At 65.2% G+C, this 230,686-nt stretch carries 181 protein-coding genes, 1 tRNA gene and 2 pseudogenes (1 of these 184 cut by a window edge); 82 read left to right on the forward strand and 102 right to left on the reverse strand.

What is annotated here, in order from left to right; genetic code table 11:
• Window positions 1–222 precede the first annotated feature (222 nt).
• Window positions 223–1,665, reverse strand: a complete 1,443-nt coding sequence (locus ABIA65_RS08795) for a DUF8370 family protein (protein WP_354523279.1) — start codon at window positions 1,663–1,665, stop codon at window positions 223–225.
• A gap of 449 nt (window positions 1,666–2,114) precedes the next feature.
• On the opposite strand from ABIA65_RS08795, the gene ABIA65_RS08800 reads away from it, so the two are divergent.
• The gene (locus ABIA65_RS08800; protein WP_354523745.1) at window positions 2,115–3,626 is read left to right on the forward strand and encodes an arylsulfatase; all 1,512 of its coding nucleotides are present in this window, start codon (window positions 2,115–2,117) and stop codon (window positions 3,624–3,626) included.
• Window positions 3,627–3,834: 208 nt separating this feature from the next.
• Here the strand turns inward: ABIA65_RS08800 and ychF are convergent, their stop codons facing one another.
• A complete protein-coding gene (ychF, locus tag ABIA65_RS08805) occupies window positions 3,835–4,908 on the reverse strand; it encodes a redox-regulated ATPase YchF (protein ID WP_241403679.1) in 1,074 nt (357 codons plus the stop codon).
• Window positions 4,909–4,992: 84 nt separating this feature from the next.
• Here ychF and ABIA65_RS08810 point away from each other — a divergent pair, with 84 nt between their 5' ends.
• Window positions 4,993–6,108 (forward strand): DUF6542 domain-containing protein, encoded by a 1,116-nt coding sequence (locus tag ABIA65_RS08810; protein WP_354523280.1) that lies wholly within the window; start codon window positions 4,993–4,995, stop codon window positions 6,106–6,108.
• A gap of 12 nt (window positions 6,109–6,120) precedes the next feature.
• Here the strand turns inward: ABIA65_RS08810 and ABIA65_RS08815 are convergent, their stop codons facing one another.
• Window positions 6,121–7,122, reverse strand: coding sequence for a 4-hydroxy-3-methylbut-2-enyl diphosphate reductase (locus ABIA65_RS08815; RefSeq protein WP_241403677.1), 1,002 nt, complete (start codon window positions 7,120–7,122; stop codon window positions 6,121–6,123).
• 52 nt (window positions 7,123–7,174) lie between these two features.
• Between ABIA65_RS08815 and ABIA65_RS08820 the strand changes: the two genes are divergently transcribed.
• The 4 genes from ABIA65_RS08820 (at window position 7,175) to ABIA65_RS08835 (ending at window position 10,345) form a co-directional block, all read left to right on the forward strand.
• A complete protein-coding gene (locus tag ABIA65_RS08820) occupies window positions 7,175–7,759 on the forward strand; it encodes a lipid droplet-associated protein (protein WP_241403676.1) in 585 nt (194 codons plus the stop codon).
• Window positions 7,756–8,994, forward strand: a complete 1,239-nt coding sequence (gene xseA, locus ABIA65_RS08825) for an exodeoxyribonuclease VII large subunit (RefSeq protein WP_354523281.1) — start codon at window positions 7,756–7,758, stop codon at window positions 8,992–8,994. The genes ABIA65_RS08820 and xseA overlap by 4 nt, the downstream gene beginning before the upstream one ends.
• Window positions 8,981–9,193 carry an exodeoxyribonuclease VII small subunit gene (locus ABIA65_RS08830; protein ID WP_241403674.1) on the forward strand — a complete coding sequence of 71 codons (213 nt, stop codon included), beginning with the start codon at window positions 8,981–8,983 and terminating at the stop codon, window positions 9,191–9,193. Before xseA ends, ABIA65_RS08830 begins: the two co-directional genes overlap by 14 nt.
• Before the next feature lie 63 nt (window positions 9,194–9,256).
• Entirely contained in the window at window positions 9,257–10,345 is a 1,089-nt protein-coding gene (locus ABIA65_RS08835; protein ID WP_305853336.1) for a 3-beta-hydroxysteroid dehydrogenase, read from the forward strand.
• A 2-nt stretch (window positions 10,346–10,347) separates the two neighbouring features.
• On the opposite strand, the gene ABIA65_RS08840 is transcribed toward ABIA65_RS08835, so the two are convergent.
• The 3 genes from ABIA65_RS08840 to ABIA65_RS08850 all read right to left on the reverse strand — a co-directional run bounded on the left by ABIA65_RS08840 (window position 10,348) and on the right by ABIA65_RS08850 (window position 14,809).
• Window positions 10,348–11,712, reverse strand: a complete 1,365-nt coding sequence (locus ABIA65_RS08840) for an MFS transporter (RefSeq protein ID WP_354523282.1) — start codon at window positions 11,710–11,712, stop codon at window positions 10,348–10,350.
• Between the two features lie 68 nt (window positions 11,713–11,780).
• Window positions 11,781–13,469, reverse strand: a complete 1,689-nt coding sequence (ilvD, locus tag ABIA65_RS08845; protein WP_354523283.1) for a dihydroxy-acid dehydratase — start codon at window positions 13,467–13,469, stop codon at window positions 11,781–11,783.
• A complete protein-coding gene (locus tag ABIA65_RS08850) occupies window positions 13,466–14,809 on the reverse strand; it encodes an FAD-dependent oxidoreductase (protein WP_354523284.1) in 1,344 nt (447 codons plus the stop codon). The genes ilvD and ABIA65_RS08850 overlap by 4 nt, the downstream gene beginning before the upstream one ends.
• Before the next feature lie 132 nt (window positions 14,810–14,941).
• Here ABIA65_RS08850 and ABIA65_RS08855 point away from each other — a divergent pair, with 132 nt between their 5' ends.
• Window positions 14,942–15,601 carry a GntR family transcriptional regulator gene (locus ABIA65_RS08855; RefSeq protein WP_241403670.1) on the forward strand — a complete coding sequence of 220 codons (660 nt, stop codon included), beginning with the start codon at window positions 14,942–14,944 and terminating at the stop codon, window positions 15,599–15,601.
• Between the two features lie 2 nt (window positions 15,602–15,603).
• On the opposite strand, the gene ABIA65_RS08860 is transcribed toward ABIA65_RS08855, so the two are convergent.
• The 4 genes from ABIA65_RS08860 to ABIA65_RS08875 form a co-directional block, all read right to left on the reverse strand.
• Window positions 15,604–17,238 (reverse strand): fatty acyl-AMP ligase, encoded by a 1,635-nt coding sequence (locus ABIA65_RS08860; RefSeq protein ID WP_354523285.1) that lies wholly within the window; start codon window positions 17,236–17,238, stop codon window positions 15,604–15,606.
• A gap of 28 nt (window positions 17,239–17,266) precedes the next feature.
• Entirely contained in the window at window positions 17,267–17,719 is a 453-nt protein-coding gene (locus ABIA65_RS08865) for a DUF5994 family protein (protein ID WP_354523286.1), read from the reverse strand.
• 110 nt (window positions 17,720–17,829) lie between these two features.
• Window positions 17,830–18,156: an alkyl sulfatase C-terminal domain-containing protein gene (locus ABIA65_RS08870; RefSeq protein ID WP_241403667.1), complete on the reverse strand. Its 327-nt coding sequence runs from the start codon at window positions 18,154–18,156 to the stop codon at window positions 17,830–17,832.
• On the reverse strand, window positions 18,141–18,539 hold the full coding sequence (locus ABIA65_RS08875) for an MBL fold metallo-hydrolase (RefSeq protein WP_354523287.1): 399 nt from the start codon (window positions 18,537–18,539) through the stop codon (window positions 18,141–18,143). The genes ABIA65_RS08870 and ABIA65_RS08875 overlap by 16 nt, the downstream gene beginning before the upstream one ends.
• Before the next feature lie 293 nt (window positions 18,540–18,832).
• On the opposite strand from ABIA65_RS08875, the gene ABIA65_RS08880 reads away from it, so the two are divergent.
• The 4 genes from ABIA65_RS08880 to ABIA65_RS08895 all read left to right on the forward strand — a co-directional run bounded on the left by ABIA65_RS08880 (window position 18,833) and on the right by ABIA65_RS08895 (window position 23,829).
• A complete protein-coding gene (locus tag ABIA65_RS08880) occupies window positions 18,833–20,383 on the forward strand; it encodes an arylsulfatase (RefSeq protein WP_354523289.1) in 1,551 nt (516 codons plus the stop codon).
• A gap of 3 nt (window positions 20,384–20,386) precedes the next feature.
• Window positions 20,387–21,940: an arylsulfatase gene (locus ABIA65_RS08885; RefSeq protein WP_354523290.1), complete on the forward strand. Its 1,554-nt coding sequence runs from the start codon at window positions 20,387–20,389 to the stop codon at window positions 21,938–21,940.
• Between the two features lie 2 nt (window positions 21,941–21,942).
• Window positions 21,943–22,866, forward strand: coding sequence for an HAD family hydrolase (locus tag ABIA65_RS08890; protein ID WP_354523291.1), 924 nt, complete (start codon window positions 21,943–21,945; stop codon window positions 22,864–22,866).
• Between the two features lie 84 nt (window positions 22,867–22,950).
• The gene (locus tag ABIA65_RS08895) at window positions 22,951–23,829 is read left to right on the forward strand and encodes a formylglycine-generating enzyme family protein (RefSeq protein WP_354523292.1); all 879 of its coding nucleotides are present in this window, start codon (window positions 22,951–22,953) and stop codon (window positions 23,827–23,829) included.
• Here ABIA65_RS08895 and ABIA65_RS08900 read toward each other — a convergent pair.
• Window positions 23,826–25,496, reverse strand: a complete 1,671-nt coding sequence (locus tag ABIA65_RS08900; RefSeq protein ID WP_354523293.1) for a SulP family inorganic anion transporter — start codon at window positions 25,494–25,496, stop codon at window positions 23,826–23,828. The two genes, ABIA65_RS08895 and ABIA65_RS08900, sit on opposite strands and share 4 nt — an antisense overlap.
• Window positions 25,497–25,744: 248 nt before the next feature.
• Here ABIA65_RS08900 and ABIA65_RS08905 point away from each other — a divergent pair, with 248 nt between their 5' ends.
• Both ABIA65_RS08905 and ABIA65_RS08910 read left to right on the forward strand, forming a co-directional pair.
• Window positions 25,745–26,755, forward strand: coding sequence for an NAD-dependent epimerase/dehydratase family protein (locus ABIA65_RS08905; protein ID WP_354523294.1), 1,011 nt, complete (start codon window positions 25,745–25,747; stop codon window positions 26,753–26,755).
• Between the two features lie 50 nt (window positions 26,756–26,805).
• Complete coding sequence (locus ABIA65_RS08910) at window positions 26,806–28,038, forward strand: AI-2E family transporter (protein WP_354523746.1); 1,233 nt, start codon at window positions 26,806–26,808, stop codon at window positions 28,036–28,038.
• A gap of 15 nt (window positions 28,039–28,053) precedes the next feature.
• Here the strand turns inward: ABIA65_RS08910 and ABIA65_RS08915 are convergent, their stop codons facing one another.
• Window positions 28,054–28,887 (reverse strand): dienelactone hydrolase family protein, encoded by an 834-nt coding sequence (locus ABIA65_RS08915; RefSeq protein WP_354523295.1) that lies wholly within the window; start codon window positions 28,885–28,887, stop codon window positions 28,054–28,056.
• Window positions 28,888–28,895: 8 nt separating this feature from the next.
• A complete protein-coding gene (locus tag ABIA65_RS08920; protein ID WP_241403658.1) occupies window positions 28,896–29,546 on the reverse strand; it encodes a DUF4245 domain-containing protein in 651 nt (216 codons plus the stop codon).
• Window positions 29,547–29,600: 54 nt separating this feature from the next.
• Here ABIA65_RS08920 and glpX point away from each other — a divergent pair, with 54 nt between their 5' ends.
• The 3 genes from glpX to ABIA65_RS08935 all read left to right on the forward strand — a co-directional run bounded on the left by glpX (window position 29,601) and on the right by ABIA65_RS08935 (window position 32,623).
• Window positions 29,601–30,629 carry a class II fructose-bisphosphatase gene (gene glpX / locus ABIA65_RS08925; RefSeq protein ID WP_241403657.1) on the forward strand — a complete coding sequence of 343 codons (1,029 nt, stop codon included), beginning with the start codon at window positions 29,601–29,603 and terminating at the stop codon, window positions 30,627–30,629.
• A gap of 36 nt (window positions 30,630–30,665) precedes the next feature.
• Entirely contained in the window at window positions 30,666–32,075 is a 1,410-nt protein-coding gene (locus tag ABIA65_RS08930; protein ID WP_241403656.1) for a class II fumarate hydratase, read from the forward strand.
• Between the two features lie 98 nt (window positions 32,076–32,173).
• Window positions 32,174–32,623: a nuclear transport factor 2 family protein gene (locus ABIA65_RS08935; protein ID WP_354523296.1), complete on the forward strand. Its 450-nt coding sequence runs from the start codon at window positions 32,174–32,176 to the stop codon at window positions 32,621–32,623.
• Here the strand turns inward: ABIA65_RS08935 and ABIA65_RS08940 are convergent.
• From ABIA65_RS08940 to ABIA65_RS08990, 11 genes are all read right to left on the reverse strand, one after another.
• Window positions 32,574–33,791, reverse strand: a complete 1,218-nt coding sequence (locus tag ABIA65_RS08940; protein ID WP_354523297.1) for a cation:proton antiporter domain-containing protein — start codon at window positions 33,789–33,791, stop codon at window positions 32,574–32,576. The genes ABIA65_RS08935 and ABIA65_RS08940 overlap by 50 nt on opposite strands.
• Window positions 33,792–33,797: 6 nt before the next feature.
• On the reverse strand, window positions 33,798–34,691 hold the full coding sequence (locus ABIA65_RS08945; protein WP_241403653.1) for a polysaccharide deacetylase family protein: 894 nt from the start codon (window positions 34,689–34,691) through the stop codon (window positions 33,798–33,800).
• A gap of 126 nt (window positions 34,692–34,817) precedes the next feature.
• A complete protein-coding gene (locus ABIA65_RS08950) occupies window positions 34,818–35,216 on the reverse strand; it encodes a hypothetical protein (protein ID WP_354523298.1) in 399 nt (132 codons plus the stop codon).
• Window positions 35,213–35,599, reverse strand: coding sequence for a hypothetical protein (locus ABIA65_RS08955; protein WP_354523299.1), 387 nt, complete (start codon window positions 35,597–35,599; stop codon window positions 35,213–35,215). The genes ABIA65_RS08950 and ABIA65_RS08955 overlap by 4 nt, the downstream gene beginning before the upstream one ends.
• 303 nt (window positions 35,600–35,902) lie before the next feature.
• A complete protein-coding gene (locus ABIA65_RS08960) occupies window positions 35,903–36,646 on the reverse strand; it encodes a nucleotidyltransferase family protein (protein ID WP_354523300.1) in 744 nt (247 codons plus the stop codon).
• 57 nt (window positions 36,647–36,703) lie between these two features.
• Complete coding sequence (locus ABIA65_RS08965; RefSeq protein WP_354523301.1) at window positions 36,704–37,897, reverse strand: DUF6365 family protein; 1,194 nt, start codon at window positions 37,895–37,897, stop codon at window positions 36,704–36,706.
• A gap of 96 nt (window positions 37,898–37,993) precedes the next feature.
• Window positions 37,994–39,979 carry a S8 family serine peptidase gene (locus ABIA65_RS08970; RefSeq protein WP_354523302.1) on the reverse strand — a complete coding sequence of 662 codons (1,986 nt, stop codon included), beginning with the start codon at window positions 39,977–39,979 and terminating at the stop codon, window positions 37,994–37,996.
• 235 nt (window positions 39,980–40,214) lie between these two features.
• Window positions 40,215–41,528, reverse strand: a complete 1,314-nt coding sequence (gene phoH2, locus ABIA65_RS08975) for an RNA 5'-3' helicase PhoH2 (RefSeq protein WP_241403652.1) — start codon at window positions 41,526–41,528, stop codon at window positions 40,215–40,217.
• Between the two features lie 191 nt (window positions 41,529–41,719).
• A complete protein-coding gene (locus ABIA65_RS08980) occupies window positions 41,720–42,547 on the reverse strand; it encodes an acyl-ACP desaturase (protein ID WP_354523303.1) in 828 nt (275 codons plus the stop codon).
• 95 nt (window positions 42,548–42,642) lie between these two features.
• Window positions 42,643–44,118, reverse strand: a complete 1,476-nt coding sequence (locus tag ABIA65_RS08985) for a glycine hydroxymethyltransferase (RefSeq protein WP_354523304.1) — start codon at window positions 44,116–44,118, stop codon at window positions 42,643–42,645.
• Between the two features lie 62 nt (window positions 44,119–44,180).
• Complete coding sequence (locus tag ABIA65_RS08990) at window positions 44,181–45,380, reverse strand: DUF885 domain-containing protein (protein WP_354523305.1); 1,200 nt, start codon at window positions 45,378–45,380, stop codon at window positions 44,181–44,183.
• Window positions 45,381–45,410: 30 nt separating this feature from the next.
• Between ABIA65_RS08990 and coaA the strand changes: the two genes are divergently transcribed.
• Window positions 45,411–46,349, forward strand: a complete 939-nt coding sequence (gene coaA, locus ABIA65_RS08995; RefSeq protein WP_354523306.1) for a type I pantothenate kinase — start codon at window positions 45,411–45,413, stop codon at window positions 46,347–46,349.
• Between the two features lie 74 nt (window positions 46,350–46,423).
• Here the strand turns inward: coaA and ABIA65_RS09000 are convergent, their stop codons facing one another.
• The 4 genes from ABIA65_RS09000 to ABIA65_RS09015 form a co-directional block, all read right to left on the reverse strand.
• The gene (locus tag ABIA65_RS09000) at window positions 46,424–46,828 is read right to left on the reverse strand and encodes a hypothetical protein (RefSeq protein ID WP_354523307.1); all 405 of its coding nucleotides are present in this window, start codon (window positions 46,826–46,828) and stop codon (window positions 46,424–46,426) included.
• Between the two features lie 124 nt (window positions 46,829–46,952).
• Window positions 46,953–47,375 (reverse strand): hypothetical protein, encoded by a 423-nt coding sequence (locus ABIA65_RS09005; RefSeq protein ID WP_354523308.1) that lies wholly within the window; start codon window positions 47,373–47,375, stop codon window positions 46,953–46,955.
• Between the two features lie 128 nt (window positions 47,376–47,503).
• Complete coding sequence (locus ABIA65_RS09010; protein WP_241403645.1) at window positions 47,504–48,862, reverse strand: hypothetical protein; 1,359 nt, start codon at window positions 48,860–48,862, stop codon at window positions 47,504–47,506.
• A 40-nt stretch (window positions 48,863–48,902) separates the two neighbouring features.
• Complete coding sequence (locus ABIA65_RS09015) at window positions 48,903–49,700, reverse strand: (2Z,6E)-farnesyl diphosphate synthase (RefSeq protein ID WP_241403644.1); 798 nt, start codon at window positions 49,698–49,700, stop codon at window positions 48,903–48,905.
• Window positions 49,701–49,765: 65 nt separating this feature from the next.
• Here ABIA65_RS09015 and trhA point away from each other — a divergent pair, with 65 nt between their 5' ends.
• Window positions 49,766–50,506 carry a PAQR family membrane homeostasis protein TrhA gene (gene trhA, locus ABIA65_RS09020; RefSeq protein WP_241405511.1) on the forward strand — a complete coding sequence of 247 codons (741 nt, stop codon included), beginning with the start codon at window positions 49,766–49,768 and terminating at the stop codon, window positions 50,504–50,506.
• Between the two features lie 149 nt (window positions 50,507–50,655).
• A complete protein-coding gene (locus ABIA65_RS09025; RefSeq protein ID WP_354523309.1) occupies window positions 50,656–51,330 on the forward strand; it encodes a methyltransferase family protein in 675 nt (224 codons plus the stop codon).
• Between the two features lie 48 nt (window positions 51,331–51,378).
• On the opposite strand, the gene ABIA65_RS09030 is transcribed toward ABIA65_RS09025, so the two are convergent.
• Genes ABIA65_RS09030 through ABIA65_RS09040 form a run of 3 tightly spaced genes read right to left on the reverse strand, consistent with a single transcriptional unit; the run spans window position 51,379 to window position 84,253 of the window.
• Entirely contained in the window at window positions 51,379–59,595 is an 8,217-nt protein-coding gene (locus tag ABIA65_RS09030; protein ID WP_354523310.1) for a non-ribosomal peptide synthetase, read from the reverse strand.
• The gene (locus ABIA65_RS09035; protein WP_354523311.1) at window positions 59,592–84,011 is read right to left on the reverse strand and encodes a non-ribosomal peptide synthase/polyketide synthase; all 24,420 of its coding nucleotides are present in this window, start codon (window positions 84,009–84,011) and stop codon (window positions 59,592–59,594) included. Before ABIA65_RS09035 ends, ABIA65_RS09030 begins: the two co-directional genes overlap by 4 nt.
• Before the next feature lie 17 nt (window positions 84,012–84,028).
• Complete coding sequence (locus ABIA65_RS09040) at window positions 84,029–84,253, reverse strand: MbtH family protein (RefSeq protein ID WP_241403640.1); 225 nt, start codon at window positions 84,251–84,253, stop codon at window positions 84,029–84,031.
• Between the two features lie 528 nt (window positions 84,254–84,781).
• Between ABIA65_RS09040 and ABIA65_RS09045 the strand changes: the two genes are divergently transcribed.
• Together ABIA65_RS09045 and ABIA65_RS09050 are read left to right on the forward strand one after the other, a co-directional pair.
• Window positions 84,782–86,194 carry a cytochrome P450 gene (locus tag ABIA65_RS09045; protein ID WP_241403639.1) on the forward strand — a complete coding sequence of 471 codons (1,413 nt, stop codon included), beginning with the start codon at window positions 84,782–84,784 and terminating at the stop codon, window positions 86,192–86,194.
• 55 nt (window positions 86,195–86,249) lie between these two features.
• Complete coding sequence (locus ABIA65_RS09050; protein ID WP_241403638.1) at window positions 86,250–86,915, forward strand: class I SAM-dependent methyltransferase; 666 nt, start codon at window positions 86,250–86,252, stop codon at window positions 86,913–86,915.
• Window positions 86,916–86,999: 84 nt separating this feature from the next.
• Here ABIA65_RS09050 and ABIA65_RS09055 read toward each other — a convergent pair whose 3' ends face one another.
• From ABIA65_RS09055 to ABIA65_RS09070, 4 genes are all read right to left on the reverse strand, one after another.
• Window positions 87,000–88,259, reverse strand: a complete 1,260-nt coding sequence (locus ABIA65_RS09055; protein WP_241403637.1) for a glycosyltransferase — start codon at window positions 88,257–88,259, stop codon at window positions 87,000–87,002.
• A gap of 57 nt (window positions 88,260–88,316) precedes the next feature.
• Complete coding sequence (locus ABIA65_RS09060) at window positions 88,317–89,597, reverse strand: glycosyltransferase (protein WP_241403636.1); 1,281 nt, start codon at window positions 89,595–89,597, stop codon at window positions 88,317–88,319.
• A gap of 139 nt (window positions 89,598–89,736) precedes the next feature.
• Complete coding sequence (locus tag ABIA65_RS09065; protein WP_371746979.1) at window positions 89,737–90,711, reverse strand: sulfotransferase family protein; 975 nt, start codon at window positions 90,709–90,711, stop codon at window positions 89,737–89,739.
• A 204-nt stretch (window positions 90,712–90,915) separates the two neighbouring features.
• A complete protein-coding gene (locus tag ABIA65_RS09070; protein ID WP_241405510.1) occupies window positions 90,916–92,421 on the reverse strand; it encodes an MFS transporter in 1,506 nt (501 codons plus the stop codon).
• 283 nt (window positions 92,422–92,704) lie between these two features.
• Here ABIA65_RS09070 and ABIA65_RS09075 point away from each other — a divergent pair, with 283 nt between their 5' ends.
• Entirely contained in the window at window positions 92,705–93,985 is a 1,281-nt protein-coding gene (locus ABIA65_RS09075; protein WP_241403634.1) for a glycosyltransferase, read from the forward strand.
• A 14-nt stretch (window positions 93,986–93,999) separates the two neighbouring features.
• On the opposite strand, the gene ABIA65_RS09080 is transcribed toward ABIA65_RS09075, so the two are convergent.
• From ABIA65_RS09080 to ABIA65_RS09115, 8 genes are all read right to left on the reverse strand, one after another.
• Complete coding sequence (locus ABIA65_RS09080; protein ID WP_371746978.1) at window positions 94,000–94,773, reverse strand: class I SAM-dependent methyltransferase; 774 nt, start codon at window positions 94,771–94,773, stop codon at window positions 94,000–94,002.
• 134 nt (window positions 94,774–94,907) lie between these two features.
• The gene (locus ABIA65_RS09085; protein WP_241403632.1) at window positions 94,908–95,633 is read right to left on the reverse strand and encodes an O-methyltransferase; all 726 of its coding nucleotides are present in this window, start codon (window positions 95,631–95,633) and stop codon (window positions 94,908–94,910) included.
• A gap of 203 nt (window positions 95,634–95,836) precedes the next feature.
• Window positions 95,837–96,622 carry a cephalosporin hydroxylase family protein gene (locus tag ABIA65_RS09090; protein ID WP_241403631.1) on the reverse strand — a complete coding sequence of 262 codons (786 nt, stop codon included), beginning with the start codon at window positions 96,620–96,622 and terminating at the stop codon, window positions 95,837–95,839.
• Window positions 96,623–96,653: 31 nt separating this feature from the next.
• Window positions 96,654–97,427 (reverse strand): TylF/MycF/NovP-related O-methyltransferase, encoded by a 774-nt coding sequence (locus ABIA65_RS09095; RefSeq protein ID WP_241405509.1) that lies wholly within the window; start codon window positions 97,425–97,427, stop codon window positions 96,654–96,656.
• A 196-nt stretch (window positions 97,428–97,623) separates the two neighbouring features.
• Window positions 97,624–98,175: a dTDP-4-dehydrorhamnose 3,5-epimerase gene (rfbC, locus tag ABIA65_RS09100; RefSeq protein WP_241403630.1), complete on the reverse strand. Its 552-nt coding sequence runs from the start codon at window positions 98,173–98,175 to the stop codon at window positions 97,624–97,626.
• Complete coding sequence (gene rfbG / locus ABIA65_RS09105) at window positions 98,172–99,257, reverse strand: CDP-glucose 4,6-dehydratase (protein ID WP_354523747.1); 1,086 nt, start codon at window positions 99,255–99,257, stop codon at window positions 98,172–98,174. Before rfbG ends, rfbC begins: the two co-directional genes overlap by 4 nt.
• Window positions 99,245–100,018, reverse strand: a complete 774-nt coding sequence (gene rfbF / locus ABIA65_RS09110; RefSeq protein ID WP_241403629.1) for a glucose-1-phosphate cytidylyltransferase — start codon at window positions 100,016–100,018, stop codon at window positions 99,245–99,247. The genes rfbG and rfbF overlap by 13 nt, the downstream gene beginning before the upstream one ends.
• Complete coding sequence (locus ABIA65_RS09115) at window positions 100,015–100,773, reverse strand: hypothetical protein (RefSeq protein ID WP_241403628.1); 759 nt, start codon at window positions 100,771–100,773, stop codon at window positions 100,015–100,017. The genes rfbF and ABIA65_RS09115 overlap by 4 nt, the downstream gene beginning before the upstream one ends.
• A 640-nt stretch (window positions 100,774–101,413) precedes the next feature.
• Between ABIA65_RS09115 and pks2 the strand changes: the two genes are divergently transcribed.
• Together pks2 and ABIA65_RS09125 are read left to right on the forward strand one after the other, a co-directional pair.
• On the forward strand, window positions 101,414–107,713 hold the full coding sequence (gene pks2, locus ABIA65_RS09120; protein WP_354523312.1) for a sulfolipid-1 biosynthesis phthioceranic/hydroxyphthioceranic acid synthase: 6,300 nt from the start codon (window positions 101,414–101,416) through the stop codon (window positions 107,711–107,713).
• A 46-nt stretch (window positions 107,714–107,759) separates the two neighbouring features.
• Entirely contained in the window at window positions 107,760–109,175 is a 1,416-nt protein-coding gene (locus ABIA65_RS09125) for a hypothetical protein (protein WP_354523313.1), read from the forward strand.
• A 71-nt stretch (window positions 109,176–109,246) separates the two neighbouring features.
• Here ABIA65_RS09125 and ABIA65_RS09130 read toward each other — a convergent pair whose 3' ends face one another.
• The 8 genes from ABIA65_RS09130 to mca all read right to left on the reverse strand — a co-directional run bounded on the left by ABIA65_RS09130 (window position 109,247) and on the right by mca (window position 119,831).
• Window positions 109,247–109,585 carry a hemophore-related protein gene (locus tag ABIA65_RS09130; RefSeq protein WP_241403625.1) on the reverse strand — a complete coding sequence of 113 codons (339 nt, stop codon included), beginning with the start codon at window positions 109,583–109,585 and terminating at the stop codon, window positions 109,247–109,249.
• Window positions 109,586–109,689: 104 nt separating this feature from the next.
• Window positions 109,690–112,563 carry an MMPL/RND family transporter gene (locus ABIA65_RS09135; RefSeq protein WP_241403624.1) on the reverse strand — a complete coding sequence of 958 codons (2,874 nt, stop codon included), beginning with the start codon at window positions 112,561–112,563 and terminating at the stop codon, window positions 109,690–109,692.
• 40 nt (window positions 112,564–112,603) lie between these two features.
• The gene (locus tag ABIA65_RS09140) at window positions 112,604–115,507 is read right to left on the reverse strand and encodes an MMPL/RND family transporter (RefSeq protein WP_241403623.1); all 2,904 of its coding nucleotides are present in this window, start codon (window positions 115,505–115,507) and stop codon (window positions 112,604–112,606) included.
• Window positions 115,504–115,914: an MmpS family transport accessory protein gene (locus ABIA65_RS09145; protein ID WP_354523748.1), complete on the reverse strand. Its 411-nt coding sequence runs from the start codon at window positions 115,912–115,914 to the stop codon at window positions 115,504–115,506. Before ABIA65_RS09145 ends, ABIA65_RS09140 begins: the two co-directional genes overlap by 4 nt.
• 418 nt (window positions 115,915–116,332) lie before the next feature.
• Window positions 116,333–116,701, reverse strand: a complete 369-nt coding sequence (locus tag ABIA65_RS09150) for a nuclear transport factor 2 family protein (protein ID WP_241403622.1) — start codon at window positions 116,699–116,701, stop codon at window positions 116,333–116,335.
• A gap of 10 nt (window positions 116,702–116,711) precedes the next feature.
• Window positions 116,712–118,730: a thioredoxin domain-containing protein gene (locus ABIA65_RS09155; RefSeq protein WP_354523314.1), complete on the reverse strand. Its 2,019-nt coding sequence runs from the start codon at window positions 118,728–118,730 to the stop codon at window positions 116,712–116,714.
• Window positions 118,696–118,968 carry a hypothetical protein gene (locus tag ABIA65_RS09160; RefSeq protein WP_241403620.1) on the reverse strand — a complete coding sequence of 91 codons (273 nt, stop codon included), beginning with the start codon at window positions 118,966–118,968 and terminating at the stop codon, window positions 118,696–118,698. The genes ABIA65_RS09155 and ABIA65_RS09160 overlap by 35 nt, the downstream gene beginning before the upstream one ends.
• The gene (gene mca / locus ABIA65_RS09165; protein WP_241403619.1) at window positions 118,965–119,831 is read right to left on the reverse strand and encodes a mycothiol conjugate amidase Mca; all 867 of its coding nucleotides are present in this window, start codon (window positions 119,829–119,831) and stop codon (window positions 118,965–118,967) included. The genes ABIA65_RS09160 and mca overlap by 4 nt, the downstream gene beginning before the upstream one ends.
• Window positions 119,832–119,983: 152 nt before the next feature.
• Here mca and ABIA65_RS09170 point away from each other — a divergent pair, with 152 nt between their 5' ends.
• The 3 genes from ABIA65_RS09170 (at window position 119,984) to ABIA65_RS09180 (ending at window position 121,864) form a co-directional block, all read left to right on the forward strand.
• Window positions 119,984–120,406: a DUF4307 domain-containing protein gene (locus ABIA65_RS09170; RefSeq protein ID WP_241403618.1), complete on the forward strand. Its 423-nt coding sequence runs from the start codon at window positions 119,984–119,986 to the stop codon at window positions 120,404–120,406.
• A 220-nt stretch (window positions 120,407–120,626) separates the two neighbouring features.
• A complete protein-coding gene (greA, locus tag ABIA65_RS09175) occupies window positions 120,627–121,121 on the forward strand; it encodes a transcription elongation factor GreA (RefSeq protein ID WP_241403617.1) in 495 nt (164 codons plus the stop codon).
• A gap of 80 nt (window positions 121,122–121,201) precedes the next feature.
• A complete protein-coding gene (locus ABIA65_RS09180) occupies window positions 121,202–121,864 on the forward strand; it encodes a GOLPH3/VPS74 family protein (protein WP_354523315.1) in 663 nt (220 codons plus the stop codon).
• On the opposite strand, the gene ABIA65_RS09185 is transcribed toward ABIA65_RS09180, so the two are convergent.
• The 6 genes from ABIA65_RS09185 to ABIA65_RS09210 all read right to left on the reverse strand — a co-directional run bounded on the left by ABIA65_RS09185 (window position 121,850) and on the right by ABIA65_RS09210 (window position 128,122).
• On the reverse strand, window positions 121,850–123,028 hold the full coding sequence (locus ABIA65_RS09185; protein ID WP_354523316.1) for a cystathionine gamma-synthase: 1,179 nt from the start codon (window positions 123,026–123,028) through the stop codon (window positions 121,850–121,852). The two genes, ABIA65_RS09180 and ABIA65_RS09185, sit on opposite strands and share 15 nt — an antisense overlap.
• Before the next feature lie 6 nt (window positions 123,029–123,034).
• Window positions 123,035–123,541 (reverse strand): RDD family protein, encoded by a 507-nt coding sequence (locus tag ABIA65_RS09190; protein WP_354523317.1) that lies wholly within the window; start codon window positions 123,539–123,541, stop codon window positions 123,035–123,037.
• A gap of 97 nt (window positions 123,542–123,638) precedes the next feature.
• Window positions 123,639–124,673, reverse strand: a complete 1,035-nt coding sequence (locus tag ABIA65_RS09195) for a DUF2189 domain-containing protein (protein WP_354523318.1) — start codon at window positions 124,671–124,673, stop codon at window positions 123,639–123,641.
• Window positions 124,674–124,805: 132 nt separating this feature from the next.
• Window positions 124,806–125,459, reverse strand: a complete 654-nt coding sequence (locus tag ABIA65_RS09200) for an Rv1078 family RDD domain-containing protein (RefSeq protein ID WP_354523319.1) — start codon at window positions 125,457–125,459, stop codon at window positions 124,806–124,808.
• Between the two features lie 186 nt (window positions 125,460–125,645).
• On the reverse strand, window positions 125,646–127,040 hold the full coding sequence (locus ABIA65_RS09205; protein WP_241403611.1) for a cystathionine beta-synthase: 1,395 nt from the start codon (window positions 127,038–127,040) through the stop codon (window positions 125,646–125,648).
• Between the two features lie 29 nt (window positions 127,041–127,069).
• On the reverse strand, window positions 127,070–128,122 hold the full coding sequence (locus tag ABIA65_RS09210; RefSeq protein ID WP_354523320.1) for an alpha/beta hydrolase: 1,053 nt from the start codon (window positions 128,120–128,122) through the stop codon (window positions 127,070–127,072).
• 196 nt (window positions 128,123–128,318) lie between these two features.
• Between ABIA65_RS09210 and ABIA65_RS09215 the strand changes: the two genes are divergently transcribed.
• Together ABIA65_RS09215 and ABIA65_RS09220 are read left to right on the forward strand one after the other, a co-directional pair.
• Window positions 128,319–129,287, forward strand: a complete 969-nt coding sequence (locus ABIA65_RS09215; RefSeq protein WP_354523321.1) for an SGNH/GDSL hydrolase family protein — start codon at window positions 128,319–128,321, stop codon at window positions 129,285–129,287.
• 34 nt (window positions 129,288–129,321) lie between these two features.
• The gene (locus ABIA65_RS09220) at window positions 129,322–130,539 is read left to right on the forward strand and encodes an acetyl-CoA C-acetyltransferase (RefSeq protein WP_354523322.1); all 1,218 of its coding nucleotides are present in this window, start codon (window positions 129,322–129,324) and stop codon (window positions 130,537–130,539) included.
• Window positions 130,540–130,610: 71 nt separating this feature from the next.
• Here ABIA65_RS09220 and ABIA65_RS09225 read toward each other — a convergent pair whose 3' ends face one another.
• Window positions 130,611–131,462: a type IV toxin-antitoxin system AbiEi family antitoxin gene (locus tag ABIA65_RS09225; protein ID WP_354523323.1), complete on the reverse strand. Its 852-nt coding sequence runs from the start codon at window positions 131,460–131,462 to the stop codon at window positions 130,611–130,613.
• 160 nt (window positions 131,463–131,622) lie between these two features.
• Window positions 131,623–132,474, reverse strand: a complete 852-nt coding sequence (locus ABIA65_RS09230) for a Bax inhibitor-1/YccA family protein (RefSeq protein ID WP_241403606.1) — start codon at window positions 132,472–132,474, stop codon at window positions 131,623–131,625.
• A 172-nt stretch (window positions 132,475–132,646) separates the two neighbouring features.
• Here ABIA65_RS09230 and ABIA65_RS09235 point away from each other — a divergent pair, with 172 nt between their 5' ends.
• The 3 genes from ABIA65_RS09235 to ABIA65_RS09245 are packed head-to-tail and all read left to right on the forward strand — an operon-like array spanning window position 132,647 to window position 136,215.
• Entirely contained in the window at window positions 132,647–133,693 is a 1,047-nt protein-coding gene (locus ABIA65_RS09235) for an enoyl-CoA hydratase/isomerase family protein (protein WP_354523324.1), read from the forward strand.
• A gap of 2 nt (window positions 133,694–133,695) precedes the next feature.
• Window positions 133,696–134,475: an enoyl-CoA hydratase gene (locus ABIA65_RS09240; RefSeq protein ID WP_354523325.1), complete on the forward strand. Its 780-nt coding sequence runs from the start codon at window positions 133,696–133,698 to the stop codon at window positions 134,473–134,475.
• A gap of 9 nt (window positions 134,476–134,484) precedes the next feature.
• Window positions 134,485–136,215 (forward strand): alpha/beta hydrolase, encoded by a 1,731-nt coding sequence (locus ABIA65_RS09245; RefSeq protein WP_354523326.1) that lies wholly within the window; start codon window positions 134,485–134,487, stop codon window positions 136,213–136,215.
• A 10-nt stretch (window positions 136,216–136,225) separates the two neighbouring features.
• On the opposite strand, the gene ABIA65_RS09250 is transcribed toward ABIA65_RS09245, so the two are convergent.
• Both ABIA65_RS09250 and ABIA65_RS09255 read right to left on the reverse strand, forming a co-directional pair.
• Complete coding sequence (locus tag ABIA65_RS09250; protein ID WP_354523327.1) at window positions 136,226–136,609, reverse strand: rhodanese-like domain-containing protein; 384 nt, start codon at window positions 136,607–136,609, stop codon at window positions 136,226–136,228.
• Window positions 136,609–137,184 carry a cupin domain-containing protein gene (locus tag ABIA65_RS09255; protein ID WP_354523328.1) on the reverse strand — a complete coding sequence of 192 codons (576 nt, stop codon included), beginning with the start codon at window positions 137,182–137,184 and terminating at the stop codon, window positions 136,609–136,611. The genes ABIA65_RS09250 and ABIA65_RS09255 overlap by 1 nt, the downstream gene beginning before the upstream one ends.
• Before the next feature lie 114 nt (window positions 137,185–137,298).
• Between ABIA65_RS09255 and lpqV the strand changes: the two genes are divergently transcribed.
• From lpqV to ABIA65_RS09270, 3 genes are all read left to right on the forward strand, one after another.
• Window positions 137,299–137,760: a lipoprotein LpqV gene (gene lpqV / locus ABIA65_RS09260; protein ID WP_354523329.1), complete on the forward strand. Its 462-nt coding sequence runs from the start codon at window positions 137,299–137,301 to the stop codon at window positions 137,758–137,760.
• A 202-nt stretch (window positions 137,761–137,962) separates the two neighbouring features.
• Complete coding sequence (locus ABIA65_RS09265) at window positions 137,963–138,187, forward strand: hypothetical protein (protein WP_241403599.1); 225 nt, start codon at window positions 137,963–137,965, stop codon at window positions 138,185–138,187.
• A gap of 82 nt (window positions 138,188–138,269) precedes the next feature.
• A complete protein-coding gene (locus ABIA65_RS09270; protein WP_354523749.1) occupies window positions 138,270–139,316 on the forward strand; it encodes a patatin-like phospholipase family protein in 1,047 nt (348 codons plus the stop codon).
• Here the strand turns inward: ABIA65_RS09270 and ABIA65_RS09275 are convergent.
• Complete coding sequence (locus ABIA65_RS09275; protein ID WP_354523330.1) at window positions 139,305–140,231, reverse strand: patatin-like phospholipase family protein; 927 nt, start codon at window positions 140,229–140,231, stop codon at window positions 139,305–139,307. The two genes, ABIA65_RS09270 and ABIA65_RS09275, sit on opposite strands and share 12 nt — an antisense overlap.
• A 169-nt stretch (window positions 140,232–140,400) precedes the next feature.
• Here ABIA65_RS09275 and ABIA65_RS09280 point away from each other — a divergent pair, with 169 nt between their 5' ends.
• Window positions 140,401–141,462: a 3-deoxy-7-phosphoheptulonate synthase gene (locus ABIA65_RS09280; protein ID WP_354523331.1), complete on the forward strand. Its 1,062-nt coding sequence runs from the start codon at window positions 140,401–140,403 to the stop codon at window positions 141,460–141,462.
• 146 nt (window positions 141,463–141,608) lie between these two features.
• Window positions 141,609–142,652 (forward strand): zinc-binding dehydrogenase, encoded by a 1,044-nt coding sequence (locus tag ABIA65_RS09285; protein ID WP_241403596.1) that lies wholly within the window; start codon window positions 141,609–141,611, stop codon window positions 142,650–142,652.
• Between the two features lie 19 nt (window positions 142,653–142,671).
• On the opposite strand, the gene ABIA65_RS09290 is transcribed toward ABIA65_RS09285, so the two are convergent.
• Window positions 142,672–143,721, reverse strand: coding sequence for an NAD(P)H-dependent amine dehydrogenase family protein (locus tag ABIA65_RS09290; RefSeq protein ID WP_354523332.1), 1,050 nt, complete (start codon window positions 143,719–143,721; stop codon window positions 142,672–142,674).
• Between the two features lie 87 nt (window positions 143,722–143,808).
• On the opposite strand from ABIA65_RS09290, the gene ABIA65_RS09295 reads away from it, so the two are divergent.
• The 4 genes from ABIA65_RS09295 (at window position 143,809) to ABIA65_RS09310 (ending at window position 148,518) form a co-directional block, all read left to right on the forward strand.
• Window positions 143,809–144,954 carry a BTAD domain-containing putative transcriptional regulator gene (locus ABIA65_RS09295; RefSeq protein WP_241403594.1) on the forward strand — a complete coding sequence of 382 codons (1,146 nt, stop codon included), beginning with the start codon at window positions 143,809–143,811 and terminating at the stop codon, window positions 144,952–144,954.
• A 101-nt stretch (window positions 144,955–145,055) separates the two neighbouring features.
• Window positions 145,056–146,825 carry a serine/threonine-protein kinase gene (locus ABIA65_RS09300; RefSeq protein ID WP_241403593.1) on the forward strand — a complete coding sequence of 590 codons (1,770 nt, stop codon included), beginning with the start codon at window positions 145,056–145,058 and terminating at the stop codon, window positions 146,823–146,825.
• Between the two features lie 102 nt (window positions 146,826–146,927).
• A complete protein-coding gene (locus tag ABIA65_RS09305; RefSeq protein WP_354523333.1) occupies window positions 146,928–147,266 on the forward strand; it encodes a DUF732 domain-containing protein in 339 nt (112 codons plus the stop codon).
• 52 nt (window positions 147,267–147,318) lie between these two features.
• The gene (locus ABIA65_RS09310; RefSeq protein WP_354523334.1) at window positions 147,319–148,518 is read left to right on the forward strand and encodes a lipid-transfer protein; all 1,200 of its coding nucleotides are present in this window, start codon (window positions 147,319–147,321) and stop codon (window positions 148,516–148,518) included.
• Window positions 148,519–148,591: 73 nt separating this feature from the next.
• Here the strand turns inward: ABIA65_RS09310 and ABIA65_RS09315 are convergent, their stop codons facing one another.
• Together ABIA65_RS09315 and ABIA65_RS09320 are read right to left on the reverse strand one after the other, a co-directional pair.
• Entirely contained in the window at window positions 148,592–149,791 is a 1,200-nt protein-coding gene (locus ABIA65_RS09315) for an IS30 family transposase (protein ID WP_354523335.1), read from the reverse strand.
• Between the two features lie 90 nt (window positions 149,792–149,881).
• The gene (locus ABIA65_RS09320; protein WP_354523336.1) at window positions 149,882–151,513 is read right to left on the reverse strand and encodes a fatty acid--CoA ligase; all 1,632 of its coding nucleotides are present in this window, start codon (window positions 151,511–151,513) and stop codon (window positions 149,882–149,884) included.
• A gap of 155 nt (window positions 151,514–151,668) precedes the next feature.
• Between ABIA65_RS09320 and ABIA65_RS09325 the strand changes: the two genes are divergently transcribed.
• Together ABIA65_RS09325 and ABIA65_RS09330 are read left to right on the forward strand one after the other, a co-directional pair.
• The gene (locus tag ABIA65_RS09325) at window positions 151,669–151,992 is read left to right on the forward strand and encodes a hypothetical protein (RefSeq protein WP_354523337.1); all 324 of its coding nucleotides are present in this window, start codon (window positions 151,669–151,671) and stop codon (window positions 151,990–151,992) included.
• Window positions 151,993–152,069: 77 nt separating this feature from the next.
• Window positions 152,070–152,384 (forward strand): hypothetical protein, encoded by a 315-nt coding sequence (locus tag ABIA65_RS09330; protein WP_354523338.1) that lies wholly within the window; start codon window positions 152,070–152,072, stop codon window positions 152,382–152,384.
• 18 nt (window positions 152,385–152,402) lie between these two features.
• On the opposite strand, the gene ABIA65_RS09335 is transcribed toward ABIA65_RS09330, so the two are convergent.
• The 3 genes from ABIA65_RS09335 to ABIA65_RS09345 all read right to left on the reverse strand — a co-directional run bounded on the left by ABIA65_RS09335 (window position 152,403) and on the right by ABIA65_RS09345 (window position 155,031).
• Window positions 152,403–152,720 carry a hypothetical protein gene (locus ABIA65_RS09335; protein WP_354523339.1) on the reverse strand — a complete coding sequence of 106 codons (318 nt, stop codon included), beginning with the start codon at window positions 152,718–152,720 and terminating at the stop codon, window positions 152,403–152,405.
• Between the two features lie 146 nt (window positions 152,721–152,866).
• Entirely contained in the window at window positions 152,867–154,255 is a 1,389-nt protein-coding gene (locus tag ABIA65_RS09340; RefSeq protein ID WP_354523341.1) for a cation:dicarboxylate symporter family transporter, read from the reverse strand.
• Window positions 154,256–154,371: 116 nt separating this feature from the next.
• Entirely contained in the window at window positions 154,372–155,031 is a 660-nt protein-coding gene (locus ABIA65_RS09345) for a GntR family transcriptional regulator (protein WP_241403585.1), read from the reverse strand.
• Window positions 155,032–155,119: 88 nt separating this feature from the next.
• Here ABIA65_RS09345 and ABIA65_RS09350 point away from each other — a divergent pair, with 88 nt between their 5' ends.
• From ABIA65_RS09350 to ABIA65_RS09380, 7 genes are all read left to right on the forward strand, one after another.
• The gene (locus ABIA65_RS09350) at window positions 155,120–156,304 is read left to right on the forward strand and encodes a glycerate kinase (RefSeq protein ID WP_354523342.1); all 1,185 of its coding nucleotides are present in this window, start codon (window positions 155,120–155,122) and stop codon (window positions 156,302–156,304) included.
• A complete protein-coding gene (locus ABIA65_RS09355; RefSeq protein WP_354523343.1) occupies window positions 156,304–157,719 on the forward strand; it encodes a C69 family dipeptidase in 1,416 nt (471 codons plus the stop codon). The genes ABIA65_RS09350 and ABIA65_RS09355 overlap by 1 nt, the downstream gene beginning before the upstream one ends.
• Before the next feature lie 61 nt (window positions 157,720–157,780).
• Window positions 157,781–159,199 carry a purine-cytosine permease family protein gene (locus ABIA65_RS09360; protein WP_241403582.1) on the forward strand — a complete coding sequence of 473 codons (1,419 nt, stop codon included), beginning with the start codon at window positions 157,781–157,783 and terminating at the stop codon, window positions 159,197–159,199.
• A 178-nt stretch (window positions 159,200–159,377) separates the two neighbouring features.
• Window positions 159,378–159,818, forward strand: a complete 441-nt coding sequence (locus ABIA65_RS09365) for a hypothetical protein (protein ID WP_241403581.1) — start codon at window positions 159,378–159,380, stop codon at window positions 159,816–159,818.
• Between the two features lie 15 nt (window positions 159,819–159,833).
• Window positions 159,834–160,826, forward strand: a complete 993-nt coding sequence (locus ABIA65_RS09370) for a GGDEF domain-containing protein (RefSeq protein ID WP_354523344.1) — start codon at window positions 159,834–159,836, stop codon at window positions 160,824–160,826.
• Between the two features lie 82 nt (window positions 160,827–160,908).
• Window positions 160,909–162,477, forward strand: a complete 1,569-nt coding sequence (locus ABIA65_RS09375; RefSeq protein ID WP_241403579.1) for a sensor histidine kinase — start codon at window positions 160,909–160,911, stop codon at window positions 162,475–162,477.
• Complete coding sequence (locus ABIA65_RS09380; RefSeq protein ID WP_241403578.1) at window positions 162,474–163,178, forward strand: response regulator; 705 nt, start codon at window positions 162,474–162,476, stop codon at window positions 163,176–163,178. The genes ABIA65_RS09375 and ABIA65_RS09380 overlap by 4 nt, the downstream gene beginning before the upstream one ends.
• 82 nt (window positions 163,179–163,260) lie before the next feature.
• Here ABIA65_RS09380 and ABIA65_RS09385 read toward each other — a convergent pair whose 3' ends face one another.
• From ABIA65_RS09385 to ABIA65_RS09420, 8 genes are all read right to left on the reverse strand, one after another.
• Window positions 163,261–163,692, reverse strand: coding sequence for a hypothetical protein (locus ABIA65_RS09385; protein ID WP_241403577.1), 432 nt, complete (start codon window positions 163,690–163,692; stop codon window positions 163,261–163,263).
• Window positions 163,693–164,119: 427 nt separating this feature from the next.
• Window positions 164,120–165,148 carry an MmpL3/TtfA transport complex stabilizer gene (locus ABIA65_RS09390; protein WP_241403576.1) on the reverse strand — a complete coding sequence of 343 codons (1,029 nt, stop codon included), beginning with the start codon at window positions 165,146–165,148 and terminating at the stop codon, window positions 164,120–164,122.
• A 471-nt stretch (window positions 165,149–165,619) separates the two neighbouring features.
• Complete coding sequence (locus ABIA65_RS09395) at window positions 165,620–166,318, reverse strand: DUF3060 domain-containing protein (protein ID WP_354523345.1); 699 nt, start codon at window positions 166,316–166,318, stop codon at window positions 165,620–165,622.
• A gap of 28 nt (window positions 166,319–166,346) precedes the next feature.
• Complete coding sequence (locus tag ABIA65_RS09400) at window positions 166,347–167,120, reverse strand: amino acid ABC transporter ATP-binding protein (RefSeq protein WP_354523346.1); 774 nt, start codon at window positions 167,118–167,120, stop codon at window positions 166,347–166,349.
• A complete protein-coding gene (locus ABIA65_RS09405) occupies window positions 167,117–168,514 on the reverse strand; it encodes an amino acid ABC transporter substrate-binding protein/permease (protein ID WP_354523750.1) in 1,398 nt (465 codons plus the stop codon). The genes ABIA65_RS09400 and ABIA65_RS09405 overlap by 4 nt, the downstream gene beginning before the upstream one ends.
• Before the next feature lie 193 nt (window positions 168,515–168,707).
• Window positions 168,708–169,331 carry a TetR/AcrR family transcriptional regulator gene (locus tag ABIA65_RS09410; protein WP_354523347.1) on the reverse strand — a complete coding sequence of 208 codons (624 nt, stop codon included), beginning with the start codon at window positions 169,329–169,331 and terminating at the stop codon, window positions 168,708–168,710.
• Between the two features lie 10 nt (window positions 169,332–169,341).
• Window positions 169,342–170,415: an NAD(P)H-dependent amine dehydrogenase family protein gene (locus ABIA65_RS09415; RefSeq protein WP_241403572.1), complete on the reverse strand. Its 1,074-nt coding sequence runs from the start codon at window positions 170,413–170,415 to the stop codon at window positions 169,342–169,344.
• A 12-nt stretch (window positions 170,416–170,427) separates the two neighbouring features.
• Window positions 170,428–171,291 carry an SDR family NAD(P)-dependent oxidoreductase gene (locus ABIA65_RS09420; RefSeq protein WP_354523348.1) on the reverse strand — a complete coding sequence of 288 codons (864 nt, stop codon included), beginning with the start codon at window positions 171,289–171,291 and terminating at the stop codon, window positions 170,428–170,430.
• Between the two features lie 105 nt (window positions 171,292–171,396).
• Here ABIA65_RS09420 and ABIA65_RS09425 point away from each other — a divergent pair, with 105 nt between their 5' ends.
• Together ABIA65_RS09425 and ABIA65_RS09430 are read left to right on the forward strand one after the other, a co-directional pair.
• On the forward strand, window positions 171,397–172,263 hold the full coding sequence (locus ABIA65_RS09425; protein ID WP_354523349.1) for an LLM class F420-dependent oxidoreductase: 867 nt from the start codon (window positions 171,397–171,399) through the stop codon (window positions 172,261–172,263).
• A 22-nt stretch (window positions 172,264–172,285) separates the two neighbouring features.
• The gene (locus ABIA65_RS09430) at window positions 172,286–173,056 is read left to right on the forward strand and encodes a DUF427 domain-containing protein (protein WP_354523350.1); all 771 of its coding nucleotides are present in this window, start codon (window positions 172,286–172,288) and stop codon (window positions 173,054–173,056) included.
• Window positions 173,057–173,090: 34 nt separating this feature from the next.
• On the opposite strand, the gene ABIA65_RS09435 is transcribed toward ABIA65_RS09430, so the two are convergent.
• Window positions 173,091–173,552: a cupin domain-containing protein gene (locus tag ABIA65_RS09435; protein WP_241403566.1), complete on the reverse strand. Its 462-nt coding sequence runs from the start codon at window positions 173,550–173,552 to the stop codon at window positions 173,091–173,093.
• Between the two features lie 527 nt (window positions 173,553–174,079).
• Here ABIA65_RS09435 and ABIA65_RS09440 point away from each other — a divergent pair.
• The 3 genes from ABIA65_RS09440 to ABIA65_RS09450 all read left to right on the forward strand — a co-directional run bounded on the left by ABIA65_RS09440 (window position 174,080) and on the right by ABIA65_RS09450 (window position 177,146).
• Window positions 174,080–174,523, forward strand: coding sequence for a hypothetical protein (locus ABIA65_RS09440; protein ID WP_354523351.1), 444 nt, complete (start codon window positions 174,080–174,082; stop codon window positions 174,521–174,523).
• Window positions 174,524–174,605: 82 nt separating this feature from the next.
• Window positions 174,606–175,922 carry a DUF1800 domain-containing protein gene (locus ABIA65_RS09445; RefSeq protein WP_354523352.1) on the forward strand — a complete coding sequence of 439 codons (1,317 nt, stop codon included), beginning with the start codon at window positions 174,606–174,608 and terminating at the stop codon, window positions 175,920–175,922.
• Between the two features lie 12 nt (window positions 175,923–175,934).
• Window positions 175,935–177,146: a DUF1501 domain-containing protein gene (locus ABIA65_RS09450; RefSeq protein WP_354523353.1), complete on the forward strand. Its 1,212-nt coding sequence runs from the start codon at window positions 175,935–175,937 to the stop codon at window positions 177,144–177,146.
• Window positions 177,147–177,159: 13 nt separating this feature from the next.
• Here ABIA65_RS09450 and ABIA65_RS09455 read toward each other — a convergent pair whose 3' ends face one another.
• Together ABIA65_RS09455 and ABIA65_RS09460 are read right to left on the reverse strand one after the other, a co-directional pair.
• Window positions 177,160–177,852 carry a cutinase family protein gene (locus ABIA65_RS09455; protein ID WP_241403562.1) on the reverse strand — a complete coding sequence of 231 codons (693 nt, stop codon included), beginning with the start codon at window positions 177,850–177,852 and terminating at the stop codon, window positions 177,160–177,162.
• A gap of 72 nt (window positions 177,853–177,924) precedes the next feature.
• A complete protein-coding gene (locus ABIA65_RS09460) occupies window positions 177,925–178,479 on the reverse strand; it encodes a hypothetical protein (RefSeq protein ID WP_354523354.1) in 555 nt (184 codons plus the stop codon).
• A 235-nt stretch (window positions 178,480–178,714) separates the two neighbouring features.
• Between ABIA65_RS09460 and ABIA65_RS09465 the strand changes: the two genes are divergently transcribed.
• The 7 genes from ABIA65_RS09465 (at window position 178,715) to ABIA65_RS09495 (ending at window position 185,581) form a co-directional block, all read left to right on the forward strand.
• Window positions 178,715–179,275, forward strand: a complete 561-nt coding sequence (locus tag ABIA65_RS09465) for a hypothetical protein (RefSeq protein ID WP_241403560.1) — start codon at window positions 178,715–178,717, stop codon at window positions 179,273–179,275.
• Window positions 179,272–179,766, forward strand: coding sequence for a hypothetical protein (locus tag ABIA65_RS09470; protein WP_354523355.1), 495 nt, complete (start codon window positions 179,272–179,274; stop codon window positions 179,764–179,766). Before ABIA65_RS09465 ends, ABIA65_RS09470 begins: the two co-directional genes overlap by 4 nt.
• Window positions 179,767–179,895: 129 nt before the next feature.
• Window positions 179,896–181,719: an amino acid permease gene (locus ABIA65_RS09475; RefSeq protein ID WP_354523356.1), complete on the forward strand. Its 1,824-nt coding sequence runs from the start codon at window positions 179,896–179,898 to the stop codon at window positions 181,717–181,719.
• Entirely contained in the window at window positions 181,716–182,609 is an 894-nt protein-coding gene (locus ABIA65_RS09480; protein ID WP_354523357.1) for a universal stress protein, read from the forward strand. The genes ABIA65_RS09475 and ABIA65_RS09480 overlap by 4 nt, the downstream gene beginning before the upstream one ends.
• Before the next feature lie 58 nt (window positions 182,610–182,667).
• A complete protein-coding gene (fucP, locus tag ABIA65_RS09485) occupies window positions 182,668–183,990 on the forward strand; it encodes an L-fucose:H+ symporter permease (protein WP_354523358.1) in 1,323 nt (440 codons plus the stop codon).
• Window positions 183,987–185,255 (forward strand): ABC transporter substrate-binding protein, encoded by a 1,269-nt coding sequence (locus ABIA65_RS09490; RefSeq protein ID WP_241403555.1) that lies wholly within the window; start codon window positions 183,987–183,989, stop codon window positions 185,253–185,255. Before fucP ends, ABIA65_RS09490 begins: the two co-directional genes overlap by 4 nt.
• 29 nt (window positions 185,256–185,284) lie before the next feature.
• Window positions 185,285–185,581: a putative quinol monooxygenase gene (locus ABIA65_RS09495; protein ID WP_241403554.1), complete on the forward strand. Its 297-nt coding sequence runs from the start codon at window positions 185,285–185,287 to the stop codon at window positions 185,579–185,581.
• Window positions 185,582–185,615: 34 nt separating this feature from the next.
• Here ABIA65_RS09495 and ABIA65_RS09500 read toward each other — a convergent pair whose 3' ends face one another.
• Together ABIA65_RS09500 and ABIA65_RS09505 are read right to left on the reverse strand one after the other, a co-directional pair.
• The gene (locus tag ABIA65_RS09500) at window positions 185,616–186,596 is read right to left on the reverse strand and encodes a hypothetical protein (RefSeq protein WP_354523359.1); all 981 of its coding nucleotides are present in this window, start codon (window positions 186,594–186,596) and stop codon (window positions 185,616–185,618) included.
• A complete protein-coding gene (locus ABIA65_RS09505) occupies window positions 186,589–187,581 on the reverse strand; it encodes a hypothetical protein (RefSeq protein ID WP_354523360.1) in 993 nt (330 codons plus the stop codon). The genes ABIA65_RS09500 and ABIA65_RS09505 overlap by 8 nt, the downstream gene beginning before the upstream one ends.
• A 218-nt stretch (window positions 187,582–187,799) precedes the next feature.
• Here ABIA65_RS09505 and ABIA65_RS09510 point away from each other — a divergent pair, with 218 nt between their 5' ends.
• Window positions 187,800–189,161: an alpha/beta hydrolase-fold protein gene (locus ABIA65_RS09510; protein ID WP_354523361.1), complete on the forward strand. Its 1,362-nt coding sequence runs from the start codon at window positions 187,800–187,802 to the stop codon at window positions 189,159–189,161.
• A gap of 15 nt (window positions 189,162–189,176) precedes the next feature.
• On the opposite strand, the gene ABIA65_RS09515 is transcribed toward ABIA65_RS09510, so the two are convergent.
• From ABIA65_RS09515 to ABIA65_RS09530, 4 genes are all read right to left on the reverse strand, one after another.
• Entirely contained in the window at window positions 189,177–190,040 is an 864-nt protein-coding gene (locus ABIA65_RS09515; protein WP_354523362.1) for a peptidoglycan recognition protein family protein, read from the reverse strand.
• Between the two features lie 74 nt (window positions 190,041–190,114).
• Window positions 190,115–190,792, reverse strand: a complete 678-nt coding sequence (locus ABIA65_RS09520; protein ID WP_354523363.1) for a YczE/YyaS/YitT family protein — start codon at window positions 190,790–190,792, stop codon at window positions 190,115–190,117.
• A 100-nt stretch (window positions 190,793–190,892) separates the two neighbouring features.
• The gene (locus ABIA65_RS09525; protein WP_241403548.1) at window positions 190,893–191,156 is read right to left on the reverse strand and encodes a hypothetical protein; all 264 of its coding nucleotides are present in this window, start codon (window positions 191,154–191,156) and stop codon (window positions 190,893–190,895) included.
• Window positions 191,157–191,269: 113 nt separating this feature from the next.
• Window positions 191,270–191,698, reverse strand: coding sequence for a hypothetical protein (locus ABIA65_RS09530; RefSeq protein WP_354523364.1), 429 nt, complete (start codon window positions 191,696–191,698; stop codon window positions 191,270–191,272).
• Window positions 191,699–191,905: 207 nt separating this feature from the next.
• On the opposite strand from ABIA65_RS09530, the gene ABIA65_RS09535 reads away from it, so the two are divergent.
• Window positions 191,906–193,465: a B12-binding domain-containing radical SAM protein gene (locus ABIA65_RS09535; RefSeq protein ID WP_354523365.1), complete on the forward strand. Its 1,560-nt coding sequence runs from the start codon at window positions 191,906–191,908 to the stop codon at window positions 193,463–193,465.
• A gap of 12 nt (window positions 193,466–193,477) precedes the next feature.
• Here ABIA65_RS09535 and ABIA65_RS09540 read toward each other — a convergent pair whose 3' ends face one another.
• Window positions 193,478–194,485 carry a zinc-dependent alcohol dehydrogenase family protein gene (locus ABIA65_RS09540; RefSeq protein WP_354523366.1) on the reverse strand — a complete coding sequence of 336 codons (1,008 nt, stop codon included), beginning with the start codon at window positions 194,483–194,485 and terminating at the stop codon, window positions 193,478–193,480.
• Between the two features lie 135 nt (window positions 194,486–194,620).
• On the opposite strand from ABIA65_RS09540, the gene ABIA65_RS09545 reads away from it, so the two are divergent.
• Window positions 194,621–195,418: a hypothetical protein gene (locus ABIA65_RS09545; RefSeq protein WP_354523367.1), complete on the forward strand. Its 798-nt coding sequence runs from the start codon at window positions 194,621–194,623 to the stop codon at window positions 195,416–195,418.
• Entirely contained in the window at window positions 195,415–195,813 is a 399-nt protein-coding gene (locus tag ABIA65_RS09550) for a hypothetical protein (protein WP_241403543.1), read from the forward strand. Before ABIA65_RS09545 ends, ABIA65_RS09550 begins: the two co-directional genes overlap by 4 nt.
• Window positions 195,814–196,067: 254 nt before the next feature.
• Here the strand turns inward: ABIA65_RS09550 and ABIA65_RS09555 are convergent, their stop codons facing one another.
• Window positions 196,068–197,273: a sensor histidine kinase gene (locus ABIA65_RS09555; protein WP_354523368.1), complete on the reverse strand. Its 1,206-nt coding sequence runs from the start codon at window positions 197,271–197,273 to the stop codon at window positions 196,068–196,070.
• A gap of 189 nt (window positions 197,274–197,462) precedes the next feature.
• Between ABIA65_RS09555 and ABIA65_RS09560 the strand changes: the two genes are divergently transcribed.
• Window positions 197,463–197,645: a hypothetical protein gene (locus ABIA65_RS09560; RefSeq protein ID WP_354523369.1), complete on the forward strand. Its 183-nt coding sequence runs from the start codon at window positions 197,463–197,465 to the stop codon at window positions 197,643–197,645.
• 602 nt (window positions 197,646–198,247) lie between these two features.
• Here ABIA65_RS09560 and ABIA65_RS09565 read toward each other — a convergent pair.
• Window positions 198,248–199,651, reverse strand: a complete 1,404-nt coding sequence (locus ABIA65_RS09565; protein ID WP_354523370.1) for a hypothetical protein — start codon at window positions 199,649–199,651, stop codon at window positions 198,248–198,250.
• Between the two features lie 346 nt (window positions 199,652–199,997).
• On the opposite strand from ABIA65_RS09565, the gene ABIA65_RS09570 reads away from it, so the two are divergent.
• Both ABIA65_RS09570 and ABIA65_RS33475 read left to right on the forward strand, forming a co-directional pair.
• Window positions 199,998–200,168: a hypothetical protein gene (locus ABIA65_RS09570; RefSeq protein WP_354523371.1), complete on the forward strand. Its 171-nt coding sequence runs from the start codon at window positions 199,998–200,000 to the stop codon at window positions 200,166–200,168.
• A gap of 567 nt (window positions 200,169–200,735) precedes the next feature.
• A pseudogene (locus ABIA65_RS33475) lies at window positions 200,736–201,071 on the forward strand (tyrosine-type recombinase/integrase); the annotation flags it as partial.
• A 138-nt stretch (window positions 201,072–201,209) separates the two neighbouring features.
• On the opposite strand, the gene ABIA65_RS09580 reads toward ABIA65_RS33475, so the two are convergent.
• The 9 genes and pseudogenes from ABIA65_RS09580 to ABIA65_RS09615 all read right to left on the reverse strand — a co-directional run bounded on the left by ABIA65_RS09580 (window position 201,210) and on the right by ABIA65_RS09615 (window position 210,148).
• On the reverse strand, window positions 201,210–202,340 hold the full coding sequence (locus tag ABIA65_RS09580; RefSeq protein ID WP_354523372.1) for a hypothetical protein: 1,131 nt from the start codon (window positions 202,338–202,340) through the stop codon (window positions 201,210–201,212).
• A 31-nt stretch (window positions 202,341–202,371) separates the two neighbouring features.
• A tRNA-Leu gene (locus ABIA65_RS09585) sits at window positions 202,372–202,445 on the reverse strand.
• Between the two features lie 20 nt (window positions 202,446–202,465).
• Window positions 202,466–203,677, reverse strand: a complete 1,212-nt coding sequence (locus tag ABIA65_RS09590) for a tyrosine-type recombinase/integrase (protein WP_354523373.1) — start codon at window positions 203,675–203,677, stop codon at window positions 202,466–202,468.
• A gap of 407 nt (window positions 203,678–204,084) precedes the next feature.
• A pseudogene (locus ABIA65_RS33480) lies at window positions 204,085–204,216 on the reverse strand (YaeQ family protein); the annotation flags it as partial.
• A 224-nt stretch (window positions 204,217–204,440) separates the two neighbouring features.
• Window positions 204,441–205,853: a dihydrolipoyl dehydrogenase family protein gene (locus tag ABIA65_RS09595; protein WP_354523374.1), complete on the reverse strand. Its 1,413-nt coding sequence runs from the start codon at window positions 205,851–205,853 to the stop codon at window positions 204,441–204,443.
• A gap of 2 nt (window positions 205,854–205,855) precedes the next feature.
• The gene (locus tag ABIA65_RS09600; RefSeq protein WP_354523375.1) at window positions 205,856–206,851 is read right to left on the reverse strand and encodes a tetratricopeptide repeat protein; all 996 of its coding nucleotides are present in this window, start codon (window positions 206,849–206,851) and stop codon (window positions 205,856–205,858) included.
• An 86-nt stretch (window positions 206,852–206,937) separates the two neighbouring features.
• Window positions 206,938–208,089 carry a DUF4331 family protein gene (locus tag ABIA65_RS09605; protein WP_354523376.1) on the reverse strand — a complete coding sequence of 384 codons (1,152 nt, stop codon included), beginning with the start codon at window positions 208,087–208,089 and terminating at the stop codon, window positions 206,938–206,940.
• An 84-nt stretch (window positions 208,090–208,173) separates the two neighbouring features.
• Window positions 208,174–209,517, reverse strand: a complete 1,344-nt coding sequence (locus ABIA65_RS09610; protein ID WP_354523377.1) for a Dyp-type peroxidase — start codon at window positions 209,515–209,517, stop codon at window positions 208,174–208,176.
• 55 nt (window positions 209,518–209,572) lie between these two features.
• Entirely contained in the window at window positions 209,573–210,148 is a 576-nt protein-coding gene (locus ABIA65_RS09615) for a hypothetical protein (protein WP_354523378.1), read from the reverse strand.
• A gap of 517 nt (window positions 210,149–210,665) precedes the next feature.
• Here ABIA65_RS09615 and ABIA65_RS09620 point away from each other — a divergent pair.
• From ABIA65_RS09620 to ABIA65_RS09635, 4 genes are all read left to right on the forward strand, one after another.
• Window positions 210,666–210,848 (forward strand): hypothetical protein, encoded by a 183-nt coding sequence (locus ABIA65_RS09620; RefSeq protein ID WP_354523379.1) that lies wholly within the window; start codon window positions 210,666–210,668, stop codon window positions 210,846–210,848.
• A gap of 403 nt (window positions 210,849–211,251) precedes the next feature.
• Window positions 211,252–211,449, forward strand: a complete 198-nt coding sequence (locus ABIA65_RS09625; RefSeq protein WP_354523380.1) for a helix-turn-helix transcriptional regulator — start codon at window positions 211,252–211,254, stop codon at window positions 211,447–211,449.
• A 132-nt stretch (window positions 211,450–211,581) separates the two neighbouring features.
• Window positions 211,582–213,144 (forward strand): AICE element replication initiation protein, encoded by a 1,563-nt coding sequence (locus ABIA65_RS09630; RefSeq protein WP_354523381.1) that lies wholly within the window; start codon window positions 211,582–211,584, stop codon window positions 213,142–213,144.
• An 87-nt stretch (window positions 213,145–213,231) separates the two neighbouring features.
• Window positions 213,232–213,693 (forward strand): transposase, encoded by a 462-nt coding sequence (locus tag ABIA65_RS09635; protein ID WP_354523382.1) that lies wholly within the window; start codon window positions 213,232–213,234, stop codon window positions 213,691–213,693.
• Window positions 213,694–213,708: 15 nt separating this feature from the next.
• Here the strand turns inward: ABIA65_RS09635 and ABIA65_RS09640 are convergent, their stop codons facing one another.
• Window positions 213,709–214,575 (reverse strand): hypothetical protein, encoded by an 867-nt coding sequence (locus tag ABIA65_RS09640; protein WP_354523383.1) that lies wholly within the window; start codon window positions 214,573–214,575, stop codon window positions 213,709–213,711.
• 67 nt (window positions 214,576–214,642) lie between these two features.
• Window positions 214,643–215,020: a hypothetical protein gene (locus tag ABIA65_RS09645; protein WP_354523384.1), complete on the reverse strand. Its 378-nt coding sequence runs from the start codon at window positions 215,018–215,020 to the stop codon at window positions 214,643–214,645.
• Between the two features lie 828 nt (window positions 215,021–215,848).
• On the opposite strand from ABIA65_RS09645, the gene ABIA65_RS09650 reads away from it, so the two are divergent.
• The 3 genes from ABIA65_RS09650 to ABIA65_RS09660 are packed head-to-tail and all read left to right on the forward strand — an operon-like array spanning window position 215,849 to window position 219,676.
• Window positions 215,849–216,985: an SIR2 family protein gene (locus ABIA65_RS09650; RefSeq protein WP_354523385.1), complete on the forward strand. Its 1,137-nt coding sequence runs from the start codon at window positions 215,849–215,851 to the stop codon at window positions 216,983–216,985.
• Window positions 216,982–217,548, forward strand: a complete 567-nt coding sequence (locus ABIA65_RS09655) for a hypothetical protein (protein ID WP_354523386.1) — start codon at window positions 216,982–216,984, stop codon at window positions 217,546–217,548. The genes ABIA65_RS09650 and ABIA65_RS09655 overlap by 4 nt, the downstream gene beginning before the upstream one ends.
• Window positions 217,535–219,676 carry an AAA family ATPase gene (locus ABIA65_RS09660; RefSeq protein ID WP_354523387.1) on the forward strand — a complete coding sequence of 714 codons (2,142 nt, stop codon included), beginning with the start codon at window positions 217,535–217,537 and terminating at the stop codon, window positions 219,674–219,676. The genes ABIA65_RS09655 and ABIA65_RS09660 overlap by 14 nt, the downstream gene beginning before the upstream one ends.
• A 352-nt stretch (window positions 219,677–220,028) precedes the next feature.
• Here ABIA65_RS09660 and ABIA65_RS09665 read toward each other — a convergent pair whose 3' ends face one another.
• Entirely contained in the window at window positions 220,029–220,424 is a 396-nt protein-coding gene (locus ABIA65_RS09665; RefSeq protein ID WP_354523388.1) for a hypothetical protein, read from the reverse strand.
• A gap of 46 nt (window positions 220,425–220,470) precedes the next feature.
• Window positions 220,471–221,097 (reverse strand): TetR/AcrR family transcriptional regulator, encoded by a 627-nt coding sequence (locus ABIA65_RS09670; protein ID WP_354523390.1) that lies wholly within the window; start codon window positions 221,095–221,097, stop codon window positions 220,471–220,473.
• A 65-nt stretch (window positions 221,098–221,162) separates the two neighbouring features.
• Here ABIA65_RS09670 and ABIA65_RS09675 point away from each other — a divergent pair, with 65 nt between their 5' ends.
• Complete coding sequence (locus ABIA65_RS09675) at window positions 221,163–222,590, forward strand: FAD-dependent monooxygenase (RefSeq protein WP_354523391.1); 1,428 nt, start codon at window positions 221,163–221,165, stop codon at window positions 222,588–222,590.
• A 69-nt stretch (window positions 222,591–222,659) separates the two neighbouring features.
• On the opposite strand, the gene ABIA65_RS09680 is transcribed toward ABIA65_RS09675, so the two are convergent.
• Window positions 222,660–223,874 carry a hypothetical protein gene (locus tag ABIA65_RS09680; RefSeq protein WP_354523392.1) on the reverse strand — a complete coding sequence of 405 codons (1,215 nt, stop codon included), beginning with the start codon at window positions 223,872–223,874 and terminating at the stop codon, window positions 222,660–222,662.
• Window positions 223,875–224,206: 332 nt separating this feature from the next.
• Between ABIA65_RS09680 and ABIA65_RS09685 the strand changes: the two genes are divergently transcribed.
• The 5 genes in view from ABIA65_RS09685 to ABIA65_RS09705 are tightly spaced (at most 7 nt apart) and all read left to right on the forward strand, a layout consistent with a single transcriptional unit that may run on beyond the window.
• Complete coding sequence (locus ABIA65_RS09685; RefSeq protein WP_241403530.1) at window positions 224,207–224,296, forward strand: potassium-transporting ATPase subunit F; 90 nt, start codon at window positions 224,207–224,209, stop codon at window positions 224,294–224,296.
• Window positions 224,297–225,967, forward strand: a complete 1,671-nt coding sequence (gene kdpA / locus ABIA65_RS09690) for a potassium-transporting ATPase subunit KdpA (protein WP_241403529.1) — start codon at window positions 224,297–224,299, stop codon at window positions 225,965–225,967. It begins immediately after the preceding gene.
• 2 nt (window positions 225,968–225,969) lie between these two features.
• The gene (gene kdpB / locus ABIA65_RS09695) at window positions 225,970–228,120 is read left to right on the forward strand and encodes a potassium-transporting ATPase subunit KdpB (protein ID WP_241403528.1); all 2,151 of its coding nucleotides are present in this window, start codon (window positions 225,970–225,972) and stop codon (window positions 228,118–228,120) included.
• A gap of 3 nt (window positions 228,121–228,123) precedes the next feature.
• Window positions 228,124–228,999 carry a potassium-transporting ATPase subunit C gene (locus ABIA65_RS09700; protein ID WP_354523393.1) on the forward strand — a complete coding sequence of 292 codons (876 nt, stop codon included), beginning with the start codon at window positions 228,124–228,126 and terminating at the stop codon, window positions 228,997–228,999.
• 7 nt (window positions 229,000–229,006) lie between these two features.
• Window positions 229,007–230,686: the 5' portion of a DUF4118 domain-containing protein gene (locus tag ABIA65_RS09705; RefSeq protein ID WP_241403526.1), read on the forward strand. Its footprint extends 843 nt past the window's final position; only the first 1,680 of its 2,523 coding nucleotides appear in the window; the start codon lies at window positions 229,007–229,009; the stop codon falls past the right edge of the window.

The raw sequence follows: 230,686 nt of genomic DNA on the forward strand, positions 1-230,686 counted from the left end.
GCTTGCGCACGAAACCGCGCGGACTGCGGGCACATTCCTACGGTCGACGCATGCCCGACTACACGTTGAAGCGGAACTCCTACCTGGGCATTTGGTAGTGATGGGTCAGCGTTGGTCAGTATGGGATCCGCGCTCTGACCAGCATCGATGACCGTTGGTGGCTGTTGGCATCAATCGAGGTCCCGTGGTTGCATTGCGTACCCGGTGCGTACCCGGTCCGTCTCATGCGGTCGATGCCGATGGCTTCTTTCTTGCGTCGGCAAAGATGGGGATGATGCGCACGCTTCCTTGATGCGAAAGCGATTCGCACGCATCTCGCACTAGATCGAGTCTGGCCTCTTTGAAGTCGCTGTCCTTGAACCCAATGCAGAGATACACACCGAACGGAACCTGTTCACCCCTCAAATACAGAGGCAGCTGCGTATTTGCACCGTGGGCGAATTGACTGCTTCCGATGTACTTGATCTCGATCAGGCCACGCATGTCCCAGCCCTGAGCGAACTTGAAGTCGACAGGTCCGCGCCCACACTCGGTTTCACGGGAGATGTCGATATTGCTTGCACGACAGTGAAGCAGCCAAGCTGACCGTGCGATCACTTGAGCAATCTTCTCTTGCCGGGGCTTGGTTTGCTCATCGTTCCAAAGTGCCTTCCAGAGGCCCTCATTCTCGATGGCAGCCTTGAAACTTTCCGCCAGCGCGACGAGCCACCCCTCGAAGTCGGACTGGGAAGCCGGGGGCTGCGGGAAAACCGATACCTTGGCGATTCTGCGGCCAGCTTCTTCCCACCGCACCAACCCCTTGGGGTCACCATCTACGTCGTAGCCAGTCGCATCCCGAGTCACGTCGGCGACGTAACCGTCAAGGATTTCCGGCGCACGCTGAGCCAATTGTCGTCCGAGAATTGCCCTCTGCTGGCGGTTGAGGGACGCCCCGAGGTCGTAATTCAGTTCGAATCGAAGAGTTTCGCCAGCGTTGACCTCCGCCCAATCCCAAAAGCCATCCGGGGTCACGCGGGGAATCTCTTTGAGAAATCGCTGGGGCGTAAGCAGGACCGCTCCTTTGAACGCGGGACTCGCCGGAAGTGCCTCCGTGCTGCCCTTCCATCGCCCTACGTCTGCGATCCAGCCGGAGTGAGAGATAGCGACTGGTTCGACGGGCACTTGGAGTTCAGCGCATACGGCTTGTGTGTAGCGGATGAATCGGTGCTTCAGGATGTTGCAGAGCATGTCGCTGATGCGGTCGAGGCCGAGTCCCGGCACAAGAATCGCCACCATCCCTAGTAGCCGATCATCGGCGTTGCGACCCCACTGGCGGAAGAGGTCCAACCCCCTGCAGATGTCCCTTGCAAGCTCGGGGCCGACGCCTGAACCTTCGGGATGCCCCATCGAGAAGCCGAGGGCAAACTCCTTTGGTTCGGGGAACTGTAAGAACCGCTCCGCCTTTTTCCAATGCGCCGAGTTCGCCTCACCGCCCGCAAGCGACAGCAGATGCAATGTGCCGTTGAAGAAGTCAACGACTTCATCATGAGCGCCGTCCCAAATGCCTTCCTCGTCGTCAAAGACCAGGAATGGGTCAATGTAGAGCGGTGTGTCCATCTCGACGTTGAGATCGAACCAATCCGCATTGTCCGGTCTCATGACCTCGAACTGTTCTGTGAACCGCACGCGACCAGTGTCGCTTGCAATTCACGGTCACTTCGTCTGACGCACCGTGTTTGTCGCGACCTACTCGATGCGGACGAGACGACTTGGGCGTTTGCGGACATGTACCGCGTTGAGCACATTGAGAACTAGCAGGTCAGACGGTGGGGACGTTGGCCAGTATCGAGCACTTGTGGAACTACTGCGGACGGACTGCGGACGTAGTTTTACCTACAGGATTTTGCGGAGAGAGAGCGGGCGCTGGCCATTCGAGGCGCGCATCGCATGCTGCTCGGGGCACCCCCAATCCTCCAAAGTAATCGGGAGATGTCGTGGTGAGAACAATCGCCGACCGGGCAGCCATGGCCTACTTCGCGGCGTAGCGTCGGCGTCGCGCCTGGACACATGCGCCACGGGATCATCTGAATGAGGAGTGTGGACCAGTGGCAGGTCAAAAGAAGCCGAACATTGTCATGATCATGGCTGACGACGTGGGTACCTGGAACCTGAGTGCCTATCATCGCGGCATGATGGGCGGTTCCACACCCAACATCGACCGCATCGCCCGCGAGGGTGCGCTGTTCACTGATTACTACGGTCAGCAGTCATGCACGGCGGGAAGGGCCGCGTTCATAACCGGCCAAAGTCCCTACCGCACAGGGCTCCTGAAAGTCGGCATGCCCGCCGCCAAGCAGGGACTCCAAGATTCCGATCCGACCATCGCCGAACTGCTCAGGCCGCACGGCTACACCTCAGCGCAGATCGGCAAGAACCACTTGGGCGACCGAAACGAGTATCTGCCCACCGTCCATGGCTTCGACGAGTTCTACGGCATCCTGTATCACCTCAACGCGATGGAGGAGCCCTACGACGCGGAGTATCCGAAGGACCCTGAGTTTCACGCCGCGTACGGCCCGCGCAACATCATTGACACCAAGGCGACCGACGTCGACGACCCAACCGAGCATCCACGTTGGGGCAGAGTCGGCAAGCAGACAATCGCTGACGGCGGACCGCTACCCCCGCACCCGGACATGGACGCAGCGGCCTCGGTCAACATGGAAGAGATGGACGCGGAGTTGGTTCGGCGCTCCCTTGACTTCGTCGACCGCTCCGTGGCGGCGGACACGCCGTTCTTTTTGTGGCACAACTCGACTCGGTGCCACGTCTGGACGCACCTCGCACCCAGGTGGCAAGGAAAAAGCGGCTTCGGCCTGTACGCCGACGCGATGATGGAGCTGGACTGGGAAGTCGGGCAGATTCTCGACAAGCTCGACGAACTCGGCATCGCCGACGACACCATCGTGCTGTTCACCAGTGACAACGGTGCCGAAGTCTTCACTTGGCCTGACGGCGGCAACCATCCATTTCGCGGCGAGAAGGGCAGCACCTACGAAGGTGGATTCCGAGTGCCCATGGTGGCGAAGTGGCCCGGCGTCATCAAGCCCGGCACCATCATTAACGAAATCATGGCCCACGAAGACTGGCTCCCAACAATTCTCGCCGCCGCCGGGCAGCCAGACCTGAAAGAGAAGCTACTGACAGGCCATGAGGCCGGCGAGAAGGCCTTCAAGGTTCACCTCGACGGGTACGACTTCACGCCCTACTTCCAGGGCGAGGTGACCGAAGGGCCACGCCGAGAGTTCTACTATTTCAGCGACAACGCAGACCTGATGGCGGTGCGCTACAACGCCTGGAAGCTCAACTTCAAGACCATCGTCGGCAACCTCTTCACTGGCAAGGAAGATTCGACCAACGTCCCTGTGGTGACCAACCTGCGCCAGGACCCATGGGAGCGATACCAGACCGAAGGCATGCTCTACGGACGATGGTGGGGCGAAAAACTGTGGACGATGGTTCCCGCCATCAACATCGTCGGAGCGTTCCTCGCGACCTTTAAGGAGTACCCGGCCAGTCAGGCTTCCGGCACGTTCACTGTCGAAAAGGCGTTGCAGATGCTGGAAGACGGCAGCCTCAAGAACTGACACTGCTGTCGCGATGCACCGAAAGGCCAACAGGCGTGCGCATTGCAGCACCCGTGGCGATACTTCCTACCCGTCGTCATCTTCCGCCAACACGCAGTACACGGTCGCTACTGACCTTGAGCGTGGAAACGACTGTGCTTGCCGTCTCGCCGCACCCATACCCCCTCCGAGCGCCGAGAGCTAGGAAACAGCGCCTGACCAGGCTCTCTTACACGTTGAAGCGGAACTCCACGACGTCACCGTCGACCATGACGTAGTCCTTGCCCTCCATGCGGACCTTGCCTGCGGCCTTGGCGGCGGCCATCGAACCCGCCTCCACCAGATCGTCGAACGACACGATCTCGGCCTTGATGAAGCCCTTCTCGAAGTCCGTGTGGATGACACCGGCGGCCTTCGGCGCGGTATCGCCCTGATGGATCGTCCACGCGCGAGCCTCCTTGGGCCCGGCCGTGAGGTAGGTCTGCAACTTCAACGTGTGAAAGCCCGCCCGCGCCAGGGCATCCAGGCCGTGTTCGGTCTGGCCGATCGACTCGAGCAGCTCGGCGGCCGACTCGTCGTCGAGTTCCTGAAGCTCGGCCTCGATCTTCGCGTCGAGGAACACCGCGTCGGCGGGCGCGACCAGGGCGCGCAGCTCAGCCTTGCGGGCCTCGTCGGTCAGCACCGACTCGTCGGCGTTGAACACGTAGAGGAACGGCTTGGTGGTCATCAGGTTCAGCTCGCGCAACAGTGCGACATCAGCGCCCGCCGCGAACAGCGTCGTGCCCTCGTTGAGCACCGTCTGCGCCGCGAGCGCCGCCTCGTACACCGGCTTGCGGTCCTTGTTGGTGCGGGCTTCCTTCTCAAGGCGGGGCACCGCCTTCTCCAACGTCTGCATGTCGGCGAGGATCAGCTCGGTCTCGATCACCTCGATGTCAGATGCCGGGTCCACCCTGCCGTCGACGTGCACCACGTCGTCGTCGGCGAAGACGCGCACCACCTGACAGATCGCGTCGCACTCGCGGATGTTGGCGAGGAACTTGTTGCCCAGCCCCGCACCCTCCGATGCGCCCTTCACGATCCCGGCGATGTCCACGAAGGTCACCGGCGCCGGCACGAGCTTCTCGGAGCCGAACAGCTCCGCCAGCTTGGCCAGCCGAGGATCGGGCAGCGGCACCACGCCCTCGTTCGGCTCGATTGTCGCGAAGGGGTAGTTGGCCGCGAGCACGTCATTGCGTGTCAGCGCGTTGAACAAAGTTGACTTACCCACGTTCGGCAGTCCGACGATTCCGAGGTTGAGGCCCACGGATTGAACAGTCTAGGCGCCATGGCCAGGCACGCCGGAGCATGCTGGCAGCGCGCTTTGAGTGATTGCCGGTACGGTCGACGTGTGTCAGGTCAGCGCGCGCGGTCGGCGATCCCTGCGGCCCAACGTTCGGCGCTGCCGCAGATCCCCGGTATTCCCTGGTGGGGCGCGGTTGTGCTGGCCATAACGCTCACTGCGATCGGGTTCGCCTACGACGCAGGGTCGGGCACCAAATCGCTGAGCGCCGCCTTCGCCGTGTGCTACGTCACTGGCTGTGTTCTCGCGGTCCTCGCGGTCCAGCAGTCCGGTCTGTTCAGCGCCGTGATCCAGCCGCCGCTGATCCTGTTCGTCGCGGTCCCGTCGGCATACTTCGCCTTTCACAGCAGCGGGATCGCCGGCATCAAGGACATCCTGATCAACTGTGGCTATCCGCTGATCGAGCGCTTCCCACTGATGTTCCTGACCGCGGCGAGCGTGCTGCTGATCGGCATGGCGCGCTGGTATCTGGGGATGACGGCGCACGGTGGCGAACCGACAGACGAGGCCGCCGAGGAACCCGCGGAGGGCACCAGCGCCGTGGCCGCCGCCATCGCCAAGGTGGTCTCGCGCTTCTCGTCGCAGCCGACCACCGAGGCCGAGCCGTCACGACGAAGCCGGCGGCACACGATCGAGCGCCCCACGCGCTCCGCACTCGATGATGATGCGCCGCGGCCAGCGCGCAGGACCCGGCCGTCGGAGTCCTCTCGGTCACGTCACGCTCGGCCACCCGAGACCGAGACCTTCGACCCGATGCCGAGCCGTCCGCGTCGGCCCCGCCCGGGCGGTCCTCCCGTCGACCCGGCCGCCGCCCCTCGACGGCGCCGCCCGCAGGGCGACGAGGTCCGCGACCGCCGCAACGCGCCCCCCGTGAGCCGCCGCGGCGCCCCCGAGCGCGGGGAGCGACCGGTGCGACGCGAGCGCGCCGACCGCTACGAACGCCCGGAGCGCTACGAACGCCCGGAGCGTCAGGAACGCCGCCACCGCATGCCCGACTACCCGGCGTATGAACAGCACGAGCCAGCCCCGACCAATGGCGCGGGCCCCTCGACGCACCACCCGGTGTCGAGGGTGCGCTATCGAGGTTCAGATGACGAGGACCATGGGACGCGGCCGCGCCGCTCCCGCAACGCGACCCCCGACGCGTGGGAGTACGACAGCTAACGCGAGTCGTGCTCAGCGCCGGGGCGCGCGGATCTCCCTGGGCAGTGCGAACACCAACGTCTCGTTGGCGGTGGTGACGGGCTGAACCGTGTCGAATCCGTACTCGGCGAGCCGCTCGAGCACTCCACGCACCAGCACCTCGGGCACGGAAGCCCCCGAGGTGACGCCGACGCTTGTCACGCCCTCCAGCCAGGCCGGATCGATGTCCTCGGCGTAGTCGACCAGGTAGGACGCCTCGGACCCGGCGCCCAGCGCGACCTCGACCAGACGCACCGAGTTCGACGAGTTCCGCGAACCGACCACGATGACCAGCTCGCACTCCGGCGCCATGGCCTTGACCGCCACCTGACGGTTCTGTGTGGCGTAGCAGATGTCATCGCTCGGCGGATCCTGAAGCGTCGGGAAGCGCTCACGCAACCTGCGCACGGTCTCCATCGTCTCGTCGACGCTCAGCGTGGTCTGCGACAGCCAGATGACCTTGTTCAGATCCCGCACGACGACGTTGTCGACAGCGTCCGGCCCGTCGACGAGCTGCACGTGATCGGGCGCCTCACCGGCGGTGCCGACCACCTCCTCGTGGCCCTCGTGGCCGATGAGAAGGATGTCGTAGTCGTCACGGGCGAATCGCTTGGCCTCGTTGTGCACCTTGGTCACCAGCGGACACGTCGCGTCGATGACCTTCAGGTCGCGCTCGGCGGCGTTGACGTGCACCGTCGGCGCAACACCGTGCGCGGAGAACACCACGATGGAGCCCTCGGGCACCTCATCGGTCTCATCGACGAAGATCGCGCCCGCCTTGGCCAACGTCTCGACGACGTGGACGTTGTGCACGATCTCGTGACGGACGTACACCGGGGCGCCGTGCTTCTCGAGCGCGCGCTCCACGGTCTCGACCGCACGGTCGACGCCCGCGCAGTAGCCACGCGGCTCTGCCAGGAGGACTCGCTTGCCGGTCGTCCGTTCAACGATCGAGGCGGTGGCACCAGGAATGCCCATGTTGATCGTCGATGCCATGCCTTGAGGGTACTTTCCCTCAACCCCGACCTGCCAGCCGTAGGCTGCACCCATGGCTACAGCACCGTATGGGGTCCGTCTGCTGGTAGGCGCAGCGGTGACCGCACTCGAGGAAACGCGCAAGCTGCCGCACACGATCCTGACCTACCCCATGACGATGGCCAGCCAGGTGGCGCACATCGTCATGAAGATGCAGCAGGACGTCGCGGACCTGGTCGACAGGGGCGACCAGGCACTCGACACCCTGTTCCCGCCGAAGGACGAGCAAGCCGAGTGGGCGACGTTCGATGAGGACCTCAACGCGGACGACGCCGACTTCGCCGGAGTGACGGATATCTCCGACGCCGGTGAGCGCCGTGACGGTGAACGCCTCACCGAGGGACGATTCGCCCTCTACAGCACCGGCGAGCCCGGGAAGTCCGACTCCGGCAGACCGACGGCCACGTCCACCGAGGCGCCCACCGTGGCCGCCGAATTGGACTACCAGTCGCTGACCCTGGCCCAGTTGCGTGCCCGGCTGCCATCGCTGCGTGTCAACGATCTCGAGGCGCTGCTGGCCTACGAGGAGTCGACCACGGCACGCGCACCGTTCCAGACGCTGCTGGCCAACAGGATCACCCGCGCCAGCGCGAAGTGACCGAACCCGAACAGGGCAAGTCCCCGGATAACCCCTGGCCGGTGCGTGCCGTCGCCACCCGCGTCGCCAAGTACATCGACCGACTGGGCACGGTGTGGGTGGAGGGCCAGATCGCCCAGATGAACATCCGCCCCACCGTGGTGTTCATCATGCTGCGCGACCCGGCCGCCGACATGTCGCTGTCCGTGATCTGCCCACGCGATCTCGTGGTCAACGCGCCGGTGCGCCTCACCGAGGGCGTGCAGGTGATCATGCACGGCAAGCCCAACTTCCACACCGGTCGCGGCACGTTCTCGTTGCGGGTCACCGAGATCCGCGCCGTCGGCATCGGTGAGCTGCTGGAGCGCATCCTGCGGTTGCGCAAGCTCCTCGAGGCCGAGGGCCTGTTCGATGCCCGGCTGAAACGACCGATCCCGTTCCTGCCCAACACCGTCGGGCTGATCACCGGTCGCGCCTCCGCCGCCGAGCGCGACGTCGTTTCGGTCGCCCAGAGCCGTTGGCCCGCTGTCCAGTTCGCGATCCGCAACACCGCGGTACAGGGACCCACCACCGTGGCGCAGGTGGTGGAGGCGTTGCGCGACCTGGACGCCGATCCCGACGTCGACGTGATCGTGCTGGCCCGCGGCGGCGGGGACGTCGACGCCCTGCTGCCCTTCTCCGACGAGACGCTGTGCCGGGCGATCGCCGCATGCACCACACCGGTGGTGAGCGCCATCGGGCACGAGCCGGACAGCCCACTGTGCGATCTGGTCGCCGATGTGCGCGCGGCGACCCCGACCGACGCGGCCAAGCGGATCGTGCCCGACGCCGCCGCCGAGCAGGCACTGGTGTCCGATCTGCGGCGGCGCAGCGCGCAGGCCCTGCGCAACTGGGTGCGCCGCGAACAGCACGTTGTCGGCCAGCTGCACAGCAGGCCTGTCCTGGCGCAACCGCTGGCCGCGCTGACGGCGCGTGCCGACGAGGTCCACCGCGCGGTGACCGCGGCCCGTCGTGACGTGACCCGTCTGATCGCGACCGAGACCGACCGCATCGAACACGTGTCGGCCCGGCTTGCCACACTGGGCCCGGCGGCCACACTGACGCGTGGCTACGCGGTGGTGCAGGCGGTGTCCGCGTCGGGTGAGACATCGGTGTTGCGCTCGACTGACGACGCACCGGCTGGCACCCGCCTGAGAGTTCGCGTCGCCGATGGCGCCGTCACAGCGATGAGTGAGGGGTTGGATGAAGCCCATTAGTCAATTGGGGTACGAGGAGTCACGCGATGAACTCATCGAGGTGGTGCGCCGCCTGGAACAGGGCGGGCTCGACCTCGATACCTCGTTGAAGCTGTGGGAACGAGGCGAGGAGCTGGCAAAACGATGCGAGGAGCACCTCGAGGGCGCCCGCCAGAAGGTGGAGCAGACACTGGCGGCCAAGGACCCCGACGATAGTTGAGGACGCAACCGGTCTCAGCGCCGTCGGTCGAGACTGAAACACGTTTCAGTTATTCTCGTCGGCATGGGTGATCCAACGCTGACCACTGAACTCGGCCGTGTCCTGGTGACCGGGGGTTCCGGCTTCGTCGGCGCCAACCTGGTGACCGAGCTCCTCGACCGTGGGCATCGGGTCCGCTCCTTCGACCGTGCCCCGTCACCGCTGCCCGATCACGCCGGTCTGGAGGCCGTCGTCGGCGATATCACCAACACCGATGACGTGGCCCGCGCGGTGGACGGCATCGACACCGTGATTCACACCGCCGCCATCATCGACCTGATGGGCGGCGGATCGGTCACCGACGAGTACCGGCAGCGCAGCTTCGCCGTGAACGTCGGCGGCACTGAGAACCTCGTGCACGCCGCGCAGGCCGCAGGCGTCAAGCGGTTCGTCTACACCGCGTCCAACAGCGTCGTGATGGGCGGTCAGGTGATCTCCGGCGGAGATGAGACGCTGCCCTACACCGACCGCTTCAACGACCTCTACACCGAGACCAAGGTGGTGGCCGAGAAGTTCGTCCTCGGACAGAACGGCGAGGCGGGCATGCTCACCTGCTCGATCCGGCCCAGCGGCATCTGGGGCCGCGGCGATCAGACGATGTTCCGCAAGGTGTTCGAGAGCGTGCTAGCCGGCCACGTCAAGGTGCTCGTCGGCAGCAAGGACGTCAAGCTCGACAACTCATACGTGCACAACCTGATTCACGGTTTTCTCCTGGCCGCCGAGCACCTCGTCCCCGGCGGGTCCGCACCCGGGCAGGCGTACTTCATCAACGACGGTGAGCCGATCAACATGTTCGAGTTCTCCCGTCCGGTCGTCGAGGCGTGCGGCCAACCGTTCCCGACGTTCCGCGTGCCGGGCAAACTCGTCGGATTCGCCATGCGGGTGTGGCAGTGGCTGCACTTCCGCTTCGGGCTGCCCAAGCCGCTACTGGAACCGCTTGCCGTAGAACGAATCTCACTCGACAACTACTTCTCCATCGCGAAGGCCAAGCGCGACCTGGGGTATCAGCCGCTGTTCACCACCGAGCAGGCGTTGGCCGAGTGCCTGCCCTACTACACCGATCTCTTCGCGTCGATGAAGGCCGCCGGACAGAAGTCGCCCGCTCGCGCCTAGCGCTACGGCGCAGCGCGGCGCGAGACCTCGGCGGTCTCCGCGTCATCGATGATCGACTTGCGGTTGGTCTCCGGACCGAATGCCAGTGCGACCAGGGTGAGTGCCGTCAGTATCCCGAGATAGACCACGATGACCCACCAGTGCCCGAAGGCGGCGATCAGCGCGGTGGCGATGAGCGGCAGGAACCCGCCGGCGAGAACGGAACCGATCTCCCGCGCGAACGCGAATCCCGACAGACGTGTGCGCGTGTCAAACAGCTCGGCGAAGTAAGCAGCCTGCGGCGCCAGCATGGCCGGGTACAGGATGCCCAGACCCACCACGAAGCCGACAATCAGCATCGTCGTGTTCAGCGATTCCAGCATTAGGAAGAACGGCACCAGCCACAGCACCGAGAGCAGTGCTCCGGCGGCGTACACCGGACGCCGTCCGACCCGGTCACTGACGTGCGCCCAGATCGGGATGAATCCGACCTGTACCGCCGACGCGATGACCACGGCGAGCAGTGTCGTGCTGCTGGGCACCCCGAGGTTGTTGACGGCGAATCCGACCGCGAACACCGGGAACAGGTAGGCGAAGCCGTTCTCGGCCATCCGGGCCCCGACCACCACCAGGAAGTTACGCGGATTTCTCCGGATGGCCTCCAGCACGGGAATCTTCGTCTCTTCGACGGTGCCACTCCGCTCGGCCTCGACGGCCTTCTCGTAGGCCTCGGTCTCATCGATGCTCTGCCGGATGAAGTAGCCGACGATCAACAGCACAGATCCGAGCAGGAAGGGCACTCGCCATCCCCAGCTCTGGAACGCGTCATCGGGCAGCAGGGTCGCGATTTGAAAGACGCCCGTGGCCAGCAGCGTCGCCAGCGCGAAACCCGCGGGCGCCCAGGCACCTGCCAGGCCACGTCGCTTCTGATTGCCGTGCTCCACGGAAAGCACGACAGCCCCGGCGTATTCACCGCCCGCACCGAACCCCTGCAGCAACCGCAGCAGGATGAGCAGGATCGGCGCCCACACGCCGATGGCCGCGTAGTTGGGCAGCAGACCGATCAAAGTGGTGGCCACGCCCATCAAGACGATGGTGAACACCAGCATCTTCTTGCGGCCTAACCTGTCGCCCATGTTGCCCAGCACGATGCCGCCGAGCGGGCGGGCCAGGAATCCCACCGCGTACGTGGCGAACGCCGCCAGCGTGCCGACGGTGGGGCTGGCATTGGGGAAGAACTGACTGTTGAGCACCAGCGCCGCCGCGGTGCCGTAGATGAGGAAGTCGTACCACTCGAGGGTGGTGCCGACCAACGCAGCGATCCCGGCCTTTCTGGCCTGGTTACTTCCGGTCGAGACGGCGGTGTCTGCAGTGCCGGTGGCATTCATGCGCCAGAGTCCTTAGGTCCGAAGGTGTCGATGATGGCTGAGGTGAAACATGTTGTCCTCACCAGTGATCAGATGGGACGACGGAGCACGGCTCCGCCTTGAATGGGGCCGACGAGCTCGGCGTACTGGCCGAGCCAGCCGCGTTCGGGGGCGGCGCCCGCGGCGCGAACCGGGGCGCCGTCGCGGACCGGGTGCACGTCGACCCGGCGGGCGTCAAGATCGATGCTGATCGTGTCACCCTCGACCAGCCCGGCCAGCGGACCTCCGTCGGCCGCCTCCGGCATCACCTGGCCCACGACGAGCCCGTGGTTGAGGCCAGACAGCTCGCCGTCAGTGACCACCGCGACGTGACCGCCGAGTCCGGCGCCGTTGAGTGCGGCGACGAAACTGGCCGCGAACACCGTTCCGGGCCCGCCGCGGGGCCCCATTCCACGCAGGACGATCACGTCCCCGCGATCGATCCCACCGTCGCCCAATGCCGCGATCGCATCGTCCTCACCGACGAAAACCCTTGCCGGCCCGCTGAAGTCTCGTCGGGTAGCCTTGCCCACCCCGGCAACCTTCACGATCGAGCCGTCGGGCGCCAGCGTTCCCCGCAGGATGATCAGGCCAGGCTCGTCATTGATCGGGTCGTCGAGACCGTGCAGAACGTCACCGTCGGCGGTGCGCGCATCCCGAGCGCGCTCGGCGACGGTGCGGCCGTCCACGGTCATCGCGTCACCGTGAAGCCGGGGCAGCAAGGTGCGCAGCACGGTCTGCACACCACCGATGCCGTCGAGATCCCACACCTGGTGAGAACCGTTGGGACGAATGGCCGCCAACTGAACCGCGTCCCGGCCCAACCTCTCGAACAGCCCGATGACGTCGACGTCGAGGTCGGCCTCGGCAGCGATGGCCGTCAGGTGTCGAATGCAGTTGACCGAACCACCGAGTGCCAGGGCGACGTCGACCGCATTCTCGATCGCGGCCTCGGTGATGACCTGCCGGGCGGTGAGGTTCTCCTCGACCATCCCCACGATCCTCGCCCCAGCCGCAGACGCGTTGGCAAGCATGGCGTCTGAATTTGCGCGGGTAGGAGCGGAACCCGCGACCGTCATGCCCAGCGCCTCGGCCAGGCAGTGCATCGTGTTCGCGGTCGCCAGGCCCGCGCAGACACCGGGGCCCTCAATCGCCTGATCGGCGAGTTCACCGAGTTCGTCGACGCTCATGGTCCCAGAGGCCAGCGCGCCGACCGACTCGTAGACGGTGTCGATGTCGACCGAGCAGCCGCTGTACCGCCCACCCTTCTGATAGCCGCCGATCACGACGATCGACGGGAGATCGAGCCTGGCGGCGGCCATCAGGTGGGCCGGCGTGGTCTTGTCGCACGACGACAGGAAGACTATGCCGTCGAGCACGGCGCCTTCGACCGCGGCCTCGACGTCGTTGACGATCAGGTCGCGGGTTGGCATCAGATACCGCGCCTTGCGCCCAGCACTGGTGACGAAATCGCTTGGCGCAGTGGTGCGAATCTCAAACGGCAGTCCACCGGCCCCCCGAATGGCGTCAGCGACCCTGATCGCCACGTCGTCGAGGTGCGCGAAGCACACCGACAGCTTCGACGAGGTGTTGACCACCGCGATCTTCGGTCTCTGCTGGTCCTCGACGCTGATGCCCATGGCACTCCACTGCGCGCGCCGCACCGCCCACCGGGTGCTGCCAGGGGTGAAATTGCTGCGCAGCCCTCCCCCGGTCGCTCGTTCGAAGTTGTCGGTCATGGTCGGTCCTGCCCTTCCGAGGATGCTGCGACCCGGGCTGCGGGCTGCAGCGCACTTCCGTTGGCGATCATGCGATCCTGGACGGCGCGCACGTCGAGGTCGCGGTATGCGGTGCCGGAGTCCAACGAGACCAGTGTCGCCACCGCGGCGGCATGGCCGTACTCAAAACACTGGGCGGTGACCCGGGCGGACGCAAGTGCCTGGTGCTGGGCGCTCAGGCATCGACCGGCGACGATGACGTTCTCACCACGCTGAGGCACGAGCGTTCCGAACGGCACATCGTAGTAGTCGTCCAACAACCAACGCAGGCGCGGCTTCTCACCGTCGTGCAATTCGATGGGCCACGGCGACCGGCAGATGCTGTCGGATCGTTTGGTTCCCTCGACCACATCGCTGTCACGCAGGGTCACGATCCCCTCGATGGTGCGGGTCTGCCGGATGCCCACCTCCACGCCGGTGTCCACGACGAATGAGTCGGCGCAGCCCGGCACTGCGTCAGCGAGAAAACGCGCATACGCGCGCACCTGCTGTCGACCGCCTATCTCGGCGAGAGTGAAGTCGGCGGGATCGATGACGTTCAGTATCCGGCCGTCTGGCCCCATGAGGCGGGTGGCGTTGACCAGCAATTCGCCGGGTCGGCTGGTGGCGAAGACCCAGATCTTGTTGCGCGGCAAGTCGAGCCCGGCGGCGCTCGCCTCGTCGATCGCATCGGAGATCCACGGGGGGTTGATCGTGTCGAAACCCCATGCCGCCCAGAACTCTTCGACATTCACATTGCCCAGCCGAAAGAACATGGTCGGGTTCTGAATCCGCCCGTCATCACCGAACCGATAGGCGCCACCACCTCGGGCCACGACGGCACCGTCGCCCGAGGCGTCGATGATCCTTGCTGCCCGTATCAATCCGACACCGGCGTTCGAGGCCACGATCAGACCCTGGTAGGCGTCCTCCTCAACGAGCACGTCGATCACCTGGGTGTGGAACAGGATTCGGACACCCGCGGCGGTCAGTAACGCATCGGCGGCCTCCCGCCACACCAGCGGATCGTGCGCTGAGGTGAATGTCTTGCCGTACCGCTGAGGATCGGTGAGGCCGTGGCGCGCGGTCAACTCACCTGCGAAGCGGTCGGTGAATCCATACACCACCTGTTCCGGGCCTGCGTCGCCGTCGGAGGCCAGGTACATGCCGCAGATCGTGCCCGACATGCCTGCGACGGCGGCTCCGCCTGCGAATCCGTACTTCTCGATCACCAGCACAGAGGCGCCGGCCTCGGCGGCGACGGTGGCTGCCGCGACACCGGCGGCCCCAGCGCCGACCACGACGACGTCGACATCGGCCACAACCGGAAGGCTCCGCACATCCGAGTCCCGAGGCCTCGTAGACAACCGCCATTCAACCGATATATCAGTCATATGCGGACCGTACATGCACTGTCGCGATAATGTCTACCCCGTGACGAACAGCGCGCCGGAATGACCGAGGTCACCCCGAACAAGGCCGACCAGGCCTTCCTCGACATTGAGCGGATGATCGTGCTCCAGGACCTGCCGCCCGGCACCTTGGTGTCCGAGAAACAGCTGATGGAGCGCACCGGGCTGGGTCGAACCCCGGTGCGGGAGGCGTTGCAGCGGCTCGCGCGTGAACGCCTCGTGGAGATCCACCCCAACCGAGGTGTGCTGGTGCCGGTGGCCTCGATCGAGGCGCAATTGAAACTGCTCGAGCTGCGCCGCACGCTGGAACCGTTCGCGGTCCGACTGGCCGCGCTGCGAGCCACCGCCGATCAGCGCAGCGCGGCTCGCAAGCTCGCCGACGACGTTCTCGGCACGCCACTGACGGTGAACGAGTTCGCCACGTTCCTACGTTCGGCGCACGCCCTGGTGGTCGGCGCGACGCACAACGAATACATCGAAGTGGCGATGGCGCCCCTCCAGGGTCTCTCGCGACGGTTCTGGTTCGGAAATCTCGTCGACCCCGGTGACGACCTCACCCGGGCGGCACAGCTGCACCACGCCATCCTGGCCTCGATTGCCGCCGGCGACGCCGACGCCGCCGAGGCGGCCTCGCTGGCACTGAGCGACTACCTCATTGACTTCGCCTACGGCACTCTGCCGCAACGCAGTCCCGGACCGTAGGGCTATCCGACCAGTGACAGGGCGTGCGCCCGACGCAGCTTGCCCGACGGTGTCTTCGGGACGGCGCCCGGCGCCAGCACCACGACGTTGCGCGGACGCAGGTCCACCTCGGCGAACACCTCGTGCGCCACGGCCCTCTGGATGCGGCGGACCTCGGCGTGGTCCTCGAAGGCATTCGACTCGACCGCGACGGCGAACGACTCCCGCGAGTGCCCCGCGTTCAACCGCACCGCGACGGCACACCCGGGCCGGACCCCGTCCACGCGCAGCGCGGCCCGCTCGATGTCGGTGGGATAGACATTGCGGCCGGCCATGATGATGACGTCCTTGACCCGCCCGCACACCACGATGTGCTCGCGTTCGGTCAGGTAACCCAGGTCGCCGGTGTCATACCAGCCCAGGTCGTCCTGCGCCGGGATGAATCCGCCCTCGGTGGTGTAGCCCGGCGTGACCGGCTCGCCGCGCACCTGGATGACGCCGACGCCACGCGTCGGCAACGGGTTCTCGTCCTCGTCGACGATGCGAACCTCCAGCCCGCCCAGGACCGGCCCGAGAGTCGCGAGCCTGCGCACGTTGCCCGACGTGGTTGGGACCGCCCTGTGCAGCACCGCGAGCATGTCGGCGTCGATCTCGTCGACGACGAGGCCCGCGCCGCAGACCGCGAACGACACCGCCACCGTGGCCTCGGCCATCCCGTACGCGGGCAGAATCGCCTCCCGGCGGAGCCCGAACGGCGCGCCGGCCTCACACAGGTCCTCGACCACGGCGGGCTCGACCTGCTCGGCACCCGAGAGCGCCCATCTCAGCGAGGAGAGGTCGAACTCACCGGGGTTGGCCTGTCTGCGGAGCCGCTTGGCCAGCAGCGCGTAGGCGAAGTTGGGCGCGGCCGTCATCGTGCCCTTGTATTTGTCGATGAGCCTGGGCCACAACAGAATATCGGTGAGGAAGTCCATCGGCGTGACCTTGACCAGCTCGGCGCCGAAGTACATCGGCACGATCAGAAAGCCCGTCATGCCCATGTCGTGGAACAGCGGAAGCCAGCTCACGATGACGTCGGTGTCCAGGTCGTACTCGGCGCCGACGAACATGGCCTCCGCGTTGGACACCAGGTTCCGGTGCGTGATCCGGACGGCCCTCGGCGGGCCCGTCGAACCGGACGTCAACTGAAGCAGTGCGATGTCGTCCTCGGCGGTCTCGAGAGGCTCGACGGGGTCGAACGTCATCAGATCGGCGGGCACCAGGACAGTGACGCCACGTTCGGCCAGGAAGGGCGCGGCCGCCATGAACGGGTCCGACACCACCACTGCCGCCGCGCCGAGCGCGTCGACCACCCGGCCGGTCTCCTCTGCCCACACCACGAGGTCCGTACGGGGCGTCGGCTGATGCAGCATCGTCAAACTGGCGGCCCGCATCCAGACGGCCTGCGCGGTGGGAGCGATCTCGGCGGGGGCACCCGCCAGCACCGCGACCGCGTCGCCGGGTCCGACACCCGCCGCGGCGAGACCCCCGGCGATGCGGCGGGCGCGTTCGTGCACCTCGGCCCAGCTGTGCCGGATGAGCGCATGAGGATCCCCGGTGACCATCCCCCGCGTGCTGGTTCGCGCATTGGCGAACATTGCGTCACAGAACCTGCTCATCGCAGGCCCTGTTCTTTGACGCACCCCGTCACGCCGTTTCGGCCTCGGCAGTCGAGAATCGGCCCAGCAGATGTCGAAGCACAGACGTGTCCATCGGTGCGTCGGAGTCGCGGATGGCGTCCAGGACGCGGTCCACGATCGCGGTGGTACACGTCTGCGGGAAGACGTAGATAACGGCGTCCCGGGAGTGCGTGCCGATCAGGTAGATCGTCTCGCACGTCACCATCGGGTAGGGATCGATGGAGATTGCCACGCCGCGCCGGATCATGCGCGACGGCGTCTTCGTCCAGGACCGTGGGTCGTAAACAACGCGTCGGACCTCGCCGATCATCGATCCGATGACCGCAAGCAGGTCGGGCAGTTCAGCGCCCAGGTTGTTGCTGCCGGGCAGCCACGCGGCATCGACGCCGCCGCGGGTGGCTGATCTGTTGCAGAACACCAACCGGGGGGCCTTGTTGGCCACAGGAGAGTTCAGCACCATGGATGGTGCTCCCATCCGTTATACGCACACGTCGCAGACGGTCACCGCTCGGCGGGAACGCGAGGAACCTGCGACTCCTTGAGGGTAACGCAGGGATTTCGTAATGCGCGTCACCCCGTGCGCTTTCCGGCTTGACGAATCAATCGTGTCGTTCGTGACTGGCGATTGCCCTCGAGCGTCACCCTGTTCTGGTCGATGCCGTCGTTGAGCTTCAACTTGCCCAGCTGAATCTGGTTCATCGTCGCCTTGGTGAGCTTGAGGCTGGCGTCGGCATTCGGTATCGGTGCGGACCCGTAGTTGAGCACGCCGTTCTCCACGGTGAGCACATACTGCTTCTTCAGCTGGGTGAAATCGACATTGAGGGTGATCTTCCTGCCCGCGGCCCTCGGGCCGTTGAGTCGCACGCCCAGGTAGTCGAACATCATCTCCGGCGGCATGGCATTGATGGTGTCCGGACTCGCGGTGTCCGTCCCTCCGGCATCGGGGAACGCCGTTGCACCCGCCGAGACATCGCGTTGCTGGCGATCACATTCTCGCTGACCGCAGCCTCGACGAAAGCCGCTGACGGCGCGATGATTTTCACCTTGCCGGTGTCGACGTCCTGCTGCGAGACGATGCCGCGCACGCCACCGTAGTGATCGGTGTGCGAGTGACTGTGCACGACTGCGAGAACTGGACTGGCACCGAGCTTCTCGTTGGCCAGATCCAGTCCGGCCTTGGCCATCTCCGGCGAGATCGGGGTGTCGATCACGATCCAGCCAGTGTCGCCCTTCAGCAGGGTTAGGTTGGCCAGGTCAAAGCCAGCGTCTCGCGGTGGCAACCGCACGCAATCTTGGGCTGGGGTGCGGGACGCACAGGGCTGCCCAATACCTTCACCTATGGCTTCGATGGTGGGCCTCCGGCACGCGCGTTGGAGCGTTACCGACGCGCTCGTCGAAGACGAGCGAATGGGCAATACCCGCGTCCACCGCTCCGATCGAGTTCTATTGCAAATCTTGATGTTCGGTTCAGGCCACCGCGTGAAATTCTTGCTGAGGGCCAACGCCACGCGGAACATTCCCCTAGTGTCCAGAAAGCAGGATCCACACCACGTCGGATGAAAGCGAGGGCGACATGCCCAACGGAAAGCCGAACATCGTGGTCATCTGGGGCGATGACATCGGCATCACCAACCTGAGTTGTTACAGCGACGGCGTCATGGGCTATCGCACCCCGAACATCGACCGGCTCGCCAAAGAGGGCATGCGATTCACCGATTCCTACGGTGAGCAAAGCTGCACCGCGGGCCGGGCCGCCTTCATCAGTGGTCAAAGCGTGTATCGCACCGGAATGAGCAAGGTCGGTATCCCTGGCGCTGACATCGGTTGGGCTGCGGAGGATCCGACCATCGCCGAGTTGCTCAAACCGCTGGGCTACGCCACCGGCCAGTTCGGCAAGAACCACTTCGGCGACCTCAACAAGTACCTGCCGACGGTGCACGGCTTCGACGAGTTCTACGGCAACCTGTACCACCTCAACGCCGAGGAGGAGCCCGAGCAGTACGACTACCCGCACGAGGATCGCTACCCCCGGCTGTACAACCTCGCCAAGCCCCGCGGTGTGTTGAAGTGCAAGGCCACCGACGACGTCTCCGGTGAACCCGACGACCCGAAGTACGGGCCCGTCGGCAAGCAGACCATTGAGGACACCGGGCCGCTGAACACCAAGCGGATGGAGACCATCGACGACGATATCGCCGAGGCCACCGTCGACTACATCAAGCGCCAGCACGAGGCGGACACCCCGTTCTTCGTGTGGTGCAACTTCACCCACATGCACCTCTATACCCACGTCAAACCGGAGAGCCGGGGACAGGCCGGCCTGTGGCAGTCCGAGTACCACGACGCGATGATCGATCACGACCGCAACGTCGGCACCGTCCTCGATGCCATCGACGAACTCGGCATCGCCGAGGACACCATCGTCATCTACTCCACCGACAACGGACCGCACCGGAACACCTGGCCCGACGCGGGCACCACCCCATTCCGAAGTGAGAAGGACACCAACTGGGAGGGTGCGTTCCGCGTGCCGGAACTGGTCCGCTGGCCCGGCAAGATCGAGGCTGGCGTCGTCTCGAACGAGATCATTCAGCATCACGACTGGCTGCCGACCCTCCTGGCCGCCGCGGGTGACCCGGACATCAGCGAGAAGCTGAAGAAGGGCCATAAGGCCGGCGCCGACGGGAACACCGAGTACAAGGTCCACATTGACGGTTTCAACCTGCTCCCCTACCTGACTGGTGAGGTAGACGAGAGCCCGCGGCGTGGCTTCTTCTACTTCTCCGATGACGGTGACCTAGTCGCCATGCGTTTCGAGAACTGGAAGATCGTCTTCATGGAGCAGCGCTGCCCGGGCACGCTACGGATTTGGGCCGAGCCGTTCACCTCGCTCCGGGTGCCGAAGCTGTTCAACCTGCGTACCGATCCGTTCGAGTACGCCGACATCACGTCGAACACCTATTACGAGTGGCTGCTGCGACACGACTACTTCGTCTTCTATGCCACCGCCATGGCGACCAAGTTCCTGGAGACGTTCAAGGAGTTCCGCCCGCGGCACGCACCGGCCAGTTTCAGCGTCGACCAGGCGGTCGAGAAGCTGCACGAGTACCTTGCAAAGGACTGACAAATGCCTAATTCGCAACCGAACATCCTGGTCATCTGGGGCGATGACATCGGCATCTCCAACCTCAGTTGTTACAGCCGCGGCATGATGGGCTACTTCACCCCCAACATCGACCGGATCGCTGATGAGGGAATGCTTTTCACCGATTCCTACGGCGAGCAGAGCTGCACCGCGGGACGGTCGTCGTTCATCACCGGACAGAGCGTCTATCGCACCGGTATGAGCAAGGTCGGCATGCCCGGTGTCGACGTCGGGCTGCAGAAGGAGGACCCGACGATCGCCGAGGTGCTCAAACCGCTGGGTTACGCCACCGGCCAGTTCGGCAAGAACCACCTTGGCGACCTGAACAAATACCTGCCCACCGCACACGGATTCGACGAGTTCTTCGGAAACCTGTACCACCTCAATGCCGAGGAGGAGCCGGAGCACGAGGACTACCCCACCGAAGAGGAGGCGCCTCTGCTGCGCAAGGCTCTGGTACCGCGCGGCGTGATCCACTCCTGGGCCACCGACGAGGACTCCGGTGAGGTCGACGAACGGTACGGTCCGGTCGGCAGGCAGCGCATCGAGGACACCGGACCGCTGACGAAACTGCGGATGGAGACCATCGACGACGAGACCACGTCTGCATGCGCGGAGTTCATCAGGCGTCAGCACGAGGCGGAAACCCCGTTCTTCGTGTGGATGAACATGACGCACATGCACTTTCGCACCCACACCAAGCCGGAGAGCAGAGGTCAGGCCGGGCGCTGGCAGTCGCCGTACCACGACACGATGATCGACCATGACCGCAACGTCGGCACGCTGCTCGATCTGGTGGACGAACTCGGGATCGCCGAGGACACCATCGTCATCTACTCCACCGACAACGGCCCACATGCCAACAGCTGGCCCGACGGGGCAACCACCCCGTTCCGCAGCGAGAAGGCGACGAACTGGGAGGGCGCGTTCCGCATTCCGGAGTTGATCCGCTGGCCGGGAAAGATCAAGGCCGGATCGGTATCCAACGAGATTGTCCAGCATCATGATTGGCTGCCCACATTCGCAGCCGCTGCGGGTGATCCGGATATCGTCGAGAGACTCAAGGCCGGTCACAAGGCTGGCGCCGACGGCAAAACCGAGTACAAGGTGCACATCGACGGCTACAACCTGCTGCCGTATCTGACTGGCGAGGTCGACAAGAGTCCGCGGCGCGGGATGATCTACTTCTCCGACGACGGCGATGTGCTGGGCATCCGAGCCGACAATTGGAAGATCGTGTTCATGGAGCAGCGCTGCCAGGGCACGCTCGCGGTGTGGTTCGAGCCATTCACGAAGTTGCGCGCACCGAAACTCTTCAACCTGCGCACCGATCCCTTCGAACACGCGGATATCACCTCGAACACCTACTGGGACTGGGTGATTGATCGTCTGTACCTGATGTTCTACGGCTCAGCGATCGTGAACCAGTTCCTGGAGACGTTCAAGGAGTTCCCGCCGCGGCAGGAGCCGGCGTCGTTCACCATCAACCACGCGGTCGAGGAACTCGAGAAGTTCCTCGCCACTCGCGGCGGCTGAACGTGGCGGAGCTCGCGACTTGGGCCGACGGCGCGACGAAGTCGGCAATCATCGACTTCGTCGCCCGTGTCACGACCGCTGGACCGGACTTCGTCCCGCCTGAGGAACGCGTCGCCGTCTTCGACAACGACGGCACGCTGTGGTGTGAGAAGCCGATGTACATCCAGCTGGACTTCATCGTGCGCAGGCTGGTCGAGAAGGCAGCGACCGATACTTCGCTGGCCGCCAACCAGCCGTATCAGGCAGCGGTGGCAGGCGATCTGAACTGGTTCGGCGGAGCCATCACCAAGCACTATCAGGGTGATGACTCCGACCTCAAAGTGCTTGCCGGGGCGGTGATGTCGCTGCATGAGTCGATGACCGTCGAGGAACACGCGGCGCTGGTCAACGCCTTCTTCGCCGAGGCCAGCCATCCCACGCTGCAGCGCAACTATCTGCACTGTGTCTACGCGCCGATGGTCGAGTTGCTGCGCTACCTCGAGACGCACGACTTCACCTGCTACATCGCGTCTGGCGGTGGACGCGACTTCATGCGGCCCGTCACGTCGACGATCTACGGCATCCCGCCCGAACGCGTCGTCGGCAGCTCCCAGGGGCTGAAGTTCGACGGCCGCGACGGACGCGGCGACCTGCTGATCCAGCCGACGCTCGATGTCTTCGACGACGGGCCGGAGAAACCCGTGCGGATCTGGAACCGCATCGGCAGGCGGCCGATCCTGGCCGCGGGCAACTCCAACGGCGACGACGAGATGCTGATGTACGCGGGTCGGCCGGACAAGCCGTCGTTGCGCCTGCTGGTGCTGCACGACGATGCCGAACGCGAATTCGACTACACCGCAGGCGCGGAGAGGGTGCTGGACCACGCAAAGCAGTACGGCTGGACCGTTGTCAGTCTCAAGAACGACTGGACGGCCGTCTTTGCCTGACCTCGACCGCCGAGACTGCGGTGAGATCGCCGTTTCGGCCGAAAGCGCGATCTCACCGCAGTCTCGACGGGGAGCACACAACCAGTGAGCGACGGCTTCGCCTGGATTCCAGCCCAGACCGCGCTACTGGGTTCCGACGCGCACTACCCGGAGGAGGGTCCCGTCCGGGAGGCGACCGTCGAGGGCTTCTGGATGCAGACCCATCAGGTGAGCAACGCCGACTTCGCCGCGTTTGTCGAGGCGACCGGCTACGTCACGATCGCCGAGCGGCCGATCGACCCCGCGGACTTCCCCGACGCTCCACCGGAGAATCTGCAGCCGGGATCGATGGTCTTTCATCGCACACCCGGTCCCGTCGACCTGCGCCACCTCAACCAGTGGTGGACGTGGACGCCAGGTGCGTGCTGGAACCACCCGCGCGGCCCGAAGTCCACCCTGCGCAACCGCGAGCATCATCCCGTCGTGCACGTGGCGTTCGAGGACGCCGAGGCCTACGCCGAGTGGGCGGGCCTGGCACTGCCCACCGAGACGCAATGGGAGGTGGCCGCCCGCGGGGGCCTCTCCGGGGCGACCTACACGTGGGGCGACGCACCCGAGGGCCCGGGCGAACGACTGGCCAACTACTGGCACGGCGAGTTTCCCTATCTGCCCGACACGGGTTACGGGACAACACAACCCGTCGGGAGCTTCACGCCGAACGACTACGGCCTGTTCGATATGGCGGGCAACGTCTGGGAGTGGACGCTCGACTGGTGGACCGACACCCGTGCGCTCGAGTCCTGCTGCGCGGCGGACAGTTACGACCCCAACCAGCCGCAGTTCCAGATCGGCCGCAAGGTGATCAAGGGCGGATCGTTCCTGTGCGCGGACAGCTACTGCCTGCGCTACCGCCCCGCCGCGCGCAGGCCGCAGATGGTGGACACCGGGATGAGCCACATCGGCTTCCGGTGCGTCCGAGCCTAGGTCGGGGGCGGATTGCGGCGTGCGGCGATCCATACCTCACCCCGTCGCACGGCTTCCTCTGTGGCCTCGAACAACCGGTCTGTGGCCAGCACCATGCCATCGGCTCCCAATAGTTCGACCAGGCCGGCGAGTTCGAACACCTTCGCCGTCGCGGGGCTGACTCCCGCGATGATCAGCCTGCCGCCGTTGGCCGCAAGGTCCTCGGCCCACCGCCTCAATGCCTTGATCACCTTCGACGAGGGCACATCGGGCAGCGTGTGCATCCCCAGCACCACGACGGCGTTGTTGGAGCTCTCGACTCGGGGCCAGTCCTCGTCGATCCGGGGCACCTCGGCGAAGAGCCCCACACCCGAGTACTGCAACACCGTCACAGCGTCGTTCGCGACGGCGTCTGGCACCGGGACCACCCACCAGTCGCCGTCGGTCCGCGAAAGGGCGATCAGCTCCGCTGCCTGCGAAGCCTTGGCGCAGTACAGCACAAGCGAGGTGAGCGCACCGATCAGGATCGCAGTGTGCAACGGCAGCTGTGTCGTGGCCGCGAATGTGACCAGCATCGCGACGGCGGACAGCGGAGCGGTACGCACCACCAGTTTGATGTCGGCCCACCGACCCATGACCAGCTCAGCGCCGATCACGAGAATGAGCCCGCCGATGACCGGCATCGGGATCCGTTCCGCCAGCGACCCCGCGACCAGCACCAGGGCCGCCAGCCACAGCCCGGCGAATATCCCCGCCCAACGCGTCTGAGCCCCCGCAGAGACCGCGACGCCGGTACGCGAAAGCGATCCGCCGGTGGGTAACGCGCCGAACAATCCGCCTGCAACGTTGGCCGCCCCCTGCGCGACGAAGTCACCAGATGTGCTCGGGCGGCTCCGATCTGGGTTTGGCACGGCAGCCGAGATACCGGCCGCCTGCGCCAGCCCGACGAGCGCGACCGCCAGTCCCCCGACTAGCAGCTCGGGCATCGCCGCGAAGTTCGGCACCGAGAACGGCGGAAGCGCATTGGGAATGGACGCGATATCGCTGACCGTCTCCACCTGCACCCCGAGAAGCGCGACGCCCAGCGTCACGACGACGAGCGCAATCAGGATCGCGAAGGCCTCAAGCGGTTTGATGAAGTGAAACACCGCCCACACCGCGACCGTCGCCACCGCGACCAAACAGGGGCCGACCTCCCAGGAGCCGATGTGCGCGAAGGCGTCGATGAACTTGCCGATGGTGTTGTGACTGTCCGGTCGGTACCCGGTGGCGTCGCCGATCACGCCGGCGATGATCTGCAGCGCGATACCGGCGGTGAATCCGGTCATCACCGCGTTCGAGACGAAGTTCATGATCGATCCGAACTTCAACAGACCCAGCACCAGCATCACGACCCCCACGACGATGGCCAGTGCGGCGACGTTGGCGGGGTCGGACGGATCCAGGCCGGCGTCCGTCAGCACACTGCGCGATGACAGTGCCAGGGCGCTGGTCAAGGTGGTGACCATGAGCACGGTGCGGGCGAACATCGAGCCGACGATCGTGGACACGACGCCGGAGTAGAGGCCGGCCACGGGGTTGAACCCGCCGATGCTGGCGTACGCCATGCCTTCTGGGATCGAGAACAGGCCCGTCACCAGTCCGGCAACGGCATCACGGAACGTCGGCTTGCCCAGCTTGAGCCTCATCCGGATCCAGTCCCCTCAGCCGCCGCATCGTCCGACATCTGCTGATGTCGGGAACCGCGCCATGTCCCATTCCACGCCAAGTCGCCCGAGTTCGTCGGCGGTATCGCCCGACGCGTGGTGCCGAGCTAGCGATTGCGCTTACCAGCCGAGAGTGCGAGGTTGTATCACGTTCTACATGGCTGACTGGGGAGGCGCATGACTGACGCGGTTTTGGTGACGGGGCCTTTGGGCTAGTGGGATCGGCGACGGTGAGACGGCTCGCCGCCGACGGGCGACGGGTGGTGGCCACCGATCTCGACAACGCCGAGAATCGCAAGGCCGCCGCCGGACTGCCAGCCGGTGTCGAGGTGCGCTACGCCGACCTCACCGACCCGGCCGCGGTGGACGCGCTGATCGGCGACGTTGCGCCCGCCGCGATAATCCACCTGGCCGCGATCATCGCACCGTTCTGCTACTCGCGGCCCGCGCTGGCCCGCAAGGTCAGTGTCGATGCCACCGGGTATCTGGTGGAGGCCGCCAAGTCACAGGATCCGCAGCCGCGGATAGTGGTGGCCTCCAGCGTCGCGGTGTACGGATCGCGCAACCCACACCACATCACCGACGTGCTCTCGGCTGACACCCCGATGCGGCCGACGGACCTCTACGGCACACACAAGGCCGAAGCCGAGGAGCTCGTCCGCACATCGAGCCTGGACTGGGTGGTGCTACGCCTCGGCGGCGTGCTGACCACCGATATCAGCTTCGACATCAAACCCGAGTTCCTGTTCTTCGAGAGCGCGCTGCCCACCGACGGCCGAATTCAGACCGTCGACGTGCGTGATGTCGCCGCGGCATTCGCGGCGGCGACCACCGCAGACTGCGTCGGCGAGATCCTGCTGATCGGTGGTGACGAGTCGCATCGCCTCACCCAGGGCGACATTGCCGTCGCGACGGCGGGCGCCATGGGTCTGGTCGGCGCCATCCCGATCGGGCGCCCCGGCAACCCCGACAGTGACACGGACTGGTTCGCCACCGACTGGATGGACACGGTGCGAGCCCAGGAAGTGCTGAAGTTCCAACACTTTTCGTGGCCCGACATGCTCGCCGAGACCGCCGAGAAGGCCGGCTGGAAGCGCTACCCGTTCCGCGCCGTCGCCCCGCTGATCGGCTTCGTCCTGCGCAGGCAGTCGGCCTACCGCAACGCCCCGGGCAAGTACGCGGACCCGTGGGGCGCCATCCGCGGCAAGTGGGGCGACCCAGGACCCGACCGGACTCGCTGAGCCAGAGCACCTCGTTCGGCCGGCACCTCTGACAGGATCAGCGCGTGGCCATGAAGACCGAGTTCACCGCGTCGCAGAAGCGGGCACTGGCGATCGCCACCGGCGTCGCCATCGCATTCGGTGCGTACTTCCTGCGCGGCTTCTTCATGGTCATCGTCGTGGCAGCCGTCGCGGCATACCTGTTCCACCCGCTGTTCATGTGGCTCGGCAAGAGGATGGGCAAGGGCCTGTCAGTGACGCTGACTGTGCTGGCGGCGCTCTTCGCGCTCATCATTCCCCTCAGCCTGCTGGTGCTCCTGGCGGTGGTGCAGATCAGCGCGATGGTCCGCAGCGTCTCGGACTGGGTGTCGCGGACCGACCTCAGTTCGCTGGGCGACCGGACACTGAAGCTCGTCAACGACACGGTGGACAAGGTCCCGTTCCTGAGCGACTTCGACGTCACTCCCGAGATGATTCAGGAGCGGATGACCACCGTCGCGCAGCACGTCGGCGAGTGGGCCCTGGGCTTCCTGCAGGGCGCGGCCGGTGGGCTGGCGGGTGCGCTGACAGCAGCCGTCCTCTTCATCTACGTGTTCATCTCGCTGCTGTCCAACCACGACAACGTGCAGACGCTGATCCGCAAGCTCAATCCGCTCGGCGAGGACGTCACCGACCTCTACCTGGAGAAGATGGGCGCCATGGTGCGGGGTGCCGTGTTCGGCCAGTTCGTCATCGCCCTGGCGCAAGGCCTTGCCGGTGCGGTGTCGATCTACATCGCGGGTTTTCACGAGGGGTTCTTCATCTTCGCGATCATGCTGACCGCGCTGTCGATCATTCCCCTCGGCGGTGGCATCGTGAGCATCCCGTTCGGCATCGGAATGGTCCTGTTCGGCAACGTGTGGGGCGGCCTGTTCGTCGTCGTGTGGCACCTGCTCGTGGTCACGAACATCGACAATGTGCTGCGACCGATCCTGGTGCCGCGTCAGGCCCGCCTGGACTCCGCGCTGATGCTGCTGGCGGTGTTCGCCGGCATCACCATGTTCGGCTTCCTCGGGATCATCATCGGGCCGGTCCTGATGATCGTCATCGTCACCACGGTCACCGTGTACCTCGCGGTGTACAAGGGCGTACCGATCACCGATCTCGACGATGAGGCCGACGAGGACGACAAGCCCGGCCTGCTGGCCAGGCTGGTTGCGTGGGCCCGCGCCCGCCTGGGCTCAGACCACCAGCGCGACAGGCTTCAGACCAAGCAGGCCGAGGTTGAGGACGAGGCCGAGGCGACGCCGGCCAGTTCGGACTGAGCCGGCTACACGCCCCTAGTTCGCGGCCAGTCGCTCCGTCAGGAAGGCGACGACGCGCTTGCGCGCCTCATAGGCCGGGTTCCCGTCCACCTCGCGCACCTGATCGGTGAGCACCGAGTGCGCCATCCGGCCGATGCCGTCCGGGTTACCCGGCTTCGAGCTGATCTCGATGACCTCGAAAGCGTCGCCGAGGCGCGCCTTGAGCGTCTTGAACCGGTCGCCGGGCGACATCGGGTCCTCGCTGAACCGCAGTCCCATGGCGCACAGCCCCTCGTCGGCGGCCCTGCGCTCGATGATCTTCAGCTCGGCCTCCGAGAGGCCGGGGTCGCGGCGCTGTTTCAGAGTCAACGGCAGCGGCAGCGAGGGCTGACTCATCACCGGCGCGAGCACGCTGTCGTCGACGGCGGCCGCCAGGGCGAAGCCACCGGTGAAGCACTGTCCGATGACGCCGACGCCCTTGCCGGGTGTCTTGTCGTTGAGGTCACGCGCAAGGGCGCGCAGGAAGTGCGCGATCGGCCGATCTGCGTTGGTCGCGAATGCGGCGAACTCCTTGGTCACGCATCCCTTCAGCAGGACCGGCACAGCTCCGGGCCGCAGCGCCGGCGCACCAGGCGTGCCGAACAGCGAGGGTGCGGCGACGGTGAACCCGTTGTCCACCAGATGGTTTCCCAACGCCAGCACGCCGGGGTGCAGGCCGGGCATCTCGGGGATCAAGACGACGCCGGGGCCCTGGCCCTTGCGGTACACGTCGTAAGTGAGTCCCGCGCCGGTGAACGGTGCGGCTTCCCAGCCAGTGAGGTCGGCTTCCGGAGCCGCCCCGCCGGCGACATCCGAGTTGCGTGACGACATGAACGCTCCTAGCTGACTGGCAGTGGTGGCTGCGTCTGAGTGGCCTCCGCCAGAATACGGTACTCATCGGTACCGGCGGCGCCCGTCAGCGCCAATTGCGCCGGGCCGGTCGGGCCGTCGATCCGGGTGGTCCACACCGGCCGGACGTCCTCACCGCCCTCATAGGTGACCCACTTGACGCCGTTCACGTCCTCGGCGCCGGTGGGAATCAGGCTGGTGTCCATCCAGCTGAGCAACTTGTCCTCGTCGGCGTCGCTCTGGGTCAGGCTGATGAACATGCCGGTCGGGGCGAGGTAGCCGACCCGCGACGTCAGGGCCCGCACTTCCACGCCCTCCGCATCGGTGCGACCTGCTTCGATGCTGCCGCGCGAGCCCGAGTTAGCCCGCCAGCCCTCGGGCAACTTGGGCAGCCGGATCGGAATCTTCAACGTCTCGGCGTCGGCTCCCAGTGCGGCCGGGGCGTCATACGGCGGTGTTGGCCCCTCGCCGGGACCGTTGGGGGCAAACGAGCACATCCCGAGAACACCTGCGGCAACGATGCAGACCAGCACCAGCGGCGCCATCGACCAGAACATGTCGCGCCCGTCCTGCCGCAACCGCGACTTGGCTGGCCTCGGCGGTGGAGGAGGCTGTGGCGGGTTCGCGGGCGGGACGGTCACCGTCCCAGTATCCCAGCTCCCAAGAACCGAGCTGCTAATGGGAGAATCTGGCACATGACGCCATCGAGACGTGAAGCCCCGGACCGCAACCTGGCCCTCGAGTTGGTGCGGGTGACCGAAGCAGGCGCCATGGCCGCCGGTCGGTGGGTCGGCCGTGGTGATAAGGAGGGCGGCGACGGCGCAGCGGTCGACGCCATGCGCGAGCTGGTGAACTCGGTCTCAATGCGCGGTGTCGTGGTGATCGGCGAGGGCGAGAAGGACAACGCCCCGATGCTCTACAACGGCGAAGAGGTCGGCAACGGGGACGGTCCGGAGTGCGACTTCGCGGTCGACCCCGTCGACGGCACCACGCTGATGAGCAAGGGCATGCCCAACGCCATCTCGGTTCTCGCGGTCGCCGAGCGCGGCGCCATGTTCGACCCGTCGGCCGTCTTCTACATGAACAAGATCGCCGTCGGCCCCGACGCCGTCGATGTCATCGACATCACCGCCCCGATCGGCGAGAACATCCGCCGGGTCGCCAAGGTGAAGAACTCCAGCGTTGCCGACCTCACCGTGTGCGTTCTGGACCGGCCGCGGCACGCGCAGCTGATCGCCGATGTGCGGGACGCGGGTGCCCGCATCCGCCTGATCTCCGACGGTGACGTCGCTGGCGCGATCTCGGCATGCCGACCGAACTCAGGCACCGACATGCTCGCCGGAATCGGCGGCACCCCGGAGGGCATCATCACCGCGGCCGCGATCCGCTGTATGGGCGGCGCCATCCAGGCCACGCTGGCGCCCACCGATGACGCCGAACGCCAGAAGGCCCTCGACGCCGGGCACGATCTGGACCGGGTGCTGCACACCGAGGATCTGGTGTCGGGCGAGAACGTCTTCTTCTCCGCCACCGGCGTCACCGACGGCGACCTGCTGCAGGGTGTGCGCTACTCCGGCGGCGGCTGCACCACGCAGTCGATCGTCATGCGATCCAAGTCCGGCACCGTCCGGATGATCGAGGCCTACCACCGCCTCACCAAGCTCAACGAGTACTCCGCGGTCGACTTCACGGGCGACAAGTCCGCGGCCTACCCCCTGCCCTAATCCCACCCCACCTCCGATCTACCGAATAGGGAGCACATGACCGCCGACAATGACGTCGAGTACCGCATCGAGCACGACACCATGGGTGAAGTGCGTGTGCCCGTCAACGCGCTGTGGCGCGCACAGACGCAGCGCGCGGTGGAGAACTTTCCGATCTCGTTCCGCCCGCTCGAGCGCACCCAGATCCGTGCGATGGGCCTGCTGAAGGGCGCCTGTGCGCAGGTCAACAAGGACCTGGGCCTGCTGGCTCCGGAGAAGGCCGACGCGATCATCGCCGCAGCAGGTGAGATCGCCGACGGCCTGCACGACGACCAGTTCCCGATCGACGTGTTCCAGACGGGGTCGGGCACCAGCTCCAACATGAACGCCAATGAGGTCATCGCGTCCATCGCAGCGGCCAACGGCGTGACCATCCACCCCAACGACGACGTCAACATGTCGCAGAGCTCCAACGACACGTTCCCGACCGCGACGCATATCGCGGCGACCGAAGCCGCTGTCCGCCACCTGATTCCGGCACTCGAGGTGCTGCACGAGTCGCTGGCCGCCAAGGCTCGCCAGTGGCGCACCACGGTCAAGTCCGGCCGCACCCACCTGATGGATGCGGTGCCCGTGACGCTGGGCCAGGAGTTCGGCGGCTACGCCCGCCAGGTCGAGGCCGGTATCGAGCGGGTCAAGGCCACACTCCCCCGGCTTGGTGAACTCGCCATCGGCGGCACCGCCGTCGGCACCGGGCTCAACGCCCCCGACGGTTTCGGCGCGAAGGTCGTCGACGTCCTGGTCAGCCAGACGGGGATCGCCGAACTGCGCACGGCGGCCGACTCTTTCGAGGCTCAGGCTGCACGCGACGGGCTGGTCGAGGCCTCCGGCGCGCTGAAGACCATCGCGGTCTCGCTCACCAAGATCGCCAACGACGTGCGTTGGATGGGCTCGGGGCCGCTCACCGGCCTCGGCGAACTGCAGCTGCCCGACCTTCAGCCCGGTAGCTCGATCATGCCCGGCAAGGTCAATCCGGTGCTGCCCGAGGCGGTTACGCAGGTCGCGGCCCAGGTCATCGGCAACGACGCGGCCGTCACCGTGGGCGGGCTGTCGGGCGCCTTCGAACTCAACGTCTACATCCCGATGATGGCCCGCAATGTGCTGGAGTCGTTCACGCTGCTGGCCAACGTGTCGAAGTTGTTCGCCACGAAGTGCATTGACGGCCTGGTGGCCAACGAGCAGCACCTGCGCGAGCTGGCCGAGTCCTCGCCCTCGATCGTGACACCGCTCAACTCGGCGATCGGCTACGAGGAGGCCGCCAAGGTCGCCAAGGAAGCACTCAAGGAGCGCAAGACCATTCGGCAGACGGTGATCGACCGCGGGCTCATTGGCGACAAGCTCTCAGAGGCAGAACTCGACAAGCGCCTGGACGTGCTCGCCATGGCCAAGGTCAAGGATGGCGACTAGCCACTTTCCGCGAAGCTTCCGAGTGTGAACGTGGCGACGTTATCGGCCCGATCTTGTCGTGACGTTCACACTCGGCATTGCCGGACGCAGGGAAAGCCGTGAACGCCCTCGATGAAGTTCGCGTGGGCGTCACCAGCCTGATGACGGCCTACCAGTACCTCGCCGACACCGGCAAGATCGACCGGCTGGCGGCGCTGTTCGCGCCCGACGGGGTACTGGAGATCGGCGCCGAGAGGTTCACCGGCCCAACCGAGACTCTGGGCATGTTCACCCGTGCCGGCGGGCAGTTCGCCGACGCCGACTTCCTACCCGCCCGTCACCACCTGAGTTCGATTCACGTCGAGCCTCAGCCCGACGGCAGCGCCAAGACCTACGCGTGTTTCCAGTTCATCGGCACCCGCGGCCTTGACCACTGGGGCACCTACCGCGACATCGTGGTGCCCAGCACCGACGGCAACGTGGACGGGGCTGGCTGGCGGTTTCTGCACCGACGGGTGATCACCGAGGGGTTCGCGCCGGGGTCGCATCTGGCGCCCCCAGCCACCTGATCCCCGGCCAGGCGCTCAGGCTGTGGATCACCAGGCTCAGGCTGACGGTCACCGCCACCACCTGAATGATCAACGACTCCTGCGCGAGGTCACCACGGTCGACCACCAGAAGCCCCAGCACGAGCGTGCTGATGCCACGCGGACCGAACCACCCGATGAACAGTCGCTCGCGTGTGGGCACGTCGCTGCGCACCAGCGCCACCGACACCGCGACCAGGCGCACACCCAGCACGGCGACGATCGCGAATACGATTATGCGCCAGTCGGCCTCGCGCCAGCCGACGATCACGGCGTAGCCGCCGAACATCGCGAACACCAGTAGTTCGAGCAGCTGCCCGGCGGCGGCCGACACATGCATGTCCGGGCGTGAGCCGACGCGGCGCGCCGCGAATGCGAAGGCCAGTCCGCCGGCGAACGCCGCGACGAATCCGCTGCCGTGCAGGTGTTCGCCGACCTGAAAGCACATCAGCGCGATGGCGAGCGTCGCCAGTTGTGCCCACGTGTCGCTCATCCATCCGCGTTTACGCGACGCACCGATCACCCAGCCGCCCAACAGTCCGACGCCCAAGCCGACCACCACGGACATCAGCTCCGTGCGGACCAGAAACCAGCCCCAGTGCGTCTCATTGGAGTCGGCCCGCTCGGAGGCCACCGCAAGCGCGGCGAGCAGGACCGCCAGCGCGAAGCCGTCGTAGAAGCCACTCTCGGTGGACAGCGCGTGGCGGATTCGCTCCGGGACTCGATCGTTTTCCAACAGTGCGTGGATCAGCGCGACCTCCGTGGGCGCGACGATCGCGGCCAGGCACACCGCCTCCCACAGCGGCATCACCGGCAGCACCAGAACCGCGGTCATCACGCCCAGCACCATGGTCAGGGGAATGCCGATCACCAGCAACCGGAAGGTGACGTCGCGTCGGCGTACCACCGTCGAGAGATCAAGTGCGGCGGCTTGATTGAACAGGATGACGGTCAAGGCGAGCTGCGCCAGCACCGTGAATGTCGAGGTGTCCGGACCGCCCTCCAGCAGGTCGAGACCGAACGGCCCCAACGCCATTCCGGCCAGGACGAAGATCAGCGCGGGCGCCACATACCAGCGCTTCACCAAGCCGGACACGACGGCATAGCACACCACCAGCAGGGTCAGGACGAACGCGGTATTGGTCGCCATCCGACCTCAGGCGCCGTTGTTGGGGCCGCCGGAGTTCTGCCCCTCGATATCGGTGATCGGGATGTTCGGCATCGGTGCGGGCGACGGTGTGTTCGGCAGCGCCGGAATGTCTGCGGGCGCGACATCGTGCAGAACGTTGACGGGCGGGCCGTTCTCCCGGCTGCCGTAGGCGGTTCCCGGCGCCAGCGGGCCGAGCATGTGGCTGACCGTCACGAGGTGGTAGCCGTTGGCCCGCAGCACCGGGATGAACTGGTAGACCAGGTCGACCGTCGAGGAATAGGTGTCGTGGAACAACACCACCGAGTTCGGCTTGATCTGGCTCATCAGCAGGGCGCGAGTGGCTGCGAGGTTGGCGTCGTTGGCCCAGTCGAATGGGATGACGTCCCAGTTGACGTCGGCCAGCCCCTGCTTCTTGGCCTCGGCGAGAACCGAGGCGTTGATCAACCCGCCTGCCGTCCGGACCAGGGTCGGCCGCTGACCCGTCGCCGCCTCGATAGCGTCATTGGCCCTGCTGAACTGGGCCGGGATATCGGCGGGCGGAATGGTGGTCATATTGGGGTGTTCCCAGGTGTGACTGCCGATCTCCATGCCCGCGTCGGCGATGCGCTTGGCCCCGTCCGGGTTGGCCGCCACCTTGTTGCCGATCAGGAAGAAGGTCGACTTCGCGCCGTTGTCCGCCAAGATCGAGAGCAGCCGGTCGGTGTAGGGGCTCGGCCCGTCGTCGAACGTCAACGCGACGCACTTGACCACCGCACAGTCCACGTCGTCGGCCGCTTCGGCCGGGGTGGCCAGCTTGACGTGCCCCGTGAGGCCGCCGACGACCACGATGGCCACACCAGCGCAGACGCCCGCAACCATGCGCCAGTACGACCACGCTGAACTGTCGGGCCGCTTGCGCACGGTGGCAGCCTACCGAGCCGTGCGATTTGGGCGCGCTAAGGAGCGGTGAGCGCTCCTTAGCGCGCCGAAGTCTCGCCTGTCTGGGTGGCCAGCGCGCTCCCCTTATGAGGAGTACCAAAAGGTCCGTCAAATCATTTCGGAAACGGACTGCACCCCGTTCACCATCTCGTCGTAAAAGATCGCGGGTTCGCCTGCGGGGTTGTCGAAAGTGATCGTCACTTTTTCCCATAGCAATCCGGGCGGAAGGTGTTTGACAATGCAAAAAAGTGTCGGCCTATTGTCCCGGAACGTTGACCGCTGAATCGTCATTTCAGCGGGAACAGTGATGCCGCGGGTCCGTAGGGCATCGCGGTTCATGAAGACGTCAATGACGAACCTTGGACGTTCCTCCGGCGCTAGCTGCCACAATTCACGTAGCGCCGAACGGAACACATCGGAATTTGCGAAACGCGCGATATCGTCGATACCGTCTCGCACAGCGGATTCCGTCGCGGACTCGAGGTCGTCGGACACGGACTGAGTCATTGTTCCAGCGTCTGTCCGCCGACCGAGCCACACACGATATAGCCCACGGATCCACATACTGTTACGCCAGCGACGAAGTCGTCGTCGTCCGCGCCAGGAGGGCGCACCGTGTCAACCTGGACACTGCTTAGGATCGACTGCGTTGGGTTCTCGAAATACCTTGTAGTCAAACGAAACTCGTCCGGAATCGGCACGCCGCGCTGCCGAAGGTTGTCGACGGTGGCCAAACGCTCAGCCGTCTTCAGCCGGTCAGCTTCCGGCGCATCCTGGATCTCTTTGAGGACGGCGAGAAACTCCGGATGTGACGCCATTTTGCCCAACGTGATGGCTTGGTCCTTTAGCTTGTCGGCATCCAGCGGGCCTGGTTCGACGGGAGAATTCATTGTTAATACGCTCCTTCTTTGATGCCAGTAATTCACTCACCGATCACGTGGGTCGATGGCACACCGTTCACCGCTGCTGTCGCAGTCGCAAGGAAGAACCGAATAATCCCATCTCTCTGGTTTTGCGTCAAGATCGATAACCATCGAAATGGACAAATCCCGAATTACATCGTCGTGATAATCCAAAAAGGCGTTGATGCATCGAAAGACCGTGCGGCACAATAGGTGCTACATAGGGTGACAATAGGTGCTACACAGGGGTGGCGATTAGGTGCCGCCACGATCAAGCGGGCGAGCGGAGGCTTAATGCATTAGGTGATACAAATTTCGCGCGCGTTCCAAACCGGTCGGAGTACCGCCGTCGCAGAAGAACCCCGTGTCGAAGGTCTCGGCCACAATCCGTAAGCCCGCCTCGATGGCAAAATTGATTGCATCCGAAAGGGTCCGCTCTTCTTCGGCCTCACTGGACTGAGACCAGTCCACACAGATTTCAGTGAACGCGGGACGCCACCACAGGACACCCCAAGTATTGCGCAGACCCGAATCCGCTGGCTTGTCCAGGGCCGCGGTCACCTGAGAGTGGGCGCCAATCACGACTGGGGCCAGGGCCTCGGGCGTAGAGGTTGGGAACACTCCAAGCACGACGTCTGCATCCACCGCCGCGCCGACGGCCTGGATCCTGCTCAGCGAATGCACCGGCCAGAACACGGTATCTGGCATTGCAAACAGGACAGATCGATTGTCGAGCGAATCCGCAGCGGCGACGACCGTGTCGGCCAGTCCGCGGGGGGCGGCTTGAACGACGTAGTGGGCACGAATCCTGTAGGCCTTGCCGTCCCCGATTTCACTCTTCAGCGCGGCGTCTTTGTCGTCTGACGTCACGATGATGCACTCCTCGACGCCCGCTTGTGCAACCGCGCTCAGAGTGAATCCGATGATCGGCATGTTCGTCGCCGCGTGAATTGGCGCTAGTTCCTTTGGAGAATATTCAGGGAGCCGCGTACCGCGGCCTGCGGCGGGGACAAGGGCGACCACTGACTGGTCCATCTGTGACCTCCATCCGAGACTCAGTCCCCCACTTTGGTGGGCGCACAAGTTCCACTCCTACGCACGGCAGGCCGTGGCTGCAATCGCCTCTCCCACCGTCGGGAGGAGCGCGACTGCACGCATGAAGTCCGCTTGCCTATGCACCATCCGGCGGCGGCTGACTGAGTCGATGACGAGATCCCTGAAATGCTGCGCCGTCGCCTCCCCACCGAAGAGTTCGAGGCGAGCAAAGCACTCAACCACGGGATTGGCAGTCAAAACGGGTAGTGAATCCTCAATCTCCGGCGGCCAATTCGGGAATGCCACCCACCTATCAAGGGCTTGAGGACTTCTCAAAGCAAGCCCAAGCAGCGGCACGCTAGAAGTACCGCCGAGCGATCCGAGGATCTCCTCCGTGCAGAGTGTGTTCCGCCATGCGACCGCCGGTACGCCGAAGCAAATTGCCCGGGCGAGCGTCGACGCGAAGCAGTTCTCGGTCATGACGAGGTCAGCGTTCCCGATCAGGTCGTCGAATCCCTGGCTGCTGAGCGGCTCAACGTTCACCACCGACAACCGGCCTTCGGGGGCGGGCGGCAACAACCCCCCGACGTTGACCGACACCAGCGTCACTCTGTCTGCGAGTTCGCCCAGATAAGACTCGATGATGGCTGGATAGAAGCGATAGAGGTATCTCTGAGTTAGCGACGCGAGATTGGAGGCCCACGATGAAACTGTGTGCAGAATCGTGACGCCTCCGATCGGTGAGGCGTGGTCCCGCACCCTCTGGCGACCTCCCTCCGCGGGTCGTTCGAGCGCTACCGGTGCCCAGTCCTTAGTTCCGCTCTCCAGAGGTGACCCCAATGGCGATGGGCGAAGCAACTTGAGTTCGTCGGGGAACGCCGAACTAGGACGGGCGCCAAGATGATCCAGGCTCACGATCGACGAATCGACACTCGCGAGTTCATCCCAAATCCAGTCACCGTGGAGGGGAAGGCTCCCCATCGTGGCATCCAGAAGAGCGGCATCTGCAAACAACGTCAAGGATGGTTTGAGATCTCGAATCAGCTTCGTCACCTCGGTCACGTTGGACGAGTGGTCGGCCGTGAGGGTCGTGCAGGCGTCGAACAGCGCACCAAACAGCGTGATGTGGCCGTGAGAAGCCAGCAAATGGGTGGACAAGCCGGCGGCGCGAAGCCGGTCGATCGCTCTCAATGCGGTCGTGAGTTCGCCCGAGGCACAAGGATGCGGAGCGACAATCAGTGCTAGCTGCATGATGCGAGACTCCGTCTCCAGGCTACGCAGCTGATGCTCCCAGCAATGAGACGAATACTCAAGGTGTGCGACATATTTCGGTCGACGAGAGAGTTCTTAGCGGCTTTGAATCCGGGAACTCTCGAGCAGCCCGGTGACCACGAGTGCGAATCCCTGAGCCGGAGCACCGACGTTGACCTGTACGGCCCTCACAGTTACCTGCCAATCGCCTGGGACCGGCTGTGAGATGGTCACCGCCTCGACATTGTTCGTGACATCGGGTTGTCCGCCGCTGACCGATTCTCGATTGTCGTAGCAGTTCCCTCGGAACAATTCCCCGTCTGGCGCGAGGACCTCCAGATTCAGATTATTGACAACTGGTGTAGCTGAATCCGGAAGCGCGGGTGGCGGATCGGACCAGGCCAACGTGATCTTGAGCGGCGCGTCGCCGACTTGGACGGTCGATGTGATCATCGCGGATTCGCCGGCTGACAGACCTTCGGAGTTCCTGGCATCGATGATGTCCATGGCGCAGTCAGAGTCGGCCAAACCGGGCAGGGAGCGATGCAGTTGCAGCAGACCCCACCCACCCCGCAGGTCCGGTAACGACCCGTCACCACCGGTGTCCCTGGCGGAGTTGATGAGTATTGCCTTCAACAATGCGCCAGTGGGCACGACCTCGCTGGACGCGTCCGGAGCGCCGCCGGGGAATCGACCCTCTATGAAGTACTGCCGCAGTAATGCGGCTGCTCCCGCGGCCAGGGGCGTTGCATAGCTACTGGCGCACGCTGCGCGAGGACCGGTTTCGCAGTCGGTCCCGACTATCGCTGAGCGAATACCGCAACCGACGACCATCAGATCGGGTTTGTTTCGCCCATCTGCAGTCGGCCCCGTCGCCCCGTCACCGACGCTCGCGTCCGGCGACCCGTCAGTTGCGGCGCTGACACAGAGCGCGTTCTTGGCAGTACCCGGAGGGCCTTGTTCTTCTCCAGTGTTGCCACTCGATCCGAGGACAAGACAGTCTTCATGAGACCAGGTAAACGCATCAACATCGCTAGCGGTGAGGTCATACGTCGCGGGTCGCCGCGGTCCCTGCGGTATCGAGTGCCAGCTGTTTGTGTGAATGAACGCGCCGCAGTCGGAGGCCGCCGAAAGCTCGTTCAGCAGTGTTGAACCGCCACTCCCAGAGAATGCGATGAGGTCCATCCGGTTGCCCGCCACAAGCGTTGCGGCCCAGGCAGCTCCACGGTCGGCCGACGCTCCGGGATCGTTCACCGCATCCCCGACAGCGCATCCGGCAGTGAAGGTCGCATGCGATCCCGGTGGCTGGCCAACCCCGTTACGAATGGCGACCACTTTGCGGTGGTCCGTACCCGCCTCCGCATGATTCCCGTCGATGAAGAAGCAGTGTCGCAAGTCCGGTGGGCCATTGTCGATGATTGCAATCACTTGGTCCTGTCCGGACAGTCCTGCGGCCCACAGTGATTCGAACATTCCCGTCATGGCAGGCTGGAGGGCAGGATGAGGTGCGGCCGCGCGGTCATCCACCGCAGGCGAAACGGGCTCCACCCACTGAACTGCGGCTAGGTCAGCCACCTCGTGAACTCTGCTCGCTGCTATCGAGAATCGTAGTGTCGCTTGCCGCCTACCACGGACACCTTCAATCAATGTGACGTCGTGAGCGCCCAACGAAGCCAACGCTTGTTCCAACTCCGAGGTGTCTGCGTCCTCAAACAGCAGCGCGTTGAAGGCGGAGTCCCCAAAGTCGTTGTCATTGGCGGCTTGGTTTCTCGCTGTCGATGAGACAGCGAGCTCGGCGGTATAGGGCATCACTGCCCTTACCAATTCTTCTGACTCGAGCGCCGCCGCTGTCTTCACCGATATTCGCTCGATGTACGCGAAGGGCGCGACGTACTGTGTGAGTCGCAGACCGTGCTTATCTCTCATGGCCGCTGATTCTTCGCGATCCAAGGGGTGAACGAACTGGACAAGCCATGCTTTTGGCGTCTCGACCGGCTCGTCGTCCCCTCCGAGAGTCGGTAGCGTCCTGTCCTTGGGATCGAACTGAATCCCGCCGATTGTTACGCGATAATCCTCGGTCATCTATTGACCACTTCATCACGGGTGAGCCTTGCGCTCCGGCGGCCGCTAAGCGGCTATGGCGAGAATATCAACTATCACCCCGCGTCAAATGTTTTGAGCCAATAGCCGGCGATCGATGGAGAAGCACACGTGGGCGACATCTGACGTGCACCTCCACCCGCCGAGACTGCGGTGAGATCGCGTTTCTTCGCCGAATCGCGATCTCACCGCAGTGTCGATGCAAATCGCACTCAGGTCACGGCAGGGCGCCGGGGCTGATCTCCTCCAGCATCTCGGTGACCAGCGCCGCGATCGGCGAGCGCTCACTGCGCAGCAGCGTGATGTGGGCGAACAACGGGTGCCCCTTGAGCTTCTCGATGACCGCCGCGACGCCGTCGTGGCGGCCGACACGCAGGTTGTCGCGCTGGGCGACGTCGTGCGTGAGCACCACCCGCGACCCGGAGCCCAGACGGGACAGCACCGTCAGCAGGACGTTGCGCTCGAGTGACTGGGCCTCGTCGACGATGACGAAGGAGTCGTGTAGCGAGCGGCCGCGGATGTGCGTCAGCGGCAGCACCTCGAGCATGCCGCGCGAGAGCACCTCCTCCAGGACCGCCGGGCTGGCCAGCCCCTCGAGGGTGTCGAACACCGCCTGCGCCCAGGGCCCCATCTTCTCGGCCTCGCTGCCGGGCAGGTACCCGAGCTCCTGGCCGCCGACCGCGTAGAGCGGGCGGAACACCACGACCTTGCGCTGTGTCCGACGCTCGAGCACCGCCTCCAGGCCGGCGCACAGGGCCAGGGCCGACTTGCCGGTCCCCGCCTTGCCACCCAGCGACACGATGCCGACCGACTCGTCGAGCAGCAGGTCCAGGGCCACGCGCTGCTCGGCCGACCTTCCCCGGAGGCCGAACACCTCCCTGTCCCCTCGAACCAGCTGCACCCGCTTCTCGGCCGTCACCCTGCCGAGGGCGTGCGAGTTACCGCCCAGCAGGCGAATACCTGTGTGGCAGGGTAGGTCTCGAGCCTCCGCGAGGTCGATCTCACCCTCGGCGAACAGGGCGTCCACCTCGTCGCCCACCACATCCACCTCGGCCATACCGGTCCAGCCGGAGGTGACGACGTCCTGGGCGTGGTACTCGTCGGCGGGCAGGCCGACCGCACCTGCCTTGACGCGCAGCGGAATGTCCTTGCTCACCAACGTCACTCGCTTGCCCTCGGCGGCGAGGTTGGCGGCGCAGGTGAGGATGCGCGCGTCGTTGGTGTCGGTCCGGAAGCCAAGAGGGAGCACTGTCGGGTCGCTGTGGTTCAGCTCGACCTGCAGTGTGCCGCCCTGCGTCCCAACGGGAATCGGCTCATCCAGCCGCCCGTGCTCGATCCGAAGGTCATCGAACAACCGCAGAGCCTGACGGGCGAACCAGCCGAGCTCGTGATGGTGTCGTTTACCCTCGAGTTCGCTGATGACCACCAGGGGAACCACCACTTCGTGCTCAGCAAATCGCGTGATTGCCCACGGATCAGACAGCAGCACAGAGGTGTCGAGCACATAGGTCCGAACGGACGATTCAGTCACGTGGCGCTCCTTGGCCTGCGCGACCCCGCGGAGGCCTCTCGGCGGACACCGCGGTACCAGGACCGGGGCCGGCCCTTCTCGAATCGAGAACCGGTACCAACCGGACAGCGAAGCAAGTTGCTAGCCATCGACAGCGACGCTACTCCCGCGCAAGCAGGTCCGCCTTTCGGCGCGCCGGAATCCGGATGTGACTACTGCGTGACGAACTGGCGAAGGTCAGGCTCGTCGGCCAGACCCCATGCCTGGACGCGATCGGAGATCACTGCGCGCAGGGCGTCGGCGTCGAAGATCCCGGCCTCGGCGACTTGGGCCACCTTGTCCTGGTAGGCGTCGATATCGCCGCCGACCGGCCCGAAGTCCGCGGCACGCGCGGCGATGGCGGCGACCGTCTCGTCCCGGTGCTCAGTCAGGCAGTGGGCCACCAGGTTGTGAAAGAACTGCTCATGGCGTTCCTCATCGGTGGCGATTCGGCCCATCAGACCCTTGAGCACCGGCTCCTCGATCTGCGCCTCGAGATTGCGGCAGAACACGGCGTGCGCCCGCTCCCAGAGAGCCATGAACGCCAGGGTCTCGATCTGGGTGTACGAGTCGGCGCGGTAGCCCTTCATCACGTGCTCGACGCGGACGTCCTCATTGGCCGACGGATCGATCTCGCGTGTCACCACGAGGTAGTTGCGCAGCACGATGGCGTGCAGGTGCTCCTCGGCGGTCCAGCGGCCCAGGAAGCGGCCCCACTGCTCGTCCAGGATGAAGTGGTCGACGAGCTCACGGTGGACACCCGCGAGGTTGTCCTTGTTGATGAGCAGGATCTCGAGGGCGTCGGTGACAGGCTTGGGCAGCGTGACGTCCGACGGCTCCCAGTCACGACCGCCGAGGAACGCGAAGTTCTCGCCCTGTTCCCACGGCACGTAATCGTGGCCGAACCAGAGGTCCTCGGTCGCGAGGTGCCGCTGCAAGTTCTCCGCCACGACGGGTTCCAGCTCAAGGGTCAGCGCGTTCGCTACCGGCTTCTCTGCCATGAAAGTAACTGTAACCCAAATTCACATGTTCTTGAAAATCGGGGGGGTCGGGCGTGTCCCGGAGCCACCCGAATGGCTCCGGAACCCGGCGACGGTTAGAGCGTCAGCCCCGGATACAGGGGGTTGGCGTTCAACAACTCGGCCGACGCCGCATGCACCCGATCGGCGGTGCCCTCGGCCAACAGGTACTTGGCCTTGGACGGCCCCGACGGACCCGCCGCGGGCTGGGTGTTGGACAGGACGTCGACGACCAGTTCGGCCACCCGGTCGAAGTCGGCGGCGCCGAAGCCGCGCGTGGTCAGTGCGGGCGTGCCGAACCGGATACCGCTGGAGTACCACGCGCCGTTCGGGTCGTTCGGGATCGAGTTGCGGTTGGTGACCACGCCGGCGTCGAGCAGCGCCGACTCGGCCTGGCGGCCGGTCAGGCCGAACGACGTGACGTCGAGCAGGACGATGTGGTTGTCGGTGCCGCCGGTGACCAGACGCGCGTCACGCTTCAGGAAGCCCTCGGCGAGCGATTTCGCGTTATCCGCGACGCGCTGCGCGTAACCCTGGAACTCGGGCTGACGGGCCTCGGCCAGCGCCACGGCCTTGGCGGCCATCACGTGCGACAGCGGACCGCCCAGCACCATCGGGCAACCCTTGTCGACGGCCGGGGCGTACTCCTCGGTCGCCAGCACCAGGCCGCCGCGCGGGCCGCGCAGTGACTTGTGCGTCGTCGTGGTGGTGACGTGGGCGTGGGGCACCGGATCCTCGTCGCCGGTGAACACCTTGCCCGCGACCAGACCGGCGAAGTGCGCCATGTCGACCATCAGGGTGGCGCCGACCTCGTCGGCGATCTCGCGCATCTTGGCGAAGTTCACCCGGCGCGGATAGGCGGAGTAACCGGCCACCAGAATCAGCGGCTTGAACTCGCGAGCTGCCGCGGCGACCACGTCGTAGTCGATCAGGCCGGTCTCGGGGTCGGTGCCGTAGCTGCGCTGATGGAACATCTTGCCGGAGATGTTGGGCCGGAAGCCGTGTGTGAGGTGGCCACCGGTGTCCAGCGACATACCGAGCAGGCGCTGGTTGCCGAGCTTGGCGCGCAGCTTCTCCCAGTCCGCCTCCGAGAGGTCGTTGACGTTCTTGGCGCCCACCTCGGCGAGTTCCGGGGCCTCGATGCGGGTGGCGAGGATGGCCCAGAACGCGACCAGGTTGGCGTCGATTCCGGAGTGCGGCTGGGCGTAGGCGTAGGGCGCACCGAACAGTTCGCGCGCGTGCTCGGCGGCCAGCGCCTCGACGGTGTCGACGTTCTGGCACGCCGCGTAGAAGCGGTGCCCGACGGTGCCCTCGGCGTACTTGTCGGACATCCAGGTGCCCATTGTCAGCAGCACCGCGGGTGAGGCGTAGTTCTCGCTGGCGATCAGCTTGAGCGAATCACGTTGGTCAGCAAGTTCTTTACGCGTCGCCGCGGCGACGCGCGGTTCGACGGACTCGATGACTCGAAGGGCGGCCTGGTAGGCCTCGCTAGCGGTAGCGGCGTACTCGGCGCCGGGGGCCACGTACGGCGTCGCGGAGGTGTCAGCGGTCATGACCTTCAGCGTAGTCGGGCTGCTACCGGCGGCTTATACGCCATAGCCCTCGTTGCCGTGGGTCAAGCGCGCAGACTCGACGGGATCAGCGGTTCGTCGAGCAGCCGGCCGAAGCGCTCAGTGACGGTGACGCCCTCGGGCCGGTCGTCCAGCCAGCCCCGCAGCAACCGGTAGCCCTCGACATAGGTGCTGGTGTAGGCCCGCCACAGGGGTGACGACAGGAATCGCATGGCCTGGCGTGCCCGCTCCTCGTTGACCAGCAGCCAGCGCTGCAGGAACGCGACCACCTCGTCGGCGTCACGGTGTTCGTCATGCAGCATCAGTGCGGCGTCCTGGCGGACGTCGGCCAGCGCGACCGATGCCGCGGAGATGGCCTCCGCGCGTTCACCGTCGAAGCGCAGTCCGAGGTCGGCGTACACCTCGGCGGCCCACGACCCCCAGTTCGGGCCGATCGCCGCGTGCAGGGCGAGGTCGGCGAGCCCCTCGGCCATCAGGCACTGCGGCGTGTTGACCAGGAAGATGGTCTGCTCGGCCTGCCCTTGGCCCTCGACGAGGCCGGCTTCCTTGCGGCAGTGCTCGGTGTGGTGTCCGGGGTAGGACTCGTGGGCGACCAGACGCGGCAGGTTCGACATCTGCTGTTTGAGGTCGGCGTTCACCGCGACGGTCGACCGGTAGTCGCCCTCGTAGTAGTTGAAACCCGACCACGGCTTGTCGGTGACCACCTCGTAGGTGATGGTCTCGGCGGCGGGCAGCGGGTAGTCGACCCGCACCCTGTCGCGCAGTGCGCTGGAGAAGGCGTGGATGCACTCCTCGAGGCGCGCGGGCGGAATCTCCTCGGCGGCGCGGTGGGCCTGCATCCGGCCGGCGAGCGATCCGCTGCCGCCGACCGCCTCCTCGAGCTTGCGGTGCGCCTCGCGGTAGCGGTCGGGGTCACCCTTGACGATGTCGACGTCGAAGTAGTCACGCACCTCCTCGACGAACCCGACGTCCTCCCCCGCGAACTTGCGCCCCGCGCAGGCCAGTGCCTTCAGATGCGCGGCGAGGTAGTCGGCGCGCGCCGGGTCCAGGCCGTCGACCCGCGGTACCTCGGCGAGCAGCCGCTGGGCCTCGCGGGCCAGCGCAGCGGGATCGGGGGTGGGTTCGGACTCGACGGCACGGCGCAGCGCGGGATCGCCGGTGAAGGAGTCCACGTAGCCCTCCTCGATGCGGTCGAATCGCAGACCAAGCAGCAGATAGTCGCGGATCACGGTGGTGGCGTCCATGCCCACAACCGTAAATGCAAGACTGGGTCCATGGCGCGGACGAGCGAGCCGAGTCCGTATGTCGAGTTCGACCGGATTCAATGGCGTTCACTTCGTATGTCGACCCCGCTCAAGCTCGACGAGAACGACGTCAAGGGCCTGCGCGGCCTGGGCGAGCAGCTCGACCTCCTGGAGGTCGAAGAGGTCTACCTCCCGCTGGCCCGGTTGATCCACCTGCAGGTGGCCGCTCGGCAGCGCCTGTTCGCCGCCACCGCGGAGTTCCTTGGCGAGCCCCAGCAGAATCCGGACCGTCCCGTGCCGTTCGTGATCGGCGTCGCGGGCAGCGTCGCGGTCGGCAAGTCCACCACGGCCCGCGTGCTGCAGGCACTGTTGGCGCGCTGGGAGCACCATCCGCGCGTCGACCTCGTCACCACTGACGGATTCCTCTACTCAAACTCCGAACTGGTGCGTCGAAACCTGATGCATCGCAAGGGTTTTCCGGAGAGCTACGACCGTCGCGGATTGATGCGCTTCGTCACCGCGGTCAAGTCCGGCGCCGACCAGGCATGCGCCCCGGTGTACTCACATCTGTTGTACGACATCGTGCCCGACGAGAAGCAGACGATCCGCCATCCCGACATCCTGATCCTCGAGGGCCTCAACGTCCTGCAGACCGGGCCCGCGTTGATGGTGTCGGACCTGTTCGACTTCTCCGTCTACGTCGACGCCCGCATCGAGGACATCGAGGGCTGGTACGTGTCGAGGTTCCTGGCGATGCGCGCCGGTGCCTTCGCCGACCCGCAGTCACACTTCCACCACTACTCGACGCTGACCGACGAGCAGGCGATTTTCGCCGCCCGCGACATCTGGCATTCGATCAACCGGCCCAACCTCATCGAGAACATCCTGCCGACTCGGCCGCGAGCGACGCTGGTGCTGCGCAAGGACGCCGACCACGCGATCAACCGGTTGCGTCTCCGCAAGCTCTAACCCCCTCCCACGACGCGATTTCGGCGCGCTACGGAGCGGTGACCGCTCCCTAGCGCGCCGAAATCGCACGGGGGCTAGGAGCGCATGCGGCGCAGCCCCAGGTACTGCAGATCGGCCATCACCAGCGTGTAGACACCACCCGCGAGCACGAACACGATGCCCGCGGTGGTCAGCGGCCACACCCCGGCCAAAACGACCGCGACGGCCGCGACGGTGAACAGCAGGTTGGCCACGATCACCCAGACGCCCGGCGTCCGCACCGCTGGCAGCCGCGACAGGCCGAAGACCGTGATGCCGTAGACGACGAAGAACGCGGCGAGGCCGTATTCCGCGGCGCGCGGAACCCCGGTGAACGACGACATGGGCCCGGCCGCGGCGGCCAGGGCGACACCGCCCAAACCGGTGCACACGGCGTCCAGGCGCAACGCGAAACGCAGGAACGAGTCGTTGGTGGTCACGCGAGAGGTGGTGGCGGTCATGGAACTTCCCTTCGGTTGTGTGGATGCGCTGCCTGTGTGGATGCGCTGTCGAAATAGACCGGCACGGGGTCCGTGCTCCGTAACCTCTTGCGGTTGCACGGGCCCCGCACCGGTTGGGCAGGAGTCACGCCAGACGGCGCACTCCGAGGTACTGAAGGGCCGCGAAGCCCAGCACGATCGCCACGGTCGCCAGCATCATCGCCACCCCTGCCGCGGTCAGGGGCAGCACTCCGATCGCGAGCACCGCCGTCGTCGCCACCGCGAACGCCAGGTTGGCGACGACGATGCCGACCCCGATGCGGCGAATGGCGGGAGCGGCCGCGAGCACGTAGAGCGCGACGCCGTACGCGACCAGCGCAGCGCCTGCGATCCACTCCGATACCGCCGACAGCCCCGACACCCGCGCCAGCGGGTCGGCGGCGAACGCAATGAGCAGACCGGTTCCTGCGCACAGTGTGGCGTCGGCTCGCATCGCGAATCGGAGCAGGGAGTCCGAACTGTCGGACAGGGGCCGGGTCCGGGTGCGGGTGGACAGGGTGGCGGTCATGGCGGGCTCCTCGTCGTTGAGGTGTGTCGTTCGAGGTGATGTCTGTGCGACACCTCAGACACTGCTCGCCGACCACTGCCAGATCGACACCGCTTGCTGCCAGACACTGCCAGCCGCAGGTCAGAGCACTATTGGTTGACGGGTACCGGTGTCCCGCGCAGGTCGGCGGCGATGACGCGCGCTGCCGCGTTCTGCCAGTTGTGCATCGAGCGCTGCGGCACCTCGGTGACGAACCACTGCCAGGCCTGCCGCGCGACGGGGTCCAGGCCCGCCGCGGTCGCGTTCTGCGCGTACGCCCGCACACCCACGACGTAGGGGAAGTAGAGCGAGTTGTAGTGCCGCCACTCCTCGGTGGTGCCGAAGTCACCCGCATCCCGCGGCTTGAGCGCCGCGATCCGATCGGCGAGCAGCGCCTTGAGTTCGTTTGCGCGCTCCAGCGGCTGATCGGGGGCGCTGCGTCTGGCCAGCCGCTCGTCGATGACGGGCAGCGCGGTCAACGGGCTCGCGACGAGCTTCGACAGATCCGAGTAGTGCCCCAGCGCGCGCCGTGTCAGCCGGGCGAAGGCGTCCTCATCGATCCCGGCGAGAGGATTGTCCGACCGCAATGGCAGCGCTGCCTCGGTGCGACGCAATGCGGCACGGTCGGCGCGCAGTTCCGGCGACCGGGAGAACGCCAACCGGTCGAGCACCCCGGCGAGCGGGTCGGCAAGCACGTTGATGCCGATCGCCACGGCGAGGCTGGTGAACAGCAGCACCGCCAGCGCGGTGTGCTCGTCGGTGACGGCCATACCGACGAGCACCTGGCCCCCGAACAGCACCGCGACGACAGTGCTGCCGACGAACGAGCGCAGCATGTCACCGCGCAGCGCCTGGCCCTCGTCGAACGAATCCCACAGCGCCACTGCGACACCGAGCAGCAGCACGTCGAACCCGGTGGACGCCAGCGCCAGCCAACTGGGCACCAGTCCCAGCGGGATCACCAGGATCGCGTTGCCCAGGGCGAAGAACAGGGTCGCCACCACCGCGACCCCCGTCACCGAGCCGGGCCGCCGTCCACCGACCAGCGCGCGCACCATTGCGCCCAGCGTCGCCAGCGAAATGACCCCGAACATGACCCAGTGGCCGGTGCGCAGCGGTCCGTCGACTCCACCCGCCATCGCCGCACCGGTGATCGCCAGCGCGGCGACGACGACGACCATCGCCACCTCACCCGCGCGGCTGCGCCAGGTGTCACTGGGTCTGGAGAGTTCGAGCAGCACGGCGAACCACGCAACGCCGGGGACGACGACGAGGAAGACCTCGATGTGGCCGAGCACGTCGGCGTGAGCGGTACTGGTGAGCCGCACCGCGTCCAGCGCCACCACAACGGCGAAGCTCGTCAGCCCCACCGCGGCCAGCAGCAGGACGGGCTTACGTGGGTCGCGCGCGAGGAGATAGAGCCCGAGCCACCAGCTCAGGGCGAAGACCACGGCGGACATCGCAGCCATGGGTCCAGTCTGTCACGGCTACGCGCCGTACAGGCGGTGCCTACACGCCGTACCTGCGGTGCCGCATGGTGTAGTCGCGCAGTGCACGCAGGAAGTCGACCCGGCGAAAGGCCGGCCAGTGCGCCTCGGTGAACCACATCTCCGAATAGGCGCTCTGCCACAGCAGGAATCCCGACAGCCGCTGCTCCCCCGAGGTTCTGATGACCAGGTCGGGATCGGGCTGACCGGAGGTGTAGACGTTCTCGGAGATGGCGTCAACGGTGACCGCATCGACCAGACCCTCACCCGTCACACCGTTGGCCAGTTCCTTGCTCAGCAACGCGCGGACCGCGTCGACGATCTCCTGACGACCGCCGTAGCCGACGGCGACGTTGACGGCCAACGCTCCCGGGGCCGCCGTCGCGATCGTGCCGTCGACGGCGTCGCGCAGCCGTCGGGCCGGTTCCTCCCCGAGCAGTTCCAGATCGCCGACGGTGCGCACACTCCAATGGTTGGCGGGTGCACAGATCTGCTCGACGACGTCGGTGATGATCTCGATGAGTGCGGACAGTTCGGCGGGATCGCGCTGCAGGTTCTCGGTCGACAGCAGATACACCGTCGCCATCTCGACGCCCGTCTCCTGGCACCAGCGCAGCATCTCGGCGATCTTCGCCGCCCCCACGCGGTAGCCGTAGCTGACGTCGTCATGGCCCGCGTCTCGGGCCCAGCGCCGGTTTCCGTCGCACAGAACGGCGACGTGACGGGGCAGTTCGGCCTTGGCGTGCGCCAGTTCATATCGGAGCCGCATCTCGTACAGCCGGTAGGCCGGTTCCTTGAGACGCGGCGGAATGAGATCCACGAAAATCAAGACTACTGTGACGGACGGGAACCCCCATGCCAGTTAGGGGAGGTGACATGGCTCAGATGAATACATCAGTCGACATGGCGGACGAGGCACAGCAGCCGCCGCCGCGTGCATACGCAGAGGACCTCCCAGAAGCGGTCGCCGATGGCGTCGCCCAGTTCCTGGGTAAGCCGCGGGCTCGTGGCTGGATTCACGTGTACTCCGCGATTGTGGCGACCATCGCAGGCGCCGCCCTGGTGTCGGTGTCGTGGTCGGTGGAGTCGACCCGGGCCGGCCTGGCGACGCTGCTCTACACGTTCACGATCGTCGCGATGTTCGCCGTCAGTGGCACGTATCACCGAGTGACGTGGAAGTCGCCAGCGGCGCGCACGTGGATGAAGCGGCTCGACCACTCGATGATCTTCATATTCATCGCGGGCAGCTACACGCCGTTCGCCCTTCTGGCACTCCCGTCGGAGAAGGGGATGGTGCTGTTCTGGATCGTGTGGGGCGGCGCGTTCGCGGGCGTGCTGCTGAAGATGCTCTGGCCCACCGCGCCGGCCTGGGTCGGCGTCCCGCTGTACCTGCTGCTGGGTTGGGTGGCCGCGTGGTTCATCGGGCCGATCATGGACGGCGCAGGTGTCGCAGCGGTGGTGCTGCTCATCGTCGGTGGAGCGCTCTACAGCGTCGGCGGGGTGTTCTATGGCCTGAAATGGCCGAACCCGTGGCCGACGACGTTCGGCCATCACGAGTTCTTCCACGCCTGCACGGCGGTCGCCGCGATCTGCCACTACATCGCGATGTGGTTCGCGGTCTTCTGAATTCGTACACCTTCCGGCCGACCGACGGTAGTTTAGGCGTGCGCCGCAGTTGTGGCTGCTGGCAATCGACGCGGCGCTGGGAATAGCGGCTACCCAACCTCCCCGACGTGCGGTGTCTGCGAACGGTATCGACGTGCGTAGGAGGATCGGTGAAGGCCATTGCGAGAGTGTTGGCGTTCGGGCTTGTCGAACTCGCCGTGTTCGGCCTGGTGCTGTTCGGGCTCGCCGGAACCGTCGACTACTGGCAAGCATGGGTTTTTCTGGTGGTGTTCGCCCTTTCGACATGGATCCCCACCATCTACCTGCTGCGCGCGAACCCCGCTGCGCACCAACGGCGCAAGCATGCGGGGCCGGTGGCCGAATCCCGCACGGTGCAAAAGCTCCTCATTGCCTGCTGGTACTCGTCGCTGGCGGCAATGGTCGTCGTGAGCGCTCTGGACCATCGCTTTGGCTGGTCGTCGGTGCCAGCGGCAGTCTGCCTGGTCGGCGATGTCCTGGTCGTCGTCGGACTGGGTGTGACGAGCCTGGTGGTCATTCAGAACGGCTTCGCGGCCTCCACCGTCCAGGTGGAGTCTGACCAGAAGGTCGTCTCCACCGGTCTGTACGGGCTGGTGCGTCACCCCATGTACACCGGCAACGTGATCACGATAATCGGGTTCCCCCTCGCGCTCGGCTCCTACTGGGGACTCGTCCCCGTCATTCCCGGCCTGATCGTGCTCATCCTGCGGATCCGCGACGAGGAGAAACTGCTCGTCGAGGAGTTGGACGGATACCGCGAGTACACGCAGAAGGCGCGCTATCGCCTTGTGCCACATATGTGGTGACCACCGCACCACCCGGGGGTGCGGTGGTCCATAGGTCTCCGGCTCGGGTCAGGCGGGGGCTTCACCCACTGGGCTGACGGCTCCGTTCAACTGCTGGCTCAAGCCCCTCACCGACGGCGCTTCGATCAAGTCGGGCACCGTGAGTTGGAGATCAAGCGCGGCGTTGATCGCGGCGATCACCCGCATCGCCGTCAGCGATTCCCCGCCCATGTCGAAGAACGACTCATCCACCCCGACACGGTCCACACCGAGCACCTCGGCGTAGATGCTCGCCACGATCTGCTCGATCAGGGTCGACGGCGGGCGATGCGCCACCCGGGTGTCGACCTCGGGTGTCGGCACCACCGCGGTGGCCGGCCGGGCCGAATGCCGCCGGCGGTGCCAACGATCCAGCAGGTGATGCGCACCGGAACCCCGTAGGTCCAACGACGACAACCGCCGCCCCGGGTGGGCGGCCATCTCCACCAACACGTGGGTGAACCGCTCCATCAACGCCGCAATGCTCTGCGCGTCGAAGACGTCGGTGTCGTACTGAACCCGAAGTTCGAGTTCACGCCCCGGCCCGGCCTGCACCGTGAGCGGGTAGTGGTAGAAGTCGCGGCTGGTGAAGCCGGTGATGGTCAACCCGTCGACGCCCGCTGGCGTGCCGGTATCAGTCGGATAGTTCTCGTACACGAAGACGGTGTCGAAAAGCCTTTCCTGACCAGTGATGCGGTGAATGTCGCTGAGCGCGAGGTGCTGGTGCTCGAGCGTGTCGTTGTGTGCACTCTGCAGCTGATCCAAAAGGTCCGCCGTGGTCTTGGCCGACGTGATGGTCGCCCGCACCGGCACCGTGTTGATGAGCAGGCCCACCATCGATTCCGCGCCGACCACGTCGGGTGACCTACCCGAGACCACGGTGCCGAAGGCGACATCATGCTCACCGGTCAGCGAGCTGAGCAGAAGTGCCCACGCACCCTGCAGCACGATGTTGACGGTGGTGTGATGCGAGCGCGCCAGCTTGGTCAGCGCCCGCGTTGTCTTGGCAGGCACCCGGAACAGTTCACCGCTTCGCCGGCTGAGCCCCAACTGCTGCGGCGGGCCAACCAGAATCGGGGTGTCGAAGTCGGTGAACACCTCGCGCCACGCCGCATGGGCGGCGGTGTGATCCCGATCGGCCAGCCAGGTCATGAAGCTGCGATACGGCGAGGCCGCGGGCAGCCGCAGTCCGTGGTAGCCGGCGAAGATCTCCTGCATCAGGATCGGCATCGACCAGCCATCGAGCACGATGTGGTGGTTGGTGAGCACAAATCGGTGCCGGTCGTGTGCGGTGCGAATGAGCGCGACGCGGAACGGAGGCTGATCGACGAGGTCGCAGACCGCGGCGCGTTCGGCGACCAGGATCCGCTCGATCTGATCGTCGACATTCAAATTGCCGCTGTCCGTGTTCAATTCGGCATGACCGCCGGTGTCCAACTCGACGTACTGCCACGGCGCGACGGGATCAGCGGGAATGACCTGCACCGGTTGCTCGAACTGTGGGCAGAAGCGAGCGGCCAGGTGCGGATGCCTGCTGACCACTGCCTGCACGGCATCGCGCAACCGATGCGCGTCGAGCGGGCCGCTCAACGCGATATCCAGCTGCACCGCATACACATCGTCGCCGGAGTGATTGGCGATGCTGGCGTGGTACAGCAATCCCTTCTGCAACGGCGTCAACAACAGCACGTCGGCGATCGGAGACTGGCCATGCAACTCGTCGATCTGCTGCTGACTCAGCCTCGCAGGGGCGATATCCGACGGTGTCAAACCGCCCCCGCCACGCCGGACATGCGCGCAGATACCGGCCAGTGCGTCGAACCACAACCGGCTGATGCGGGTAACCGCCACGGTGTCCAGTGCCGACGGCGCCCACGTCCAGGTGGCGTTCAGGTGCGGGCCGGTGTCGGTGTCGATGGTGACCGCATTCAGTTCCACGGTGTGCGCCAGGGAAATCGGCATCGCCCCGGCGGCGCCGGTCATCGACAAGCCCTCTTGGCTGAAGCGCCACACGTCACCAGACGCGTAGGCCGCAGGCGACCCCAGCCGCCCGAGATAGTTGAACCCGATCGCCGGATCTGCTCCGGCCAAGTCGATATCGGGATTCAGATAGCGCAGGAGACCGTAGGTCATGCCGTCGGGTAGGGCCCGAAGCTGCTCCTTGGCGGCTTTGATCACCCCACCCAGTGCGGCGTCACCGGCCACCACCTGCGTCCAGCGCAATCCGCCCATCGCCAACGACACCGGGTACTTGGTGGTGAACCACCCCACCGTGCGCGACAGGTCGATGTTTCGATCGGCGGCGCCACCCAGATCCTCTTGGCGGCCGTGACCCTCGACATCGATCGCGATCGGCGCGTCACCTGTGCCCAGGTACTGCGCCCACGCCAAGGCAAAGGCGATCAACAGGATCTCGTGTACCCCGGCATGAAACGCCGCGGGTACCTCACCGAGCAGCATGTGGGTGGTCTCGGCATCCAGCATCTCGGTCAAGTAACCGGCCGTGGCGAACGTGTCCACCGCGGATTGCGGCGCCGGCAGCGCCGCAGGCAGCGCGGCCACCCGCCGCCACAACTCCGCATGCCTCACGACATCCGGGGCGTGCGCGTGCTCAGCCAGCAGATCCGCCCACCGCGCAAACGACGTCCCCGCCGGGGGCAGCAACACAGGCTGTCCGCCGTGATGCTGGGTCCACGCGATGTTGAGGTCCTCCATGACAATCCGCCACGACACCCCGTCGATGGCCAGATGGTGGACGATCAACGCCAGCTGCCCGGTGGAGGACGCCCACAGGGCGCTGACCATCGCACCGGCGGCCGGGTTCAACCGCGACCGTGCCGCAGCCACAGCCTCATCGGTCAGCACGTCCGCCGTGTGCAGGCACCCGTGCGCGTCCACGGTCCCCGGCTCGGGCACCGTCAATGACCATCCCCCGGCACCGTCGTCGGTGGCGCGCAACCGGAGCATGGCGTGTCGATCCAGCAGGGCCTGCAGTCCAACCACGACGTCGGCCTCGGTCACCCCCGCCGGAGCCTGCAGCACCACCGTCTGGTTGAACTCGTCGATCGGGCCGGCCATGCCGTTGAGCCACCGCATGATCGGGGTCGCGACCACCGGCCCGACACCCTCGTCGATCACCTCACCGGCTGGGTCACCCACCCTGACGACTCGCGCCAGACGGGCCACCGTCTGCTGCACGAAGATGTCGCGTGGCCGACCCACCAGGCCGGCACGATGGCCGCGCATGATCACCTGGATGGCCGAGATGCTGTCCCCGCCAAGGTCGAAGAACGAGTCGTCGACTCCGACCTGCTCCAGCCCGAGAACCTCCGCGAAGATGGCGACCAGGATCTCCTCGACGGGGGTCGCCGGGGCGCGGTAGTGATCGATGTCGGCGTACTCCGGTGCCGGCAGCGCGCGGGTGTCGAGCTTGCCGTTGACCGTCAACGGCAATGCGTCGATCTCCACCACCGCGGCAGGCACCATGTAGGACGGCAACCGCTCGACCAGTGCGACGCGCGCCTGGGCTGGGTCGGCGGTGCCGGTGATGTAGCCGACCAGACGCTTATCGCCCGGGCGGTCCTCACGCGCGATCACCACCGCCTGCTCGACACCCTCGAGGCCCGCCAGAGCCGCCTGCACCTCACCGAGTTCGATGCGATGCCCACGGATCTTGACCTGCTCATCAGCACGCCCCAGATACCGCAGCTGCCCATCGGCACCCCAACACGCCAGATCCCCCGTGCGGTACATCCGCATCCCCGGCGCGCCAAACGCACACGCCACGAACCGCGTTGACGTCAACGGCGCCCGGCCCACATAGCCCGCGCCCACCCCGGCACCGGCCACATACAACTCCCCGACGACGCCGGCCGGCACCGGGCCCAACCGGCTGTCGAGCACAAAGAAGGCCAGATGTGCGAGTGGTCCACCGATCGGGCTGACGGTGCTCGCCACATCGTCGGCGAGGATCTCGCGGAACGAGGCGTGCACCGTCGTCTCGGTGATCCCATACATATTGATCAACCGTGGCGAGTTCGGATGGTTCTCCAGCCACGACCCAAGACGCGCGGGCTCCAGCGCCTCACCGCCGAAAACCACCACGTCAAGCGCGAGTTCAGACTCCAGCCCGGGTGTGAGTCCCTCCACCGCCTGCAGCGCATAGAACGCCGATGGCGTCTGGCTCAACACACTGACCCGCTCCTCGACGAGCAAGTCATGGAGCTCCTCGGGTGATCGCACCACCGCCTCGGAGACCACCACCAGTCGCCCGCCATGCAGCAGCGCGCCGAAGATCTCCCACACCGAGAAGTCGAACGCCAACGAGTGACACTGCGTCCACACCTGACCCGGTGACAACTCCAAGTCGGCGTCCAGCGTCGCCAGCAGTCGGGTCACGTTGTGATGCGGAATCGCCACGCCCTTGGGCACACCCGTGGTGCCCGAGGTGTAGATCAGATACGCGATATCGTCACCGGCCGGCCCCGGCGGTGCGCTACTCGGCTGGCCGTTGCCTGTTTCGCTCCTCGCGTGCGCGCGAACCGCGGGGTCATCCACATCGATGACCGCCATCCCACGCCCGTGCAGCCGCTTCATCAGATCGGTGGTGGTCAGCGCGGCAACCGGCCCCGCATCGGCGAGCACGAACTCCATCCGCGCATCGGGTACCGCGGGATCAATCGGCACATAGGCGGCCCCGGTCTTGAGTACCGCGAAGATCGCCACGACCGCCTCGACCGACCGGGAGAACAGCAGTGCCACCCGCTGCCCCGGACCGGCGCCCTGCCCGATGAGCATGTGCGCCAACCGATTCGCAGCGTCATCGAGCTCTCGATACGACATGTGGATGCCGTCGAAGCTGACCGCAACGGCATGGGGGTCGCGAGCCACCTGCGCCTCGAACAGGGCAGGAATCGACACCCCGGTCACGGGCTGGGTCAACACCGCCCGATTACCGATCGTGTCGAGACGCACCCGCTCGTCGGCGTCGAGGACATCGATCGCCGACAACGGCCGGGCGGGGTCGGCGGCCATCGCCTCGAGCACCCGTTGCAACCGCTCGATCAGGACTTCGATGCTGTTGGCGTCGAAGACGTCGGTGCGGAACTCCACGGTCCCCGAAATACCCGCGGCCTCACCTGCTTCGGTCCACCGTTCGGCCAACGAGAACGACAGATCCATGCGGGCTGTTTGGGTGTCCAGGGGCAGTTGGGTGACCTGCAGATCCCCCAACGCCACCCCGGAGCCGGGATCGCCGGTCTGCCCGGGGACGTTCTGCCAGGCCAACATCACCTGCACCAGCGGGTGATGAGTCAGGGACCGGGTCGGATTGAGCCGTTCGACGAGAACTTCGAAGGGCACATCTTGATGCTCGAAGGCGCCCAGGCTGCGTGCTCGCACCTGCGCCAGTACCTCGCTGACGCTGGGATCGGATGCCAGATCGACCCGCAGCACCAATGTGTTGACAAAGAACCCGACCAGCTCGTCCAGCGCCGCATCACGGCGCCCGGCGGTTGGGAAACCCACCGCCACATCAGAACTCGCGCTCAGCTTGGACAACAGCACGGCCAGGGCCGCCTGCATGACCATGAATCCGGTCGCGTTGTGCTCGCGAGCCAAACGATTGACCTGCTGCTGAAGCTCGGCTGGCCAGTCCACGTCGACCCTTGCGCCGCCCTGATCGGCCACCAGCGGGTACGGCCGGTCGGTCGGCAGCGCTATGCGCTCGGGCATCCCGGCCAGAGCGTCTTCCCAATACCCCAGCTGCTTGGCGATACGGCTGTCGCTGTCGTCGAGGTCACCAAGTTGCGCACGCTGCCACAGCGTGTAATCGACATACTGGACCGCCAACGGCGCCCACCCGGGGACTTGCCCGGCACATCGACTGGCGTAGGCCACCCCCAGATCAGCCACCAGCGGGGTGATCGACCAGCCGTCCGCGGCGATGTGGTGCACCACGGCCACCAGTACGTGCTCATCCTCGGAGACACGGAAGAGCTTTGCCCGCAACGGAATCTCGGCGGACAGTGCGAAGCTGTGCCGCGCCGCCTCGCCGACAGCTGCCTCCAGCCGGCTCACCGTCCAACCCGTTGCATCCACTGTCTCCCAGCCGAATTCGGCCTGTTCGGGAGAGACAACCACCTGCTGTGGTATTCCGTCGACCGCGGGGAACAGCGTGCGCAGGCTCTCGTGGCGGCTCACCACGTCGGCGAACGCCGCGCCTAGCGCATCGACATCAAGGCGCCCTCCGAGGCGCAACCCCACCGCAAGGTTGTAAACGGGTGAGGGGCCCTGCAATTGGTCGACGAACCACAACCGGCTCTGCGCGAAGGACAGCGGCATGACGGCCGGCCGCTCGCCAGCCACCAGCGGCTCCAGCCGATCCTCATCGGCACCAATGCGCAGCACCAACTGGGCAACCGTGGGAGCGTCGAACACCGCACGCACCGCAATGCCCGCATCCAGGGACCGGTTGATCGCCGCGGCCAGGCGCATCGCCAACAGCGAGTCCCCACCGAGGGCGAAGAAGGAATCATCGACGCCGACTCGGTCCAGGCCCAGGACCTGGGCGTAGATGCCGGCCAGGATCTCCTCGGCGGGTGTGCTCGGTGCGCGGTAGTGATCGACATCGGTGTACTCCGGTGCCGGCAGTGCCTTCTTGTCGAGCTTGCCGTTGACGGTCAGCGGCAACGCGTCCAACACCACCACCGCGGCTGGCACCATGTAGTCCGGCAACCTGTCGGCCAGCGCTGTACGCAGTTCATCCGAGTGCGCGGTGCCGGTGATGTAGCCGACCAGCCGCTTGTCGCCGGGGCGGTCCTCGCGGGCGATCACCACCGCCTGCTCGACACCATCGAGTCCGGCCAACGCGGCCTGAACATCGCCGAGTTCGATGCGATACCCGCGGATCTTGACCTGATCGTCGGCACGACCCACGTACTGCAGCTGACCGTCAGCGCCCCAGCACACCTGATCGCCGGTGCGATACATCCGAATCCCGGACTCCCCGAAGGGACAGGCCACAAACCGCGTCGCACTCAACGGTGCCCGGCCCACATAGCCATAGCCCAAACCCGCACCGGCCACGTACAACTCGCCGACCACACCCGCTGACACCGGCCGCAACCAGCCATCGAGCACGAAGAACGCCAGATCGGCCAACGGCACCCCGATCGGACTGACGGTGCTCTCCACGTCAGCGGCGAGGATCTCGCGGAACGAGGCATGCACCGTCGTCTCGGTGATGCCATACATGTTGATCAACCGCGGCGAGCCCGGATGACTCTCCAGCCATCCCGCAAGACGGGAAGGCACCAAGGCCTCACCACCGAACACCACCACGTCAAGGGCAAGCCCCGATCCGAGCCCGGACTGCACCTCATCGACAGCCTGCAACGCGTCGAACGCCGACGGCGTCTGGCTCAACACACCGACCCGCTGCTCCACCAACAAGGCGTGGAACTCCTCAGCCGACCGCGCCACCGACTCAGGCACCACCACCAGCCGCCCACCATGCAGCAGCGCGCCGAAGATCTCCCACACCGAGAAGTCGAACGCCAACGAATGACTCTGCGTCCACACCTGACCTGCCGACAGCTCCAGGCGGGTATCGATCGCGTCCAACAGTCGCGCCACATTGCGATGCGGAATCGCCACACCCTTGGGCACACCCGTGGTACCCGAGGTGTAAATCAGATACGCAACATCATCAGCGCTCGACACAGGCAGCGCACTGCCCGACACGCTCACCAACGCGGCGTCGGCGACATCGACGACCGGCAACTCATGCCCGTCCAACCGATACACCAGATCAGCAGTGGTCACCACAACCAGCGGCGCGGAATCAGCGAGCACGAACTGCATCCGCGCATCAGGCACCGCCGGATCGACGGGCACATACGCCGCCCCCGTCTTGAGCACCCCCAGAATCGCAACAACCGCCTCAACCGACCGCGAGAACAGCAAGCCCACCCGCTGCCCCGGACCCGCACCGCGACCAACCAACAAGTGCGCCAACCGATTCGCAGCCTCATCCAGCTCGCGATACGACATGTCACGACCGTCGAAACTGACCGCCACCGCCTCCGGGGTGCGAGCCACCTGCGCCTCAAACAGCTCCGGAATCGACACCGACGACGCAGCGGGCCGACTCAATGCCGCCCGATTACCCCACTCATCCAGCTCGGCGAGGTCATCTTCATCGTCCACATCCATCGACAACAGTCGACGGCTCGCATCGGCGGTCATGATTCCTGCACCTCACCTGTCATGGCCTCCAACACCCGCTGGAACCGCTTGACTACCTTCTTCACCCGGTCCGCGCTGAACACGTCGGTGTCGAACTCGACACGCAGGACTAGTTCAGTGCCCGGCATGGCTTGCAGGGTCAGCGGGTAGTGGTTGTACTCGCGGCCGCTGACCGCGGTGATCGCCAACCCGTTCGTGGTGTGCGTCGCGGCGGCGGCCACGGGATAGTTCTGGAACACGAACAGGGTGTCGAAGAGTTGATCGTGACCGGCAGCACGATGGATCTCGCTGAGCGCCAAATGCTGGTGGTCGAGGGTGTCGCTGTGACAACGTTGCAGGTCGCCGAGCAGGCCGGCGATGGTGGTGTCCGGGGTGATGGTCGCCCGTACCGGCACGGTGTTGATCAGCAGGCCGACCATCGATTCGGCACCTGCCACCTCGGCCGACCTACCCGAGACCGCGACGCCGAACGCGACATCGTGCTGGCCGGTCAGCCACATCAGCACCTGCGCCCAGGCCGCCTGCAGCACTGTGTTGACGGTGGTGTGGCAGCTGCGGGCAAGCGCATTGACGGTCTGGGTGGTCTCGGCGGGCAGCCGGAACGTCTCGGTGTCCCGTCGTCCCGGTCGTGTCCGCCCTCTGGGAGCCACCAGAGTGGGCGTGCTGAATCCAGCCATGACCTCACGCCACGCGGTGTGGGCGGCATCGATGTCTCGATCGGCAAGCCATGTGACGAACCTGCGGTAGGACCCGGCCGCGGGCAGCCGCTGCTCGTAGTAGCTGGCGAATATCTCCTGCAGCAGGATCGGCAGCGACCAGCCGTCGAGCACGATGTGGTGGTAGGTCATGACGAACCGGTGCTCGTTGTCGGCGGTGCGGATCAGCGCCGTGCGGAAGGCCGACTGGTGGACCAGGTCGCAGACCGCCGCGCGTTCACCGGCGCACACCCGCTCCATCTGCTCCTGGAAATCGTGGTCCTCCGCGGCGATTTCGACGTACAGCCAGGGCACGCTGAGGTCCGCGGGAATGACCTGCACCGGCTCGTCGAATCGCTGGTCGAACCGGGCGGCCAGGTTGGGGTGGCGGCTGACCACGGTGTGCACCGCCGCGCGCAGCCGATCGGGATCCAGCGGACCAGCGGCGGTGACGTCAAGCTGCATGGCGTAGACGTCGTCATCGTCGTTGCCGTGAGTTGCATTGGCGTGGAACAGCAGTCCCTGCTGCAGGGGCGTCAAAGGAAGTACGTCAGCGATGCTGTGTTGCCGGCTCAGCTCATCGATCTCCTGCTGGGTGAGCCGGGCGGGGATGATGTCCGACGGTGTCAGGCCCCCACCGCCCTCGCGGACGTGGGTGCAGATACCCGTCAGGGCGTCGAACCAGAGCTGGGACAGGCGACTCACCTGGGTCTCGTCCAGCACCGAGGTAGCCCACGTCCAGGTGGCGTAAAGGCTTGGACCGAAGTCGGTCTCGGCGGTGCTGGCGTTGAGTTCCACGGTGTGCCCAAGCGGCATGGGGATCGCCGCTGCGGCAGCGGCGATCGACGCACCATCGACGCTGACCTGCCACAGTTCGGCGAGGGCCTCCGGCTCCGCCACCCCGGTCGATCCGAGCCTGCCGAGGTAGTTGAATCCGATGGTCGGATCGGATCCGGACAGTTCGACTTGGGTGTTGAGGTAGCGCGCCAAGCCGTAGGTCATCCCGTCGGGTAGGGCGCGGAGTTGTTCCTTGGCATCCTTGATCACGGGGCCGAGTGCGGCGTCGCCGGCAACCACCTGGGACCAGCGCAGCCCGCCGACGTTCAAGGCAACCGGGTACTTGGTGGTGAACCACCCCACCGTGCGCGAGAGGTCAACGCCCGGAGCGACGTCCTCGTCGCGGCCGTGACCCTCGACATCGATGGCCAGAGGTGTGGTGGTGTCCAAGAACTGTGACAACGCCAATCCATAGGCGATCAGCAGGATGTCCTGTACCCCAGCGTGAAACGCTGCAGGCGCCTCACCGAGCAACACGCGAGTCGTCTCGACGTCCAGCGACGCCGTGAGGTGCCCAGCGGTCGCGTAGGTGTCGTACTCGGACTGCGCCGCGGGCAGCGCGACGGGAGCCCCCAACACCGTTCGCCAGCTATTGGCCTGATCCACCACTGCCGGCGTTTGAGCTGCTTCATCAAGCAGCGCCGCCCACCGGGCGAATGAGGTTCCGGTCGTCGGCAGTGTGACGGGTTGGCCATGGCGATGCTGGGCCCAGGCGATGTTGAGGTCTTCGAGCAGAATCCGCCAGGACACCGCGTCGATGGCCAGGTGGTGAATGGTCAGCACCAACTGGCCGGTGGTTGCCACCCACAGGGCACTGACCATCTCCCCCGCGGCCGGGTTCAACCGCGACCGAGTCGCCACCAGCGCCTCATCGGACAACGCGTCGACCGACTGCAGCTGGGCTCGCACCGCCCCCTTCTCGGGTACCTGCAGCGTCCACTCTCCCGCGGTCCCTGTTGATTCGGCGCGCAGCCGCAGCATGGCGTGCCGGTCCAGCAGCGCCCCAAGGACCATCTCCACATCGGCCTCGTTCACTCCCGGCGGGGCCTGGACCACGACCGTCTGGTTGAACTCGTCGACGGGGCCGCCAGCACTCTCCACCGCCCGCAGCCACCGCATGATCGGGGTCGGTGCCACCGGCCCGATACCCTCGTCGATCGGACCGTCGTCGCCGTCGGTCACGCCGACCACCTGAGCCAGTCGAGCCACGGTCTGCTCGACGAAAATGTCTCGGGGCCTGCACATCACACCGGCCGCACGAGCCCGGGCCACAACCTGCATGGACAGAATGCTGTCCCCGCCAAGGTCGAAGAACGAGTCGTCGACCCCGACTCGCTCGAGCCCGAGAACCTGGGCGTAGATGCTGACCAGGATCTCCTCGATCGCATCGGCCGGGGCACGGTAGCGATCGACGTCCTGGTAGTCCGGCGCAGGCAGGGCCCGAGTGTCGAGCTTGCCGTTGACGGTCAACGGCAACGCATCCAAGACCACGACAGCGGCTGGGACCATATAGGGCGGCAGCCGGTCGGCCACCGCGCTCCGCAGCCCGGCCGGGTCCACCGCTCCGGTCACCGATTCGGTGACATAGCCGACGAGGCGTTTGACGCCCGGATGGTCTTCGCGCGCAATCACCACCGCCTGCGCCACCGAATCCTGTGCGGCCAGCGCGGACTGAACCTCGCCGAGTTCGATGCGGTAGCCGCGGATCTTGACCTGGTCATCGGCGCGGCCCAGATACTGCAGCTGTCCGTCGGCACGCCAGCTCACGAGGTCTCCGGTGCGATACATGCGCGTGCCCGCAATGCCCGGCCCACCGAACGGGCATGCCACGAAACGTGCCGCCGTCAGACCCGACCGGCCCAGGTACCCGCACGCCACACCGTCACCGGCCACGTACAGCTCACCGACCACCCCGGCAGGCACGGGCCGCAACCACTCGTCGAGCACGAACAGCGCCGACGTCGAGACGGGGGCACCGATGGGCGCGGCCCCGGACCCGGGCAGCAGTGGCGCACTCATCGATGCGTACACCGTGATCTCGGTTGGGCCGTAGGCGTTGATCACCACACGTCCAGGCGCCCAGCGATCCACCACCTCGCCCGGGCAGGCCTCGCCACCGAGCAGCAACGCCACGGACTCCAGCCCCTCTGGTGCCAACGCTCCAGCGGCAGAGGGAGTTTGGGTGAGTACATTGACCCGCTCGCGGATCAGCAGATCATGGAACTCCTCGGGTGAGCTCACGACCGACTCGGGCACCACCACCAGCCGCGACCCGCCAAGCAGCGCGGCCCAGATCTCCCATACCGAGAAGTCGAAGGCATAGGAATGGCATTGCGTCCACACCTGTTCCACCGGCAACTGCTGCGGCGTCGACCGTGCGAGGTGGGTCAGATTGTGGTGGCTGACGGCCACACCCTTGGGGACACCCGTGGTTCCAGAGGTGTAGATCAGGTAGGCAAGATCATCTGGGGCGGACTCGGCCACCGCCAACGGTGTGGCGGGATGTGCGTCCACATCGGTGTCGTTGATGTCGATGACCGCCAACCCAAAGCCGTCCAACCGGTCGGCCAGACCGGTGTGGGTGATCGCGGCGACCGGTGCGGAATCGGCCAGCATGAACTCGATCCGGGCCGCTGGCACCGCCGGGTCGATCGCCAGATAGGCGGCCCCGGACTTCAGCACCGCCAGCATCGCGACGATCGCCTCCGCGGACCGCTCCAATAGCAGCGCCACACAGCGTCCTGGGCCCGCGCCTTGATCGATCAGCAAGTGCGCCAGCCGGTTTGCGGCCTCATCGAGTTCGCGGTAGGTCAAGGAGCGATCACCGGCGGTGACCGCCACGGCCTCCGGGGCGCGGCTGACCTGTGTCGCGAACAACGCGGGGACCGACACGGGTTCCCCTGCGGGCCCGGTCAGCGCCGCCCGATTGCCCATGTCATCGAGGCGGGCGTGTTCATCGGCGTCGAGCAGGTCGATGGAGGACAGGCGCTGACCGGAGTCGGTGGTCATCGCCACCAGCACCTGCTCGAACCGCTTGATCAGGGTTTCGATGCTGGCCGGGTCGAACACGTCGGTCCGGAACTCCACCGTCCCAACGATTCCGGCGGGCTCGCCGGCCTGCGACCGACGTTCAGCCAGCGAGAAGCTCAGATCCATGCGGGCGGTGTGGGTGTCCGCCGGCATCTGGGCGATCCGCAGGTCCCCCAATTCCAACCCGCCGCCGGAAGCGCCGCCGCCGTGTCCGGTGAGGTTCTGCCACGACAGCGCCACCTGGACCAGCGGGTGATGGGTCAGGGATCGGCTGGGGTTGACCCGGTCGACGAGCACTTCGAACGGCACGTCTTGGTGCTCGTAGGCGGCCAGGCTGCGTGTCCGCACCTGAGCCAGCAACTCCGCCACCGTGGGGTCCCCGGCCAGATCGACCCGCAGCACCAGCGTGTTGGCGAAGAATCCGATCAGCTCATCGAGCGCAGGGTCGCGACGCCCGGCGATCGGGAAGCCCACCGCCACATCAGAACTCCCGCTGAGTTTGGACAGCAGCACGCCGAGCGCGGCCTGCAGCACCATGAAGCTGGTCGCGTTGTGCTCGCGAGCCACCCGGGCGACCTGCAGCCCCAACTCGGCGGACCAGTCCAGGGCCATCGTGGCGCCACGCTGATCGGCCGCCGGCGGATACGGCCGGTCGGTCGGCAGTGCCACCCGCTCGGGCATCCCGGCCAGAGCTTCCTGCCAGTACGCGAGCTGGGTGGCGATACGGCTGTCACTGTCGTCGAAATCACCGAACTGGGCGCGCTGCCACAGTGTGTAGTCCACGTACTGGACCGCCAACGGCGCCCACCCCGGGGCTTGCCCGGCACACCGGCTGGCGTAGGCCACCCCCAGATCCATCACCAACGGGGTCATCGACGAGCCGTCGGCGGCGATATGGTGCACCACAGCCGCCAGCACGTGCTCGTCCTCGGACAGGCGGAAAAGTCGTGCCCGTAACGGGATCTCAGTTGCCAGATCGAATGTGTGTCGCGCTGAGTCGCCGATCGCCTCCCGCAGCTGCGCCGCCGTCCAGCCGGTGGCATCGACGACCTGCCAGCCGAACTGGGCAGTCTCGGGAGACACCACTGATTGCCGAGGGATTCCCTCAACTGCCGGGACCATCGTGCGCAGGATCTCGTGACGGGCCACCACATCCGCAAGCGCCATACCCAGCGCGTCGACGTCCAACGCCCCGCTGATGCGAAGCGCCGTCGGCATGTTGTACACCGGCGACGGGCCCTGCAACTGGTCCAGGAACCACAACCGGGATTGGGCGAACGACAACGGAATCACCGGAGGTCGCTCGCCTGCCACCAAAGGCTCCAGCCGCGCCTCTTGGGCACCGATGCGGGGCGCCAACTGTGCCACCGTGGGCGCCTCGAACACGGTGCGCACCGCAAGCCCGGCGTTCAGGCCGGTGTTGACCGCCGCGATCAGACGCATCGCGGATAGCGAGTCGCCCCCCAGATCGAAGAACGAGTCATCGACACCGACGCGCTCCACACCCAGCACCTGGGCGTAGATGCCGGTCAGGATCTCCTCGGTGAGGGTGACCGGCGCGCGGTAGTGATCGATGTCCTGGTACTCGGGTGCCGGCAGGGCACGGGTGTCCAGTTTTCCGTTGGGTGTCAACGGTATTGCCGACAACGTCACGACCGCGGACGGAACCATGTAGGCGGGCAGTTGCTCGGCCAGCTGGGTGCGCAACTTGGCCACGTCCGCCGTCCCGGTCACATACCCCACCAGGCGAATGTCGGCGGTGCGGTCCTCTCGGGCGATCACTGCCGCCTGGTCGACACCGTCCAGTCCGGCCAACACCGACTGGATCTCGCCGAGTTCGATGCGATAGCCGCGAATCTTGACCTGCTCATCGGCACGCCCCACATACCGCAGCTGCCCATCAGCACCCCAGCACACCAGATCCCCGGTGCGATACATCCGTGTTCCGGGCGCTCCGAACGGGCAGGGCACAAACCTCGACCCGGTCAACCCGGCACGGCCCACATACCCGACACCCACACCGCGGCCGGCGATGTACAGCTCGCCGACCACCCCGGGTGGCACCGGGCGCAATGACCCATCCAGGACGAACAGGGCAGCCCCCGACACCGGCGTACCGATCGGCGGTGCCCCCGATCCGGCACTCAACGGTGCAGTCCTGGACGCACATATCGTGGTCTCGGTCGGACCGTACGCGTTGACCATCAACCGTCCGGGCGCCCAGCGATCCACCACCTCGGCCGGACACGGCTCACCGGCCACCAACAACGCCGCCGATCCCAGGGACTCAGGTGTCAACATCGCCACCGCCGAGGGGGTTTGGCTCAACACGCTGACCTGTTCGGCTACCAGCAAGGCGTTGAGGTCCTCGGGTGAGCGGGCCACCGACTCGGGCACGACCACCAGTCGGCCGCCGTGCAACAGCGCGCCCCAGATCTCTTCAACCGAGGCGTCGAAGGAGTACGAATGCCACTGCGTCCACGCCTGACCCGCGAGGAAGGTGTCCCGCGACCCCAACAACTGGGTCACGTTGTGGTGGGTGATCGCCACGCCCTTGGGGACACCTGTGGTCCCCGAGGTGTAGATGATGTAGGCGATGTTGTCGGGGCTCGGCATCGGCAGTGCGGCGCTGATATGGCCGTCAACCACCGTGGCCGCAGCATCCCCAATATCGATGACCAGCAGGTCACAGCCGGCCAGGCGGTCGGCCAGGCCGCTGGTGGTGATCGCGGCGGTCGGCGCAGCATCGGCGAGCATGAACTCGATTCGCGCGTCGGGCAGTGCGGGGTCGATCGGCAGATACGCGGCGCCGGTCTTGAGCACCGCCAGCATTGCCACGACCGCATCAGCGGAGCGCTCCGACAGCAGCGCCACGCACGCACCCGGACCAACATCGTGAGCGGCTAACTTGTGCGCCAGCCGATTTGCGGACTCGTCGAGATCCCGGTAGGTCATGGCGCGGCCGTCGAAACTGATGGCCACCGCGTCGGGAGCACCGACAACCTGTTCGGCGAACAATGCCGGAATCGATGCCGGCGCCGGGGCCGGGTCGGTCAACACCGCCCGGTTGCCCCACCCGTCCACGCGGGCATGCTCGACCTCGTCGAGCAGGTCGATAGACGAGATCCGCCGGGTGGGGTCGGCAGTCATCGCCGCCAACACCCGCCGCCACCGTCCGATCAGCGTTTCGATGCTGTCCGCGTCGAAGACGTCGGTGCGGAACTCCACCGCCCCGCCGATCCCGGCGGGCTCACCGTTCTGGGTCCAGCGTTCCCCGAGGGAGAACGTCAGGTCCATGCGGGCGGTCTGGGTGTCCACCGGCAGCGGCGAGACCTGCAGATCACCCAGGCGCAGCCCGTCGGCGGGGCCGGTGTCCTGCCAAGGCAGGTTCTGCCAGGCCAACGCCACCTGCACCAGCGGGTGATGGGTCAGGCTTCGAGTGGGGTTGAGCCGCTCGACCAGCACCTCGAAGGGCACGTCCTGATGCTCGTAGGCGGCCAGGCTGCGTGCGCGCACCTGGGCCAGTAACTCGGCAACGGTGGGGTCATCGGCCAGATCGACGCGCAGGACGAGGTTGTTGACGAAGAAGCCCACCAGCTCATCCAGGGCGGAGTCGCCGCGCCCTGCGATCGGGAAGCCAACCGCCACATCGGTACTCGCGCTGAGGTTGGACAGCAGCACCGCAAGGGCGGCCTGCATCACCATGAAACTGGTCGCGCCGTGCTCGCTGGCCACCGCGCGAACCTGCTGCTGCAACTCGGTCGGCCACTCCACCTCTACGGTGGAGCCGCGCTGATCGGCGACCGGCGGGTAGGGCCGGTCGGTGGGCAGTGCCACGTGTTCGGGCAGTCCTGCCAGCGCCTCTTCCCAGTAGGCCAGCTGCGCAGCGATGGGGCTGTCACTGTCATCGAGATCGCCGAGCTGCTCGCGCTGCCACAGCGTGTAGTCGACGTACTGCACCGCCAGGGGTGCCCAGTCGGGTGCCCGTCCCGCGCGCCGGCTGGCGTACGCGACACTCAGATCGGACACCAGTGGGGTCAGCGACCAGCCATCGGCGGCGATATGGTGCACCACGGCCACCAGAATGTGCTCGTCCTCGGCGACCCGGAAAAGTCGTGCCCGCAACGGGATTTCGGCCGCCAGGTCAAAACTGTATCGAACCGTGGCAGCCATGGCCTCGTCGAGTTGGCTCGCCGTCCATCCGCTGGCATCGATGACCTCCCAACCAAAGTCGGGCCGGTCAGCGGATGCCACCACCTGCCGAGGCGTGCCGTCGGGCGCTTCGAAGCGGGTGCGGAGGGTCTCGTGGCGGCCAATGACGTCGGTCAGCGCCGCACCCAGTGCATCTGGATCGAGGTGTCCGCGCAGCCGCAGACCCACCGGCATGTTGTAAACCGGGGAGGGGCCCTGCAACTGGTCGACGAACCACAACCGGTTCTGGGCGAACGACAGTGGAACCACGGCGGGGCGCTCACCGGCCACCAGCGGCTCCATGCGGCCGGTACCCACACCGACACGCGGCGCCAACTGAGCGACCGTGGGCGCCTCGAACACGATGCGCGCCGCAAGATCGGTGTCCAGGCTGGCATTGATCGCAGAGACCAGGCGCATCGTCGAGACGGAATCGCCACCCAGATCGAAGAACGAGTCGTCGACGCCGATGCGCTCGACATCCAGTACCCGAGCAAAGATTCCGGCCAGGATCTCCTCGGTGGGTGTGGCAGGGGCGCGGTAGTGCCCGACATCCTGGTAGTCCGGCGCAGGCAGCGCGCGGACGTCGAGTTTGCCGTTGACCGTCACTGGCAGCGCCGCGATCCCGACGACAGCAGTGGGGACCATGTAGGTCGGCAGCCGTTCGGCCAGCGCGGCACGCGCCTGGACCGGGTCGGCGGTCCCGGTGATGTAGCCGACCAGGCGCCTGTCGCCCGGTTGGTCCTCACGGGCAATCACGGCCGCCTGGTCCACCCCGTCGAGCGCGGTCAGCGCCGACTGGATCTCGCCGAGTTCGATGCGATACCCGCGGATCTTGACCTGTTCGTCGGCACGGCCGAAGTAATCCAGCTGCCCGTCGGCACGCCAGCGCACCAGATCTCCGGTGCGATACATGCGCGTCCCGGGCTCTCCGAACGGGCACGCCATGAATCGCGACGCGGTCAACCCCGTGCGACGCCAATACCCCACTCCGACACCGGCACCGGCGAGGTACAGCTCGCCGACCACACCCTCGGACACCGGGCGCAGGCACTCGTCCAGTACGAAGAACGCCGCCCACGCCGTCGGTGAGCCGATCGGCGGAGACCCCGATCCCGCCGCCAGCGGCGCGCTGGCACACAACCACATCGTGGTCTCGGTCGGTCCGTAGACGTTGACCATCACCCGCCCCGGCGCCCAACGGTCCACCAACGCCGGCGGGCAGGGCTCGGCGCCGATCACCAGCGTCGTCCCGTCCAGGCCATCCACCGGCAGTATCGACACTGCCGACGGGGTCTGCGTCAGCACCGTGATCCGTTCGCGTACCAGCAGTTCGTGGAATTCCTGAGGTGAGCGGGCCACCATCTCGGGTACCACCACCAGGCGGCCCCCGTGCAGCAACGCACCCCAGATCTCCCACACCGAGAAGTCGAAGGCATACGAGTGGAACTGCGTCCACACCTGCCCTGGCTCCAGCGGCACTCCGATCTGCAGCGAGTCGAACAGTTGAGTCACGTTGCGCTGAGTGACCGCCACGCCCTTGGGCATGCCGGTGGTCCCCGAGGTGTAGATGATGTGGGCGACGTCATCCGGTGCCGGCGCCGGCAGTGACGTGTTGGGCTGGGCTGCGATGTCAGGATCCTCGACATCGACGACCAGCAACTCGAATCCGTCGAACCGAGACGTAAACACGGTCGTGGTGACCGCGGCGATGGGCGCGGAATCGGTCACCATGAACTCGACGCGGGCCGACGGCAGCGCCGGGTCGATGGGCAGATAGGCGGCGCCGGTCTTGAGCACCGCCAAGATCGCCACGACACCGTCGATCGACCGGGGGAACATCAACGCCACCCGCTCGCCCGGACCGGCCCCCCGCGCGACGAGCAAGTGCGCCAACCGGTTGGCCGCCTCATCCAGCTCGCGATAGGTCATCGACCGGTCGCCACAGACCAGCGCCACCGCCTCCGGGGCACGCGTCACCTGCGCGCCAAAGAGCTCCGGCACCGACGCCGACTGCGCCAAGTGGCTCAGCACCGCCCGGTTCCCGATCTCATCCAGGCGGGTCCGCTCAGCTTCATCGAGCAGATCCACTGCCGACAGCGGGCGCCTGGGATCGGCGGCCATCGCCGCCAACACCGTCTCGAAACGCTTGGCGAGGGCCTCGATTCCGGCCACGTCGAAGACATCGGTGTCGTACTCCACGCGCAGGCGCAGTTCGTCACCGGGTATGGCTTGCATCGTCAGCGGATAGTCGGTGGACTCGAGGCTGGTGAACTCGGTGATGGTCAGCCCGTCGGCGCCCGACAATGCGCTGGCGTCGACCGGGTAGTTCTCGAACACGAAAAGCGTGTCGAACAGTCGGTCGTGGTCGGTGATGCGATGAATCTCGCTGAGCGCAAGATGTTGGTGCTCAAGGGTTTTAGCGTTCGATCGTTGCAGTTGGTCGAGCAACTCGGCGGTGCTGGTCGCCGCGGTGATGTCGGCGCGCACCGGCACGGTGTTGATCAGCAGACCAACCATCGATTCCGCGCCTGCCACCTCGGCGGGCCGCCCCGAGACCACGACGCCGAAGGCGACATCATGCAGGCCGGTCAGCGAGCTGAGCAGCACCGCCCAGGCGCCCTGAAGCACGGTGTTGACGGTGGTGTGATGCGAGCGGGCCAGCTCGTTGAGCGCCCGAGTCGTCGACTCGGACACCCAATGCGAGGCAACGCCGCGCTCCCCCAGCCCGGACTTCTGTGGTGGGCCAACGAGGGTGGGGGCCTCGAAACCGGCCAGCACCTCGCCCCAGGCCGCGTGAGCGCTAGCCTGGTCGCGATCGGCCAGCCAGCTGATGAAGCTGCGATACGGCGTCGCCGCAGGCAGTCGCTGCTCGCGATAGCTGGCGAAGATCTCGTGCAGCAGGATCGGCAGCGACCAGCCATCGAGCACGATGTGGTGGTTGGTGAGCACGAACCGGTGCCGGTCTGGTGCGGTGCGAATCAGCGCCACCCGAAACGCCGGTGGGTGGGCCAGGTCGCAGACCGCAGCGCGTTCGTCGGCGCACACCCGCTGGATCTGTGCCTCAGCTTCAGCTGTGCCCAATTCGGCCTGGGCTGAGCCCAATTCGCCATCGGCCGTGCCCAGTTCGACATACCGCCATCCCGCCTCGGGATCGGCCGGGATGATCTGCACCGGCTCGTCAAACTGGTCGCAGAATCGGGCCGCGAGGTGTGGATGCCGAGCGACCACCGCGTTCACCGCATCGCGCAGCCGGTGCTGATCGAGCGCGCCGGTAACCGTGATATCCAGCTGCACCACGTACAGATCGTCGTCGGTGTCATGCGCGGTACTGCTGTGGAAGAACAGCCCCTGTTGCAGAGCGGTAAGCGGCAGAACGTCAGCGATCTGGTACTGCCGCTGCAGCTCATCGATCTGCGGCTGGCCCAGCCGGGCGGGGACGATATCCGACGGCGTCAATCCGCCGCCGCCATTTCGCACGTGCGCGCAGATGCCTGCCAGGGCCTCGAACCACAATTGGCCAAGGCGGGTGATCTGTTCGTGATCGACCGCCGAGCGCGCGAATGTCCAGTCTGCGTGCAGATGTGGTCCGGTGCCGGTGTCGATGGTGCCGGCATTGAGGGCCACAGTGTGGGTCAGCGGCATGGGTATCGCCGCGGCCGCGGCGGTGGACGACAAGCCGTCTTGGCCCATGCGCCACTGATCGTCGGATGCCTCGGCGGCCGCGCCGCCCAGCCGTCCCAGGTAGTTGAACCCGATCGTCGGGTCGGATCCGGCGAGGTCGACATCGGGGTTCAGGTACCGCAGCAGACCGTAGGTCAGGCCGTCGGGCAGTGCCCGAAGCTGCTCCTTGGCTCCCTTGATCACCGCACCCAGCGCCGCGTCGCCGGCCACCACCTGCGCCCAGGACAGCCCACTTCCGTTGAGCAACACCGGGTACTTGGTGGTGAACCACCCGACGGTGCCGGAGAGGTCAACGTCACCGACGAGTTCTTCGTGCCGGCCATGGCCCTCGACATCGATCCCGATCTGCGCGCCGCCACTGGGCAGGAACTCCGCGAGCGCCAAACCGAACGCGATCAGCAAGATGTCCTGCGCCCCAGCGTGAAACGCCGCCGGCACCGCATCGAGCAGCATGCGGGTGGTCTCGGCATCCAAGTCGGCCGAGAAACGTCCGGCACTCACCTGGGTGTCGACGTCGTGCTGCACCGCTGGCAGCGCAGCTGGCGTCGCCGCCACCCGTCGCCATGCATCGGCCTGGCCCACGACTTCCGGACGGCACGCATGCTCTGCCAGCAGCGACGCCCACCGCTGGAACGACGTTCCCGGCACTGGTAGCGCCACCTGCCGCCCACCACGATGTTGAGCCCAGGCGATATTGAGGTCATCCAGCAGAATCCGCCACGACACTCCGTCGACGGCGAGGTGGTGAATGCTCACCACCAACTGACCCGCCGACGCCACCCACAGCGCGCGCAGCATCACCCCGGCGGCCGGGTCCAACCGCGACCTCGCGGCCACCAACGCCTCATCGGTCAGTGTCTGAATCGACTCCAGGACACTGCGCGCGTCGACCGAACCCGCCTCGGGCACAGTCAATGACCACCCACCGGCGTCGTCGCGCACAGCGCGCAGCCGCAGCATGGCATGCCGATCCAGCAGGGCCTGCAGCATCACCACCACGTCGGCCTCGGTCGCCCCAGCCGGCGCCTGGACCAGCACCGTCTGGTTGAACTCATCCACCGGGCCATCTGTGTCCTGCAGCCAATGCATGATCGGCGTGGCCAGCACCGGCCCGATGCCCTCATCGCCTCCGCCAACCGCACCGCCGCTCACTGCCGCTACCCGTGCCAGTCGGGCCACGGTCTGCTCGACGAAGATGTCGCGCGGGCGACACACCAGGCCAGCCGCTCGAGCCCGGGCCACCACCTGCATCGACATAATGCTGTCGCCGCCCAGGTCGAAGAATGAGTCATCGACCCCGACCCGCTCCAGCCCCAGTACCTCGGCGTAGATGTCGGCCAGGACCTCCTCCACGGCATCGACCGGGGCGCGGTAGGAATCGCCATCCCCAGAGCCATGGTGATAGTCGGGAGCAGGCAGGGCGCGGGTGTCGAGTTTGCCGTTGACCGTCATCGGCAACGCGTCCAGCACCACCACCGCAACGGGCACCATGTAGGCCGGCAGCCGCTCGGAAAGATCGGCACGCACTTCTGCCGGATCGGCTGACCCGGTGATGTAGCCGACCAGACGCTTATCGCCGGGGCGGTCCTCGCGTGCGATCACCACCGCCTGATCGACACCGTCCAGCCTGGCCAAAGCGGCCTGGACCTCACCGAGTTCGATGCGATAGCCGCGGATCTTGACCTGTTCGTCGGCGCGACCCAGGTACTGCAGCTGCCCGTCGGGGCGCCAGCACACCAGATCCCCGGTGCGGTACATACGCTTTCCGGACACCTCTGGCCCACCGAACGGGCACGCCACAAACCGCGTCGCGCTCAGCGGGGCCCGTCCCACATAGCCATAACCCAAACCCGCACCGGCGACGTACAGTTCACCGATCACACCGGCCGGCACCGGGCGCAGACACTCGTCGAGCACGAACAGCGCGGCTGCAGGCACTGGGGCCCCGATCGGCACCCCGAGCCCAGGCGTGAGGGGCGCGCTGATCGCCACACACATCGTCGTCTCGGTGGGACCGTAGGCGTTGATCATCACCCGACCGGGCGCCCACTGGTCAACCACCTCAGGAGGGCAGGCCTCACCGACGACAACCAGCGTCGCGGACTCCAAGCCATCGGACGGCAACATCCTTACCGCAGAGGGCGTTTGGGTGAGCACGTTGACCTGTTCGCGAACCAGCAGAGTGTGGAAGTCCACCGGTGAACCCACCACGTCCTCGGGTACCACCACCACTCGCCCGCCACGAAGCAGGGCACCGAAGATCTCCCACACCGAGACGTCGAACGCCAACGAATGGCACTGGGGCCACACGCCCGAGCTGGGCAACCCGGCATCGAGAGACTCCAGCAGCTGCGTCACGTTGTGGTGGGTGATGGCCACGCCCTTGGGCACGCCTGTGGTACCTGACGTGTAGATGAGGTAGGCGACGTCATCGGGGCTCGCCACCGCGACGGGCGTACCGGGTTGAGCGTCGACAGCGGGGCTCTCGATAGCACCGACGTCGATGACGACCGGGCCACGCCCGCTCAGCCTATCGGTCAGATCAGCGGTTGTGAGCGCAGCTACCGGCGCTGCGTCGGTGAGCACGAACTCCAACCGCGCATCGGGTACCACCGGATCGATCGGAAGGTACGCCGCCCCAGTCTTGAGCACCGCAAGTATCGCCACGATCGCCTCGGCGGACCGGTTGGACAGCAGCGCCACACATTGCCCTGGCCCCGCACCCTGCCCGATCAGCGTGTGCGCCAGCAGGTTTGCGGACTCATCGAGTTCGCGGTAGGTCCATGATCGCTCGCCACACGTGATCGCCACAGCATCGGGCGCGCGTGCCACATGCTCGGCGAACAATGCCGGAATCGACACCTGCCTGGGTGCGGGCCGCGTCAGCGCTGCGAGGTTGCCGATCTCAGCAAGGCGGACGTGCTCATCGTCATCGAGCACATCCACCGACGAGAGGTGTGCCGTTGGATCGGAGGTCATCGCCGTCAGCACCCGCTGCAGCCGCACGATCAACGTCTCGACGGTGTCGGCGTCGAACACGTCGGTGCGGAACTCCACCGTCCCGCCGATGCCGCCCGGGTCACCGGCATCGGTCCGGCGTTCGGCCAGCGAGAAGCTCAAATCCATGCGGGCGGTGTGGGTGTCAACGGGCACCGGATCGACCGCCAGGTCACCCAACGTCATCCCGGCAGCAGGATTGTTGAGGTCGTGACCGGCGACGTTCTGCCACGCCAACCCCACCTGGACCAGGGGGTGATGGGACAGGGATCGGGTGGGATTGAGCCGCTCGACAAGAAGTTCGAACGGCACGTCTTGGTGCTCGTAGGCGGCCAGGCTGCGGGCCCGAACCTGAGCCAGCACGTCGGAGACGGTGGGATCGCCGGCCAGATCGATCCGCAGGATCAGGGTGTTGACGAAGAACCCGACCAGCTCATCGAGCGCCGAGTCACGACGCCCTGCGATCGGGAACCCCACCGCCACATCCGAACTCGCGCTGAGTTTGGAGAGCAGAACCCCCAGGGCTGCCTGCAGCACCATGAAGCTGGTCGCATTGTGCTCGTGAGCCATCCGGGCGATCTGCTGCCCCAACTCGGCGGGCCAGTTCACCTCCACCGTGTCACCGCGCTGATCGGCCACCAGCGGATAGGGCCGATCGGTCGGCAGCGCCACCCGTTCGGGCATGCCTGCGAGTTCGCCCTCCCAGTACGCGAGCTGGGTGGCGATACGGCTGTGGCTGTCCTCGAGATCGCCGAACTGGGCGCGCTGCCACAGCGTGTAGTCGGCGTACTGGACTGCCAACGGTGCCCACTCGGGAGCGCGCCCCGCGCACCGGCTGGCGTACGCCACGCCCAGATCTGCGACCAACGGGGTGATCGACCAGCCGTCGGCGGCGATGTGGTGCAGTACGGCCACCAAGACATGGTCGTTGTCGGCAAGGCGGAAAAGCGTTGTTCGCAACGGGATTTCAGCGGCCAGTTCAAATGCGTACCGCGCCGCGGTGTCAATCGCCTCCTGCAGCCGACTTGCCGGCCAGCCGGTGGCATCGACGACATCCCAGCCGAGATCGACGCGCCCAGGGGCAAGGATGACCTGACTGGGAACGCCGTCGGGTGCGGCGAACACGGTACGCAGGCTTTCATGGCGACCCACCACGTCGACCAGCGCCGCGCCCAGCGCCTCGTCATCAAGTGCACCGCTGATCCGGAACGCGGCCGTCATGTTGTAGACCGGCGAGGGACCCTGGAGTTGGTCCAGGAACCACAGCCGGGATTGGGCGAATGACAGCGGAATCACCGCGGGCCGCGGGCCGGCCACCAACGGCTCCAGTCGCCCACCACCCTCACCGATGCGGGGCGCCAACTGAGCCACCGTGGGTGCGTCGAACAGGGCGCGCACCGCAATGCCGGCATCCAGTGCCTTGTTGATCGCGGCGACCAGCCGCATTGCCGACAGTGAATCACCGCCCAGGTCGAAGAATGAGTCGTCGACGCCGACGCGGTGGAGTCCGAGAACGTGGGCGAAGATGTCGGCCAGGATCTCCTCGACCGGGTTGGTCGGCGCGCGATAGTGATCGGTGTCGGAGAAGTCCGGTGCAGGCAGTGCCCGTCTGTCGAGTTTTCCGTTAACCGTCAGCGGCACTGTGTCAATCGCCAGCACTGCGGCCGGCACCATGTAGCTGGGGAGTCGCTGCGCCAGCTGGGCGCGGATCTCGCCCGAGTCCGCGGTGCCGGTGATGTAGCCGACCAGGCGCTTGTCGCCCGGCTGGTCCTCGCGGACGATCACCACTGCCTGCGTGACCCCGTCGAGATCGGCCAACGCCGCCTGAATCTCACCGAGTTCGATGCGGTACCCGCGGATCTTGACCTGCTCGTCGGCTCGTCCGAGGTACTCCACTTGCCCGTCGGCGCCCCAGCGCACCAGATCACCGGTGCGATACATGCGGGCGCCGGGCTCTCCGAACGGGCACGGCACAAACCGAGATGACGTCAAACCCGCACGGCGCCAATAGCCGTACCCCACGCCGCGGCCGGCCACATACAGCTCACCCACCACCCCGGGCGGCACTGGGCGCAGCCAGGCGTCCAACACGAACAACGCCCCACCGGCCACCGGAACACCGATAGGCACGACCGCGCCGCTTGTGAGCGGTGCGCTGATCGACGCGTACACCGTGGCCTCGGTGGGGCCGTAGGCGTTGATCATCACCCGTCCGGGCGCCCACCGGTCGACCAACTCAGACGGGCAGGCCTCCCCCGCCACCACGAGCGCCGCAGACTCCAAACCCTGCGGTGAGAGCATTCCTGCCGCGGAGGGGGTCTGGCTCAACACGCTGACCTGTTCAGCGATCAGCAACGCATGGAAGTCCTCCGGCGACGCAGCCATGGATTCGGACACCACGAGCAGCCGGGCACCGTGTAGGAGCGCACCGAAGATCTCCCAAACCGAGACGTCGAAGCTATAGGAGTGCCACTGGGTCCAGACCCGTCCTGGTCCGGACGACACCTCGGCACCCAGGACACCAAACAGCCCGGGTACGTTGCGATGAGGTATGGCAACGCCTTTCGGAACACCGGTGGTGCCCGAGGTGTAGATGATGTAGGCGATGTCATCGGGCGCCGGGCCTGGTAGCGCGGTGTTGGGCTGGGCGTCGACAGCGAGGTCATCAACATCGACGACGGTCACGTCAAATCCGTCGAACCGCCCGGCCAGCCCGGTTTTGGTGACCGCGACGATGGGCGCCGCATCGGTCAGCATGAATCCAATACGCGCCACCGGTAGCGCCGGGTCGATCGGCAGGTAGGCCGCCCCGGTCTTCAGCACGGCCAGTATCGCCACGATCGCATCAGACGACCGGGGAAAGTGAAGGGCCACTACCTCGCCGGGGCCCGCACCCTGGCCGACCAGCACATGCGCTAACCGGTTGGAGGTCTCATCGAGTTGTTGGTACGTCATCGACTGGCCGTCGAAGGTCAGTGCCAATGCGTTTGGTGTGCGCGCCACCTGGGCGGCGAACAACACCGGAATCGGCACCGCCTCGGCCGCCGGCTCGGTCAGCTCGGCCCTGCGACTCCACGCGTCGAGGCGTGCGCGCACGGCCGCATCGAGCAGCTCCACTGACGAGAGTCGCTGCCCCGGGTCGGCGGCCATGGCCCTCAACACCTGCTGGAACCGCTCGATCAGCATCTCGATAGCGGCGGGGTCGAACACGTCGGAGTCGTACTCGACGCGCAAGCTCATCTCGCGCTCGACGCGGGTGCCCACTTCGCGGCCGGGCAGGGCCTGCACCGCAAGCGGGTAGTGATTGGATTCGCGGAAATTGAACTCGGTGATGCCCAACCCGTCGACGCCCAACGCTCCGGTGGCGTCGATCGGGTAGTTCTCGAACACGAAAAGGGTGTCGAACAGGCGTTCCTGGCCGGCGATGTGGTGAATGTCGTTGAGCGCCAAGTGCTGGTGCTCGAGCGTGTCGTTGTGGGCGCTTTGAAGTTGCCCGAGTAGGTCGGCAGTGGTGGTGGACGGCGTGATGCTCGCCCGCACCGGCACCGTGTTGATCAGCAGGCCCACCATCGATTCCGCGCCGACCACGTCGGCCGGGCGCCCCGATACCGTCGTGCCGAACGCGATATCGTGCTGTCCGGTCAGCGAGCTGAGCAGCAGTGCCCAGGCACCCTGCAACACGATGTTGGTGGTGGTCTGGTGCGAGCGTGCCAGCTCGCCGAGTGACCGCGTGATCTCCTCAGGCAGCCGATACGACTCAATGCCACGCGGCCCCAGTCCCGCCCGGCCGGACGGGCCCACGAGAGTGGGGGTGTCGAAACCGGCCAGCACCTGACGCCACGCCGTTTGGGCGGCATCGCGATCCCGTTCGGCCAGCCACGTGACGAACCTGCGATACGACGCCGCCGCGGGCAGCCGTTGCCCGCCGAGGCTGGCGAAGATCTCCTGCAGCAGGATCGGCATCGACCAGCCATCGAGCACGATGTGGTGGGCGGTGAGCAGGAACCGGTGCCGGTCGCCTGCGGTGCGGATGAGAGCGGCTCGGAAGGCGGGCTGATCGGCGAGATCGCAGACCGCCGCGCGTTCGGCGACACATATCCGTTCGATCTGCTCATCGGCATCGCCGCTGTCGGTGTCCAATTCGACGTAGCGCCAGGCGGCCACCGGATCAGCCGGGATGATCTGCACCGGCTCGTCGAATTCTTCGCTGAACCGGGCAGCCAGGTGTGGATGCCTGCTGATCACTGTCTGCACGGCGTCGCGCAGCCGGTGTGCGTCGAGCTCGCCGCTCAACGCGATATCCAGCTGCATTGCATAGACATCGTCGCCGGATCCCTGCGCGGCGCTGGCGTGGTAGAGCAATCCCTGCTGCAAGGGGGTCAGTGGCAGCGCGTCCGCGATCACGAAATGGCGTGCCAGTTGGTCGATCTGCTGTTGGCTCAGTCGGGCCGGGGCGATGTCCGACGGTGTCAAACCGCCCCCGCCGTTTCGCACATGCGCGCAGACGCCGGTCAAGGCCTCGAACCAGAGGTGGGACAGCCGGGTGATCTGCGCGTCGTCGAGCGCCGATGACGCCCACGTCCAGTCGGCCCGCAATTGCGGGCCGGTATCGGTGTCGATGGTGGCCGCGTTGAGTTCCACGGTGTGCGGCAGGGCAATGGGTATCGCCCCGGCCACGCCGGTCATTGACAGACCGTCCGGGGACATCCGCCACACATCTTCGGAGAGATCGGCGGCCGCGGCTCCCAGGCGACCCAGGTAGTTGAACCCGATCTGCGGGTCAGCCGCCGCCAGATCAGCCGTGGGGTTCAGGTAGCGCAGCAGACCGTAGGTCAGGCCGTCGGGCAGCGCCCGAAGCTGCTCCTTGGCGCCCTTGATCACCCCACCCAGCGCGGCATCACCGGCCACGACCTGCGCCCAGCGCAAGCCCCCGGCGCGATCCCGAAAGTCCAGTGACACCGGGTACTTGGCGGTGAACCACCCCACCGTGCGCGAGAGGTCGATATCGGCCGCGAGTTCCTCGTCGCGCCCATGGCCCTCAACATCGATGCTGATGGGCGCGGCGGGGTTGTCCAGGAACTCGGCCACCGCCAACCCGAACGCGATCAACAAGATGTCGTGGACCCCAACGTGAAACGCCGCGGGTACCTCACCGAGCAGCATGCGAGTCGTCTCGGCATCCAACTCCGCCGAGAGCCGCCCTGCGCTGGCATGAGTGTCGACCGTCGGCTCCGCCGCAGGCAGCACGGGAGCGACCGAAGCTATCTGCTTCCACGAGTCTGCGAGGCTCAGAACCTCGCGACGGGATGCGTGCTCGGCCAGTAGCTCGCCCCATCGGGCAAACGACGTCCCGCCCACCGGCAGCGCTACGGGTTGTCCGTCGCGATGCTGGGCCCAGGCGATGCTGAGGTCCTCCAACACAATCCGCCACGACACACCGTCGACGGCCAGATGGTGAACGATCACCGCCAGCTCACCCGTGGCGGCTGCCCACAAGGCGCTGACCATCACGCCCGCGGCGGGATCCAACCGCGACCTCGCCGCGACCAGAGCCTCATCGGTCAGCATGTGCACCGACATCAGTGCGCTGCGCGCGTCGACCGAACCCGCCTCGGGCACAGTCAATGACCATCCATCGGCGCCGTCGCGCACGGCCCGAACCCGCAGCATGGCATGCCGATCCAGCAGGGCCTGAAGCATCACCACCACGTCGGCCTCGGTCGCCCCAGCCGGTGCCTGCAGCAGCACCGTCTGGTTGAACTCATTCAGCGAGCCAGCCCCGTTCTCGAGGCCGCTCAGCCACCGCATGATCGGAGTCGCGACCACCGGCCCGGTGCCCTCGTCAAGCACGCCACCGGCGCTGCCGGCCTCACCAACCACCTCGGCCAGCCGGGCGACGGTCTGCTCGACGAAGATGTCGCGCGGGCGACACACCAAGCCTGCGATACGGGCGCGCGACGCGACCTGCATCGACAGGATGCTGTCGCCACCCAGCTCGAAGAATGAGTCGTCGACGCCGACTCGGTCGATCCCGAGGATCTGGGCGTAGATGCCGGCCAGGATCTCCTCGGTGGGTGTGCTCGGGGCGCGGTAGTGATCGACATCGGTGTACTCCGGTGCCGGCAGCGCCTTCTTGTCGAGCTTGCCGTTGACCGTCAGCGGCAACGCATCCAAGACCACCACCGCAGTCGGCACCATGTAGCCCGGCAAGCGCTGTGTCAGCGTGGCGCGCGCCTGGGCGGCGTCGACAGACCCGGTCACATAGCCCACGAGGCGCTTGTCGCCGGGGCGGTCCTCGCGGGCGATCACCACCGCCTGCTCGACACCGTCCAACCCCGACAAAGCGGCCTGGACCTCACCGAGTTCGATGCGATACCCGCGGATCTTGACCTGTTCGTCGGCACGACCCACGTACTGCAGCTGCCCGTCAGCGCCCCAGCACACCTGATCGCCGGTGCGATACATCCGTGTCCCGGACTCCCCGAACGGACAGGCCACAAACCGTGTCGCGCTCAACGGTGCCCGGCCCACATAGCCATAGCCCAAACCCGCACCGGCCACGTACAACTCGCCGACCACACCCGCTGACACCGGCCGCAACCAGTCATCGAGGACAAAGAACGCCAGATCGGCCAACGGCACCCCGATCGGGCTACCCACGCTGTCGACATCGGCCGGCAGAACCTCGCGGAACGACGCATGCACCGTCGTCTCGGTGATGCCATACATATTGATCAACCGCGGCGAGCCCGGATGATTCTCCAACCACGGCTTCAGCCGCAGCGGTTCGAGCGCCTCACCGCCAAACACCACCACCTCGACACCGAGCTGACCCGCAAGCTCGGGCTGAATGGCGTCGACCGCCTGGAGCGCGTAGAACGCCGATGGCGTCTGGCTCAACACACCGACCCGCTGCTCGACGAGCAAGGCGTGGAACTCCTCAGCCGACCGCGCCACCGACTCGGGCACCACCACCAGCCGCCCACCATGCAGCAGCGCGCCGAAGATCTCCCACACCGAGAAGTCGAAGGCCAGCGAGTGACTCTGCGCCCACGCCTGGCCTGCTGAGAGCTCCAGTTCAGCGTCGATCGCGTCCAACAGTCGCGCCACATTGCGATGCGGAATCGCCACACCCTTGGGCACACCCGTGGTACCCGAGGTGTAAATCAGATACGCAACATCGTCCCCGCCCGGCACAGGCAATGAACCGCTCGGCGCGCTCACCAACGCGGCGTCGGCGACATCGACGACCGGCAACTCATGCCCGTCCAACCGATACACCAGATCAGCAGTGGTCACCACAACCAGCGGCGCGGAATCGGCGAGCACGAACTGCATCCGCGCATCAGGCACCGCCGGATCGATCGGCACATACGCCGCCCCGGTCTTCAGGACCCCCAAGATCGCCGCAACCGCTTCACCCGACCGCGAGAACAACAACGCCACCCGCTGCCCCGGACCCACACCGCGACCAACCAACAAGTGCGCCAACCGATTCGCAGCCTCATCCAACTCGCGATACGACATGTCACGACCGTCGAAACTGACCGCCACCGCCTCCGGAGTGCGAGCCACCTGGGCCTCAAACAGCTCCGGAATCGACGACACATCCGGTGTCGGATCGGCCAACACCGAGCGGTTGCCGATCGCATCCAGGCGGGCGTGCTCGTGCGCGTCGACCACATCGATCGCCGAGAGCAGCTGCCCAGGATCGGCGGTCATCGCCGCCAACACTCGCTCGAACCGGTCCGCTAGATCACGCGCATCGCAGTCGGCAAACATCTGCCCAACACCCGACGTGCCGAGGTAGAGCTCCTCACCGTCCTTGGTGAAGACCAGCCCGAACTGATCCGTGAGGCCGGTGTGGGTCACGGCCCCAGACCCAGCAGCACCGGCAAAATCCGCAAAGGGGATCGCGGGAATGAAATTGATGGTTGCCCGATCGGACGGCTGCCCAGAGCCCTGTGACCGCGCCTGGTTCTCGATAGCGCGCGCCGGGAACCGCTGATGACGCAGCGCCTCTTGCATCTGGGTGTCGACATGTTCGCAAAAGCCCGCCACCGAGGACTCCGGCGACGTCTTCAACACCAGTGGCACAACCCCGGAGATCATCCCGGGCACCATCAGCGCCTCTGGGTGCACACGCCTACTCACCGGAAAATCGAGCACGACCTCAGCGGCCCCAGCACCTTGCCCACGCACGAGCAACGCGCACGCCGCGGTGATCACCGAGGCGCGCCGTACCCCCAACGCGTGTGACAGCTCGCGCGTCTTGGCAACGACGGATGGATCCAGTCGAACCGGCGCGGAAGGCACGTACTCACTGGGCCGGCCCGCGCTGCCTGCAGGCAGCCCATAACCTGGTTCGACGTCGAGCGGAACATTCTTGGCCCAGTAGGCCTCATCATCCGAGTAGTCGGCGGAGGACTCGTATTCCAACTCGCTGTCGATCAGGTTTCTCAGCGAGCCAAAAATTGGAGGAGGAATCGCGGCGTCGGTGGCAATTGCGGAATAGACTTCCGCAATCCGATGAATAATCATGGCCATGCCGATGCCGTCTACAGCTATGTGGTGACAGCACACGAACCAATAGAATTCATCTGCCCGCGTCTGCATTAACGCAAATTTGAACAGCGGCCCGCTAAGCGGCATCGGAGCGTGTTGAATCGACGCCATTAGACGGTTGACTTCCTGCACGGAGTCCTGCGCATCTAAGAGGTCGTAATACGCAAGCTCAACGTCCGGATAATCAATCAGCCTTTGGAAGACTTTTCCATCAGCCTCGAAAAAGGTGGCTCTCAGCGGTTCGGCCTCGCCCACCACGTGACGGATCGCCAATTCAAGCAAAGCAGGCTGGAGCGGGCCTTCGATTCGGCCAAGCATGCCGTTGTGCCACTTGGCGCCGACCCGACCGGTTTCCTCGGAAAGCCATATGTCCAGCTGACCTCGCGTGAGCGGAAAGGTCCCGCTGTCACATTCCATAGGTCTATGCCTGCCGTTTACTTGTTCCGGCCCTGTGCCAACCTCTCGCGCAGGCTCTTCGGCCGTATGTCAGCCCAGTTCTGTTCGATGTAGTCGAGGCACGCCACGCGGTCTGCTTCGCCGAAGACCACTTGCCAGCCGGCTGGGACATCGGCGAACGCGGGCCACAAGCTGTGCTGCTCTTCGTCGTTGACCAAGACGAAAAAACTGCCTTTGTCGTCGTCGAAGGGATTGACGCTCAACATTTCTCCTGATCATCTAGCCGACACAAGTGGAACACGTTCTAACCTAACCGAGGCCAGCTGCCCCGTACGGAGTTTTAGGAAAATCGTCAATATTTGCTGTAACACGCGTGAACGTCAGTTCAACGGTGCGACAGACCCGATACCGGAGAATTCAAACTTTGCTGTGGAGTCGACCGCACCGTTGCCGCAGGTGCCGCGGGGACGCCCAGCGCGCGATGCTCCGCAGGGGGTCCGGGTCGAGCGCCAGATGACCGTACGTGGTGAGGCTCATCACACCTGCACCGGGGCGGTCGACACGCGCGCGGCACCGGTGAATCTCGCGATGAATGCGATGCAACCGCCCCAAAGTGCTCGCACACCCAACCCGACACTCGTACGGTTGGAACTCGCCGTAGCGCCCTGGTCTGCGATTGTGGATCTACCCGAACCGAGTGTTCACACGCGACCGGCAAACCCGTGTCAGGTGCAGCCCGTGGTCGTCGGCGTGACCGCGTCATACCCATCTAGTAGCAAGGATCCCGCACTGTGAGCGACACCGCGCAACCCGGACTGCCTCCCGGACCTCCACTTCCCATGGTGGCGCAGTCCGCGTTGATGCTGCGCTACGGCTTGCGCTTCCTGACCGAATGCCAGCGCCGCTACGGCGACGTGTTCAAGCTGCGTGAACCGCTGGCGGGCACGACGATCTATCTCGCGAATCCGGACGACATCAAAAAGGTTTTCGCCGGCGACCCGCGGATCTTTCACGCCGGCGAAGCGCGCTGGTATTTGAGCGGCGTCCTCGGCGAGAACTCGGTGTTCGTGATCGATGAGGATGAGCATCGCGACCAACGTCGTCTGATGATGCCTGCGTTCCATCGCGACGCCGTTGCGCAGCAGGCTGCTCAGATGGCCGAGATCGCTGCAGCCAGCATCGCCGAATGGCCGGTGCACAAGGACTTCCCGGTGGAGTCCAAGACGACCCAGATCACGCTCGAGGTGATCCTGCGGACCGTCATCGGCGCCACCGACCTGGACCGGCTCGCCGCGCTGCGCAAAGTCATACCCGAGCTGCTGTACCTGAAGCCGTGGGAGACGCCGGCGATCGCCAAGCCGAACTTGCAGCACTATGGCCCGTGGCGAGCGCTGGGCCGACGATTCGCAGAAGCCGACGCCCTGCTCTACGCCGAGATCGCGGACCGCCGCGCCGACCCCGATCTGGCCGACCGAACCGATGCCCTGGCCATGATGGTCCGTGCCTCCGACGAAGACGGACGCACGATGACCGACCACGAACTGCGCGATCAGCTCCTGACGCTGATCGCCGCAGGCCATGAGACGACCTCCGCGTCACTGTCCTGGGCGCTCGAGCGGCTGACCCGCCATCCTGAGGCATTGGCCAAGGCAGTGTGGGCCGCCGATGCCAGCGCGGAGGGCGATCCTGCCGGCGATGAGTACCTCGATGCGGTGGCAAAGGAGACGCTGCGGATCCGTCCGGTGATCTTCAGCTCGGGCCGGCTACTGAAGGAGCCGATCGAGTTGGGTGGCTACCTGCTGCCTGCCGGCGCCATAGTCAACCCCGGCATCGGGCTGGTGCATCAGAATGCCGATCTGTATCCGGATCCGGAGAGGTTCGACCCGGACCGAATGATCGGCGCCACCCTGACGCCGACCACCTATTTGCCGTTCGGCGGTGGCAATCGCCGCTGCATAGGTGCCACGTTCTCCACGGTCGAGATGCGAGTCGTGCTGCGTGAGATCCTCCGCAGGGTCGAGTTGTGCACCACGACAGAACCCGATGAGAAGCAGAAGTCGAAGCACGTCACCTTCGTGCCGCATCGCGGTGGGCTCATCCGAATCCGCGCCCTGAGGGACGTCGCGTCAGCGTCGGCAACAAACCCTCCGGTGTGTCCTGCCAGCCACGGCTCAAATCCGTCGAGCGATTCGCCGATGGAGTAGCGGGTGTATTGACCAAACTTCCTGAACGACCCGATCAGACGCTAAGAGAGAAAACGTGGAACAGACGAAGATCAACCAATACCACCGTGAACTCGGCCCTCTCCAGCGCAAGCTGAAGGTTCACCGCCTCATGGTCGGCGGCCGTTGGGAGGAGATCGGTCGTCTTCAGTTCGACTTCATGGTCGCCAACGGGCTGGCCCCCACGTCAACACTTTTGGACGTGGGCTGTGGCGCTCTGCGGGGAGGTTTGCATTTCGTCGATTACCTCGACGACGGCAATTACTACGGCATCGACATCAACAAGAGCCTTTTGAAGGCTGGCGAGCAGGAGTTGCGGTCAGCGGGGTTTAACAAGCAGGTTCACCTGCACCGCACCGATCAATTCGATGCCTCCGGGTTCAACACCCAGTTTGATTTCGGGATCTCGGTGTCGTTGCTGACGCATTTGCCCGCGAACCACATCATCTACTGTTTCATGCAGATGCGGCGAGTGATGCACGAGGCGAGCCGCTTCTACTTCACGTTCTACGAGGTACCCGAGCTACCGATCCCAGATACGTTCTCGCGCGGCTCCTTTGCCACGCATTTTCTGTCGGACCCCTATCACTACACCCGCGATCACATCGAGAACTGCGCGCGCACTGCCGGACTGGCACCCCACTACATCGGAGATTGGGATCATCCGTTGGGCCAACAGATGCTGGAACTGCGGCTCCCCTGATGTCGCCAACGTGAATCACTGCTAGACAGAGTATTTGCGTGTGACGCAATGACGCTTTCCTGCGGATCCGCGCACGCTGGACCTCTATTGACGTGATTCCGCGAAGGCCTCCAGGCGATCGGCGGCGGCCGCAACGCTTTCGGTGGCCTTGGTCATCTGGGTGGCGACCTCGCGGGCGCGGACGCCATATTGTGGTTCCAGGATCGTGCGCAGATCTGCCACCAACGATTTCTCGGTGGTGGCCGAAAGACGCCTGGCGGTACCGACTTTCAGTTTCTTGACCCGCCTCCCCCACATCGTCTGATCGAAGTCGGTCGAGAGGATCAACGTGGGAACCCCCGCGCGCAGGCCCGCCGCAGTGGTGCCCAGGCCGCCGTGGTGCACAACTGCGCGGCAGGCGGGAAAGGCGGCCGCGTAACTCATCGCACCCACCACCTTGACGTGCTCGGAGTGCGGGAGGTGGAAGTCAGTTCCCGCCGAGCAAATCAACGCCCGCTCACCCAACTGGGCACACGCCGCGGTGATCATGGCGAGTGTCTCGCCGGCAGATCCGACCGGCAAGCTGCCAAAGCCGAAGAAGATCGGCGGTGTCCCGGCCGCAATCCACGACGCGACCTCGTCGTCGGCGTCGGTCGGCAACTCCATCGTCAGTGCGCCGACAAAGGGCCGTTGTCCAGCCCAATTCGCCCACTCATGTGTGAGACCGGGAAAGCAGACCTCATCGTAGCCTTGGATTTCCAGCCAGCCGCGGTCAGTGATCCGCCACGGCGAGGGTCGTGTCGCCTTCGGCAAGCCCAGCTCACCGCGCTGGACACCCTCGACCTTCCTGGCCGCGCGCCATGCCACCCACTCGCCCATCTTCATTGCGCGACGACCCAATGGTGCGGGGAGGACTGGCAAGAGATGACCGTTGGCGCGCAGGGGGAACAAGTGCAGCGTGGCCAGCGGAATGTCGTAGTACTCGGCGACGTTGCCTGCGGCGTCCTCGAAGTTGACGCCTGTGAACAGCAAGTCGGCTCCCTCGGTGAGCGAGGTGAGCGTCGCGATGATCTCCTTCCAGCACTCGAGAAATGGCTCGACGACTTCGCGCCGCAGTCTGATCAATTCTCGGATCTTCCAGAAGTTGCGGAAGAAATGCGTCCAGAAGTTGCGGTGCGCGTCCAGCACGTCCTGCAGGTCCGGTCCGTAGGCAACCGCTGAAAGTCCTGCCGCCGCAGCGAAGTCGATCAGGTCGGGCGGGATGGCCATGTGCACTTCGTGCCCGCGGCTCTGCAGCTCACGGCCGACAGCGACACACGGCTCGATGTCGCCGCGTGTTCCATAGCTTGCCAGCACAAACTTCATCGCGGAATCTGGCCTCTCACTTGCCCTGCGCGCTTTGTGCTGGCGCGCCGTCGCCGGTCAGCCAGCACGCCTGAGGCGGACGAAGGCTTCCAACCGATCGGCGGCGATCACAACACTCTCGGCGGGTTGGGTCATCTGGGTCGCGACCTCGCGGGCGCGGGCGACACATGCCGGATCAAGGATGGTGCGCAGGTCTGCGACCAGTGTCTTCTCGGTGGTGGCCGAGAAACGCCTGGCGGTGCCAACTTTCAGTCGTTTAACGCGAGCACCCCACAGCGTCTGGTCGAGGTCAGTCGAGAGAACCAGCGTGGGGACACCGGCCCGCAGGCTCGCGGCCGTGGTGCCCGCGCCACCGTGATGCACGACCGCACGGCAGGCCGGGAAGGCGGCGGTGTAGTTCATCACGTCTACCACCTTGACCTGCTCACAGTGGGAGACGCCGCTGAAGTCACTCGAACCTGCGCAAACCAAAGCGCGCACGCCCAATTGGTCACAGGCCGCGCTGATCATGGCCAGGGTGTCGGCGGCAGATTCGACCGGCATACTGCCGAAGCCGAAACAAATCGGCGGTGTTCCCGCAGCAATCCACGAGGCGACATCGGCATCGGAATCCGTCGGCAGGTCCAACGTCAGCGCGCCGACGAAGGGCCTGCGACCGTCCCATTTCGCCCATTCCTCGGCCAGTCCGGGGAAGGAAACCTCATCGTAGGCTTGGATTTCCAGCGATCCGCGGTCCGCGATCCGCCACGGCGAGGGGCCGGTGGCCTTGGGAAGGCCCAGTTCTCGACGCTGACGGTCCTCGATCCTCTTCATCATCGGCCAACCCAACCACTCCGACATCCTCATGACAGACCGGCCTAGCCGAGTCGGCATTCCCGGAAAGAGCTGGCCATTGGCCCGAATCGGGAACACATGCAATGTGGCCAAAGGAAGGCCGTAGTACTCCGCGACGTTGCCGGCTGACTCCTCACCCAGTACGCCGGTGAACAGCAGGTCAGCTTCCTCCGACATCGACTTCAGGGTCGAGCTGACGTCCTGCCAGCACTGGGTGAACAACTCCCAGTCCTCGCGCAGCAACGCCTTCAGATCTCCGATCCTCCAGAAGTTCTTCCAGAAGTTGCGCAGGAACCGCGCCCAGAAGTCACGATTCACGTCCTGCCACACGCGCACGTCCGGCCCGCAGGCTACCGCCGCAAGTCCGGTCGCCTCGGCGAAGCCAACCAGATCGGGCGGGACTGCCATGCGCACGTCATGCCCGCGGCGCAGCAACTCACGACCGACGGCGATACCAGGCTCGACATCGCCACGGGTTCCATAGAATGACAGCACGAACTTCATCGCGGATCTCAGTCCTTCACGTCCCGTATTTCTGCGGAATCAAAGTGGGGGCCTCGCCACGGCTCGACCGCCCGGCAGCATAACCCGATACCCGCGCTAACGACCTGAAATCCAGAAGTCTCGGCCTCCACCATCGGGCCTAGGCCCAAGTCCCGCTGCGGCGGTTGGCCAGCGCGACGATCTCGTTGCGTAGCTTCAGGAAACGCGGCGGCATGAACCGGTGGATCTTGTGTAGGCGGTGGCTGTTCTCGAGCGCCGTGCGGAAACCGCGTTCGCTCGCCCGGTACGACTCGAAAACGTGATCCAGAGCGGCCTGATCCAAGGGCTCGTCACTCGCGGCCGCACACAGCGCATCGTTGACCACAGTTATCCAGTCTGTGCCGAAGGGCTCTGTCACCGGGCCGCTGTGTCGCTGGCGGTGAAGATCCGAGGTGAGAAAATCCTTGATCGCCCCCTCGTCCCGGGCGTCGAGATCGATGTCGAGCGCCACCGATATCCGCTTCACCTCCCGGCGCCAGTCGTCGAGGAAGTTGGCGTAGTCGACGAACACGCGCGGCAGGCCGCGTGAATCTCTTTCGGCCAGCAGATTGAACTTCAGCCACAAAGCACTCGCGAGTTCCGGCTGAGCCAGCAGGGCCGCCTCACCGGACGCGATGACCTCACGCGGGTGGCGTACCGCAATCACGACTGCGACGTCGAATCCGGCCTGACGCGCCGCCTCGAACCACAAGCCGGACAGCAGCGTTATCCTCGGGTCCTTGATGACCACGAGCGGTGCGGACGGCAGCGTGCTGAGATACGCCTGAATCTCGCCGACGCAGGCGGCCTTCTGCTCGGCGTCCAGCCCACCGTCGTCCTGCAGGCGCAATGACGTGTCGAACACGGTGCTGCCGTGGCGATGCAGGATTGTGTTGTTGATATGCAGAGCCGCGCGCGGCTCCCAATAGCCACGCAGATTGTTCCGGTCAGCGCCCGCCATCCCGACCGGGAGCGTCGCACCGCATAGCGATAGCACCCGCGTGAGCGCCGATGTACCAGACCTGGGCGCTCCCAACACGAACAGTGCAACGGGGCGAGCCGCAGCACCGGGCTGTGCTGCCGGGGTCACGAGCACACTCCGAAGTCGCGTGTGACCGCGGTCTGCGTCGTCGGCTGACGCAACGAAGGGGATCCTGCGGCGCGATTCGCGATAGCGGTTCGGCTCTGACTCATAGCGGCAGGATAGACAGTGACACGACACTATTGCCGTGAATCGCTATATGTCGCATGGTCTCCGGGGCCGACCTGATCACAGCAAGAATGAGATCTTAGCTACGAGCTAAGCACTCTCGTCGACGTCCGCATTGTCGTCCTCGACGGCGTCGGCGGCCTTGTTGGCTTCCGACACCCGCGCCACCTCCTGCGCGCTGTAGCCGATGAACAGCGCTACCACGCCGAGTAGGACGACCACGCCGGCCAGCCACAGTAGGCCGTAGGTTATGCCCTGGTCCAGCGCATTCATCTGGGCGGCGTTCATGGCGTCCACCGGCCCGCTGGTGCCGCCCAGTTGCAGCGTGCGCAGCGTGATGACGGCTTGGACAACGACCAGGACAATCGGCCCGCCGATGGTCTGCAGCATTAGTGCAATTGCGGATGCGGGCCCAATCCGGTCGAACCCAACGCTGGCGACCAGCGACAGCGTGAGCGGCACGTTGATCATCCCGAGACCGATACCGCCGAGGACGATAGGCAGAAGCAGGTTCGGGAAGTACGGCACCCCGCCGTTGAGCGTCGAGCCGTACACCAGCGCCGCCACCACCAAGGCGCCGCCTGCGATCACCACTGCCCGCGGCGGCAACCACGTCACCACTCGCGATGCCACCACCACCCCGACAGTCGTCGCGGCGGCGAACGGGATGAAGCTGATGCCTGCCTGAAGTGGGCCGTAGCCAATGACGCTCTGCACATACAGGCCGACCAGCACGGCCAGGGTGAAACTCACTCCACCGGCCAGGAACATCGCACCGAACGTGGCCAGCCGGTTGCGCTGCGCGAACAGGCTGAACGGCACGATGGGGTTCTCGGCCGTGCGCTCCACCACGACGAACGCCACGAAGGCGCACAGAGCCACCAGACACGAGACGATCGTGATGGGCGACTGCCAGCCCTTCTCCGGCCCTATCGACAAGCCGAAAACCGCAGCGGTGCAAGCCAACGTGACCAGCACAGCGCCGCTGGCGTCGAGCTTCATCCGCTCCTTTTGGGTCTCCCGCAGCGTCGTGTAGGCCAGATAGATCACCACCAGCCCGATCGGCACGTTCACCAAGAACGCCAGCCGCCATGAGACCTCGGTGAGCGCTGGGCCCACCACCAATCCCAGCACCGCGCCGACACCGCTCATCGCCCCGAACACCGCCGAGGCGGCATTGCGGGTCGGACCCTTCGGGAACGTGGTCGCGACCAGCGACATAGCCGTCGGTGCCACGATCGCGGCGGCCGCGCCATGCAACAACCGGGCAATAACCAGGATGGTGCCGTCCCAGGCGATACCGCACAGGGCCGAGGCGAGGGTGAACAGCGCGATGCCAACGATGAAGGTGCGCTTGCGGCCGAAGGTGTCACCGAGGCGGCCGCCAAGCAACATCAGGCCAGCAAAGGCGACGACGTATGCGGTGATCACCCAACTGCGCCCGGCATTCGACAGGCCGAGATCGTCCTGGATCTGAGGAAGCGCATAGACCGCGACGGGGCCGTCCATGAACGCCATCAGCAGCACGCCGCCGATCGCGATAACCACACCGATGAATCTGCGCGACAGCAGCGAAGTCGAGGGGTCACTGCTCATGGGCTGCGGCGTGGTCGGCGCGACAGGCACCGAGGTCGTTCGCTCCGCGCGGTCGGTCACCGGCCGACCGTAGCATCCGGGCGTTGCCAAGAAATTGAGGTCGTGCAAATTCGGTTCGTTCAAACTGGCGAGAAATTAGCTCAGCTCAGTTAGAGTCACATCGCGCACCACACCCACACCACAGTGCTGTGGATTGGCTGTTGATTACCCAGTCGCCAAAGACCAGTTGCTACATCGCGGTTCGCCACCGGATCGGGGAAAATTCCATGCCGAAAGACTCGCGATGAAAGTGGTGCTGGCGAGCTACGGAAGTCGTGGCGATATCGAGCCTTGCGTCGCAGTCGGCCTGGAGTTGCTGCGACGTGGGCATGACGTGCGCGTGGCCGTCCCGCCCGACCTCGTCGGCTTCGCCGAGACCGCTGGGCTTGAGGCGGTCCCCTATGGCCCTGACACCCAGGTGTGGTGGGACGCGCACCGGGATTTCTGGACGCGCTTCTTCGGAGAGTTCTCGAAGAACTTCTGGAAGATTCCAGATCTGATCAGGTCGTGGCGCGAAGTCGGAGAGCCCATCATCGGGTACTGGGACGAGATCGCCGCAACGCTGAAGTCATTGTCGGATGGCGCCGACCTATTGGTCACTTTTTTAAATTTCGAACCGCCGGCTGTCAACGTCGCGGAGTATTACGGCATTCCGTTGGCAACGCTGCATGTTGCACCCGTGCGGGCCAACGGCCACTTCCTGCCTTTCCTGCCACCGTCGTTGGGTCGTCACGCCCTGACGCTGTTTCAGTGGACGGCTTGGCGTGGGGTGAAGAGGTTTGAGGACGCGCAGCGCCGTCAACTGGGCTTGCCGAAGGCCAGGGGCTCCGCACCGCGACGGATCACCGAACGCGGATCACTAGAGGTTCAGGCCTACGACGAGACGTGGTTCCCCGGGCTGGCAGCGGAATGGGCGAACTGGAATGGCCAGCGACCCTTTGTCGGCGCGCTGACTATGGAGTTGCCGACCGATTCCGATGACGAGATCGCCTCGTGGATCGCCGCGGGAACACCGCCGATCTTCTTCGGGTTTGGCAGCACGCCGGTTAAGTCTCCCGCCGACACGCTCGCCGCGATCACCGCGGCCTGCGCACAGCTGGGCGAGCGCGCGTTGGTGTGCGCAGGCTGGAGCGACTTCAGCGACATCCCCCCTTCCGAGCACGTCAAGGTGGTCGACTCGATGAACTACGCGGCCGCGTTTCCCTCCTGCCGCGCGCTCGTGCACCACGGCGGAATGGGCACCACATCGGCGGGCCTGCGCGCCGGCGTCCCCATGCTGATTCTCTGGACGGCCCTCGATCAGGCGATCTACGCAGATCGGATCAAACAACTGAAAGTGGGCTTCGGGCGGCGCATTTCGGCCGCTACCGAGAAATCGTTGGTCGCGGACCTACGCCGAATCCTCGAACCGCAGTATGTCGACCGGGCACGCGAGGTCGCCACCCGGATGACCAAACCCGCCGAAAGCGTTGCCAACACCGCCGATCTGCTGGAGAACTTCGCCCGCTCAAGTCGTGTTGGCTGACCTGCAGTCCTGATTTAGCGGGCGCGGCTGGCGACCGCCACCGTCGGGCCCAACCCTCGTCCGGTCCGGAACTCGACGGTAATGGCCGGGTCGGCATGATTGGCGAGCGCGCGCAGTGCCGACGGGCTGTAGGCGCGAAGCGAGCTGATGAAGCCATCGTGTTGCAGTGGCGAGACCTTGGTGAGCGGCAGCACCACCGCCAACAGCATCACGTGCAGCGGTGCCGGCGGCCTGGGGAGATCGACGATCAACAACTTCTTGGCCGCCCTGGTCGCCGCGTCGAACACCTGCGCGGCGAGTACCGGCGGCAGGTGGTGCAATGACAACGCGAACACCGCAAGGTCGTAATACCCGTCCGGGGCATCGATTGCGGTGGCGTCCATTTCGCGCACCGTGACGCGCGGGTGACTGCCGAGGTCACTTGCGGCCATGCCGGCCACAAACGTGGGATCGATATCGGTGACCGTCAGCGCGGCAGTGGGATGTCTCTCCAGTAGCTTGCTCGACAGCCCGCCAAGGCCAGCCCCGAGTTCGAGGATCCTCGGCGAGGGCACGTCGGCGACCTCCCGAAGCACCATCCGGGCGCACTTGTCGTGGATACCAATACGGCGTCGCCGTCCGGCGCGGTCGAGTGAATCCATGACCTTGCGTTTCAGATCGTCGACGTCATCACGGTCCAGGTATTCCAGTCGGTCGGTCTGCAACCGCCGGTCCAACCAGGAAGCGTCCGGCCCGCCCCGGGGCATGCTCGCAATGTCTCGGGTTCTGCTATCCACGTAGACCATCATGGATCATCGGCGCGGTGATCCAATCGAAAGCCCAAAAGTCACCGCGGTTTCGGCCGACTTCGGTTGGGCCAGCACGTAATCGACCCGGGATCCGGACTCCCGGCCAGCCACGCCGGGGCGTGAACACCGCACCGCTACTCAGGACCGGTGGTCGCGTCGCTGCGGTCCAGGGAGGCGCGGCGCACAACAATCAGGTGACCATCTCGGAAGGTAGCGATATTGGTCGCGAACCGATAATGGCCATACACGGCGTCGATCAATGCCGTGGCGAGATCGGTGAACGAAAAATTGTTGGCGAACGTCCAATAGTCGCAATAGACGTCTTCAATCAGGTAAACGCCGCCATCGCTCAGCGCTTTCTCGAACAGGCAGCGAAAGGAATCAGCCATACGGGATGTCGTGATACTTCCGGCGTCGATGATGACGTCGAAAGGGCCGAACTCCGCAGCCACCTCTCGCAGGAAGGAAGCGCCCTGCTCACCACACATGCGGACGTGAATGCCTCCTGAGTCCGCAATTCGCACCAGCTTTGAGTCAATGTCAATACCGACGATGCGCGAGTCAGGGTGAAGGTGCTCCTGCCACATCTGGAGCGAGTCACCATAGAAGCTACCGATCTCCAACATCCGGATCGGCCGAGTTCGGTCGACCACAGACTCATAGGTTGGCAAGTCGTGCGGCAACTCGTGGACCCTCGGAGTGCGGTTGACCACCTCGGCCGCCTCACCGTGAAGCTCGGTGTCCACCGCCGACCAAGTGGTCATTGCGGCAAGCTCCGGCCCCAGCACTCTCAACGTTTTACGTCGACCCCGAAGGCGATGCCGCCGGGCGACGGGGGAAAACTTGAGAACGAGATTCACCGGAAGCACCCTGTCGGCAGATCGATCAACTTCCAAACCGCCCTGTGTGCTTTGCACTCGCAGTTCAGTGACGCGGCAGTCAATTACAACCTCGGAACGGTTTTCGGACGGATAAATCGACGGTACCGGACCGGCCGCACCTTCGGCGCAGAGTCTCGGCCGAGAGCGCGCAAGAACGGCTGACGCGAGCCGCTCAGACGGGCTTAGCGCACGCGGCGCAGATACCCGTCAGGAGCCGCGGTTATCTGAAGTCTCTGCGGGATCTCGCGATCAATCTCGAACTCGGAATGCGACTTCAGAAACTCCCAGACCGCTGTCTTCGGGTTGTTGCCGTGATCCCACGGCCGGTCGGGGAACATATCGGCGGGCAGATCCTCGATAATGGTGTCGAATACCACGCAATAGCTATTCGGCGTCACTAGAGATGCGTATGCCGACAATTCCGCCAGAACATGCTCATGGGTGTGGTTGCTGTCGAGGCAGACGAGCGTGGCCCCACGACCGCGTGCCAAATCGTGAACCTGTTGAATTGTTGTCGGCTCAAGGCTCGACCCTTCGATCATCGTTATGTAGTGAGACAGTGGATGAGCCTCCATCGCCGCACGATTGTGGGCCCGTATATCGATATCGACGCCAATGACCTGCCGACGGGGTGCACGAGGGTCGAGAGTCGTGTTGTTGTCGACGGCGTCACACATATCAAGCATCGCGAGCATGGAAGCGCTGAGGATCAACGAACCCCCGTGCGCGATTCCCGTCTCGACGATCACGCTTGGCTTGACCCTCCAAATCAACTCCTGGAGGCAGACGATGTCCTGTGGGTATTGAATGATCGGCCGGCCGAGCCACTCGAAGTTGTACGAGTAGCGGTTCCTCGCGCCTCGATCGAGCCATTCGGAGGACAGCCGCGCGAGTTCTTGATCCTTCGCGAGAGCTTCGACGTTCTCGATCACGCTCAGCTGATGGTCGGTCAGAGTTCGTTCGGCCACGGCTTTGTCTCCCAAGCTGATTTGATCTGAATCACGGAGCGGAATCTCCCATACCGACTTCCGGACCTGCTGGTGGGCTTGGCTTGATAATCAAGCCCTGGCCAGTCGGCAGCGAACAGATCGTCACACCGTGCGTCTGCGCGAATTCATCCATCGCGAGCTTTTGTTCCTCATAGCCCATGTAGGCGTAGTCGTCGAGCAGTATTGGCGCACCCGGGACGAGTAGTTCCCAGAAGTGTTCAAGAGCGGCTATTTCTGGTGGAGCGCAGTTCATGTCGATGTGAAGATACGCAACCCGGCGCGTCGCGACCTCACCGAGAGTGTCCGGTACAACGCCCTCGACGATGCGCGCACGAGGCCATTGAGCGAAGTTGGCCCGGACGGAATCCGATCCCTGCACATAGAAGCCGCTCTGCAGATTCTCTGCATTCTTTTGCAGCGCACCGGATGTGCGCTCACGTTCGGACACAAATCCGTCGTCCAAGCCTGCAAATGTGTCAAGCAGATAGAAATCCCTGTCGAGCGAGTTCCAGTCGAGGTACTCCATGATGGCGCTGCTCAGAAAACCCCTGTTCACGCCACACTCGACAAAATCCCCATCGAGACGCAAGCCAGTCGAGGCGGCCCACAGGCCGACGTGCACGCGCCAGTGCCATCGATAGGTGTCGACGCCGCCGATCGCGCTGACACCACGGTCGTACGCCGCCATGAATCTCGGATCCTGCATGAACGTGTGGGAGTGCACGCTGATCAGGCCATCCTGTATGTACGCTTTCGGCGCGACGCGACGCAACAAAGCCTGCATCCCCGCGTCGATTCGTCTACTCCCGGCCTGAAGGACATTCGCAGCGCTGAGTCGGTTCACCGGATAACCCCCGCTGTGCCGGATCGCGGTGCGCGAAGGCGATTCTCATGACTGCTGACCATGAATTGCGATCGTACCCGACTAGAAATGGGGATCCGCTAAAACCGCAAGGTTATTGGTGCAGCGGGTCGGCAATTCACAACACGACTCCGTTGAAATCAGCACTCAGCAGCGGATGGGTCAGGTCACGGGGTGACAGCGCCTGCGGCGGCAATGGCCAATCGATCCCGAGCCGTGGGTCGTCATACCGAAGACCACCCTCGGAGGACGGGTCGTAGAACTCTGTAACCAGGTACAGCAGTTCACTGTCCGGCTCCAGAGCCTGGAAGCCGTGGGCGAAACCCTCTGGGATGACCAGCATTTGCGCATCGTCCTGTGCCAGTTCCTGGGCGTGCCACTGTAGAAACGTGGGTGACCCCGACCGCAGGTCCACCGCCACGTCCCAGAGTCGGCCGCGAACGCAGCGGACCATCTTCATTTCCGCATGCGGTGGCCGCTGGAAGTGCAGGCCGCGCACGGTACCGGCGTCGCTGGTTCTGGAGTGGTTGACCTGTGCGATCTGGCGGCCACCCAAGACGGGCTGGAGCTCCTGAGCGCAGAAGAGCCGGACGAATGCTCCGCGGGCATCGTGGTGGGGCGTGGACTGCACTATCTTCAGATCGGCCACGGCGGTGTCGAGAATGTTCACGGGTTCGCCCAACCCATGCCCGAGTCGGCTGCATCGGCGACGTAGGCGGCCAGTTCGTCGGCGCTCGACACGTCACCGGCTTCCAGAAATCGGCGATACCAGTTGGCGGTGTGGTGGATTGCCGTCTCAGAGTTCCAGACGGGACGCCAACCGAGATGTGTCTTCGCCTTGGCGCTGTCGAGTTGCAGTAGCGCCGCCTCGTGCGGCTGCGGATCGGATGCCACTCGCCACTGCAGCCGTGGCCATGTGTGAGCAAGGTCTGCGAGCACCTGCTCGACCGTCAGGTTCTCGCCTTCGGGGCCGAAGTTCCAGGCATCGGCACTGGCGGTGTCGCCGGCCAGCAGCCGCTGGCCTAGGAGCAAGTACCCACTGAGGCAATCCAGCACGTGTTGCCAGGGTCGTGTGGCGCGCGGCGAGCGGATCACCAGTGGCTCGCGCGCGATAACTGAGCGCACCAGGTCGGGAATCAGTCGGTCCTCAGACCAGTCGCCACCGCCGATCACGTTGCCGCCCCGGGCGGTTGCGAGCAGCGGAGCGGACGGGTGTTGCAGCAACGCACTTCGGTAACTGGCGGCCACCAACTCGGCGCCGGCCTTCGACGCGCTGTAGGGGTCGTGGCCCCCCAGCCGGTCTCGTTCTCGGTAGGCCCAGGGCCATTCGCGGTTCTCGTAGCACTTGTCACTCGTGACAACTACGACGCCACGTACCTCTGGTGTGTGACGGACGGCCTCTAGTAGATGCACGGTGCCCATCACGTTGGTGGCCCACGTGGTAACTGGCTCTCGGTAGGACCGACGAACCAACGGCTGGGCGGCCAAGTGGAAGACAATCTCCGGTCGCTCCGCGGCGAAGATCCCACGGACGGCCGCCTCATCGCGAATGTCGATGCGATGATCGTTGATGGCCAGCTTCAACGAGCCCCAATGGCTGGGTTCGGACGGTGGGTCCAGTGCGAGCCCGGAGATCTGCGCGCCAAGCGCCTGGAGCCACAGACACAGCCAACTGCCCTTGAAGCCGGTGTGGCCAGTGACCAGGACACGACGCCCGCGATAGGCACTTCCAAAGGCGTTCACCGCCAGCATTTCCATGGCGCTTTGCCGCTACTCCATTGTTCTTCGAGCAGGTTCTTGTCTCGAAGCGTGTCCATCGGTTGCCAGAAGCCGGAGTGCTCGAACGTCATCATTTGGCCATCGGCAGCGAGACGCGCCAAGGGCGAGCCCTCCCAAGGGGTCTCGTCTCCTTCGATGTAGTCGAGTACCGCGGGCGACAGGACGAAGAATCCGCCGTTGATGAGGCCGCCGTCGCCACGTGGCTTCTCGATGAATTGCGTTACCTGGTCACCCGTGCGCTCGATGGCGCCGTAGCGACCCGGCGGACGCACCGCTGTAACTGTGGCGTGCCGGCCGTGCTGACGGTGGAATTCGATGCTTGCACCGATGTTCACGTCGCTGAGCCCATCACCGTAGGTCAAGCAGAAGGCCTCGTCGTCTTGGATGTAATTCGCCACGCGCTTGAGGCGCCCGCCAGTCAGGGTGTCGTCACCGGTGTCCACCAGGGTCACCCGCCACGGTTCGGCGTGGTGCTCGTGCACTTCCATCCTGTTGAGGGACATATCGAAGGTCACGTCCGACATGTGCAGGAAGTAGTTGGCGAAGTATTCCTTGATGGCATAGCCCTTATAGCCACAGCAGACGACAAAATCGTCAATACCGTGGTGGGAGTAGAGCTTCATGATATGCCATAGAATCGGCCGCCCGCCGATCTCCACCATCGGCTTGGGGCGGACGGCGGTTTCCTCACTGAGGCGAGTACCCAAGCCACCGGCCAGCAATACGGCTTTCATTGAGCTCGCTTATGTTTGGGACGATACCAACTCGACAAATTCCTCGGTCGATCCGCCAATCCCGCGGAGTAATTCGAGTCATCCTTCACGATGACCGTCATATATCCGAACACATCGGCAGGAATGCTGTTCGAGTACTTCTCCTTGAGGTGGCGGATCACGAGATAGGACCCCAGTCGCTCACCCAGGAAACCGACCGCCCTAATCTGAAAGCGATTGTATTTCCGCACGCGGTCGCCATATCGATTCAGGAACTCCCTGCCGACAAGCTCGATTCCCGAGAATGTGTGCACCAACCAGGCCTTCGGGTAGATCCCGATTTCAATGCCTCCTGGAATGAAGTGCTTCGCGGCCAGGAACTCCGACGCAGAGTTCGAATCCAGCACGCCCAACTCCACTGCTAGATCAGCGTAATCGAGAATGTCTTGGCGATGATGAATCGCTGCGTAGTGCCCGACTACCGATTTCTTGAGATGAAGAGGCTGCGGAATCAGAAACTCATGGCCAGGCCTGGGCTCGTACACCGAGAGCTCGGATTCCCGCGCGAAGTTCTCCAGGCTCAACTCCCTCATGGTGGGAAAGTTCTTGGCCTCCCTGCCCTCCGGGGAGGGAAGGGTTCTCTTCCGGTGTGAGGAAACTTCAATAAGGTCAGCATCGCCGGAGAATTTCTCGATAGCGATGGGCAAGACGTGCGTTCCTGCGGCGCCATATGCAACCGGTCTGGCCTCGTGCCAAAACCGATCGAGTTGACTCACATGGAATGCAGAGTCCGGTTGAAAATCCCCAAGCGCGATGCAGTCGTCATACCAACTCTCGGGCAGCAGTGGCTTCTCATGACTTATGCAGTACCTACGAATCATGGGTGCGGGTCAGATCCTGACAATAAGCTGCTGGAGATCTCACGCCCGCCGCTAACTGCGGTGTGCGCTCGGAAATCCTGCAGAGCTTGGCCGGCGATGCCACGAGCGTCTACGGCTGCCACTGGGCGGTGTTCTTTCGGTCGTCGAGGAACGTGAACCGAACATACCAAGGGCAGTCGAGGAACCATGAGCACTTCTGCACAAGCGGCTAGTGAGCGCGTGGGCCCCGTCGCGATGGACGTGAATCACCAGGTGCCCGGGTCCCACTCGAGCGGCCGTGGCCAGGATCATGCACTCAGGGCAACCTAATTGTCGACGACGACATCGAGCCTTCCTGCACCGGCACGGCAAGCCGCCTACGTCGGCGAAGCAGATTTCGCCACCACATCTCATCGGAGTGGCTAGGCTACCGACCGACCAGTTGATTTGAGGCTCGGATGGACGGCCGTCCGAACGACTGAGCTAATGACCTGCCCCCTAGCGGAATTCGGCCGTGCCTGCTGAAACCCACCGTTCGGAAAGAGGTGAATGCCCCATGGGGTACGCCCCAGTCACTCCCGTCGCAGTGATCGGAATGGGCTGTCGGCTCCCCGGTGGCATCAACTCGCCGGACAAACTGTGGGAGGCGCTGGAGCGCGGGGACAACCTGGTCACCGAGATCCCGGCCGATCGCTGGGACGTCGACGAGTTCTACGACCCCGAGCCGGGGGTGCCTGGCAAGTCGGTGACGCGCTACGGCGGATTCCTGGACGACATTTGGGGTTTCGACGCCCCGTTCTTCGGTCTGCGGACACATGAGGCCACCTTCATGGATCCCAACCACCGGTTGCTGATGGAGACTTCATGGGAGGCCATCGAGCACGCCGGCATGGCTCCAGGCTCGCTGTTCGGGTCCAAGACGGGTGTCTTCATGGGGGTGGTCCACGATGACCACGTCGTGCTGACCTACGAGTCTGGCGTCGTCCACGATCCCTACGCGTACCCCGGCAATACCCCCAGCATGGCTTCCGGGCGCATTGCGTTTTGGCTGGGAGTGCACGGCCCGGCACTGACGGTGGACTCCGCATGTTCGACCGGTCTACTCGCTCTGCACCTGGCCTTTCGCAGCCTGAATGACGGCGAGAGTGACCTCGCCCTGGCGGGCGGGGTCAACACCCTGATCTCGGGGATCATGAACACGGCGGGGGCGGCGCTGGGGATGTTCTCCCCGACCGGCTGCTGCCATTCTTTCGACGTCGCGGCGGACGGGTTTGTACGGTCCGAGGGAAGCGCCGTGGTCTTGCTGAAGCGCCTGCCGGACGCACTGCGAGACGGCGACCGGATTCACGCGGTGATACGTGGCACGGCAGCCAATCACGACGGCCGCACCAAGACCATCTCCAGGCCGTCGTTGGATGCACAGGCCAACGCGTACCGCGCAGCGCTGGCGAATGCGGGCGTGGACCCCGTCACGGTCGGCATGGTGGAGGCCCACGGCACCGGCACCCGGGTCGGCGACCCGATCGAGTTCGGCAGCCTCGCCCAGGTATACGGGTCGGATGGCCCTTGCGCACTCGGATCGGCGAAGAGCAACTTCGGGCACACCGAGGGCGCGGCCGGTGTGGTGGGGCTGATCAAGACCACCCTCGCGCTGCAACACGGCGTGGTCCCGCAGTCACTGCACTTCACCCGGCTGACCGATGACCTTGCACGGATCGACACGGGACTGTTCGTTCCGACCGAGACCACGCCGTGGCCGTCGCGAGACGGCCAGGACCGCCGACGGGCGGCCGTGTCGTCGTACGGTCTGAGCGGAACAAACGTTCATGCCGTGCTGGAACAGGCACCCGAACCGGCGCACCACGACGAAGTCTCCCCCGGCCACCCCGGCTCTCTGGTCTTCGCACTGTCAGCCACCTCACCCGAGGCGCTGCGACGCACCTCCGGGCGGCTCGCCGAGTGGGTGAGGGGCCGTGCCGATCAGCTGGTGCCATCGGATCTGGCGTACACCCTGGCGCGCAGGCGCGGACACCGGCCCGTGCGCGCTGCCGTGGTCGCCGCGAGCGTTTCCGAGCTGACCGACCGTTTGCTTGAGGTCGCCGAGGTCGACGCGGCGTATCCACCTGCGGTGGGCCAGGACGACCGGGGACCCGTGTGGGTGTTCTCCGGACAGGGCTCGCAGTGGCCCGCGATGGGTGCAGATCTGCTGGCGGCCGAGCCGGCGTTCGCCGCGACGGTCGCGCAGGCCGAGCCGTTGATCGCCGCCGAAGCGGGATTCTCGGTGACGCAGGCGATGTCGGCGCCGGAGACAGTCCCCGGTATCGACCGAGTCCAGCCGACCCTGTTCACCATGCAGGTCGCGTTGGCCGCCGCGATGCGCTCCCACGGGGTGGTCCCCGGCGCAGTCGTCGGGCACTCGCTCGGGGAAGTCGCCGCGGCCGTTGTCGCAGGAGCACTTTCACTCGAAGACGGGGTCCGCGTCATCTGCCGCCGCTCGCGGTTGTTGACCACGATCTCCGGCGCCGGGGCGATGGCATCGGTGGAGCTGCCCGCCCAACGCGTCCGTGAGGAACTGGCTGTTCGCGGTCTCACGGATGTCGTGGTGTCGGTGGTCGCCTCGCCGGAGTCCACCGTCATCGGCGGTACGACCCAGGCGGTTAGGGACTTGGTCGAGATGTGGGAGCGCCGCGACATCATGGCACGCGAGGTGGCGGTCGACGTCGCATCGCACTCACCGCAGGTCGACCCGATCCTCGCCCAGTTGACCGATGCGTTGGCCGATCTCACGCCCAGGACACCGTCAGTCCCGTACTACTCGGCGACTCTCGACGACCCACGGCAGCAGCGGGACTTGGACGGTAGTTATTGGGCGGACAATCTGCGCAATCCGGTGCGCTTCGCCGACGCGGTGCAGGCGGCGCTCGAGGACGGCCATCGAGTCTTCGGCGAGCTCTCCCCCCACCCTCTGTTGACCCGCGCGGTCGAGCAGACGGCCAGCGCATCCGACATCTCAGTCCAGGCGCTGCCCTGCCTTCTGCGCCAGCAGGAGCTGCGGCACGGACTGTTCGAGTTCCTGGCGAACCTCTATTGTGCCGGCGCCGCAGTGGATTTCGCGACGCTCTACCCGACGGGACAGCTGGTCGACGCGCCGCTGCCGAGTTGGACCCACCGTCGGCTGCGCATCGGAACCGGCGGCGCGAGCCCCCAGGCGCTAGGCACCCGGACCGTCACTGTGCATCCACTGTTGGGCGCCCATGTCCGCCTGCCCGAGGAGCCGGAGCGCCACGCCTGGCAGGGCGATGTCGGCACCGCGGCACTGCCTTGGCTGGGTGACCATCAGGTACATGCCGTGACCGCCCTTCCCGGGGCCGCCTACTGCGAGATGGCGCTGGCGGCCGCTCGCACCGTGCTTGGCGAGCAATCCGAGGTTCGTGACATCCGCTTCGAGCAGATGTTGCTGCTGGACAAGCAAACCCCGATATCCACGATTGTCTCGGTTGACACACCCGGCGTCGCGGAGTTCGAGGTGGTGACCGATCACGAGGGCGAACGCACGCGGCGAGCCATCGCCACGCTGCACGTCGTGGACGAAGACGACGCCGACAATGAGCCGCAGCCACACGACGTGTCCGCGCTGCTCGCCGCGCACCCATTGCGCACCGAGGGGGACGAGCTACGGCAGCTGTTCAACTCGCGCGGGGTCGCGCTGGGTGCGGCATTTGCAGGTCTGATCGCCGCTCACACCGCCGACGATGCGTCCACCCTGGTCACCGAGATCGCATTGCCCGGCCCGCTGCGCGCGCAACAGGGCGCCTACGGCATACACCCGGTGTTGCTCGATGCCTGCTTCCAGTCCGTCGCCGCGCACCAGGCGGTCAATGACGACACCGACGGTGGTCTGCTCGTGCCGTTGAGTGTGCGACGGATCCGTATCTGCGATTCGGCGCGCAATCCTCGCTACTGCGTCGTCCGGCTGACCCCGCACGATCGGTCGGGTTTCGAGGCCGACCTCGACGTTCTCGATGAGTCCGGGAAGCCTGTGGTCATTGTCCGGGGATTCCGGCTGGGCAGCAGCGCCACCGAGGGAAGCGAAGCGCAGCGGCTCCTCGCCGAGCGCCTCCTTACCGTCGAATGGCGGCAGAGCGCCCTACCCCCCATACCGGATGCCGACCCCGGCCAGTGGCTCCTGATCACTACCTCCACCACCGAGGACGCCCTGACGACGGGACTCATCGAGTCGATGAAAGCCCTTGATGCACAATGTGATTGGCTTGGCTGGCCGGAACATGCCGACCATCCCGCCTATCTCGAGCAACTGAGCGGTCGGCTGCGGGCGAGTGCCGTCAAGGGCCTCGTCGTGGTGCTCCCGACACCGGTGGGCAGTCCGGATGAAGACGGATTGACCAGGGCCCGTGAGCATGTCTCTCACCTGGTGCGGATCGCCCGCGAACTGACGGAGGCACCTGGAGAACCACCGCGTCTCTATGTGCTGACAAGGGCCGCCCAGGCCGTCCAGCATGGGGATGGGGCCAACCTCGACCAGGCGGGACTACGCGGCCTGGTGCGCGTGGTCGGAGCCGAACATCCACAGCTGCGTCCCACCCAGATCGACGTGGACATCGACTGCGATCCCGAAAAGGTGGCACTCGAACTGCTATCGGGCTCGGACGAGGACGAAACCGCGTGGCGGGACGGCCAGTGGTACGTGGCCCGACTGCGGCCCACTCCCCTGCGACCGGACGAGCGCCGCACCACCGTGGTGGACCACGGGAGTGGCGGCATGCGCTTGGAGATCCGCACCCCGGGCGATCTGGCGAGCATGGAATTCGCGGCCTTCGACCGGGTTCCGCCGGGGCGGGGCGAGATTGAGGTCGCGGTCAGCTCATCCAGCATCAACTTCGCCGATGTCCTGGTCGCGTTCGGCCAATACCCGAGCGTCGAGGGGGTTCTGCCGCAGCCGGGCACCGATTTCGCCGGCGTGGTGACCGCGGTCGGACCCGACGTCACCGATCATCGGGTCGGTGACCATGTCGGCGGCTTCTCGAAGAACGGATGCTGGGCCACGTTCGTCATCTGCGACGCTCGCGCTGCCGTGACACTGCCGCCCGGGTTGACCGACGAGTTGGCGGCCGCGACGACCACTGCGTACGCGACGGCCTGGTACGGCCTGCACGACCAGGCCAGGATCGGCGCCGGTGACCGGGTCTTGATCCACTCCGCCACCGGCGGTGTGGGCCAGGCGGCCATCGCGATCGCTCGCGCCGCGGGAGCGGAGATCTTCGCCACGGCGGGCAGCCCAGCACGTCGAGAATTGCTGCGCAGCATGGGCATAGAACATGTCTACGACTCGCGCAGCATCGAGTTCGCCGATCTGATCCGCAAGGACACGGACGGCGAGGGTGTTGATATCGTGCTCAACTCCCTCACCGGCGCTGCCCAGCGCGCGGGGCTCGAACTGCTGTCCATCGACGGACGGTTCGTGGAGATCGGCAAACTCGACGTCTACGCCAACACGCGACTGGGGCTCTATCCCTTCCGCCGCAACCTCACATTCCACTACGTCGACCTGGCGTTGATGGTCAAGAGCCGGCCTCGCAAGATCGCGGACCTGTTGCGCCGCGTGTACCGGCTCGTCGCGGAAGGTGAGCTGCCCCCGCCGGAGATCACCCGCTACCCACTCGCCGAGGCGGCCACCGCGATTCGTGTGATGGGCGCCGCGGAACACACCGGAAAGCTCGTGCTCGATGTCCCGCACAGCGGTCGCAGCAGCGTGGTCGTGCCACCGGAGCAGGCTCGGGTCTTCCGAGAGGATGGCGCCTACATCATCACCGGTGGCCTGGGCGGCCTCGGACTGTTCCTCGCCGCCGAGATGGCCGGAGCGGGCTGTGGCCGGATCGTGCTAACGAGCCGCTCGCAACCAAATCCTCAGGCCGAGCAGGCCATTGCGCGTATCCGTGCGACCGGCACTGACGTCCACGTGGAGTGCGGCGATATCGCCGAGCCGGCGACCGCCGAGCGTCTGGTCGCCGCCGCCACTGCCACCGGGCTTCCGGTACGCGGTGTACTGCACGCCGCGGCGGTGGTGGAGGACGCCACCCTCACCAGCATCACGGACGAGCTGATCGACCGAGACTGGGTGGCCAAGGTATGCGGCGCCTGGCATATGCACCGGGCCCTACGTGATGTGGAGGCCGAGGCACCACTGGACTGGTTCTGCTCATTCTCGTCGGCAGCCGCACTGCTCGGCTCGCCAGGGCAGGGCGCCTACGCAGCGGCCAACAGCTGGTTGGACGCCTTCACCCACTGGCGTCGCGCCCAGGGTCTACCGGCCACCGCGATCGCGTGGGGAGCTTGGGGCCAGGTCGGCCGCGCCGCGTCCCTTGAAGAGGGCCGCACCACGATGATCACCCCTGAGGAGGGTGCGCACGCCTTCGAGACGCTGCTGCGTTACGACCGCACCTACACCGGCTACATGCCCACGGCGGGAACGCCTTTGTTCACCGCGCTCGTCGCGCGCAGCCCGTTCGCCGAGGCGTTCAAGACCGCGGGCGGAGCACAGCACGACACCGCCACGATGCGCGCCGAGTTGCTCACGCTGTCCCCCGACGAGTGGCCGACCCGGCTTCGGCGCCTGGTGACCGAGCAGGCCAGCCTCATCCTGCGCCGCACCGTCGACCCCGACCACGCGTTCCCCGATCACGGCCTAGACTCCCTGGGCTACCTCGAACTGCGCAGCCGCATCGAAGCCGAGACCGGTATACGCATCACCCCCAAGGCCATCGCCACCCACAACACCGCACGAGCCCTGGGCAAGCACCTAGCCGATTCGCTGGCGGCTGAGCTGACCACAACGTAAAACGATAGAACCGTGAACACACGGTCGAGATGAAGGATGGTGATCGGTGCCCGGGCGGATAGGTCGTGCGCGCGAATCGTGGAGAACCCGGCGCGCAGCCAAAGCTGCTGCCCGGCCGGATAATCGGCTCGCATTGGCGGACGAAGCCTTGTTGGCGGAGCATCACGCCGCCGATATGAACGTGGTCATACAGGTCACGTGGCTCTATGAGCACGCCATCGATCTCGAAGCGCTACGGCGCTTTCATCAGAATCTCGGCCAGGGCTTACTGGGACGGCGCATCGAGCGCCCGGCGCTGCCGATCGCCCGGCATCGGTGGGTCCTGGACCGAGGACCTGCGGACCTCGACATCGCCGAGCACACCCGCCCGCGCGCTGACTTCAGCGACTGGATCGACGAACGCTCACAAACGCCCATCGATGCCATGGTCGGGCCCGGCTGGCACCTCGGCGTCCAGCCCTTCGATGACGGCTCAACCGCGATCAGCCTGGTGCTCTCACACAACCTGATCGACGGTCTCGGGCTTGCCCTGGTGATAATCGAAGCGGCCCTGGGTAAGACGCGCGATCTTGGCTACCCACCGCCCCTGTCACGCACTCGAAAAATGCGTGCGGTGGGCCAGGACGCCCGACTGACGGCGCGCGACGTCCCCGAGGTCGGCAGGGCACTCGTCACGGCAGTCAAACTGGCCCGTAAGCAGGCCCGTAGCAAGTCTGAGGGTGACCGCGCACCGGCATCACGGCCTGTCCCCGTCGCGTCCGTCGTCGGCGACACGGTCTTGGTGCCGGCCATCACGATCTACGTCGACCTGGACGATTGGGATGCCTGTGCGGAGGCTCGGCACGGAGCGAGTCATACGCTGGCCGCAGCATTCGCCGCGAAGCTCGGGGAGCGCATCGGGCGACGACGAGCCGGTGACGGCGTCGTCACCCTGCAGATCCCCATCAGTGATCGCACCGAGGACGACACGCGGGCGATGGCGCTGTCGTACACGCGCGTCAGCGTCGACCCGACGCCGCTGACCACGGATCTGCGCGAGCTCCGGGCCACCGTGAAGCAAACGCTGAAGACTCTCAAGGAGACACCGGACGAGGCAAAGCAGCTCATGTGGCTGCCGTCGTTCGCACCGAAGCGGACGCTGCGGCGGATGGTCGCCAAACTGCCCGCCGACCCCGATCAGTCTGTGTTCTGTTCCTATCTCGGAGACCTGCACTCGATCATCGGCTGCCCTGCAGGCACCATCGCCGAGATCGAGAACGCTCGAGGAACTGGTCAACGCGAATCACGGCAGTTGCTCGAGCGAATCGGCGGCCGAATGATCATTCTGTCTGGGCGCATCAACGGCAAGATCTTCATCAGCGTCGGCGCCTATCAACCGGGCGCAGAGAACACCAAGGACGCTCTGCGTGAGGTGGCCGCACAAACGCTGGCTGATTTCGGCCTCACTGGCGACATCGACTAAACGCCAGTGGGTGGACGCCGCAGCGCGACGCCCACCCACTGGCAAAGCTCAAGGGCTCGCGCCCCATCCGATCAGAAGTTATTGCAGGTATTGAAAGCCGCTGCGATCGTGCCGATGTAGGGCTGAAATGCTGGCGCGGCCGACACATTCTGGGCCTGCCGCGTCCGCGCCTCTGGCCCCGCCTCGATGAAGTCGCGCAGGCCCTTCTGCAAGATCGGCGTCTGACTGAATACGGTGCCAACCTGCGGATCTTGCGCGTTGAGTGCCGAAACCAGTTGCGGATACGTGCAGGTGGTGTTGATGGCTGGGCCCAGGTCAGGAGCTGCGGAGGCGACCCCAGCGCCAGCGGTCAACGTCAGTGCCAGTCCCCCAAGCCCGACAGCCAGCTTGGTCAACGACGGTTGGATCATATTCCGACTTCTTCCCTCCAATTGATCCCGACCATTCCGACTGTAATCGGCCGCGGCAAATCTCGCCCAAACTTTGCCTAACCAGCAACCACCGCGGCGGGTGACTAGTCCTGTGCCACCAGCTGATCGGGCCGGGGGTCGGGATCGCGCATCGGGCCCAGTACTGCACTGGCGGGGCGCTGGCGGACCCGCAGCGGCCACCAGAACCACCGCCCCATCAACGCGGCGATTGCGGGTGTCATGAACGCGCGCACCACCAGGGTGTCGAACAACAGACCGATGCCGATGGTGGAACCCACCTGCCCGATGATGCGCAGGTCGCTGACCACCATCGACATCATGGTCACGGCGAACACCAAGCCGGCGGCCGTCACCACCTTGCCGGTGCCACCCATCGCCCGGATGATGCCGGTGTTTATCCCGGCGTGTATCTCCTCTTTCATCCTGGAGACCAGTAGCAGGTTGTAGTCGGAGCCGACCGCCAACAACACGATCACCGACATGGCGAGCACGAGCCAGTGCAATTCGATGCCGAGAATGTGCTGCCAGATCAATACGGAGAGCCCGAACGCGGCGCCCAACGAGAGCGCCACCGTACCCACGATGACCAGCGCGGCGACAAAACTTCGCGTCATGACGAGCATGATGCCGAAGATGAGACAGAGCGCCGCGACACCAGCGATCAGGAGATCGTAGGTCGAGCCGTCTCGTAGATCCTTGAATGTCGCCGCAGTCCCGGCGAGGTGGATGGAGGCATTCTCCAACGGCGTCACCTTGAGCGCCTCCTCGGCCGCCGTCCGCACGGCGTCAACCCGCGAGATGCCCTCCGGCGTCCCGGGATCGCCCCTGTGCGTCAGGATCAGTCGAACAGATTTCCCGTCCGGCGAGAAGAACAGGCTCATGGCCCGTTTGAAGTCCTCGTTCTCGAAGACCTCTGGCGGCAGGTAGAAGGAGTCGTCGTTTTGAGCGGCGTCGTAGATCTTGCCCATCGACGTCGCGTTTGCGGCCGTCTCATCCATGATGGCAAACATTCCCGACATGGTGCTGTGCATCGTCAGCGTCATGGTCCGCATCGACTGCATGGTGACGATCATCGGCGGGAACAGGGTGAGCAACTCCTGCTGCAACCCATCCAATTGCTCTACGCGCGCGAGGATCTGGTGCATCTTCACACCGACCTGGTCGACTCCGTCGAGACCCTGAAACACGGATCTGATCGCGAAGCACACCGGAATACTCGAGCAGTGCGGCTCCCAGTACAGGTAATTGCGGATTGGCTTGAAGAAATCGTCGAAATTCGCGATGGAATTACGCAACTCGTCAGTGAGCTCCGATATTTCCCTGTTCACGAGAAGCGTATCGTGCGTGACGTCGCGGATCTGTTTCATCAGCCCATATGTGCGCTGCATTTGGTTGATCATCTTCGTCATGCTGTCGGCCTGCTTCAGCATGTCGTTCATTCGCGCTTTGCCAAACGGCAGGATCTGGATCATGCCGGCGCTCTGCAGGCTGATCTGAAACGGTATCGAGGTCTTCTCGATCGGGGTTCCCTCGGGCCGGGTGATGCTCTGCACCGTGGCTATGCCCGGAACAGCAAAGACGCTCTTGGCGAGTTTGTGCAGAACCACGAAATCTGTCGGATTCCGCATGTCGTGATCGGCCTCGATAATCATGACGTCGGGCGTCATCCGCGACTCGGGGAAATGTCGATCAGCGACCGCATACCCCTCGTTGGCGGGGATGTCCTGCGGCACATACAGTCGATCGTCGTAGCTGGTCTGATATGCCGGCAGCGCCAGAAGCCCGACGAACGCGACCGCGCACGTCGCGGCCAGGATGGGTCCGGGCCACCGAACGATCGCCGTGCCGATCTTCCGCCAGCGCCGAACCAGGACCTTCCGCTTGGGCTCGAAAAGCCCAAAACGACTGCCCACGGCAATGACTGACGGAACCAGCGTGACGGCCACTGAGACCGCGACGACCATTCCGATAGCGGTGGGTGCGCCCATGGTTTGGAAATACGGCATCCGGGTGAAGCTCAGACAGAGAACTGCTCCGGCGATTGTCAAACCGGAAGCCACGACCACCTTGGCGACACTGCGATAGGTGGTGTAGAACGCGGTTTCCTTGTCCTCACCGGCCTGCCGCGCCTCGTGATATCGCCCGGTGAAGAATATGCCGTAATCCGTTCCAACCGCGATCCCGAGCGATATCAGCAGGTTGACCGCGAATGTCGAAAGCCCCAGAACTTGGTGATCGCCGAGAAATGCGACGACTCCCCGGGCCACCTGTACCTGTATTCCCACCATGATGAGCAGCAGAAGGACGGTGGTGATCGAGCGATACACGAAGAGCAACATCGTGAGGATCACCACCAGTGTCACCAGGGTGATCTTCACGAGGGACGAATCGCCGGCGTGGGTCATATCCGTGATCAACGGTGTGGGACCTGTGACGTAGGACTTCACGCCCGGCGGCGCTGGCGTCCGATCCACGATGTCACGGACGGCGTCCACGGATTGGTTCGCCAGGGCTTCGCCTTGGTTACCCGCGAGATTCAGTTGGACATAGACACTCTTGCCGTCGGCGCTCTGCACACCCGTCGCCGTGAGCGGATCCCCCCAGTAATCCTGGACGTGCTGCACATGCGTGGTATCGGCTCGCAACTGACGAACCAGGTCGTCGTAATAGGTGTGCGCATCATCGCCGAGGGGTGCCTCACCCTCCATGACGATCATCGCCACGCTGTCCGAATCGGATTCCTTGAACGTCTCACCCATGCGCTGCATGGCCTCGAACGACGGCGCATCCCTGGGAACCAGCGATACCGAGTTTTCCCGCCCGACTTGTTCCAGCGTTGGAACCGCGAAGGTCAGGATGGCAACGATCACCAACCAGCCCACGATGATCGGCACCGCCAGCCGATAGATCGTCCGAGCGATGAATGGTGGCCGGACGCTTGTCATTTGGTTGCTCATGCGGCCTTCGCCAAGCAGAAGGTCAACGCGTCCATCGCGGTCAGCGCTCTTCCTTCTGCAGGAGAGAACGCACCAGTGGAGTGGCCCCTACCCGCCGTCGTGACGCACCGACAGGGCGGCGGTGCACCACCTGCGGCCACCAGAACCACCGACCCAGCAGCGCCGCGATCGCAGGCGTCATGAACGCGCGGACTATCAACGTGTCGAACAACAGACCGACACCGATGGTGGCACCAAGCTGTCCGATCGTGACGAGGTCACTGACCACCATCGACAACATCGTGAAGGCGAACACGAGGCCCGCGGCGGTCACCACCTTGCCGGTGCCGCCCATCGCCCGGATGATGCCGGTGTTTATCCCGGCGTGTATCTCCTCTTTCATCCGTGACACCAGCAGCAGGTTGTAATCGGAACCGACCGCCAAAAGGATGATCACTGACATCGCGAGAACAACCCAGTTCAATGGGATGCCCAGAATGTGCTGCCAGATCAGCACCGAGAGGCCGAACGCCGCACCCAATGACAGCGCCACCGTACCCACGATGACCAGGGCGGCGACAAAACTCCGCGTGACAATCAGCATGATGCCGAAGATGAGACAGAGCGCCGCGGTCGCCGCGATCAAGAGGTCGTAGGTGGACCCGTCGACGATGTCCTTCGCCGACGCCGCGGTGCCGGTGAGATAGATGCTGGCGTTCTGCAGCGGCGTTCCCTTGAGCGCCTCCTCCGCCGCGATCTGGATGGGTTCGACGAGCGCCATACCCTCGGGTGTCGCGGGGTCGCCCCGTTGCGAGATGAGCATCCGAGCCGCCTTCCCGTCGGGTGACAGGAAGATGTCCATGACGCGTTTGAAGTCCTCGTTCTCGAAGACCTCAGGAGCTAGGAAGAACGAGTCATCGTTCTGGGCGGCGTCGAAAGCCTTACCCATCGCGGTGGCGCCATCAGTTGACGCCTCCATTTGCGACATGATCCCGGTCATGGTGCTGTGCATCGTCAGCATCATGTTCCGCGTGTCCTTCATGGTCTGGATCATCACCGGAAACTGTTCGACCATTTGCGGCAGGAGTACATCCAGTTTGTCGAGGTTCTCGACTAGACCACGCATCTTTGCGCTGATCTGATCGACCCCGTCAAGCGTGTCGAAAACGGACTTGACCGCGAAGCAAACCGGAATGTCGTAGCAATGCGGTTCCCAATATAGGTAGTTGCGTATCGGCCTGAAGAAATCGTCGAAATTCGCAATGTGATCCCGCAGCTCATTCGTGATGTCTTCCAACTCATGCGTTGTGGTGACCATTTCATGAGTTGCGGTGACCATCTGCTGGGTCAACGATTCCATGCGCTCCATGATGCCGATCGTTTCCAGCATGTCATCGGCCTGGACCAGCAGGTCTTCCATCCGATTCTTCTGGAACGGCATCAGCTGCGACTGGGATGCGCTGCTCATGCTGAGCATGTACGGAATCGTCGTGTGTTTGAGCGGCTCGCCTCCTGGGCGCGTTACCGACTGCACCCGGGAAACGCCGGGGACGGCCTGGACGCTTTTGGCGAGTTTGTTGAGCACCAGAAAGTCTGCCGGATTCCGCATATCGTGATCGGCCTCGATCAACAGAATATCGGGGGCCATCATCAACGACTGGGGGAAATGCCGCGCTGCGGCCGCGTAGCCCACATTGGCGGGGATATCCTGCGGAATGTACTTCTGGTCGTTGTAGCTGGGCTGGTATGCGGGGAGTGCCAACAGCCCGATGAAGCTGACCGCGAATGTCGCGATGAGAATTGGCCCGGGCCACCGAACAATTGCCGTGCCGATTTTCCGCCAGCGACGAACCATGATCTTGCGCTTGGGCTCGAAAAGCCCAAAGCGGCTACCCACGGCGATAACTGCCGGCACGAGCGTGACAGCCACAGCGACCGCGACGACCATACCCACGGCGGTGGCGACACCAAGAGACTGATAAACGGGCAGCCGGGTGAAGTGCAGACAGAGAACCGCTCCGGCGATCGTCAAACCGGAGCCCAAGACCACCTTGGCGACGCTGCGATAGCAGGTGTAGAACGCGGTTTCCTTGTCCTCACCGGCCTGACGCGCCTCCTGATAGCGGCCGGTGAAGAATATGCCGTAGTCCGTTCCAGCCGCGATCGCGAGCGCTACCAGCAGATTGACGACGAACGTGGTGATACCAATGATCCCCATGTCGCCGAGTAACGCGACAAATCCTCGGGCCACCGTCAATTCAATGCCGACGATGACCAGCATCAGAATGACGGAGATGACGGATCGGTACACGAGCAGCAACATCGTGAAGATCACCGCGAGGCTCAACACCGTGACCAACAGGACTGTCCTGTTGCCGGCGGGGCCCAGATCGGCGGCGAACGCGGCCGGGCCAGTGACATAGGCCTTGACCCCCGGCGGTGCAGGCGTCCCGTCCACGATGGCCCGGACGGCTTCCACTGACTTATTCGCCGAGACGCCCTCCGTGGGAGGGGCCAGGTTCAACTGCGCATACGCGGCCTTGCCGTCGACACTCTGCGCAGCGGCCTGTGTGATCGGATCGCCCCAGAAATCCTGGACGTGCTGCACATGCTCGGTGTCGGCTTCCAGCTGGCGAATCATCGCGTCGTAGTACTCGTGTGCGGCGTCGCCGAGGGGTGCCTCACCCTCCAAGACGATCATCGCCACAATGCTGGAATTTGACTCCCCGAATACCTCGCCCATGCGCTCCATCGCCCGGAACGACGGTGCAGCATCCAGATTCATCGCTACCGCATGTTCCTTCTCGACCTGCTCGAGAGAGGGAACGGTCATGCTCAGCACAACGGCGATCGCCAACCACCCAAGGATGATCGGCACCGCCAACCGACGGATCATCCGCGCTACGCGTGGCGGCCGATGGCTTATCTGCAACGGCTCCGTTGAAGGTTCGCTTGGCGCGGTCATGCGGCCTTCAGTTGACAGAAGGTGAACGCGCTCACGCCCTGTTTGACCTTCTCGTCCTTGACATCATCGCCGACGAGGATGCGGCACCCGATGCTGTCCGAGTCGCCCTGCGCGGTGACGTTTCCGATGGACGTCGCCTCCGAGATCGGGAATTCCACTGACCACGGCAACGTCGCGTCCTTGACGAGCTGTGGCTCAGCATCGGCATCGAAATAGCTGATGGTCGCCACTGTTCCCGGGGGGCCGAACACCTCGTAGACCATGTGCTTGGGGTCGTGGGGTCTTTTCTCCTCACGCTCGGCGCTGGCGTAGGTGGGACGAGTCTCGCTGCCGAAGACACCATGCAACCGCGACACCGTGAATCCTCCTGCAATTCCCACCACTACAAGGACTAGTGGGATCCACAGCCGCGTCAGAATCCTGAAAATCGCGAGTTACCTCCGCCTATTTCCGCGCCCGGCACCGAGTCGAGTGCTCGAACCTGCAACTTCACATCGGACGCGATCACGATAGAGCGGACCTCGAATGCGGCAGCATTCCCGGCTCGCCGTGCGCCAGATACCGCAAACTTTCGGCACCTCGATGAACGCGTTCCAATCCCGACGAGTAAACCATGTCGGTCACTACCTAGCGGGTCAAACGAAAAGTTGACGGGAAACCCCCAGATGCCTTGACATCACGTGGACCCGCGCACTCCGGCACATCAACCAATGACGCGTCGATAACTGCGACTGCCATTTCTTGTCTAGGCGTGATGGCCCGATGGCAGCTACTAAGTCCTTTGCTCGCTGGCCACTCGTCGACATCGCGACGGCCGCATGAGCGCTAGATCGTGGTGACGTTCTCCGGGCCCCAGTAGGCCTTCATCGAGGTGATCTCGCCGTCGGCGTTGAAGTGCATAACCTCGATGGGTTCGATGCGAAGCTTCGTCTCACCCATCGTGACGGTGATCGCGAAGACGAATGCCGCCTCGTTGCCCCCGACTCGGATGTGCAGCAGCTCAGTGGCGATCTCGGCGTTGGCCGTCGCTCCGTAGAAGCCGGCGATGGCCTCACGTCCGATGTGGACCTCGCCGCCGCCTACCGGGTCCTCCAGTGTGGCGTCCTCGGCGTAGAGGGCGGCCACGTCTGCGGGGGTGCCGGTGGCGACCGTGTCGAGGTAGCGCTTGACGTTGGCGGCGGGGTCGACGGTCATGCGCCGCACGCTACACGGCAGCGCCGAGTGCGGTGGCCAGTTCCCCCGGGGTGGTGACGGGAAGGTCGCACACCCTTCCCCGACAGACGTACGCGGCGTCCCGCCCGCCGATCCGGTCACGGCCTGCGAGCAGCTCGGAGGAGTCCACCGCGCCGCCCACGACCACCGCACCTCCGGGTGCGAGCATCCTTGCCGCGGCCAGCAATTCGGAGTCACCGGGATCGCAGGCGACGGCGATCTGAATCGGCCCGCGCACAGCGGCCTCGGCGACCGCCAGCCAGTGCCCACCCGAGCGCGGTGCCCTCGCCAGGATCGGTGTGGCCGCGTTCAGGGCCGCGACCGCCGCGGCCTGATACCGGTCGGCGTGCGGGCTGGGCGCCAGATGCGCAGCGAGTTGCAGCGCCTCAGCGATCAGCGCGGCCCCTGACGGCGTGGCCCCGTCGATCGGGTCGGCGGGACGAACCACCAGTGCTTCGGCGTCGTCGGCGGTGTCGAACCAACGGCCGGCACGTGCCGGGTCGGCGAAGTGGTCAAGCGCGATGTCGAGCAGCAGGCACGCGGTGTCCAGCCACCGCTGGTCGGTGGTGATCTGGTGCAGCGTCAGCAGAGCGGTCGCCAGTGCCCCGTGATCCTCAAGCGTCGCGGCGCTCTCTCCGACGACACCACCCAGACTGGCTCGTCGCAGCCGGCCGTCAACCACATGGAGGTCGACGATCGCGCGGGCACACGCCGTTGCGGCGTCGAGCAATTCGGGCTCACCGAGAACATGCGACGCCTCGGCCAGCGCGGTGATCGCCAACCCGTTCCAGGACGTGATCACTTTGTCATCGCGGCCGGGTTGCGGCCGTTGGGCGCGCACCCGCGCCAAACGCGCGCGAACACGCTCGGACCGGTCGCCGTCGTCGGCATCGACGGGCAGCTGGAGCACCGACGTGCCGTTCTCGAAGGTGCCACCGGGCGTGACGACGAAAGTCGTTGCCGCCCAGTTTCCGTCGTCCTCACCGAGAGCATCGGCCAGCTGGGCGGGCGTCCAGGCGTAGGTCAGCCCCTCGACACCGTCGGTGTCGGCGTCCAGCGACGAGGTGAACATCCCACCGGCGCTCAGCGCATCCACGATGAACCGCGCGGTCTCCCGGGTGACCCTGAGTGCCAGGGGGTTCACGGTGCGGCGAGCCCAGTGCCCATATGCCCGCAGCAGCAGCGCGTTGTCGTAGAGCATCTTCTCGAAGTGCGGCACCACCCATGCCTCATCGACGCTGTACCGCGCGAAGCCACCGGCCAGCTGGTCGTAGATGCCGCCGCGTGCCATCGCGGTGCACGTCCTCTCGACGGTTGCCAGCGGTTGCTGCGCACCGGTGCGTTCGTGACTTCGCAGCAGCGCCTCAAGCAGGGCAGACGGTGGGAACTTGGGTGCGGAACCGAACCCGCCGTTGACTGAGTCCTCATCGCCGACCACGCTCGCGACGGCGCTATCGCACAGATCGGGGTCAAGCGCAGGGCCTCCGCCGGGCAGGCCCGACGACATGGACCGCAGCTCTGTGGCTATCTCGTCGGAGGCCCGTTCCACCTCGGCGCGACGGTTGCGCCAGGACTCCTCGACCGCCTCGAGCAATTGCAGCAGACCCGCCTTCGGGTAGTAGGTGCCGCAGAAGAACGGACGACCGTCCGGGGTGAGGAAGCACGTCATGGGCCAACCACCCTGACCCGTCATCGCGACGGTGGCGTTCATGTACACGGCGTCGAGGTCGGGGCGCTCCTCGCGGTCCACCTTGATGCAGACGAAGCCGGCGTTCATCGCGGAGGCAACCTCGTCGTCGGCGAATGACTCGTGAGCCATCACGTGACACCAGTGGCATGCGGCATAGCCGACCGACAGCAGGATCGGCAGGTCGCGCTCAGCGGCCTCGGCCAGCGCCGCCGGTGTCCACTGCCGCCAGTGCACCGGGTTGTCGGCGTGCTGGCGCAGGTAGGGGCTGGTGGCCGCCCCGAGTTCGTTAACCCTCGGGCTCACGCCGCGGGTTCTCGGCATCTGTCGCGATGGTGGTGCCCTCGTCTGCGGCCTGGTCCGGTTCCGGATGCTCGCGATCGAACGAGTCCGGCAGCCGCTTGAGGTGCCGGTTCATCGACCACACCAGAAAGAACGTGCCAATGAGCAGGACCACCACGACGAGCAGGCCGAAGGGACTGGCCTTGCCGAAGTCCGGCCCCGTCTCGCGGGGTCCCTCCTCGGCCAGCAGGCCTGCAATGATCAGCAGCGAATCGGTCATGGCTCAATCCCCGCGAACAGGTCGTCCTCGGGAAATCGGACGGGAACCCTGGATCGGGCCAACTCGAACTCCTCGGTGGGCCACAGCCGCTGCTGCCACTCGATGGGCGCCGCGAAGAAGTCGCCCTCCGGGTCGATCTGGGTGGCATGCGCGCGCAACGCATCGTCACGCTGCGCGAAGTACTTGGAGCACTCAATGCGAGTGGTCACGCGGTGTTCGAAGATGTCGAGCTCCGGATCCCAGTGCTTCAACCACTTGTCGAACGGACCGTGCTGTCCGTGCTTGGCGAACTCGTCCTGAATCAATTGCATCCGCTTCCGAAGGAACCCGTGGTTGTAGTAGAGCTTGGACACGTTCCACGGCTCACCTGCCTCTGGGTACCGAAGGTAGTCGCCTGCCGCCTCGTACGCGGCCACTGACACCTCGTGGCAGCGGATGTGGTCCGGGTGCGGGTAGCCCCCGTTCTCGTCATAGGTGGTCAGCACGTGCGGCCTGAACTCGCGGATGAGACGGACCAGCGCGCCCGTCGACTCCTCGAGCGGGGCCAGCGCGAAGCAGCCCTCCGGCAGCGGCGGGAGCGGATCGCCCTCGGGCAGCCCGGAGTCCTCGAACCCCAGCCACGCGTGCTCGACACCGAGGATCTCGGCGGCCTTGGCCATCTCGTCGCGGCGGACCTCGTGAATCCGTCCGTGCACCTCGGGCAGGTCCATCGCCGGATTGAGGATGTCCCCACGCTCTCCCCCGGTGAGCGTCACCACCATCACGCGGGCGCCTTCATCGGCGTAGCGCGCAGTGGTCGCCGCGCCCTTACTGGACTCGTCGTCGGGGTGGGCGTGCACCGCCATCAACCGCAGTTCGCTCACTCGTGTCTACCTGCTCGCTTCACTCGTCGGGACTCGCCGCTCGGTTCCAACAACTTGGGGTAGCCCTATAGTTCCAGTCGTACTCGACCCATCCGAACTCAGACCCATGCCCATGCCATTGCTCAGGGTCCCAAGGGAACGTCAAACCTCTCATGATCGAGCGTCCGACCGCCCGCTACGGGCGTCAGCGGCTGTCGCGCATCGGCCGCCGCCGCATCGCGATCGGTATGACCCTGTTCATCGTCGTGCTTGGCGTGATCATCGCGACCATCGGCTACCAGCGCCTGGGCACGAGTGATGTGAAGGGTGAACTGACCGCCTATCGCCTCGTCGACGATCGGACCGTGGAGGTCACCGTCGGCGTCACCCGCGATGATCCCTCCCGGCCGGTGGTGTGCATCGTGCGCGCACGATCAGTCGACGGTAGCGAGACAGGCAGACGCGAGATCCTGGTTCCGCCGTCGTCGCAGGTCACCGTGCAGGTGGACGCCATCGTGAAGACCACGAAGCCGGCTGCCGTCGGCGATGTCTACGGCTGCGGAACAGACGTTCCCGGCTACCTGGTGGCGCCCTGATCGAGCCGCCCGAGCGGCCCTCCCGGCAACCTCCCGACCAACGTCCGGCGGCAAAAGCGTAAAGAGCGGCTGACCTCGCGGTGGTACCATCGATGGGTACACGGTTCCCATCCTGGGACCGTGTATTGCTGCATATGCGCGCGACTAGGCGCTTGCGATCGCGGCAATACACATGAACTTGCACCAACGAATGCGGGACCTACGACAGGAGCGCGACGATATGACCGACACTCAGGTCAACTGGCTGACCCAGGAAGCACACGACCGTCTGAAGGCCGAGCTGGACCAGCTGATCGCTCATCGACCCGTCATCGCCGCCGAGATCAACGACCGCCGCGAAGAGGGCGACCTGCGCGAGAACGGTGGCTACCACGCGGCTCGCGATGAGCAGGGCCAGGAAGAGGCCCGTATCCGCCAGCTGCAGGAACTCCTCAACAACGCCAAGGTCGGCGAGGCGCCCAAGCAGTCCGGCGTCGCGCTGCCCGGCTCGGTCGTCACGGTGTACTACAACGGTGACCAGTCCGACGAGGAGACGTTTCTGATCGCCACCCGCCAGGAGGGCGTCAGCGACGGCAAGCTCGAGGTCTACTCGCCCAACTCGCCGCTCGGCGGCGCGCTGATCAACGCCAAGGAAGGCGAGACCCGCGAGTACACGGTCCCCAACGGCAACACCGTCAAGGTGACGTTGGCGAAGGCCAAGCCGTACCACTCCTAGTAGGCCGGTAGCCCGCCGCCGCACTCCGCAGTCGCGACTCAGTTCGCGGCGGGAGGCTGCACTGATCTACCGTCCGTTACGTGGCGCAGATCGCCGAGGACCTCTTCCTCCTGCTGTTGGACAACGCTGCCGCGCAGCCCGCGCTGGAGCGTGACCGTCGTGCGCGGTTGCTCGCGGCGGCGGCGCTACTCGATCTCGCACACGCGTGTCTCATCCGGCCCGCCGTGACCGGCGATCCGGTGGAGTCGGGCATGCTCCTGGCGCTCGACGGCCGCGGTCCAGTGGACCCGGCGGTCGGACCCGCGCTGGAACTGCTGCAGCGGCGACCGCTCACACCCCGCACCGCGGTGTCGAAGCTGCGCAAGGGCGCGCAGGAACAAGTCGCCAGACACCTCGAGCGCCTCGGCGAGATCCGCCGAGTCGACTTGCCCTCCAGGCGATCCACCGCACCGCACGCGTGGCCTTTCACCAACCGGCACCGCGTCGGCCCGGCACGTGCAGCCGTGCTGTCCACGCTGTTCGACCGCACACCGCCCACCCCGTCGACCGCGGCGATCGTCACGCTGCTGCACGCGGGCGACGGCCTCGGCGCGCTGTTGAGCCTCAACGACCGGGGTTGGCGGTGGGTGCACGCCCGCGCCAGCGAGATCTCCAGCGGTAGTTGGGTCGACGAGTCACCGACGACGCTGGCTGAGGTCAACCTGGCCGTAACCGCCTCGGCGGTGCGGTCAGCGCTGCTGTAGCGCCTGGTCGAGGTCGCCAAGCAGGTCGGCGATGTCCTCGATGCCGACCGACAGCCGCACCAGGTCCGCGGGTACCTCGAGTTGTGAGCCCTCCGTGGATGCGTGGGTCATCGCACCGGGATGCTCGATGAGCGACTCCACACCGCCGAGCGACTCGGCCAGGATGAAGATCTCGGTGCGCGCGCACAACATGTGTGCGGCGTCCCGGCCACCGCGTAGCCGCACCGACACCATCCCGCCGAAGCCCGACATCTGGCGGGCGGCGACATCGTGGTTCGGGTGGCTGGGCAGACCCGGGTAGAGCACGCTCTCGACGGCGGGGTGCTCGTGCAGGAACTCCGCGACCCGCGCGGCGTTCTCACTGTGCCGCTGCATCCGCAGCGGCAGCGTCTTCAGTCCGCGCATGGTGAGGTAGGCGTCGAACGGTCCCGGCACCGCACCGGCGCCGTTCTGCAGGAACGCGAAAGCCTCGTCGAGTTCCTCGTCGTTAGTCACCAGCGCACCACCGACCACGTCGGAGTGCCCGCCGATGTACTTGGTGGTCGAGTGCAGCACCACGTCCGCGCCCAGCGCCATCGGCTGCTGCAGCGCCGGCGACGCGAATGTGTTGTCCACCAACACCTTCACCCCCGACGTCGACGCGAGCTGTGCGATCGCCGAGATATCGGCGATCGACAGCAGCGGATTGGTCGGCGTCTCGACCCAGATGAGCCTGGTCTTGTCCGTGATCGCGCTCTTGACGTCGTCGACGTTGGTCAGTGCCGCAGGCGTATGGGTGACACCCCACTGGGAGAACACCTTGTCGATCAGACGGAACGTGCCGCCGTACGCATCGTCGGGAATCACGACGTGATCACCCGGCCGCAGGATCGCGCGCAGTGCACAGTCGGTGGCCGCCATACCCGAGCTGAAGGCCCGCCCGAAGGTGGCGCCCTCGACGGCCGCGAGCGAGGTCTCCAGCGCCGATCTGGTCGGGTTGCCGGTGCGGGCGTACTCGAAGCCGCCGCGCAGACCACCGACGCCGTCCTGGGCGAACGTGGAGCTGGCGTAGATCGGCGCGTTCACCGCACCGGTCGCCGGGTCGGGCCGGTAGCCGGCGTGAATGGCCTTCGTCGCGGGACCGTAGGCCTGATACGCGTCTGTCTTCGACCGCTTCTCGCTCATGGTCGATCAGGGTAGCGCTGTCGAACTCAGCTCTCGAATGCAGACAGTCGTGACGAGCTTGTCGGCGAAGGTCTGGTGACGGTTGTCCCACAACGGCCACAGGAAGCCCAGCCCGAGGCTGACGAGATTCACGAGCTGTGCCGCGAGCCGGACGAGAGCCAAGAGCACGCCAACCGGTTGACCCGACTCCGCGCCCACCACGGCCAGGCCCATCGCGGACTTGCCAAGGGTCGCGCCTCTGCGGCCCTGCCGGTACCCGAAGTTCCACGCGCCGTACCCGACGACGCCCAACCACGCCGCGACGAAGGCCACCACACCCGCAACGCTGATACCCGAACCACATTGAGCAGCCAGGTCAAGCGCCGACGTGTCACCGTCACAGGCGCGAATTCTGGTGAGCCACATCAGCCCCAACGCCAGCACCGCGATGCCCAGGATGGGTAGCGCGTCAATCACAACCGCGCCGGCACGCCGCGGCCATGGCGCGTACTGCGGGCCGGTCCTGGTGACCACTGGTTCCCCTCCTGGAAGTTGCGGCTGGTTCAAGCAGAACACGACGGCCCCGCGGTGGTGAGCCGCGGGGCCGTCGTGCCACTGTCTTTGGGCCGGACTACGGGGTCAGCGGCGCGACCTGACCGCCACTGAGTCGACGGTAGGTGAACACCAGGAACAGCGCCGCCACCGGAATGGCCACCAGCAGGCCGACACCGCAGAGCAGCGAGCCTACGAAGGTCGTCGCGGCGATGACCAGGTAGGCCAAGAGCACCTGCACGAAGTTCGCCTTGACGATTTCGAAGCTGCCCTTGATCGCATCGATGGCACCGGTTCCGCGATCGACGACGATGACCGTCGTGAAGATCGCGAACAACGCCACGACGAGGCCGGGGACCACACAGAGCGCGTAACCGATGGAGGTCAGCACTCCGACGATCAGGGTGGCGATGATCACGTTGGTGACGTTGCGCGGCTTGAAGAACGAGCCGATCGTCACCGGTTGCCCATTAGCGATATCCAGCACACCACTGAGGAACGCCGACTGAACCGCGGCGACCAGCACCAGCAGCAGGAGGCCGCCGAGGATGAGCACCACGATGCTGGCGGCGCCCAATCCCGCGTTGTACGAGTACGAGAAGCTGGTATCGGTCTCATAGGACTCGAAGGTGGAGTCCGGCGCCAGGGCCATCGCGGTGCCGTACACGATCCCGTAGACGATGCTCACGATGATCGCGTACACCAACGTGGGGACGATCAACGGAACCGCGTTCTTGCTGAACTTGTTCCACGCCCACGAGAAGGCCTCGCCGACGCTGTAGACCGGCGCACCGTATCCCGGTCCACCGACGGGCGGGTATCCCGGCGCGGGCGGATATCCCTGCGGCGGTGGCGGGTAGCCGCCCTGTGGGGGCGGTGGGTAGCCGCCCTGCGGGGGCGGTGGGTAACCACCCTGCGGCGGAGGCGGATAGCCACCCTGCGGGGGCGGCGGATAGCCACCCTGGGGTGGTGGCGGGTAACCGGCGGGGGGTGGTTGCTGCTGGTAGCCGCCGCCCTGCGGAGGCTGGTAAGCGCCACCCTCCGGCGGAGGCGGGTAACCACCCGGCGGAGGCGGGTAGCTCCCGGGTGGCGGTGGGGGCGGTTGTTGAGTCATTACGCCGTGCTCCTGATGTGTTCGTACCGTTGATGTCTCGTACCGGGTTGGTACCGATTGTGATGCTGACGGGAGAAAACGCCGGCCCGCGGCGAACACCGCGGGCCGGCGAATCTCGTTGTTGACAAATTCTTACAGAGGAACCGCAACTGTGGTGATGATCTTATCCACCAGCGTCTGACGCTTGGCATCCCACAGCGGGAACAGGACGGCGACCAGCCAGAGGATGCCGCAGGCGGCGCTGGCCACCATATAGCAGAGTTCACGCACGACCGACATCCCGAAACCGATTGGCTGCCAGGTCTTCTCACTGACGATCTTGAACTTCATGATCGACTTGCCGATGCTCGACCCGGTGGTGCCCTGCCGGTAGCCGAGGTTCCACACCAGGTACGCCAACCCGATGACGACCGAGAGGATCAGCGCCGTGACACCGAGGGTGGAATTGCCCGAGGAGCAGAAGTCACCCAGTTCGTACTCGGACATGTCGGTGACACACACCGTTTCCTGAGTCGCCAGCTCGATGCCGTAGCCGATGCCCACGATGATCATGTATGGCACGTAGTCGATGAGCCACGCCAGCACGCGGGTCCCCCACGGCGTGTACGCGTCAGTCGGCAGCGCGGCGCCGGGGCCTCCCGGTGCACCCGCGGGCGGCGGGTAGCCACCACCCTGCGGAGGAGGAGGCGGCGGATAGCCACCACCCTGCGGCGGCGGAGGCGGTGGGTAGCTCCCACCAGGCGGCGGAGGCGGATAGTTCCCGGGGGGTGGCGGTTGATCGGTCATTGGCGCCTTCCAGTGATGAATTAGCTGGGAACAAGCGGTTTTACCCTACCTGAGAACACCATCAGAAATGCGGGCAAAAACCGAATTCTGTCATCGCCTGCCACTCCACCAACCGGCTCCAATGCTTACCCAGGCAAACGAAGTGCCGGCGTGCCCGCCGCCCTCATAAGCCGGGTTACGTCCGCTCTACCGGCGACTACTGCTGTCGGAGAGGAATCCGAGCAAATCGTGGCGCGTGAGCACACCGACGGGCTTGCCTTCCTCGACCACCATCACGGCATCGGACTCACGCAGTTTCTCGGCCGCCGCACTGACGAGTTCACCTGCACCGATAAGCGGCAACGGTGGGCTCATATGCTGCGACACGGCATCGGCAAGCTTTGCTCGACCCTCGAATACCGCGGAGAGCAGCTCGCGTTCCGACACGCTTCCCGCCACCTCCCCCGCCATCACAGGAGGCTCGGCACCCACGACCGGCATCTGCGAGACGCCGTACTCCCGCAGGATGCCGACGGCGTCGCGCACCGTCTCGGCCGGATGCGTGTGAACCAGGTCTGGCAGCGCACCGGACTTGCCGCGCAGCACGTCGCCGACGCTGGACTCCGTCACCGAACCATCCAGCCTGCTCCGCAGGAATCCGTACGACTGCATCCACGAGTCGTTGAAAACCTTTGAGAGATACCCACGTCCGCCATCGGGCAGCAGCACCACGACCACCGCATCCGGTCCGGCTTGCTCAGCCACCTTGATCGCCGCGACCGCGGCCATGCCGCATGACCCGCCAACGAGCAGCGCTTCCTCACGTGCCAGGCGGCGCGTCATCTCGAACGAGTCGGCATCCGACACCGCGATGATCTCGTCGGGCACCGTCGGGTCGTACGCGGACGGCCAGAAATCCTCGCCAACGCCCTCGACGAGGTAGGGCCGACCGGTGCCACCCGAGTAGACCGAGCCCTCCGGGTCGACGCCGATGATCTTCACCGCGCCGCCCGACACCTCCTTGAGGTAGCGCCCGGTGCCGGTGATGGTCCCTCCGGTGCCGACGCCGGCGACGAAATGGGTGACCTTGCCGTCGGTGTCGGCCCAGATCTCAGGACCGGTGGTCTCGTAGTGGCTCTCCGGCCCCATCGGGTTGGAGTACTGGTCAGGCTTCCAGGCACCGTCGATCTCCTCGACGAGCCGGTTGGACACGCTGTAGTAGCTGTCCGGGTCCTCGGGCGCCACCGCGGTGGGGCACACCACGACGTCGGCCCCGTACGCCCGCAGCACGTTCTGCTTGTCCTCGCTGACCTTGTCAGGGCACACGAAGATGCACTTGTAGCCGCGCAGCTGGGCGACCAGCGCCAAACCCACTCCGGTGTTCCCCGACGTCGGTTCGACGATGGTCCCGCCGGGCTTCAGCTCTCCGCTGGCCTCTGCGGCGTCGATCATCTTGATCGCGATGCGGTCCTTTGAGCTGCCGCCCGGGTTGAGGTATTCGATCTTGGCGGCCACGATCCCCGCCCCTTCGGGCACAACGGAGTTCAGTTGTACGAGGGGTGTGTTGCCGATGAGTTCACTGACGTGGCGCGCTATCCGCATGCGTCCATCGTGTCAGGCCCTCAGGTGCCTCACCACGTCGCCTCACGAATGTAGTCGCCGATCTGCTTCAGCGAGCGCGTCGCTTCCTTGACCGCGGGCGCTCCCAGCTGGAACACATGCATCTGACCTGGCCAGATCCGCACCTCGACAGGCACGCCTGCGGCGGCCAGCATGTGCGCGGCCTTGCGCGCATCGTTGAGCAGAACCTCCGAACCCGACACGTGGATCAGGGTGCGCGGCAGGCCGGACTCGATGTGATCGAGCGGTTCGTAGACCTCCTCGGGCTTGCCGTCGACGATATGACGCTCGGCGGCGGACTCGATCAGCTCAACCAGGGCATCGAACGCCTTGGGCGGGAACATCACGTCGGACCGCGCGTTCGGATGCTGCGCGCGTCCCTCGTTGTCGATCTCGAACAGCGGCGACATGGTGACCACTGCGGCGGGCAGCTCGTCCTCGAGGTGGAGCCTCTCGGCCAGCGCCAGCGACAGGTATCCGCCAGCGGAGTCACCGGCGAGCACGATCTGATCGGGCTCATACCCCTTGAGACGCAACCACTTGTAGGCGTCGTAACAGTCGTCGAGCGCCTGCCCGATCGAGTGCTTCGGGATCATCCGGTAGTTGACGACCAGGACCGGGGCGTCGGCGAACTGCGACAGGGCCGTCACCAGGCGCCCGTGCGAGTTCGCACCACACGTCAGGAACGCGCCACCGTGCATGTAGAGCACGACGCTGCGAGTGCCGTCGGCGGGAAGCACGCCCGCTGCGCGGACCAGCTGCGCGGTGCAGTTCCGCAGCGATATCGTGGCCCGCACCGTTCCCGGCGCAGGTCGCAGGACCCGCGAGACGATGTCGACAAGACCCCACGGCCAGGGCAAACGCGGTGCAAGGCTGCCGATGGTCAGTGTTGGCTTGATCGTCATCATCGCGGCCAGAGCAAACAACCTACCTGCCACGCTCGGACCGTCCTCGACGATCTCGACGGGCGCGCCGTCGCTGACAGGATAGCGTCGCGTTTTACGCGCCCTAGCTGCGCTTACTCCCGCTCTCGACGTCCCGATGAGCTTGCTTGGTGCCGTCATCGCCACCACTTCCCTACGCCGTTGTAGTGCCCGGTGCTGCTACTGCTTAGCCAGTCCAGGAAACTTAGCTTGACATCCCATGTTCAGTTCAACAATCAAGGGATTCATTTTGTTACCGGACTTGATACAGCACCGTGACCACCGAGCGCGCCTCGCCACGCGGGTGTCCGCTCACTCCGCGCCTAAACTGACGGCCGTGGGCATTCGCGCACCGCGTCGGTCGACTGTCGCCTTGGCGGCCGCGGCCGCGCTGGCATCCACGGGCTCTGCGTATGTCGGGGTCCGTAACCTGCTGAGCGGGCAGGCCGACCAGGCCCGCCGCGTCATCCCCAAGTCCTGGGACGTGCCACCCCGCGCCGACGGCGTCTACTCACCCGGCGGCGGACCGCCGGAGAGGTGGCACCGTGGAATCCCGTTCGACCTGCACCTGATGGTCTTCGGCGACTCGACCGCCACGGGTTATGGCTGCACGTACGCCGACGAGGTGCCCGGCGTGCTGATCGCCCGCGGGCTGGCCGAGAAGTCGGGCAAACGCGTCTGGCTGAGCACCAAGGCGATCGTCGGCGCCACCTCAAAGGGTCTGTCCGGGCAGATCGATGCGATGTTCGTCGCCGGCCCGCCCCCACACGCCGCCGTCGTCATGATCGGCGCCAATGACGTCACCGCCATGAACGGCATTCCGCAGTCCGCTCGTCGGTTGGGCGACGCCGTGCATCGGCTGAGGGCCAGCGGCGCCGTCGTCGTCGTGGGCACCTGCCCGGACTTCGGTGTCATCACCGCCATCCCGCAGCCGCTGCGCTGGGTGGCGCGCAACCTGGGGCGGCGATTGGCGCGTTCACAGGCATCAGCGGTGCGGGCCGCCGGCGGCGTTCCCGTGCCCTTCTCCGACCTGCTCACACCGGAGTTCCAGAAGGCTCCCGACGTGCTGTTCTCCCCCGACATGTTCCATCCGTCGGCGGCCGGCTACGCCCTGGCGGCCACGCAGCTGCTGCCTGCGCTCTGTAATGCGTTGGGCGAGCGCGCCGGTGACCCCGCGATGGAGCCTGCGCTGGAATCTCGGTCGGACGACGAGACGACGCTTCTGGCCCGGATCGGCGGCATCGGCAAGCTGTGGCGTCGCACGACGGGCGTACCCGCGCCGATCGTCGCACCGGTCACGGGTTAGGTTCGGGAGTAATCACCTCGAACTAGGAGTCGTAATGCCTGAAGCCGTCATCGTCGCCACAGCGCGTTCCCCGATCGGCCGCGCCGTCAAGGGATCCCTGGCCACCATGCGCCCCGACGACCTCGCCACGCAGATGGTTCGTGCCGCGCTGGACAAGGTGCCGTCCTTGGACCCCAAGGACATCGACGACCTGATGATGGGCTGCGCGCAGCCCGCCGGTGAGGCCGGCTACAACATCGCCCGCGCCGTCGCCGTCGAACTCGGCTACGACTTCCTGCCCGGCACCACGGTCAACCGCTACTGCTCGTCGTCGCTGCAGACCACGCGCATGGCGTTCCACGCGATCAAGGCCGGCGAGGGTGACGTGTTCATCTCCGCGGGCGTTGAGACGGTGTCGCGCTTCGGTGTCGGCGCGGCCGACGGTGCGCCCAACAGCAAGAACGAGATCTTCGCCGAGGCTCAGGCCCGCACCGCCAAGCAGGCCGAGGGTGCCACCGAGTGGCACGACCCCCGCCAGGACGGCACCATCCCGGACGTCTACATCGCGATGGGCCAGACCGCCGAGAACGTCGCGCTGTACAGCGGCGTCAGCCGTGAGGACCAGGATCACTGGGCCGTGCGCAGCCAGAACCGGGCCGAGGCGGCCATCAACAGCGGCTTCTTCGCCCGTGAGATCTCGCCGGTGACACTGGCCGACGGCACTGTCGTGTCGACCGACGACGGCCCCCGTGCAGGCACCACCTACGAGAAGATCAGCCAGCTTCAGCCCGTCTTCCGGCCGAACGGCACCATCACGGCGGGCAACGCGTGTCCGCTCAATGACGGTGCCGCAGCAGTGGTCATCATGAGCGACACCAAGGCCAAGCAGCTGGGGCTGACCCCGTTGGCGCGCATCGTGTCGACCGCCGTCTCGGGCCTGTCGCCGGAGATCATGGGCCTGGGCCCGATCGAGGCGATCAAGCGAGCACTCGCCAAGGCGGGCAAGAAGATCTCCGACATCGACCTGGTCGAGATCAACGAGGCGTTCGCCGTGCAGGTGCTCGGCTCGGCTCGGGAACTCGGCATCGACGAGGACCGGCTGAACGTGTCCGGCGGCGCCATCGCGCTGGGCCATCCCTTCGGCATGACGGGCGCACGCATCACCGCGACCCTGCTGAACAACCTTGCCACCCATGACAAGACGTTCGGCATTGAGTCGATGTGCGTCGGCGGCGGCCAGGGCATGGCGATGGTCGTGGAGCGCTTGTCCTAACACCTCCCTCGCGCGACACCTCCCTCGCGCGAAACTGCGGTGAGATCGCGAATTCTCGACATTTCGCGATCTCACCGCAGTCTCGATTCTCGCGCGTCGCGCACCCGGCTCACTATCTCCTGCCGGCGTTGCTCCGCCACAACACGTACAACCAGCCATCCGACAGCATGCAGATACTCCATTCGGATGATGTCGCTCTTGTAGCTCGGCCTGTCGACGCGGTGATGCTCACCGTCGTACTCGACCGCCACCATCAAGTCCTCCCAGCCCATGTCGAGGCGATAGCGCGTCTCTCCACTTCGCCCTGGCACTGGAATTTGGGTACGCGGTCTCGGAAAACCCGCGTCGATCAACAGAAGTCGAAGCCACGTCTCCTTGAGTGACTCGGCACCCGGATCGTGTAGATCGAGCGCCGCCTCCAACCGGCGCAGGCCCCTGGAACCGCGATGTCGAATCGCCAACTCGTCCACGTCGGCAACGCGAAGCGGCATCGCGTTGCCCAGTGCATCGAGTCTGGCGACGGCGTCGACGCGACCGCGACGGCGGCCGATGTCGAAGGCCGTACGTTCCGGTGTGGTGATCCGCATGCCATCGGACTCGATGAATTCATCGCCCAGTAGCCGATAGTCGTACGTGTGCATGCCCTTCGGAGGTCTGGCGTTCGGCCAGACCAGTTCGATCGGCAGCGAATCGTCCACCCACTTCGCCCCATGCAACGCAGAAGCCGTCAGTCCGGCGACGACACCTTCCCGGTGCGACCACAGCCAGGCTGCGCGGGCGCGGTGGGTGAGTACGGGCTCCACGTCGCGGTGGAGGTAGACATCGGGAAAGATCGATGCGAAATCGCTTCGGAGTTCGTGTTTGGCCACCAAACCCGATGCGACAGCTGCACTGCCGATAAAAGGACCATCGTGGATACGCATGACCTCCACGATGGCGGCTCAAGGGCCGGCTCAACCCGCTCGAAACTGCTACCAGATCGCGATCTGGGGATGAATCGCGATCTGTTAGCAGTTTCGGCGGACGCAAATGGACAAAAAGAAAGGCGCCCGCTATCGCGGACGCCTTTCCAGGGGTTGGTTACTAGTCGTTGTTGAAATACGACAGCAACCGCAGGATTTCGAGGTACAGCCAGACCAGGGTGACGGTCAGGCCAAGGGCGATTCCCCACGCGGCCTTCTCCGGCGCACCGGCGCGGATCATCTGATCGGCCGAGTCGAAGTCGATCAGGAACATGAACGCCGCGAGACCGATGCAGACGAGCGAGAAGATGATCGCGAGCGGGCCACCGCTGCGAAGCCCGAAGCCCTCGCCGCCGCCCACGCCGAACAGCGCGAGCACCAGGTTGAGCAGCATGATGGCCATCACACCGAACAACGCTGCCACCAGCATTCGGGTGAACTTGGGCGTAACCCGAATGGCGCCCGTCTTGTAGACGAAGAGCATGCCGACGAATACGCCGATGGTGCCGAAGATCGCCTGCGCAATCATTCCGGGGCCACCGGTGGAGACGAGGTTCGCGAACATGAACGACGCCGCACCCAGGAAGAGACCCTCCAGCGCCGCGTAGGTCAGCACGATGGCGGGGTTGTCCTGCTTGCGACCGAACGTCGCGATCATGACCAGCGCGAAGCCACCGAGGCCACCGACGAGCACGAACGGCATCATCAGCGACATGTTGGAGGACACCAGGAAGTAGGAGACGACCGCGACGGCTGTCAGAACCGCCAGGGTGACCCCGGTCTTGGTGACGACGTCATCGATGGTCAGCGGCCGGGCGACGCCCTTCTGCTGCTGATCGGGGTACTGCGCCGTGTAGGGGTCGGCGTGCACCGCCTGGGCACCGTAGCCAGCGGCTCCGGTACCGAACTGCGCGTATCCGCCTTGCTGCCCCTTGGGCAGTGAACGGAATACCGGGTTGCTGCTTTCGCGCACCGTCGGATCCTCTCCTGTGCTGTGTTTCGTCTGATGACGAATACTCCACCAACGATCAGCGTGGCAGACAAGGTTCCCCGCCGTCGACTTTCGTTTCGTGGTTTCTGTGAACTTCCTCAGCGTGACGCTACCCGTCGCATCGTCGCCGAGCCCGACGTTCTACATTGCTGACGTGACAGAAAACGAGGACGTCCTAGTAAGTACGCAGAATGGCGTCGGCCTCATGACCCTGAACAGGCCAAAGGCGATCAACTCTCTCAACTACGCCATGGTCACCGCTATGGCGAACGCCGTGGAGGCATGGGCCACCGACGACGACGTCCACACGCTACTGCTGACAGGGGCCGGCGAACGCGGCCTGTGCGCGGGCGGCGACGTCGTCGCGATCTACCACGACGCCAAATCCGGTGGCACCGAATCGCTCGCCTTCTGGCGTGACGAGTACATCCTCAACGCCCGCATCGCCAACTACCCCAAGCCCTATGTCGCGGTGATGGACGGCATCGTGATGGGCGGTGGCGTCGGCGTCAGTGCGCACGGGAGCGTGCGGGTCGTCACCGACACGACCAAGATGGGCATGCCCGAGGTGGGCATCGGGTTCATCCCCGACGTCGGCGGAACCTACCTTTTGGCCCGCACACCCGGGCTGCTCGGTGTGCACGCCGCGCTGACCGGCGCACCGTTCTCGGGGGCGGACGCCATCGCGATGGGCTTCGCCGATCACTACGTACCGCACGACGCCCTCGACGCCTTCAAGGCCGCCGTGATCGCCGACGGCGCCGACGCCGCGCTGTCGGCCCACGCCATCGAGCCGCCTGCCAGCACGCTGCTCGCACAACAACACTGGATCGACCACTGCTACGCTGCGGAGACGGTCGCCGACATCATCGCCGAGCTGCGCGGTCACGATGCCGAACCCGCCAACGACGCGGCCAAGCTGATCGCCACCAGATCGCCGATCGCGCTGGCCGTCACGCTGGAGGCGGTCCGTCGCGCGGCCAAACTCGATACCCTGGAAGACGTTCTGCGCGAGGAGTTCCGGACGTCATCGGCGGCGTTGAGGTCCCACGATCTGGTCGAGGGCATCCGCGCCCAACTCGTCGACAAGGACCGCAATCCGAAGTGGTCGCCGGCTGACCTGACACAGTGCACCGAGGCCGACGTCGCGGCCTATTTCGCACCAGCCGACCCCGACCTCACCTTCCCCGGACAGGAGTAACCATGAGCACGAGCTACGAGACCATCCTGGTCACACGCGAGGACCGCGTCGCCATCATCACACTGAACCGCCCGAAGGCCCTCAACGCCCTCAACAGCCAGGTGATGGCCGATATCACCGCGGCCACAGCCGAACTGGACGCCGACCCCGGCGTCGGCGCGATCCTGCTCACCGGCAATGAGCGAGCCTTCGCTGCGGGCGCCGACATCAAGGAGATGGCCGAGCTGTCGTTCGCCGACGTCTTCGACACCGACTTCTTCGCCTCTTGGTCGAAGTTCGCCGCCACCCGCACGCCTACCATCGCCGCGGTCGCCGGCTACGCGTTGGGCGGTGGCTGCGAGTTGGCGATGATGTGCGACATCCTGATCGCCGCCGACACAGCGAAGTTCGGCCAGCCCGAGATCAAGCTCGGCGTGCTGCCGGGCATGGGCGGAAGCCAGCGTCTGACGCGCGCCATCGGCAAGGCCAAGGCGATGGATCTGATCCTCACCGGACGCAACATGGATGCCGAGGAGGCCGAACGCGCCGGCCTCGTCGCGCGCGTCGTGCCCGCGGACAGCCTGCTCGAGGAGGCCAAGGCCGTCGCCGCCACCATCGCCGGAATGTCGCGGTCCGCGTCGCGGATGGCCAAGGAGGCCGTCAATCGCGCCTTCGAGACCACCCTCGACGAGGGGCTGCTCTACGAGCGCCGGCTGTTCCACTCGGCCTTCGCCACCGATGACCAGACCGAGGGCATGGCAGCCTTCGTCGAGAAGCGCCCACCGAACTTCACCCACCGCTAATATTCGCGGGTGACCGACACCGACACCCTGGCACCCAAGGACCCGCAGGAGCCCTCGGCCGCACCGGAACCCACACCGGAGGACGAGTCCTCGCAGGTCCAGCCGCCGTGGTGGCTTCGGCACTACACGTTCTTCGGCACCGCCATTGGGCTGGTGTTCATCTGGCTCTCGATGACGCCGTCGCTGCTGCCCCGCGGTCCGCTGTTCCAGGGCGCGGTGAGCGGGGCCGCGGGCGCGATCGGATACGCCATCGGCGTGTTCGGGGTCTGGCTCGTGCGCTACATGCGCTCCAAGGAGACCTCCCCGCGCGCGCCGACGTGGGCATGGCTGGCGCTGCTCGTCGTTGGCGTGATCGGTCAGGTCCTGGCGATCATCTGGTTCCACGTCTGGCAGGACGATGTCCGCGACTTCATGGGCGTGCCGCGGCTGGGCTTCTGGGACCATCCGCTGACCGCCGTGCTCGCGCTCGTCTTCCTGTTCGCCTTTGTCGAAATCGGCCAGCTGGTGGGCAGATTGGTGCGATATCTGGTTCGTCAACTGGACCGGTTCGCGCCGCCACGGGTGTCGGCGGTTGTGGTCGTCGGCCTGCTGCTGGCGCTCAGCATCGCGCTCCTGAACGGTGTCGTGGTGCGCGTCGCGATGGACGTGCTGAACAAGTCCTTCGCCTCGGTCAACGACGAACTCGACGCCGACAATCCCGCTCCCACCAGCGATTTGCGATCGGGTGGTCCTGGGTCGCTGGTCACCTGGGACTCACTGGGCCACCAGGGTCGCGTCTTCGTCGGCGGCGGCCCGACGGTCGACGAACTCACGAATTTCAACAACGCCCCTGCCATCGAGCCGATCCGCGTGTACGCGGGTAAGAACTCCGCAGAGGACCTCAAGGCCACCGCCGCCCTTGCCGCCCAGGAGCTTCTGCGCACCGGTGGCCTGAACCGCGACGTCGTGGCCGTGGCCACCACGACCGGCACCGGCTGGATCAACGCCGCCGAGGCATCGTCGTTGGAGTTCATGTACAACGGCAACACCGCGATCGTCTCGATGCAGTACTCCTATCTGCCCAGCTGGTTGTCGTTCCTCGTCGACAAGGAGAACGCCCGTCAGGCCGCCCAGGCGTTGTTCGAGGCGGTCGACGCGTTGGTCCGCGTGATGCCCGAGGCCGACCGTCCGAAGCTCGTGGTGTTCGGCGAGAGCCTGGGGTCGTTCGGCGGGGAGACACCGTTCCTGTCCCTGAACAATCTGCTCGCCCGCACCGACGGCGCACTGTTCTCCGGGCCCACGTTCAACAACACGATCTGGACCCACCTGACACAGAACCGCGACGCGGGATCCCCCGAGTGGCTGCCGATCTTCGACGAGGGCCAGAACGTCCGGTTCGCGGCCGAGCCGAAGAACCTCGACCGGCCCGACGCGCCCTGGGGCACACCGCGCGTGGTGTATATGCAGCACGCGTCGGATCCGATCGCCTGGTGGAATCCGGATCTCCTGTTCGCCAAGCCCGATTGGCTCAAGGAGCCGCGCGGCTACGACGTGTCACCCGAGATGGAGTGGATTCCCGTGGTGACGTTCCTACAGGTGTCGGCCGATATGGCGGTCGCCATCGACGTTCCGGACGGCCACGGCCACGTCTACATTCGGGACGTGGCGAACGCATGGGCGGCCATAATGCAGCCACCCGGGTGGACACCGGAGAAGACCGAGCGGCTACGACCGCTGCTGCTCCGCGGGTACTCGAGCTGACGCGACCAGATCAGTTGAGCTGGGGCAACACACCGGCGGACTTCAGCGCCTGATAGCCGCCGACGACGTCGGTGGAGCGGTGCAGACCGAGATCCCGCAACGCGGCCGCCGCCAGGCTCGACGTGTAGCCCTCCGAGCACAGCACCACCCATTCGACGTCGTCGCCGACGGCCTCGGGCAGTTTGGCGTCGCTGGTGGGGTCGCATCGCCACTCCAGCACATTGCGCTCGATGACGAGGGCGGCGGCGACGTCACCCTCGCGGGCGCGCTGCGCGGCGGGACGGATGTCGACCAGCAGGGCGCCGCGCGCAAGTGCGTCGGGAACGTCGCGTGCCGCGATCCGCTCGAGCTTGGCGCGCGCCGCGTCCAGGACGGCGTCGATTCGGCTTGCCACTACTCCCCCTCCGGCTTGTCGGTCAGTTCGGTCCGGTTGCGGCGCAGGGTGTTCCGCCCCGTCACCTCGTAGTACGACATGGCGGTCAGGGGCGGCGAGTAGGCGTGCACGCTGAGTGTCGGACCGCCCACTGCGCCCACCTTCCTCTGACCGCTCACGCTTATGGACTCCGGCGCCCACACCACGTCGTGCACCCACCCCAGCGGGAACCCCGCCTGGTCGCCGGCCTCCAGCCGACGGGTGCGCAGCGCCTCGCCGTCCCAGCGGGTCTCCGCCAACGCGCCCGAGACCACCGTCAACGCACCCAGCGAGCCGCAGTGGTCGTGCAGTTCGGTGGAGCGTTCGGGTACCCAGCTGATCAGCCAGACGTCGAGTTCGTCGTCGCCGCGCAGACGCGTGAACCAGCGCTCGTCGGTCGGTACCCCGCCGGGCGGCAGGACATGGCGGTAGCGCCCCGACAGCACGTCGTCGGCGGCTTGATCGGTGGCTTGAAGTAGGTCGGGCACACGCAACCGGGTGGGCGCGAGGACCAACGGTGCGGGCGTGGGTGCAACAGACACAGATGCAACGGACATGGTGGTGCGAACTCCAGGGTGAGTGGACGGTCAGGGGGTCGGCGTCAAGCCCGACAACACTCCTGCGACACGGTCCGCTCCAGCACGTTGGCGAGTGTTGCATAGATTGGCACCATGCGCACGAACCCCCTCCTGGCGATGACGGCAGCGGCGATCGTCGGCGCCATGGCCCTGTCCGGCTGTTCATCGGGGTCCGAGGAGGGCGGCACCGAGTCGTCACAGCCGTCGGTCTCGGCCGAGACGGGGCAACCCACACAGACCACGCAGACGACTGAGGCCCACACCGCGGCGCCCGGCGCGACCGGCGTCTCGCCGGGTGGCGTCACCACGGCGGTCGGCGCGCCGGCCGTGTCGACCGAGGATGAGTACTTCAAGGCCTGCCTGGCGGCCAAGACGTGGATGGCCGGGCGGGGCACCGACGCCAAGGCTCAGTTCGAGCCCTATCTGGCCGATCTGCAGTCCACGGACGCCGCGGGACCAGGCACATTCGACACGCCGTGGTCGCAACTGGCACCGGAACGGCAGGCAGCGGTCATCGTCGCGGCCGAGGCCGCAGCCGACGATCTCTGCGGCTAGCCCCGTCTTTTAATCACGGCTGCGAGAAACCCCGGGTAGCGCCCACTGCCAGCCGGATCCCACCGCGTCCCGCCGACGCCGCCACACGCGACTCCGGGACCGAGATGCGTTGACGACACAGACAATTAGACCGTCTAGCTGTAGTGGCGTGGCTCACAAAAGCGGTTATGCTGTGTCCCGCATCACTTCGAGAGGACTGCAGATGTTCGGATCGCATGACAACGGTGTGGACAAGTCCCATTCCGGGCTCCCGCCCGCCGCGCACGGATCGATCAGCGGCACGCGGGTACTGATGGGCCTTCTGCTTCTCTTGATCGCCATCGCGGCGATCAGCGGCATCGTGGTGTCCCTCTCGAGCGGACAGCCGACCGTCGCCTTCATCATCGGCCTCGTCGCCGTCGCCTTCTTCAGCCGAATCGGCTGCTAGTAGGCAATCCGCCGACCTGGCCCCTTCGCTCGACCTCTGCTTCTGCGCGCGATTGGCGATGCTTGGTGGGACGATGACTGCCATGCGGGTGGCACTGGCGCTCGGTAGTGGCGGCGCGCGCGGCTACGCGCACATCGGCGTTATCAACGAGCTGCGCGATCGCGGGCACGACATCGTCGGCATCTCCGGGTCGTCCATGGGCGCGCTGGTCGGCGGACTGCAGGCGGCCGACAAGCTCGACGACTACACCACCTGGGCGAGTTCACTGACGCAGCGCGCAGTTCTGCGACTGCTTGATCCGTCCCTCACCGCGGCGGGCGTGCTGCGCGCCGAGAAGATCCTGGACGCCGTCCGGGAGATCCTCGGCGACGTGGCAATCGAGGACCTGCCGATCCCGTACACGTCGGTCAGCACCGACCTGGTCACCGGACGGTCTGTGTGGTTGCAGCGCGGTCCCGTCGTGGACGCGATCCGGGCGTCGATCGCCATCCCCGGCGTCATCAGCCCGCACGTGCTCGACGGGCGGCTCCTCGCCGACGGCGGCATCCTCGATCCGCTGCCGATGGCGCCACTCGCGGCGGTCAGGGCCGATGTGACAATCGCCGTCAGCCTCAACGGCGATGACCCAACCGGCCACGACCTGCATCGTGACGAGCCGGGGCAACGGTCGAGTGCGGAGATTCTGAGCCGGATGTGGCGCAGCACGACAGCGCTGCTCGACACCGCCTCGGCGCGAACACTTCTCGACACTCCGGCAGCCCGCTCCGTGATGAGCCGATTCAGCACGTCGGAGGTTGTGGACGGCGACCCAATCACCGACGCCGACCCGATGCCCATCCCCAGGCTCGGCGGGTTCGAGGTGATGAACCGAGCCATCGACATCGCGCAGGCCGCGCTCATGCGGCACACGCTGGCCTCCTACCCGCCAGATCTGCTCATCGAGGTGCCGCGCACCGCGGCCCGCAGCCTGGAGTACTACCGCGCCAACGAAGTCATCGACATCGGCCAGGAACTCGCGGCGCTGGCGTTGGACACGTTCATCGACCTCGACACGGCGTCGCCCGACAAAGCGTCGCCCGACAAAGCATCGCCCGGCACGTCGGAGTCCGCCGACACGTCAGAGTCGTAGGAACTCCGCCACCCGCTGTGCCTCGCGCCGGCCCTGGGCCCGGCCCGCGTGCGCCGACGGGATCCGGCACGCCGGGTCCAACGGGTTGCGGCCGAACGCGGCCAACGCGTCGTCGTCGGCGAACACCGCCAGCGCCGAATCGCCCAACTCCGCAATCTCGCGCACCGCGCCGTCACCGAACGGCGACGGCGCGTTCTGCCCCGACGGCACCAGCGCGACCACAACTTCGCAGTCAGCCGCCACCGCCGTGTTGACGGTGCTACCGACACCGCCGTCCATGTAGCGGCGGCCCGCGATCGTCACCGGCGGCCAGACACCAGGAACGGCGCAGCTGGCGGCGACCGCGTCGACGAGCGGCACCCCGGAGTCGCCGTCGAACACCACCAGCTCACCCGTCGCCACGTCGATCGCCGTGACCCGCAACACCCGCTGTGGCCAGTCATGTGACGGCAGTCGGTGAGCGATCACCTGGCGGCGCACGGGCTCCGCGACGGTCTCGGTTGACAGCGCGATCTCGCCTATCCGCTGCAGCTTCTGCTCCGTGGTGGCACCCGGGGTGAGCATCGCGGTGACGAACAGATCGGCGATGGCTGCGATGTCGACGCCCGAGTCGATCTCGTGGGATGTCTCGGCGATCTGGCGGGCGAACAGATCCTCAAGGGTCGCGCCGCTGCCCAGCTGCGCGGCGACCGTCGACCCCGCCGAGGTGCCGAGTAGAACATCGGAGGCCAGCAGCGTCGACGCCGCGAGCGGCGATACGTCGGCGATACCGCAGAGGATGCCGGTCTCCCAGGCGATGCCAGCCAGTCCCCCACCTGCGAGTACGAGTCCACGTTTGGTCACGGAAGTCGAGTGTGCCAAACGCCCGATTCCTGCCGGACTCAGACGGCGGTGTAGCCTGGGCCGCGTGACCATCGTGCGTGCCAGCTATTGGCGCTTTATCCAGGCTCCGGGCGGAGCCGATAAAGCGCAGCACTAAGCACGCATCCACCCGGAGCCCAGGCAGTGACCATCAGGTCGCTGCCTTTCGTCATTCAAGGGCGCCGGACTCACTGCGGTGCCCCCACCAGAAAGGCACCCAAACATGAACCTGGCGCAGATCGCCACACCGCCGACGACGTCGGACCGGCGGATCCGAAGTTTCAGCGCGATTCCCAGCCCGCACGACGTGCTCGCCGAGTTCCCGCTGGGGGCCGCGCGCGCTGAGCGGGTGGCCCGCGACCGCGATGAGATCGCCGACATCCTCGCCGGCCGCGACGATCGCCTGCTGGTTGTGGTGGGACCGTGCTCGGTGCATGACCCGGCCGCAGCACTGGATTACGCCCGGCGGCTGGTCAAGGTCGCCGACGACCTGCGCGATCGGCTGAAGATCGTGATGCGCGTCTACTTCGAGAAGCCTCGCACCACCACCGGGTGGAAGGGTCTGATCAACGATCCGGGGATGGACAACACGTTCGATGTGACCCGCGGTCTGCGCGTCGCCCGACAACTGCTGCTCGACATCATCGACATCGGCCTGCCGGTGGGGTGTGAGTTCCTGGAACCGACCAGCCCGCAGTACATCGCCGATGCCGTGGCGTGGGGGGCGATCGGCGCCCGTACCACCGAGTCTCAGGTGCACCGCCAGCTGGCGTCGGGCCTGTCGATGCCGGTCGGGTTCAAGAACGGCACCGATGGCAACATCCAGGTCGCCGTCGACGGCGTGAAAGCGGCTGCCGCCCAGCACGTCTTCTTCGGCATGGACGATCTCGGACGCGGCGCGGTGGTGAGCACCGCGGGCAATGAGGACTGCCACGTGATCCTGCGCGGGGGCACCGACGGCCCGAACCACGATGCGGAGTCGGTGAACGTCGCGGCGGCCAAACTGACCAAGGCCGGGCTGCCCGGACGTGTCGTGATCGATTGCAGCCACGCCAATTCCGGTAAGGACCACATCCGCCAGGCGGCGGTCGCCACCGAGGTGGCGCAGCTGGTGCGCGACGGATTGCCGGTCAGCGGCGTGATGCTGGAGAGCTTCCTGGTCGGCGGGGCCCAGGCACCCGAGGCCGTTCCGCTGACTTACGGACAGTCGGTGACCGACAAGTGCATGGATTGGGACTCAACCGATCTGGTGCTGCGCACGCTCGCCGGCGGCGGGTCCGCCTAGCGCCCAAACCGACGAAATGGCTGCGCGAATCCGTGCAGTAGCAGCCACTTCGTCAGTTTCGCGGAAGGTAGCCCACAGACCCGCGGCTGCGCCATGATGGCAGGGGCGGCATCGAGCCATCGCCGCCTGCGACGAACGGGAGCGACATGGTTGACACGATGCGGGCCCAGCGGTTCTACGCCGACACGAAGACGATTGCGGTGGAGAGCGTTCCAATCCCTGAACCGGGCCCGGGGGAGGTGCTGGTCAAGGTCGCGTTCTGCGGTATCTGCCACTCCGACCTGAGCCTGATCAACGGCACCTTCCCCGCCCAACTGCCGGTGGTGACCCAGGGCCACGAGGCGTCGGGCACCATCGCGAAGCTCGGTGCAGGCGTCACCGGCTGGGCCGAGGGCGACCGGGTGGTCGTCGCCGCAGGCAGGCCCTGCATGGACTGCGTCAACTGTCGGCGTGGTGACGTGTCCAACTGCCTGCGGATCCGCTTGATGGCCTTCGCGTATGACGGCGCGTGGGCCGAGTACACGGTGGCACAGGCGTTCGGACTCACCAGGGTTCCGGACAACGTGGCGATGGAGCAGGCGGCCATCCTGGCGGATGCGGTCTCCACGCCGTTCGGGGCCGTCGTGCGGACTGCCAACGTCGGGGTCGGTGAGTCGGTAGGGGTGTGGGGCGTCGGCGGACTCGGCACCCACATGGTGCAGTTGGCTCGCCTCGTCGGGGCCGCGCCGATCATCGCCGTCGACATCAAACCCTCCATTCTGGATCGGGCGCTCGCCGTCGGCGCCGACTACGCGTTCGAGGCCGGCGATCCGAAGCTGCACGACAAGATTCTCGAGGTCACCGACGGTCGCAACCTGGACGTCGCATTCGACGCGGTCGGGCTGGCCTCCACGTTCGAGCAGGCCCTGAACAGCCTGACGGTCGGTGGGCGACTGGTCGGTGTCGGCATGAGTGCCGACGCACCGACGATCGGGCCCACCTCGATGTTCAACCTCTTCAAACGACAGGTACTCGGCCACCTCGGCTACCAGAACGCCGATATCGCCACGTTGGCGAATCTGGTGTCGCGCGGCCGCCTGGACCTTTCGCGGTCCATCAGTGACGTGGTGTCACTGGAGGACGTAAGGCTGGGTATAGAGAAGCTCGACAAGGCCGACGGAGACCCGATCCGAATCCTGGTCGCGCCCTGACGAATTTGGGATGTGCCCGCTAGCGCAGCCCCGGCGCCGCCTTACCGCTGATCAACGGCAGGTCGAGGTAGGTCACTATGCCAGGGACCGCCTCGCACACCGCGGGCACCGAGTTCACACAGTGCGCGGCAGTGGCGACGATTCCGGACTCCGGGGCCTCGTCACCGAATTCTGACTGGAATCCCTTGAAGCTCACCGTGATATCGGGATTGCCCTTCACCTCGACCTCGTAGCGCTGCCCCTCGGGCCCGAATGTCCATGCGGGATCGAGGTTCTCCTCACCCATGAACCAGTTCACCGTGACCCTGACGACGACCTCGGCGCCGACGAGCGCCTCCCAGTGGAACTTTCGGGCCGCGACCTGGCCGGGCTCGATGACTCCCATCGGGGAGTCGATGGGCGCGGTCGCCACCGCGATCTCCTGGGTCGCCCGGATCTTCGGGTCGATGTTGAACCCGCACTTGTCGACGATCATCTTCACGGACTGGATGAAGCCACCGTCCAGCAGTTTCTGCATCGGTCCGGTCAGCGCCTTCTCCGGGGTGTCACCGAAACCCATCACGTACTTCAGCACGTCGGGTGCGTCATAGGTGCGCAGGTCGGAGAACTCCTCGGCGCGAACGAACGTCAAGCCGGTGGACATTATCGACATCATCAGCGGGAACTTGTCGCTGATACCGCCGGGCGCGATGCCTGTGCCGTGCAGCGTCACTCCGCCCTCGACCGCGGCGGCGCGCAACGGAGCGCCCTCCTTCTCCCCCGGGTAGAACCAGCCGACGGGGGTGACCACGTTCTTGCCCGACCGCAGCAGCGCCGCCACCTCGTCGGGGTTCGGCATCAGCGGCGCGTAGATGACCGCGTCGGCGTCGAGCGCCAGGATCTCGTCGACGCTGTTGGTCGCCGTCACCCCGAGCGACTCCCCACCGATCAGCTCGCCGACGTCCTTGCCGCTCTTGGCCTCCGAGTGCACCCAGCACCCGACGAGTTCCAGATCCGGGTGCTCGAGAACCCCCTTGATCGCGGCAACGCCGACCCCGCCGGTCGCCCACTGCACCACTCGCAACGTCATCCGGGTCTCCTCTCGAGGGCAAAACTGGAACACGTTCTAATTAATCTCTACACCACTCGGCGGCTCCGGACTGCACAATCAACACCGATGATTCTCGACTTCGGAGTTCTCGGCCCGCTGCAGGTGACGGCCAACGGGGCACCGCTGCCGCTTGGTACACCCAAGCAGCGGGCGGTGTTGGCGATGCTGGTGATGAGCCGCAACCGGCCCGTCAGCAGCGAGTCGTTGGTCAACGCGGCGTGGGAGCAGTACCCGCCGGCCGAACCGAAGGCCAGCCTGCACTCCTACGTCTCGAATCTGCGACGCCTACTCGCCGGGGTGGGACTCGACGCGAAGACCGTTCTGGCCAGCGCCCCGCCCGGGTATCGACTCTCGGTGGCCGACGCCGACACCGACATCGGCCGGTTCGTCGCACACAAGACCGCTGGCGTGCAGGCCGCCGCCGCAGGCCAATTCGAGCAAGCCAGCGAGCACCTGGAGAACGCACTCGCCGAGTGGCGTGGCGCTGTCCTCGAAGACCTGCGGGACTTCGACTTCGTCGACCCGTTCGCCACCGCACTGATGGAGGACAAGGTCGTCGCACACACGGCGCGAGCCGAATCCGAGATCGCCTGCAACCGCGCCTACGCGGTGATAGGCGATCTGGAGGCTCTCGTCGCCGCGCATCCGTACCGGGAACCATTGTGGGCGCAGTTGATCACCGCCTACTACGTCACCGAGCGGCAGTCCGATGCACTCGACGCCCACCAACGGCTGAAGACGACACTCGCCGACGATCTCGGCATCGATCCCGGGCCCACCATCCGCACACTGCACGAACGGATCCTGCGCCAGGAACCGTTGAACGCCAGGAAGGCCGCGCAGACCACGGCGGTGCACAAGATCGACAACATCGGCCTGCGGACCGCGGTCGATGACCAGACCCCGCTGGCGCACCTGCGCGCCACCGCCGGTGCGACGGCCGGACGCGTTCATCCGCTGCTCGCCGCGGCCACGCGCATAGGCCGCCTGCCCCACAACGACATCGTGCTCGACGACCCCAACGTCAGCAGGCACCACGCGGTCATCATCGACACAGGCACCAGCTTCGTCATCACCGACCTGCGCTCGGCCAACGGCCTCGAGGTCAACGACCAGCGGATTCGCCGTACGGCCACCCTCCGCGGCGGGGACCGCATTCGCATCTGCGACCACGATTTCACCTTCGAGGTCGGCGGTCACGCAGAGCCCTGACCGGCATGTTCCGCTGTAGCGGACCCACCCCTGGCACTAGGGTGCTAGCTGGCACGCCAGGCAGGTGCCGACGTTGGCATTGGTCGAGGGGAACGGGGCAGATGAGCGAGCCGAATTCACGTGAAGGCACCCAGTTCGGGCCCTACCGCCTGGTGCGGCTCATCGGCAAGGGCGGCATGGGCGAGGTCTACGAGGCCCAGGACACCGTCAAGGACCGCGTCGTCGCCCTGAAACTGCTGCCGGAGAGCGTGTCCCACGACCCGGTGTTCCGCAAGCGACTGCAGCGCGAGGCCCATTCGGCGGGCCGCCTGCAGGAGCCCCACGTCGTACCCATCCACGACTACGGCGAGGTCGACGGCACGCTGTTCGTCGACATGCGCATGATCGAAGGGTCCGATCTTCGCAAGCTGCTGAGGAACTTCGGGCCGATGACGCCCGCGCGTGCCGTGGCGATCGTGCGTCAGATCGCGTCCGCGCTGGACGCCGCGCACGAGAGCGGCATCATGCACCGCGACGTCAAGCCGGAGAACATCCTGGTCACCCACGACGACTTCGTCTATCTGGTGGACTTCGGCATCGCCAACGCGGCCAGCGACGAGAAGCTGACCGAGATGGGCACCGCCGTAGGCACTTACGCGTACATGGCTCCCGAGCGGTTCACCACCGACGAGGTCACCTACCGCGCCGACGTCTACGCGCTGGCGTGTGTCCTCTACGAGTGTCTCGCCGGGTCGCAGCCGTACACCGGTGACAGCGTCAGCATGGTCATCACCGGCCACCTGATGCAGCCGATTCCACAGCCCAGCGTCGAACGGCCGGGCATCCCTTCCGCATTCGACGACGTGATCGCGCGCGGTATGGCCAAGAAGCCCGACGAACGGTTCGTGTCGGCCGGGGACCTGGCGATGGCAGCCACCTCGGCGCTGACGGCGCGCGACCAGGATCAGGCCGAGACGATCCTGCAGCACGGTCAGGGCGCCGTGACCCCGGCGCTGCCGCTGGACCAGAACGCGACGATGGCCGCACCGGGACTGCTGATACCGCAATCCGGGGCGACCCCGCCACCACCACCGGGCCAGCCCTACGGAGTGGCACCTGCCCCGTACGGCGCTGCGACACCGCCGCCCCCGCCGCCCCCGCCGGGCCAGCCCTACGGCTTCGCCGGGTACACGCCTCCACCGCCGACTGCGGGTGGCACCGGCGGGCCACCGTCGTGGAATCCGCCGCCAGGGTCGACTCCCCCAGGCGGGAGCAAGGTTCCATGGATTCCGCTTGCCGCGATAGGTGGCGTCGCGATGCTGCTCATCGCCGCCCTTGGCATCTTCCTGGTGGTCAAGTCCGACGACGAGGCATCGGGTCCGACGACGCCGATGACGAGCACCAAGAAGTCGACCAGCGAGCGCTCCTCGCCCACACGCACCAGGCCCACGGACGAGCCGGGCAACCCGGATTCGTACGGCGCCCAGCTGTTGGCGCTGGTTCCGCAGGGCTACCCGACGAGCGTCTGCGAGGTCGCGTCGCCGCCGGCACCCGGCGCGCTCGCCACCGTCGATTGCGGTCTGTCCACGCAACCCGGCGGACCGCACGCGGCCAGGTACTCGCTGTTCGCGGACGTGGATCAGCTGGCACAGCACTTCGCCGCCTCCGCCGCCGAGAACGAGGAGATCTTCGCGTGTCCCGGAAGTGACATGGACTCGCCGGCGGACTGGAACTACAAGCGCTCACCCGACGTGGTGGCCGGGCAGGTCGCGTGCGGTACCTACCAGGGCAACGCCGACGTGATGTGGACTCAGAACGACGAACTGCTACTCGCCGACGTGCAGGGCCCCAACATCGACGAGCTACACACCTGGTGGCTGAACTACAGCTAGTCGCGGGCACCAAGGATTCGACAAGAATTCCTCAAGAGGTCCGACGGATGGTGATGTCAGTCCGGGAACACCCGGAGCGACACGACATCACCAGGAGCACCCATGTTCAGCATTCGGATCGGGCTCACCGTCGCAACAGCGCTCATGGCGGGTGCGCTCGGTGTGGCCGCGCTCGGGCTGGCGGGCACCGCCGGTGCGCTGCGCTCATCGGACGCCTCGTTTCTCGACGCCATCAGCGCCGAGGGCATCGGATTCGACAGTCCGGCCACGGCGATCTCCAATGGGCACTACGTCTGCGCAGCACTGGACGACGGTGTCTCCCTGCCGGACCTGGGCAGCGAGATCCTGACCTACACCGATCTCTCGGAACATCAGGCGGCGGTGTTCGTGGTCTCGGCCGTGGAGAACTACTGCCCGGAGCACACCGACCTGTTCGAGTGATCCCGGCCGCGTTGTAAGTTGCAAGAAACGCAGCGTCGCGAAGGGATCAGCAATGCCGAAAGCCAAGAACCGCGTCTTCGTCGTGGGTGTGGGTATGACGAAGTTCGAGAAGCCCGGTAGCCGCGAGGGCTGGGATTACCCGCAGATGGCGAAGGAGTCGGGCACCAAGGCACTCGAGGACGCCGGTATCGCCTACACCGAGGTCGAGCAGGGCTACGTCGGATACTGCTCGGGCGACTCGACGTCCGGGCAGCGGGCGCTCTACGAGCTGGGCATGACGGGTATCCCGATCGTCAACGTCAACAACAACTGTTCGACGGGATCCACGGCGCTCTACCTGGCGGCGCAGTCCATCCGCGGCGGGCTGGCCGACTGTGTCATGGCGCTGGGCTTCGAGAAGATGCAGCCGGGCTCGCTTGGTGGCGGCGCGCAGGACCGGGAGTCGCCGCTGGGCAACCACGTCAAGGCGCTCGCGGCGATCGACGAGTTCGCATTCCCGGTGGCGCCCTGGATGTTCGGCGCCGCGGGTCGCGAGCACATGAAGAAGTACGGCACCACCGCCGAGCACTTCGCCAAGATCGGCTACAAGAACCACAAGCACTCGGTCAACAACCCGTATGCGCAGTTCCAGGACGAGTACTCGCTCGAGGACATTCTCGGCGCGCGGATGATCTCGGACCCGCTGACCAAGCTGCAGTGCTCGCCGACCTCGGACGGCTCGGGCGCGGCGATCGTGGTCAGCGAGGACTACGTGGCCAAGCACGGGCTCGCCGCCCAGGCCGTGGAGATCGTCGGCCAGTCGATGACCACCGACTTCGCCAGCACATTCGACGGCAGCGCCGCCAACATCATCGGCTATGACATGAACGTGCAAGCCGCCCAACAGGTTTACGCCCAGTCAGGGCTCGGCCCCGAGGACTTCCAGGTCATCGAGCTGCACGACTGCTTCTCGGCCAACGAACTGCTGCTGTATGAGGCCCTGGGCCTGTGTGGTGAGGGCGAGGCACCCAAGCTGATCGACGACGGTGACACCACCTACGGCGGACGCTGGGTGGTCAACCCGTCGGGCGGCCTGATCTCCAAGGGTCACCCGCTTGGCGCCACCGGGCTGGCTCAGTGCGCCGAGCTGACCTGGCAGCTGCGCGGCACCGCGGACAAGCGTCAGGTCGACGGCGTCACCGCCGCCCTGCAGCACAACATCGGCCTCGGCGGCGCGGCCGTCGTCACCGCCTACCAGCGCGCCGACAGGTAACCCCTCCCTCGAACGTGAAGAAGATGGCGACCTTCCGCTCTCAAAGTCAATTGGTTGGTGCAACGGTGGCGGTTTAGGCGGCTTGGCTGAGGAGTGTCGCGAGGCGGTCTGCGGGTGTGTCGAGGTCGAGGGTGGGTCTGGGGCGCTTGTTGAGGGTGTCTTGGATTCGTTTGAGGTCGTCTTTGGTGTGCACGCGTAGGTCGGTGCCCTTTTCGAACCAGAACCTCAGTAGCCGGTTGGTGTTCTCGTTGGAGCCGCGTTGCCAGGGTGAATGCGGGTCGCAGAAGTAAACCGGGGTCTGTAACTGCAGCGAGATGTCCTGCCATCGGGCCATTTCGCTGCCGCGGTCCCACGTGATGGTGCGACGCAGATGGGCCGGCAGCTCGCTCATCGTCTCGATCATCGCAGTGGCCACTGACTCGGCGGTGTGGTCAGTGGGCAGGTGCAACAAGATGGTGAATCGCGTGCTGCGCTCGACGAGCGTGCCGATCGCGCTTGTGCCCCGGGCGCCCAGAATGAGGTCCCCCTCCCAATGCCCGGGCACGGCCCGGTCCTCGACTTGGGCGGGTCGCTGGCTGATGGTGAGCACACCATTGAACTTGTCGCGCCGCTCGGTACGGCCCTGGGTTTTGCGCGCCGCTCTTCTTGTCGACAACTGCTTGTGCAGGTCTGCGCGCAGCTGGCCGCGGCCTTGCACGTACAGGCTGGTGTAGATGGTTTCGTGGCTCACCCGTGCCAGCCTGTCACCGGGGTAATCGTGGGCCAACATCTCGGCGATCAGTTTCGGGCTCCACCCCTGATCCATCCACTCGGCGATCTGGGCGCACAGCCCGGGGTCATCGAGTTTGAACCCTCTGGGCCGCTTGGCTTTCTGCGCGGCCCGGCTGTGGGCCATCCTGGCGTGGTAGTCCCCATCAGCGTTGCGGTTGCGGCGCACTTCGCGCCATACCGTGCTGCGGTCACGCCTGATCTGGGCGGCGATCGCAGCACAACTGAGCCCAGCATCGACACCACGCATGATCGCGATGCGCTCATCCAGATTCAGTCGATGACCCCGACCACCCGGACCGTCAGGATCTCCCTGCTCAGCCAGCCCTCGTTCGATGTTGCCGCCCCACAGAAGCTTCATCGCTCCAGCGTTGCGCCACCACACCCACGCCGCGGTCGTTGACACGCCCATCTGACGGGCCGTCTCGATCAGCGGCGCCCCCTGACACACCCGATCAAACAACTCCCGCCGCGTCGAACGCGGATGCGGATACCCACTCGGCACGGCAACCTCCCAAATCCATGGATGTTGCACTGACCGTATGAAGATGCGGCTCGGAAGTCGCCATCTTCCTCACGTTCGGCGGGTGTTCGGTCAGCTGAGGGTGACCACCTCGTAGCCCCCGTCGGCGTGACGGGCGCGGATGGTCTTCTTGTCGTACTTGCCGACGCTGGTCCGGGGCACCTGGTCGATGAACGTCCACCGTTCGGGCAGCCACCACCGGACGACGCGCTGGGCCAGGAACTCCCGCAGTTCGGCGGGTGTGGCCTGCGCGTTCTCGTTGAGGACGACGACGGCCAGCGGCCGCTCCTGCCATCTGTCATCGGGCACGCCGACGACCGATGCCTCGAGCACCGCGGGGTGCGCGATCAGGTGGTTCTCCAGTTCGACCGACGAGATCCACTCCCCGCCGGACTTGATCACGTCCTTGGCGCGGTCGGTGAGCGTCACGTAGCCGAGCGGGTCGATGCAGCCGACGTCACCGGTGCGCAGCCAGCCGTTGTCGAACTTGGACTCATCACGGTTGAGGTAGTAGGACCCGGTCACCCATGGGCCGCGGACCTCGATCTCGCCAACGGCCTTGCCGTCGTGTGCCATCGGGTCTCCCTCGTCATCGACGATCCGAACCTCGACACCACACGCCGGACGGCCCTGGGAGGAGCGCAGCGCCCAGTGCAGCTCCTCGGAGACGCCCGGCACGGGAATCGCCACCGTCGCGACCGGGGACGTCTCGGTCATCCCCCATGCCTGCTGGATCCGTACGCCATAGCGCTGCTCGAACACCTCCATGAGCGACCGGGGCACCGCCGAGCCGCCGCACGCGACCAGGCGCAGCGACGAGATGTCATGGCCCGGATGGCCTTCCAGGTGGTGAAGCACGTCATTCCAGATGGTCGGCACCGCCCCGGCCACCGTCGGGCGGCGGGTCTCGATCAGGTCGATCAGCGACACCGCGTCCATGAAGCGGTCGGGCATCACCAGATCCGCGCCGGCCATCAGCGCGGCATAGGGCAGCCCCCAGGCGTTGGCGTGGAACATCGGCACGATCGGCAGCACCGAGTCGCCGACGCCGACGCCGAGCACGTTGGTGGTGCAGGAGCTCAGCGAGTGCAGGTAGGTCGACCGGTGGCTGTAGACGACACCCTTCGGGTTTCCGGTTGTGCCGCTGGTGTAACACATTGCCGCAGCGGATGTTTCGTCCAGCTCCGGCCAGTCGAAGTCCGGCGACTGACCGGCCAGCACCTCGTCGTAGCGCAGCACCGTCTTACCGGAGGCGGTCAGCGGCGCCAGGTCGCCGTCGCCCACCACGATGATGGTATGCACGGTCTCGAGCGACGGGAGGACGGGCGCCAGCAGGGCCGTCAGCGACACGTCGACGACGATCACCTTGTCCTCGGCCTCGTTGGCGATGAACGCGATCTGTTCGGGTGAGAGCCGGATGTTGAGCGTGTGCAGCACCGCGCCCATCGACGGGGCCGCCAGGTAGACCGCGAGGTGCTCGGCGTTGTTCCACATGAACGTGCCGACCCGATCGTCACCCGTGATGCCCAGGCCACGCAACGCGTTCGCCAGCCGACCGACCTGCTCGCCGAGTTCGCGGTAGCTGGTCGAGCGGTAGCGCCCGTCACCCATCGCGGTCGTCACGGTGCGGTCACCGCTCACACCGACTGCGTGTCGCAGGATCGCGGCAACGGTCAATGGGACGTCCTGCATTGTGCTGAGCATCACTCCACCCTTCGGTTGGCCGCGATGTTATCGCCGGGGACCGGCGGTGTCGGCGGTTCCGTCACAGCCGGCTTCGCGCCGGTGGAACGAATCGGTAGCCGTCGACGATCTACAAGGGGAATAGGCTCAACATTTCAGCAGATAGGGGGCGCACCATGCGTCCGTCATTATTTCTTGCCACATTCGCCACTTCCGTCGCAGCCGTACTGCTGGGACCCGCCGCCGTGGCCCACGCCGACGAGACGCCGCAGGAGACGATCAGCCGGTTGCAGGAGCAGGGCTACACCGTGAACGTCGACCGGGTCGGCAACGGCCGGATCAACGACTGCGTCGTCACCAGCGTGCGCAACCCGCAGGTCCAGACCGACACCATTCGCGACTACTACGGCAAGCCGGACGAGAACGGCAACCGGAAGTACCGACTCATCGAGGTGGTCGTCAGCCAGTCGATCTCGGTGTCGCTGGACTGCACCGGCTGACCGCCCGCGCGGAGCCGCTCCGGTTCCCACCGCGGGTTAACTAGGGAATGATGGGTTGGACACGACAGGAGGCGCGGATGCGTAGTAGGTGGGCGGTCACGCCGATGGTCATCGCGACGGCCGGGGTCCTCGGTGCCGCACTCGCCACGGCGGGTGTCGCAGGCGCCGACGAGGAGTCCGCGAGCGAGGTCATCTCGCGTCTTCAGTCCCAGGGCTACACCGTGACGCTCGACAAGATCGGCACCGGCCCGATCGACTCGTGCACCGTCAGCAGTGTGCGAAACCCCCAGTCGGTATCGCAGTTGGTGCCCTACGTCGGCCCCGGCCTCGGTGGCGACCGCATCCTCGTCCCGCAGACCAATCAGACGGTGTCGGTGTCGCTGATCTGCTGACGCCGGTCTCCGCGAGGCTCAGCGGCTGGAGCAGTCCAACGACACCGTGATGGAGCGTCGCACCACCACCTCGATGAAGCGGTCGCGGTCGTCGTGTCCCCCGTCCACGCGGACCAGCCGGGTCTGTTCCTGCGGGTTGCGGACGCTGGTGACCTCACACTCCGAAAGTGGTGCGCTACCAATGCGATCCACCCGGACGTCGAAGCCCTGCGCCTCGAGTTGGCCGATGGTGACGATCGCCGATGTCGAGCCGGGCGCGGCCAGTGCCGCCGGAGCGACGAGCACACCGATGGCCACGGCGCCCAGCGCGAGAATGCTCAAGGGTGCGGCACGCATGTCGAATCTCCTTCTCCCCGACCGTTCCGGCTGACGTAGCCGTTCACCTGGAGAACGAGACGTGGCGCCGTCCGGTTCACCTCGGCAGCCCACCGACACGACGGAACCCGGCCAGGCTGACCTGACCGGGTCCGTCGTGACGCGCCCTACACCGAGGCGGGGACTCGCTCCTGCCTTGGCTCTTCGACGCGCGCGTCGTGGTCGGAGTCGACCATCGTCAGCTCGTTGAACGGATCGTCGCCGCGCAGCACCTCATCGACGCGGTCCTTGTCGATGGTGTGCGTCCACGACCCGACCAGGATCGTGGCCACCGCGTTACCCGAGAAGTTGGTCAGCGCGCGCGCCTCGGACATGAACCGGTCGATACCGACGATCAGGCCGACACCGTCGAGCAGATCGGGGCGGTGGGCTTGCAGCCCACCGGCCAATGTGGCGAGGCCCGCACCGGTGACCCCGGCGGCGCCCTTGGAGGCGACGATCATGAACACCAGCAGACCGATCTGCTCACCCAGTGACAGCGGATCGCCAAGGGCGCCAGCGATGAACAGCGACGCCATGGTCAGGTAGATCGCGGTGCCGTCGAGGTTGAACGAGTAACCGGTGGGCACCACCACGCCGACCGTCGTGCGCTCGACGCCGAGATGCTCCATCTTGGCGATCAGACGCGGCAGCGCGGACTCCGAGGACGATGTCGACACGATCAGCAGATACTCGCGGGCGAGGTAGCGCACGAGCTTGAAGATGGACACCCCGGCGACCACCCGCAGGATCGTTCCCAGCACGCCGAACACGAAGACCACGCAGGTGATGTAGAAGCCCAGCATGAGTCCGAGCAGCTGGGTGACGGCGGTCCAGCCGGTCTGGCCGACGACGTTGGCGATCGCACCGAAGGCACCGATCGGAGCCAGCCACAGGATCATCACCAGGACCTTGAACACCAGCTTCTGCAGCGACGCGATCGCCCGCAGCGCCGGCTCACCGGCGGTGCCCATTCCCTGCAGCGCGAATCCGACCAGCAGGGCGATGAACAATGCCTGAAGCACGCTGCCGGCGGTCAGCGCCGAGAACAGCGTGTCCGGGATGATGCCCTGGACGAAGTCCACCAAACCGCCGGCCTCGTGGGCCGTCTCGGCGAGTTCGGCGCCCTTGCCCGACGCGGATTCGGTGAGATGCATGCCGGTGCCCGGGTGCAGGAGGTTGCCGACCACCAGACCGATCGCCAGGGCGAACGTCGACATCCCCAGGAAGTAGACGAATGCCAGCCCGCCGACCTTGCCGACGGTGGCGGCCTTGCGCACCGATCCGATGCCCAAGACGATGGTGCAGAAGATGACTGGCGCGATCATCATCTTGATCAGGTTGACGAACATGGTGCCGAGAACGCCGACGCTCTTGCCGACCTCTGGGGCCAGTAGACCGACGGCGACACCGGCGATGACCGCGACGATCACGGCGATGTAGAGCCAGTGCGTGCGGTCCCGCTTCCCCGACTTCTCGTTGTCCGGGGGTGCGGATGTGTCCGGATGGGTGGCCATGGGAGTTCCTCCTGCTCGCAGCGCATCGGTTCGATGTGGTCTGCAAGGATGGTGTTCCCAGAAGTGAGCCAGGTCACGATTTAGTTCATTTAGTACAGGCCGCCCCCTGGGGTACGTCAGCGCTCGCGGGTGGCGAGGTGTTCGAGCAATCGCCGCTCGGCATGGTCGAGGTGTTGGTCTCCAAGTTGTGCCGCACGGTTAGCGTCACCGTCGACGATGGCCTTCAAGATCGCATCGTGCTCGGCGTGGATTTCGACGGGATCGAGCAGGTGGTGGCTCTGCACCTGCGCCAGACATAGGCGCATTTCGTTGACGACGAGGCAGTGTGCGCGGTCTAGATGCGGGCTGCCCAGGCTCCCCACTAGGCAAGTGTGCAAACGGATGTCGGCCTCCACAACGGTGACGACGTCGCCCTCATTGGCAGCACGCTTGAACGTCTCGTGCGCGGTCACGACCGTGTGAGCGAGCCGTCGATCCCGCGCGAGCAGGCCGTAGGCGTGGCTCTCCAGGAAGCGGCGCGCGAAGTAGAGATCCTTTACCTGGCTCTCGTCCAAGATCGGCACTCGCGCACTTCGGTGGGCCGTGCGCTGTAGGAGGCCCTCGGCTACGAGGTGCTCGATTGCGGCCTTTGCGGTCTGTCGCGCGACCCCATAGTCGCTGGACACCGAGGCCTCAGTCACCGGCCTACCGGCGGGGATGTCGTCGGTGAGGATGCGCTCGCGTAACGAAACGATGAGTGCTTCCCCGACGGACTGCGTCTTGAGTTCGAGCGGCATGCCAACGGTCCTTTCAGCGCATGTGAGATCTCAGAATATCTGCGAGGCAGCGAAACCACCGACAAGAAGACTTGATGGCTGTGATAACTTGACGAACAATTCTGAGACGGAGGACACATTGGGATTCACCCGGATCGTTCTCGCACCTGACAAGTTCAAGGGCAGCTTGTCCGCTGAAGAAGCGGTCGCCGCGATGACCCGCGGATGCGCTGACGTGGGCGCAGCGGAAGCGGCCGTCCCCCTCGCCATCGCCGATGGAGGCGATGGCAGCGTCGACGCAGCACTGCGATCCGGGTGGACTGAGCAGCGCGTGCCCAGTGTTGACGCCTGGTGCCGACCGGTCACCGCCCGCGTCGCGGTCAAGGACGAGAAGGCGATCATCGAGGTGGCAACGATCTGCGGAATGGGTGGCGCCCATCTGACACCCGCTGACGCGCTCGCCGCTACCAGCGTGGGTGTCGGCGTGGTCATTCGCGCCCTGCTCGACGAGGGCTTTCTGAACATCACCGTCGGACTCGGCGGCAGCGCGACCACCGACGGTGGCGCGGGAATGCTCACCGCGCTGGGTGTACGACTACTCGGTGCATCTGGTTCACCGGTCGGGGTGGGTGGCGGGGCTTTGCCGTCGGTGACCCATGTCGACATCAGCGGGCTGGACCCCCGACTGGCCACCACGCAGATGACGATGGCGTGCGACGTCGACAGCCCCATGGTCGGCCCGGACGGGTCGGCCGAGGTGTTCGGCCCTCAAAAGGGTGCCGACGACAGCGGTGTTCGATTGCTGTCCTTGGCGCTGAGGCATCTGGCCGACGCGGTCGAGCCCACCCTCAGGAAAATCGGTCTGCACCGGGCGCCCGGCTCCGGCGCGGCCGGCGGCCTGGCGTGGGCCGGAATGTTAATCGGAGCCGAATTACGTTCCGGCGCAGAATTATTCCTGGACATGCTCAGTGCACGCGACGTGCTCGCCGATGCCGATCTGGTGCTAACGGGGGAAGGAAGCCTCGACTCCCAGAGCCTGCGAGGCAAGGGGCCGGTCATGGTCGCAAGGCTGGCCGCCGATCTTGGCGTACCTGCGCTGGCCATTGTGGGCACCAATCGCCTTGACCAACCCGACGGCAACGGCCCATTTGCCGACGTGGTGGCGATCGACCAAATCGATCATCGGTGCGCAGAGGACCCGGCGCTGACGGCCCACCTGGTCCGTCACGCCGTCGCGAAGTCGTTGGACCGATTCTCCCCGGGCCAGCACATCGAATTCGAAGGAGCTCGCTAATGCAACGACCATGGAGCTGTGACACATTCGTCGCGCTGCCCGGTGCGACCCGCGCGGGGGCCACGATCTTCGGCAAGAACAGTGACCGCCCGGCAGGCGAGGCCCAACCCTTGCGGCGTAGCGCGGCCCGTAGCGCAGGTGACCCGTTGCGGCTGGCGTACGTGACCATCGATGATGCCGATGCCCACGCACACGTCGGGTCGGCGCCGTTCTGGTGTTGGGGATATGAGATCGGGGTCAATGAGCACAGAGTCGCGATCGGCAACGAGGCGTTATTCACGCGCTCCTGGGCGGCGGCGGTAGCCGCCGATCGCAGCGGAAGCGGTCCCGAACCCGGGCTGCTCGGCATGGAATTGGTCCGGCTCGGCCTGGAACGCGGCGCCACCGCACGAGAAGCACTCGGTGTGATGACCGATCTGCTCGAGCAATATGGGCAGTGGGGTTCGGCGATTGTCGCAAAGGACCACGGATCGGGTTCCTACGACAATGCGTATCTCATCGCAGACCCAACCGAGGCGTGGATCCTCGAGACGGCGGGCTCCGAGTGGGCGGCACGGCACGTGACGCAGGGCACCTATGCCATCAGCAACGAGATCTCGATCCGCACAGATGCAGACTCGACCAGCGAGGGTCTTTGCCGCCAGGCAGTCGATGCCGGCTGGTTTCCGGCCGGCCAAACCTTTGACGTGGCCGACGCCTACACCGATCCCGCCACCCCGTTGCAGGTCTCACACATCCGTCGGCGGCGCGCTGAGGCAATGCTGACGGCTGCGCGCGATCGGGGCGGATTGGACGTGGCCGGGGCGTTCGCAATTCTGCGCGACCATCTCGAGGGGACCTTCCTGGGTGGGCCAACTTTCGATGCGTCCCGGCCAGACTTCCTCACCTTGTGCATGCACGAGCATCCGTCGGGCTTCACCTGGGGAAACACAGCCGCATCTCTCGTCGTTGAACTGCACGACGACCCACAGCGGCCCGTCGCCCTGTGGTGGTGCCCCGTTACCCCGTGCACCGGCGTGTACCTACCATTCTTCGTCGACGCGCCTCGGCTCCCCGATGGAGCGCAGTTGCCGATGGCCGCCAACAACTCATGGGATCCGAGGCGGAGTTCACTCGCGACGTTCGATTCCGCGTCGTCGTGGTGGCAGTGGCAGCAACTCCTGGACGCAGCCAAGGATCCTGTGAGCAACGACTTCACCGGCCGCGCGCAGGTTATTAGGAGTGCCTTCAATCCGCTTGAAACTCGTTGGCGCAGTGCGATACCCGCACTGCCGAACAATCCGCGGGACCTCGAGGCGTTCACCAGAGACTGCCTCGACACTGCCACCGCCACCGTGGCAGATCTGCTCGAGTTCTTCGACACCGACCTCGGCCTGCCGATCGATCCGCGTTGGACACCCGCAACTTCCGCTTAACCGCCTTCATATCAGTCAGAACCTTCACCGCGCCGAATCGGCGCCTGAAGCAAGGAGTGTCATGTCAATACGCAACGTCTTCCGTGGTCCAGAGGCCTCGATTGACGACCAGATCGAGAGCTATGCGATTGATCGCGTGCCCGACAACAAGAGGTGGCCGATACCGGCCATCAGCCTCGTGCTGCTGGGCAACGCCACGGCAATGTTCTTCTTCTCGTTCGGGGCGCAACAGACGTTCCTGGTCGGCTGGCCAATGATGCTGCTCCCTATCAGCTACTTCTTCTTTGGCGCCATCCTCATCGGCGCGCTCACGATGCGCATGGCAAGCCGAGAGGGGTTGTCGCAGAGCCTAATTTCACGCGGACTAGGCTTCGGCAGCCGCGGGGCGGCGGTGACGTCGTTCATCTACGCAATCAACTTCGTCTACTACTTCCTGTTCGAGGGCACGATCGTCTCGCACGCCCTGGCGTACTACTTCGACATCCCCATCGGCTCGCTCGCCGGCATCGCGATCTTCGCGTTGATCGGCCTGGTCACCATCGGCTTCGTGTGGCGCGGCATGTATGCGATGTCCGCGCTACAAACTTGGGGATTCCCCATCTTCATCGGCCTACTGGTGTGGGCGCTGATCGAATTGGGCTCCAAGCACGACATCGTGGGCCCGAGCGGTTGGGCTGCTACCGGAATGTCGGGCGGGGCGGCGTTGTGGACGGCAATGAGTTTCGCCAACGGGCAGATGATCTTCCAGGGTCTGATGGCCACCGACTACGGCCGGTTCGCCAAACGCACCATCCGCTACCGTGGCACGTCGTCGATCATGCTGCTCGAACTAATCCCCATGTTCGCCATCATCTTCCTCGGAGCGATGCTGGGCGCGTCTCTGGTCGGAGAGTTCGGCGAAGAGAAGGCACAGGATCCCGGCTTCGTTTTCGTTCATCTGATGGGTCTTGCGGGTGTCATCTTCGTGCTGATCACCCAGATTCGAATCAACGTGATGAACCTTTACGGCGGGTCCATCACGCTGTCGAGCGGGTTCGACGTCATCGCCCACTTCCGGCCCGGCCGGCCCTGGTGGATGTTCGCGGTCTGGTTGTTCGGCGTGGTGTTTTACGCCACCAACGTGATCAACCACCTGGGCACGTTCCTCGCCATCACCGGCGTACTCACCAATACGTGGGTACTGATCATCCTGGCTGACTACTTCATCTGCCGGCGCTGGCTCAAGCTGGGCCGCACCGAGCAAATTGAGTATCGCGAGGGTGAAGTACGGGAATGGAATCCGTGCGGGCTGACCGCGTTGGGCGTCGCGGTACTCATCGGCGCACTCGGAATCCTCGGGGTGTATCCCGTTGCCTACGCATCATTCGTGGCGATGTTCGTCGGCCCGGTGATTCACATCGGCATGACCGCAGCGACGAAGGGCCGGTACTACACCCCGGCTGGTGAGCCAGAGAAAGTAGTCTCTGGGCAACACGAATGAGTTGCACGCGAACCCAAGAGTGCGTCGGCGCTCAGCTCGAGTGACGTCATGACGATCGTCGCTCATGCCGACGGCCACGGTGCAGCGGCGGGCTGTGCTGAAACGCCCCAAGGCGCGGGGTGCGGCACGAGGTACTGAGAACGCCAGACGCGTCGAGCCGCGCCGATAGAATCGTCTGGTGCAAGCCAGCGAGCGAGATGCGGTGATCGACGGTGTTGTCGATCAACTCACTGACGTAATGCACCGCGTCAGGGCCACAGAGCCCGAGCAGAAACTGGACTGTGCTGCGGCTGACGTGGTCGCGTTGAACGAGTTGATCACTGCGGCCACCCACGAGACAGCCTCGGAGATGGGCTTCGCTCTGGCCGATACTCACGCTCTGCAGGCTCGGTTACGACTACGTGAGACGTTCGCAGAGTTCACCGACGATCAGTTCGACACCATCGTGAAGCAGGGCTGGTCCCTTGATCTCGTCAACGAAATCCGCGCAGCGGCAACGGTGTCCGACTCCGATAGGAAGTCGGTGTCGCATCGAATGCGCGAGCTTCTCGTCGCCCACAACGCGCTGCCGTGCACAGTGGCGAAGGCGCCCGGCCGCTACCTCTACGTCGGTCCGTAGACGGCAGGCAGCGTCATGTATCGCCTCAGCGCGCGCGCCGGCGCAGATAGCCGCATCTACGGCAACCAACGAGTGCGGTTGTTGCGAATCTATCTAGCCGCTACGACATTTCTCTATGTGTACGGGGTCGTCTTCACGCTGTTCCCGGTGCGCACCGACCTGACTTACGGCAACCCGGTCGGGGGAATCGTCGCCATCGTGCTCGGCGCGGCAGCACTGGTGTCCCTTGCCCTCAAGCCCGAACAGCTCGTGTTGGCGACTCTGGCTGCGGTGGCGGCCACCCCCATCGTGATGGCGTTCCATGTTTCGATGACCGCCGAGTATGTCTGCCTGATCGGGCCGATGTTCCTGGCGATGTATCTACGGGCGTTCCACTCACCTCGCAATGCCTGGTTGTTGATCGCCTCTCTCACCGCAGCCTGCGTGATCGCCGTCGCCGTCGCCCCGGCAGCGCACGTTGGCGTCATCACCTTTCTTATCATCGTCGTCGCGATCACCGGAGCCGCCGAGTCCTTCGGTCTGCTCATGCGCGCGATGTTCACCGCGGCATGCACAGACCCCCTGACCGGCCTCCTCAATCGCGCGGGTTGGGAGATCGGAACAACCGATCTGCTGGCGCGCTCCCGGGCGGCCCGTGTATCCGTCACTGTCGTCGCCCTCGATATCGATGGCCTCAAAGGCCTCAACGACACATACGGGCATCAAGCCGGGGACCGTCGCATCACGGAGTACGCACACCACTGGAGACGAGCTGTGCCTCGACACGCTGTCTTAGCCCGATTGGGGGGCGACGAGTTCGCCGCCTGCATCGCCGGCGAAAAACCCGAGGTCGTCGAGAAGTTCGTCGGCAGCATCCGGCTGAATACGCCGGGGGTCAGCCTCGGCACGGCGACGCAGACCTCGCTCAACGCGAACATCGCGGAACTGTATGCCCAGGCCGATGCCGCGCTGTATCAGAGCCGGGGACGGCCGCTGCGTGATGACTCTGGAAGCGCCGCGAGCGCGTAATCGAACTAGGCCCTTCCGCCCCGTACCCTCCACTTGGGTAGGAGTTCATTCGTTCAGGTGTGACAACGCCAGCGGAGGTGCGATGCGCAGACAGCCGGTCCCGTGGCCCCGCTCGCTCGCCGGCCAGGCCATAGCCCTTCAGATCGTGGTGATCGCCGTGGTGGTGCTGGCGGGCAGTGCACTGGCCTTGCTCGACGCCCGGCGCGACGGCGACGAGGCCGCCCGCCAACAGATGATCGGCATCGCCACGGCGCTGGCCGACGCACCGTCGACTGCCTCGGCCATCGAAACCGGAAGGGCCACAGAGGTTCTGCAGCCGATGACGGAAGCGGTGCGCGCCAACACCGATATCGCGTTCATCACGATCATGTCGACGGACGGCACCCGTTTCACTCACACCGATCCCGATCAGATCGGCGGCAAGTACCTCGGCACCATCGAACCGGCACTGCGCGGCGAGACGTTCACCGAGGTCTACACCGGCACGCTGGGTCCGTCGGTGCGCGCCATCGCGCCCGTGCACGACGCCTCCGGGCGCGTGGTGGGGTTGGTGTCGGCCGGCATCACACAGCAGACCCTGGCCCAACGTTGGCGCGGACAGTGGCCGACGATCGCCGTGGTGGGCCTCGGTGCGCTGGCGCTGTCGCTGGTCGGGGTGTGGGCCATACGTCGCCGGCTACTGCGCCAGACGCACGGACTGCGGCCCGACGAGCTGCGGGTGATGTACGAGCACCACGACGCGATCCTGCACTCGGTGTCCGAGGGATTGGTCGTGCTCGACCACGGCGAGGTGGTGCTGGTCAACGACGAGGCCCGCCGGCTGCTCGGGTTACCGCCGGGGCAGGTCGCCACCTCCGATCTGCCGCAGTTCCTGCGGACTCACGACCCCGGCGTGCGTGACGAGGTGCACGTGACCGAGGACCGCGTACTCGTCGTCAACCGGTCGCAGGTTGCCGACTCGCCAGGAGCGGAGGTCGTCACCATCCGTGATCGCACCGAATTGCAGGGCGCACTAGGCGAACTCAGCGTGCTGCAGGTTCTGACGGACTCGCTACGGGCGCAGGCCCACGAGTCCGCCAACAAGCTCCACACCGTCATCACGATGGTCGAGATGGGCCGACCCGACGACGCCGTCAGATTCGCGACCGAGGAACTCGCCCTGTCTCAACACCTGGTGGACCGGCTCTCCGATGACGTCGGCGAACCCGCGTTGGTGGCACTGCTGCTGGGCAAGACGGCCCAGGCCGACGAGCGCGGCATCGAGTTGACGGTCACCGAGGAGACCCATCTGCCGTCGGACACCGACCACATCCCACTGTCCCCGCAGGAGATGGTCACCGTGTTGGGCAATCTCGTCGACAATGCGATGGACGCCTGCGACCGTGACAATCCGTGGGTGGAGGTCACGATCAGCCAGGGCGATGACGAACTGTTGATCCGCGTCGCCGACAGCGGGGCCGGTATGAACGCCGAGACGTTCGCGCGGTCGATGCAGCGGGGGTACTCGACCAAGTCGGACAGCGACACCGAACAGCACGGCCTGGGCCTGGCACTGGTCGCTCAGGTGGTCAAACGCCACGCGGGCACCCTCACAGCCGATGTCACGTACGGCTCGGTGGTGACCGTGACGGTGCCCGGCGGTGCGCGATGACACCCGCCAAGCGAATCAACGTCCTTATCGTCGAGGACGACATACTGATCGCGGAGGCACATCGCACGTATCTCGAACGCCTGGAGGGGTTTTCGGCCGTGGCAGTGGTGCACACCGCGCGGGCGGCGATGCAGGCGGCGACGCAGGCCTCCGCCGGTGAGGCACCCGTCGATCTGGTGCTCCTCGACCTCGGCCTGCCCGATGCGAGCGGGATCAGCCTGGCCTCAGCGCTGGCCGGGTTGCGTCCGGCGCCCGACATCATCGCGATCACCTCCGAGCGCGATCTGGAGATGGTGCGCGCGGCGGTGGCCCACGGCGCCCTGGCCTATCTGTTGAAACCGTTCACGTTTGCCGCGTTCCGCGACAGACTCGAGCGCTACCGGCGCTACCGCATGGCACTACCCGCCGGTGTGGACGCGGCCAGCCAAACCGAGGTGGACCGCGCGCTCGCCGAATTGCGTGTCGCGACAGACAAGTCGGTTGCGCCCAAGGGTGCTGCGCCTCAGACCAATGACGACATTGCGAGGGCGGTGCGCGACCACGCCGACGGGCTGACCGCTGACGAGGTGGCCAAACGAGTGGGGGTTTCGCGCGTCACCGCGTGGCGGTACCTCGAACGGCTCGCCGATGACGGAACCGTCAGCAGGAACACCGATTACGGCAAGGCCGGTCGACCGAAGACCCGCTACCAGTGGCGGTGACGTCGGCCCCACATGCGATTTCGGCGCGCTTACGCTCGCTGAGCGACGGTTTGCGCGCCGAAATCACACTGGGGTGCCGTGCCTAGCCCCTGTTGAACAGGTTGCCGATCCCGTTGAGCAGGCCGTTGCCGGCCTGACCCACCTGCGTCAGCGCATTCGTTCCGGCCGTACCGACCTGAGTCTGAGCGTTCTGAACGGCGGTGCCGGTCTGCGAGATGGCGTTGGTGCCCGCGGTACCCAATTGGATCTGACCGTTCTGGATTGCCGTCCCGACCTGGGTCAGGAAGTTGGTGCCGGGGTCAGAGGTCGCCGAGGCCGAGGACCGCACCGACTGCGATGACACCCTGTCGCCGGGGCTGAACTTGTTGCCATCCCGTGTGACGTTCTGCTGGTTGTCAGCAGCGGCTGTTCCAGCGCCCGCGAGCGCCATCCCGGCGGCGATAGCTGCGGCACCACCCGCGACGCTCACCGTTGTGGCGAGCCGACGTACGACTGAGTTGTTCTGCGTGACCATGAGCTGTCTCCCTTCAGCAACGAATTTCGCGACTGATAGGTGGTTACCACCACAAACGCATGATCAAACTCACAACCCAAAGAAGTTTCCCGATCTCGCAACACCACACCGCTGGACTCGCGATTTACGTTGACGAGATGACGTGGAGGTACCGACTCAGCACGTCAGAGTAGCGAAGGATGGCCATTCGAAGGTTGCTGTGGCGAACAGGCAGCAAATTGGCCAGGGACCGATTCCTGACCCGCGCTTTTGTTGCTGGCACCCGCCGAGCCGCCAGGAACCACCCATCGGCACCGATACCGCGGCCGGTAGCTAGTTAGCCAGTTCCCCTGCCTGCCGACGTAGAACGCCCCAGACGCACGAACGCGCGACCACGGATGGTCGCGCGTTCTGCCACCGCCCAGAGGCGGCGGGACATACAGAGGGGCTAGACGCCCGCGGGCTCGAGCTCGCGGAAGGTGGGCACCGCGGCGGCCGAGTTGGCGGCCATCAGCGGGGCGTAAAGCATCGGCGCAGGCGCGGCGACGGCGAAAGCCGTGACGCCACCGGCGTAGTCAGCGACGTAGAGGCGGTCGACCCCGAGCGCCACGCATGACGGGCGGGCACCCACCGAGATGGTGCCGACGGTGTCGAGCTTCTCGGTGTCGAGCACCACGACCTCGTTGTAGTCGACAACGTAGGCCCGGGTGGCGTCGGCAGACAGGGCCAGCTGCGTCGGCGCCGTGGCGACCTCGACGCTGGCCATGATGCGGCCGGCGACCAAGTCGACCACATGCAGGACACCGCGGTCCTGAAGGTCAGAGGTCAGCACGTAGGCGGTGCTGTCCAGGCCGATCTCGAGGCCGCGGATCGACGCTCCGACCTCGAGCGTGCGCCGAACGACGCCGCTCTCGAGATCGACGACGATGAGGCGGCTGCCGCGCGAGTCCGACGTGGCGACGTACAACCGGCGGTCCGAGGAGTCAACCCGCATCGCGTCGATCACCACGTCGTCGCCCTTGGCCAGGTAGATCGTGGAGACGCGCTGGGTGATCACGTCGATGATGGCGACATCGACGCCGCCATCAGCGGCGCGGCCGGCGTAGATCCGCTTGCCGTCGCGACTGGTGGTCATCGCCGTCACGCTGAAGGACAGCGGGTAGGAGGCGGTGACATTGCCCGTGCGCGTGTCAATCACCGCGATGGCGTCGTAGCTGACCGACGCCACACCGACATAGGCGCTGTCACCGGCCACCGCGAGCGCGAACGCCTCGCGGGCGGCCACTCCCCCGTTGACGGCAAGGGTTTCGGCGTTCAGCACTGCCATCGAGTGGTCGGCGTAGTTCGACACCACCAGGGTGTCGCCATCCACTGCGATGTCCGCAATGGGCCCGTGTCCGATGGTGACGGCGCCCTGCAGAGCCGCAGCCGCGTTGTCGACGGTCACACCGTGCGCGCGCATGTAGCCACTAGCCATGTGTCTTGGCACCTCCGCCGGCATGCAGTGCACCGGCCTAGATTTGAAATGGTCTGCGCCCGTACCAGGCGCGGTCTTTGTCGAGTGTAGCGACGGAATCCGACGTTCCAAGGCCCCGAGACGAGGGTTATCGCACACTGCCCGTTCACCTCTCAGTACCCGCTTAGGAAACTCTTCGTTATCGACTCGTTATCTTCTGCTGGCAATCAGGTTTCCAATCTGTAACAGCACTTTTCGCGGTGTGGCAATCACGATTGAGAGAGTGTCGAACGCCACTCCGCGCCAAGACTCTTAGTCTTGTATTCGAAAATGAGGTCTAGATCACAAGGCGACACGACAGCAAACTCACGGTCAAATTGCGCAAGGACTGGCGCAAGTGACGCGCGGTGCCGAAGAGGCTGACGTTGCACGAGGCTACCGAACGGTGGTGCCAGGCCGCCGATCAGCCCGATCAGCTCCGATCAGCCCCGGTCAGCCCCGGTCAATCGTGTTGCCGCTGCCGGAACTCGACGTCTTCGGCTCACCCGTGTGGAACACGATCCGGTTGTCGAAACCCGAGACGACGATGCTCTCCGTGGAATCGACGGCGACCGCGTTGTCCATACCCGACACCGACACGCTGATGCAGTGACCGGTGACCGTCACGGTGTTCTCCATACCGCTGATGCTGAGAGTCGTTTCGTTGCAGGCGATCGTCCTATGCTGACCGACGCCTGCGACGGTGAGATGGCTCCCGGGCGCCGGCCGGTCGGGCACCGTTGCCTCCCTGCTGGGGACCTGAGTCTTGCCGCCGCCTGCCGAAGGCCCCTCCGGCGGCGAATCCGACAGGTCGGCACCACCACCGGCGATCTGCGTGCCGTTGCCGGGATTCGACGCAGTCATGGTGAACAGATACAACGACACCCCACCGGCGATGACGAATGCCAGCACCGCAATCACCACGGGGATCACGAAGGTCCGTGAGTGCCCCGTGCTCGACATCGGCGAGAGCGGCGGAGGCGGCGCCTCCCACGGTGCCGTCGGCGGCGGCGGATACGCCCCCGAGGGCGACGGCACATAGCCGTATGAGCTGCCGTGTGCGCCTACTCCGAGTTCGGATTTCTCGGCGGCGTCGCCCAACCGCCGCTCCAGATCGCGGATACGCGCCTCAGGGTCGCCCTCAGGTTCCATGGGCAGATCGTGCCACAGCCGCTGGGCGCTAGAGCACCTTGGACAGGAACTCCTGCAGCCGTGGATGTTTCGGGTTGTCGAATACCTCTGCAGGGGTGTCGTCCTCGACGATGTGACCGTCGGCCATGAACAGAACCCGCGACGCCACCTCGCGCGCGAAGCCCATCTCGTGAGTGACCACCACCATCGTCATCCCGCCCTCCGCGAGGTCACGCAGCACCTGGAGTACGTCGCCGACCATCTCGGGGTCCAGGGCACTGGTCGCCTCGTCGAACAGCATGATCGACGGATTCATCGCCAGCGAGCGGGCAATGGCGACACGTTGCTTCTGACCACCCGATAGCGTGGCGGGCTTGACGTGCGCCTTCTCGGCCAGTCCCACCTGTCCGAGCAGCTCGAGTGCCTTCTTCTCCGCGGCGGCCTTGTTCATCTTCTTGGTCAACAGCGGTGCCAGCGTGACGTTCTCGATCACCGTCATGTGTGGGAACAGGTTGAAGTGCTGGAACACCATGCCGATGTGCTGGCGCACCTGGTCGAGGTCCACCTTCGGGTCGGTGAGGTCGTAGTCGTCGACGACGACCTTGCCGCCGGTGATGTCCTCGAGCTTGTTGAGACAGCGCAGGAAGGTCGACTTCCCGGAACCCGACGGCCCGATGACGCACACGACCTCACCGTGGCTGACCGTCGTGTCGATGCCGTCGAGCACCACCAGGTCGCCGAAGGACTTCTTCAGACCCTCGATCCGGATCTTGACGGTGCCCGCGGGTTCGGCGGCCGCGGCCTCGGGGATCAGCTTGCTCATTTCACCATCCTCCTTTCGAGCCGGTCGGACAGTTTCGTCAGCGCCATGATGACGACGAAGTAGATGATGCCGACGATCAGCCACATTTCGAACGCTTTGTAGTTGCCGGCGATGATGATCCGCCCACTCTGCGTCAGCTCGGCGATGCCCAGGACCGACAGGATCGACGTGTCCTTGAGTGTGATGACGAACTGATTGATGTACGACGGGATCATGGTGCGGATCGCCTGCGGCAGGATCACCCTTCGCATCGTCGGCAGGTAACCGATGCCGAGGCTGCGCGATGCCTCCATCTGACCCTTGTCCACCGATTGGATTCCGCCACGGACGATTTCGGTCATGTAGGCGCCGGCGTTGAGCGACAGGGTGATGATGCCCGCCGTCAGCGCCGACATCTGAAACCCGAGCGTCGACGGGATGCCGAAGTAGATGAAGAACGCCTGCACCAGCAGCGGCGTGCCGCGGAAGATGTCGACGAAGGTGGTGCCGATGGCCCGCAGCCAGATGGACCGGGAGACCCGGAACAACCCGAAGATCACGCCGAGTATCAACGCGAAGAAGATCGAGACGACCGTCAGGATCAACGTCATCTTGAGGCCCGCCATGAGCATCGGGAAGGTGCTCTTGATCAGTCCGATGAACGAGTTGTCGTCGGTGGTCGCGGCCTCGCCGAGATAACTGCTGACGATCTTGTCGTATTCGCCCGACGCCTTGAGGTTGTTCAGCCCGGTGTTGAACTTCTGCAGCAGCTCGGCGTTCTGGCCCTTGTTCACGGCGAACCCGTAGCCAGTCGGGTCCTCCTTGGGCGTCACGGTCTTGAACCCGTTGCCCTGCGCGATGCCGTAGAGCAGCACGGGGTAGTCCTCGAAGACGGCCACCGAGTTACCCGTCTTCACCTCGTCGAACATCGTCGACGAGTCGGCGAAGGAGACGACCTCGAAGCCGTACTCATCCTTGATCGAATTGGCGAAATCCGAACCCTGAGTACCGTTCTTGACGGCGACCCGCTTACCTCTCAGGTCCGCATACGACTTGATCTCGTCATTGGACTTCAGCACCGCCATCTGAATCCCGGACTCGAAGTAGGGCTCGGAGAAGTCGAAGACCTTCTTGCGCTCGTCGGTGATCGACATGCCCGCGATGACGCCGTCGACCTGGTTGGCCTGCACCGCCTGCAGCGCAGCGTCGAAGCCGAGCGGCTTGATGTCAACGTTGAAGCCCTGGTCGGCACCGATGGCCCTGATGAGGTCCATGTCGATGCCGACGAATTTGCCCTGCTTGTCCTGGAATTCGAAGGGCGCGAAGGTCGTGTCGGTCGCGACGGTGTAGGTCTCGCCCTCCGCCTTCGCCTGCGGTGAGGTGAGCATCGCGGTGCCCAGCCCAGCGACAAGCATGGCGGCGAGCAGGAGGGCGAGCGGCCGCAGCGACGGCATGCGCCACCTCACCCGTCGACCGTTGACTGGCAGTGACCGACCGGTTCGCATGCGTGCGCTCCCATCGTGACGTTGGTGCGGGAGGTCTCACGCTAGCGGGACGGCGATGCTGTGGCGGCCGATTCGGTGGACGGCTCGGAAGCACGCCGCGAAATCAGAGACCGTCGGATTCGCCCGCGACGATGTAGGCCGTGATGACGTCGACCAGCGCCTGACGGTCCCGCCCGGTGTCCACAGGCGTGGGCCACACCATCTGCGCCACGACCAGTCCGCGCAACGTCGCCCAGATCAGATTGCCGATCTGTGCGGCGTTCGGGGCCGAGAGGCCCTCACCGAGGTGCCGACCGAGTGACGTGAGCCGGTCCATCAGGTTGGCGAGGTGGGTGTTGGCGACCGTGTCACGCACACCCCGAGTGGCGATCAGGATCTCCAGTGCCGCCATCGACACCGGGCTGGAGAACGCCCCCCACACCACGTCGACGACGGCCGCGGTGCGTTGACCGACGGTCCACAGCGGATCCAGGTCGGGCAGCTCGGCCAGTGCATCGGCCAGTTCACCGAAACCCTTGTCCACCACCGCCATCAACAAGCCATCGAGGTCGCCGAAGTGGTACTGGACCACACCCCAGGTGACACCGGCGCGACCGGTGATGTGCCTGACGCTGGGTGGCGCGAAGCCCTCCTCCAGGATGCACTGGACGGTCTCGTCGATGACGGTGTCCCGGGTCCGTTCGGCGCGCGCCTGGCGTCCCGTGGATGGTCGACGTGGCGCGGTCATCGACTCGGTCTCACCACAGCACCCCGCGGGTGTGATCCGTCGGTCGCAGGTCGCGGGCGGCCAGGATGCCGCTTGGGGCGCGGCACGCGGCCTCGATGACGTTGACTGCGCGGGCGGCCGTGGCGATGACGCCGCCGTCGTTGTGGTCGATACCGGATGTCCCGACGTGCGCATTGATCTCGATGCCCGGGCTACCGCCGATCACGACGCGGTGCACGCCTGAACGCCCGTCAGGCGGATAGGCCCAGTCCGGCGCGGCGGCCGCGGTGAGCCGATTGACGTGCTCCATGGTGATCACCACGGCACCGTCGCGCACACCCTCGACGGCGAATCGCACCGCGGCGACTCGGCCGGACTCGACGCGCATCATCGTGCAGTCGATCGGCTCGGGGGTGACCCACTTGTCGTGCCTCTCGCGAACCTCGTCCAGTTCGATGCCGAGATCGTCAGCCAGGTTGCGTACCTGTGCACCCCACATCGAGTTCAGCACGCCCGGCGCGAACAGGATGGGGCTGTGTTCAGGTGCGGTACCGAAACCGAAACTCACACCAGTGAATTCGGCGTCGTCGTAGCTGCCGTAGTCACAGATCTCCTGGACGGTTATCGACGTCGCTCTTGCCGCCAGGCTCAGCGCCGTGTGGACCAGGGTGTCGCCTGAGAAGCCGGGATCGATTCCGTTGACATACAGGGTCGCATCGCCGTCCGCGCACGCCTTCGCCAACGGTTCGCGCAGCCACTGGTCGGCGTGATCGGGTGCGACGAGCCAGACGAACGACGTTCCGACGACGTTGGTCCCCGCGCGAAGGAATCTGGTGATCTGGTCCAGTGCCTCGTGGGGCCGGGTCTCGGCCTGTGAGGTGTAGACGACGCAGTCAGCACCGAGTGCCACCAAAGCGTCGACATCGTCGGTCGCCGTGATGCCCGTCGGCGTGTGCAGGCCGCAGAGGTCGGCGGCGTCACGGCCGAGCTTGTCGGGTCCGGACGCGTGAACGCCGACGAGTTCGAGGTCGGGCCGTTCGATGATGCTGCGCAGGGCGTGCCTGCCGACGTTGCCGGTGGAGAACTGGATGACGCGACGTGACATGGCGGGGCTCCCTCAGAGCAGATCTGTGATGGTCTTCAGGCCGGCGTCGTAGAGCACGCCGGGCAGCATCCCGCCGTCCATCTCAATGGTCGTGCCGTTGATGTAATCGGCTGCGCCGGACGCGAGGAAGACACACGTCCGGCCGACCTCGGCCGGTTCGCCGCCGCGTTTGAGCGGGATGGGGTCGAAGTACTGCGCACCGGTCGGATCGTCCTTGGGCAGCACGAACGAGCGGAAGTTGTCGGTGATGGTCGGCCCCAGCGCCACGCAGTTGACCCGCACCCGCGGCCCCCACTCCTGTGCCAGCGAGCGGGTCATGTGGTTGAGCCCGGACTTCGCCGCGCCGTAGGAGACCAGAGTCGGTGATCCGGCAGGATGGCCCGCTCCGCTCGAGATGTTGATGATGCAGCCGGTGCCGTCCTGCGTCTTCATCTGGCGTTGGGCACGGATGGCGAACCACAGCGGGCTGATGAGATTCATCTGGATGGCGAACGCGTGAAACAGCACGGTGCGCTCATAGTCGTCGTCGGAGCGCGGCGCGCCCTGGATGCGCGACACCAGGGCTGGGACGTCCTCGACGTGCGGGGCGGGGACGGTGCCTCCGGCGTTGTTCACCAGGATGTCGACGCGCCCGAACCGGTCCACGACCTGAGTCACCAGGGAGTCGATTGCCTGGTGATCGGCCTGGTCGCAGACCAGCTGGAGTGATCGGTCCGACCACCCCGGTTCACTGTCGGCGCCGGGCAGGCCGTCCAACGGGGAGCGCGAGCAGCCGACGACCGTCGCGCCCGCCCGCAGCAGCTCGTGGGCGATGCCGACGCCGACACCTCTGCTGGTCCCGGTGACGATCGCGATCTTGCCGTCGAGTGTGCCCATGCCAAAGAATTACACGTGTAATGATTTTGGGCAAGGGAATCAGTGGGCGCATGCTGACGTCGTAACTCCTGGCAGGCACGATCGTCGTCACCCGAAAGGCTGGACATGCGCGTTGGAGTGGTGTTTCCCCAGACCGAGCTCGGCGGCGACGTCGGCGCCGTCCGTGCCTACGGGCAGCGAGTCGAGGAACTGGGGTACACCCACGTGCTGGCCTACGACCATGTCGTCGGCGCCGACCCGACCGTCCACGAGGGCTGGAACGGACCGTACGACGTGCACACCACGTTCCACGAGCCGCTGGTGATGTTCGGCTACCTCGCGGCGATCACCACGTCGGTGGAACTGGTCACCGGGGTGATCATCCTGCCGCAACGCCAGACCGCACTGGTGGCCAAGCAGGCCGCCGAGGTCGACCTGCTCAGCGGTGGGCGACTTCGGCTCGGCGTCGGAATCGGCTGGAACGCCGTGGAATACGAGGCGCTCGGCGAGGACTTCTCCAACCGCGGCAAGCGCTCGGCCGAGCAGATCGAGCTGCTGCGCCTGCTGTGGTCCGACCAGACCGTCACGTTCGACGGCGACTTCCACAAGGTGACCGGCGCCGGCCTGGCGCCGCTGCCCGTCCAGCGGCCGATCCCGGTGTGGATCGGGGCCGCCTCAGAGGCTGGCTACCGACGCATCGGGCGGCTGGCCGACGGCTGGTTCCCGATGATGGGCCCGGGTTCCGGGCTCGACTACGCCCGCGGCATCGTCGACAAGGCCGCCGTGGAAGCGGGCCGCGATCCCGCCGCCATCGGCATGGAGGGCCGAGCCTCCTGGGCCGGGGACGACGACGCCGTGATCAGCGAGGTGGCGGCCTGGGCGGACGCCGGCGCAACGCACCTGTCGATCAACACCATGAGCGGCGGCCTCGCGACCGTGGACGACCACCTCGCCGTGCTGACGAGAGTGGCCGAAGCCCTCCCCAGCGTCTAACGCCTCGAAAGGATTGGACGATATGACCACCCCACAGCCGGACTACCCGCCGATGGCGGCGGCCAGAGGTCGCGTCGAGCCCTCACCTCGACGGGTTCGCGGCTTCCTCGGCAACGACTTGGTGTTCGACACGACCGCGGCGCGGTACGTGTGGGAGGTGCCGTACTACCCGCAGTACTACATCCCGCGCTCCGACATCCACCCGGAGTTCCTGCGCGATGAGAACCACCCGCAGAAGGTGCAATTCGGTGCGTCGCACCTCTTCTCGTTGGTCGGATCCGACCGCACGCACGAGTCCGCCGTCCGCGTGTTCGACGACGGGGACGGCCCCGTCGCCGGCCTGGTGCGATTCGAGTGGGACCACCTCACGTGGTTCGCGGAGGACGAGCCGATCTACGGGCACCCGCGCAATCCGTATTCCCGTGTCGACGCGCTGCGTTCACACCGCCACATCCGGATCGAACTCGACGGCGTGCGGCTCGCCAACACCAGCAGCCCGGTACTGCTCTTCGAAACTGGTTTGCCGACAAGGTATTACATCGACCGCTCGGACGTCTCCTTCGAGCATCTGGTCCCGTCAGACACCCAGACGCTGTGCCCGTACAAGGGTGTGACGTCGGGCTACTGGTCGGTGCGCGTTGGCGAGACGACATACCCCGACCTCGCGTGGACCTATCACTATCCGCTGCCCGCCGTCGCACGGATCACCGGTCTGGTGGCGTTCTACAACGAGAAGGTGGACATCACGGTCGACGGCGTGCCGCTGGCGCGCCCCCAGACGCACTTCAGCTGAGCCAGCCCTTCCCCGCTGCACGCCGGGGTGCGCGCTACGCCGGACAGACGTCCGGCGAGTCGACACGCACGGGCGCGTTCGCCGGCAGCGTGTAGTTGACCACCACACTGGCGTCGACAGCGCCGTCGTTGGCGACACGATGCGCAACGCCGGCCGGAATGAACACCACCTGCCCCTGTTCGTAATGGGTGGCGGCACACTGCGGCGCGGACTGCAGTGCGACAACACCACCGGTGATCACCGAGTACTCCGGTCCGGGATGGGTGTGCCAGCCGCTGTGGGCGCCGGGAGCGAGCACCAGGGACTGCACCAGAACGGTCGTCGACTGCCCGCCGTCGGTGACGATAGAGATCGGCGCATCGGTCTCCCCCTGAGCCAGATCGGTGCGCGCGACGTCCCCCTCGCCCGGGGTCGCCATGGCGGGCCCGATACCGACGCTCAGGATCGTCGCGCCCACGGCCACGATGAGGCAGAGCCCTCGAGGTCCTCGAGTCATCATGTGTCTCCCTTCGCTAGTTCTCGGGCCAAGCGTCGCTCAACGGCACGCGACTCGTCGGCGAAATCCGCGGACACCGACACGAGGCAGCGTCCCCAAACACCTCCCCGAGACCCGTTCAACAGTTCCGATGAATTTGCTGTAATTCGTTCACAGCAATTTAACTAGATCGTCAAAAATATTCGGCGGTTCGCCATTGACGTCTCGGCGCAAGATAACCATCAGCAAATCCCCAACACGTCGGACACCGGATGCCCTCGATGCAGCCGATTTCATCCAGGCCGACTGCCAGTGGATTGATCCTGCAATGGAGCAGCCAACACACCGGTCCTGACATGCCATTGACCATCATCGACCAAGCCGACCATTCAAGATCAACGCCGTCGCAGCATAGCCATTCGCAAACACTCATCAATACAATCAAGTGAATGAGACCAAAAGAATGTTTCCGCGATTAGTGATCTGCATGACGAGGAGTGGTAACTTTTTAGCATCCAATCAGATAGTTGCTATCAAGGGGACGGGTCATGGCACATCATCACAATTCGATCGGACGCAGGTTCGTGACGGGCGCAGCGGTTGCAGGAGGTGCGGTTGCCGTTGCGGCCGGTATGGCACTCGCCGGTGCGGGCACCGCGGCCGCGGACAATCAACACAACGTCGTCACGAACACTGGCAACAAGGTCACCCCGAAGAGCGCGACGACGTCGGCGGCGAGCAGCTCCAGTGACAACATCTTCACCCGTGTCGGCACCGTCATCTCCAACGCTCAGATTCAGCTGGGTACCGCGGGCACCAATGCGATCTCGCAGACCGGCACGGCCATCCAGAACGGCCAGGTTCAGCTGGGCACCGCAGGCAACAACGCGATCGCGCAGGTGGGCACCGCGGGCAACAATGCGATCTCCCAGGTGGGCAAGGCAGGAAACGGACTGCTCAAGGGCATCGGAAACCTGTTCAACAGGGGGTAGCTCGTCGGAGCGACAAGGGCGGCTGTGCACCTAGGCGCGCTCAGCAAGTGCGTCTCGGCAGGAAGAGAGTGGTCGTCGACCCGTGACTGGACAATCGGCACGGTGGCAGGCGACCGCCCGCCTCCTTCGTCGGGCAGGATTCGGCGCAACGGGACCCCAGATCGACGCCCTCGAGACCCAGGACCTCTCGACTCACCTCGACACGATCCTTGCCCTGGACCCCGACCGCGACCCCGGTGCCCTGGCAACCCCACGCCCCATACCGCTGACGCCTGCGGCACCTGCCGACGGCGTCAGCGCGAGTGCGCTCGACGCCTTCACCGGCACGCTGGCCGATCAGATGCACGACCTCACCGTGTGGTGGGTGCGCCGAATGGTCAGCGTCCGAGAGCCCATCCATGAGAAGTTGACCCTGTTGTGGCACAACCACTTCGCCACATCAGCCCAGAAGGTGCCCGTGGCCGAGTGGATGGGCGCGCAGAATCAGACGTTGCGCACGCTCAAGCTGGGCGACTTCCGCACGCTGGCCGTGGCGATGCTGAGCGACGCGGCGATGCTCTACTGGCTCGACGGCGTCGGGAACAGCGCGGCAAAACCCAACGAGAACCTGTCGCGCGAGTTCATGGAGCTGTTCACCCTCGGACACGCCAACGGCTACACCGAGGCCGACGTACGAGAGGGCGCACGCACGCTCACCGGCTGGTACATCGGACGCGGCGGCCGCGCCACGCTGGTATGGGATCAGCACGACTCAACCGTCAAGACCGTGCTGGGGAGGACCGGCAACTTCAGTCACGATGAGTTCTGCGACGTGGTGCTGAGCCAGCCGCAGTCGGCGACCTTCGTTGCTAGCCGACTGTGGCGACAACTGGCGTCCGACAACCCACCCGCGCCGGCGGTGCTGAATCGCCTCGTCGCCGCGTACGGTCCGCGCCGAGATCTCAAGGCGTTGACGAAGGCAATCCTGTTGGACCCCGACTTCGTCGCGTCCTCCGGCACGGTCGTATCCACCCCCATTGAGTGGATGGTGGGGGTGATGAGGTCACTGAAAGTGCCACTGAACGACCCACAGTTGATGGACGCGACACTGGTGGCACTGACGGTCATGCGTCAGCGCCCCTTCTATCCCCCCGACGTCAACGGGTGGCCACACGGAAACGCATGGCTGTCGACCATCAGCACAGCGGCACGAGCGTGGGCGGCCGAGAAGTTCTCCGGGCTGGGTGATCTGTCGATCGTCGACGAGGCGGCCAGTACCGATCGAATCGACGCGACCGGCTATCTGATCGGAGTGGGTGCGTGGACCGACAGCACCGCGGCCGCACTCAAGGACGTCGTCGACGACCCCCGTCGACTGATCGCCGCCGCCGTCAACACTCCCGAATACCTGACCGCATAGTGGATCTCGACAATGGCTGACTGGAACCGACGCAAATTCCTCATCGCGGGTGCCGGCGTCGGTGCCGCCGGTCTGCTGTCGGGAGTCGCTGCCATAACGCTTCCCGACCTTCTCGCCGCGGGCCGGCAGCGGCCTTTGCCGCCCAAGAGCGGCATCCTGGTGATCGTCTCGTTGTACGGCGGCAACGACGGTATCAACACCGTTATCCCCTATGCCGACAATGCGTATCACGACGCGCGACCCGACCTTGCCTACGCGCCCGAGGAAGTCCTGCCGCTCGATGGCCAGCTCGGCCTCAATCCCGCACTGAAGGGGATGTCCGGTATGTGGCAACACGACCACCTGGCCATCATTCGGGGCGTCGGCTATCCGAAGCCCGACCGCAGCCACTTCCGATCGATGGACATCTGGCAGACCGCCTCACCGAGGGACCCGGTGTCCACCGGGTGGATCGGCCGCTGGCTTGACACCAGCGGTGACGATCCGCTGCGGGCCTTGAACATTGGCGCCGTGCTGCCACTCATGGCGATCGGCGAGAAGCAGGTGGCCTCGGCGCTGTCGGAGACCATCCCGCGGATCCCCACGGGAATCACCGATACGCTCACCGCGCTGAGCGCCGACGATCCGCGCGACACTCCGGCGATGCGAGCGGTGCGGAACAGCTACCGTGCGACCGCGGTCACCGAGCCCGAATTCGGCAGGGTCATCAAGGGAGTCGACCCGACGGCGGCGGGCAGGAACGCCGACGTCGACTCCCTGTCGGCGCAGCTGGACGTGGTCGCACGATGCGTGAAGGCGGCCGTACCGACGCGGGTGTACATGGTGTCGCTGTTGGGGTTCGACACCCACGCCGACGAACGGGGCACTCAGGAGGATCTGCTGCGGACTCTCGACGAGGCCGTCACGCCGTTCCTGCAGCAGATGCGCAACAACACTTATGGGCGCAACCTCGTCGTGATGGCCTATTCGGAGTTCGGCCGTCGCGTCGCGGCCAACGCCTCACAGGGGACGGACCACGGCGCGGCCGGTCCGGTGTTTCTCATGGGAGCACCGGTCAAGGGCGGGTTCTACGGCGACGAACCCAGCCTGACCGACCTCGATGACGGCGACCTCAAGTCCACGACCGACTTCCGCGATGTCTACCACGAACTGTTGAGCAAGACCTTGAACTCGGACCCGACCCCATCTGTCGGCACGGGACGCCGCGATCTCGGATTCCTCTGATCTACAACGTCTCTCAGACGCGGCTGGTCACGAACTCCACCGCCTGCTGGACCATTCCGTTGGCCGGGTAGGAGTTGTGAGCCGCGAAGTCCAGTCCGTCCGAACAGATCGGATCGTTGGCCGCGCACATGCTGATCGTCTTCGATGTGAAGGCGTCGCCCACCGGGATGTTCGGCTGACCGATGATCCCGAGGAAGCGCGCGTTCGGCTTGCCGAACAGCGCCACCGCGGCGACGCGGTCGGCCACGTCGGGAGCAAGGGGCGTCGTCTGTCCGAAGGCATACGAATTCGGTGGCACCCCATCGGCATCGGCGGTCACAATCTGCGCCACTGCGGCACCTTGGGAGAACCCGCCGAGCACGACCTTGGTTTTGGGACAGTCCGCAGCGACCTGGCGGATGCGTGCGCTGGCATCGTTCACCCCGATGACACCGGTGGGCCAGTTGTCTATCGCCGGGTAGTTGACCGGATAGAGGTCGACGGTTCGATTCCCCACCTGGGCCCGCAACAGGTCGGTGAAGTCCTGTCCGACGAACCCTGGGCCCGCGGGTTCGGTGGTGCCGCGCGCGAAGACCACCTCGATGTCGGGACACGCGACCGCCGACGCGATCGGCTGGCCCCACGGCAATAGCACTGTGGCTCCCGCGCCGACGACGGCTGCGGCGAGAAGCCCGAAGATCCCACGATGCTTAGAACGGCGAATCATTCGTCCATGGTGTCACAGCAGCGGACAGAGGGGCAGCCACCAGAGCCCGACTGCATGCAGCGTCACCGTCCGTCAGCCGGCGCTGCCGATCTGGCGTGCCATCGCCGCGGCGCGGTCGGCATTGGCGAGCAGCTCGGCTCGCCTCTTGGGCCACCAGAACAGCTCGAGACCGGCGAGGACCAGATAGACAAGCGAGGCGACAGCGTTGCCCCAGGAACCGAGCACGGCGTCCCACAGCGCCGTCACGACAGCGACGACCAGGACGAACACGATCACCCAGCGCAGCCGTTCGCCCTTCTCCGCTGCGGCATGCAGCCCGCGGCTGTAGTCCACGACGGCCGGTGCGAGAGCACCGTCGCCGACGTGGTGGCCGCGCCGCGCCGCGGCCACCACCTGCTCCCGCTGCGCACCACTCAACTCGTGTGAGCCCGGCCAGTATTGGGTCATCCGGCGACCTGTCCAGAATCCGGAACCGGTACCGACCACGACGAGGACGATGACGCCCGCGATCAGCATCCCGGAGTCCAGCCACGCCAGCGCACCGAGCAACAGCCCGATGCCTGCACCCACGGTCACACCTCGGCGGATCGGACCGCCCCGCCACACGACGGCCGGGATCGACACCATCCGATGATTGTGACGCGGTCTCGGTTTCTACGCGTTGAAACCGATCCGCTTGAGCAACCTCCGAATGAACCTGGCCACTCCAGCCCCGGCCACGCCCCGGCCACACAGCATGTGACGAATCCGAAAGTTGTTGCGAACAAGATCAATTCATAGTTTGGATTCACTCCAGAAGAATTGACGTTTCCGTAGACGACGGGCGGGTATGCGGCTGACTAACCGTAGGAGGTAGAACGAAATGCCTGTTTGGATTTGGATTGTGGTCGCGGCAGCCGTCGTGATCTTCGTCGCGGCGATGGTCATCGCCAGCAGAAGTCGCCGCAACACCGACCGGCTGAAGGAGCGATTCGGCCCGGAGTACGACCGAACCGTGTCCGAGGCTGGCGACGAGAAAGCGGCCGAGAAGGAACTCGTCTCTCGCGAGCGGAAGCGCGACAAGCTCGACATTCATCCACTGACCCCCGCCGCATTGGACGGCTATGTCATCCGCTGGCGAGCGGTTCAGACCGCGTTCGTCGATCATCCATCGGAGGCGGTCGCAGAGGCCGACCTGCTCGTCACCGAGGTCATGCGCGAGCGCGGCTATCCGGTCGACGACTTCGACCGCCAGGCAGCCGATATCTCGGTGGATCATCCGACGATCGTCGAGAACTACCGCGCCGCACACGACATCCAGCTCGCGCAGCAGAGAGGCGATGTCGGTACCGAGCAGCAGCGCCAGGCGTTCGTCCACTACCGCGCACTGTTCACGAAGTTGCTCGAAACAAAGCAGGACAAGTCACAGGAGGCAAGCGCATGACCACCCACGATCAGGGCACCGATATCACTTCGACCGAAGACAGCGGCCAGCCCCCTGAGCGCCGTGACCAGCAGACCGAACGCGTCGAACCATCATCGGAGCGCCCCGCCCAACCGTCGACCACGGCGGCGCCGGCGGCGGCGGCGGAACCGACCATCGCGCAGGATGAATCGACACCCATGCCCGCGAACGGCGCCGGCGAGACGTCCGCAACATCGACCGGTCAGGATCTCTTCGCCAATGACGAGCTGGCGGGTCTCCGTGCGCGCTGGGACAACGTCCAGGCAGGCTTCGTCGATGATCCGAAGGAGTGCGTCCAGAAGGCCGACGGCCTGGTCTCTGACCTTGTCGAACAGCTCACTGCGGGCTTCTCGCACGCGCGCTCGCGACTCGAAGAGCAGTGGGCTCGCGGCGAGGAGGCCTCGACTGAGGATCTACGCGTCGCGCTCAAGCGCTATCGCGAGTTCTTCGAGCGGCTGCTCGCGGTGTGAGATGACGACGTCTTGATGGGCCGCGCCCGGCAGCGCCCGTGCAGTCGGTCCCACCACCGATGAGTGACTTGAATCACATTCGGGTACTCGACGCTGGTCGGTTTCCTGTTTCCGAGCACGGAGGTCCCCATGAGCGCGGTACCCACTCTCAAGAAAGCGCTCAGCCAACGCCAGCTGACGATGATCGCCGTCGGTGGGGTCATCGGGGCGGGCCTGTTCGTCGGCTCCGGCGTGGTCATCGGCGATACCGGCCCCGGGGCGTTCATCACCTACGGCATGGCCGGCGTGCTGATCATCATGGTGATGCGCATGCTGGCCGAGATGGCGGTCGCGAACCCGTCCACCGGATCGTTCGCGGACTACTCGCGCAACGCTCTGGGCAACTGGGCGGGGTTCTCCGTCGGGTGGTTGTACTGGTACTTCTGGGTCATCGTGGTCGGCTTCGAGGCGATCGCAGGCGCCAAGATCATCCAGTACTGGATCGACGTGCCGCTCTGGCTCTCGGCATTGATCTTCATGGTCCTGATGACCGCGACCAACCTCTTCTCGGTGGCCTCATACGGTGAGTTCGAGTTCTGGTTCGCTGGCATCAAGGTGGCCGCGATTATCGCTTTCATCGCGTTGGGTGCCGCGTTCATCTTCGGACTGTGGCCCAACAAATCGGCTGACTTCTCAAACCTGACCAGTCACGGCGGCTTCATGCCGTTTGGCTTCAGCGTCATCACCGTCGGCATCGTGACCGTGATCTTCTCGATGGTCGGCGCCGAGATCGCGACCATCGCGGCCGCTGAGTCTGCGGATCCAGAGCGAGCTGTGGCCAAAGCCGCCAACTCGGTGATTCTGCGGATCCTGGTGTTCTACGTGGGAGCGGTATTCGTCCTGGTGACCATCGTGCCGTGGAACGACGAGAGCGTTGCTGCGTCCCCGTTCGTCGCCGCCTTCACCGAGATGGGAATTCCATACGCAGACCACGTGATGAACGCCGTGGTGCTGACGGCGGTATTGAGCTGCCTCAACTCGGGCATGTACACCGCCTCGCGCATGCTCTTCGTGCTCGCCGCGCGACGGGAGGCACCGCCCGCACTGGTGCGCGTGACCCGTCGCGGCGTGCCGATGAACGCGATCCTGGCGTCCTCGGTGGTCGGATTCCTGTGCATCATCGCCGCTGCGGCATCCCCGGACACGATCTTCGCGTTCCTGCTCAACTCGAGTGGCGCGATCATCCTGTTCGTCTACCTGCTCATCGCGATATCTCAGATCGTGCTGCGCTACCGCACTCCCGACTCCGAACTCCGGGTCAAGATGTGGTTGTTCCCAGTGCTTTCCGTTCTCACCGCGCTGGGAATCGTGGCGATTCTGGTGCAGATGTTCATCGACGAGGCCCTGCGCTCCCAGCTGGTGCTGAGCCTGCTGTCCTGGGCGGTCGTCATCCTCCTCTTCGTCGCCAACAAGTGGTTTGTGAAACGCCGCCCGGAGGAGCCGGCCGAAGCCCCAGCCCGTCCGCCACACCGCGTGCTCGTGCTGGCCAATCAGACTGTCGACTCCGACGAGCTGCTCGACGAACTGCGTCGTATCGGAGCCGATCGGGAGGCGCAGTACATGGTCGTGGTGCCGGCCAGCCCCGTCGACACCGGCGCCGCGGCCACACACGGACCGCGCGACGTCACGGAGGCGACCCAGGAGGCCGCGACGGCCAGGCTCGACGCCACGTTGTCCGCGCTGCACAGCGAGAACCTCAACGCTGAAGGCGAATTGGGTGACTATCGGCCACTGCGAGCTCTGGACCACGCCGTCGCGAAATTCGGCCCGGACCAGATCGTGATCGCGACACTGCCGCCCGAGTTCTCGGTCTGGCAGCGGTTCGACGTCGTCGACCGTGCCCGCGCCCAGTTCAAGATGCCCGTGACGCACGTAGTCGCGAAGTCTGTTGTGGTTAACCAGGTCCCACGATGACGATCATCGCCGGCTTCAGTGCGAGCCGTCAGGGGACGGCACCGTTGCACCTGGCCGCGCAGCTGGCGCGTTGCACGGGCGCCAGGATCGTGGCGGCGGTGATCGTCGAGCGTCCTTGGCCTCCGAGGTCAGATCCCGTCGAGGACGAGTACCTGAACTACATTGGTCTGCAGGCCAAGAAGTCACTCCAACACATGGCCGACCAGCTCCCCGCCGATCTGGACGTGTGGCAGATCGTGCACCAGGCCACATCCATCCCGGAGGGGCTCACCGAACTCGCGGCCGAGATGAGTGCGGATGTCGTCGTCGTCGGCTCGTCGTCATCCGGTCTGCTCGGCAGGGTCGCCCTGGGCAGCGTGACCGACCGCCTCGTCCACACCGCCGCGATCCCGGTGGCGATCGCGCCTCGCGGATACCCGGGGCATCCCGGCCGGATAGATCGGTTGACCGTGGCCTACGGCGGGCAGGCGGATGCGGTTGGCTTGGTCGCGGCGAGCGCGGAACTCGCTCAGCGATGGTCGACGCGACTGCGGATCGCCTCCTTCACCGTGCGACCGGTCACGATGTTCAGTGGCGCGATTGAACCGACCGCCGAGGATCTCGTCGTGAAGCAGTGGGCACGACGAACCCATGAGGGCATCGTCGCCCAACTGGAGAAGGTCCGATCTGATATCGACACCCTCGACGCCGAGGTGGTGATCGGGGCGGGCCCGACGTGGCGTGATGCGGTCGACGCCGTCGAGTGGGGCGTCGGCGACATCCTGGTGTTGGGATCTGGCGCGGCCGGCCCGGCAGCTCAGGTGTTCCTCGGTTCGGCAGCGGCGCGAATCCTCCGGCATGCGCCGGTGCCGACGATGATCGTGCCGCGGCGAGAGATGAAAGCCACCTGACAGGCGAAGTCACGCCCGCAGCGGTCTGCACCCTTCTCGATGGCGAGAGGCAGCGAACATGACGACAACCGACCACACCGACCAACCGGCCGCAACACCGGACTCGTCCAAACCTCCGCTGGTCTATCCGAAGATGTGGGTCCTCTTCGCCGTCCTCATCTGCTGCTTCACGGCATGGGGTGTGGCCGCTGACCTCACCACCCCGATGGTGGCGGGTTTCAAGCGCATCTTCGAGATGAACACTTTCCAGGCCTCGCTCGTCCAGCTGGCGTACTTCGGCGCCTACTTCTTGCTGGCCATACCCGCGGCCCTCATCAACCAGAGATTCGGTTACAAGGCAGGCCTTCTCAGTGGGGTGCTGCTCGCGGCGGCGGGCGCGATGGCCTTCTATCCGGCGAGCAAGATCATGACCTACGAGGCATTCCTGGTCGCCCTCTTCGCCATCGCGGCCGGCTGCTCCATTCTCGAGACATCTGCCAACCCCTACGTGATGTCGCTCGGCCCGGAAGCGACAGCGACACGGCGCTTGAACTTCGCGCAGGCATTCAACCCCGTCGGCACCAACATCGGGGTGTTCCTCGCGGCCACACTGATTCTGCCCAAGCTGGACGAGCCCGTGAACCTCGCCAATGTGGATCCCGCTCAGGAACACGCCATCCGCGCCGGGCAACTAGGTGCCGTGATGGGACCGTATCTCGGGCTCGGATTCGTCTTGATCGCCATCGGATTGGTGATCGCAATCAAGAGGTCACCACCCATCGTCGAGGAGTTCGAGTCGGGTGATCTCGGCGACCAGAGCCCGATACGGATTCTGCTGTCCAACAAGCGGTACGTGTTCGGCGTCATCGCCCAGTTCTTCAACGTGGCCGCGCAGGTCTGCACCTGGACCTATCTGATCCAGTACTCGCAGCAGGCGCTCAACGGGTCACTTCAGTTGGGTGGCTATCTGCTGCAAGTCAGCTTGATCGTGTTCTTGATCTCGCGGTTCATCATGACCTGGGTGATCGGGAAGGTCCGCCCGACGAAGGTGCTGATGGTCCTCGGCGCGCTCGCAGTGCTGCTCTGTGTCTTCGCGATGCTCTCACCGAACGTCGCCGGGGTGGCCGCCGTCGTCGCGCTGTCGTTCTGTCTGTCACTGATGTTCCCGACGATCTACGGCGTCGCGCTCACCGGGCTGGGACCGGCCACCAAGTTCGGGGCCGCCGGTCTGGTCATGGCCATCGTCGGCGGGGCGATCATGCCGCTGATTCAGGGCGCCATCCTCGATGCGACGACACCCGCGATCTCCTTCGTCGTCCCCGCGGTGTGCTTCGCGGTGGTCACCGCCTTCGCCGTCTTCGATCTGAGAGCCGCACCCAACACGGTGGGAGAACGAGCATGAAGCGCATCTGGATCATCACGCTGGCACTGGTTCTTGCGGCATGCGGAGGCGGCCAGAAGGCGAACTTCTCCGAACCGACGGACCGGCTGGAGGTCGTGTCGTGGTGGGTGTCGCCGTCGGAGCACCCCGCCTTCGAAGTTCTGCTGAATGCCTTCAAGAAGGAGAACTCAGACGTCGACGTGATCGACGGGACAATCGCGGGCGGCGGTGGAAGCAATGTCCAGGTGGCCCTCGCGGCACGTTTGCGCGCCGGCGATCCGCCCGATGTGTGGCAGACGTTCCTGGGCAGTTCACTTCGGGCGTGGGTGGACGCAGGCAGGATCGCCGACGCCTCCGCGATCTACACGGACGGGAATCTGGGCTCGACATTGCCGCCGACGCTGTTCGATGCCGCGACGTACAAGGGCAAGCAATGGGGCGTCCCGACAGGTGCGCACCGCGGAAACGTGCTGTGGTTCAACATGAACGTGCTCCGCGACACGGGCGTCGCCGTTCCCGGGCCCGGCTACACCACGCAGGCGTTCATCGGCGATCTGGCGAAGGTGGCAGCGAAGGATCACACGCCGCTGTGTCTGGGCGGAAAGGACCGGTTCACCGCGACCGAGTTGTTCGAGAACACTCTGCTCGGGGTGATCGGACCCGACGGATTCGGCAATGTGGCAGACGACAAGTTCGACTGGCGGGGAGCACAACTCAAAGACGCCCTCACCCAGTACGGACAGATCGTCTCGCAGGCTGATCCCAGCGCTGGTGGGCTGACGTGGGATGCGGCGGCGAAGAAGTTGGCCACCGGCGGCTGCGCGTTCCTGTCGATGAATGATTCGGTTTACGGCGAACTCGAGGCGAACAAGGCCGTCGAGGGCAAGGACTTCGGATATGTGCCGTACCCCGGCACATCGGGCGCGTACCTCGCGATCGTCGACACATTCGTGGTCTCCTCCGACGCTGTGGACGGCGTCAACGCGATGAAGTTCCTCGGCACCATCGCCAATCCCGAGACGTCGCTGGCGTTCAACAAGGTGAAGGGCTCGGTGCCGGTACGCAACGACGTCGACGTCGCATCGCTACCCGCCTACCAGCAGCAAGCATCAAAGTCGTTGTGGAACGACAAGATCCTCCTGTCGATCACCCACGGCGAGTTACTGCCCACCGGCTTCCAGCAGGGGTTGTACGACGCGGTCGCGACATTCGTTCAGAGCAGGGATCAGAACGCGTTCATCGACACCCTGCAGAACTCGGTGATCGTGCCCATCTCCGGGCGGTGACGCGGCGTCTGCGCATGAAGGGAGCGACCGTGAGCGGCGGACCGTTGTTCTTGGTTGTCACGATCAAGCCGCGACTCGACCGGATGGCCGAGGCGGAGGCGCAGCTGCAGTCGATGCGGCGTAACACGCTTGAGGAGCCGGGCTGCGTCTTCATGCATCTCGTTCAACCGCAGGATGACCCGGACTCCTGGGTGATGCTGGAGATGTTCCGGTCGCGAGCAGCCTGGGACGAGCACATGCGCCAGCCGTACAACACCGAGGGCAACAGAATCTTGGAAGACCTCTTGCGGGAGCCATCTGAACTGCGGCTCTTCGATGAAAAGTAGTCGACGGGCAAGCCGCCGGACGTCTGGCGCCTGCCTACCCTCCGGCCGCGGCATCCCGATTCACTGGGCCAGTACCCGCGGCATCATCGGGCGTACTGGCAACCAGCAACCAAACCAGGGTCGCCAGCCCGGTGAAAACCGCCTGGACCGCTAGGAGAAACGCGAAGTACTCGTGCCAGCCTGACAGCACGTCGCCGCAGCCCTGGCCGTCCCACGGAAGAGTCGACAGCGCCCCGACCAGACCGGCGGCCAACACCGTCACGGTGGCTGCGGTCACCGCGCGTTGGGCAGCATCGGTCAACGTCCGGCGAAAGTAGTTGAACTCCACACCAAGAGCCAGCAGCAGCACCGGTATCACCCCGACGACCTGCTGAAAGAACACCGGGCTGATCGCACCCTGGCACAGCTGTGACAGCACCGACATCTGTTCTGACACCGTAAGATCCGACACCTGCGCCTCGATCGCCGGATCGAGCGCACGTGCGGTGTCGACATCGAAGAAGTCGACGTATGCGCTCGCTGCGAGGTAACAGAGCCAAGCCCCCACCACCAGTGGGACGATCGCGCGGACCCGCGCCCAGTCGACCGGCAATGCCACCCGCCGGGCGCTGCTGAACAGCGTGAGCGGATCGGCGTTCAGCGACACCGCCATCGTGGCGCCCATCGCCGCGGCGTAGACGGTGGCGGTCAGCACGTCGACGCGAATCGATTCCAGGTGGATGAGCCGTAGTGCGTCGACGCCGATGAGGATGACGACGCCGGTCCACCACCAACCCCACAGCCGTGGCACATCACCGTCTGCCCGGGTGACTGCGCGCTTCATCAGGCCGACCACTCCAAGCACCACGGCGTCGACGGCGATCACCGTGATCCGCCAGGCCATGTGTCCGTCGTCGCCGCTGGACGGGAACAGCTCCGAGACGAGCTGCTCGCTGTAGGAGAACGCGAACAGCATGAGGAAGACCACGCCGAACACCGCGCGATCAGCGCGTGGGGGTGCTGCGGATTCAGGCATCGTTGGCCCCCTCGGTGCCGCGTTGATCAGGGCTGCTCATCACGAGAAGCCACACGAGTGTGGCCAGCCCCGTGGCAACACCCTGTACCGAGATCACAAAGGTCAGAAACTCGTGCCAATAGCCGAGCACCCCACCACAACCCGTGCCGGCCCACGGCAGTGTGGACAGTGCGAGAACCAGGCCAACCGACATGACCGTCACGGTCGCCGCAGCGGCGGCCCGTTGAGCGGGCTCGACGAGTGCGCGTCGGAAGAAGTTGAACTCCACGCCCAGAGTGAGCAACAGCAGCGGGATGACCGCGACAACCTGTTGGAAGAAGGCCGGGCTGACCGCACCCTCACAGAGGGTCGCCATTGCACCGAGCTGCTGTGGCAGTGGCATCGCGGCCACCTCTGCCGACATCTCCGAATCGAGAGCGCGCACGGTGTCGAGGTCGAAGAAGTCGTCGAAGGCCGTGGCGGCGAGGTAACAGACGAAGGTGCCGATGACGAGTGGGACCACGGCCCGGACGCGCGCCCAATCGGTCGGCTCAGCAGTCCGTCGCACCCTGCTGAATAACGTCAGAGGGTCGGCGTTGAGCGACAGAGCCATCAGGCTCCCCATGAGGACGGCCAGTGCGACCGAGAACGTGAGGTCGATCCACAGCGAATGATCCTCCGGCAGAAGACATAACACCACGTCGAGGACAACCACGCTGGCGAAGGAGATCCACCACGGCCGCCACAGCCGCTGGTCGCCGTCATCGGCTCGGCCGATGTGATGCTTGAGCAGACCCGCCACCGCGAGCACGGCCACATCGAGTCCCACCAGGCCGATGAGCCATCCCAGGAGATGGTTCTGACCGGTCGCCTCGAGCGCGGCGAACACGATTTCCTCGCTGTAGGAGAAGACGAACAGCAGGAGGAAAACCACTGTCAGCACGGCACGGTCGCGTCGATGCCGTATCAGTACCGCATAGTGGTCGGCGTCCGCTTCGGCTCGCACCGCACCCCCTAAGCCACTGCGCCCATCACGTCGTTGGCTCCCCGTGCACTCACGTTAAACCTCGAGGCCAGATAGCACCGGAGTATGACCGGCGCGATCTCGGCTCGTCTGACTGGAAACCAGCACCGACACCGGTTTATTGCCAACCCGCCACCACCGACGGCGGCCGCGCGCACAATCGAGGTGAGAGCCAGTTGCGGTCGAAAGGGGTGAGACCAATGGTCCGAACACATGTGGTTGTCTCGGGGGAAACGCTGTCGGCGTTGGCGTTGCGCTTCTACGGAGACGCGAGACTCTATCCGCTGATCGCCACCGCCAGCGGCATCACCAACCCCGACGTCCTCGCCGTGGGGCAACGGCTGGTCTTCCCCGACTTCACGAGATACACGGCAGTCGCAGGGGACACGCTGTCGGCGTTGGCCGTGCGGTTCTATGGTGACGCGGAACTCGATCGGCTGATCGCCTCCGCGAGCGGGATCGCCGTCTCCGCCGTCATCAATGTCGGGCAGCCACTGATCATTCCGGACATCACGAGGTACCGGGTGGTCGGAGGGGACACGCTCTCGGCATTGGCGTCGCGGTTCTACGGCAACGCGTCGTTCTATCCGCTGATCGCCACCGTCAACGGCATCGCAGATCCCGCCGTGCTCGAAGTCGGGCAGATACTGGTGATATTCGTCGGACGCAGCGACGGGTTCGGCCTGAGAATCGTGGACCGCAACGAGAACGATGCGCGCTTGTGGTACTACCGGTTTCAGACCGGCGCCATCGGCTGGAACCCCGGTATCAACGTCCTGCTTCCGGACGACTACCGCACCAGCGGGCGCACCTATCCCGTCCTCTACCTGTTCCACGGCGGCGACCAAGACTTCCGCTTCTTCGACTTTGCAGGCATCCGCGATCTGACCGCGGGCAAGCCGATCATCGTCGTGATGCCCGACGGCGGCCACGCGGGCTGGTACTCCAACCCGGTCAGCTCGTTCACCGGCCCGCGGAACTGGGAGACGTTCCACATCGCCCAGCTGCTCCCCTGGATCGAGGCGAACTTCCGAACATTCGCCGAGTACGACGGCCGTGCGGTGTCCGGGTTTTCGATGGGCGGGTTCGGTGCGCTGAAGTACGCAGCCAAGTACTACGGCCACTTCGCCTCGGTGAGTGCCCATTCCGGCCCGGCGAGTCTGCGCCGCGACTTCGGCCTGGTCGTGCATTGGGCAAACATCACCTCAGCGGCCCTGGACCTGGCCGGCGGCACGGTCTACGGCGCGCCGCTGTGGGACCAGGCCCGGGTCAGCGCCGACAATCCGGTCGAGCGCATCGACAGCTACCGCAACAAGCGGGTCTTCCTGGTCGCCGGCACCAGCCCGGACCCGCTCAACTGGTTCGACAGCGTCAACGAGACTCAGGTGCTCGCCGGCCAACGGGAGTTCCGAGACCGCCTCAACGCAGCGGGCATCCCGCATGAATCGCACGAGGTGCCCGGCGGCCACGTCTTCCGGCCCGACATGTTCGTGCTCGACCTCGATGGCATCATCGCCCGCCTACGCCCAGCGTCACCGGTGAATGCGATGCCACAGATGTGACAGCACCACTCATCGTCAGCCTTCCAGTTGCGGCACCACCCTCAGATTCAGCGCGGCAGCGGTGGCAGGGCCGACGATGCCGTCGACCTTCAGGCCCCGGGTGCGTCGCTGAAACTCCCTGACCGCGGTCTCGGTCTGGGTGCCGTAGACGCCGTCGACCACGAGATCCCCGGCATAGGTTTCGTAGCCATACTTGAGCTGGCGCTGCAGTTGCGCGACCTGCGGCCCCTCGGAACCACGGAACAGCAGGATGTCCGCGAACTGACCGACTGGCACCGGCGGTCTCGGTGTCGGGGCCGGGTCCGGAATGGTGCCGATGACGGCTTGAATGTCGCTGCGCAGGATCTCCATGTCGATGGCGCCCGGATCCCATTTGCCCTGTGAGCGGCCCGCGTACTCCTTGTGCCCGATGGTGCGGCTGGAGTTCTGCGCGAGGCGACGGTTGATGGCGGCGCAGCTACGCACGAGGGCGTCATACTGTGCTGCCGGCCAGTTGGTGCGGTGTGGCGCCGTTGGGCTGGTTCCGCTGTTGGCGCACTCGATGCCGATCATGTGCCAGTTGCCCATGTTGGTCGGCAGCCACGGATACATGCCGATGCCGGCGTGCCAGGCCACCCCGGCCGCGACCACGGTCACAGTGCCGTCCTGCGCGATGTGTAGCTGCGACAGCGGGCCGGCCAGATCAGGCCTGCCGTAGGCGATGGAGGCGGCGCTCGCGTGATCCGATCCGGTGTGGTGCACCATCACCCCGCGGATGTCCTTGAAGTCCCCGTGGCCGCGATCGCGCCAGCCGGGAAACTCGACGAGCTGGACACCCTCGCGCCGTAGTACGTCGGCGAGCCAGACCGGGTCGCCGGTCCACTGCCCTGTCTTGGCCACGGGTTTCCTTCCGGCGCAGGCTGAACGGGAATGGCGTATGCGCCCCATCAGTCTGCGCCGAACGGGCGCCGCTGTCAGAAATGCCAGCGGGTTGTCGCGACACGCTGCTGGAACGCACTGAGTGCTGCCAGGTCCTTCTTCATCAGGGGCTTGTTGACCTTCTCGGTGAAGAAGTCGATCAAGGGGCCGGCGAAGAATGCCGTCATGACGGTCCCGATGCCGACCTGTCCGTGAAACGCCAGGGCCAGCGCGACGAAGACGAGATCCTGGGCCACGCGCACCGCTCGGTAGGGCAATCGCGTGTGGTCGACGATGATCGGGGCGATCGCGTCGTACGGCGAATTACCGAGCGCCGCTGTCATATACATCGACGCGCCGGCGGCGAACAGGGTGATCCCGACGAGGAACATGACGGCCTGTACCAACCGGGTGGGGTCGCTGGGAACCAGCGGATACAACAGGTCCGAGAACCACTGTATGAAGTAGCCGGTCATGACCATGTTGATGACCGAGCCGACGCCGATGTACATGCGGCCGAACAAGACGATCGGAATCAGCAGAATCGCGTTGCTAATGAGCTGGTACGTGCCGAGATCGAGACCGATCGTGTTGCTGATGCCGATGTTGGCGGCGGTGTAGGGGTCGACACCGACCTGCGCGACGCGCAACACCGACGCACCCAGACCCAGGACGGCCACCCCGACCAGCGCCCAGCACGCGCGCCTCCAGTAGTGCGAGTCTCGACCAGCCACGTTCGGACCCTACCGATTCACACATGGCACGGAGCAGAATGACGAAAGTGCGCACTCTGCAAACCATCTCATCCGAGCCCAGGGTGTTCGGGCCGGTGGTTTAGTGTGGTCGCTCCACGAGGCCCGCCGACGCTGCGGTCACGACGACGCGCTCCCAGCTGATCACGGCGGCGGCGATCAAGGTGATGGCGGTGGCGAAGCCGGCCAGTGAGGCCACCACGGACGCCCACTCCCCCGTCGCATAGATGACGCCGATCAGGATGGCCGCGAATGCTCCGCCGAGAGCGGGCCTGGGCACACTCCGCCACCACCGGCGACGAGGCATGCCGGATGCCACACCCGTCCGGCCATTCATAGCGGTCATGCAGACCACTGTCCGGCCGCCAGCTGAGAAATGACGAAGTGTTGCGTGTGGAAACGCCCAGATTTGCCGTGCCGACTCGGGGTCACCGTCACCCGCATCAGTTCACGGCACACTCAGGGATTGAGCGCCACAGCGTTCGCCCGAGCGTAGACAGCGTCTAGGCAAGCCGCCTCGGCTTCTGCAATTGCACTCTCCGCAAACAAGATCGCGCCCACGGCATAGTCCTCGGCATCGTCGGCGTACCGCTCGGCGGCCTTCGCCTCGTGTTCCTCCTTCTTCGCTTCGATGGTTGACCGCACCTTGGCGAGGTGGTCCTTCCACTTTCCGCGGAGCTCGTCCCACTGCGACGACGCCCTATCTGAGGCCTCGCCCACCTTCTCCTTGAACTCCTCCGCGGTCGAGCTGGCGCGTTCGCGCGCTGCGGCGGCGTCCGCCTTCAGCTGATCCTTCTCGCGTCCTGCGGAGGCCTTGAGCTTGTTCGCCGATTCCTTTGCCCGATCGGACAGCGCGTCGAACTTCTCGCTCAGACGGTTGTCGGCCATTCGATGCTCCTCAATCGCAGTTCGGCTCCGATCAACGGGGCCCGTACAGATCAAGCCTGTCACTTGGCCGCCCGACCCGATAGGCCCCAACCGCGGACTCGTTGCAGTCGGTAGTGAAGCCGGTGCACCAACTCCTCCCACCAGGCGGAAAGTGCTAAAATCCTGGCATTTACCAGCGCCTTTCGGCGCGATCCGGAGCAGACGACTATGGCCGATATCGTCCTGATCAATCCTCGGTTCGAGGTGTCTTACTGGGGCCTCGAGTACGCCCTGCCGCTGCTCGGCAAGAAGTGCAATCTGCCGACCGCCTGCCTTCCGCTGATCGCCGCGTTGACGCCTGCCGCACATCGCGTGGCGATCGTCGATGAGAACGTCGAGCCGATCGACTACGACCGGCTGGCGCGCGCCGACATCGTGGGGCTCACCGGCATGGTCGTCCAGCGCCGTCGGATGCGTGAGATTCTCCGCGAACTGAAGGCCCGCGGCGTCTTCACCGTCGTAGGCGGACCGTGGGTCAGTGTGCAGGAGGATTACTTCGACGGCCTCGCCGATGTGATCTTCATCGGCGAGGCGGAAACGACGTGGCCGCAGTTTCTGGACGAGTGGACCGACGGGCGACATCAGCACCGATACGAACAACTCGAGCGAACTGATATGACTCGGGTGCCGGTGCCGCGGTATGACCTGCTGAAAGCCAGGAACTACGTGTTCGGCAGCATTCAGTTCAGCCGCGGCTGCCCGTTCCAGTGCGAGTTCTGCGACATCATCGTCACGTTCGGACGCAAGCCGAGGCTGAAGACGAGTGCGCAGGTGATCGCCGAGTTGGAGGCCATGCGCAGGCAGAAACTGCTCATCGCGTTCATCGTCGATGACAATCTGATTGGCAACAAGGTCGCGGTGAAGACGTTGCTTCGCGACGTTGCCGCGTGGCAGGTCGCCGAGGGATATCCCTTCCAGTTCTTCACGGAGGCATCACTCAACCTTGCCGAAGACGACGAGCTGATGGAGTTGATGGTCGCCGCCAACATCACAGCCGTCTTCATCGGCATCGAGACCCCCAATGAGGAATCGCTGCGCGAGACGAAGAAGTACCAGAACGTGCGCAAGGGCGGGACGATCGTCGACCGGGTCCGCAAAGTACAAGACTCAGGACTCGAAGTCTGGTGCGGCATGATCGTCGGTTTCGACCACGACGATGCCCGAATCTTCAAGGCACAAAGTGATTTCATGCGGCAGACCGACATCATGCACGCGATGGTCGGCATGCTCTCCGCCATTCCCAAGACACCGCTGCACGCGCGCTTGAAGAACGAGGGCCGCCTTGATCTCGATGAGGAGCAGGCGTTCGGCACCAACGTGATTCCACTCGGGATGACGCGCGAAGCGTTGCGCGACGGGTACATCGGTCTGATGCAGGACTTGTACGACACCGACTCCTACTTCGATCGCCTCGAGAATCTCTATCTCGCGCGCGGATTCAATTTCGCCCGGGCTCGCAATGCGTACTTGAACCGACATCCGTGGCAGAGATGGCGAGCGCAATCATTTGATGCGGTTCGAGCGGCTGGCCTGTTCCTGCTGTTGATGAAGAATGTCCCCGACGCGGAGTTGCGGCGAATCTATCGGCACAGGATGGCGACGATGCTCCGCCACCGGCCGGATCCGAGCGTGCTGTTCATCTGCGTGGTCAAGTGCGCCATGCATTACCACCACTACACAATGTCGCACCAGATGGCCGAATCGCGGACCCTGGTCAACACGTTCTGACGCCCCTGCCGTCTAGTCGAACACCAGTAGAGGTTTACCCCCGTGTTCGGGAGCTTCGGCCAGATAGACGGCTTCGCTGAACTTCTCGACGGGAATCGGCTGGCCCTCCGGCACGCGCAACACGCCGGAGTGGGCGAGCTGAAGTGTCCGGTCGATCGCTGCGGCCATCCGGTCCCTCGGGGTCTCGGTGAACCAGCGGAACAGCCAGAACCCCCGAACGGTCTTGGTCTCGTAGATCAGTGAGCGCGCGAAGACGGGGATGGTGAGTTTGTCGGGATCGGTTTGGCGGTGCGTGGACAGCGCCCCGAAGACGACCAACTCACCGCGCGGTGCGAGCGCACGCGACACATCCGCACCCACCTGGCCGCTGACACAGTCGATCGCCTTGGACACGCCGTCGTCGCCCGCTATCGCGGCGACCCGTTCGCGCAGGTCCTCATCCTCCGTGCAGATCACCGCGGTGCCACCCAACGCGAGGATGTCCTCGACAGCGGATCGACGACGGACCACGTTGAGGGTTTTGAAGCCGAAGTGCACTCCGAGTTGGATGACCGACTGGCCCACGATCGAACCGGCTGCGGTCTGCAGGAGCCATTCGCCGGGCCGGACATCGAGTTCATCGCGGGTCAGGATCACCGCGGTGAGCGGATTGCTGAGAATCTGGGCCGCGGTGGAATCGCTCATGCCGGCGGGAACAGGCAGGACCCGCTCGGCGTCGGCAACGACATACTCCTGCCACGTGCCGGTGACGCCGATCGTGATGACGCGTTGCCCGACGGTCAGACCGTCAGTGCCGCTGCCGAGTTCGTCGATCACACCGACGGATTCGATTCCGGGCACCGTGGGGAACTCCGGGGTGAAGCCGTATCGGCCGCGGACGGTGTGTAGATCGCTGGCCTCGACTGGCGCGGCTATGACCCGGATCCGGACCTGGCCGGGGCCGGGCTGCGGAGCGGGGCGGGTCTGCAGGTGCAGAACCTCCGACGGTTCGCCCACCGTGCCAGCGACGACAGACCGCATGGTTCTCATCTTCCTGACGCCCTCACCACGGCGGGCAGTTCTGGCCGTATCGCACGTATCGAATTTCAGAGTTCAACCTGCGTGTCCCGGCGCGCCAGGATCGTGATTCGACCGAAATCGGGAGAAGATACGAATGTGACTGATGAGGCAAATGTGACCAACGTTGGCCCGGCACCCGAAGCGCCGGTCGAGCCGGCCGCTGAGGCCAAGACCGATGAACCGCAGCCTGCCGCGTCGCCGATCGAGTCGCCGGTCGAGCCCGACTTGGCGCCCACCGCGCCGCCGGCCGCCAAGCGGGCGTGGTCGCCTCCCAAGGCGCCGCTCACCCGCAAGCAGGCCGACGAGATGGGCCGTGTCGCTCTCAAGGCCGCGACGGGTATCGCCCATTTCATCGCCGGCGTCGCTCGATACGGCGCACGTGTCGTCACGCGACTGTGGCGGGCGATCGACGCAGTGCCGCCGGCGCTGCAACTGTTCTTCGTCGCGGGCATGGCGATGCTCCTCGGCGTTGTCGGCTCGATCGCGCTGGACAACTCCCTCGGCCTGATCTGCACCGTCGTGGTGGTCCCGGTGTGCTCGATCGCCCTGGGTGCGCTCGGGCATCGCTGGTACAGCGGGCTCGGTGACCAGCGGACGCAGCAGACGGACAGTGGCGCCGTGGAACCGACGACGTCGGACCTGCAGCGTTCGGTCGAGTACGTCGACAAGAAGCTCGCAGTCGCCCTCACCTCGTTCGGCACCGAACGCCACCAGCAGGCCGTCATAGCCCTCTTCCAGGCCAAGACCGCCGTCGAACTGACGCTCGGAACGGAGCAGGACTCCGCGAACTACGTTGACGTGCCGCTGCCCGCCGACGACCACACCCTCCGACCGCGGATCCGAGTCGGATCGACATCGCCGTTGCGAGAAAGCACCTCCCTGGCGGCCTCGTGAGCGGGCAGAACATCACAGGGCAGGTCGCGCTCATCGAGGACGACTACACCCTCGTCCTCAACCGGGGCGCCGAAGCCGGTGTCACGCCGGGCATGGTCTTTGCGGTGCGTTCCAACACCGGTCAGGTGATCACAGATCCGGAGTCCGGCAGAGAACTGGGCCGACTCAGCCGCGAGGAACTGCGAGTGCGGGTCTTCGACGTGCAACCGTTGTTCGCCCGGGCGCACACCTTCGTCAGGACCGACGACTTCCACGGCCTGCTCCAACTGCCGTTTGTGGAGCCCGCGGGCGAGAACGTTGTCACCGTCAACGTCGGCGACAACGTCATGCTGGTACCCGGCGAACCCGCGTCAGATCAGGCCCAGCGGGACGGGACGTATCGATGGGGTTTCTGAGCCGGTAGGACGCTCCGGGTCAGTGCCACCCACGGTGCGGGCCAACGATTCTGGGTTCGAAAAATAGTTCTGGCATCGGCTCGTTTCGCGGCGTAAAATCGACCGCACGACGGGTTCGGGAGTGACAGATCCAAAGAGTCGGCGTAGAGATGAGAGCCGACCGCGTGGAGATAATGAGACGCGCTCATGTCCTCCCGAATCCGCCCTTATTTTTTGGGGCGAATCTCATGGCGATGGGCGCTCAGCCCGACCGCTCAGGTCGGCGCGTGCGATGGCAGAGAAATCGCGATCTCGGTACCGGGTGGACTGTGAATATCGAGCACGCCACCGACAGCCAACACCTTGGCTCGAATCGACGCGAAGCCGATGTGCCCCTTCTCCACACTCAATGCGAGGCGCTCCGGTGGAATGCCCACCCCGTCGTCGGCGATGCGCAGCATGGCTCGACCGTCGGCGTGCTGAAGCGCGAATCGTAGGTTCTCGGCCTGGGCGTGCTTGATCACGTTGGTCGAGAACTCCCGCGCCGCGCTGTAGAGCAGGTGATCGGCGTCGGTGCGCAGGTCGTCGGGCCAGCCGTCGGATTCGACGTGGACGGCGAGATTGGTGCGCGACGCGATACCGTCAGCCAGCGAGGCAATGGCAGCCTTGAGACCAGCGCGTGCCAGCACCTCGGGATGCAGTTCACGGACCACATCGCGAAGCAGTCGGGAACTCTCGGCGAGCGCGGAATCAACGCGGTCCATCGCATCACCGGACCCTTCTCTGACCTCCTCCATCTCCCGACGGGATGCCAGGATGTACTGCAGTGCGCCGTCGTGCAGGCGTTCCGACAGAGTCTGCCGTTCACGCTTCTCGAGGCTGATTACCTCCTCGAGCAGGTGGGTTCGTTCCTGAGCCAGGTTGGCGATGGTTCGCGAATTGGTCTGCTGAATCCAGGACAGCGCCACCGAACCCGCCGCCAGCCCGAACAACACCGCTGTGGTCGAAAGAATTGAGCCCCATGGTTCGTCGCCGTTCGCTTCCTTGTCCACCCAGTTCACGACGAAGAAGGCACCAACGGTGGGGATGGCGATCACCGCGCTCACGAACGGATCCAGCTGGGCCGCTGCGATCAACGGGATCAGGAACAGACCGTGCTGCAGCACATCAGAGGTCCAGGTGTTGGGCGAACTCAAGCCGGTTTCCACCGAAAGTATCGACACCACAGCGACATCCGCGCACAACATGAGCAGCGCCACCGAACGCATGGTCTCGATACCGGCGGGATTGGCGGGCCGCAGCGCCCAGAAACTCCACCCGATGACCACCACGACGTAGCCGGCCCACAGCAGCCCGTAGGGCCAGCGGTAGGTGTCGGGCGGCTGCAACAACAGCGCGAAGAAGACGAACGCCGCGAGCAGAACCCGTAGCGCGCATTGCAGCAGCAGCCCACGGAAGATCGCGCGCTCAGATCGCTGCACGACCCCGGTCACTCCCACCTACGACCACGTCCGATTCCTGCCCCGCAAAGTTGGCAGGAGCATAGGACGAATCACCCCAGCACTGAGGGTGATTGCCGAAATGACGCCACCTGCTCAAGCGGTGAGGAGTGCGCCCGTCGATCACATCTCAGACGGGCGGGCCAATCCACCGCCTGGAACCATGGAGTGATGGCGCGGGGCGAGCATCCGCAGCGCACGCCGTTCTACGGCGTGTGCCTCCTGATGGTGGCGTTCGCGGCGTGCTGGGTGGCGTCAGTGACTCACCCGGCCTGGGCGGCGGCGCTCATCTATGTGGCGGCCGCGATCGTCGCCGCCGTCGGCTTCGTGATGACGTTCCGCGACTACGGGTAGCCGGTCGCCTTGCTTCCGCTGAACTCGACAGCGGCGCATGGGTTTACGGCAATGGCCGCGCCGCCCACGCAAAACTCTACGGCGATCAGTCCTTGCCGTTGTCGCTGCTGGAGCTGGAACTGGAGCTGTCGGAGCCACCCTTCGCGGCACTTCCTGCGTTGCTGGCCTTTCCGGCGGTGCCTGTTCCATCCGACGCGCCCGCCGAGCCGGAGTTGCCGGCCCTTCCCGGCTGTGACGACTACGGGTTGAGCGACCGGCGATGGCGAGCCGCAGGTGTGAGCAAGACGGGCTGACAATCTCCCGCGCCGCGCGTGATTACCTGCCTGCGTACACCTCGGGTGCACGAAATGCCCTCACGGATCCGCCGGCCAAGTACCCAGCGGTTTCCCAGTGCCCCCAGTCGGACTCGGACCGACACTGTGCGGATTTCAAGCCCGAGGTCCCTGTCTGATCAGGGTTGCTGTATCGCTTCGGCGCGATTCAGCACCGGCGCAAAACCCCAGTTCAGCGTTACTCTCGTGCTGGAACACAGGGCAATGCAGCCGGTGCTGTCTCGTTGCCGCTGGCAGCCGGATTGCTGCCGCGTTGCTGTCATGCCGCCGTCAAGACGCTGCTGCGTCCCCGATATCACCGTCTTTTGGTGCATCTTCGTCGTCGTCAGGTAGGTAGGTGTCTGCAAAGCCCAGCACGCGCGGCTCAAGCGGCATCTGCGGCGGTGCCAGACGTCGCCGCGTGAAGCCAGGGCCGGTTTGCAAGTAATACGCGCCTTGCCGCCCTTCGAACCGTCCGATCAGTTCCCGTGCTGTCGCAGCGTCTTCTGCCGTATTCGGGTACAGCACCTTGTCCAGCCCCTCCTGCAGCGGACCCATTAGCGGCTGAACGGCCTTGATCATGTCAAGCACGTTGGGGTCAGCATCCAGATCTTCCAACTCGCGCCGCTTCAGCCAGGGCTTGGTCCGGTTGTCCGTTAGGAACTCATCGAGCATGAACGCGCGATCCATGGTGATGATGACCTCTGGATCGGTCCGGACGCTCACATTGAAGCTCCACTTGAAAGCGTTAATATCGCCGTGCTGCAATGCGTCTCGCAACGCTTCCAGCCAACGGTAATCGAACGATTCTCGCTTCAGGTCGGCGAACAGTTGCTTTATCGCGTCCACCTGCTCACGGTCCAGGCCGAGGGTTCGCCGGGCACTGCGGATGGTTTGGTACTCATGGATTTGCAGCGCGGCGGTGAACGAGATCAGCGCCGAACGCAGTTTGCGCTTCCACTCATCCATGGCCGTGTAGTTCGTGAGGGACAGTTGCTGACTACCAAGTTCACGAAGGACGCCGATCAACACGTCCATCAGGCGATCACTTTCGTACTGGATGTGCTGTAGCAGCTCACTGTCTAACATCCGCCGAATCCGGTCGTACGCCTTTACGTACCTAGTGTTCTCCTCTTCGGTGAAGGAACACACCTTCGTGAAGATGGGCGCATCCGAGACCTGGGGATCGCGGTACAGCAAGATCGCGCCGTACTGGTCTGCTTCGGCTTCGGCGTCCTGAGTATCCAGCTCCGCATTCTTGCTCTCGACAGAGTCTTTGGCCGCGGCTACGGCGGCGATAATCGCTGTAATACGTTGCTGCACCGCGTCTACAGGGGGCAGTCCTTCAGTCAGCCAGCGATGGCCCTCGGACACAACGCTATCCAACGCCTGCTTGGAGTTGTCCTGGGCAGATTCGCGCGTGAAGCGGTCCCGCACATCGGGGGTGTCGGCCCAGTCCATCACCACGGCGGTCATCACCTGCAACATCGCGTTTAGACCCTCAAGGGCTATCACCATTGCCGGACTAGTCCTCGGCGGTGGGTCGATCATGAGTGCGCTCTGCCACGCGTAGCAGGCGTTCTCACAGAACTCCGACGGTGTCTCCCCGTCGATGTCATCCAGCGCCGAGGCGAAACCTTCCAGCCGGCCCACCCAGTCGCGTACCCGCCCTACTTCTTCCTGCTCGTCTTCCACGGCCAGTGCCTTTCCTTCGTACTGTCACATCGTGTGCGGCTCCCTTCTAGTGGGCAGCCCCATAGCATCGCACGACTGCCCGACAAAACTCACGACCGTTTAGGGCGTGTCGTCACCCATCCACGGACGCACAGTGACAGCAGCGACGCCCGCTGTAATCTGTAGTCGTGCCCCGGCAAAGGCACCCCGGCGCAGGAGACGGCCCGCACCCAAGTCAGGGCCCGTCGGGAGGCACGCGCTAGGGATCGCAAACAGTCCGGAGCCCGTTGAGGCGCCCCGTGCATCGCATGCGAGGCCGGACAGCGTGTTGGCAGATGTCAATGCACGCCCTCAACGAAGGAAGCCAATGAAGCTCTGTCCAGAACCGCCGTTCATGTTCTGCGCGTTCGACAGCGCCGACGAGATGAACCGATTCGTCAGCGTGTGCGCAGACGATGGCCGAGAGGTGCTGCTGACGCCGCGCCTGCCCTTGACGATGACTGTCAGTGGTGTCAGCTCTCCTACGCCGTCTGATTAGCACTCTCTGCCAGAACGGTTTTCGGGCTTCTTGCTGCGCGAATCGCGGTTCGATTCCGCGACTGGCACGTTGACACCTTGACAACTTCATAGTGGTTGGGTCACGCCCCCCGCATCTGCCTACGCAGCACTCAGCCGCTAGGTGCGAGATCACCGTAGACGGTGAAGCACATTGTGGGAACACTGAAGCGGATTCTTGATGTCGCGCAGGACGATCAGGCCATACCAAGCAACCCAGTAGTTGCCGGAAGGCGGCACAACGAAACGTCGTGTGACCTCAGACGGCAAGGCACCGTTCAAGCACCGCCCGCTGTCGGCCAACCAAGTAGCGTCGGTAGTTGATTGGATCGCCACGACGCGCGAGGTCACCGTTTCCGAGCGAAACGGCGAAGGTGTCGAGCCAGTCCCGCACGGACACCAGGCAGGGGAACCACGTCTATGCGCTGGCCGTGCTGTTCTCGGCACATACCGGCGTCCGAGCCGCTGAGCTTCAGGTCTGCAGGTGCGGGACGTCACGCTTTCCGACATACCGGGCACCGTCGGCAGCATCCGCGTAGTCCGCACAGCCATGCGCAAGGAACGACAGTGGCATTACGGCACGCCGAAAGGCGACGCGAACTCGGATCGCGTAGTGCCTCTCGCCCCCTGGCTGGCGGATGAGCTACGCGACTACCTCACTACGGTTCACCCGTTCGCCAGCAAGTACCCGCACGCCCCGCTGTTCCCCGGTCGGCTGAATCGCCATGTGTTCGATTGGGCTAAGCCGGTGCACGCCGGAAGCCTGTACGAGCACTACCTGCAACCTGCGACGAAGGCCCCTGGCTTAGGAGCGGTCCGTTTCCACGACCTCCGGCACACGTTCGCGATGATGAACCTGTCGGCTGGCGAGCATTACATGCAGGTGTCGAAGTGGCTCGGCCACTCCACGTTCATGCTGACGCTGGCCACGTACGCGCGACATCAACGAGGACGAACAGGCCGCCCCGAAGATCGGCCGTGGAATTGTTCAGCCTTCCAGCGTTACACCGCTGAAGCGAAAGGCCTAGGAAGCCAACGGTGGATTTTCAGGAGCAACGGCGGGCCAACCGCTGCGGTCGATCTGCTGCACGAAGGCGTAGAGCATGCCCATGCCGTGCGCTACATCCATCACGGTTTGGTAGTAGGCGTGGACTCGAGTCGTGGGGAAATGAGCCGTGCTCTCCCTGGCAACGCGGTCGAACGTTTCCTGGTCGTACCCACGGTATTTCAGTGAGGCGATTGCCCCCACCGCCGACGCAATGTTGTCGAGTTGACCAGGCTGCGGTCCGTAGTCAGCGTCGTGCATCTCAAAGAACCGGCGCATCGGATGCCGGTCGGCGATCATGCGTTCCTGCAGAAGTGCATCCAGTTCGCGATGAAACCACTGTAGGCCGCGCTCCAGGCGCTGCAGTCGGACGTACTGATCCAACGTGTTCCAGTCCCGAACTGCTGCGAACCATTGCAGCGTGAGGTCGGACTGGGTCCCCACGTCCGCCATGAGGCTCTGTATCGCACCGCCCCACCTTTCGCTCTGCCGCTCAGCGAATGCAACCAAATTCTGAAACTCTTCAGCCGACTGCTTGGCAATGTCGACGTTGAATCCGTGCCACGTCTCGTCGTGGAAGCTCTGGACACGTCCGGCGCCTCGTTCAATAGCTTCGATTCGTTCCGGGCTGCAGAGGGTCGAAATTGCATCCCTGAATTGATTCCACGCGATCTGCGATACCGCGTCCACGCGGTCGGCTGCTGCCTTCTCGTCGCGTTGGCTAGCAAGGGTAGCGAGTACGACGAGCGCGAACGGCACGCCGACTAGGAATCCGGTCAGGCCCGCCAGGATGTTCGGTATGTAGGCATACGCTTTCATCCAGTCCGCACCGGCGAGGTCTGCAATCAAACACACGGCGAACAGGACCGCGCCCAGCGCCAGCATCACCCAGATTGCAACTTTGGTTGACCGGCTGAAGTCACGGAACGTCTCGACCACTCCTCCGGCCGCGGGCTGACTCATGTTCGCCAGCGTGCCACGGGCCGCCGACGTTGCCCTCGTGGACGCGCTGGCGCTGACCAGGGCCGATGTGCCGCCACGCTGCCGTGTTGCTGTCACGCCGCTGTCGCGGTGCGTCCCGGCCCTTGCGACAGCGACGGCCAGTGCCACCGAAAACCGCCCCTACCTGCGAGTACGTCAGTGCCCCCAGTCGGACTCGAACCGACACTTGGCGGATTTTAAGTCCGCTGCCTCTGCCAATTGGGCTATGGGGGCTTTGCAGCTCAGAGCATACTTCAGGCCGTTTCGTCCCTATTCTGACGACCCGAATACCGCAGTGATACCGCAGTGCTGTCGATGGCCCTGCCCAACGCAGCAGCCACACCGCTCAAATCGTCATTGAGGAGATGGCCGTACCGGTCGAGCGTCATCGCGGCGGTCGCGTGCCCCAGCAGTCTCTGCACGACCTTGACGTTAGCGCCTGCACTGATCGCCAGCGACGCCGTGGTGTGTCGCAGGCCGTGAGGCACCAACCCCTCGATCCCAACCTCGTCGCACGCATTGTCGAACGCCCAGCGATACTCGCCGAGCGGCAAGAACCCGCCTTTACGGCTCGGGAACACCAGCGCGTTCGGATCGGCGGGTAATTCCGCTTGGAGCCGCTGCCACACAGGTTCAGGCACCGGCACGTGACGATCCCGTTTCGTCTTGGTCGTCGACTCCACGATGCCCTTACCGGTGACCGCGGTCGCGGACGATCTGACCGTCAACACCCGATCCCCCACATGCCGGCGCCTCAGTGCAACAGCCTCACCGAACCGAAGGCCGCAGTAGCCCAGCACCAATGTCAGCGTTTCGAATCGGCCTGCGGCCTTGGCCAGCAACAACAGCTCGGCATGGCTCAAATAGCGCCGCTCACGCTCACTTTGTTCGGGTAGATCTTCGTCCCGCTTGATCTCCAGTGCGACGTTCTTCGCAACCTTGCCGGTCCGTTGGGCGTACTTGAGGACGGCGCCGACCAACTGGTGTGCCTGGGTGATCCGACTTGCCGACAGACCGGTTCCGCGTTGCCCGCCGTCGACCGACAGCGCCCCCAGCCACGTTGAATAGGACTCGTAGTCAAGCCGTTTCAGCGGGACACCTTCCCACTTCGGCAGAATCAGGGTGTCGAGCAACGAGCGATAACCTGCAACAGTTTTCGGTTTTCGGTGCTGTTTGGTGGCGAACCATTGCTCGGCGACCGATTCGAAAGTCTCCGCGCTCTTCCGCGGATCGACATATTCGCCGCGCTGCAGATCAGCGGTCAGCCCGTTGAGGTATGCCTGCGCATCCGGCTTGCGCTGGAAACTCTTGGTGCGCTCAGCGCCCGTGCTGTCGACCCACCTGACACGCCAGCGCGAAACCTTGCCGTAGACCGCAGACCGCTCCGTGCGCATGGTGCCGTCCGGTTCCTTGACGCGCTTGTGCCAGCGGTCGTCGATACCCGCGCGCTCGTTCCGCGTGATCACGGGTCGAACATACCGCAGTAATCCGTGACGACCATCCGCCTAGGGGGACTCTTGTAGGTTCTCAAACCCGGTGTCCAAAACGTGCCCGCTGCGCTGCACTTATTGCGGGGGTCTCACCCTTTGGCCACTGACATTTTCTCACTGTCGTGTCCAATTTCAGATTGGCACCCCGCACCTGTTGACCCTCTTCACGGGACAAAGCCAACCGCTCCCTGCCCTTGCATCGAGCTGGCGACGAAATTTCGTCACGTGACCAGTTCCGCACGCGGTTCGATCCGAGAGAGGTAAGAACCTGAAACCCATTGCCTCACAACGGCGTCATAGTCATCGACTGTTGAGGTGCGAAGTGCGCATCGCCACCGCACGCCGCGCTATCGACTAAGATCAACCACCTCTGGCTCAGACGTTCACTCCATTGGCTCGGGCGTGAAGGTGACGTCGACACCGCCCACGGTCATCGTCACCTGACCTTCAATCACCATCACCTGCGCCGAAAACCGTCGGTCAACGGTCTGGGCCAGCTGCTGTACCGGTGCATGCCACGCCGGGCCAACTAATGTCGGTTGTCGTTCTCGGCGGCGGACGAGGACTGTCCGATCGCACGTTTCCGGGCGTTGTCACGGGAGTTGGCGGACACACTTTTGCCATCCAGATGGCGGATCAGAGGACCAGACGGTGATCGCAGACTCCCAGAGCGGCAAAAGCCAGCGATGGCTCACAATCCGATGCTGATTGACGTTGTGGCATCGCCCGAGAGGTTGCGTCATCCCTCCTGCTGGTACATCTGCCCGCTTACGTCCAGGTTGAGCTGTTCGGCGGCACGATATGCCGCGCGCCCAAGAATTGATGCGTAGGTGGGAAGCGACAGCGGAACCCGGGCCAGGTCATCCACCCGCATCCGCGCTGTCATGGCTATGGCCACCGCCTGAACAATCTCGACGGCCCGTTCGCCCACGACATGGCAGCCCAGAATGGTGCACGTGGCGCGGTCGACGATCAGCTTGCAGAACCCGGTGGTGCGACCGTCGATGATGGCGCGGGTGTTCCCGTCGAAGCGAGTCGTCGTCACTGCCACGTCGTGCGATTCTCGGGCTTTCGCCTCGGTCAGTCCGACCTGCGCATACTCCGGGTCAGTGAAGCTGCCGATCGGACTTACCTGATCCGCAAGCGTGGTCGTCGCGCCGCGCACCGCGTTGGTGGCCGCCACCATGCCGTCATGTACGGCCTGCGGAACCAGCATCAGTCGGCCGGTGATGTCTCCCGCAGCGAAGACATGGGGTGCGGTGGTCCGAAGATAGGGGTCGACGCGCACATAACCCCGCGCGTCAGTCTCGACACCCACTTCGGCCAGGCCTAGCCCGGCGCTATCGGCAACCCACCCGACCGCGACGACAGCGATTGCAGCGTCTGCGCTGTCGCGCCTGCCGTCCTTGGAAAAAACCATCCGTACGCCGCCGGGGGTTTTCTCGAAGGCTTCGATGGTGCCGAAGTTCTCGTGCACAACAATCCCCGATTCGCGGAAGGCGGCCGCGACTGCCATCGACACGTCTTCGTCCTCGGAGGTCAGGATGCGCGGGCCGGCCTGGAAGAGCTGCACCCGTGAGCCGAAAGCGTTGAAGATCGAGGCGACCTGCACCCCGGTCGCTCCTGCGCCCACGACCAACATCGATGGCGGGACCGCGGTTAGGCCCCAGGCATCGCTGTGGGTGGCGGTCAGCTCGAAGCCCGGGATTGGCAGCCGTCGGCTAGTGCCGCCGGCGCAGATGATGATCTTGTCGGCTTGCAGCCGTAGCCCACTGTCGGTTTCGATCGTGTGCGGATCGACGAAGCGTGCGGTGCCGGCCTTTTCGTGGGTTCTCACGCCCAAGTGGTCGAGGTACTCGCGCCGAAGCGAATGCGCACGCACATCGTCGACGACCTCACCGACGCGCGCGATCAACCGGGGATAGGAGAGGACCGGATCACTCACAGCGATGCCGTAGCGACTGAGCTGTGACGCCTCCCGGATCAGCCGGACAGCGTGAGCCAGGGTGCGAACGGGCACCGGTCCGTCATTGGCCGCCATGCCGCCAAACTCGTCGCGGGCGATCAGCGTCGTGTTGGCGCCCAGGACGGCGGCACGGTACGCGGCGAAAACACCGGCAGGTCCGGCACCGATAACGATGACATCGGCCACGCCTATCTCCTGACCGCGGCCCGAGCACCGTCAACGGCTTGGGCGGCACGACGGAGGAGCTCATGGGCCCGCGGTGTCTGGCGGAGCTCGAGATTCTTGCTCGCGAGTGACAGTGCGCGATGCGGGTCCGCGCCCACGTCGAGCCAGAATTCCGCCGCATGGTCGGCGAAGGCCTCGGGATGCCGGGCCATCAGTTCGTCGTAGCGTGTCGCCGCGCGGGCACCCCACTCGCGGGCTTCCTGCGCGCGGCCGACCTCGCTCAGGATGCGAGCGAGCTGTGCCGGGTAATCGGGGTCGTCGGAGGAGATCGTCAGCGGGTGCAGCCGGGCGATCGCGGAGTCGGTCTCGCCGAGCGCGGCCTCGACTTCGGCCAGATGGCCCTGGGCTGGAGCGTAGGCCGGAAGGCGGCGATGCGCGGCAGCAAGCCAACTGCGCGCGCGCCGGAGATCGCCCTGGGTGAGCCACATATTGGCGCGCTGAAAGTGCATTTGCGCCAGGGGAATCGGCGAGACCCCACGATAGCTCGCCACACTCTCGTCGAATAACTGCTCCGCCGTGGCCACATCCCCGCTCTCGGCGCAGAGCGAAGCCAGCGCCGCGAGAGAAGCGAAATCAGCGCGACGTGTCACAGCCTGCCGCATCACGGTGAGGGCCTCGTCGTAGCGTCCGACCGCCTGGAAGATCGCCGCTTGCTCGGCCTCGACGACGGCGGGAGCCGCGCCGAGGCGCCGGGCCTCGTCGAGGTCACGCAGTGCATCGGTGAAGCGATGGAATGTGGCCCGCGTCCGGGCGCGCGCGCGGAAGCCCCCACCGTCGGCCGGGCGATCGTGTGTGAGCTGCTCGGCCCGCGCCTGCGCCCATTCGTAGTCTGCGATGCAACCCAAGATCTGGCCCCGCAGCATCACCAGTTCTATGAGCTCGGCTTGACGAGCAACATCGAGCCGTCCCGCGAGGGCCTGTCGCTGCTGGCCGTCGATCTGCGCGTGCAGGTTCGCCACCGCGAGAGGGCCTGCGGTCGTGGGTAACTCGACGTCGCCAACCGCGTGGGTGGCTGGCGGATCACCGGGTCTCGTCATTGCCGCTCTCAACCGGACTTCTTCAGTGAGAGCTCAATCTTGGCCGGGGGGTTCGGGTCTGGCGGAGCCAGATACGGAAATGCATGCGAGGCCCGGACTGCCTGTTGGTCGACACCGTCGCTGATCCGGGCGCCGTTGCCTCCATTGACCAGCATCGTCACGATCGTGTCCCCGACATCGTCGTTGAGGCTTCGGCCGCCGCAGGTCTGATGGCTGGCGTCGTTCAACAGCGCCCGCTCAATCTCGAAGTAGCTGTCCTCGGAGTACGGCTTGGAAACATCGACCACCATGAAATCGGCCAGTAGCAGCTCCGTCAGGGGGTGAGCGCCGTGCGCGTCTAGCGTCCAATCGGTCTTATGGTCGAGGCCATCCCAAAAGCCGAGATTGGCGTTCATCCGCGCGCGGTAGGCACCAAGGTAAGTTGGCCCCAACTCGAATGGGTCCTCCTGGTTGTACAGATCGCGAATATCCAAGTCTCGGTTGACGGTGTCGTAGTCCTTTGAACCTAGGACGACGCTCTTCATCAGCGGGCGGCCGAAGCGTTCCAAACGCGCGGTGATCGGCCCGGCGATCATCGTTTCCCCCACCACGGCGAACAACGGCCCGGTATCCCCTCCGAAAATGGTGGCGATGTCGAGTTCGACGACGATGCTCAGGACGTTCTGGCGGTGCTGCCTGCTGTCGCCGGGGTTAGCGAAAGCGAGCTGCCCGGTCATCAAGGCCTGCGCCGCCCGGACGCCGTCGAAGAAGAATGGATCCATCCGACGTCCGGCAAAAGCCCGCAACCCCTTGCCCTCTCCGCCTTGTTCGTCGTTCACCTGGAAGGATGCGACCTGACCGCTCGAGGCGGTGCAGGTGCCTTCCTGCGCGAGCGGCTGGCCAGTCTGGTACTCGACTGGGTCTGCAAAACGGCAGCTAACGATGTACTCCATGTCTCCGATGGCAAACACAGGCGCGATTTCGCGCGAGATCGTGACAGGCCGCAGGCGGAATCGGTAGTCAACCGCGTCGGAAAACAGCGCGGCTGGTTCTGCGCTCGGAAACACGTCGAGCACCAGGACTAGACGGCCGGGTTGCTCCGGGCTCGGGAAGACGTAGACGTCAGTGATGTCCACGACAGGATCCGCTAGGGCTCGGGGCCCAGAATTGTGGTCAGACATTTCTCACTAACTCCTCTAGACCGTCAAAAAGAACCTATTCGGGCGCGACTTCAGCCAGCGGGCGTGAGACGCCGTTCCTCCTTGTCAGGTGTCGAGCTCGGCCAACCAGCGCATGGCGCGCAGGCCAGGCGCGAAGAAGTACTCGCCTCCCCGCGTCACCACGAAAGCGGGCAGACCCTGCAGCCGCCGGCGGATCGGCTGTCGTGGGATGGTGAACGATCCGGTCCCGTTGTTAGCGCCCGCGATTGGATCCTTAACGTCGGGAGGCCCGTGAAAGAACTGTCCCTTGTTGATCCACTCCTGCTGGACGAATTCGAATTGCCGCTCCAAACTCGCGCCGATGAAGACGAACGCCAACCCTCGTTCGGCGCCGTCGTCTTCGATCACCCCGGGCGGAAGCAGCGGGCCGTAGCTGGTGCCGCGCCGGATCATGCGGTGGAAGCGCATGAAGCCGCTGATGTCTGAGTCGCGTGGGTTCATCCGCCGAATGTGCGAGCCGGGAGGAGTTTTCATGCCCTGCGGGTCGTCTTCCTTGAAAAGAAAATCGTTGTTGCGTTTCGGGTCAGCACCCAACCCGGGGTCGTCGTGCATGGGACACAACGCCAACGGCGCGCCGCTTTGCCAGCGCCCCATCATTTTCGCCCCGAGCAGCTCTTCCTCTTCTGCAGTCGAGGAGTTGGCCTTCAGATACTGGCGAAACGCCGCAACGCGTTGGTGCAGCTTGCGGAAAACGACGTAGGTGCCGTTCTTGCCGAGCACCTCGGGGCGCGGCATCGCAGAAACTTCATGCCGCTCATTCTCATAGCCCAGCAAGAACTCGCCCGGCTTGAGCGGCTGCTCTTGGGGGTTCGATCCCGGAATACCGCTTCCCTCGATTGCTGGGTGACTGATGCCGTCCCTGAACCCGAAAGCCTCTGTCTCGGTGGGCAGCGCATAACAGTCCAGGCTCCATATAGTGGTGACCCCAGAGAGTTCCTCAATCGCTTCCCGGGCGGGCGCGAGTACGCGCTTGAGTCCGGCCGCGTCAGGCGAGAGCGCGCTCAGCCCGATATGGACGTCGGGGGTGCCCAGCGGTTTCTCCCAGTTCTCGGGGGCGCTCTCACCGACATCGCCCAATTGCGCGGCGCGCGCAGCCATGCCCTGCTGGAACGGAAGCGGGAAGCTGTCGAGCGTGTCTTGCGGAACGCCCAGCGCCTTGAGGCCCTGATAACTCAGTGCGGCGGTGACCCAGGCCTGGTGACTGGGGTCCATCGGACTTGTGGCGTCGGCCAGAAAGGGGATCAGCCTCCGCAACAGTTCCCGACCGGCGCGCCGGTCCTCGATGCGCAGCAGGATATAGGCACCGACGTAGGGCGACGGCCGCGGATGTAGGGCCCCGTTTTGTATGTCGTCCAGTTCGAGAGTGACAGGCGTATCTCGTGTGGTCATGGATGGGTTCGTCTTCCTGACCGGCTTCGGCCGCTAACCGTTTCGCGGTGCGGGTTCAGCTCGCCGCTTCATCGAGTAGCGGCTTCAATGCCGGATGCTGGAGCGCCTCTGCGGCGTCGGGATTGTCGAGCACCTGCTGGAACACGTGCTGCAGTCGCAGGGCCTTGTCGATCTCTGCGACGGTGCCGTCATTGGTATTGGCGAATATGTCGGCTTCCGTCTGGGTTTCTGTCAGCCAATTCTTGAACTCTTCCCAGGACATGGAGTCGTAGCCGCCTTCGGGGGCTTCCTCGAGATGATTCATCCAGTCGAAGGCGATCTGGCTCTTGTCGCCGCCGACGAGACCCGCTATCGCGTCGTCGAAGTAGGGGTCGAAATCAAGATCGAAGCTGATCGTGATGAGAAGCCGTTTACCGTCGTCGAGGACCACATACCTGGCGTCGTGGACGCCGATCTTCTTGTACATCTCCCGTACATCGCCTCGGCTCGCCAGGCCCGTCGAAATCTCATCGATTATCTGCTGGGCATGTCCCGGCTTGATATGCCACAAGGCGCAATACTCGGTCACCGGCCCGCTCTTCTTGCCCTTTCGTACCAGTCTGCCCGGCGTTGGTTGTTGCGTACTCGCCATGGCGATCTCCTTCGTAGTTGATGACCCGTGGAGTGAGGCTGACCGTCAGCCGATCGCTTCAGGAACAGTCGGCAGGGTGTATGAAGTCCGGGATCCTGGTAACCCAGACTGACCCGCCCTCGATTCATGAGGTCTCCCTCCTCGAGCCCCCACCGCAATCGAGTATTCGCGCTCGATCTGTGCGTCATGGAGTTTTCCCAACATCGCGCCAGAATATTTGCCGACGAGTCGCCTGCCACCACTTCACAGGCATCGTCCAGCGACTATGCCCAACGAGCATTGCCATTCGGCCCCAAGCACGTCCCTACTGGTAGAGGAGGCGTCATCCGTTTCACAGCGATTACAAGCACGAAAGAACCCGCACGCCACCACCACCACCGGCTGTTGGCTGGTAAGTGGAGAAGCTAGCTACCTGGCTCGGCTAGCCAAAGCCAGCCAAGCCCCCTAGCCAGGTCAACCCTGCTCAACCATCACGTTCGAATCACGCGGCCAGCTCGACGCAAGCGATCTAGCGACGATGCAGATGCTGCGCTCCCGACGTGTCATCGACACCGCGCTGCGAATCGAGCACGCAGTCGGACGAGTCGAGCCAGCTCTATGGGCCGCCGACATCGTGTGCGGAGCTGTGGTCCAGGCAAGAACCGGCAACCGCGATTACCTCGACGTTCTCGGCGCCGCAGTCGAAGTCCACACGATCTGACCCCCATAAAAGCGCGAGCCACAGGCCTCGTCGTCCGGCGAGTTATCCTGTGGCTCACTTCCAAACCCACCGCAATGGGCTGGCTACAGCGCTGAGTCTACGACCATGGCATCTCCACGCAACGGCCGTTGCTGTCGAATGGGCAAGAGCCTGCAGCACAGCTGACAATCACGACCAATGACCCAGTCTCATACGCGTGTCCAATTGGACATGCGTTGGACATTTCATTTGAGAATTGGACATCGAGTTTGAGAACCTACAACTCTCACAGCAGAACCGCGGCGATTGAATCGCACAGAAAAGGTATGACTTTTCGGTCGATATGCCTGCGGTGGTGGACGCACCGGCACATCCCCCATCACTGTTGGCTCAGTCGAACCGACCGTGATTCAGGAGGATTCTGATGGAACTGCTAGGAGCGAAAGAAGTCTCGGACATGACCGGCGTCCCAGTTGGGACGCTTAGGTACTGGCGGCATTCGGATATTGGTCCGGCGAGCTTCACCCTGGGTCGCCGTGTTGTCTATCGGCGCGATGAAGTGCTGCAGTGGATCTCACAGCGGGAGAGCGCAACCCGACGGGGAGGCGGCGACGCCGCATGAGTCCCCACATGAGAAAGACCTCGGGGACTAGCCGAGGTCTTTCGTTCGAACCGCCCGATCGCTCAACCGGAAGTTCTTCATGAGAATAGCCTGCCGTGCCCGCCTGCAGAAGCTCCGCAGGATGGAAAACCCGTGAGCACCAACGCAGAGACCGACAAGAAGTCCGTCGCCGCCCGGCTGGTCGACATGGCGCAAGAGCGCTATCTCCTCGGAGTCTCCGAGGACGGTGAACCCTTCGGCGCCGAAAGTACCCGGCCGCACCTGGCGATCCTGCTGCGCGCCGGCAAGGCCGGCCTGCGTGCCGAACTCGCCTCGCGCTACTTCATCGACACCGGCACTGTCGCCGGCGGCCAGGCCCTCACCGACGCCACGTTGATCCTCGAAGGCTTGGCCGCCAACCGGACTCCGGAGAAGGTGCACCTGCGCGTCGCCGACCACGACGGCACGAACTACATCGATACCGGACGACCCGACGGGAAGGTGATCCGCATCGGCGACGGACGATGGACCGTCACCGACTCGGCTCCGGTGCGGTTTCTGCGGACGAAGCTGACCGCAGCGATGCCGCTGCCACCTCCAGTCGGTGATCTGGATCAGCTGTGGAATTTCGTCAACATCAACGCCGAGGACCGCCCCGTACTGCTCGCCGTGCTCATCGCTGCACTTGTCCAGTGCGATGTCCCGCATCCGGTGTTGGCGCTGTTCGCCGAACAGGGCAGCGCAAAGAGCACGACGACGCGCATGCTCGTCGATCTCATCGACCCCTCCCCCGTTCCACTTCGGCAAGCGCCCCGCGACGCCGACTCTTGGGTGACCGCCGCATCCGGGTCGTGGGTGGTCGCCCTGGACAACCTGTCGGCGATACCTCCGTGGCTGTCGGACTCGTTGTGCCGCGCCGCCACCGGTGACGGCAACGTCAAACGTGCTCTCTACACCGACGCCGATCTCGCGGTAGTGAAGTTCCGCCGGTGCGTCATCGTGAACGGCATCGACGTCGGCGCGATGCGACCCGACCTGGCGGAGCGGCTGGCGACGGTCGAACTGCGGCGTATCGACCGTCACCGCCGCCAACCCGAAGCCACGTTGCGACAGCAGTGGCGAGCAGCCCTGCCTGGCATTCTGGCTGGGCTCCTCGACCTGGCCGCCACCGTCCATCAGCGCCTCGAAACCATCGTGGTCAACGATGCGCCACGAATGGCGGACTTTGGCCGCACCCTGGCGGCCGTGGACGAGGCAATGACGACTTACGGATTGAGCCGATACCTGTCACGGGCGGACCAGCTGTCCGAGGACAGCCTGTCCGCCGATCCGTTCATCGAACAGCTGCGCCGGCACACTCGCGAACCACTGGTCGGCAAATCTGGCGGCGACCTCCTGACGATGATCACACCGAGTGGCGATCACTGGCGGCGCCCCAAGGAATGGCCGAAGAACGGCCGAGACGTCACCGCGATTCTGCGGCGGCACGCGCCGGCGCTGCGAAACCTAGGTTGGGGCATCGAGGACGACGGCGCCCGAAACCACCGGAATGTTCTGCTGTGGACCGTCTATCCGCCGTACAAAGACGTGGTGGCACACCAAGCCTCGCAACCCTCGCGTCCGTCGCTGCTGCGGCGTAGCCCGCCCGTGCTGAGCGGTTCACAGGGCACCCCGGCCTCGTCCGCCGAAGCGGCCCGTGACGATCTGTCCGCTTAGGCGCCCAGGTTCATCAGCACTCGTTGGCGAAATCTTGTCGGTGCATCGGGTCAGAATTGGCCATGCACACTGAAGGAGGCGAGCAACATGAGTCTCGATGACGACCTGGAGAAGCTGGCCGACGCCGCCGTCACGGATTGGCCGGAGATCGCATTCTCAGGCCAGTTGGACGCCGCCATCAGAGATCTCTACCGATCGCACCTGCTGTTTCCACAGTCCTGGTCGCAGGAGGAGTGCGACGAGTTCGTCGCGGACAACGCCGACCAGGATGCGACACGATTGACCTCACGGTTCGACGACCTCATCGACATCGTGACCGACCGCTACGGACGCCAACATGGGTTCCTTCCCCATCACGACGACGCAGCAGCGATGATCGCCGCCGAGCGCAAAGACGCCGTCTACGAGCTGGAGGGCAATATCGAGGCCCTGTCAGACGAACTCACCAAGATCGCAACCCACACAGCTGGTCGTGCCGTCGCGAGCATGACTGGGTGCAGTCCCGCCAGTCGTCGCTCCCAGTCCAAGACCAGACGTAGGAGCCGCTGACTCGGCAGAACGAGTTCACCAAGTGCGATGCGGATGAACGGCGTTGGACAGCTCCCGCGCAGCCGTAAGTGTGGCACGATCTAGTTTCTTGAGCCGAGCCTGCTCTGCCAACCGAGCAAGCAGCGTCCGCAGCGCCTCACTGTCGGCGAGAACTCTGTTTGCAGTTTCCATCGGCACGACACCATCCGGCCCGAGACTCACTGCAGATCGCTCCTGAGACGCAGTGACTCTCGGGACCTCGATCACTCGAATCGGCGCCCCGTAACGCTCCGCGGCTGTCCGCGCCGCCGACGCATCCCGACGACAAGCGTCCGAGCAATAGAGCCGGCGACGGCCCCGCCTAGGAGCGACGTCCTCATCAAGCATGGCTGCATCGCAGCGGACACACCGGCTTGGATCGTAGGCGCTGTAGTCACTCTCATTCCTTTCAACACCATCAGAGATCGGATCAACGGTGACCGCAGCCCCTTCGGGTATGACAACAGATCTCGAACGCGCTACTGGTGAGACAGTCGAACCGCGTCCACCCTCGCCCTCGGCCCGAGCCCGGCGCAGCTCTGCCTGGATCTCGCGGACATCGACTCCGACAAGCTCCGCGATCTGCGCGAACGTGAGCCCACGACCGCGCATTTGCTCGACTAGCGCCTGCAGGCCACGAAAGTGACCGGCCCTGCGCTTTACGGCATCAGCGCGGATGTTTTCTGCCGCCTGGTCGCAGCGCTTGCGCTCCCATGTATCAACAGCACCGACTCTGTGCAACGTTGTGCGGATTGACTCGGCATCAGCCGCATTAGCGCGATTACGACGGGCGCGCTCCTCGTTCTTCTCGCGCTGCAGTTCGACCGCCCGGTATCTCGCCCGCAGCTTGTCGTTTGCTCCCATGGCTGCAACCTACGAACCGACGGACGAGATAGTCCACCACCACAGCCACATTGGTCAGCAAATCGGCTTAATCCGCAAAGAGCAGCACGCAACGAATCTCTTCGATGTCGATCTTTACATCCACGTCTCCCTGAACTACGGCAGTGATGGAGGCCAGATCTGCGCCGTGATCGTGCATTCTTTTGACTGCCCTGCCGTATTCACTCGTGAGTTGCACTAGGCGCCGTGCCGCGGCGGCATCCACCTCATCGCTAGCACCGGCCACTGCTTCCGCGGTCCGTTCGCCCTCCCACAAGTCCACGCCTGCGAAGAGAGCGGCCTCGCTCAGGCGGTATACCGCCACCGCCAGGTCGGCCCGTTCCCTCACCAGGCGCTTCATCCGTCCCGACTTCTGCGCACGTTGACGCGCGGCCGTCTTCGATGCCTTCTTGGTCTTCTTGGCCATGGCCGAAGACTAGGTTTCCATCTCGATCCAGGCCACCACCAGAGCCGCATTCGCCATACACACGTTGTGTGCGCCGCCATCTCTCACACCCGCTCAAAGGACACCGCGCGCAACATCCATTCAGAGACAGCACACCGCGTGCCAATGACCACACACCTCTTGCACTCAGGGGCGTTATCGGCGGCTTGTCGCCGGACGAAATTCGCGGGCGCCCGAGTGAGGCCAGGCGTAAGACGGAATTATGCGAGGGTTGCGAGGACTGAGAGCGTCAGAACTCCTCCAGCGACACCACTACGGACGTACGCAACGCCCGGGCCTGTCGCGGCTCGCTGGGACCGTCAAGCCACCTCCGATATATACAAGCGGCTCGGCGACCAACGCCCTCCGTTCGCTGCTGGCGTGGTGCGGCGCGGCGTTGCGCCTTGGGGAGTCCGCGTCCCTTCCAAGGCGCCGAGCGCTTACGTCGTGGCCCGGACCGCGCCCCTGCGGCCTTCAGTCCGGGCATGCGGCTATCGAGAGCGTGGCGGTCCGACAATTTCTGGGCTACACGACCAGAACTTTTGATGGCCAGGCAGCGTGTTCGGCGGGCTGGGCCAGCGATTGACAGGTAAGTAGCATTCGGAGGTGCCACACCAACCGTCTCCGATGACGTCCGGAGTTCCTGCCTATGCGATGGCGCTTGCCGCGCGGGCTACCTCACGCGACCGTATAGCCATTTACGCTGGGGCCGGCGCTAGCGCAGCACAGCCAACGGGGCTTCCCCTGGGAGCCGCACTGGCCAGGGTCATCCATGCACAACTTCTAACCGCGTTTCCTTCTCTTGATGGCGTGGACCCTGACGACCTCATCGCGGTGGCCGATGCAGTGGCTCTCCTACCCGGCGGCGGTGATGCACTGCGTCAGACGGCAGCCAAATCGGCCGAATTCCGATCGGCAACGCCCTCCTACGGGCATCGCGTGATCGCCCAGTTGTTGCTTGAAGGAGTCGTCGAAGTTTTGACGACGAATTGGGATGATTGCATTGAACGCGGCGGGGTGCCGGATCGCATTCAGGCGGTGACCGACGAGCGGTCCCTTCACCGGGTGACACCTCCTTCCGTGCTGAAGGTTCATGGTTGCGCCTCGGAGCCTTCGTCGTTGCTAGTGACCTCCGAAGATCTCCAGGATCCGCCCACTTGGGCAAGAGAGCAGACACATGCTCGACTGGGCAGCGCGGTGGTGGTCTTCTTGGGGATTGGCGATGTTGCGGGGTACGTGAAGCAACGAATCATGGAAGCAATCGCTGAGGTTGGCGACATTGCGAACATACGTGTCGTATCACCAAGCATCGTCACAAAATGGGAAGCCTCGCAATGGTCGACAGTCGCCCCCGGCCTTTCCGACGATGACCGAATCGCTGCAACCTCCGATGAATTCATGGAGCAGCTCGGTGGCGCTTACATCCATGCGTCCCTGGGTCGGCACGTAACAGCATTAGCGGACGACCCCGAGGTTGCACCACACATCAAGGCTGCTGTCGGCGAGCTCCTCAAGACCGATGCCCTCTCCCTGCTGGAATGGGCAAGGCGTGCAGCAATAGACCCCCAGCAAGGACTATCTGTCGTGAACGTGACCACCATGGCAGAGGCACTGACGGCGTTTGGACGCCTTACCGGAACCGAATCAGTCGTCATGCGCGGTCAGGTGTTCGAAACATGTGAAGGACCCATCGAGATTCTGGTGGCAGCACGCAGTATGTCGGCTCGGCGCGTCGAGCAGGAGGCGGAGAACCGGCTGCACGCACACGCCTCTCGGGGTGAACAGAATCTTCCAGGATTTCTTGTGGCCGGCGGAATCGGCTGGTCGAAGGTGAACGCTGGACTTCCCAGTAATGTTCTGAACGAGACTGACGCTGAGGACATCTTGGATGGTCCAAGCGCACTCGCACCCAATATCCTACTCGCACAGGAGGTATTGGCTTCGTGACGTATCCAGAGACGGCACCGACATCGGACGCCGAATTGCTCCATATCGCACGGTCAGTCCTGGCCGAAGAGGGCTACAGTATCGAGTCTTTGGCAAGCGGCATCGATCTTGTGCTCGCAGAGAACCCGTATTTTGTTGTTGCAGTGGCAGCGGTGAACACGATCCAGGAGCTACTCCTCATCGGGGGGATAGCAGAAGCGAGCCTTGCAGAGAGACTGAACGTGAGCACGATCGGCCCGAAGAAGTGGGACGCGTATCTTGTGCTACTCACCCAAGAGCGATCTCCTGAGGACGACGCCACGACCCGAGACCTCTACGCAATCAACTACGACACGGCACGCCTGCGGCGAATCGCGCACACGGGGGTTGACGCGACCCCCGAGGCCGTCGCCCACGCGCTGGCCCCATTTGTGGCGCCCATGGAAGCGTCATCTACCGAAATACTGCAAGACCCGTTCGCGGCTTTCGTAGACGCGTTGGCGACCCGTGGTGTACCTCGCGAATTTGCAAACCGAGCTGCAAGCGCCTTTGAGCAAGGAGCCTCACTAGATGACGTCCTTTGAGCCTTCAATTCAACGTGTCCGAGTGGAAGCCTTCCGCGGGTTCCGCGATAGCCGTGAGTTTGATTTGTCGGCCTCCGCCGTCATCATTACCGGCCCGAACGGCACTGGTAAGACCAGCTTTTTTGACGCGCTCCAATGGTGTTTCGTCGGATCTATTGAACGCCTTGAGAATTTGCGTGCACGCCGCTCCGTCGAGCACATTGTCAATCAGTACAGACTCGGCCGCAAAGCGGTAGTTGAAGTCGAGTTGCTGATCGACTCGAAGGCGATCACGCTACGACGAAGCGGGGACCACAAAGGCAGCACACTTGAACTGCGAAGTCCCGGAAGCGAAGCAATCTTTGGGCTCGACGCTGAGGTTCTCCTTCGCCGACTGCTACTACCCGAAACCGACCTCAGCATCGGATCAGCACTAAAGACATCCGGCCTAATGCAGCAGGACGTCATGCGAGGCGTACTTGAAGCAAAGGGCGCAGATCGATATCACCACCTAAGCACCGTGCTCGGCCTCGGGCAGCTGGAGGAGTTTGAAGAAGCGGCCCGATCCATCGCACGTTTGGCTGCCGAAAGAGAGGCGACGGTCAGGGGCGAACGGGATCGAATTGCGCTGTCACTCAACCAGACGAGGGAAAAACTGGCAGCCGCGCGGAGTCGACTCGAATCCAGGCCACAGGTCGAAGCGATCCGTCAGGAGATCCAATCCCTACTAAGCAGCCCTCCTCTTTCGATTACCGGCCCGCCTTCGAACCTGAGCCTCGAAGCACCAGATGAGATTCGCGAACTGGCAACCCGGTTTGCAACAGCAATCGATATGATCCAACGCCTACGTGCCGTTTCTCGGCGAGCACAGGAGCTTCAATCCTCGCTCGAACAGGAACCGACAGAAGCTGATGTGACAGCGATTCAGGCTGAAGTCGATCGTGCTGAAAACGAAGTGGCAAGCGTCGGCGCTCAGGTCGTCGATACTAATGGACGATTAGCCGCCGGGCGAAGTGCTGCCAACGAGCTTGCGCAGCTTGCTGCATTCGCAATTCCGTTGCTCACGCACGACTGTCCAGTCTGTGGCCAGCCTATAGATCCGGCGCATGTAGAGGCCGAACTTAGACGACGCGCTGAAAGTACCGACACCATCGTGGCACTTCAGGAAGAACTCGTATCGCAGCAGGCGACCCACCTGAAAGCTAGAGACCTAGCCGCCGCCTCTCATGCGGCCCTGTCGGCGACTAAGGCTCGAATCGCCCAATGGGAAGAATTTCGGTTAGCCGCCACCGAGGCGCAATCGATTCTTCAACGGCTGCAAACCGGTGATTTCGTAGTGCATCCAGCTGCGACCGCTTTCGATCAATTCGCGCAGACTTCTGACGAGGTCTTGAACTACCTCCAGTCGAGCCGACGGCGGCTCCTTGAGTTCCTGAATACCGTTGATCAACAAGCTGACAGCGGCGCGGTCGAGCGGTCCGTGGCTGAAGCGAAGAATCTAGAGTTGACGTTGGCAACCAGTGAAGCCTTGCTGGAAGAGGAGTCTGCACGGTCGCAGCGACTTCATTCACTTGCAGAACATTCCGTGACCGCTCGCGTAGAGGTAACCGAAAGGCGTGTCAGGGCAATGCAACCCCTTGTCGCCAACATCTTCCAAAGGTTGGATCCGCATCCGGCCTTCAAGACAATCGAGTTCGAACTAGACACCTACTATCGACGTGGCACAACCAGTCCTCTCGTGCGCGATGTTGTTGAAGGTGTTTCTGCCGATCCGCTCCTTGTCTTCTCAACATCTCAGGCAAACATTGTTGCGCTTTCCTACTTCATCGCGATGAGCCTATCCACGGGCCGGCGTGGGCTGCCGTTCTTGCTTCTCGATGATCCCGTGCAATCAATGGACGACGTGAACGTCCTGGGGTTTGCCGATCTGTGTCGCCACCTTCAATCACGCCGCCAACTTATCGTCTCCACCCATGAACGACGTTTCGCCGGACTCTTGGAGCGGAAGCTCGCACCCCGTACAACGGATGCCGCGACAAAGCTGATCCGCTTCGTGGGTTGGGATAGAAGCGGTCCTACGATTGACGAGATCTGGGTTGAACCTCAGCTGCTGGAAGACCCCATCAGGGTAGTTCGGCAAGCTGGCTAGCTACCTGTTCGTGGTGACCGACGACTTAATCGCTCATGCGGACGTACTTGGTACCGCAGCAGATACCGCAGCAGGTCCGCTCCTCCTATACCTCAACCAACGCAGCCATCCGCGTACCGGCAGCTAAAGCGCACATTTTAGATACGCATCGCTAATGACAAACAGAACAAACGCCCAGTTCAGAGGATTTTAAGTCCGCTGCCTCTGCCAATTGGGCTATGGGGGCTATGCAGCCCAGAGCGTACTTTAAGCCGACTCAACGCACGCTCGACCGTCGTGAGCACCGCAGTGGCGATACCGCGGTGCTGTCGATGGCCTCACCCAGTGCATCGACCACACCTCTCGATCGTCGTTACGAAGGGGGCTCCGTCCATGGATGGACGACATCAACATATTCGTCGCGCGACAGGATGAGCACCTCTGCGGGACTGAGCATCTCATCGATGTACTGGTGAGCTGCGTGTTGCTCCCCTTCTCCTAGAACGGCAAGGTTCTCGCTGATCTCGGTCGCCCTCCCTTGGTCGAGTCGCCACACGACGTGGGTCGGTTGGAGTTCGATATTGGTGGCTCCGGGTTGGATGTGGAATTCATGCGTCCCTCCGCCGTAATCCAGCCGCGAGTTCCCTTTGCGCTCGGCCTCGCGTAGTGCGGCTCGGAACTCAAACACTCCTGCGCGGTCCATGGTCAGGAGTACTACGTCCTCTCCGTAATGAAAGTTGGCGAGGTAGTTGGCGCGAATGACGCTCATCATTCTCCCTGTGTGGCGGTGTTCGGGTCTGAACGTACGGGCGTCGCTAGCGGGATGGCAGGCCGTCGCGCAGGAGATCAAACGCATGACCGGTCGCTCGGACCGCCTCGGGGTAGCGGTCCGCGGCGGACTCGCCGTTGACGATGCACGCATGATTCATGAAGGCGAGTTCACGCTGCACCACGATCACCTGAGCAGCCACGAGACGTGCGGTGAGCGGATCGAAACCGGTGTCGCGCAACACTTCAGCCAGCGAGTCCACGCTACGCATGGTGTAGCGCCTGAGCCTTGCCGCCAGACTCTCGGTGCCGGTGATCAATTGCGCGAAGGCCACTTTCTCGGGCTCGTCGTTCAGACCCGTATTCGGATCACGCTGCCGCAGGGCGTCCAGTAGCGCCTCACGCAACGCGTCGAGCGGCGACTGATCGGGCCGCCTCGCCCGGACCGTCCTGGTCGCCTCGTCCTCGTGGTCGGCGAACCGTTGCAGGACAAGGTCTTCCTTCGTCGGGAAGTACGCGAACAGGGTCCGTCGGGAGACCTCCGCCTCGCGCGCGATATCGGTGATCGAGACCTGGTCGAACCCTGATTCGAGGAACATGCGGATCGCCGTGGCCGCAATCGTCTCGCGGAGGCGCGCCTTCTTGGCCTCCCGCAGCCCCATCGGTCGGGTCATGCCGTCACTGTACCGCATTAGTAGACTCAGTATATTATTGCACTCAGTCTACTTAAGGAGAAGCGATGCGCACCGAGGTGATCGTGGTCGGAGCCGGCCCCACCGGCCTGATGCTGGCCCATGAACTCACGTTGGCGGGGATACCCACCGTCGTGTTGGAAAGGCAACACACGCGCAGCGCACAGTCCAGGGCGCGCGGCCTGCAACCGCGAACCGCCGAGGTACTCGACCTGCGTGGGATGCTGGATCCGTTGCTCGACCACTCACTGCCCGGCCGCGAATTCGGTGGGCACTTCGCCGGGCTTCCAGTCGAATTGGACTGTCAGCCATGGCGAACCCGCCATCCGTACCCGCTCCCCATCCCCCAGGGCCGGCTCGAGGACTTCCTCGAACAGCGCCTCATCGCCCAAGGCGTACCGATGCTCCGCGGACACGAGGTCTCCGCAGTCGAGCAGGACGCCGACGGCGTCACCGCCGGCGACATCAGCGGCAGTTACCTCGTCGCATGCGACGGCGGGCACAGCACGATCCGCAAGCTGCTGGGTGTCCCCTTCCCTGGCACCGCGGGCAACACCCGGGCCGTGGTCGCGGACATCACCCTCGCGTCCCAGTCCGCAGCGGTGCCCACGACGTCCCAACACTTCAGCCAGTACCTCAACACCGCAGGCGGATTCTCCAGCATCCTCCACCCCATCGAGGGCGACCTGTACCGCTTGGTGTTCAGCAAGATCTCCGGAGAGAGCCCCGCTCGCGATGTGCCCGTCGCTGCCGAGGAAGTCCGCGAAGCGCTGCTCGCGGTATACGGGCCCGAGACGGAACTGGGCGAACTGCGCGAGGCATCCCGGTTCAGCGACGCCGCGCGCCAGGTGTCGCGCTACCGCGACGGGCGGGTCTTCTTCGCCGGCGACGCCGCCCACATCCACCTGCCGTTCGGCGGCCAGGGTGTCAATCTCGGCATTCAGGATGCTGTCAATCTCGGCTGGAAACTCGGCGCGACGATACGCGGCTGGGCACCGGGCGGGTTGCTCGACAGCTATCACACCGAGCGCCACCCCGTGGCAGCACGCGTGCTGCACAACACCCGCGCACAGGGCGTGCTCAACAACCCGAGGCAGGACCCCGACCTGGCCACGGTCCGCGATATGTTCACCGACCTGCTCCGGCTCCCCGAGGCCAACCGCTTCATCTCGGGGATGATGTCGGGCCTTGACGTGAGGTACCCCGGGCTCGGCCCGCGCATGATCGACCTGGACCTCACCACCCTGGACGGCCCGACCCGAGTGAGCCGGCTGATGCACTCAGGCCGAGGACTGCTGCTATCCCTCGATGACACACCAAGATCGATCGACCGCTGGGCAGACCGGGTCGACCACGTCACCGCCAAGTCCGACGAGGACATCGACACCGTCCTGATCCGGCCCGACGGCTACATCGTGTGGTCCAGCGCCGACCCGCAACCGCTCGAAACCGTCCTCACCCAATGGTTCGGCTGAGTGCGGGGACTCGACGGGTCTTGACCACCTGGCGACAGCGCGTCAACAAATGATGACGGCCGGCAAAAGCTACTCGCCTGAGTCCGAGGACGACTTCTTGTCGGACCCGGCGTCCTTCTTCGCCCGGGCGGTCAACTTGTTGACGGCGTCCTTGACGGCATCCTTCTTGGCGGTCACCTTCTTGGCGACAGGATCCTTCTTGGCGACGTCCTCGGCCTTCGGGGTCTCCTTGACCGGGTCAGCAGCGTCGGCCTCGTCGTCCGAGACGTCGCTCACCGGTGTCGTTTCGGGCGCCGTCGCGTCCACCGGCACCGTCGCGTCCACCGGCTCCGTCACGACGGCGGTGTCGACCACATCGGTCTCCGTCGTCTCATCCACCGGCGCAACGACGACGGGGTCAGTCGAGGGCTCGAGGTCCTTGACCACCGTGAGATCCGCGGTGTCCGTCACCGGCTGCTCGAGCGGGGCCACATCCTGCTTGCCGGTCAGGCTGACGGTGTTGTCGACGGCCAGCGTGCGCAGCCCCGCCACGTCCGACACCCGGTAGTTGAAGTCCGGCGGCGGCGGAGGCGGCGTCGCCAGCGCGGCGCTGATACCCCGCTGCGCGGCCTCGATACCGGCGATGATCGAGCCCGCACCGTCACCGAGGGCGACGAAGAAGTTCTTCGTCCCCTCGAGCGTGGCGTCGATGATGTTGCCGAGGTTGAACGTCAGCACGGCGGCGACGAAGTCCTGCGTGCCCTGGATCAGCGAGGTCGTGACGACGTTGCCAGCCGCCAGGAAGCCGTTGGCCAGATCGATCCACGCCCGCGGCACAGCGGACTCGAGTGCGGCCTGCACCACCAGGTACTTCTGGTTGCGCCAGATCACCGAGTCCAGCAGCGGCTGGCCGATGGCGACGACCGAGTCACGCACCGCCGTCGCGAAGGTGTCAAAGGCGCCGACCAAGTTGAGCGCGAAGATCTCCTGGATGATCTCCACCGTCACGCCGGGGATCGCCAGCAGCGAATCCACCACTCCGACACCGGCCTTGCCAAGTCCAGCCAGGTAGACCGCCCAGTTCGCGCCCCAGTTGCGGATCTGCTGCCGCACGATCGGCAGGCTGAGAATGTAGGGCCACTCCACTGCAGTGAGATCGAACTGCGATGAGATCGCGGCCGTCGCCGCTCGCACCTCACTGGCCGGCGACGTCGTCGGGATCGGACTGATCGGGGTCATCGCAATCGCGCCAGCGCCGACGAGCGCGACTCCCGTGGCGAACCACGGTCGGATCGAAGCCTCCATGTACAACTCCCACCTCGAGTGATCCGCTGACGCGGCCAACAAGCCATGACAGTAATTGACTCGGGGGCAAACTTCGATTCAACCTCGGCTTTCGTCGGAGGTTCGCGAATACCGGCGACAAAGGCGAGGTTCGGCGCGTAGGGCCCGTGACGCCGCACACGTCACCGCAAAGGACCCGTCAAGACGCAGCTCAGGTGCGTCAAGAAAACGTTAGGGCCCGCAAAACGCCAGGTCAGAGCGCCTACGTTCGGCGACATGGCTGTTGTCGCATTTGTCCTGCTGACCATCGCGGTCTTCGCGCTGTTCGGTGTCATCCAGAAGGCCCTCGAGTCATGAGCCTCGCCAACACGGTCGGCCTGATCCTGGCCGTCCTCATCGCGGTGTTCATGTTCGCTGCCCTGCTGTTCCCAGAGAGGTTCTAAGTGTCGTCCACCACCGCGGGGATTGTGTTCCTCGCGTCGCTCGCCCTGGCTCTCGCCGCGGTGCACGTCCCCCTCGGCGACTACATGTACCGGGTCTTCAACTCCGAGAAGCACTCCCGCGTCGAACGTGTCATCTACCGCCTGATCGGCGCCAACCCGTCGGCGCAGCAGGGCTGGGGCGCCTACGCGCGCAGCGTGCTGGCCTTCTCCGCGGTCAGCCTCCTCTTCCTGTTCACCCTGCAACTGGTGCAGGGCAGGCTGCCGCTGCACCTCAACGACCCCGCCACCGAGATGACGCCGGCGCTGGCCTGGAACACCGCCGTCAGCTTCGTCGCCAACACCAACTGGCAGGCCTACTCCGGTGAGACCACCCAGGGCCACCTCGTGCAGATGGCCGGCCTGAGCGTGCAGAACTTCGTCTCGGCCGCGGTCGGCATCGCCGTCGCCGTGGCCCTGGTCCGCGGATTCGCGCGCGTGCGCACCTCGGAACTCGGCAACTTCTGGGTCGACCTGGTGCGCGGCACCATTCGCATCCTGCTGCCGGTCGCAGCCATCGGGGCCCTGGCCCTGATAACCGGCGGTGTCATCCAGAACTTCGCCCTGCACTCACAGGTGGTCGACACCATCGCCGGCGCGCAGCAGACCATCCCGGGCGGGCCCGTCGCCAGCCAGGAAGTCATCAAGTTACTCGGCACCAACGGCGGCGGCTTCTTCAACGCCAACTCCGCGCACCCGTTCGAGAACCCCACGGCGTGGACCAACTGGATCGAGATCTTCCTGATCCTGGTGATCGCGTTCACGCTGCCGCGCACGTTCGGCCGCATGGTCGGCAGCCCCAAGCAGGGCTACGCGATCCTCTCGGTGATGGGCATCATCGCCATCCTCAGCGTCTCGCTGACGATGTTCTTCCAGACCCAGGCGCACGGCACCGTTCCCACCGCCGTCGGCTCGGCGATGGAGGGTGTCGAGCAGCGCTTCGGCGTCGCGAACTCCGCGGTGTTCGCCGGTGCCACGACGCTGACGTCCACCGGCGCGGTCGACTCGTTCCATGACTCCTACACCAGCCTCGGCGGCATGATGACGATGTTCAACATGCAGCTCGGCGAAATCGCCCCGGGCGGTGTGGGTTCCGGCCTGACCGGCATGCTGATCCTCGCCATCATCACGGTGTTCGTCGCCGGCCTGATGGTCGGCCGCACACCGGAGTACCTCGGCAAGAAGATCACCCCGCGCGAGATCAAGCTGGCCGCGGCCTACTTCCTCGTCACGCCGCTGATCGTGCTGACCGGAACCGCCATCGCGATGGCGATGCCCGGCCAGCGCGCGGGCATGCTCAACACCGGACCGCACGGGCTGTCGGAGGTGCTGTACGCCTTCACCTCCGCGGCCAACAACAACGGATCGGCATTCGCCGGCCTCTCGGTCAACACCGAGTGGTACAACACCGCGCTGGGCCTGGCGATGCTGTTCGGCCGCTTCCTGCCGATCATCCTCGCGTTGGCGCTAGCCGGATCGCTTGCCGCACAACGCAGCACACCCGCATCCGTCGGGACACTGCCCACCCACCGCCCGCAGTTCATTGGGATGGTGACCGGCGTGACGATCATCCTCGTCGCGCTCACCTTCCTGCCCATGCTGGCACTCGGACCCCTCGCTGAAGGAATCCACTGACCATGACGCTGTCTACCATCGAGGCGCGTACCACCAAGCGCCACGAATCTGAGCCGAAGAATCGCGTCCAGGGCGGGCTCCTGGATCCCACGATGCTGTGGCGCTCCCTGCCCGACGCGCTGCGCAAGCTGAATCCACGCACCCTGTGGCGCAACCCGGTGATGTTCATCGTCGAGATCGGCGCCGTGTGGAGCACGATCCTGGCGTTCCTCGAGCCGTCGTGGTTCAGCTGGTTCGTCGTGTTCTGGCTCTGGCTGACGGTGATCTTCGCCAACCTCGCCGAGGCCGTCGCCGAGGGGCGCGGTAAGGCACAGGCCGAGTCACTGCGGAAGACCAAGGCCGACACCATGGCCCGCCGGCTCATCGGCTGGTCCCCCGGCACGCCTGGCGTAGAGGAGTCGGTCGCCGCACCCGCACTGAGCCAGGGTGACACCGTCGTCGTCGAGGCCGGCGAGGTCATCCCCGGTGACGGCGACGTGGTGGAGGGCATCGCCTCGGTCGACGAGTCGGCCATCACCGGCGAGTCGGCACCCGTCATCCGCGAGTCCGGTGGCGACCGCTCCGCGGTCACCGGCGGCACCACGGTGCTGTCCGACCGGATCGTCGTGAAGATCACGCAGAAGCCCGGCGAGAGCTTCATAGACCGGATGATCGCACTGGTCGAGGGAGCGAACCGGCAGAAGACGCCGAACGAGATCGCGCTCAACATCCTGCTGTCGGCGCTCACGCTCATCTTCGTCTTCGCGGTCGCCACGCTGCAGCCGCTGGCCATCTACAGCATGGCCAACAACCCCGGCGTCGCCGACAGCCTGGCCCTGACCGGCGATGGCATCTCGGGCATCGTCATGGTGGCGCTGCTGGTCTGCCTCATCCCCACCACCATCGGCGCGCTGCTGAGCGCCATCGGCATCGCGGGCATGGACCGGCTCGTGCAGCGCAACGTGCTCGCCATGTCGGGCCGCGCGGTCGAGGCCGCGGGTGACGTCAACACCCTGCTGCTCGACAAGACCGGCACCATCACGCTGGGCAATCGTCAAGCCTCCGAGTTCATCCCGGTTCCCGGAGTCACCGCGGAGCAGCTGGCCGACGCGGCACAGCTGTCCAGCTTGGCCGACGAGACCCCCGAGGGTCGTTCGATCGTGGTGTACGCCAAGGAGGCCCACGGCCTACGCGCTCGCACGCCAGGGGAGCTGGCCGATGCCCGCTGGGTGGAGTTCACCGCAAGCACCCGGATGTCGGGGGTTGACCTCGGCGACGGGCAGTCACTGCGCAAGGGCGCGACCAGCGCTGTGGCCGACTGGGTACGCACCTGGGGCGGCAGCGTTCCAGACGCGTTCGGCACCATCGTCGACGGCATCTCCGCATCGGGTGGCACACCCCTGGCCGTCGCCCGGGTGGCGCACGGCAAGGCCGAGATTCTCGGCGTCATCCACCTCAAGGATGTCGTCAAGCAGGGTATGCGCGAACGCTTCGACGAGATGCGCCGGATGGGCATCCGCACGGTGATGATCACCGGCGACAATCCCATGACCGCCAAGGCGATCGCCGATGAGGCGGGTGTCGACGACTTCCTCGCCGAGGCCACGCCCGAGGACAAGCTGGCGCTGATCAAGCGCGAGCAGGAGGGTGGGCGGCTCGTCGCGATGACGGGCGACGGCACCAATGACGCCCCCGCGCTGGCACAGGCCGACGTCGGCGTCGCGATGAACACCGGAACGTCGGCGGCCAAGGAAGCCGGCAACATGGTCGACCTCGACTCCGATCCGACCAAGCTGATCGAGATCGTCGAGATCGGCAAGCAGCTGCTGATCACCCGGGGCGCACTGACCACGTTCTCCATCGCCAACGACATCGCCAAGTACTTCGCGATCATCCCGGCGCTGTTCGTGACGCTGTTCCCCGGCCTGGACCTGCTCAACGTCATGCGGCTGCACAGTCCGCAGTCGGCGATCCTGTCCGCGGTGATCTTCAACGCCATCGTCATCATCGCGTTGATCCCGTTGGCGCTCAAGGGTGTCCGATACACCCCCAGCAGCGCCTCGAAACTGCTGAGTCGCAACCTCTACGTGTACGGCCTCGGCGGCATCATCGCGCCATTCGTCGGCATCAAGCTCATCGACCTGGTAATCCAACTCTTCCCCGGGATGTCCTGAATCATGAAGTTCTCCACCGTCATTCGTCAGCACTGGGCCGCACTTCGCGCGCTGCTGGTCTTCACCGTCATCCTCGGGGGTGCCTACCCGGTCGCCATCTGGCTGATCGCGATGCTCCCCGGCCTGAACGACAAGGCTCAGGGGTCGATCATCGAGGCCGGCGGAAAGCCCGTGGGCAGCAGCCTGATAGGCCAGCTGTACACCGACCCCGACGGCAATCCCCTGGCGCAGTACCTGCAGGGCCGACCGTCCGCCGCCGGCGACGGCTACGACCCGATGGCCACCAGCGCGAGCAACCTGGGCCCGGAGAGCATCGTCGACGTGCCCGACAAGCCCAGCCTGCTGACCCTGGTGTGCAGCCGCAGCGCCGATATCGCCAAGACCAACGGACTGGACAAGGGCGCAGGCGCCCGGCCGTTCTGCACCGGCGGCGGCGTGGGTGCGGTGCTGTCGGTGATCGGCCCCCGCGACGCGTCGGGCCAGGTCGTCCACCCCACCCGGGTGGTCAGCGTCAACGAACCGTGCGACACCACCACGGTCCCGTTCCTGGACACCTACCGGGGTGTGCGCGTCGAGTGCGCCGAACCGGGACAGGACTACTCGATCGGCCAGCTAGTGCCGACCCGCGGCGCCGCGTCGGCCGGGCCCCTCGTACCGGCCGACGCGGTCACCGCCAGCGGCAGCGGCCTTGACCCCAATATCTCCCCGGCATACGCCGACCTGCAGGTGGACCGCATCGCTCAGGCCCGTGGCATCAGCCCCGAGCAGGTCCGAGACGCCATCGCGGCCCATACCGACGGCCGGGCCCTGGGCTTCATGGGCGAGCCTGTCGTGAACGTGTTGGAAGTCAACATCGCGCTCGATCAGATGAGTGGATGATAGGTAGGTGAGCACAGCGCCGTCGCATCCCAAGAAGCGGGGCGAGCTGCGCGTCTATCTGGGTGCGGCACCCGGCGTCGGCAAGACCTACGCCATGCTCGGCGAAGCGCATCGCAGGCTGGAACGCGGTACCGACGTGGTCGCGGCGGTCGTGGAGACGCACGGCCGCCGCAAGACCGCGGAGCTACTCGACGGTGTCGAAGTAATTCCGCCGCACTACGTGTCGTATCGCGGGACGGACTTCGCGGAGTTGGACGTCGACGCGGTGCTCCGTCGAGCCCCTCAGGTCGTCCTGGTTGACGAACTCGCGCACACCAACACACCCGGCAGCCGCAACGCCAAGCGCTGGCAGGACGTCGAGGAGATCCTCGACGCGGGGATCACCGTCATCTCCACGGTCAACGTGCAGCACCTCGAGAGTCTCAATGACGTCGTCGCACAGATCACCGGAATCGAGCAGCAGGAGACCGTGCCCGACGAGGTGGTCCGTCAGGCGGACCAGATCGAGCTGGTCGACATCACTCCGGAGGCATTGCAGCGCAGGCTGTCCCACGGAAACGTGTATGCCCCCGAGCGCGTCGACGCCGCCCTGAGCAACTACTTCCGCCGCGGCAACCTGACCGCGCTGCGCGAACTGGCACTGCTGTGGCTGGCTGACCAGGTCGACGCGGCACTCTCGAAGTACCGCCAAGACCACGAGATCAATGACACCTGGGAGGCCCGCGAGCGGGTGGTGGTCGCGGTCACCGGCGGTCCGGAGTCGGAGACGCTGGTACGACGCGCGTTTCGTATCGCCTCGAAATCGAGCGCGGAGTTGATGGTCGTTCACGTCGTGCGAGGCGACGGCCTGTCCGGGGTCTCGGCGCCGCACATGGGCAAGGTTCGCGAGGTCGCGACCAGCCTGGGCGCCACGGTGCACACCGTCGTCGGCGATGACGTCGGGGAGGCCCTGCTGGAGTTCGCCAGGGAGCGCAACGCCACGCAGTTGGTGCTCGGCATCTCACGCCGGTCACGCTGGGCCCGCATCTTCGACGAGGGCATCGGTGCGGCGACGGCGCGGGAATCCGGCAAGATCGACGTGCACATGGTCACCCACGGCGAGGCCAATCCCGGCTGGTCCTGGGGCTCGCTCACGCCACGGCAGCACCATCTGGCGTCCTGGCTGGCCGCGCTCGTCGTGCCGTCGGTGATCTGCGCGGTCACCGCGATGCTGCTGGATCCCTTCCTCGGCATCGGCGGGGAGAGCGCCCTGTTCTTCATCGGTGTCCTGGTCGTGGCACTGCTCGGTGGTGTCGCGCCAGCCGCGCTGTCGGCGGTGTTCTCGGGACTGCTGCTCAACTACTTCCTGGTCGAGCCCCGCCACACGTTCACCATGAACTCGCCCGACAGCGCCATCACCGTCGTGGTGTTGCTTGCCGTCGCGGTGGCGGTTGCGGCACTCGTCGACGGTGCGGCCAAGCGGGCCAGGGAGGCACGCCGAGCGTCGCAGGAGGCCGAACTGTTGGCGCTGTTCGCCGGTTCGGTGCTGCGCGGCGCTGATCTCACCACACTTCTGGAGCGCGTCCGCGAGACGTACTCGCAACGGGCCGTGAGCCTGCTGCGTGAGACCCCGGGCCAGGGGTTAGAAACCGTCGCGTGTGTGGGCGTCGATCCCTGCGTCGACCCCGATTCCGCCGACACCGCCATC

Origin of the sequence: Mycolicibacterium sp. 624, from assembly GCF_040548615.1 — a bacterium.
Classification (GTDB): Bacteria; Actinomycetota; Actinomycetes; order Mycobacteriales; family Mycobacteriaceae; genus Mycobacterium.

Excerpts from the sequence above, each read along its gene's own strand:
- ABIA65_RS08800 (WP_354523745.1), top strand. The coding sequence starts at position 2,115 with ATGATCATGGCTGACGACGTGGGTACCTGGAACCTGAGTGCCTATCAT.
- ABIA65_RS08815 (WP_241403677.1), bottom strand. The coding sequence starts at position 7,122 with ATGGCATCGACGATCAACATGGGCATTCCTGGTGCCACCGCCTCGATC.
- ABIA65_RS08820 (WP_241403676.1), top strand. The coding sequence starts at position 7,175 with ATGGCTACAGCACCGTATGGGGTCCGTCTGCTGGTAGGCGCAGCGGTG.
- ABIA65_RS08830 (WP_241403674.1), top strand. The coding sequence starts at position 8,981 with ATGAAGCCCATTAGTCAATTGGGGTACGAGGAGTCACGCGATGAACTC.
- ABIA65_RS08835 (WP_305853336.1), top strand. The coding sequence starts at position 9,257 with ATGGGTGATCCAACGCTGACCACTGAACTCGGCCGTGTCCTGGTGACC.
- ABIA65_RS08840 (WP_354523282.1), bottom strand. The coding sequence starts at position 11,712 with ATGAATGCCACCGGCACTGCAGACACCGCCGTCTCGACCGGAAGTAAC.
- ilvD (WP_354523283.1), bottom strand. The coding sequence starts at position 13,469 with ATGACCGACAACTTCGAACGAGCGACCGGGGGAGGGCTGCGCAGCAAT.
- ABIA65_RS08855 (WP_241403670.1), top strand. The coding sequence starts at position 14,942 with ATGACCGAGGTCACCCCGAACAAGGCCGACCAGGCCTTCCTCGACATT.
- ABIA65_RS08860 (WP_354523285.1), bottom strand. The coding sequence starts at position 17,238 with ATGAGCAGGTTCTGTGACGCAATGTTCGCCAATGCGCGAACCAGCACG.
- ABIA65_RS08865 (WP_354523286.1), bottom strand. The coding sequence starts at position 17,719 with ATGGTGCTGAACTCTCCTGTGGCCAACAAGGCCCCCCGGTTGGTGTTC.
- ABIA65_RS08870 (WP_241403667.1), bottom strand. The coding sequence starts at position 18,156 with ATGCCGCCGGAGATGATGTTCGACTACCTGGGCGTGCGACTCAACGGC.
- ABIA65_RS08880 (WP_354523289.1), top strand. The coding sequence starts at position 18,833 with ATGCCCAACGGAAAGCCGAACATCGTGGTCATCTGGGGCGATGACATC.
- ABIA65_RS08885 (WP_354523290.1), top strand. The coding sequence starts at position 20,387 with ATGCCTAATTCGCAACCGAACATCCTGGTCATCTGGGGCGATGACATC.
- ABIA65_RS08900 (WP_354523293.1), bottom strand. The coding sequence starts at position 25,496 with ATGAGGCTCAAGCTGGGCAAGCCGACGTTCCGTGATGCCGTTGCCGGA.
- ABIA65_RS08910 (WP_354523746.1), top strand. The coding sequence starts at position 26,806 with ATGAAGACCGAGTTCACCGCGTCGCAGAAGCGGGCACTGGCGATCGCC.
- ABIA65_RS08915 (WP_354523295.1), bottom strand. The coding sequence starts at position 28,887 with ATGTCGTCACGCAACTCGGATGTCGCCGGCGGGGCGGCTCCGGAAGCC.
- glpX (WP_241403657.1), top strand. The coding sequence starts at position 29,601 with ATGACGCCATCGAGACGTGAAGCCCCGGACCGCAACCTGGCCCTCGAG.
- ABIA65_RS08930 (WP_241403656.1), top strand. The coding sequence starts at position 30,666 with ATGACCGCCGACAATGACGTCGAGTACCGCATCGAGCACGACACCATG.
- ABIA65_RS08940 (WP_354523297.1), bottom strand. The coding sequence starts at position 33,791 with ATGGCGACCAATACCGCGTTCGTCCTGACCCTGCTGGTGGTGTGCTAT.
- ABIA65_RS08950 (WP_354523298.1), bottom strand. The coding sequence starts at position 35,216 with ATGACTCAGTCCGTGTCCGACGACCTCGAGTCCGCGACGGAATCCGCT.
- ABIA65_RS08955 (WP_354523299.1), bottom strand. The coding sequence starts at position 35,599 with ATGAATTCTCCCGTCGAACCAGGCCCGCTGGATGCCGACAAGCTAAAG.
- ABIA65_RS08960 (WP_354523300.1), bottom strand. The coding sequence starts at position 36,646 with ATGGACCAGTCAGTGGTCGCCCTTGTCCCCGCCGCAGGCCGCGGTACG.
- ABIA65_RS08965 (WP_354523301.1), bottom strand. The coding sequence starts at position 37,897 with ATGCAGCTAGCACTGATTGTCGCTCCGCATCCTTGTGCCTCGGGCGAA.
- ABIA65_RS08970 (WP_354523302.1), bottom strand. The coding sequence starts at position 39,979 with ATGACCGAGGATTATCGCGTAACAATCGGCGGGATTCAGTTCGATCCC.
- ABIA65_RS08980 (WP_354523303.1), bottom strand. The coding sequence starts at position 42,547 with ATGGCAGAGAAGCCGGTAGCGAACGCGCTGACCCTTGAGCTGGAACCC.
- ABIA65_RS08985 (WP_354523304.1), bottom strand. The coding sequence starts at position 44,118 with ATGACCGCTGACACCTCCGCGACGCCGTACGTGGCCCCCGGCGCCGAG.
- ABIA65_RS08990 (WP_354523305.1), bottom strand. The coding sequence starts at position 45,380 with ATGGACGCCACCACCGTGATCCGCGACTATCTGCTGCTTGGTCTGCGA.
- coaA (WP_354523306.1), top strand. The coding sequence starts at position 45,411 with ATGGCGCGGACGAGCGAGCCGAGTCCGTATGTCGAGTTCGACCGGATT.
- ABIA65_RS09000 (WP_354523307.1), bottom strand. The coding sequence starts at position 46,828 with ATGACCGCCACCACCTCTCGCGTGACCACCAACGACTCGTTCCTGCGT.
- ABIA65_RS09005 (WP_354523308.1), bottom strand. The coding sequence starts at position 47,375 with ATGACCGCCACCCTGTCCACCCGCACCCGGACCCGGCCCCTGTCCGAC.
- ABIA65_RS09010 (WP_241403645.1), bottom strand. The coding sequence starts at position 48,862 with ATGGCTGCGATGTCCGCCGTGGTCTTCGCCCTGAGCTGGTGGCTCGGG.
- trhA (WP_241405511.1), top strand. The coding sequence starts at position 49,766 with ATGAATACATCAGTCGACATGGCGGACGAGGCACAGCAGCCGCCGCCG.
- ABIA65_RS09030 (WP_354523310.1), bottom strand. The coding sequence starts at position 59,595 with ATGACCGCCGATGCGAGCCGTCGACTGTTGTCGATGGATGTGGACGAT.
- ABIA65_RS09035 (WP_354523311.1), bottom strand. The coding sequence starts at position 84,011 with ATGGAATGTGACAGCGGGACCTTTCCGCTCACGCGAGGTCAGCTGGAC.
- ABIA65_RS09055 (WP_241403637.1), bottom strand. The coding sequence starts at position 88,259 with ATGAAGTTTGTGCTGGCAAGCTATGGAACACGCGGCGACATCGAGCCG.
- ABIA65_RS09060 (WP_241403636.1), bottom strand. The coding sequence starts at position 89,597 with ATGAAGTTCGTGCTGTCATTCTATGGAACCCGTGGCGATGTCGAGCCT.
- ABIA65_RS09070 (WP_241405510.1), bottom strand. The coding sequence starts at position 92,421 with ATGAGCAGTGACCCCTCGACTTCGCTGCTGTCGCGCAGATTCATCGGT.
- ABIA65_RS09075 (WP_241403634.1), top strand. The coding sequence starts at position 92,705 with ATGAAAGTGGTGCTGGCGAGCTACGGAAGTCGTGGCGATATCGAGCCT.
- ABIA65_RS09080 (WP_371746978.1), bottom strand. The coding sequence starts at position 94,773 with ATGATGGTCTACGTGGATAGCAGAACCCGAGACATTGCGAGCATGCCC.
- ABIA65_RS09095 (WP_241405509.1), bottom strand. The coding sequence starts at position 97,427 with ATGCAGGCTTTGTTGCGTCGCGTCGCGCCGAAAGCGTACATACAGGAT.
- rfbG (WP_354523747.1), bottom strand. The coding sequence starts at position 99,257 with ATGCTGGCGGTGAACGCCTTTGGAAGTGCCTATCGCGGGCGTCGTGTC.
- rfbF (WP_241403629.1), bottom strand. The coding sequence starts at position 100,018 with ATGAAAGCCGTATTGCTGGCCGGTGGCTTGGGTACTCGCCTCAGTGAG.
- pks2 (WP_354523312.1), top strand. The coding sequence starts at position 101,414 with ATGGGGTACGCCCCAGTCACTCCCGTCGCAGTGATCGGAATGGGCTGT.
- ABIA65_RS09130 (WP_241403625.1), bottom strand. The coding sequence starts at position 109,585 with ATGATCCAACCGTCGTTGACCAAGCTGGCTGTCGGGCTTGGGGGACTG.
- ABIA65_RS09135 (WP_241403624.1), bottom strand. The coding sequence starts at position 112,563 with ATGAGCAACCAAATGACAAGCGTCCGGCCACCATTCATCGCTCGGACG.
- ABIA65_RS09140 (WP_241403623.1), bottom strand. The coding sequence starts at position 115,507 with ATGACCGCGCCAAGCGAACCTTCAACGGAGCCGTTGCAGATAAGCCAT.
- ABIA65_RS09150 (WP_241403622.1), bottom strand. The coding sequence starts at position 116,701 with ATGACCGTCGACCCCGCCGCCAACGTCAAGCGCTACCTCGACACGGTC.
- ABIA65_RS09155 (WP_354523314.1), bottom strand. The coding sequence starts at position 118,730 with ATGCCGAGAACCCGCGGCGTGAGCCCGAGGGTTAACGAACTCGGGGCG.
- ABIA65_RS09160 (WP_241403620.1), bottom strand. The coding sequence starts at position 118,968 with ATGACCGATTCGCTGCTGATCATTGCAGGCCTGCTGGCCGAGGAGGGA.
- ABIA65_RS09170 (WP_241403618.1), top strand. The coding sequence starts at position 119,984 with ATGATCGAGCGTCCGACCGCCCGCTACGGGCGTCAGCGGCTGTCGCGC.
- greA (WP_241403617.1), top strand. The coding sequence starts at position 120,627 with ATGACCGACACTCAGGTCAACTGGCTGACCCAGGAAGCACACGACCGT.
- ABIA65_RS09185 (WP_354523316.1), bottom strand. The coding sequence starts at position 123,028 with ATGAGCGAGAAGCGGTCGAAGACAGACGCGTATCAGGCCTACGGTCCC.
- ABIA65_RS09195 (WP_354523318.1), bottom strand. The coding sequence starts at position 124,673 with ATGACTCAACAACCGCCCCCACCGCCACCCGGGAGCTACCCGCCTCCG.
- ABIA65_RS09200 (WP_354523319.1), bottom strand. The coding sequence starts at position 125,459 with ATGACCGATCAACCGCCACCCCCCGGGAACTATCCGCCTCCGCCGCCT.
- ABIA65_RS09205 (WP_241403611.1), bottom strand. The coding sequence starts at position 127,040 with ATGCGGATAGCGCGCCACGTCAGTGAACTCATCGGCAACACACCCCTC.
- ABIA65_RS09210 (WP_354523320.1), bottom strand. The coding sequence starts at position 128,122 with ATGACGGCACCAAGCAAGCTCATCGGGACGTCGAGAGCGGGAGTAAGC.
- ABIA65_RS09220 (WP_354523322.1), top strand. The coding sequence starts at position 129,322 with ATGCCTGAAGCCGTCATCGTCGCCACAGCGCGTTCCCCGATCGGCCGC.
- ABIA65_RS09225 (WP_354523323.1), bottom strand. The coding sequence starts at position 131,462 with ATGCGTATCCACGATGGTCCTTTTATCGGCAGTGCAGCTGTCGCATCG.
- ABIA65_RS09240 (WP_354523325.1), top strand. The coding sequence starts at position 133,696 with ATGAGCACGAGCTACGAGACCATCCTGGTCACACGCGAGGACCGCGTC.
- ABIA65_RS09255 (WP_354523328.1), bottom strand. The coding sequence starts at position 137,184 with ATGTCCGTTGCATCTGTGTCTGTTGCACCCACGCCCGCACCGTTGGTC.
- lpqV (WP_354523329.1), top strand. The coding sequence starts at position 137,299 with ATGCGCACGAACCCCCTCCTGGCGATGACGGCAGCGGCGATCGTCGGC.
- ABIA65_RS09265 (WP_241403599.1), top strand. The coding sequence starts at position 137,963 with ATGTTCGGATCGCATGACAACGGTGTGGACAAGTCCCATTCCGGGCTC.
- ABIA65_RS09270 (WP_354523749.1), top strand. The coding sequence starts at position 138,270 with ATGCGGGTGGCACTGGCGCTCGGTAGTGGCGGCGCGCGCGGCTACGCG.
- ABIA65_RS09275 (WP_354523330.1), bottom strand. The coding sequence starts at position 140,231 with ATGGTCACGCGGCCCAGGCTACACCGCCGTCTGAGTCCGGCAGGAATC.
- ABIA65_RS09280 (WP_354523331.1), top strand. The coding sequence starts at position 140,401 with ATGAACCTGGCGCAGATCGCCACACCGCCGACGACGTCGGACCGGCGG.
- ABIA65_RS09285 (WP_241403596.1), top strand. The coding sequence starts at position 141,609 with ATGGTTGACACGATGCGGGCCCAGCGGTTCTACGCCGACACGAAGACG.
- ABIA65_RS09290 (WP_354523332.1), bottom strand. The coding sequence starts at position 143,721 with ATGACGTTGCGAGTGGTGCAGTGGGCGACCGGCGGGGTCGGCGTTGCC.
- ABIA65_RS09295 (WP_241403594.1), top strand. The coding sequence starts at position 143,809 with ATGATTCTCGACTTCGGAGTTCTCGGCCCGCTGCAGGTGACGGCCAAC.
- ABIA65_RS09300 (WP_241403593.1), top strand. The coding sequence starts at position 145,056 with ATGAGCGAGCCGAATTCACGTGAAGGCACCCAGTTCGGGCCCTACCGC.
- ABIA65_RS09305 (WP_354523333.1), top strand. The coding sequence starts at position 146,928 with ATGTTCAGCATTCGGATCGGGCTCACCGTCGCAACAGCGCTCATGGCG.
- ABIA65_RS09310 (WP_354523334.1), top strand. The coding sequence starts at position 147,319 with ATGCCGAAAGCCAAGAACCGCGTCTTCGTCGTGGGTGTGGGTATGACG.
- ABIA65_RS09320 (WP_354523336.1), bottom strand. The coding sequence starts at position 151,513 with ATGCTCAGCACAATGCAGGACGTCCCATTGACCGTTGCCGCGATCCTG.
- ABIA65_RS09325 (WP_354523337.1), top strand. The coding sequence starts at position 151,669 with ATGCGTCCGTCATTATTTCTTGCCACATTCGCCACTTCCGTCGCAGCC.
- ABIA65_RS09330 (WP_354523338.1), top strand. The coding sequence starts at position 152,070 with ATGCGTAGTAGGTGGGCGGTCACGCCGATGGTCATCGCGACGGCCGGG.
- ABIA65_RS09335 (WP_354523339.1), bottom strand. The coding sequence starts at position 152,720 with ATGCGTGCCGCACCCTTGAGCATTCTCGCGCTGGGCGCCGTGGCCATC.
- ABIA65_RS09340 (WP_354523341.1), bottom strand. The coding sequence starts at position 154,255 with ATGGCCACCCATCCGGACACATCCGCACCCCCGGACAACGAGAAGTCG.
- ABIA65_RS09345 (WP_241403585.1), bottom strand. The coding sequence starts at position 155,031 with ATGCCGCTCGAACTCAAGACGCAGTCCGTCGGGGAAGCACTCATCGTT.
- ABIA65_RS09355 (WP_354523343.1), top strand. The coding sequence starts at position 156,304 with ATGCAACGACCATGGAGCTGTGACACATTCGTCGCGCTGCCCGGTGCG.
- ABIA65_RS09360 (WP_241403582.1), top strand. The coding sequence starts at position 157,781 with ATGTCAATACGCAACGTCTTCCGTGGTCCAGAGGCCTCGATTGACGAC.
- ABIA65_RS09370 (WP_354523344.1), top strand. The coding sequence starts at position 159,834 with ATGTATCGCCTCAGCGCGCGCGCCGGCGCAGATAGCCGCATCTACGGC.
- ABIA65_RS09375 (WP_241403579.1), top strand. The coding sequence starts at position 160,909 with ATGCGCAGACAGCCGGTCCCGTGGCCCCGCTCGCTCGCCGGCCAGGCC.
- ABIA65_RS09380 (WP_241403578.1), top strand. The coding sequence starts at position 162,474 with ATGACACCCGCCAAGCGAATCAACGTCCTTATCGTCGAGGACGACATA.
- ABIA65_RS09385 (WP_241403577.1), bottom strand. The coding sequence starts at position 163,692 with ATGGTCACGCAGAACAACTCAGTCGTACGTCGGCTCGCCACAACGGTG.
- ABIA65_RS09390 (WP_241403576.1), bottom strand. The coding sequence starts at position 165,148 with ATGGCTAGTGGCTACATGCGCGCGCACGGTGTGACCGTCGACAACGCG.
- ABIA65_RS09395 (WP_354523345.1), bottom strand. The coding sequence starts at position 166,318 with ATGGAACCTGAGGGCGACCCTGAGGCGCGTATCCGCGATCTGGAGCGG.
- ABIA65_RS09400 (WP_354523346.1), bottom strand. The coding sequence starts at position 167,120 with ATGAGCAAGCTGATCCCCGAGGCCGCGGCCGCCGAACCCGCGGGCACC.
- ABIA65_RS09405 (WP_354523750.1), bottom strand. The coding sequence starts at position 168,514 with ATGCTTGTCGCTGGGCTGGGCACCGCGATGCTCACCTCACCGCAGGCG.
- ABIA65_RS09410 (WP_354523347.1), bottom strand. The coding sequence starts at position 169,331 with ATGACCGCGCCACGTCGACCATCCACGGGACGCCAGGCGCGCGCCGAA.
- ABIA65_RS09415 (WP_241403572.1), bottom strand. The coding sequence starts at position 170,415 with ATGTCACGTCGCGTCATCCAGTTCTCCACCGGCAACGTCGGCAGGCAC.
- ABIA65_RS09420 (WP_354523348.1), bottom strand. The coding sequence starts at position 171,291 with ATGGGCACACTCGACGGCAAGATCGCGATCGTCACCGGGACCAGCAGA.
- ABIA65_RS09425 (WP_354523349.1), top strand. The coding sequence starts at position 171,397 with ATGCGCGTTGGAGTGGTGTTTCCCCAGACCGAGCTCGGCGGCGACGTC.
- ABIA65_RS09430 (WP_354523350.1), top strand. The coding sequence starts at position 172,286 with ATGACCACCCCACAGCCGGACTACCCGCCGATGGCGGCGGCCAGAGGT.
- ABIA65_RS09435 (WP_241403566.1), bottom strand. The coding sequence starts at position 173,552 with ATGACTCGAGGACCTCGAGGGCTCTGCCTCATCGTGGCCGTGGGCGCG.
- ABIA65_RS09440 (WP_354523351.1), top strand. The coding sequence starts at position 174,080 with ATGGCACATCATCACAATTCGATCGGACGCAGGTTCGTGACGGGCGCA.
- ABIA65_RS09450 (WP_354523353.1), top strand. The coding sequence starts at position 175,935 with ATGGCTGACTGGAACCGACGCAAATTCCTCATCGCGGGTGCCGGCGTC.
- ABIA65_RS09455 (WP_241403562.1), bottom strand. The coding sequence starts at position 177,852 with ATGATTCGCCGTTCTAAGCATCGTGGGATCTTCGGGCTTCTCGCCGCA.
- ABIA65_RS09460 (WP_354523354.1), bottom strand. The coding sequence starts at position 178,479 with ATGGTGTCGATCCCGGCCGTCGTGTGGCGGGGCGGTCCGATCCGCCGA.
- ABIA65_RS09465 (WP_241403560.1), top strand. The coding sequence starts at position 178,715 with ATGCCTGTTTGGATTTGGATTGTGGTCGCGGCAGCCGTCGTGATCTTC.
- ABIA65_RS09470 (WP_354523355.1), top strand. The coding sequence starts at position 179,272 with ATGACCACCCACGATCAGGGCACCGATATCACTTCGACCGAAGACAGC.
- ABIA65_RS09475 (WP_354523356.1), top strand. The coding sequence starts at position 179,896 with ATGAGCGCGGTACCCACTCTCAAGAAAGCGCTCAGCCAACGCCAGCTG.
- ABIA65_RS09480 (WP_354523357.1), top strand. The coding sequence starts at position 181,716 with ATGACGATCATCGCCGGCTTCAGTGCGAGCCGTCAGGGGACGGCACCG.
- fucP (WP_354523358.1), top strand. The coding sequence starts at position 182,668 with ATGACGACAACCGACCACACCGACCAACCGGCCGCAACACCGGACTCG.
- ABIA65_RS09490 (WP_241403555.1), top strand. The coding sequence starts at position 183,987 with ATGAAGCGCATCTGGATCATCACGCTGGCACTGGTTCTTGCGGCATGC.
- ABIA65_RS09500 (WP_354523359.1), bottom strand. The coding sequence starts at position 186,596 with ATGCCTGAATCCGCAGCACCCCCACGCGCTGATCGCGCGGTGTTCGGC.
- ABIA65_RS09510 (WP_354523361.1), top strand. The coding sequence starts at position 187,800 with ATGGTCCGAACACATGTGGTTGTCTCGGGGGAAACGCTGTCGGCGTTG.
- ABIA65_RS09525 (WP_241403548.1), bottom strand. The coding sequence starts at position 191,156 with ATGACCGCTATGAATGGCCGGACGGGTGTGGCATCCGGCATGCCTCGT.
- ABIA65_RS09530 (WP_354523364.1), bottom strand. The coding sequence starts at position 191,698 with ATGGCCGACAACCGTCTGAGCGAGAAGTTCGACGCGCTGTCCGATCGG.
- ABIA65_RS09535 (WP_354523365.1), top strand. The coding sequence starts at position 191,906 with ATGGCCGATATCGTCCTGATCAATCCTCGGTTCGAGGTGTCTTACTGG.
- ABIA65_RS09540 (WP_354523366.1), bottom strand. The coding sequence starts at position 194,485 with ATGCGGTCTGTCGTCGCTGGCACGGTGGGCGAACCGTCGGAGGTTCTG.
- ABIA65_RS09560 (WP_354523369.1), top strand. The coding sequence starts at position 197,463 with ATGGCGCGGGGCGAGCATCCGCAGCGCACGCCGTTCTACGGCGTGTGC.
- ABIA65_RS09570 (WP_354523371.1), top strand. The coding sequence starts at position 199,998 with ATGAAGCTCTGTCCAGAACCGCCGTTCATGTTCTGCGCGTTCGACAGC.
- ABIA65_RS09605 (WP_354523376.1), bottom strand. The coding sequence starts at position 208,089 with ATGTCTGACCACAATTCTGGGCCCCGAGCCCTAGCGGATCCTGTCGTG.
- ABIA65_RS09610 (WP_354523377.1), bottom strand. The coding sequence starts at position 209,517 with ATGACCACACGAGATACGCCTGTCACTCTCGAACTGGACGACATACAA.
- ABIA65_RS09615 (WP_354523378.1), bottom strand. The coding sequence starts at position 210,148 with ATGGCGAGTACGCAACAACCAACGCCGGGCAGACTGGTACGAAAGGGC.
- ABIA65_RS09620 (WP_354523379.1), top strand. The coding sequence starts at position 210,666 with ATGCAGATGCTGCGCTCCCGACGTGTCATCGACACCGCGCTGCGAATC.
- ABIA65_RS09625 (WP_354523380.1), top strand. The coding sequence starts at position 211,252 with ATGGAACTGCTAGGAGCGAAAGAAGTCTCGGACATGACCGGCGTCCCA.
- ABIA65_RS09635 (WP_354523382.1), top strand. The coding sequence starts at position 213,232 with ATGAGTCTCGATGACGACCTGGAGAAGCTGGCCGACGCCGCCGTCACG.
- ABIA65_RS09640 (WP_354523383.1), bottom strand. The coding sequence starts at position 214,575 with ATGGGAGCAAACGACAAGCTGCGGGCGAGATACCGGGCGGTCGAACTG.
- ABIA65_RS09645 (WP_354523384.1), bottom strand. The coding sequence starts at position 215,020 with ATGGCCAAGAAGACCAAGAAGGCATCGAAGACGGCCGCGCGTCAACGT.
- ABIA65_RS09660 (WP_354523387.1), top strand. The coding sequence starts at position 217,535 with ATGACGTCCTTTGAGCCTTCAATTCAACGTGTCCGAGTGGAAGCCTTC.
- ABIA65_RS09665 (WP_354523388.1), bottom strand. The coding sequence starts at position 220,424 with ATGAGCGTCATTCGCGCCAACTACCTCGCCAACTTTCATTACGGAGAG.
- ABIA65_RS09670 (WP_354523390.1), bottom strand. The coding sequence starts at position 221,097 with ATGACCCGACCGATGGGGCTGCGGGAGGCCAAGAAGGCGCGCCTCCGC.
- ABIA65_RS09675 (WP_354523391.1), top strand. The coding sequence starts at position 221,163 with ATGCGCACCGAGGTGATCGTGGTCGGAGCCGGCCCCACCGGCCTGATG.
- ABIA65_RS09680 (WP_354523392.1), bottom strand. The coding sequence starts at position 223,874 with ATGGAGGCTTCGATCCGACCGTGGTTCGCCACGGGAGTCGCGCTCGTC.
- ABIA65_RS09685 (WP_241403530.1), top strand. The coding sequence starts at position 224,207 with ATGAGCCTCGCCAACACGGTCGGCCTGATCCTGGCCGTCCTCATCGCG.
- kdpB (WP_241403528.1), top strand. The coding sequence starts at position 225,970 with ATGACGCTGTCTACCATCGAGGCGCGTACCACCAAGCGCCACGAATCT.
- ABIA65_RS09700 (WP_354523393.1), top strand. The coding sequence starts at position 228,124 with ATGAAGTTCTCCACCGTCATTCGTCAGCACTGGGCCGCACTTCGCGCG.